Genomic DNA, 230,686 nt, shown 5'->3' with positions numbered 1-230,686 from the left:
CGATAGTTGTTGTCAAAGACGATCCGCGCATCCCGCTGACGAGCTTCGATCAGTGTCTCGATGAGCTTTTTACGCCCTGCTTCGCCCAGCACCGCCAGGGTGATGCCACTGAAATACAGCACGTCGTAATCCGCCAGCGCCGCAAGAATCGGTGCCGCCGCTGGCGTGGTAAAGCAATCGCGCACGGCGGCTTCGTTGCGCCAATAGAGAAAACGACGTTCACCCGACGCATCGGTCTGGATGCAGTACAAACCGGGCAAACGTCCCGGCAGTCGCTGGACCATGCCCAGACCGATACCTTCTTCGGACCAGCTCTGGCACATGGCATCGCTGAAGCTGTCATCGCCCAGCGCGGTGACGTAATCCACCGTGGCCCCATCACCCATTTCACGAGACAGGTAGACCGCGGTGTTCAGGGTGTCGCCGCCAAAACTCTGTTGCAAACTGCCGTCGGCGCGCTGCTGCAACTCGATCATGCACTCGCCGATCAGCGCAATGCGCGGGGTGTCGGGGCCGAGAGGGCTGAGGGTGTTCATGGTTGTGGGCTCTCTGGGGTTTCGGTGTTGTCTGGTAGGGCCTCATCGCGAGCAAGCTTTGCTCCTACGGTCAGCACAAACGCGTAGGAGCAAAGCTTGCTCGCGATGGCCGCACCTCGGTCTCAAACCTTAAAAGCAGGTTTCCATGCTTTCGATGACGTTCAACTGCTCATCCACCAGGCAACCGGTGCGCCATTTGTCGAAGGTCAGGCACGGGTGAGACGTACCGAACGAGATGATGTCGCCCACGCGCAACTGAACCCCGGGCGCGACCGTCATGAACGCATGCTGATCCATCACCGCCGTCACTGTGCAGGCACTGACATCATCGCCTACCGCTGGCAGCACACCCGCCCGGTAACGCAGCAACGGCACCGGCAGCCCCGCGTCATACGCTACATCGCGCTTGCCCAGGGCAATCACCGCAAACCCCGGCTCCGGCAACGACTGCACATGCGCCCAGACTTCCAGTGCCGGACGCAGGCCTTCATGCAAGTCGCTACGACGATCGAGCACGCAGCATTGCGCTTCCTTGTAGATGCCATGGTCGTGAGCCACATAACTGCCCGGACGCAGCACGCTGAGGAAACGCCCGCCGGCATTCTGGGCTTCGAAGGACTCGGCGATCAGGTCATACCAGGCCGACCCCGACGCGGTTATGATCGGCTTGCTGATGGCGAAAGCGCCGCTGTCTTGCAACTGCACTGCGAGGCGTACCAGGGACGCAGCAAATTCACGAATGCCGCTGACCGCCTGGTCGCCGTGAATCACCCCTTCGTAGCCTTCAATGCCGGTCAACGCCAACCCCGGCTGCGCCTTGATCGCCTCAGCCAGTGCCAGCACTTCGGCTTCGCTGCGGCAGCCGCAACGGCCGCCAACCACGCCGTACTCGATCATCACGTTCAGGCGCAGACCGCGCGCGGCGAAAAATACCCCGAGGTCGGCAACGTTGTCCGGGTGATCGACCATGCAGTAAAAGTCGAAAGACGGATCTGCCAGCAACTCGGCGATCAGCGCCATGTTCGGCGCCCCCACCAGCTGATTGGCCATCAACACCCGGCGCACGCCATGGGCGTAGGCGGCGCGAGTCTGCACCACAGTGGCGAGGGTAATGCCCCAGGCGCCCGCCTCCAGTTGGCGACGAAACAACGACGGGGTCATGCTGGTTTTGCCGTGCGGCGCCAGCTCGGCACCGCTGTGGCTGACGAATGCCTGCATCCAGTGAATGTTGTGCTCCAGCGCTTCGCGGTGCAGCACCAGCGCCGGCAGGCTGACGTCACGCACCAGGTTGGCGCCGGGTTGGCCGGCGCCCTTTTCCACGGCGGCGATGTTCAAGGCAGAAGACATGTTCTAACTCCTCACACGCGGCCGCGAACGGCCACTGTTATTCGTTGATGCGACGGGCCAGGTTGTTCGCACTTTCGATCAGCACCCGGCGATAGTCGTTGTAATTGTTCTTGGCATCGGCCCTTGGGGCGACGATGCACAGGGTCGCAATGGCGACGCCACTCGGGTCTTTCACCGGGGCGGCGAAGCAATGGGTAAAGGTGTCGGCGACGCTGTCAAAGGAGAAGAACCCATCGATAGCGGCCTGACGGATTTCCGCCAGAAAACGCTCCAGCGGCAGGCGTTCGCCATCAGGCAGGATGAAGTCATCTTCATCAATCAGGTCGACGATTTGCTGGTCACTCAAGTGCGCCAGCAACAAGCGCCCGGAAGCGGTCCACGGAATCGGCGCGTTCTCGCCAATGTCCGAGGAAATGCGGAAATGCCGCTCGCCCTCCTTCATCAGCGCCACCGTGTACTTGCGCCCGTTGAGCAGGCACATCTGCGCGGTTTCGCGGGTCTGGCTGACGATTTCCTGCAAGGCATGATCGGCCTCGCGGCTCAGGTCGAAATGGCGCAAATGCGCTTGCCCCAGAAAGTACAGTTGCCGGCCAAGATAGACGTGACCTTCCTTGCCCACCGGTTCGAGAATCCGTCGTTCAAGCAGCGACGCGACCAGTTCGTAGACCGTGGATTTCGGGCTGCCGATACCGCTGGCGATATCGTTCGGGCGCAGCGGCTGGCCAATTTCCTTGAGGAAATCGAGGATATCGAACGCCCGGTCCAGACCGCGAGCCCGGCGCTTGATGGTGTCTTCGGTCATGTCAGTGGGTTCTCATTCAAATTCGCCGGGGAGTTTAACCAGAGTGAGGTCGCGACCGTTAGGCCCTCATCGCGGGCGCCTAGCTCTTGCCCGCGATGGGGCTACCTCGGTTCAGGCCTTCTTCTTGTACGCCACACAATCAATCTCGACCTTGCAGTCGACCATCATGTTCGCCTGCACACAAGCCCGGGCCGGGGCGTGTTCCGGGCTGAAATACTCGGAGAAGACTTTGTTGAAGCTCCAGAAATCCCGCGGGTCTTCCAGCCAGACGCCCGTACGCACCACGTCTTCCAGGCCATAGCCGGCTTCTTCGAGGATCGCGATCAGGTTGCGCATGGTCTGGTGAGTCTGCTCGACGATCCCGCCAGCAATGATTTCGCCGTCCACCGCTGGCACCTGGCCAGACACATGCAGCCAGCCATCCGCTTCGACCGCACGGGCGAAAGGACGGGGCTGGCCGCCACCTGCGGTGCTACCAGTGCCGTAACGAGTAATGCTCATGGGTGTTTCTCCTGATTCGATATTGAATGTTAAAAACGCGTGTTCTTGAGAAACTCCGCCAAACGCGGAGATTGCGGGCGTTCGAACAGCTCCTTGGGTGGCCCCTGCTCTTCGATTCGCCCCTGATTCATGAAGACGATCTTGTCCGAGACTTCAAAGGCAAAACGCATCTCGTGGGTCACCAGCAGCATGGTCATGCCATCCTCGGCCAGGCCCTTGATCACGCTCAATACTTCGCCGACCAGCTCCGGGTCGAGTGCCGACGTCACTTCGTCGAACAGCATCAGGCTCGGGTTCATCGCAATCGCCCGGGCAATCGCCACGCGCTGTTGCTGACCACCCGACAGCTGACCCGGATAGTGATCGCGACGTTCCAGCAGGCCGACACGCTCCAGCCATTTTTCCGCCAGCACCACCGCTTCATCCTTGTGCAGCTTTTTGACTTTGAGCAGGCCAAGGGTGACGTTCTGCAATGCCGTGAGATGGGGAAACAGGTTGAACTGCTGGAACGCCATGCCGGTCATGGCCCGATGCTGGGCAATGACTTTTTCCGAGTGGCGCACGCGTTTGCCATTGACCTCGTGGTAACCGATGGACTCACCATCGAGCAGGATCTGCCCGCCCTGGAACTCTTCGAGCATGTTCACGCAGCGCAGCAGCGTGGTCTTGCCCGAGCCGCTGGAACCGATCAGCGTCACCACGTTGCCACGCTGCATGGTCAGGTCGACGCCCTTGAGCACTTCGAGCGGACCGTATTGCTTGTGCAGATCGCGAATCTCCAGCAGGGCCTGGCTAGCGTTCTGTGTCGAAACTTGAGCTTGAGTCATGGCAAGGCCACCCGCTTTTCAATATGCCGGCCGAGTAATTCGATGGCGTAGTTGATGATGAAAAAGAGAAAACCGGCAAACAGGTAAAACTCCAGGGTCATGAAGGTCCGCGCAATGATCTGCTGGGTACTCAGCAGCAACTCGGCCACACCGATCACCGAGAGCAAGGTCGAGGCCTTGACGATCTCGGTCGACGAGTTGACCCAGGTTGGCAAAATCTGCCGCAACGCCTGAGGCAGCAACACATATGCAAGGGCCTGATAAAACGTCAGGCCGATGGCCTTGCTCGCTTCCATCTGCCCACGTGGCAATGCTTGCAACGCACCGCGAACGATCTCGGCAACGTGCGAACCGCAGAACAGCGTCAGCCCCAGCACTCCGGCCTGGAACGCATCGATCTGCCAGCCCAGTGCGGGCGCCATGTAGAAGCAGGCCAGCACCAGCACAAACACCGGCGTGCCACGGATCAGGTCGACGTAAAAACGAAACGGTGCACGCATCCATAGCGTGCCGTAGGTCAGCACCAGCCCGGCAACGATGCCGATCAGGGTGCCCAGCATGATCGCCAGGACAGAGCACTGCACACTGGTCAAAAAGCCCGACCAGAGGGTGTCGCGGGCGACCCATAACTCATGCAACCAACTTGGGGACTCGTACATGGGGGCGCTCCTAACGGCGAATCGCCAGACGCTGCTCGAGGTAACGCAGCAGCATCGCGATGAGATAACAGGCCGCAACATAGAGCGCTGTCGTCACCAGCCAGGTTTCAATCACCCGGTAGCTTTCGACGTTGATCTTGCGCGCGTAATAGGTCAGCTCCGGCACGGCAATCGCCGCCGCCAGCGAGGTGTCCTTGAACAGCGAGATGAAGTTGTTCGAGAGCGCCGGCAACACGTTGCGCAACATCACCGGCACGGTGACGTACGCCTTGACCTGCCACTCCCCCAGACCAATCGCCAGCCCGGCTTCACGCAGGCCTTTGGGGATGCTCAACAACCCGCCACGGAACACTTCGGTCAGGTACGCCCCGGCATACAACGACAGAGTGATGATGAACGACGGCAGCTTGTCCAGCCGGATACCCAGGCTCGGCAGCGCAAAGTAGATCAGCAGAATCAACACCAGAATCGGCGTGTTACGGATCACCGTCACGTACACCGACGCCAGCACCCGCAATGCGCGGTGCTTTGAGAGCAAAGCAAACGCCATCAGCAGGCCGATCACGCAACCGATGGCGATCGACACCAACGCCAGTTCAAGACCCAGGCCGAGCCCCGCCAGCAAGGTGTCGAAATCGCGCCAGACGGCGGCAAAGTTCAACTGATAGTTCATGGTCAGCAGTACCTTGAGCGGGGCGCGTTATGGGCGCCCCACTCTCACGGGATCATTTGAATTCGACAGGGAAGCCAATTGCCGGGGACGGCAGATCGACACCAAACCACTGTTTGAAGGACGCCGCGTAAGTCGGGAACTCAACGCCGGTCATGGCTTCATGCAAGACGGTATTGACGAAATTCAGCCAGTCCTGATCGCCGCGTTTAACCGCGCAGGCGTAGGTTTGCGGGCTCCAGGCATAGGTCGGGCTGCGATAGCGGCCAGGGTTCTGCACCATCAGGTATTTGACCGAAGACTGGTCGGTGGCAGCTGTGTCGGCACGGCCGGAGTTCACTGCCTGGTACATCAGGTCGACGCTGTCGTATTGGTCAACCTTGGCCTTGGGCAGCGCCTGGTGCACCAGTTCTTCGGCGTAGACGTTTTGCAGCACTGCCACGGTGACGCTGTCGCCGGCCGCCTTCAGGTCTTCGATTTCCTTGTACTTGCTGTTGGCCGGCAACAGCAGGCCAACGCCTTCGCGGTAGTACGGCAGGGTGAACGCCACTTGCTGCGCACGGCTGGCGGTGACGGTAATGAACTGGCAGCTCATGTCGACCTTGTCGGTCAGCAAATTCGGAATCCGCGCGTCTGACGACTGCACCACGAACTCGACCTTGCTCGGGTCATTGAACAAACCCTTGGCGACCATCCGCCCGATGTCGATATCAAAACCCTGCAATTTTCCGTCCGCGCCCTGGAAGTGCCACGGCGCGTTGGTGCTGCCCGTGCCCACGATCAAATGCCCGCGCTTCAACACATTGTCGAGCCTGCTGTCCGCCGCCTGGGCAATGCCCACGGCAGAGGCTGTGGCCGCAAAGAGAAAAACACACGCTGTAAACAAGGAAAGTCGACGCTGCATGACGGGCACTCCAGGATGATGTTTATTCCGCTATACCGGAACATGGTATGTAACAACGGAATAGACAGCAGAAAGTGTGCCATAGCCCGAACGGAAAATCCCAAGGCAAATGAAATGTGAATCGAATCAACGGGATATGTGAAAGCACAAAAAAGGCGTTACCAAACGACGCAGCGCACAAGCGCTACCGTTGGCTACAGGCACGGGTAGTTGGGCCCCAATTGAGGGCGAGCGAGCCGATACGTGTCATGAAAACCACCATCCACTCTGCTACCACCGTTCGTCGACTTTTGTACCTGACCTGTCAGATCTGACAGTTGTGGGTTGCTTGTTTCTGGCGCTCAATCTTTTTACCCCGACTTCAGAGGCCTTTCAGATGTCGCCGAGTCGTGATGATCAACTTCGCGTAACACCCACTTACAGGAGTTTCCAAATGTCCCTACAACCCGCAGAAAATAATTTGCTGCTCAATGGTGATTTTTCACGGAAGGGAGAGCACTGGACACCTAACTCGCCAGCGAAGGTCGAGTATTCCGAGGGTTACTGTGCCTTGCAGGTTTATGCCCAAATTACTCAGCGCGTTACGTTCGAAGGCGGGGGAGATTTCAAGTTTTCCGTAAAAATGAAAACGGACAGTGGTTCAGCGTGCCAGGCAACGGTCGTGATGCATCCCTCCAAGCAGAGCAAACAACTCGATCTGGGCGGCGGCATGCACTGGACTGAAAAAGAACTTCACTTCTCTGCTCCAGCTGACACTGAGCACATGGAAGTCGAGTTGCTGGCAAACGATGGTGCAAGCGGCGTCTTCGGGTCGCGTTTTGATGATGTGGTGCTCAAACGGCTCTGAATGACGCTGTGGCTTGACGGCGGTCCGTCAATTCTCCTGACGGGCCCGTTCGAACTCGCAATTTCTTTTAGTCTTTAGGTCCTTGCCAGTGAACGCGGCACGAACAGTTCTCACGTTCCGATCATGTTGAATACGTACTTGTCCCAACGTTTTCTGTGCAAAGGAGTATTCCGTGAATCCAAAAACCGCTCCCATTACCCTGGCACCGCAATACCGCCGGGCATTGAGGACTTACCGCCCGGTCGTCCTGTATTTCGCTCATCCGCACTGCTACGCCTGTGAGTTTGCCGGGCCGATATTTCGGGCGACGGCCGAGGCCTATAAAGATCGCGCCGAGTTTTACATGTTGAATACAGCCGAATCCCCCCGTCACCCCAAGGTCAGCGGCACCCCCACGGTGTTGTGCTATTGCAACGGGAAACTGCTGAGAAAGCTCAAAGGTTTTGATAGTGCGGAGACTTTGAACAACGTGTTTATCGCTCTCTTGGGCAAGGCTCGCGCTAAACCTGTCCCACGCAGACCGCAGCGTGACCTGCAATGGTTGCGGCAAACCCTTGGCTCTTTACGCACCGTTCCACGGGCGCATCAGTTGCTCGCTCATCGCAGCGCGAAGACTTCGAAACCCTCGTCTCCAGTCTCTGCCGACGGTTGCACCAATCAGAGCTGAACGCATCAGTGGTGCTTGAGCGTCGCCAGCACGCGCTCGGCGTTCTCCGAACACGCCATCCCCTCAGGCCGGTCCTTGATGGTCTCGATCATGCCCAGCAACTTCGCCTTGCTCTGCGCCAGATGCTGTTGCATCTCTTCGATCTGTCCGACCTTGTGCTCAAGGCTCGACACCAGTTCGTCGTGCCTGAGCTCACCCTGCTTTGGACTGGTGAGCAACTGCTTGAGCTCTTCCAGGCTGAACCCGGCCTGCTGCGCACACTGGATGATTTGCAGGGTTTGCAGCACCTCTGCCGGGTAGCGCCGATAACCGTTGGCCAAGCGCTGGACCTGGCCGATCAACCCCTGGCTTTCGTAAAACCGGATGCGCGAAGCGCTCAGGCCGCTCATTTGCGCCAACTCACCAATCTTCATCAGAACCTCATTACCACGCTTGACATTAAAGTTAACTTTAAGCTTAGCCTCACTTCTCCACTACTGAGGAGTCAAGCATGTCGCCCTTTCACGCGTTGAATCTGCCCAACGGCCAGACGATCGGCAATCGCATCGCTAAAGCGGCGATGGAAGAAAACCTTGCCGACACTGATCAAGCCCCCTCACAGGCCTTGATGCAGCTCTATCGGGCCTGGGCTGATGGCGAGGCCGGTTTGCTGTTGACCGGCAACGTAATGATCGACCGTCGGACCATGACCGGCCCCGGCGGTGTAGTGCTGGAGGATGAGCGGCACCTTGAACGTTTCCGTCAATGGGCTGCGATTGGTCGGGCCAAGGGCGCACAGTTCTGGATGCAGCTCAACCATCCCGGGCGCCAGACCATGGCCAATCTCGGTCAACCCGCCTGGGCGCCGTCTGCCGTGGCGCTGGAAATGGGACAGTTCTCGAAGATGTTCGCCCAGCCCACACCGATGAGCGAAGACAACATCCAGGAGGTCATCCAGCGCTTCGCCAGCAGCGCTGCCCTGGCCGAAAAAGCCGGTTTTACCGGTGTGGAAATTCACGCGGCGCATGGCTACCTGATCAGTCAATTCCTGTCGCCATTGAGCAATCGACGAACCGACCGCTGGGGCGGTTCGCTGGAAAATCGCGCGCGCTTGTTGATTGAAGTGGTGAACGCCGTTCGTGCAGCCGTCACGACAGACTTCTGCGTCGCGGTGAAACTCAATTCCGCCGACTTCCAACGTGGCGGCTTCGATGCCGACGATGCGCGGCAGGTCATCGACCTGCTCAACCCGCTTGCCATCGATCTGCTGGAGTTGTCGGGTGGCAGCTATGAAGCTCCGGCGATGCAAGGCGAAGCCCGCGACGGTCGGACTCTGGCGCGCGAGGCCTACTTCCTCGAAATGGCCGGTGAACTGGCGAGCCGGGCACAGATGCCGGTAATGGTGACCGGCGGTATCCGACGCCTGCCGGTTGTCGAACAGGTGCTGGCCAGCGGCATTGCCATGGCCGGTATCGGCACCGCGCTGGCGGTCGAGCCGTTGCTGGTCAAACTGTGGCGCGAGGGACATGACAGCCACCCACAATTGCCGCCGATCACCTGGAAACGCAAGCCCTTGGCGGCACTGGCCAACATGGCCGTGGTGCGCTTTCAGATCCAGCGCCTGAGCCGCGGTCGCCAGCCAAAACCTGCGGTGTCGGCACTCTGGGCGTTGATTCTCGACCAGTTGTACATCGCCAAACGCACGCGCCAGTACCGGGCAGCGATGAGCAAATAGCCGGATGGCTTATGCAATCCTCGTGGAGCTACCTGCGGCCGCTCCACGGGTGAGGGTCAGCGAAACAGGCGGGGCCAGTGCCATCGAACGGGTCGAGGACGCTTGAACCGTTCCCAGAGCATCCAGCCCATGCTCACCAGCATCAGCGGCACATGCCCCTGCTCTGCCAGCATCGGCAACAACATCAGGGCCCAGCACGAGCCGACGCACCAGCCTGCGCTGACCACACCATAGGCCAGACAATCCTTGATAAACCCCCAGCCGAACGCCGAAATCCTTGGCTGGTGATGACAGCGGTTCAGGTACCGTTGTTTGAGCGGCGAGGCCTGCCACACCAGGCACACGGCCAAAGTAACGACAAACGCCATCGCCTGCGAAACCCCAAGCATCACCCGCGCCGCGACTACCAAGGTCATGAGCAGCAGACCGGCTAGCGTCCAGACGCTGGTGAAACCCAGCACAAACAACACCACCGCCTGCCAGCGCTTCCTCAGCAAACTGCGTTGCCATACATACGTCAGCGGATGGACCAGCAGCAAAGGAGTCATCGCCAGCAACATCGATAGCCATGAAACCACCAACTGGCGAGGAGGATTGAACAGCAACGCCTGTTCAATCCCCTGCCAGCTCGCGGCATAAGCAAGAGGCACGAAGGCTCCGCAGAATGCCGGGATAGACAGCATCTGCACCGAACCGAGGAGCAGCCCCCAACCTGCCAGGCTGATCAGGATCAGCCACGGCAGGAAGCCTCGGGTCACGGCCTGGATGAGGTATGCCCCCATCTTCAGTCGCCTTGTCGATAGACACTCACACGACCGACCGTGATGTTGTCCTCGGCCTGAACATCGGTCACCGGCACAAAGCGCACTTGCAATTTCGCCAGAACCGGATGGCCGCTGGCACTGAGCTTGTCGAAGACATCAGTGATTTCCAGCACATGGCTCACACCCTTGCCGCCATGCTGGCTGTCCGGGCTGCTGGCCTTGCGCACGCCAAACAGCGAGATCGACCCAACGTATTGGTCAGGCAGCGCCGACAACTGTCCCTCGACCGGCAGACTGATGTACACGTCGAAGGTCGCCGCGTCATTGTTTCCGCGGATGTTTTCCAGGTTGAGGTACACCCGGTCCAGGGAATGCTCCGCAACCGTGGGGGCAAAGGCCCGGGATTTCAGGTTGCCCATCAGCTTGCCCGAGGTGCTCTGATCGAGTTGCAACGGCGTCTCGACTGTAGCGCCGGTCAAGGCGATGGCTTTGTCATTGGCGCCGAGCAGTTCGGCGGGTGATTGGGCGCTCATGGATTTTTCCTTCACTACTGCCGCACCAAGAGGCTCGGGGCTTGCGCCCAAGGTTTCCAAGCGTTGTTGAAATGCCCGGGTACCGTGCAGCGGGTCGGACGTATCCTCATAACTATAATCCAGCTTCGGTGCCCGGGTATCGAGCATGTCAGACACCTTGAACGGCCACGAATCGCCGCTGACCGTCGGCACCACGAAACCCCGACCCGGGGTCGGCGGACCATTGAGCCACGCACCGTTGACCGGGTTGCGGTTCTGCCGGTCACGCTGCAGCCACACGTCCCAGAGCCGGTCGATGTTGGCGTGATGCAGCCAGAATATCGGGTCCAGACCAGCGGTATCCGGATCGATCATCAACCCCGGTACCCGGGTGCCCTGTTGCTGGCCGCCCACGGCGACGTGCACGTAGTTGTGCGGTTGCGACTCGAGCCGGCCGCTGACCTGGCCATAGTGCTCGAACACCGTGACCGGGCCACCAAAACCTGGAGAGCCACCGCCGGAACCGCCGGCGAAATCATGATCGGTAAGGGCCGGACGCAGATTGATCCGCTGCTCGTTGAGCACCACCACCCCGTTACCGGTCGGGCCAAACCGGCGAGCTACAAACAAGGGATTCTGCTCACCGTTGGGCAACGTGGTCGCCGCGAAACAGGCCGGAAGCTTCAGCGTCTGCTGGTTCTCGTTGTAGTTCCAATACGGCAGGGCCCAATCACTTGGCCCTCCGAGACTGACGATAGCCTTGCGGACGATCTGCTCGAATGAAGCAAGATAGCCGCGGTGCCACGGCAAAAAGTACCAGCTCTGGTGCTGACACTGGTTCCAGTAGGTGTCCTGATCTGCCTGGGACGGTAGCTGCTCACCCCGTCGCAGATAACCGGCGCTTTGCCAAAGGGGAATATCGATACCGTGAATCGCCGCCAGAAACCGCCAACTGGTGCGGTCAGTGATCGGTCGTTGTTGAAGGACTCCGACGCCACGCGCATACCACAACAAGGTATCGCTCCAGCCAGAACCCAGCTTCCATACATCACGCCGTACATGTGCCATGGTAGTTCTCCCTGAAAAACCGCGTGAATGAGGAGCGCACTCCTCAACAAGCAACGGTAGATCAGGTGCCGCACAGCCCCTGTGAAAGCAGACCGGCGGCATGACCTTCACGGCCAGGCAGAATCGGCGATCATTTACCGCCCGGAAAAACGCAACCGCGAGAGCATTCGCAGGTCGCCGTCCAGGTAATAGGCGTTGGTCCAACTGTCATCCACTGCCAGGGGCGGAACCTGCTTGAGGTCCTCTTGCCTGGCGGCATAGCGGAATCGGTAATGCTCGTAGAAGCGCAGCAATTCCAGGCCATAGCGGTCGGCCAGATCGGTGTCGCCGCGAATGATCAGGAAGTTTTCGTCGTTGCCTTCACTGGCATTGATGCTCAGGTTGTGGCTGCCGCTGATGATGATCGGCGCGTCGGTGGTGAAGTCGACGACGATGGCTTTGAGGTGCACCAGCAAATCGCCCTTCTGGCCTTTCATGCTTTCCTTGAGCCAGCCTTCGATACCGGTGTTGAGCAACGCAGTGGCGGCGAAATCGGCCGTGCGGTCGGCGTGATAACCGGTGATGCGGCTGGCGGTGTTTTGCAGGCCATAGCGCAGCACATCGTCGTGGGGCTGGCCGAGCAAGGCGTTGAGGATTTCGTCCGGCAGCGCGAACGCGGTGACAAACAGAACGTCCTTCTTCGCCGCATTGATGATCTCGACGAATTGCTGCAGATCGGCCTGGCCGGTACGCGGTGAGAATCCGACAAACAACGGCTGTGACGGGTCCATCGGGTTGTTCTTGGTCAACCAGCTGCGTGTAGCACCCACGTCAGTCGGCGCAGCCCAGATCTGCTCGAACACTTGCAAATAACGGACACCCACAGCGGTATTGTCCAGCACATGCACCACGTTGGCCTGGCGGTAGACGCCGTTGTCGGTGAAATTCGTACTGCCGCACAGCACCGATTGCGGCCGATATTCACCACCATCGATCTTGCTCAGCACGATGAATTTGTCATGGAAGATCGCGTGGGTCACCCGCCCCCGCTTGCTCTCGTCGGGAAGCTTCGCCAGGCTCTCTTCATTCATGGTGGTGTCGGCATCACCGGGCTTGGCGTGATACAGCACCCGAACCTTGGCACCGCGCCCAAACGCCGCGTTGACCGCATCGATAATGGTCGGCAGTTGATACTCGTAAATCGCGATGTCCAGCGCCCACTGGCCATCCACGGCGCGCTCGATGAAACCGGTGATCTGCTCCAGCAAGCCGTTCTCCAGCCATTGCCGTGGTGCGGCGGGCCAGTCGTCGAGGGACAGGTTCTTGTTGGCGCTCAGCTGTGCATCGAGCTCGGGGAACTTGCGGGAGAATGCCTGGCTGGCCGCCACCGCACGATTGAAAATGACATGCTGGCCCGCCGGCAGGCCATTGTCGGTGGTAACCGTCACCGCCAGGGCCTCGCCCAATTGCGGAGCATCCGGCGTGCCATAGGCCAGATGCACCCGATAGTTGATCGTCACGCCCGGATTGACCGCGTAATCAGCCCAGCGAAATTTCTGCAACGGCGCGCTGTCGCTGGGCGTCGCGTTGTACTGGGGAAAGGTGTGCGCCTTGCCGGGGAAGGTCAGGCTGTTGAACAAAAACTCCCAGGGCCGGCTGCCTTGCTGTTTTTCGATGGCGAAACCGAGCAGGCCTTTGCGTCGGGGTTCGGCCAAGTCCATGGCCAGTAACACACCGTTGGTACCGGCATAGGCTTTGACGCGGAAATCGTCCTGACTGTTAGCGGCTAGAACACGCATGATCCACTCCTGTGATGAGCTGAGCCCACAGCATAGGTGCTGTGGGTAATTCGGCAGATTAAAGCGTGTCGATATGTCGATAGTCTGCGTTCAATTCGTGCGCCAGGACCTTCGCCCGCCCCAATCGAATCGGCCCGCGCTCGATGTCCACCAGCAGCGCCGGGCAATTGAGCGCCACCTGCATTGGCGTGTTTTCTAGACGGCCATCGGTCAACAGCAACACGCGTTGTTGCTCTGCCGGGAAACGCTTTTGCCGCAACGCCAACCAATGCGTCGCCTCATCCAGCGCCGCGAACAACGGCGTGCCTCCGCCCGCACCGAGTGCGTCGAGCCAGTCGCGCAGGCTGGCCGAGGCTTTCAGGCCTTGCACTTGCCACTTCGGCGCAGCACCACTGGCGGTCAACAGCGCCAGTCGCGCACGTTGGCGATAGGCGTCGTCGAACAATTGCGCCAGCAGGCCTTTGGCGTCGCTCAACGCCTGATGACGCCGGGTCGAGGCCGAGGCATCGACAATCACCAGCCACAGCTCATGGGGTGAACGACTGCGCAGATGAAACAGCAGATCTTCGCGTTGACGCGGGCGGCCGTTGAGCAGCGTGCCGGGCCAATTGACCGAGCCGTTTTGGCTGGCTCGACGCTGACCTTGCCTGCCATTTTTCAGGCGTCCTGCGCGGGGTTTGGCATTCGCCCCCGCATCAGATCGAGGGCGAATGCCTAGGGCTTTTTTGGCCAGCTCGGCACTTCACGGCGGGCGCCGGTGGGTAATGCCTGAGCCGGCATTTCACCCCACTGGCCCTGGCCTTCGCCGGGGTTCGGTTGTTGGGTTGCGGACGAGTCTGGCGTGGTGTTCTGGCGCGGCGCAGACGGCGGCGTGTCGCGACGCCGATGGCGCAAGGCAAACTCGGCGACGGCATCGATATCGTCCTCGCTGATCGCCCCGGCCCCACGCCACGCCGCATGGGCGCGAGCCGCACGCAGCCAGACCAGGTCAGCGCGCAAGCCGTCGACCCCGGCGGCAAAACAACGCTCGGTGATCTGCGCCAGCGCCTGATCATCCAGAGGAATGTTCGCCAGTGCCGCACGTGCACCTTGGCAGCGTTCACGCAATGCCTGCTGCTGAACTTCCCAGTCGGCGCAAAAAGCCTGGGGGTCGCTGTCGAAGTCCAGCCGGCGACGGATGATCTGACCGCGCTCAAGCGGCGCCGTGTGACCGCTGAGGGCGACGTTCAGGCCGAAACGGTCGAGCAGTTGCGGACGCAGCTCGCCCTCTTCCGGGTTCATGGTGCCGATCAGTACAAAGCGCGCCGAATGCCGATGGGAAATGCCGTCGCGTTCGATCAGGTTGGTGCCGCTGGCAGCGACGTCGAGTAACAGATCCACCAGGTGATCGGGCAGCAGATTCACTTCATCGACATACAACACGCCGCCGTCGGCCTTGGCCAACACACCGGGGGAAAACTGCGCACGGCCTTCACCCAGCGCGGCGTCCAGATCCAGGGTACCGACCAGTCGCTCTTCAGTCGCGCCCAACGGCAAGGTGACGAATTGCCCGCTGGCGAGCAAATCCGCCAGGCCACGGGCCAACGTCGACTTGGCCATGCCCCGCGGGCCTTCGATCAGCACGCCGCCGATTTTCGGGTCGATGGCCGTCAGGCACAGCGCCAGTTTCAGGGCATCGGCGCCGACCACGGCGGAGAGCGGGAAATGCGGGGTGTCGGTCATCGGGTTTTCTCGTTCGTGATCAGTAATTGCGGTGTGGCGAGGGAGCTTGCTCCCGTCGGCCGGTCCGCGTTCGGGCGCAGCAGTCGTAAAATCAGCCAATGCGGTATGCCTGACAGAATGCAATTGCAGGTTTTAGGGCCGCTGCGCAGCCCAGCGGGAGCAAGCTCCCTCGCCACAGTTGCAGGCAGGTATCCGGTCAGCTGTCTTCTTCTATATCCAGCAGCAAATTCTCCAGCGCCTCGCGGTACTCGCCCGGCTCCTGCCACATCCCGCGTTGCTGAGCTTCAAGCATGCGCTCGGTCATGTCGCGCAAGGCGTGCGGATTATGCTGCTGGACGAATTCGCGGGTCGACGGGTCAAGCAAATAGGCGTCGGCCAGCAACGCGTACTGGTGATCGTCGATCAACTGCGTGGTGGCGTCGAAGGCGAACAGATTATCAACGGTGGCCGCCAGTTCAAAAGCGCCTTTGTAGCCGTGCCGCTTGATCCCGTCGATCCACTTCGGGTTCGCCGCTCGGGAGCGGATCACCCGGTTCAGCTCTTCCTTGAGGGTGCGGATCTTCGGCAAATCCGGCTGACTGTGGTCGCCATGGTAGCTCGCCGCCGCTTCACCGCTGAGGCTTTCGACGGCGGCGAGCATGCCGCCCTGGAACTGGTAATAGTCGTTGGAATCGAGCAAGTCGTGCTCGCGATTGTCCTGGTTTTGCAACACCGCCTGAACCTGGCTCAAGCGCTGGGCGAACTGTTCACGAGCCGCCGTACCCTCATCGGAACCGCCGTAAGCGTAGCCGCCCCAGTTCAGATAGACCTCGGCCAGATCCTCGCGGCTCTGCCACAAACGGCCATCAATGGCGCCCTGCACACCCGCGCCATACGCACCGGGTTTGGCGCCGAAAATCCGCCAGCCGGCCTGTCGTGCGGCGGCCTCCTCGTCCAGACCGGACTGGATCAGCGCTTCGCGTTCGCTGCGAACCTTGGCCGCCAACGGGTTCATATCGTCCGGTTCGTCCAGCGCGGCAACCGCTTGCACGGCGGCATCGAACAACCGAATCAGGTTGGCGAAGGCATCGCGGAAGAACCCGGAAACGCGCAACGTCACGTCCACGCGCGGCCGGTCGAGCAGGCTCAGCGGCAGTATTTCAAAGTCGTCGACCCGCTGACTGCCCGTCGCCCAGACCGGGCGCACGCCCATCAGCGCCATGGCCTGGGCGATGTCATCGCCGCCGGTACGCATGGTCGCCGTGCCCCAGACCGACAAACCCAACTGGCGCAAATGATCGCCGTGGTCCTGCAGGTGCCGTTCAAGAATCAGGTTCGCCGACTGGAAACCAATGCGCCAGGCGGTGGTGGTCGGCAGGTTGCGCACGTCCACCGAGTAAAAATTGCGCCCGGTGGGCAGCACATCGAGGCGTCCGCGACTCGGTGCGCCGCTAGGCCCTGCCGGAACAAAGCGACCACTGAGCGCATCCAGCAGACCGCGCATTTCTGCCGGGCCGCAGGCGTCCAGGCGCGGTGCGACGACGTCACGCAAGCTGCCGATGATCGCGCTGACGTCACCCCAGCCGGGCTGACTCAACAACTCGACATCAGCGCTGAGCGCCTGCTCGATCAACTGCGCGGCGAACAGCTCAAGACGTTCGCGAGTGTCGCCAGCGGTGCGCCATGCCTCAGCGCTGAGCGTCTGCAATTCAGTCGGTTTCGGACCGGACCAAGGATCGGATAACACACAATCCAGTGGATCGAACCCGAGCGTGAACGCCTTGGCCAAGGCCCGCAACAGGCTCGATTGCGCCCCTCGACCGTCACCGCGCGGAATGCGCAGCAACGCCAGCAAGGTGTCGATGCGCAGACGCCCGCTTGGCGATTCGCCGAACACGTGCAGGCCATCGCGGATCTGTGACTCTTTCAGGTCGCACAAATAGGTGTCCAGACGCGGCAACCAGATCGCGGCATCGGCGTCGCTGTCGAGCTTCTCGTCCAGCTGCAATTCACGGTCGATATGGGTTTCACGCACCAGATTGAGGATGTCGCGCTGCAACTCCCGCGCACGGCGTGGGTCGAGCAATTGGGCTTCGTAATACTCGTCGGCCAACAGTTCCAGATTGCGCAACGGGCCGTAGGTTTCGGCGCGGGTCAGCGGCGGCATCAGGTGGTCGATGATCACCGCCTGCGTCCGCCGTTTAGCCTGCGCGCCCTCGCCCGGGTCGTTGACGATAAACGGATAGATATTTGGCAGCGGTCCGAGCAATGCATCTGGCCAGCAACTTTCAGACAGGCCAACGCCCTTGCCCGGCAACCATTCGAGGTTACCGTGCTTGCCGACGTGAATCACCGCGTGGGCGCCGTAGGCCTGACGCAACCAGAAATAGAACGCCAGGTAACCGTGGGGCGGCACCAGGTCCGGATCGTGATAGACCGCGCTCGGATCAACCTGATAACCGCGCGCCGGCTGAATGCCGACAAAGGTCAGGCCAAACCTGAGCCCTGCGACCATCATTCGTCCGCTGCGGAACATCGGGTCGTTTTCAGGCGATCCCCAACGCTCCAGCACCGCCGCGCGGTTGGCCTCGGGCAAGGCGTTGAACATCGAATAATAGTCGGCCAGTGCCAGGCTTTGCTGGCACGGGCGCAGGTCGATGCTCTCCAGGTCATTGCTGACCCCGCCGAGCAATTGCTGAATCAATGCGGTGCCGCTTTCCGGCAAATCGGCAGGCAACGGATAGCCCTCGGCGTGCAGCGCCCGCAAGATATTCAGCGCCGCAGCCGGCGTGTCGAGGCCAACGCCGTTGCCAATCCGCCCATCGCGAGTCGGGTAGTTGGCGAGGATCAGCGCAATGCGTTTTTCAGTATTCGCCACCCGCGCCAACTCGACCCAGCGCCGCGCCAGTTCAGCGACAAAATCCATGCGTTCAGGTTGCGGTCGATAGCAGACCACATCGGACTGACTGCGCTCACTGCGCCAAGCCAGATCCTTGAAACTGATCGGTCGGCTGATGATCCGCCCATCGAGCTCCGGCAAAGCGATGTGCATCGCCAGATCCCGCGGGCCGAGCCCTTGCTCGCTGGCACGCCAACCGGGTTCGTTGTCCTGGGCGCAGATCGCCTGGATCACCGGGATATTGCGCCGGAAGGGCCGCAGATGCGGGGCTTCGGGGCTCGATTGAGCAAACCCGGTGGTGTTCAGAATCACCGAGGCCTGCACCTCATCCAGCCAATCCTCGCCCACCGTCAGGCAGCCGGGCTCTTTCAAACTGGCCAGCGCTATCGGCAGCGGGTTCAGCCCCGCCGCCCGCAAGCGCTGGCAGAAAACATCGATGAAAGCGGTGTTCGCCGCCTGCAAGTGCGAACGGTAAAACAGCACCGCCGCCACCGGCTGATCAAGCTGCCAGTCGGCTTGCCAATCGCCCAGCGTCGCGTTGCTTTTGTGTGGGTGGTAGATCGCGGTACGTGGCAAGGTCTGCGGTTCGGACCAGTGGTAATCGCGGCCCAGCCAACGACTGGCCAGACAGCGATACAAATCCAGCGCATTGCCCATGCCGCCCTGACGCAAAAAGTGCCAAAGCCGCTCGCGGTCTTCGACAGGCACGGTACTGAGGTCGCTGAGCTCCGGGTCAGGACGGTCATCGCCCGGCACCAGAATCAGTTGCACACCGCGTTGCGACAGCTCCACCAGACGTTCGATGCCGTAGCGCCAATAGGCGATCCCGCCGTGCAGCGAGATCAGAATCACCTTGGCGTGGCGCAGCACTTCGTCGACATACAAGTCGACCGAGGCGTGGTTCTGCACCTGCATCGGGTTGGCCAAACGCAGGCTCGGATAGTCCTCGGGCAACTGCTGCGCCGCTTCGGCGAGCAGCGCCAGACTGGAGTCGCCGCTGCACAGAATCACCAGCTCGGCGGGGGTTTGGCCAAGGTCGGCAATGTTGTCATCCGAGACGAAACCGCCGGGCTGGGTCCTGAGCAGGTGCATGGGTTAAACGCTGAGCGCGGCGCGCAATTGCGCTTCGAGCAAGACGGCGTCCAGTTGCTGGCCGATCAGCACCAGACGGGTGCTGCGCGCTTCGTCTGCGCCCCACTGACGATCGAAATGCTTGTCGAAACGTGTGCCCACGCCCTGGATCAGCAAGCGCATCGGTTTGTTCGGGATTGCGGCGAAACCCTTGACTCGCAAAATGCCGTGCTGGACCACCAATTGGGTCAAGGCATCAAGCAACAGGCTTTCATCGGCTTGCGGCAGTTCGATGGAAATCGAATCGAAAGCGTCGTGATCGTGGTCGTCGTGGTCATCGCCATCATGGTGATGGTCGTGGTGACTGTGACGTCCGTCGATGTGCTCTTCAGAGCCGGCGCCCAGGCCGATCAGCACGTCCAGCGGCAAGCGACCGCTGCTGGCTTCGATGATTTTCACCGCGGGCGGCAGCTCTTCGGCGACTTCCAGGCGCACTTTGGCCAGATCCGCCGGGCTGATCAGGTCGGCCTTGTTGAGGATCACCAGGTCGGCGCTGGCCAGTTGGTCGGCGAACAGCTCGTGCAGCGGTGATTCATGGTCCAGGTTCGGGTCGAGTTTGCGCTGGGCATCGACCTGATCCGGGAACGCGGCGAAAGTGCCAGCGGCCACGGCCGGGCTGTCGACCACGGTGATCACCGCATCCACGGTGCAGGCGCTGCGGATTTCCGGCCACTGGAAGGCCTGGACCAACGGTTTTGGCAGGGCCAGGCCAGAGGTTTCGATAAGGATGTGGTCGAGGTCGCCGCGACGGGCAACCAGTTCGCGCATCACCGGGAAGAACTCTTCCTGAACCGTGCAGCACAAGCAGCCGTTGGCCAGTTCATACACGCGGCCGTTGGCTTCTTCTTCAGTGCAGCCGATGGAGCATTGCTTGAGGATTTCGCCGTCAATGCCCAGCTCGCCAAACTCGTTGACGATCACCGCGATGCGTCGGCCCTGGGCGTTATCGAGCATGTGCCGCAGCAAGGTGGTTTTGCCCGAGCCGAGGAAGCCGGTAACGATGGTGACGGGAAGTTTGGCCAGTGTTTTCATCGGATGCCCTTTGGCAAGGTGGCGGGCATACGGGACGACAACCGGCAGCGCTTGAGCGCGCGGAAGAATTCGCCACCGGATCACCCCGCCCGGTTGTAGTGAGAATCTGTAGCGAGGCAGGTCTCCTGGCTGACGGTGGGCCAGTCTTTCGACTGGCGGTTCCTGCACCTTCCCGCGCCTGAAAACAAAAGAGCGCAGTGGCATGGCAGAAACGAAACCGTTCACAGTTGCGGGGGCAGCCGCGGCATCGACCGCGTTCCCTTCTTAGCTTCGGCGCACGCACCAAAGAACCTCGAAAGCGCAAGGCTACGCATCGCATCGGGGCGGGTCAATGTTCGCGATCCACTGTGGCGAGGGGGCTTGCCCCCGCTCGGCGGCGAAGCCGTCGCAAATCCTGTGCATGTGATGTACCCGAAAGAACACAGGGGGCCGCTTCGCGACCCAGCGGGGGCAAGCCCCCTCGCCACAGGACTCTGCGTAACCCTCCATCTGAGAACGCTTGCCAATTGACGCCCCGCCCTCGCCCATGCTCTCCTACACGCCTTGTTACGGGTGCCCTTCACAGGGTGAAACGGGAAACCGGTGAATCATGTGCTTTACTCAAAAGCCATGTCAGTCCGGTGCTGCCCCCGCAACGGTAAGCGAGCGAAGAATCAGATCCACTGTGCCAGCAGTTCGGCATGGGAAGGCGATTCTTGCAGGTTCGGCGAATGCCAGCCCCTCGTGAGCCCGGAGACCGGCCCGCAACACATCAATAACAAACCCGCGGTGGGCGGGCGCTGTTTTAGCCTCTGCGTGCCCGGCTCGCGGGGGTTTACATGCGCTCGATTCACCCACTGACTGACCAGAGGGAAGCGCCATGTCGATCATCAGCAGCACTCGCCACGTCACCGCCAGCACCACCTCCACCCTGAGCCAACGCCTCGTTGCCGCTATTGGCGCATCGATTCTGGGCGCGTGCCTTGTGTATTTCGCCGGCTTCTCGCACATCGACGCGGTGCACAACGCCGCCCACGATACCCGTCACAGTTCTGCGTTCCCGTGCCACTGAGACCTGCCGAGATGATCAAGCGTATAGCGCAAACCGCAGGTTTCACCGGCTTGCTGGCCGCCCTGCTGCTGACCCTGCTGCAAAGCTTCTGGGTCGCGCCGCTGATTCTTCAGGCGGAGACCTACGAAAAAGCCCCGGCGGCTGAAGTCCATGAACATGCCGAAGGCGCCATGGCTGGCCACACCCACGATGCAGAGGCTTGGGAGCCGGAAGATGGCTGGCAGCGCGTGCTGTCGACCACTGGCGGTAATCTGGTGGTCGCCGTCGGTTTTGCGCTGATGCTCGCGGGTCTCTACACCCTGCGCGCGCCGACTCGCACCTCCCAAGGTCTGCTCTGGGGACTGGCCGGTTACGCGACCTTCGTCCTCGCACCAACCCTGGGTTTGCCGCCGGAATTGCCGGGAACTGCCGCCGCAGACCTGGCACAACGGCAGATCTGGTGGATCAGCACGGCAGCGTCCACCGCTGTCGGTATCGCGCTGATCGTGTTCGCCCGGCATTGGCTGCTGAAAGTGCTCGGTGTCGCCATTCTGGCCGTGCCGCACATCATCGGCGCGCCGCAGCCTGAAGTGCATTCGATGCTGGCCCCCGAAGCCCTCGAAGCGCAATTCAAGATCGCCTCGCAGTTGACCAACGCCGCGTTCTGGCTGGCCATGGGCCTGATCAGCGCCTGGTTGTTCCGCCGCAAAAGCGATGGTCAATACCACGCATGAGTGAAACGCGCGCAGCGCCGACCCTGGTGGTCGGCCTGGGCTGCCAGCGCGGCTGCCCGGCCAGCACGCTGCGCACGTTGCTCGACCAGGCGTTGCAGGCTCATCACATCGAATTACAGGCGATCAAGGCCTTGGCCAGCATCGATCTGAAACGTGATGAGCCCGGTCTGATCGAGTTGGCCCGGCAACTGTCACTGCCACTGATCTGCTTCAGCAGCGAGCAACTTTCCAGCTATCAAGCGCAACTCAGCCATCGCTCGCAAATCGCTTTCGAGCGCACCGGCTGCTATGGCATAGCGGAAAGTGCCGCACTGGCCCTCGCGGAACAACTGGCGCAGACACCGGCAAAACTGCTGATCCCGCGACAAAAATATGCCCAGGCGACGTTTGCATTGGCCGGCGCCGCGTAAAATCCTCGATAATCCCCGCCTTCGATCATGAGCAATCTTCATCTGAAGCCTTGCTTTGACAATTTTTCACAGGAGCCGGCCATGACCGTCTACTTCATTGGCGCAGGTCCCGGCGACCCGGAACTGATCACGGTCAAGGGCCAGCGACTGATTCGCAGTTGCCCGGTGATCATCTACGCCGGCTCGCTGGTACCTGAAGCCGTATTGGAAGGCCATCAGGCTGAACAGGTGGTCAACAGCGCCGAATTGCACCTGGAACAGATCATCGAACTGATCAGAGTCGCCCACGACAAAGGCCAGGATGTGGCACGCGTGCATTCCGGCGATCCGAGCCTGTATGGGGCGATCGGCGAGCAGATTCGTTATCTGCGCGAGCTGAACATTCCGTTTGAAATCATCCCTGGCGTCACCGCCACTGCTGCGTGTGCAGCGCTGTTGGGCGCCGAGCTGACGCTACCGGACATCTCGCAAAGCGTCATCCTGACCCGCTACGCCGACAAGACCGCGATGCCGCCAGGCGAAGAATTCAGCAGCCTGGCCCAGCATGGCGCGACCATGGCGATTCATCTGGGGGTCAATCACCTGGAGAAAATCGTCGCTGAACTGCTGCCGCATTACGGCGCAGATTGTCCGATTGCAGTGGTTCATCGGGCCAGCTGGCCGGACCAGGATTGGGTGGTGGGAACGCTGACAGACATCGCCGAAAAGGTTCAGGCCAAGGGATTTCGACGTACGGCGCTGATTCTGGTGGGTCGGGTGCTGGGCAGTGACACCTTCAGCGAATCGTCGCTGTACCGCGCCGGGCATGCACATTTGTATCGCCCCTGAAGCACTTGTGGCGAGGGAGCTTGCTCCCGCTGGACCGCAAAGCGGTCCCAAAATCAGCCAACGCATTCATTACGGGTAAATGCATCGACTGGCTTGCGATTGCTTCGCAATCGAGCGGGAGCAAGCTCCCTCGCCACAGCGCCGTTTTTTCATGTCGCAGCGAACACCTTAGTAGTAGGCGTTTTCTTTCTGCGTGTGGTCGGTCACGTCACGGACACCTTTGAGCTCGGGAATACGCTCAAGCAGCGTGCGCTCGATGCCTTCCTTCAGGGTCACGTCAGCCTGGCCGCAGCCCTGGCAGCCGCCACCGAACTTCAATACGGCGATGCCGTCTTCAACCACATCGATCAAGCTGACCTGACCGCCGTGGCTGGCCAGCCCCGGGTTGATTTCGGTTTGCAGGTAGTAGTTGATGCGCTCGTTGACCGGGCTGTCGGCGTTGACCATCGGTACTTTGGCGTTTGGCGCCTTGATGGTCAGTTGGCCGCCCATGCGGTCAGTGGCGTAGTCGACCACCGCATCGTCCAGGAATGCTTCGCTGAACGAGTCGATGTAAGCAGTGAAGCTTTTCAGCCCCAGCGCCGTGTCTTCAGGTTTTTCTTCGCCCGGCTTGCAATAGGCAATGCAGGTTTCGGCGTATTGAGTGCCAGGCTGGGTGATAAAGACCCGAATGCCGATCCCCGGGGTGTTCTGCTTGGAGAGCAGATCAGCCAGATAATCGTGGGCGGCGTCGGTAATAGTAATGGCGGTCATGGAAGTTCCTCGCAGGCTTGGGCGCAGTTTACGCCAATCATCGCGCCGGACAAAGTCCCAGTATTTTTGTCGGGAAAGATCCGCTCGCCGCCAGGGCGACCGGCAGCTCGATCAGAGGTTTTCGTAGCGATTCATGTCCAGTACGCCCTCTTCCACCGGATCGGTCTCGTGGATATACCGGCTTAAATCGTGGAAATACTGCCAGAACTGCGGATGGCTGCGACGAATCCCCCAGCGCTCGACGATTTTCTCGAAGTCCTGGGCATTCTTGGCATTCTCCATCTCGGCGACAAATGCCGGTACTTGTTCAGCGGGAATGTTGAACATGAAGTTCGGATAGCTGCTGAGCACACCGGGATAAATGGTCAAGGTGTCCAGCCCCGGCTGATAGCGCAATGCCTCACCGAGCAGGAACGCCACGTTGCTGTGGGCACGGTTGCGCAGCAGGCTGTACACCTCGCGCTTGCCGCTGCGACTTTCGATGCGCAGCATCGTCGCTTCCGGCAACTGGTCGATCACCTTGAGCCCGGCCGCCGGGCGTGCGGTCAGGCGACTCAATGCCTGCTCGGCATTCTGCAAGGCCGGATCGATATTGGGCCGTGAGCAATAAGCGCCATCGCAGCGATTGATCGGATCAGGACTGGCGTTCAGGTCACCGTAACGCATCAGCAATTGCTGGACGAAGTCGCGTTTCGGGTCTTTCTCGTCGAGTTTCAGTGCAGTCGGCTTATCGTTGTCGATGCTTTCGTAATCCAGCCACATCTTGAATTTGCCGCTGCTCTGATACCAGTCGTCCAGATATCCGTCACGCGAATCGGCCGGCATCAGGCGCAGGAAATTCTGCTCGGCGCCGTTACGGATCAAGTCGAAATACAGCCGGGTCTGCGCCTGATGGGAAACGTTGCCGAACACGTCGAAGTTGACCGCCAGCTGATAATAGGTGCGCTCCAGCAACGGGTAGTCGAATAACCACATGGTCTGTGGCACTTCACCGATCAGCCCCTTGTTCACTGAAGCACTGTCAAAATGCCGGAAGATGCTCAGCAAGGCGTTGTCGTTACCGGCCCACAAGGTCGACCAACTCGGCGCGTGTGCCTTGGCGTAGGTGTCACGGCGCAAGGCTTCGTACTCGTTACGCTTGTCGCGGTAGGCATGCCACAGGCTCAGCACGCTGCCGACATCGTCATTCTGGCCGGGCATGGCCAGCAATGGCGTGGCCTTGCCGCGATAACTCGGATCGGTGATGTACAAGTCATGTTCCGGCGCCTGGAAGAACGCCCAGAAGTTGTCACGGATCACGTCGGTAGCGATCTGCCCGCGACAGACCGGGCCACGGATAAAGGTGCGCACGAAGTATTCGGCGTTATCGAGCATGAACTGATACCGCGCCTGGGCCGGAATCGCCTGGAAGGTCTCGAACGGATTGGCCCGACGTTCCGGGCCATAACCAGGCAAGGCGTGAACCTGCCAGTTGCCGTTGTAGAACAGGGTTTTGATCCGGGCCATTTTCGCCGGGCTCAGCGGATAGGTGATGTGCGTCTTGTGCACAATCACCCCTTGCACCGGCCACAAGCGGTAATACACCTGGGTGCCCGGATCGTCGTTCGGGCGACGACTGTTGATCAGGTCGATCGGTTGGCCCGTCGGTGTGCGCGAACGCACCCACTGGAAGAAGTGCCCCGGCTCGCCGTCCTTGAAGTAGATATGCGCCAGAAACCAGTGCTCGAACAACCAGCGTGCTACCAGACTTTCACGGGCGCCCGGTGCGTTCAGCAGGTTTTCCCACTGCACCACCTGCAAGGCTTCCCTGGCACTCGGGACCAGGCCCTGCTGGTCGATTGGCGCACCGGAGGCCAGCCAGCGTTGCAGCGTCTGGTACTGCTGATCGGTCAGCCCGGTCACCGCCAGCGGCATGCCTTCTTTCGGATGGGCGCCGGCGTAGGCCTCGAACTCTCCTGGCATCGGGCACATGGTCTCGCGATTGAGTCCCAGCACAATCTCTTCCGGCAACCTGGCGTTGGGTTGCAGCGGCGTCCGGTGACCGAGTTCGAGCATGCGCGCCATCAGCGCCGCTTGACTGCCCTGAGCATCGAGTACCGAGTAGAAGTCCTTGCGTTGCCAGGCGGCTTTGCCAAAGGCGTCATAAAACAGCCGTGTCGGCTCCGACGCCTTACTGCGCTCGCCGGCATAGACCGGAATCTTGTTCGCGCCCCGCGCTGCACCTTCGCCACTGCCCAGATTGAGCTGACAGGCGGCGTCATAGCAGGCATGGCAGGCCACGCATTTTTCAGTGAAGATCGGCTGAACGTCGCGGGTGTATGAGATCGCCGGCGCCGTGCCTTGTGCTGTGGCGACACTGCTTATAAGCAGCACAAAGAGGCTGATGAAAACGCGATACGACATATCCCTGGTCCCGATCATGAAAAAACGTCGCGATTCTACCGTCCTGGCCCGCCCACCAACATGAGCGATATTCATGCAAAAGCAGCTCATGCTCTAATTGCACGCAGGTTTGCTATGATTCCGACCCTTCGTAATGGCCTTACCAGGTAGTCCTAATGTCCGATCGCAGCGCTCGCCTACACGTCCTCAAGCAAGCCCTCAAAGAGCGCATCCTGATTCTCGATGGCGGCATGGGCACAATGATCCAGAGCTTCAAGCTCGAGGAGCAGGACTACCGTGGCAAACGCTTTGCCGACTGGCCAAGCGACGTCAAGGGTAACAACGACTTGCTGGTACTGAGCCGCCCGGACGTAATCGGGGCGATCGAGAAGCAATACCTGGATGCCGGCGCCGACATTCTGGAAACCAACACCTTCAACGCCACCCAGGTATCCCAGGCCGACTACGGCATGCAGGGCCTGGCGTACGAGTTAAACGTAGAAGGCGCACGCCTTGCGCGCAAGGTGGCGGACGCCAAGACCCTCGAAACCCCGGACAAACCACGTTTTGTCGCCGGTGTCCTGGGCCCGACCAGCCGCACCTGCTCGCTGTCTCCGGACGTGAACAACCCTGGCTATCGCAACGTGACCTTCGATGAACTGGTGGAGAACTACACCGAGGCCACCAAAGGCCTGATCGAAGGCGGCGCCGACCTGATCCTGATCGAAACCATTTTCGACACCTTGAACGCCAAAGCCGCGATCTTTGCCGTGCAGGGCGTGTTCGAGGAAGTCGGTTTCGAATTGCCGATCATGATTTCCGGGACCATCACCGATGCCTCCGGCCGCACCCTGTCCGGCCAGACCACCGAAGCCTTCTGGAACTCCATCGCCCACGCCAAGCCGATTTCCGTCGGTCTGAACTGCGCCCTTGGCGCCCGTGAGCTGCGTCCGTACCTGGAAGAACTGTCGAACAAGGCCAGCACCTATGTCTCGGCGCACCCGAACGCTGGCCTGCCGAACGAATTCGGTGAATACGATGAGCTGCCGGTGGAAACCGCCAAGGTCATCGAAGAGTTCGCCCAAAGCGGTTTCCTGAACATCGTCGGCGGTTGCTGCGGCACCACGCCGGGGCACATCGAAGCCATCGCCAAAGCGGTCGCTGGCTATGCGCCACGGCAGATTCCGGACATCCCCAAGGCCTGCCGCCTGTCGGGCCTGGAGCCGTTCACCATCGATCGCAGCTCGTTGTTCGTCAACGTCGGCGAGCGGACCAACATCACCGGTTCCGCCAAGTTCGCCCGCTTGATCCGTGAAGACAACTACACCGAAGCGCTGGAAGTCGCCCTGCAACAGGTCGAAGCCGGTGCACAGGTGATCGACATCAACATGGACGAGGGCATGCTCGATTCGAAGAAGGCCATGGTGACCTTCCTCAATCTGATCGCTGGCGAGCCGGACATCTCCCGCGTGCCGATCATGATCGACTCGTCGAAATGGGAAGTGATCGAAGCCGGCCTCAAGTGCATCCAGGGCAAGGGCATCGTCAACTCCATCAGCATGAAGGAAGGCGTCGAGCAGTTCATTCACCACGCCAAACTGTGCAAGCGCTATGGCGCTGCCGTGGTGGTGATGGCCTTCGACGAAGCCGGCCAGGCCGACACCGAAGCGCGCAAGAAGGAAATCTGCAAACGCTCCTATGACATTCTGGTCAACGAAGTCGACTTCCCGCCGGAAGACATCATCTTCGACCCGAACATCTTCGCCGTCGCCACCGGTATCGAAGAGCACAACAACTATGCAGTCGACTTCATCAACGCCTGCGCCTATATCCGTGACGAACTGCCCTACGCGCTGACCTCGGGCGGCGTGTCCAACGTGTCGTTCTCGTTCCGTGGCAACAACCCGGTACGTGAAGCGATCCACTCGGTGTTCCTGCTGTATGCGATCCGCAACGGCCTGACCATGGGTATCGTCAACGCCGGTCAACTTGAGATCTACGACCAGATCCCGGCCGAACTGCGCGACGCCGTCGAGGACGTGATCCTCAACCGCACCCCGGACGGCACCGACGCGCTGCTGGCGATTGCCGACAAGTACAAGGGCGATGGCAGCGTCAAGGAAGCCGAGACCGAAGAATGGCGCGCCTGGGACGTCAACAAGCGTCTGGAGCACGCGCTGGTCAAAGGCATCACCACGCACATCGTGGAAGACACCGAAGAATCCCGGCTGTCCTTCGCCCGGCCGATCGAGGTCATCGAAGGCCCGCTGATGTCCGGCATGAACATCGTTGGCGACCTGTTTGGCGCCGGCAAGATGTTCCTGCCACAGGTGGTGAAATCCGCCCGCGTGATGAAACAGGCAGTGGCGCACCTGATCCCGTTCATCGAACTGGAAAAAGGCGACAAGCCGGAAGCCAAGGGCAAGATCCTGATGGCCACGGTCAAGGGCGACGTCCACGACATCGGCAAGAACATTGTCGGCGTGGTACTCGGCTGTAACGGCTACGACATCGTCGACCTCGGCGTGATGGTCCCGGCCGAAAAAATCCTGCAAGTGGCCAAAGAGCAGAAGTGCGACATCATCGGCCTGTCCGGCTTGATCACGCCTTCGCTGGACGAGATGGTCCACGTGGCCCGCGAGATGCAGCGCCAGGACTTCCATCTGCCGCTGATGATCGGTGGCGCGACCACTTCCAAAGCCCACACGGCAGTGAAGATCGAACCCAAGTACAGCAACGATGCGGTGGTCTACGTCACCGACGCTTCTCGCGCCGTCGGCGTGGCGACGCAGTTGCTGTCCAAGGAACTGAAGGCCGGTTTTGTCGAGAGAACCCGCGAGGAATACATCGAAGTCCGCGAGCGCACGGCTAACCGCAGCGCCCGCACCGAACGCTTGAGCTACCCGGCGGCGATCGCCAAGAAACCACAGTTCGACTGGAGTTCTTACGAACCGGTCAAGCCGACGTTCACCGGCGCCAAGGTGCTGGACAACATCGACTTGAAGGTGCTGGCCGAGTACATCGACTGGACGCCGTTCTTCATCTCCTGGGACCTGGCCGGTAAATTCCCGCGCATCCTCCAGGACGAAGTGGTCGGCGAAGCCGCCACCGCGCTGTACGCCGATGCTCAGGAAATGCTCGCCAAACTGATCGACGAGAAGCTCATCAGCGCCCGTGCGGTGTTTGGCTTCTGGCCGGCCAATCAGGTGCATGACGATGACCTGGAAGTCTACGGCGATGACGGCAAGCCGTTGGCCCGCTTGCATCACCTGCGCCAGCAGATCATCAAAACCGACGGCAAGCCGAACTTCTCCCTGGCCGACTTCGTCGCGCCGAAAGAAAGCGGCATTACCGACTATGTCGGTGGCTTCATCACCACCGCCGGGATCGGCGCCGAAGAAGTCGCCAAGGCCTATCAGGACGCTGGCGACGACTACAACTCGATCATGGTCAAGGCACTGGCCGACCGTCTGGCCGAGGCCTGTGCCGAATGGCTGCACCAGCAGGTTCGTAAAAACTACTGGGGTTATGCCAAGGACGAGACCCTCGACAACGAGGCGCTGATCAAAGAGCAATACACCGGCATCCGCCCTGCCCCCGGCTATCCGGCCTGCCCGGACCACACCGAGAAAGGCACGCTGTTCGCCCTGCTGGATCCCGAGGCCAGCGAAATGCACGCCGGTCGCAGCGGAGTGTTCCTCACCGAACACTACGCCATGTTCCCGGCCGCCGCCGTCAGCGGCTGGTACTTCGCCCACCCACAGGCGCAGTACTTTGCCGTCGGCAAAATCGACAAGGATCAAGTGCAAAGCTACACCGCTCGCAAAGGCCAGGAGCTGAGCGTGAGTGAACGCTGGCTAGCACCGAACCTCGGTTACGACAACTAAGGATCAAAAGATCGCAGCCTACGGCACACAATAAAGCGCAGCGCCCGCCCCCCGCGCCCGCCCCCACCACTCAACAGGCCGAGCGTTAGCTCGCCTGCCGCCGTTGATCTTGATCCACCCGCCCCTATCGGGAGGCCGAGTGGAGGTGTTCATCAGGGGGTGGGCGCGCAGCGCCGTTCGACGAAGTCGAACACATCGAGAGGAGGTCGTAGCGAAGCAGACCGTAGGCGATGCCCCCTGATGAATACCGGAACGAGGGAACGCCGAGCCTAGGCGAGGTGCCGTACGCTTGGGGCGAGCGTTTTTTTGCTTACTTTTTTTAGGCGCTTGTAAAAAAAGTGAGTCGCCGTAAGGGCGAAACCGCCAGCCGCCGTTACCGCAGAAATGGATATGTACACCTGCAAGAGATTGGTCGGCTGTCAGGCCGCCAGGATCAACCGCCAAACGCATCCCTGAGAAAACCCGGCGCGATATAACGCTGGTAATGCGCTTCCGACAGCAGGAAAAACTCCCGATCAATGGCATCACGCAACTCCGGCAAGCTCCAATCGCGGAACTCCGGCAACAACACCATCCCATAAGCTTCCAGATTGTTGATCACCCGCGCCCCCCGGGCAATCAACTGGTACGCCCAGCAATATTCCGACTGATGCGGCACAAAACGGATCTTGCGCTGCTCCAGTTGCTCACGCAGCCGCCAGGGATCGAAAATCTCGATTTTCCCGGCCATCACCTGCACCAACAACTGCTCAAGACGCAACCAGACGGCGCGCTTTTCTTCCTCGTTGTAACCGTTCCAGTGAATCACTTCATGGTGGAAACGCTTGCAGCCACGGCACACCAGATCACCGTAAACAGTGGAACAGAGGCCGACACAGGGAGTCTTGATGGTTTGATTGGGCATAGGTAGGCAGAACGCGAGAAAGCAAAACAGGTCGGCATGTTAGCCCTTTGTCTAACATTCATCACCCCTCAAAGTTCAGGGCCTAACTTACCTTTAATTTTTTTTTGCCGTAGAATCAGCCAGCCTTTTAAGGCGCCAATGTCCGTTAGAAGCTGTTTTCAAAGCGTCACGAGCACAGTCGTTCCTTCAGAGCGGTGTTGGCGATGAGTATTTCCAGCGGGGAAAAACTCAGCGCCAACCCTCATCAGCTCCCCGTTCTGCAGGCGTAAAACTTTGAAAGCAGCTTCTGTAAGGAATTGTCGGTAATTCTGGCTAAGCGGCCCACAACGCCACGCAGCGCATGAGTACGGCAATTTCGGGATGAGCGTCCCGGACACCCATTTGGGACCACTGATGAGGGTAATAACTGTGCTTGAAGCCTACCGCAAACATATCGAAGAGCGTGCAGCACTGGGTATCGTTCCCCAGCCGCTTAACGCCGAACAAACTGCAGGCCTGGTTGAGCTGCTGAAGAATCCTCCTGCTGGCGAAGAAGCTTTCCTCGTTGACCTGATCACCAACCGCGTTCCGCCTGGAGTGGACGAAGCAGCCTATGTAAAGGCCGGCTTCCTGTCTGCGTTGGCCAAAGGCGAAGCTACTTCTCCCCTGATCGACAAAAAGCGCGCTGTAGAACTGCTTGGCACCATGCAAGGCGGCTACAACATCGTGACCCTGGTTGACCTGCTCGACTCCGCCGAACTGGCCGCCGTCGCTGCCGCGCAACTCAAGCACACCCTGCTGATGTTCGACGCTTTCCACGATGTCGCGGAAAAAGCCAAGAACGGCAACGTTCACGCTCAAGGCGTACTGCAATCCTGGGCTGACGGCGAGTGGTTCAAGAACCGCCCGGTGCTGGCCGACAAGATCAGCCTGCGCGTGTTCAAGGTCACCGGCGAAACCAACACCGACGACCTGTCCCCTGCTCCTGATGCCTGGTCGCGTCCAGACATCCCGCTGCACGCCCTGGCCATGCTGAAAATGGCCCGTGACGGTATCGTGCCGGACGAGCAAGGCGTTACCGGTCCGATGAAACAGATCGAAACCATGCGCGGCGAAGGTTTCCCGATCGCCTACGTCGGCGACGTAGTGGGTACCGGTTCTTCGCGTAAATCGGCAACCAACTCGGTGCTGTGGTTCTTCGGCGACGACGTTCCTTACGTGCCGAACAAGCGCGCTGGCGGTTTCTGCTTCGGCAGCAAAATCGCTCCGATCTTCTACAACACCATGGAAGATGCCGGCGCACTGCCAATCGAATTCGACGTCACCAACATGAACATGGGCGACGTGATCGACCTGTACCCTCATGCCGGTAAAGTCACCAAGCACAACAGCGACGAAATCCTGACCACCTTCGAAATGAAGACCCCGGTCCTGCTCGACGAAGTCCGTGCTGGCGGTCGTATCCCGCTGATCATCGGCCGTGGCCTGACCGAGAAGGCGCGTGCCGAACTGGGTCTGCCACCGTCCGACCTGTTCAAGAAGCCGGAAGCTCCAGCTGAAAGCACCAAGGGTTTCACCCTGGCGCAGAAAATGGTCGGCAAGGCGTGCGGCGTAGCCGGCGTTCGCCCTGGTACCTACTGCGAACCGAAAATGACCACCGTCGGTTCCCAGGACACCACTGGCCCGATGACCCGTGACGAACTGAAGGACCTGGCGTGCCTGGGCTTCTCGACCGATCTGGTGATGCAGTCCTTCTGCCACACCGCGGCCTATCCAAAGCCGATCGACGTCACCACTCACCACACCCTGCCAGACTTCATCATGACCCGCGGCGGCGTTTCCCTGCGTCCGGGCGACGGCATCATCCACAGCTGGCTGAACCGTATGCTGCTGCCGGACACCGTCGGCACCGGTGGTGACTCGCACACCCGTTTCCCGATGGGCATCTCGTTCCCGGCCGGTTCCGGTCTGGTCGCGTTCGCCGCAGCCACTGGCGTGATGCCACTGGACATGCCGGAATCGATCCTGGTGCGCTTCAAAGGCAAAATGCAACCGGGCGTCACTCTGCGTGACCTGGTTCACGCCATTCCTTACTACGCGATCCAGGCTGGCCTGTTGACCGTAGAGAAGAAAGGCAAGAAGAACGCCTTCTCCGGCCGCATCCTGGAAATCGAAGGCCTGGACAACCTGAGCATCGAGCAAGCTTTCGAGCTGTCCGACGCTTCGGCTGAACGTTCGGCTGCCGGTTGCACCATCAAGCTGTCGAAAGAGTCGATCACCGAGTACCTGAGCTCCAACATCACCCTGCTGCGCTGGATGATCGGCGAAGGCTACGGCGATGCGCGCACCCTGGAACGTCGTGCTCAAGCGATGGAAGCCTGGATTGCCAACCCTGAGCTGATGGTTGCCGATGCTGACGCCGAATACGCTGAAATCATCGAAATCGACCTGGCCGACATCAAGGAGCCTGTGCTCTGCGCGCCGAACGATCCGGACGACGCCCGTCTGCTGTCCAGCGTTGCTGGCGAGAAGATCGACGAAGTGTTCATCGGTTCGTGCATGACCAACATCGGTCACTTCCGCGCTGCCGGTAAACTGCTGGATCAGGTCAAGGGTCAGCTGCCAACCCGTCTGTGGCTGTCGCCGCCGACCAAGATGGACGCTCACCAACTGACCGAAGAAGGCTACTACGGCATCTACGGCAAGGCTGGCGCGCGCATGGAAATGCCGGGCTGCTCGCTGTGCATGGGTAACCAGGCTCGCGTAGAACCGAACTCCACCGTAGTGTCGACCTCGACCCGTAACTTCCCGAACCGTCTGGGCGATGGCGCCAACGTCTACCTGGCTTCGGCCGAGCTGGCGTCGGTGGCTTCGATCCTGGGTCGCCTGCCGACCGTCGAGGAGTACATGGCCTACGCGAAAGAAATCGACACCATGGCCAGCGATGTTTATCGCTACCTGAGTTTCGACCAGATCGCCGAGTTCCGTGAAGCTGCAGCGAATGCCAACATCCCGGTCATTCAAGCTTAACGCCTGTGGCGAGGGAGCTTGCTCCCGCTCGGCTGCGGAGCAGTCGTAAAATCAGCCCCGCATTCTATCTGAATACTCGCGGTGTTTGATTTTTGGGCCGCTTCGCGACCCAGCGGGAGCAAGCTCTCTCGCCACAAAAAAACGCCGCGCATCGTAAGGTGCGCGGCGTTTTTTTATGCACGAAGGTTTTACCCTTGGCCTTTAAGCGCCTCCTGCACCGCCCCGTCGACGCTCAAGTCACAGAGAGTGACTTGCAAACGCTTGACTTCCGGTAGCGCCGAGAGTGCCGCTTGCGCCTCGAGCTTGAGACGCGCCAGCACCAGGCGCTTGCCTTCGTTGCGTACCCGCAAGAAAAACTCCTGCAACGCCTCGATGCTGGTGCCGTCCAGGTCCGGTGACTCTTCCAGGCTGAGAATCACTGTGTGAATCGGCGTTTCAGAGTGCCGAATCAAGTGCAATGCGCCGCCGAGAATTCGCTCCGCGTTAGCAAAAAACAGCGCTTCGCCCGGTCGGACAATCAGCATCCCCGGCACGGCCCTGGCCAATGGATGACGTTGCACGTCGACAAAATCGTGCCCGGTGCCGATGTGCCCGAGAACCTGGATATCCGCCGCTGACATTTGCTTGAGCATCAGCAGCACACTGATCGCCACCGCCACCAGCAAACCGTCCAGCACCCCCAATACCAACACGGCCGCCACGGCGCAGATCACCAGCAGGCGATCACGTCGCCAGACAAAATAGCGCCCCAACGGTTGCAGGCTCAAGCCACGGCCCAGCGCATGCATGACGATCGCGGCCAGTATCGGTTCAGGGGTCAAGGCGATATAAGGCAGCACTGTCAGGACGATGATCAGCACCACCAGCGCTGCCACGCCACCGGCCAAACGCGACGTCGCGCCGGCGGCCTCATTCGCGGAAGTCGCGGAATAGCCCGCCCCTGCCGGCATCCCGTGAAACAACCCGGACACCAGGTTCGACGCCCCCAACGCCAGCAAATCCCGGTTCGAGGACACCCGATCACCGTGCTTGAGTGCGAAGGAGCTGATCGAGCCGTAGGACTCCGCATACAGGATCATCACCATGGCAAAGCCCAGTTCTCCCAGGCGTAACCAGTCGGTAAAAGGCAGCACCGGCAGCTTCGGAACCTCAAGGCCAAGGTCGATAACCCCGATCATCCTGACTCCATAGGCCGGCAGGTTCAGCCATTGCCCCGCCGCGATGCCGATCACCACCACCAGCAAGCCACCCGGCAAGCGCCGGAACCGCCCGAACAACCACAACAAGGCCAGCGCCACTGCCGCCACGCCGGCGGCGACCCAGTTCCACTGAGGCAGTTGCTCCAGCAACTCCGGCAAAAAACGAATCGGATTGCCGTTGCTCAGGTGCACGCCGACTACGCTGGCGAGCTGTTTAAGGATGATCGTCAGCGCCAGGCCAAAGGCAAAGCCGCGTAATACCGGTTTGGCGATGAACGACGTCACCCTGCCAAGCTTGAACAATCCGGCCAGTAAAAAGAACGCGCCGGTCACCAGTACCAGACCGATGGCCAGGCTTGCACGTAGTTGCGGGTCGCCATTGGCCAATGTCGCCGTGGCGGCCGCCAGCACGGCGGCTGACGAAGAGGTTGCGGAAACGATGGCAAATCGGCTGGTGCCAAACAGTCCATAACAGAGCAAGCCAGCGAACAGCGCAATTACCCCGGCCTGCGGCGCCAGGGCCGCAATACTCGAATACGCGACAGCCTCGGGCAGCAGCAGACCGGCAATCGATAAGCCGGCCAACAGGTCCTGCAAACGGTTAGGACGCTCGGTGGTGGTTTGGGGCGCTACAGTCGGTGGATCAGTCGGCAATCAGGTGTCTCCAGGCAATCAATTCCAAGCCGGCCAGATCGACAACGGCACAAAACAGAACATCGATCACACTGCTTTGCAGGCACAAGCGTAGCCTCAAATCCGCCATGACATGTGAGCTGGATCAGTTTGCCCCCGATAACCCGCGCAGAGGGTCGCGCCGAGCTTTTCGACCGAGCAAAAAAAACGGCCGCTGCACATATAAAGCGCAGCGGCCGTTGCCTCACTGAATCAGGCGGTCAGCGAATAAATCAGCGCCGAAATCGCCACCAGGCCCACCAGCGTCACGAAGACGTTGGAGGCCTGGCCGCGATAACGTGCCATGGCTGGCACCTTGCGGATCGCGTACATCGGCATCAGGAACAGAATCGCCGCGATGACCGGGCCACCGAGGGTTTCGATCATCCCCAGGATGCTCGGGTTCAGCGTTGCGACGATCCAGCAGACCACCAGCATGAACGCTGCGGTCATACGGTCCAGGGTCTTCGGTGCCGGACGGCGACCGCTCTTGACGATCAGCCCCTTGAGGCCTTCGCTGGCGCCGATGTAGTGGCCCAGGAACGACTTGGAAATGGCCACGAACGCAATCAACGGCGCAGCGAACGCGATCGTCGGGTTGCTGAAGTGGTTGGCCAGGTACGACAGGATCGACAGGTTCTGCGCCTTGGCCTCGGCCAGTTGTGCTGGCGACAGGGTCAGCACGCAACTGAAGACGAAGAACAGCACCATCACCACCATCAAGGTGTGAGCGCGAGAAAGGATTTGCGAGCTGCGCTCTTCGGCGTGCGCGCCATAACGACGCTTCTGGTCCACCGCAAAGGCCGAGATGATCGGCGAGTGGTTGAACGAGAACACCATCACCGGAATCGCCAGCCACAGCGTGTGCAGCAATGCCGAAGGCTCGGGCAAGGTGCTCGCGGTTTCGAGAATGCCGCCGTTCCAGTGCGGAATCAGGAACACCGCCAGAAACAGCAGCGCCACGATGAACGGATACACCATCAGGCTCATGGCCTTGACGATCATCTGCTCGCCGCAGCGCACCACGGCCAGCAGACCGAGGATCAGCACGAACGACAGAATCGCCCGTGGCGGCGGCATGATGTGCAACTGGTGTTCGAGAAAACTGCCCACGGTGTTGGTCAGCGCAACGCTGTAGATCAGCAGGATCGGAAAGATCGCGAAGAAGTACAGCAAGGTGATCAGGGCGCCGGCCTTGATCCCGAAATGCTCTTCGACGACTTCGGTAATGTCTGCCCCCGCGCGACCGGATAACACGAATCGGGTCAGGCCACGGTGTGCGTAAAAGGTCATGGGGAACGCCAGCAACGCCAGGATCAACAGCGGCCAGAAACCGCCGAGGCCTGCGTTGATCGGCAAAAACAGGGTACCCGCACCAATCGCCGTGCCAAACAGGCCCAGCATCCAGGTGGTGTCATGGCGATTCCAGCTGCTGAGGCTCGCTGGTGCCGCCGCTTCATAGCGTTCATCAACGCTATTGGCCTGATCATTCATCCGGTCAGATCTCCGCATTCCGGTCACTTGCCACTCGGTCAGGACGAGTCAGAAAAAGCTGACAGGCAGCGCCCTGGCCGAAACAGGGGCGCGATTGTCCGGGATTAATCAGCAGAAGCAAAGACTTAGCTGAGGAATGGTTATGCAGATCAGATGCTCGGAAAAGGCGTTACGCGCCACAGCCCACACAATCCGCCGGCTGAACGCGAGCAATCCGAAGAAGCTGCTTTTTATGGGGGCGCGGAATCGGCGAGCCGAGTGCACTCAATAATCGCCTTGCGACTGCATTGACATGTTTGCCGAACCCACAGCATGATCGGCCTCATGAACTTCGCTGCGCTGAACCTCACCCGCACCACCACGACCGCTTCCGGCGGGTCGTGCGGTGGCTGGCTGAGATAAATACAGCGCAGTGAACCCCAGGCCCCGCCAGCAATGGACGGGGCCTTGTTGTTTCTCCCGTCCGTTCGGCACTTCATGGAGAAACACCTATGTCATCGGCACTTTTGATCATCGATATGCAGGTCGGTCTGTTCTACGGCCCGGACAAGCCCCACGACGGCGAGCGAGTACTTGCCAACATCCGCCAGCTCATTCACCGGGCCCGAGAGCGCGAAGTGCCGATTTATGCGGTACGCCACACCGGTCCTGAGGGTTCGCCCATTGAGGCTGGAAGCCCATTCTGGCAATTACTTCCCGAGCTGGAGCTGGATGCGAATGTCGACACCCTGTTCGATAAAACCCGCCCCAATTGCTTCCTCGGAACTCGACTGGCACAACAACTCACCAACGCCTCGATAAACCATGTGTTCATCGTCGGCATGAAAACCCAGTACTGCATCGACAGTACCTCCCGGGCCGCAGCCGAACAGGGCTTACAGGTTACGCTCGTCGCCGATGCTCACACCTGCATGGACACTGCGGCGTTATCGGCCAAAATGATCATTGAGCACCACAATGCAACCCTTGGCGGGGCGTTCGTGAAATTAATGAACACAGCGGACGCCAGGTTCTGATGCGCTGAAAAGATCGCAGCCTATGGCCGCTCCTACATTGACCACGTTCGCCGCAACGATTGTGATCGCGTAGGAGCTGCCGCAGGCTGCGATCTTTTGATCTTGCTTTATTGCTTTCGTCAGCTCCTACACTGAGTTCTGCAACTTTTGGTAATTGCCAAACCACTCTGTAGTCAGCAATCTGAACCGCTTATTCCAATGCCTACAGGAGCCCAGCATGCCTGCAACCGTACTGGTACTGGTTGAAACCATTAACGACTACCTGCCGATTCTCGAACATCAAGGCTTCCACCTGATTCTCGCCCCCACTCCCGCCGAGCGTGCCCAGGCCATCGCCAGTCATCGCGGGCAGATCGATGCCGTGCTGACGCGCGGCCCGCTGGGGCTGTATGCCGATGAAATCGCCGCGCTGGCAAACCTGAAAATCATCTGCGTAATCGGTGCCGGATACGAGCAGGTCGATCTGCAAGCCGCCAGCGACCGCGGTATAACCGTCACCAATGGTGCTGGCGTCAACGCCTCGTCGGTGGCCGATCATGCAATGGCCTTGTTGCTGTCGCTGGTGCGTGACATCCCTCGGTGCGACGCGGCGGTGCGACGCGGTGAATGGCCGAAGATCATGCGCCCGTCACTGGCCGGCAAGCGCCTGGGTGTTCTGGGGCTCGGCGCCGTCGGCATGGCCATCGCCAAACGTGCCGCCAATGGCTTCGACATGACGGTGAGTTACCACAGCCGCCAGTTGCTCAGCGACATCCCCTACGACTTTTGCTCAACGCCCACCGAACTGGCTCGGGTCTCTGACTTTCTGATCGTTTGCACGCCCGGCGGCATCGGCACGCAGCACCTGGTCAACAAGCAGGTGCTGGATGCCTTGGGCCCCCAGGGTTTTATCGTCAACATTGCCCGCGCCAGCGTGGTTGCTACCAGCGATCTGGTTAGCGCGCTCGAGCAACGGCGGATCGCCGGTGCCGCGCTCGATGTATTCGATGAAGAGCCTCAGGTGCCGGATGCGCTCAAGGTATTGAGCAACGTGATCCTCACGCCGCATGTGGCCGGCCTGTCGCCGGAAGCGACCAAGGGAACCGTTGAACTGGTCGGGCAGAACCTGATGGCGTTTTTCTCCGATCGTCCGGTGTTGACGCCCATCAAGTTGCCCAAGCCGCTCTGAGAGGCGCTGCGATGTTTAGAGCACACCCAATAACGTCCAGAGTCGGCGCGACTCCGCGTCAGCCGATATCAACTCGCCCAACAGTTCACTCAGCGGTTTATTGCCCCACTCCACTCCGCGCCTGATCAAGTAAGGCACCGGACTGTGGGGCTCGGTTCGCGCCAGGTACTCGGCAATCAGCAACAACTGCCGATAAGCCTCTTCGCGACTCGCCGGTTCACGCAGTGCCTGTTGGGCTGGCGCGGGTTCTGGCTCCGGAGTGTTTTGGGGCGCCCGGACCTGCGGTGGCTCGACCGGGGCCTGGGTGGGTTGACGTGGATGCATGGCGATGAACTCCTGAACGAGCGTCAACAGCGCCTCGATGATGCCCCGCAATGATTTGTAGCCTGGCGCCTGATTGCCCAGGTAGGCATCACTCCAGTCCTCCAGCCGTTGCAGATGCTGCAAGCTCAGCAACAGGCTGCCTTGGCTGCGCAACCAGAACGACAGCGGCGTCGCGCGAATCTGTTCGGTGAGTTTTTTCTGCTCGTTGCGCGCAGCTTCAGCAGAGGTTTTTGCAGCCTTGGTGTCATTGACCATCACCTGCTGCACTTGCAAGCGCCGCCAGTCATCCAGGCAGAAATCCGCAAATTCGCTGGTGCGCGTGTCGAACAGCGGCACCCGGGTGAGCAGGATTTCGCTGTAGCGTCGCGCCAGCCATTCGAGAGGAATCACCCGCCACGACTGATCGCCCTCCTCGGCCTGAGGGTGAAGTTGCTCGGGGTAGCGCTCGCATAACCCCGCCACCAGCGCCAGGCTGCCCGGCAACCCTTCCAGGCCGTCCAGATGCAACCAGGCCTCGCCGAGCCAGGCACTGAGCATCAAGTCCTTGCTGCGCTCCAGCAGCAAACGGCTGGCGAGTTTTGCCTGTTCCGGCCATTGGGCACGCTTGATCGACGACTGCCAGACCCCTGTCGGCAAACTGGTATCGTCCTCGCGGCGCAGCTCGCGCAACTGATCGAACTCAGGCTCATAGCGCAGGTCCTGGCCACAGGGCGCTTCATCGCTGATCGGTTCGAGCAACTGTGCGATCAACTCCGGCAGCGGCGATGACAATGATAGTGACGGCAGACTCACAAGCCCTCCTCGTTCGTCACGATGGCCGCCGTCGAACCCGTCGAGACAAAGGGTGAACGCGGCGCACGGGTCGGCAACGGTTGAATGGACAACGGCAGTTTTGATCCCTGAGTCATCCATGACAGGCGCATGAACATTTGTGTCGGCTCCTCAATGCTGGTGCTCGCGGCGACCGGCAAGCGCAAGGTCAGTGGAAACTCCGTGTAGTCCATGCTCGGCTGGCGCTGATTCGACTGGTGCGAACGCATCAGCCGCAGCAACGACCAAGGGCCGCCGTACTCCCAGCCGGCCTCCAGATCCCGGATCACCAGGTTCGGTTGCAACGGGTCGCTGACCGGCCGCTGGGGACCATTCCTGGCCCAGCGCAACGTCAACCTGACGGGCTGGCCGACCATCCAGCGCAGGTTCTGCTGGGCCTCGCCGGGGTAGCTGATCTGTTGATTGCCGGCATTCAAACCCCAGGCAATGACCTGATCGGCGCCGTGTTCTTCCTCGCGATCAGTGCGCCAGCGCACGTCCATCTCCACCCCGAGAATGCCGCTTTTATCTCGCACAAACAGCGGCCCGAGCCAGGTGCTGGCCTGCTTCAAACGGTTGAGAAAGTCCTCGGCGGCCAAGCGTTCCGGCGTCCGGCTGAGCTGCAAACCGGCTTGCGCCACCGGCAGGCGCTTGTCGATCAACTCCAGCAAATGCTGGACCCGCGCCGGGTCGGCATCGGTCACCTGCGTGCCATTGGAGAATGGAAAACGCTCGGCCAGGTACTGATTGAAGTAATTGGCCAAGTCGTTCCAGGCCGCCGAAGCCTGTTGCTGCTGCAGCGACTGGCAGCGTTGCATCGCGGTTTGCTGCAGTTCCTGAGCCCTCAGGGCAAGCGTCCCACGGCCACCGGAAAGGTTGGCGGTTTGCAGGATTTGTGCGCAGGACCCGGCATCCATGTCGATAAAGTCCCGGCTCACCAACTGTTCGATCTGTGCCGCAGAGCTGGCAGGATTCTGCTCCTTGTACTTGAGCAGTTCATCATTCAAGGCACTGAACTGCACAACCCGTTCGTAATCCAGTCCCGACAGATTCTGCTGCTGGACCTTCAGCCACTCCAACGCCGAAGTACGTTGTTCGGTAATACCCAACATGGTGTTGAACTGCTGCTTGAGGCTCAGCTTCAGGTCCTGCACATCACTGGCACCGTACAGCTGCAAGCCGAGGTTTTTCGAACCATCCCAGCGCGCAATACTGGTCCTTTCGCTGAACAGCGGCTGGGCGATTATTTCGTTCAGGCCATTGGCGACCTCGGCCAACGCGCGGCGGTTGAGTGCGTTCTGCAAACGGGTAGCCAGGTCACTGCGGCGCAACTCGACAAAGGCTTTTTGCAACGCCACCGCCTGCGAGGCCTGCACATTGAACCCTGTGCCTTGCTGCACCTGGCCGCCCTGTTCCTCCAGGCTGAGCCACATCGCCTTGGCCACCGCCCCTTCCGCTGCCTGGAGCAGCGCGCCCCGGTACGCCGGCGGGATACGTGGCAACTCCTCGCTGGCGTAGCTTTTGTAACTGGCGAAGTAATTCAATGCGCTGTTGAGACCATCGCTGTCGGCGTTCTGCCCCTGTGAAGCACTGAGACTGGAATCATCCTGACGCAGTGCAATAGCCACGAAATCGCGCTTGAACAACGCCTGCACGGCGTTGTCCAGCTGGCTGACATGCTCTTGCAACGCCAGTTGTCCGCTGCCTTGCTGAACCAGCAAATTGCCACGCGAGCCGGCCTGGGCAATCCATTGATCACGAAAGCTCTGCTGCAACTTCGACGCCTGCATGTCCAGTTGTTGCTCCAGTTGCGGCCCGAGCAAGGCGCTTTGGCGGACTTTATCCATCAGCTCGCGGTAGCCCGGCACCAGGTCCTGGCCCTTGCCTCGTCCCCACGCCGAGTTGGTCAAGCCAATCAACGCTTGCAGGTCGTCAATCAGCGCCCTCAAGTCCTCGAGCTCGCTGAGTGAATTGCCACTGCCGGACTCCAGCCGCTCCAGGTGCAGCTTGAGATAGCCGGCCTGACGCACGAAGTTGTCCGCCAGAAAGTACTGGTCCAGCCAGCGCTCCATCAGTCCTTCAAAATTCGTCGAGATGGTCGAGCGCTCCGCGCTCAGGTCCAGCGCTTTCAACCCGCTGGTGTCGGAATTGAGCAGTACCCGGTTATAGAAGGCCGAGCGACGCAACGTGCCGACGTTGAGGTTCAGCGACAAGGCGTTATTGCTCAACAGCACCAGGTCATCGAGCGGGCTCCGGGGATTGTTCAACGCCTGATTGAACCACTGGTTCTGTTGTTCGAGACGCACCGCGCGCTCGGCCAGTTCCTTGGCCTTGACGTAGTTCTGCCATTGCGCCGGGTCTTCGCTTTCCACGTTAACTCGACGCTCGGTATTGCGGATCGCCTTGAGCTGCGCCAGGTCCGACACCAGCAACTCTTGCAGCGGCACCAGCAAGTGCCGCTGAGCAGTGAGCCGCAGTTCGTCCTCCAGCTGCGCATCCAGCGAGGAAAACCAGGAGGTGGGAAAGACCACCGAACTGAACGTCCAGCGCGGGGCTCGTTCCAGTACCCGCCAGAAACTTTCGACGTTACGTCGCGTCGGTTCCAGTCGATGGCTTTCGTCCGTGACCGCGACATAATTTTTCTGCGCACCTTGCAGCAAGCGTGACAACTCATGGGCATCCTTGACCGAGTCGTGCCAGACCCAAACCATACCGATCGCCCACACCAGCCCGACCACCAGCGCCACCACGCCGGTCACCCGTTGCCAGCGTTGGCGCAGCCGCAAAATCCGCGGTACGACCTGAGCCACGCCACGTTCGGCGACAATCCGGCGCTGCCACAACTGCCGGGCAAACGCGCTCTGCTGCAACACCGTGTCATAGGCCGAGAAGCTCTCCCGAGTACTCTCCGGCGCTTGGTTGGCAGTGAAGTAAATCCCTCGAAAACGCGGTGCCTCACCTTGTGCGTTGCCCTGAAAAACCGGCTCAAGCAACGTTTGCAGTGTGCGCCGCAGCGCTTCGAAACGGTCCGGCAAGGCAAACAATTCGCTACTCAAATGCCCGGACAAGGCACCGATCTCGATGATCGATTCAGACAATGCCCGGTTCACCTGATCCAGCGCCTGATCACTCCATTGCGATTGCCAGACCGCCTCAGGCAAATACGACGACGACCAGCCCAACGCCTGTTCACGTGCCTCGACCGGAAGTGCAGCAATCAACGCCTGAAAGCCCGGCACTTCCTCCATCCCGGTAATCACCACATACACCGGCAGGCTCAGACCGAAACGCTGTAACAGATCGATGAAGCGCCGCCGTGCCGCCAGACCGAGGCTGGCGGCCAGCTCCGGATCGCCCAGTTGACTGGCTGGCACGGTCCAGATCACCGCGTCCAGAGGCCGCTTGCTGCGCAGGCGCACGATCAATCCCAACAGACGCCACCAGCCGCCACGTTGCAGGTTCAAGCCTTCATCAGGCAAAAACAACGTTTGTGGCACCACCAGCACCGCGCCCTCGGGGTCCGACCACCAGCGCCCGAACCAGGCCGGTTTGTCGGTGGGTTGCAAACGCCATTGGGCACACAGTTGAGTGCCCTGGGTTTCGTTGCCAAGCATCAGCAACCACGGGATCTGATAGCGATCCTGCGTGCCTTGCTCCTGCTCCATGTGCCGGACCGACAGATAAAAACTGCGAATCGCCGCGCCGCTCTGGGTGCGCAACCACCACACCGCCACCAGCAACACCGCCAGCAACAACAGCACCGCGACGACGGTTGCGACAATCCCCAGGGTGCTCATGAGTCTTGCTCCTGGGCCGCTGCCATTTCGGAAAGGTGCATGACCGGCTCAAGCTCCTGACGGATGTCGCGCCAGAACATCTGCCCCAACCCGGTCATCAACAGCACGACGCCGAGGATTGCCAGTGCCAGACGAAAGCCGTCGGGTAGCGACAGACGCAGGGGCAACTGCACGGGAGTCACCGCCGATGGCTGTTCCAATCGGGTACTGACATCGGCGTAATCGGGCTCGTGTTGCCAGGCAAACGCGAACAACGCCAACCGCCATTTTTCATGCTGGAGCTGATTCTGCTCGCCGCGCAGACGCCCTTCAAATCCCAGTACCAGGCATTGCAGATAGACATTGGCCAGATCCCGGGTAGCCGGCACCTGGTCGTCGAGCAATGACTTGATCGCCAGTGGCAGCCGTTCGCCCGCCTGACGGCTGGCATACATCCGCGACTCTAGAGGCTTGTCCTGCCAGGCAAGCTGACCCGGCCAGGCCGTAAACAACAGGGTCTCGTCAATCAGCGCGACAAACGCATACACCACGGCGGTCACCTGTTCGGTGGCAGCATCACCGACTTTGGCGAATGCCGTTCGCCACAAGCGCTGGGTAATCTGAGTGGAAAACTCGACGACGGCTTCGACCAACGCTTCATCGTCACTGTCTTTGGACTGTTCGTTCCAGGCCAGCGACCACTCTTGCCAGGCCTGACGAAAAGCACTGCTCAGTGGCGCTTCGTGGAGGCCTCGTGCAGCGCTGCCGACGTTCCCTTCAGGCATTCGATTCCCCTTCCCTGATCAAGCGTTTTCACTGGCTTGAGCGACAAACAGCACCACTTGCCACGGGCTGCTCGCCAGCTGCGAGGCCGGCGCGACAATCTGCAGCGGCAGTTGCCCGTCGAACCATTGGCCCTCTGCGGTGACCACAAACAACCGGGTATCTTCGCCCACGCTGTAGGCCACCTGTTCGTTGCGATTCATGGCCTCATGCGCCAGACCGCGCATGCGTTGTCGACCGAGCAGGGCAACGTGCGGCGCGGAAGCGATGATCGCCCGACTCAACCATTCACTCGCAGACTGCTCGCTTGCGCCATTGGGCATGCGCAAGCCGATCACCAGGCGCTGGCTCGGTTGATCGTCGGGCAACTGGATCGAGAAGAGGTGTTCATGGCGTTCGAACGGCAGGCTGCGATAGCCGGCGCGAATCAATTCGAGGGTCTTGTCCAGCCAGTCGAGTACGCTCTCGTAGCCGCGCTGCAACTCGAGAAAATCCAGCGCGGCGAAGGCCGGCACCCCTGCCAGCGGATCAAGCGCCGACCAGGCACCGGCCAGCCCCAGCAGCAGACCATACAACGCCTGAGGCGTCGCCAACCGACTGCTCAACAAACCCTCGACTTCCGGCAGACGCGCCCAGAGTGCGGTCAATTGGCGACGAATTTCCGCAGCATCATCCTGATTGCCAGCTTGCTGTGCCTGGCGCAAGCGACCGGCCAGAAACATGCATTTCTCTCGGGCCCGGGCGCACAGGCCGGCGACCCGACGGCCCAACACCGACTCCGGTAGCAGACACGGCGTCGGCGCGGTATAGGGCAGCTGTAAAAAGCCACCGCCTTCCTTGCGAATACGCACCAGCGGTACGCAGATCGAATCGGCCTTGTTCAGTTGCGTGCACAAACGCGGATTGGGTCGCCACACCGTAATCGACTCGGGGTATTGACCGCTGGTGAGGTCTGGCAAGGCATCGCCGATTACCGATTGCAAGCGTCCGGTGAGCGGTACTAATTGCCCGGCACGCCACAACGGGCTGACCGCCAGGTACACGGTCACAGTGGCATTGTCCGTTGCATCGACCGCTTCGCTGACATCGAGCTCCAGCATCGGTCCCACACCGGCCTGCACGTTGATCGGCAAACCATCCGGCAAGGTCGCCTGCAAGGCGAGCAAGCGAACGTGCCCGGCACTCAGTGCCGAAGGGTCGATGTCGAGATGGGTGACACCCCAGAACCAGGGGTTGCAGGCCTTGGCAAAATGCGCGACCAACGCTTCGGCGCGCAGACCTTGCAACTGAAAATGCTGGGGCAGCAACTGCATGCCCTCGTGCCAGCAAACCGCGTCAGGTAGCAAACTCATACGATTCCCTTCGACGTCGAATGGCGCCGCTTGCTGCGGCCTGGCGATCTTTTCAGTGCAGATCAGTGCGCAGTGTCGCTGACCAGTGTCATCTCGCGACTGTCGAACTTCAGCCAGGCCTTGCTCTGATCGTCCAGTCGAAGTCGGTGCGCTCCGGGTGTGTTATAGCTCGCGAAGATCAAAAGTCCAGCGGCCCGCTTGCCGCCCAGGGGGAAGGGTTGTTGATCGATAAACTGCCCTGGAACCAGCTCCAGCCCCCAGACCGTCATCAGCTGTCGGTAGTCGCGTTGAAACTGCTCGCGCTCGCTGAACCATTGCCGAGCGGTCAGTGCCGACAGCTGTTTGAGCAGGTCCGGATCATTCACCGCGACAAAATCCACGGCAATCGGCGTGTCGTCATTGGCATGGGCGGCGACGTCCAGCGTCAGGCGATCGAGATCGACTCGCGGCCCGAACAACGAACAGCCCGTGAGTAACAGGAACGAGAGAGAGATAAAAAAAACGGCGCGCACAATGAATTTTCCTTTTCTCATGACCGTCCAAAATTGTTTTTGTTTGCATTTTTATAGACCTGTTCTAGCGTCTTGGGTAGTTCGGTCGGTACGACGAATGTGGAAGGTTCGTCAAAGGAATGACAGTTCCAACTGCCCTCCCTTTCTAACCTACGGTTCGGTAAGGGAATGCGATGAACGGGCCCTCCGGTGCATTGCTCCCGCCCATGCATCGGAGTCAGCCACCATGGCAGAAAGTACTCAGCACAAGCTCGACAGGGTCCGCCCGCCCCGCGTGCAAATCACCTATGACGTCGAAATAGGTAACGCCATCGAGAAGAAAGAATTGCCTCTGGTGGTCGGCATTCTTGCCGACCTTTCTGGCAAACCGCTGGAACCCCTCCCAAAACTGAATGAACGGCGCTTCACCGAGATCGATCGCGACAACTTCAACGAAGTGCTCGCCTCGATCGCCCCGCGCGCCACCTTGCAGGTCAACAACACCCTCACCGGCGATGACAGCAAGCTCAACATCGAGCTCAAGTTCGGTCATATCGATGACTTCGATCCGGTCAAGGTGGTCGAGCAAGTAGCGCCGTTGCGGCGCCTGTTCGAAGCGCGTCAGCGTCTGCGCGACCTGCTGACCAAACTCGATGGCAACGATGACCTGGACAAGCTGCTGCGTGATGTCATCGCCAACACCGAAGGCCTGCAAGAGATCAAGTCGGCCCGGCCTGAAGCGCAGCCTGAAGCGCAGCCTGAAGCGCAGCCTTCTGCACCTGCCGGTGATGCCGACGCGGCGCCGCAAGATCAAGCCTGATCGTCCATTCACTTAGGGAGAAATTGCCATGCCCGCCTCATCCAGCGCCCAGGCCCAAGCCAGCGAGAGTGTGAACGAGACCTTGTCTCTGCTCGACCGAATCATCGCCGAAGGGCGAATGGCCCACGACGAAAGCCAGAAGGATTACGCCCGCGACATGCTTGCGGAATTCGCCACCCAGGTTCTAGACAAAGACATGGTCGTCGACAAGGACACCGTGGCGATGATCAATGACCGCATCAGCCGGATCGACAAGCTGATCAGCACCCAGCTCAACGAAGTCCTGCACCATCCGGACCTGCAAAAACTCGAAGCGTCCTGGCGCGGCCTGCACCTGCTGGTGCAGAACACCGAAACCAGTTCGCGACTGAAACTGCGCTTGCTCAACGTGACCCAGAAAGAGCTGCAGAACGATCTGGAAAAAGCCGTCGAGTTCGACCAGAGCGCGCTGTTCAAAAAGATCTACGAAGAAGAATACGGGACCTTTGGCGGTCACCCGTTCAGCCTGCTGGTGGGTGACTACACCTTCGGCCGGAACCCGCAGGACATCGGCCTGCTGGAGAAACTCTCGAACGTCGCGGCCGCCGCCCATGCGCCGTTCATTGCCGCTGCCAGCCCGCGGCTGTTCGACATGAACAGCTTCACCGAGCTCGCGGTGCCGCGTGACCTGTCGAAAGTCTTCGAGAGCCAGGAGCTGATCAAGTGGCGCTCCTTCCGCGAAAGCGAAGACTCGCGCTACGTGTCGCTGGTGCTGCCGCACTTCCTGCTGCGTCTGCCTTATGGCCCGGACACCTTGCCGGTGGAAGGCATCAACTACGTCGAGGACGTCAACGGCAGCGACCACAGCAAATACCTCTGGGGCAATGCGGCCTGGGCCCTGTCGCAACGCATCACTGAAGCCTTCGCCAAATACGGTTGGTGTGCAGCAATTCGCGGCGCCGAAGGCGGTGGCGCCGTCGAAGGACTGCCCGCCCACACGTTCCGCACCACCTCTGGCGATCTGTCGCTCAAATGTCCGACCGAGGTGGCAATCACCGACCGTCGTGAAAAAGAGCTCAACGACCTCGGCTTCATCGCCTTGTGCCACAAGAAGAACAGCGACGTGGCGGTGTTCTTCGGTGGCCAGACCACCAACAAATCCAAGGTCTACAACACCAACGAGGCGAACGCCAACGCGCGGATCTCGGCCATGCTGCCTTACGTGCTCGCAGCGTCCCGCTTCGCCCACTACCTGAAGGTCATCATGCGCGACAAGGTCGGCAGCTTCATGACCCGTGACAACGTGCAGACCTACCTCAACAACTGGATCGCCGATTACGTGCTGATCAACGACAACGCCCCACAGGAAATCAAGGCGCAGTACCCGCTGCGTGAGGCCCGAGTGGATGTCTCGGAAGTCGCCGGAAAACCGGGCGTCTATCGGGCCACGGTGTTTCTGCGGCCGCACTTCCAGCTCGAAGAGCTGACAGCCTCGATCCGCCTGGTCGCCACCCTGCCGCCACCGGTAGCTGCCTGACCTGCCTCCCGCCGGCCTGGCCGGCGGGTTTTCCTTTGCTTATCTAACGCGATTTTCTTCAGGAGTTTCATGCGATGGATGCAATCATTCTCGACCTCGGCGGCGACATCAAAGGTGACAGCCTGCTCGAAGGTTACAAGGACAAGATCGAAGTCATGTCCTACAGCCACAACGTCGCGATGCAGGTGACCAACGACGTCAGCAATTCCGAGCGTACCTCCGGCAAGCCGCACATCGGCGAGTTCACGCTGACCAAGTTCGTCGACAGCTCGACCCCGTCTCTCAACGAGTACTGCTGCGCCGGCAAACCGATCCCGGAAGCCAAGATCACCATCGGACGCAACGCGGCCGAAGGCAGTGGCCAGTTGATGCCCTTCATCATTTACACCCTGAACAACGTGGTGCTGTCCAACGTCAGCGTCAGCGGTGGTACGGGCGGCAAACCGGTGGAAACCCTCTCGCTGAACTTCACCAAGATCAAGTGGGAACTCACCGCGCAGAAAGACGATGGTACCAAGGAAGGCACGGCCGCTTCGACCTGGGACCTGGCCGCGAACAAGCTGATCAAGGGCTGACGGAGTACCCCGGAAATGACCGGCACCGGCATTCTGCCGCCGCTGTTCGAACGCCTTGCCGCCAGCGAGGCGGATACCGTGCAGGCGTTCGATCGCCAGGCACTGTTGGAGTCGGTCCGTATCGAGTTGCTGCGCTTGTTCAACACCCGTCGTGGCCTGCGCCCGCTGACCACGCCGCCAAGCGTTATTGACTACGGCATCGCTGACTGGACTGCATTGCAGCAACAGCGCAGCGATGACCGCCGTCAACTGACGCGGCAGATTCGTGAAGCCATCGACGCCTTCGAACCACGCCTGCAACTCGGCACGGTCGATGTCACGCCGGTCCCCGAAAATCCGCAGCAGCTGAGTATCAGGCTGCAAGGTGAGCTACGCAGCGGCAAGCAGCATTGGCCTGTCGCATTCGTCATCGAGAACGCCGGCGATGGCCTTGAGGTGCGCAATGAGCGACTCGATTGACCCGCAACTGCTCGATTACTACCAGCGGGAACTGACCTGGCTGCGCCACGCCGGGAGCATTTTCGCCGAACGCTATCCCAAGGTTGCCAGACGCCTGGAACTGTCTCCCGGCGAATGCCCGGACCCGCATGTCGAACGCTTGCTGGAAGGTTTCGCCTTATTGGCTGCGCGCCTGCAACGGCGACTCGACGACGATTACGCCGAGTTCAGCGACGCGCTGCTGGAACAACTCTATCCGCTGACCATGCGGCCGCTGCCGTCCTGCGCCATCGTCCAGTTCGAGCCCGATCCAAGCAAGGGCAACCTGGCCGGCGGTTACCCGCTGCCGCGCGACACGCCGCTGTTCGTCACCACCCGCCACGGTGAAAGCATTCACTTTCGTACCAGCGCCGCCGTTCACCTCTGGCCGCTGGCAATCGACGAAGCCTTGCTGCTGGGAAGCGACGAAGCCCAGGCCCTGACCGGCGTCGCCCAGGCACGCTCGGCGCTGCGCTTGAGCCTGCGCTGCCTGGGCCAAAGCCAATGGGCAGAACTCGGCATCGAGCAGTTGCGCTTGCACCTGGCCGCGTCGCCAGTGATCAACGCCAAGCTCTACGACTTGCTCGGTGCCCATGCGATTCAGCTCCTCGCCGGGCCACCCGGCAGCACACCAAAAGTGCTGGCCGGGCTGCCGAAAATCGTCGGTTTCGCCAACGATGAAGTGCTGCTACCCGATGAAGACGGCGTGCATCCTGGGATGCGTTTGCTCGCCGAGTACTTTGCCTTTCCGGACAAATTCAATTTTTTCGACGTGCCGCTGGCCGGTGCAATCAGCGACAGCCAGACGCTGTATCTGTACATCGTTTTCGACCAGGCACTCGGCAGCCGCCTGCATTTACAAGCCAGCGATATCGCGCTGGGTTGCGCGCCGGTGATCAACCTGTTCCCACGGACTTCCGAGCCGCTTCGCCCGGACGGCACTCGTAGCGAATACCGCCTGGTTGCCGACAGCCATCGGGAAAACAGCGTCGAAATCCACAGCATTCGCGCCCTGCGCGCCAGCACCTCGCAGGGCGTACAGCGTGTACCGGCGTATTACGGCAGCCAGCACGGCGGCAACCACCGCTGCTATTGGCACGCCCGGCGAATCAGCGGCATGACCCCAAACCGCTTGGGCACTGACCTGATGCTGAGTCTGGTGGACACCCAGCTCGACCCGTTTGAAGACGTGACTGAACTGAGCCTGACTGCCGAGCTGCTCTGCACCAATCGACACCTGGCCCAGAGCCTGTCGGCCGGAACACCGCTGGGTTTCGAACGGCCGGGGCCGGTCGCCTCGGCGCGCCTGCGTAATCCGCCGAGCCCGCAAAGCCTGCCGCGGCTGGACGGTGAATCGCGCTGGCGGCTGGTGTCGCAATTGACCCTCAACCACTTGTCATTGGTCGAAGGTCCACAGGCGCTGGACGCACTCAAGGAAATCCTGTCACTGCATAACCTGCGTGACGAGGCCAGTGCCCTGCGGCAGATCGAAGGCCTGCTGAGCCTGAGCTGCGAGCGCGTCATTGCGCATGTTGGTGAAGACGCCTGGCGCGGCTGGCGCAATGGGCTGGAGGTGCGCCTGCAACTCGATCCGCAGCATTTTGTCGGCACCAGCGCGGTGCTGTTTTCAGCGGTGCTGGCACAGTTTTTCTCACTCTATGCCACGGCCAATCGCTTCGTGCGCACGGTGCTGGTTGAATCGGACAAGGAGATCAAGGCATGGCAACCCCAAGCCGGCATGCCGCTCTCCCTCTGAGCCTGAGCCAACGACTGCGCCGCGATCCTCAGGCGTTCGAGTTGTTGCAGGCCTTGTTGCTGCTCGAGCGCGAGCATCCACAAGCCGAATCGCTGGGTAGCGGCACTGCACCGCAGGCTGAAGCGCTGCGTCTGCGCGGTCCGCTAACACCATTGTTCGCCGCCAGCCAGGTTGAAAGCCTGACCGAGGAAACGGATCACAAGCCGACCCTGACCACTCCGGTTTTCGGTCTCGGCGGACCAGACGGACCACTGCCCTACGCCTATCAGGAATGGCTGCAACAACGCGCCCGCGCCAAGGATTATGCGCCGGCCGAGTTCCTCGATCTGTTCCAGCATCGACTGCTCAGCCTGCTCTACAAAGTGCTGCGCAAACACCGGATTGCCGTGGGCTTTTCAGTGCCTGGCACAACACCGGTGCACGCTCAGTTGCGAGCGCTGACCGGCCTGCTGCCCAAGGCCCTGCATGATCGTCAGGCGATTCCCGATGCCGCCGTGCTGGCGTGCAGCGCGCTGTTCGCCGACGGGCGTCGTTCGCTCGCAGGCTTTGCCGCCATCGTGCGCGAACAGTTCGAATTGCCGGTCGAGCTCAACGCCTATGAAGGTGCCTGGCGCGAGATTCCAGCCGCCAGTCGCAGCCGCTTGCAGCCCGGTGGACGCAACCTGCAACTGGGGCGCAGCGCCGTGGCCGGCACCCGTGTCTGGGACGAACATGCCGGCATCCGTCTGACCCTTGGCCCACTGACACCCGCCCAGGCCGCCACCTTCTTGCCGGACGGTGAAACGCACGCGGCCTTGGCCAGCCTCAGCGCACTGTATTTCGGGCCGGACCTGGAGTGCACACTGGTGCTGCTGGTGCGTGGCGCCAGCCCGATAAAACTCGGTCGTCAGACACCGCCGCTGTTGAGCTGGAACGGTGGCTTGCAACGCCAGTCCAGCCTCACTCTGCAACGCATCGAGACTCGTCTTCGTCAGCTGGAGATCACCTGAACATGGAACTGGCCAGCCTGATCGGACGCCTCAACCCGGACAACCGCCGCGCCCTGGAACGGGCCGCCCAGCGTTGCCTGCAACGCGGTCATCATTACGTTGAAATCGAGCACCTGTTGCTTGAACTGCTGGAAATCGAAGGTGGTGACTTCGCCTACCTGCTGCCGCGCTTCGGCCTGGAACGCGATGCCCTGACGGCGGAAATCAACAAGGCCCTGGAATTGTTCAAGACCGGCAGTACCCGCACTCCGGCCCTCTCGGCGCACACCATTGGCTTGCTGGAGGACGCCGTGGTGCAGGCCAGCGTGCTTGGCCTTGAGAGCATCCGATCCGGCCTGTTGTTATTGGCGCTGCTTGACCGTGATGAACGCCGCAGCCTGTTGCTCAACAGTGCTTCGTCGCTGCTGCGGATTCCTCGGGACGCTCTACGCAACAATCTGCTGGAATGGACCGAAAGCTCCCGCGAGCACGTCGGCGCCGCCCGTGCGGTAGCCGCAACCGCCGGCAAACCGCAGCAGAAACAGGACTCGATACTTGATCAGTTCACCCAGGACCTGACCGCCGACGCGCATGCCGGGCGCATCGATCCCATCGTCGGGCGTGACGGCGAAATTCGCCAGTGCATCGACATCCTGCTGCGCCGTCGCCAGAACAACCCGATCCTGGTTGGCGCGCCGGGCGTCGGCAAAACCGCAGTGGTCGAAGGCCTGGCCCTGCGCATCGCCGCCGGCGACGTACCGCCGTCGCTGCAAGAAGTCAGTCTGCGGGTCCTAGACCTTGGCCTGTTGCAGGCCGGCGCCGGGGTCAAAGGTGAATTCGAGCAACGGCTCAAAGGCGTGATCGATGCCGTCCGCAGCGCGGAAAAACCGATCATCCTGTTCATCGACGAAGCCCACACCCTGATCGGCGCCGGCGGTGTCGAGGGCGGCAGCGACGCCGCCAACCTGCTCAAACCGGCGCTGGCCCGTGGTGAATTGCGGACCCTGGCGGCCACCACTTGGCTTGAATACAAGAAATACTTCGAAAAAGACCCGGCCCTCGCCCGGCGCTTCCAACTGGTCCAGGTCGAAGAACCGGATGAAATCACTGCCGTGGAAATGCTCCGCGGGGTCGCCGCCAAACTTGAACAGCACCACGGCGTGCAGGTGCTGGATGCAGCGATTCATGAGGCGGTGAAGCTGTCCCATCGCTACATCTCTGGCCGGCAACTGCCGGACAAGGCCATCAGCGTGCTCGACACCGCTTGCGCGCGAGTCGCCCTCGGGCAACACGACGTCCCGCCACCACTGGAAAGCCTGCGTCATCGCCAGCAAAGCCTCAAGGATGAAGTCGAACGCCTGCGCCGCGAACAGGCCACCGGCCTCGATCACCGTGAGCGCATTACCGTGCTCGAGACCGAGTCCACCAGCAACGTGCAGGCCATTCGCGAGCTGGAGATTCGCTGGAGCGAAGAGCGCGTCGCCGTGCGCGAGCTGCTGGAAACCCGGCGCGAGCTGCTCGATTTGAGTGAACGCGCCGACAGCGACAAACCGGACGACGTCACCGATGGACGCCTCGACCATCTGGCCGCCGAACTGCTGCGCCTGGAAGCCGGCCTCGACGCCATTCGCCAGGACGACCCGCTGGTGCCGGAGCAAGTCGATGCAAAAACCGTCGCCGCGGTGATTGCCGGCTGGACCGGCATCCCGGTGGGCAAGATGCTCGCCGACGAAGCCCACGCCGTGCGCACCCTCGGCCAGCGCATGAGCCAACGGGTGATGGGCCAACGCACTGCGCTGAACACCATCGCCCAACGCTTGCAGGCGTATCGCGCCGGCCTCACCGACCCGCAAAAACCGGTCGGCGTGTTCCTGCTGGTCGGCCCCACCGGCGTCGGTAAAACCGAAACCGCCTACGCCCTGGCCGATGCGCTGTACGGTGGCGAACGCAACCTGATCAGTATCAACCTTTCGGAATACCAGGAAGCCCACACCGTCAGCCAACTCAAAGGCGCCCCACCCGGCTACGTCGGCTACGGCAGCGGCGGCGTGCTCACCGAAGCCGTGCGGCGCAAACCCTATTCCGTGGTGCTGCTGGACGAAATCGAAAAAGCCCATCCGGATGTGCTGGAGGCTTTTTATAACGTCTTCGACAAGGGCCTGATGGAAGACGGCACCGGCCTGGTGGTCGACTTCAAGAACACCGTGATGCTTGCCACCAGCAACGTCGGCGCCGAACTGCTGCTCGACACACCGACCGCGCAACTCGACAGCGATGCCTTCACCGAAGCCCTGCACAGCGTGCTGCTGAAAGCCTTCCGCCCGGCATTTCTGGCGCGCATGACCGTGGTTGCGTACCGACCGCTGGATGAGGCGACGCTGGAAGGGATTGTGCTGGCGAAACTGGAGAAATTGCGTGGCCGCTACAAAGCGGCAACCGGGAAACAGTTCGAGTTTGATGCCGGGATTGTGCAGGCGGTGTTGGCCAAGTGCAGTGCGGCGGGTGCGCGGGATGTCGAGAATGTGCTGATGACGCAGGTGACGGGGAAGTTGGCGGAGTGGGTGTTGGAGTAATCCATTAAGTATCGTCTACACGGAGCTTTGGTTATGACTTACGACATCTATCAAGTCAATCAGGAACATTACGCCGAGGCTGCAAAAGCCTTCCTGTTCCAAGTAGCCGATTTAATCAAACAAAAAACAGTGACGGGTCAGCGTGCTATCCAGGCGAGTGACGCACTCAATATTGCGGAGTCCTATTCGATCAAAGAGCCTGGAATGTACTGGTTTATTGCGCTGACTAAATCAGGCGGCAGTGTGGCGGGACTAATGAAGCTCAAAACCCAGGACACTGAAGTTAAAGTTGAAGATCTTTGCGCGAATCCAACCATGCAAGGAACAGGTACGGAACTGATAGAGCGTGCCGTACAGTTTTCCGAACGCATGGGGAAAAATGGCCGATTGACCTTGACCGACATGAGCAAACCGAGAGAGGCCGGTGGCCAGACGTTTTATGGAAAGTTAGGATTCAAGGCACCGCTTGACGACCCTACTTCAATCACCAAAAACCTTAACCCAAATGCCAATTTGGGAATATGGTCACCGGTCCAAAAAAAGGTCGGCAATTCATGGAAAAAAATATGAAACCTCTGGAAACCGACTCAGCTCCAATTTTCATAGAGAGAAAAACTTTTCTGCTCGGGGAGGAAGACCGTCCCTGTCCGTTTTTGTCCTTGATGAATTCCAGTGCTACCTATCAGTCCGCTATAGGGTGACATCCGATGTGAATGCAGACCCCAGTTGCCGTGTCAGACAATCTTAAAGTTACTCCTTAAGAGGACTATAACAATGGCTCTAAGACGTTCCAAAGCAGCGTGTACTTCCGGAAACGTTAACATTCACAACACCGTACAAACCTGGTGGAACGCTCCACAAATTTCCTATGTGGCTCATGCTTATCTGGCTAATGGAACAATTGTCTGTTTGCGACCGCCATTGTCTGCTGGTGCAAATAATCAACCGGCCAATCATCCAGACCAACAGTATTGGAGAACGCTTGGACAGAATGGCGCTGTGGCCGCGATTGCAGCCATTACCAACGCGATTGCGGGCGCCGGTGGCGTTGGTAATATCACCAGCATCGACATCGACTGCAAATTGATGCCCTGTACCGGCCAGCACGGGTGTTTGTATTCCGTACCAACACTGATGCGAACCCTATACGGGCTGAACAATACGCCTCTGCGAATTTTTTCTCATGCAGATGAGAATATGGGGGGAGGCGCTTCAAGCAAACGTGTGATTTTATCCAGCACTGCTGTAGCGACCAATGCAGCAACATTGGTCACCTATAACCAACATGATGGTTGGGGATGGGTACCTTGATTCAACTTTCCAGCGAAGGTACTTATTTTTTCTATGGCCAGCCGAATCATTGAAGACTATTTGAGACTGCTCAATGCCCCGCACCGCCGACAGCAACACCACCCTCTCCCTCACCGCCACCTCACTGTCGGCGCTTTACCCTGAGTCAATCTCCGGCGAAGAATCGCTTAACGCCCTGAGTTCACAAACCCTCAACGGCCTCAACGACGGCGCGTCCCTCACCCTGACCAGCGCCGTCGCCAGCCACATCACTACCACCCTGCACAATGACGCCCTGACCCGCCCCTTCGACGCACTGGTTGCGGAAATACGCCAACTCCCCGCCGACGCCACCGCCGAGCGCTATCAGCTTGTTCTAAGGCCATGGCTCTGGTGGCTGACCCTGGCCAGTAACAACCGGGTGTTCCAGAACCTCGCCACCTCGGACATCGTCACCACAATCTTCAAGGCCCACGGCTTCACCGATTTCCAGCTGAAGCTCACCGGCAGTTACACCCCACGCGAGTACTGCGTGCAGTACGGCGAAACCGATTTCGCCTTTGTTTCGCGGTTGCTGGAAGAGGAAGGGATTTTCTGGTTTTTCACCCATGAAGACGGCAAGCACACGCTGATGCTGGGGGACAGCAACGACGCTTTTGTGCCAATCCCCAACGGGCCGAAGGTGACGTATCTCGGGCAGCGAATGGGCGAGCGCGAGTTGCATGGCATTCGTTCCGGACAAGTCTGTGTACAGGCGGTGGCCGGGGTGTATCGGGCGACGGATTATGAGTTCACCACACCGAGTACTTCGCTGTATGGTCAGGCCGAAGCGGTGGCCGGGCCGCGCTCTATTTACGAACATCCGGGCGGTTACAACGCCAAGGCCCGGGGCGATGCGCTGACCAAGCAGCGGGTGGACGGTTTGCGCAGTCAGGAGAAACGCTTCGTCGGCGAGAGCGATTGCCGTTGGCTGGTGCCGGGGCACTGGTTCACGCTGGCCGGTCACGATGACCCGACGCTGAATATCGATTGGGTGGTGACGGCGGTCACTCATGAGGCCAGTCATGACAGCTACCGCAACCGCTTCGATGCGATTCCCAAGGCCACGCCTTATCGCCCGGCGCGGATTACGCCCAAGCCACGGATGCATACGCAAACGGCGCTGGTGGTCGGCAAATCCGGCGAGGAAATCTGGACCGACCAGTACGGCCGGATCAAGTTGCAGTTCCCCTGGGATCGCGACGGCAAGAATGACGAAAGCAGTTCCTGCTGGGTCCGTGTGGTGCTGCCGTGGAGCGGCAAGGGTTTTGGCATGCAGTTCGTGCCACGGATCGGTCAGGAGGTGATCGTGACCTTTATCGACGGCGACCCGGACCGGCCACTGGTCACCGGTTGCGTCTATAACGGTGACAACGCCCTGCCCTATGCGCTGCCAGCGAACCAGACTCAATCCGGGATCAAGACCCACTCATCCAAAGGTGGCGACGGGTTCAACGAGTTGCGCTTCGAGGACAAGAAGGACGCCGAAGAGGTGTTTCTGCAGGCGCAGAAGGACTTCAAGATCAACGTACTCAACGACACCACCGCCAGCGTCGGCCATGATGAAATCCTTACGGTAAAGAACGCCCGAACCCGCACGGTCAAGGAAGGCGATGAGACCGTGACCCTGGAAAAAGGCAAACGCAGTGTGACGATCCAGACCGGCAGCGACAGCCTCGACGTCAAGGACAGCCGAACGGTGAAGGTCGGCGCCGATCAGAAGCACAGTACCGGCGGCAACTATGAGCACAAGGTCACCGGCGATTACAGCCTGACGGTGGACGGCAACCTGACCATCAAGGTGAGCGGCACTCTCACGCTGCAAAGCGGTGGCAGTTTCGCGATCAAGAGTGGCGCCGATCTGGCGGCCCAGGCCAGCACCTCGATCAGTCAGAAAGCCGGCACCTCCCTGAGCAATCAGGCGGGTACGGAGCTGACCAACAAGGCCGGCACCTCGCTGACCAATGATGCCGGGGTCAGCCTGACCAACAAAGGCGGCGCCGAGCAGACCGTGGACGGCGGCGGCATGCTGACCATCAAGGGCGGACTGGTGAAGGTCAATTGAGGAGCGAGCGAGGATGTCATCGGACAAACTGGAACTGGAACGCGGTGACAGCCGGCTCGACGGACGAATGCTCGACGGTCGGCTGGAAGGTCCGCTGCATATCAAGGAAGCCGGAAAACCCCAGGCGGCCTTGAATTACAGCCAGGGTGAATTGCACGGGACGAGTCTGCTTTATCACCCCAACGGCAAGCTGTCAGCGAAGATGCCTTTTGTGCACGACAAGTTACAAGGCGTCGCAACGTTTTATGCGCCGCAAGGCTGGCTGCAACGCAAAGCCACGTATCGCCGAGGCCTGCTGCATGGCGAAGCAACCAACTATTTCCCCGATGGGAAAGTGGCTGAATTGGAGTGTTATCGCGACGGTGTGCGTGAAGGGGTTTACCAGCGTTTTCACCCTAACGGCAAACCCGCCGTCAACGCCCGCTACCTCAACGGTCAGTTGCTCGAACCGGAGCAAGCCTTTGCCAGCGATGGACGACCGTTGGATACCGAGGGCAAACCGATCTCGCGGATGCGCTGGTGGTACCGGCGCTGGGCCGATCCGACACAGGCCTGACGCAGACCTGTAGCAGCTGGCGTAGCCTGCGTTCGGCTGCGTAGCAGTCGTGAAGTCAGACGCCGCGGTCTTTCGGGTCGACCGCGTGTAATGGATTGACGACTGCTACGCAGCCGAACGCAGGCTACGCCAGCTGCTACAAGGGCAGCGGCGCTCTTCGGATCAGGGGATAAGCATCTGCATCTGCCCCGGCATTGCAATCTTGATCACCCCGCCCCAGTTGCACATCAAGCTGCAGTTGGCATCGAGGGCAGGCATTCCCCCCAGCAAAAGGGTCGGTGCTCCGGGCATCCACGGGGCGGCGGTGGCCGGAATGCACGGCATTGGCGTCAGCACGCCGAGGGCCGCCGCCGTGGCCGCGGCGACCATTGGATTGGCCGGGCTCATGCACATGCCAAACGGCATGATGTTCAGCAGTGGAATGTGATCCATGATGTTCGCCGCCGGCATGCCGCCGGTCAGCGTGCGGTTTACCGGCAGCACGTTGAGCACCCCCGGCGCCGCACCGAAACTGCATTGCAGGGTCGCGGTGGCGCACACTTGCGGACAGCCCATGTCGAATCTCCTTCCTGGACGCGATACTCCTCTGAACCATAGTCCGCCGAGCCTGTTCTCGCACATCAGGAACGCTGATTATCCAGCAACACGCTAACCTATAAGACCTTGCCGCGCTTGTGGCGACCCCGGCACGCCATTAGATTAGTCAATGATGTCTGGCCTCCAAAATAAGCAGAAGGGATAAGCATGGCGCTTACTGACCAGTCCACCCGTATCCGCTCTGGCGAAGAACTTGATGCCAGCCTGATCGATCCGTACCTCAAGGCGCACATTCCGGGCCTGAGCGGGTTGCCACAGATCAGCCAGTTCCCCGGTGGCGCTTCAAACCTGACGTACCTGCTGGAATACCCCGAGCAGGAGTTCGTGCTACGTCGCCCGCCGTTTGGCCACAAGGCCAAATCCGCCCACGACATGGGCCGTGAGTTTCGCATTCTCAATCAGCTCAAGGACGGTTTCCCGTATTGCCCGAAAGCCTACGTGCACTGCACCGACGAATCGGTGATCGGTGCCGAGTTCTATGTAATGGAACGGGTCAAGGGGATCATCCTGCGCTCCGAACTGCCACCGGAACTGGGTTTCGACGCCGCTAAAACCGAAGCCTTGTGCAAGAGTTTCATCGACAAATTCGTCGAACTGCACCGCGTTGATTACCAGGCCTGTGGCCTGGCCGACCTAGGCAAGCCGCAGGGTTATGTCGCGCGGCAGATTCGTGGCTGGAGCGAGCGCTACGAAAAAGCCCTGACGCCTGATGCACCGAGCTGGCAAGCGGTCAAGGACTGGCTCAACGACAAGATGCCCGCCGACCACCCGACGTCAAGCATCGTCCATAACGACTACCGCTTCGACAACGTGATCCTCGACCCGAACAACCCGATGCAGATCATCGGCGTACTGGATTGGGAACTGACCACCCTCGGCGATCCGCTGATGGATCTGGGCAACACCCTCGCCTACTGGATCGAAGCCGGCGACCCGGCACCGGTGCAACTGATGCGCCGTCAACCGAGCCATGCCCCCGGCATGCTGACCCGCCGCGAGTTCGTCGATTACTACGCCGAACGCTCGGGAATCAAGATCGACAATTTCGACTTCTATTACACCTACGGGCTGTTCCGCCTGGCCGGTATCGTGCAGCAGATCTACTACCGTTTCTTCCATGGTCAGACCCAGGACAAACGCTTCGCGCAGTTCATCCACATGAACAAGCTGCTGGAGCAGATGAGCCTGCAAGTCATCCAGAAATCCAGCCTCTGATCACGCGCCCGACGCCTGCCCACCTCAAGGAAAAACCATGTCCAAGACCCATTTGTTCGACCTCGACGGTAAAATCGCTTTCGTCTCCGGCGCCAGCCGCGGCATCGGTGAAGCGATCGCCAAACTGCTGGCCCAGCAAGGCGCCCACGTGATCGTATCGAGTCGCAAACTCGACGGCTGCCAGCACGTGGCCGACGCGATCATCGCCGACGGCGGTAAAGCCACTGCCGTCGCTTGCCACATCGGTGAAATGGAACAGATCACTCAAGTGTTCGCCAGTATTCGCGAACAATTCGGTCGCCTGGACATCCTGGTCAACAATGCCGCAACCAATCCGCAGTTCTGCAACGTGCTGGACACCGACCTCGGCGCCTTCCAGAAAACCGTCGACGTGAACATTCGCGGCTACTTCTTCATGTCGGTGGAAGCCGGCAAGCTGATGCGCGAAAACGGTGGCGGCAGCATCATCAACGTCGCCTCGATCAACGGCATTTCACCAGGCATCTTCCAGGGCATCTACTCGGTGACCAAGGCAGCGGTGATCAACATGACCAAGGTCTTTGCCAAGGAGTGCGCGCAGTTCGGCATCCGCTGCAACGCCCTGCTGCCAGGCCTGACCGACACCAAATTTGCCTCGGCGCTGGTGAAAAACGACGCGATCCTGAAGACCGCGCTGCAGCAGATTCCGCTCAAGCGTGTGGCTGATCCAAGCGAGATGGCCGGTGCGGTGTTGTATCTGGCGAGTGATGCGTCGAGCTATACGACTGGCGTTTCGTTGAATGTGGACGGTGGTTTTCTGTCCTGATTTTCTGTCTCCTGTGGGAGCCGGGCTTGCCCGCGATTGCATCAGCGAGGTGCATCTGTCGTACCGTGGCGCTTGTATCGCGGGCAAGCCCGGCTCCCACAGGGAAGAAGGTCACCCCAGAGATTAAAGAATATTAATTCCACCAATTGCATTTTGAGAATATTTATTCCATAACTGGGCATCCTGAAAACAATAATCCAAAGGACCCTGTTATGCGCGAACTCGGAATCGGACTTATCGGCACGGGCTTCATGGGCCGTGCCCACGCCCTGGCCTTTCGCAATGTCAGCGCGGCGTTTGAACTGCCCTTCACGCTGCGCCTCGCGGCTCTTGCCGACGCCGATCCCGCTCGTGCACAAGCGTGCGCCACGGCCTGGGGCTTCGAGCAGGCTCATAGTGACTGGCAACAGTTGATCGACGATCCCAAGGTCAACCTGATCGCCATCACCACACCGAACCATCTTCATTACCCGATGGCCATGGCTGCTATCGCCGCCGGCAAACCGCTGTACTGCGAAAAGCCACTGGCGGTCAGTCTTGAGCAGGCCAGCGCCATGCACCTGGCAGCCAAAACCGCTGGCGTGGTCACCCGCGTGGGCTACAACTACCAGCACAACCCGATCATTGGTTTGGCTCGCGAGCTGATTCGAAACGGCGAGCTGGGCGAGATCATCAGCTTTCAAGGTGAATTCAGCGAAGACTTCATGGCTGACCCAAACTCGCCGTGGTCCTGGCGCTGCGAGGCCGAACATGCCGGCGGCGCGCTGGCGGACCTGGGCAGTCATTTGCTGGCCATGGCGCGCTATCTGGTGGGCGATGTCGAGGCGGTGTGCGCCGATACCCAAACGGTGCACCGTCAGCGTCCAGCTACAGCGGGCAGCCTGGAACAACGCAGCATTGCCGTCGACGATCAGGCCCACGCCCTGCTGCGCTTTGCCAACGGCGCTCGTGGCACTTTCAGCAGCAGTTGGCTCAAGCACGGCTACAAGAATCACCTGAGTTTCGAGATCAGCGGCACCCAGGGCACCTTGGCATTCGATCAGGAGCGTTTGAATGAGTTACGCCTGTGCCGCGCCGGCCAGGACGGTTTCCAGCGTTTACTGGCCGGACCGAATCTGCCTGGCTACGCGGCATTCAGCCCTGCACCGGGGCATCAACTGGGCTACAACGAGTTGAAGACGCTGGAAGTGCATGCGCTGATCATGGCCCTGGCCGGACAAGGCCAGGACGGCACGGATTTCGAGGAGGCCTGGGAAGTGGAGCGCCTGGCGGCGGCGATTCGACTGGCGGCGCGGGAGCAGCGCTGGGTCAATATCAGGGAGGTCTGATCGCTCCAGCGCTGCGTCATGGCAACGCTCAGCGCGCCAGCTGTAGTGCCAACGCCTTGGCCTGGCTCGCCACGTCAGTCACCGCCGTGCTTTCCCACCACATTCCACGCAGGGGCGGGCCCATGGCGAACAAACGTCGGGCAACCTGCCCCTCGGCATCCTTCACCGCCCCGCTCGGATCCGCTGCGATCCCCAGCGCCAATGGCCCCGGTTTTATCAAGCCGCGGGCCAGCAGTTGCTGCGGCAAGGGTCGGGCGACCCGGCGCCAGTCGTATTCGATGCCACTGGAGTTGATCAGCGCGTCGCCACTGACCACCGTCACTTCAGACTCCCCGCGCCGACGAATGAAAATGCTCACCCGTCCGTCCGCCGAGGGCGCCAGGCCTTTGAACGAAGCGGCCTGAATTCGCAAGCGCCCTGACTGATGCAAACGCGCCACCAGCTCTGCACTCAAGGGCGGCGACCGGTGATGATGGCTTTCCCACCATGGCCGCACATGACGCACAAACTGCCGGCGTTGCACATCCGTTGCCTGGCTCCAGAGCCGCCCGATATGCGCCCGCACGGTATCCAGCGGCGCCTGCCAGTCGATACCCTCCGCCATCGCCGCACGGCAATGCCGTCGCAGTTCATGCATCAACTGACGCGGGCTGCGAATGTCGGGATCTTCGGCCAGAAAATCCACCCACGCCGGCGGTTGCCGACGCACATGCGGCAGCAAGCCGTGACGGGAAAACACTTCGATCGGTCCACGATGCCCGGCCTGCTCCAGCGACACCACGGCATCGACCATGGTCAGGCCCGAGCCGATGATCAATACCGTCGATTGCGGATCAAGCCGTGTCATGGCCGCCACATCCCAAGGATCGACGGCTGCAGCGTTCAAGCCACTGGACTCGGTTTGTGGGGTTCGCGCAGCCGGGAACAAGCCGGTCGCCAGCACCGCAAAAGCGCCGCTTAACCGTGAACCATCACTCAAGGTCAGTAATGTCGCGTGTTCATCGGTTTGCAGGTCGACCACTTCCCCGCGCACATGCTCGACGCTTGAACCATAACGCGCGCCGACGGCCTGGGCTTCGGCCAACCGCTGCTGCACATACAGACCAAAAATGCCCCGAGGCGGGAACAACTCGGCGATCGGCACCGACTGCTGATCCGACTCCGGCCAACCGCCATTGGCAATAAATGCGCTCAGCCATTGGGTCAGGTCATCGGAGTTGTCCGGATCGACACCCATCCGCGCGGCATTGCCATTCAGCGTATGGCCCAATTCAACCGCGCTATAGGCCTCGCCCCGGCCCAACTCGGCGCGAGGCTCGATCACCAGCACCTGACGCTTGCCGGGCAAACGCAGCAACTGCATGGCCAGTAATGCGCCGCTCAAGCCACCGCCGACGATCAGGATGTCAGCATTGCGGATGGCGTTTGTTGTCTGCCCGCCTGGGGTTTCAGTCATGCGGTTCTCACAGGTCTGTGTTTGTCTGAATTTATCATCAGACCTGAACAGGTTGAAGTCGATCCCATGGATGAGCCCACAAGCCGGGTGACTGGTGACTGACACAGTTCGTGAAGTGCGATACGAAACAGCGCCCCATCCAGAAATACAAACTGTTTGATTGCTGTTTGTGGAGCAATACGTGTAATTGAAAGTGCCCAGTTCCCTGACGAGAACGAGCACTTATTCACACGCTTCATACTTCCCGATCAAGCACCAACGTTTGGATGGGTCGCTACCTTAGAGTCTTGCGAATCACCATGGGTGTCGTAACGATAATAAAAACGCAAGATTTTATCCGTTAGGTAATTGAGGCTCGTTGAAATAGCAATCTCTGCTTTTTCTCCACCTGCTTTCAGCTCAACATCACCCACATGAAAAGTTCCCCGCTCCCCTTTATACCTAAAGTCAACTACCAACCCTTCTTTGCCCAGCTCATCAGTCGAATCAGGAGTTCTAATAATATAGCATCCGTTTTTTACAGCAACCGTTGGAGCTTCCAATTCACTTGACATTCTGCAGTCCCTCTCACTTAAGACGATATAAAGTTAAGATGAAATTCGGCTACCGGTTATCATCCATTGCACCGAGTAATGATTAAAAATCGTTAATGCGAAATCGTCCACTGTCAGAAATAACAGGTATGAGGACGTAATCGACGAACGGTAACGCAGTTTCAAAGCACCACATTACGCACAAACCGCGTCGCCACCGTCCCATCATTGCGATAGGCGTGAGGCCGGTTACTGGCGAAGCTGACAAACTCACCTGTCGCGAGAATCCGCTCTTCATCCCCCAGCACCAGCGTCAGGCTGCCTTCAAACACATACAGCTGTTCACTCCAGCCATCGGCATCCGGCTCCGAAACGTATTCCTCGCCAGGCTCCAGCCGCCATTCCCAGAGTTCGACTTCACGACTGGCATTCGCCTTGGCCAGCAGCACCGCTTTACTGCCGGGGATCAAGCCGGCCCACGCCAGTTCGTTGATGCGGCTCGGGTCACGCACCTCGGGGGCCTGAATCAGGTCGCTGAAGGCTACGTCCAAGGCTTCGGCCACCCGGTCGAGGGTGGTCAGGCTGACGTTTTTCTCACCGGCCTCAATGGCCACCAGCATCCGGCGGCTGACTCCGGATTTTTCCGCCAATGCGGTCTGGCTCAACTCTGCGGCATGGCGCAGGCGTCGGACGTTCTGGCTGACGTGTTGCAGGACGGAGGCTCGTTGGCCGGAATCTTTGTGCACTATATTGCTCACTCAGTAGGTTTGCGCAGTATACTGCCCAACTTCGGGCGCATTGTGCGTCCCCCTCAGGTAGCGCGCAAGGCCATGACGTCGGTGAATACTTCCAAACCCTCTGCCTTTTTCTCACGCTTCAGCAAGGCTGAATGCGTGCTGGTGCTGATCACCATGGTCTGGGGCGGGACGTTCCTGCTGGTGCAGCATGCGATGACGGTCAGCGGGCCAATGTTTTTCGTCGGCCTGCGCTTTGCTGCAGCGGCGAGTATTGTCGCGCTGTTCTCCTGGCGCAGCCTGCGTGAGTTGACCCTGTTTGAACTCAAGGCCGGCGCGTTCATTGGTGTGGCGATCATGCTCGGCTACGGCCTGCAAACCGTTGGCTTGCAGACCATTCTCAGCAGCCAATCGGCGTTCATCACTGCGCTTTACGTGCCGTTCGTGCCTTTGCTGCAATGGCTGGTGCTGGGGCGTCGGCCGGGGTTGATGCCGAGTATTGGCATCATGTTGGCGTTTACCGGGTTGATGCTGCTTTCAGGTCCTGCCGGGGCGTCGTTGAATTTCAGCTCGGGGGAAATCGCCACGCTGATCAGCGCCGTCGCCATTGCCGCCGAAATCATTCTGATCAGCACTTATGCTGGCCGGGTCGACGTGCGTCGGGTCACCGTGGTGCAACTGGCGACCACTTCGGTGCTGGCATTTTTGATGATCGTGCCGACTCAGGAAGCGCTTCCCGGTTTTTCCTGGTTGCTGCTGGCCAGCGCGGTGGGCCTGGGCGCCGCCAGTGCGGCGATTCAGGTGGCGATGAACTGGGCGCAGAAAAGCGTTTCACCGACCCGCGCGACGCTGATCTACGCCGGCGAACCGGTCTGGGCCGGTATCGCCGGGCGCCTGGCGGGTGAACGGCTGCCGGGGCTGGCGCTGTTTGGTGCGGGGTTGATTGTCGCAGCGGTGATCGTCAGTGAGTTGAGGACCAAGGGTAAAGGCGCGGTTGAGACCGCGGATGAGTTGGAGCACGAATCCGAGAGCTGACAATCGTTGTTTCGGTGGTAATTGCAATATTGCTATCGCGGGCAAGCCTTGCTCCTACAGGATCTCACCACCTGTAGGAGCAAGGCTTGCCCGCGATGGCGTCAGAGCGGTCGAATACTGCGCTTCGAAACAATGTGAATCAGGCGTTTTCAGCCTACCTTGTAGGATCCTGCCACAGCTTGGCAGTTGGTGATCAGGGGCTCGGCACGTATGATCCTTCACAAACTTCCGCAGATTAGAAGCCTATGTCCCTGATAGTTCTACTGCTTCTGCCTTTTATTGGCAGCTGTCTGGCGGCCTTGCTGCCGCACAACGCGCGTAACACTGAATCGATACTCGCTGGCCTGGTTGCCTTGATCGGCACCGTCCAGGTGGCGTTGCTGTATCCGCAAATCGCCCATGGTGGCGTGATTCGCGAAGAGTTCTTCTGGCTACCGAGCCTGGGCTTGAATTTCGTCCTGCGCATGGACGGCTTCGCCTGGCTGTTCTCGATGCTGGTGCTGGGCATCGGCACGCTGGTGTCGCTGTATGCGCGGTATTACATGTCGCCGGACGACCCGGTGCCACGCTTCTTTGCATTCTTCCTGGCGTTCATGGGCGCCATGCTCGGGCTGGTGATCTCCGGCAATCTGATTCAGATGGTGTTTTTCTGGGAGCTAACCAGCCTCTTCTCGTTCCTGTTGATCGGCTATTGGCACCACCGCGCCGATGCTCGCCGTGGCGCCTACATGGCGCTGATGGTGACCGGTGCCGGTGGTTTATGCCTGCTGGCGGGGGTGATGCTGCTCGGCCATGTCGTGGGCAGCTATGACCTGGACAAGGTCCTGGCCGCCGGCGATCTGATTCGCGCCCATGCGTTGTACCCCATCCTGCTGCCGTTGATCCTGATCGGCGCCCTGAGCAAAAGTGCCCAGTTCCCCTTCCACTTCTGGCTTCCCCACGCCATGGCCGCACCGACACCGGTCTCGGCTTACCTGCACTCGGCGACCATGGTCAAGGCCGGAGTTTTCCTCCTGGCACGGCTGTGGCCGTCGCTGTCCGGCAGCGAAGAATGGTTCTATATCGTCAGCGGGGCTGGCGCTTGTACATTGTTGCTCGGCGCTTACTGCGCGATGTTCCAGAACGACCTCAAGGGCCTGCTGGCCTACTCGACCATCAGCCATCTGGGCCTGATCACCCTGTTGCTGGGCCTGAACAGCCCGCTGGCCGCCGTCGCGGCGGTGTTTCATATTCTCAACCATGCGACCTTCAAGGCCTCGCTGTTCATGGCCGCCGGGATCATCGACCACGAAAGCGGCACCCGCGACATTCGCAAGCTCAGCGGCCTGATCAAACTGATCCCGTTCACCGCGACCCTGGCGATGGTCGCCAGCGCCTCGATGGCCGGCGTGCCGTTGCTCAACGGTTTCCTTTCTAAAGAGATGTTCTTCGCCGAAACCGTGTTCATTAATGCCTCGGCCTGGATCGAGACTACCCTGCCGATCGTTGCGACCATCGCCGGTACGTTCAGCGTCGCCTATTCGCTGCGCTTTACCGTAGACGTGTTTTTCGGCCCAACCGCCACCGACCTGCCGCACACCCCGCACGAACCGCCGCGCTGGATGCGTGCACCAGTGGAGTTGCTGGTGTTCGCCTGCCTGGTGGTCGGGATTTTCCCGGCCCAGGTGGTCGGCCCGTTACTCGCCGCTGCGGCCCTGCCGGTGGTGGGTGGAACCTTGCCCGAATACAGCCTGGCGATCTGGCACGGCTGGAACGCGCCGATGATCATGAGCTTGATCGCCATGTCCGCCGGTATCGTTGTGTACCTGCTGCTGCGTAATCAGCTCAAACGCGGGCGGTTCAAATACCCGCCTCTCATTGGCCGCCTCAATGGCAAGCGCCTGTTCGAACGCGGCCTGGTGGTGATGATGCGCCTGGCTCGACGGCTTGAGCGGCGGGTCAGTACCAAGCGCCTGCAAACTCAATTGTTCCTGCTGGTGCTGGTGGCCGTGTTGGCGGGGTTGATTCCGCTGCTGCACAGCGGCTTGAGTTGGGGCGAGCGGCCAAAGATCCCCGGCTCGATCGTCTTCGTCACGCTCTGGTTGCTGGCGATTGCCTGTGCGTTGGGCGCCGCTTGGCAAGCCAAGTACCACCGACTCGCGGCCCTGACGATGGTCAGTGTCTGCGGCATGATGACCTGCGTCACCTTCGTCTGGTTCTCGGCGCCGGACCTGGCCCTGACCCAATTGGTGGTCGAGGTGGTGACCACCGTGCTGATCCTGCTTGGCCTGCGCTGGTTGCCACGGCGGATCGAAGAGGTCTCGCCACTGCCCAGCAGCGTGCCCAAGGCGCGGGCTCGCCGTTTGCGCGACTTGCTGCTGTCGGGCGCGGTCGGCATCGGCATGGCACTGCTCGCCTACGCCATGCTGACCCGCCAGACACCGAACGATATTTCCTCGTTCTACCTCAGTCGTGCGTTGCCCGAAGGCGGCGGCAGCAACGTGGTGAACGTGATGCTGGTGGACTTCCGCGGCTTCGACACCCTCGGTGAGATCACCGTGCTGGTGGCCGTGGCGCTGACCGTGTTTGCCCTGCTGCGACGCTTCCGTCCACCGAAAGAAAGCATGCAACTACCGGCACAACAGCGCCTGCTGGCACCGGACGTGGTCACTGATCTGGTCAACCCGCGTCACGCCAGCGATACCGCGCTGGGCTTCATGATGGTCCCGGCGGTGCTGGTCCGGTTGTTATTGCCAGTTGCAGTGGTGGTGTCGTTCTACCTGTTCATGCGCGGGCACAATCAACCGGGCGGCGGTTTTGTCGCGGGCCTGGTGATGTCGGTGGCGTTCATCCTGCAATACATGGTCGCCGGCACTCAGTGGGTCGAGGCACAGATGAGCCTGCGACCGGTACGCTGGATGGGCACCGGACTGCTCTTCGCCACACTCACCGGCCTGGGTGCAATGGTCGCCGGTTATCCGTTCCTGACCACCCACACCTGGCATTTCGGGTTACCGTTGCTGGGCGAGATTCATATTGCCAGTGCGCTGGGCTTCGACATCGGCGTGTATGCCGTGGTGGTAGGTTCGACACTGCTGATCCTGACTGCCCTGGCGCACCAATCGGTGCGTGGCCACAAGCCGGGCAGCCAGCCTAAACCCATTGCCAAGCCAGGAGCTGCCTGATGGAAGAAGTCATCGCAATTGCCATTGGCGTACTGGCTGCCTCCGGGGTCTGGCTGGTGCTGCGCCCACGGACCTTTCAGGTCGTCATGGGCCTGTGCCTGCTGTCTTACGGGGTCAATCTGTTCATCTTCAGCATGGGCAGCCTGTTCATCGGCAAGGAGCCGATCATCAAGGACGGCGTGCCGCAAGACCTGCTGCATTACACCGATCCGCTGCCCCAGGCGCTGGTACTCACCGCCATCGTCATCAGTTTCGCCATGACCGCGTTGTTCCTGGTGGTGTTGCTGGCGTCCCGGGGCCTGACCGGCACCGACCATGTCGATGGCCGGGAGCCTAAAGAATGAGCTGGATGCCCCATCTGATCGCTGCACCTATTCTGCTGCCGTTGCTGACGGCCGCGCTGATGTTGATGCTCGGCGAAAAACACCGCCCGCTCAAAGCCCGGATCAACCTGTTCTCCAGCCTGCTGGGCCTGGGCATTTCCGTACTGTTGCTGCAGTGGACCCAGGCGCAAGGCGTGCCTGGTTCCATCGGCGTCTACCTGCCCGGCAACTGGCAGGCACCGTTCGGCATCGTGCTGGTGGTCGATCGCCTGTCAGCGCTGATGCTGGTGCTGACCGGGATCATTGGCGTCAGCGCCCTGCTGTTTGCCATGGCTCGCTGGGACAGCGCCGGCGCAAGCTTCCACGCGCTGTTCCAGATTCAACTGATGGGCCTCTACGGGGCCTTCCTGACCGCCGACCTGTTCAACCTCTTCGTGTTTTTCGAAGTGCTGCTGGCGGCGTCTTACGGCTTGATGCTGCACGGTTCGGGGCGCGCGCGGGTGTCGTCGGGCCTGCATTACATTTCGATCAACCTGCTGGCCTCGTCGCTGTTCCTGATTGGCGCGGCGCTGATCTATGGCGTCACCGGCACCCTGAATATGGCCGACCTGGCGCTGAAGATCCCGCTGGTGCCGGAAGCCGATCGCGGCTTGCTGCATGCCGGCGCGGCGATTCTGGCTGTGGCATTTCTGGCCAAGGCCGGGATGTGGCCGCTGAACTTCTGGCTGGCCCCGGCCTACTCCTCGGCCAGTGCTCCGGTGGCAGCGATGTTCGCGATCATGACCAAGGTCGGCGTCTACACCCTGCTGCGTCTGTGGACCCTGCTGTTCTCCGGCCAGGCCGGTGCGTCGGCATACTTTGGCGGCGACTGGCTGACCTACGGCGGCATGGCGACAATTATCTGCGCGGCGTTGGCAATCCTCGCCACACAGCGCCTGGAGCGCATGGCCAGCCTGAGCATCATGGTGTCGGCGGGCATCCTGTTGTCGGCCATCGGTTTTGCCCAGCCGAGCCTGATCGGCGCGGCGCTGTTCTATCTGGTCAGCTCGACCCTCGCGCTGAGCGCGCTGTTCCTGCTGGCGGAACTGATCGAACGCTCGCGCACCGCCATCGAGATGCCGCTGGACGATGAAATCGAAGCGCTACCGCGACCATCGCAATCTTCACCGCCGAGCAAGGGCATCAACCTCGACGACGACCAGAAAGCCGTGGTCGGTCAGGTGATTCCCTGGACCATGGCCTTCCTGGGCTTGAGCTTCATTGCCTGCGCCCTGCTGATCATCGGCATGCCGCCGCTCTCCGGGTTCATCGGCAAGCTCGGCTTGCTTAGCGCCCTGCTCAACCCGCTGGGCCTCGGCACCTCGGGGGAACAGCCGATATCGAACGCGGCATGGAGCCTGCTGGCGCTGTTGATCCTGTCCGGGCTGGCCTCGTTGATCGCCTTCTCGCGCTTGGGTATCCAGCGTTTCTGGACGCCCGCAGAACGCCCGTCACCGGTGCTGCGACGCCTGGAATGCGTACCGATCTTTGCCTTGTTGGCCTTGAGCATAGTGTTGACCTTCAAGGCCGAACCGCTGATGCGTTACACCCAGGCGGCCGCCGACACCTTGAACAATCCGCAGCAATACGTGATGGCGGTACTCGGCACCCGCGCCGTACCCAGCCCCGAAGCCAAGGCTGCGATGCAGGAGGTGCAACCATGAAACGTCTGTTCCCTGCCCCCTGGTTGTCGTTGGCCCTTTGGCTGCTGTGGCTGGTGCTGAACCAGTCCATCAGCCCGGGCAACCTGCTACTGGGTGCGATACTGGGTTTTTGCGCACCACTGATGATGCGCAAGCTGCGACCGCTGCCGATCCGTATTCGTCGTCCCGGGGTAATCCTGCGCCTGATCTTCCTGGTCGGGTGTGACGTGTTGGCGTCCAACCTCGCCGTCGCCTGGGGCGTGTTGAACGCCGGGCGACGGCCGCCACACTCGACGTTCATCAAGGTGCCGCTGGACCTGCGTGACGCCAACGGCCTCGCGGCGCTGTCGATGATCACCACGGTGATTCCCGGTACGGTCTGGTCGGAACTGGCGCTGGATCGCAGCATTTTGCTGTTGCATGTGTTCGATCTGGATGACGAAGCGCACTTCATCCAGCACTTCAAGGCGACTTATGAGCGCCCCTTGATGGAGATTTTCGAATGAGTGCCCTGCTCTCGAATGCGGTTCTGTTCAGCCTGTTCATTTTCTCGCTGGCGATGGGACTGACGCTGATTCGCCTGTTCAAAGGTCCATCGGCACAGGACCGGGTTCTGGCGCTGGATTACCTGTATATCCTCGCCATGCTGATGATGCTGGTGCTGGGGGTCCGCTATGCCAGTGACACCTACTTCGAAGCGGCGCTGCTGATCGCGCTGTTCGGCTTCGTCGGCTCGTTTGCCCTGGCGAAATTCCTGTTGCGTGGCGAGGTGATCGAATGAATGAGCTGGGTCAGTTGTCTTTGTGGGTCGAGATCCCGGTGGCGATCCTGCTGGTGGCCAGCAGCCTGTTCGCGTTGATCGGTGCCATCGGCCTGCTGCGCTTGAAGGACTACTTCCAACGCATGCACCCACCGGCTTTGGCCTCGACCTTGGGCGCCTGGTGCGTGGCGCTGGCGTCGATCATCTTTTTCTCGGCACTCCAGTCGAGTCCGGTGTTGCACGCCTGGCTGATCCCGATACTGCTGTCGATCACCATGCCGGTCACCACCCTGCTGCTGGCGCGTGCGGCGTTGTTCCGCAAGCGCATGGCCGGGGATGATGTGCCGGCTGAGGTCAGCAGTCGACGGACAGAAAGCGAGCGTTGAGCCGAAAAGATCGCAGCCTGCGATCCTGAAGATTAGAACTCACCCCCACGCAACGGCCAACAACCCCGCCCCCAACACCACACACAGCGGTGAATAGGCCCAGGTGTCGAGGCGCGCGAACTTCGACCCGGCCTGTTCCTTGAAAAAGCCGACAAGATTCGAATCACCAATCGCGCGGGCAAACATCAGCAAGGCAACTGCACTGATCAGCCATTGCATCGACCAGTGCCCGACTGCCGGCACAAACAGGCCAACTCTCAGGCACACCATCAGGGCAATCAGCAACAACCCGACAGCCACCGCCAGGGTTCCCAGTGCAGAAGGTCTGAAAGCCGGCCGCAGCCCCTCCCCTGCGCCGCCTTGTACCTGCGGCACAACGGCGTCAATGGCCCAACGACCGCCGAGCGCCCAGTACAAATGAATCAGGCTGATCAGCACAAACGCGGCGACGATCCATTGAGCAAGCACAAACGTCATGAGCAGGGTTCCGGGAATCGATGGCAGAAGAAACAGCCTAGACCAGACTTTTTGTCAGTGCGTTGTTCCACGACAATGTTGCAGTCACGCCGCATAAAATTCGCCTGAGCTCTGACCGTTCATTGATCGACCGGGTACCCTACAGACTTGCAGAGACCTTGTCTGCGACATCCTTGGGAAGCCAGGCCCGCCAGACCTCCGGGTGCGCCTTCATGAAGGCTTCGGCTGCCTGGCGCGGCGCGGTGTGCTTCTCGCTGATTTCGGCCAGGGCCTTGTTCAGAGGCCCGATAGGCAGATCAACCTTACTGAAAAACTCAGTCACCTGCGGATACTGTTTCTGGAAAGGTGCAGACACCCCAATCGACAGTTTCGAGGGCAGCGAGCGTGTTGGTTTTGGATTGGGGTTATCGGCATCGGTCAGGGTTTTCCAGGCCTCGGCATCGAACGGCGGCTCTTCCAGTTGAATCAGCTTGAAGCGTCCGAGCAATGGCGTTGGCGACCAGTAATAAAACAGCACCGGCTTGCCACGGCGAATGGACGAGGTGATCTCTGCGTCCAGCGCCGCGCCGGAACCGCTGCGAAAATTCACATAGCTGTCCGTCAGGCCATAGGCCTTGAGCTTCTGCTTGTTGACCACTTCCGAGGTCCAGCCGATCGGGCTATTGAGAAAACGTCCCTTGCCGGGGCTTTCCGGATCGCTGAAGACATCCTTGTAGCGCGGCAAGTCCGACACGCTGCGCAAGTCCGGCGCCAATGGCTTGATGCCTTTGGCCGGATCGCCCTTGATCACGTATTCCGGCACCCACCAGCCTTCGGTTGCGCCTTTGACCGTATCGCCGATACTCGCCACCTTGCCTTCAGCCTCGGCCTTGACCCAGACCGGACTGCGACCGGCCCACTCTTCGCCAATGACCTGAATGTCATTGTTGGCCAGCGCAGTTTCCAGGGTGATGGTGGTGCCCGGCAAGGTATCGGTCGGCAGGCCGTAACCCTTCTCGACAATGATCCGCAAAATGTCGGTGATCAGACTGCCGCTTTCCCAGTTCAGGTCAGCGAAGTGGATCGGCGCCGGGGCGGCCATTACGGTCACGGGCGACACCAACAAACCAACAGTGGCTAGCAGACTTCCCAGTAGCAGTCGAAACCCTTTCATGCGTTGCACCTCGTGCTGTTCACAGCCATGGCAGGACGGCTTTGCGCACAAAGGCCGCGCACCTGCGAATACTCAGTCAACTGACTGTAGTAGAGGTTTGTGCGTTCGAGGTCCAACGATCAACTTTCAGAAGAGTCCTGCAAGTGCTGCAACTCCCTTCGCACCATGCTGGCGTACTCCGCCGGACGCAAGGTGTAGATCTGCGATGCCACCCAGCTTAGCCAGGCGCCCTGCAGAACAGCCCTCTGAGCGAACAGGCGCTGGGCTTGTGCACGAGCACTGTCGAGGTTTTGCTCATGGAAGTCGGCCCGGGACAGGCTCATTTATTCGCTGGCCTTGAACGTTATGAGCTCGCCCTTGCGCCACTTGGCAGCTTTGCCGGTTACCGCTTTCAAGGTTTTGGTCAGGCCTTCCTGTAGCTGTTGGTGAGCAGCAAACACCGTCACTACGCTATGGCCTTCCTTGAACAGAATGGCGTGGCCGTCTGCCGTGGTCACAAATGCGTAATCACCGAGGCCGTAGACCGTCAGTTTGATCTCGCGAAACTTGATTTCGAATTTCCCACCTTCGCGACTCGGCAATACCGCTGCGCGGAAATGATCGCCGACCTTGAGTTCCAGGCGAGGCTTGTCGTCCACCACCAGCGCCGACTCGGTGTCGATCTCGGCGACGTAAATACCTTCAGGGGTCTGCTCGGTGATGTAAACGAAACGTGATTGAAACTGTTTGACCAGCTTTGCGCGCAGATCACCCAGCACAAACAAAGCATGCATATCGAGATTACTTACTGCCAAGGAAACATCCCCACATCTGAAAATGACGCTACCTGCAGAAAAAACAGGCAGCAGAAAAACGGTCATACCGAAAATGTCGCAACAATGACCCAAGCTGAAATCGTGAAGCGAGCAGAAAGCTCCTTCATCGCAGGGTAGGAAAAGACTACTGGAGTGCCCATCCTCCCGTCTTCCCTGGCGGTCGTCAGATGCTGAAGGAAATCGCCCTTCTAACGGCCAGAGAATACTGGACTATCTACTTTAGGGAGAAAACTCCTTAAAAAAAGCACTTTTCTGACATATCGCCAGAAAAAAATTGCTTTAGATAAGCATGAACCTCCAACCCGTGGAGGCGATTCTAGAGCAGCCATGCGCCCCTAGACTACCTAAAGCGACGTGTATCCGTCGGCAAACCATAGAAAAGGAATTCATATGAGCACGCTGACCCTCCCCGCCCAGCACACAAACACCCCGACCTATAGCCCTCACCTGCGTTATCAGGTGGTTCTGGCGGGTAAGCGCTTTTTCCATATCAAAGAAACCGCTACAGGTCGTGTAAGAGGCTTCCGTGGTGACCACAACGAAGCCTGCGCCCTCGCCAGAAACCTCGAAACCCGCTTCTGACACCCCGGATGGTGTTTGCCTGCACTGTCGTTTCGTCACACCGATGACTTAACTGCGCCGCCAGCAAGCAACAACTGCCATACTGCCCGACCATTGAAACTCAGCCCCTTCGGCGGGCTGCGTTGAAAACAACAGAATAATTTCCAAGGGAAGGCGTACGTGACGGAATTTGATATCGGCGAATTTTTTATTTGGGGCGAAGCCAGAGAAGTCGACGGCGAATTCCAGGCTGTCATTGTAATGCGCGCCAAGCCGCCGCTGACCACCGTGACTTACCACCAGGTCGAGAAAGACCGTTGGTTCAAAACCACGGACGTCGCTGCAGCCGCGGCCATGGAATCTGCCAAAGCGTTGAAGCTTGCTGTTGATGGAGGCGCACTGAAAGCCTGATCGACAGGTCGCGACTTGAGCAGACTCATTAGCGAAAACGATTTAATGCAGGCTGTCGGGCTTTTCGGCGTTCAGTTGCGCCAACCAGGCAGCTTTACATTCCTCGGCCTCATTACGGCTTGAGAATGCAGTGCCACGTTGCTCGCCATTGAGCAAGACGACCCAGCACACGCTTTGCCCCGCTGCCCGCAATCCGGCAGGCACGCCACTGCCAATCATCACCGCCACATCGACTTTGCTTTGCATGAGAGCACCTCGGAATTTTTCATTAGCTTCCTAACAATGTAGAAATGTTAATGAGTCCCGCTCACTGGAAATAGCCGCCTGCCTGCACAATTTCCTTGCATAACCGGTAACAATCACATGTCCCCGGGACCAGCCTTACCGTGGGCTTTCAGGTTTGTAACCCAACCGCAGTCCACCCCAATGCCGCCCTTTGAGCATGATCGGAACCGACAAGTCATGCATCAATTCGCCCGTATCACGAGTATAGGTCTGAAGTAATACAGGCTGTTGATGGCTGCCACAGCGAATACCGGTACGGTCACTGAATTTGCGTTTGGTGCGGTTCTGCAACGCGTCGATATCTACGTCGCCGGTCAGCGGCTGACTGAAGATCGCATTGTGTGTCGGTACGTAGCCTTGCTGGGTGCAGGCGATCGCAAACACCAGACCTTCATGACGCTTGAGCAAGGGTTCCTGTATCCCCGGCAGCACCTGATCGGCGTAGCGATCAAAACGGGTCTGGAACTTGGTCGGCGCCGTGTTGGGAATTGCCTGATAGTTGCGGTCGAACAGGTCCTCCAGACTGATGCGCCCCTGGTCGATGTCCTGCGCGAAACGCTCAGCGATCTGACTGGCACCTTCGCGTGCCAGGTCATAGATCCGTTGGTGGTAGTCGTCCAGTCCGACCTCGGCGAGGCGTTCACTGATGGTCTCGGCCTGCCCCTCCATTTGCACCGCCGCTTGCGCCAGGTGCCGGGTTTGCTGATCACTGACTGCCAGATCGCTGCGCATCTGTTCGACGGCATGAAACAGACTGTCCAGTTGTTGGTGATTGTTACTGGAACCACTGGCGATCTCACCGACCTGGGCTTCAACCCCGGCGGCCAGTCGGGCAATGTTTTGCAATTGTTGCCCGGTGTGCTCGACTTGCTCGACACCGCTGTTCAGGTCGCTGGACAACTGACGGATCTGCTCGACCACCTGCGCTGTGCGCTGCTGGATGTCGGCCACCATCAACCCGACCTCTCCCGTAGCGGTTGCAGTGCGCCCGGCCAGGCCGCGAACTTCATCGGCAACCACTGCAAAGCCACGGCCATGCTCTCCGGCCCGCGCCGCCTCAATCGCCGCGTTCAGCGCCAGTAGATTGGTCTGGCTGGCGATCGTCTGGATCACCAGCGTCACTCGCTGGATGTCTTCACTGCGCACACTCAGGGCTTCGATCAGCTCGCGACTGTCGTTGGCGCGCACACTGAGCTGGTGCATTCGCGTGATGGATTCGGCCAGTACGGTGCTCCCCAGGACACTGCTTTGGTGGGCTTCGCTGGCGGCGCTCAAGGCTTGCTGGCTGAGTTGTGAGGTCGCCTTCTCAGTCCCGATCATGACTTCGGCACTGCTGACGATTTGCGCGGCGGCATCGAGTTGCGACTGCAGTTTGCCGGCCAGTTGCTTGACCGAATAGGCCACGCCAGCGGCAGACAACGCGTTATGACTGGTGGAATAGGACAGATCGCGGGTCAGTTCGGTGATCGCACTGGACGCGTCGGCGACGGGAACGTCGACGATTGCCCGCGAACGCAGGCGGGGCAGCCAGATAATCAGCACCGCCACCGGTAAACAGAGGTAAAGCGGCCAGCCGCCGAGTGCCAAGGCGCACAGCAACAGCATCAAGGCGGCGCTTTGCAGCGCAGGCATCAACCAGCGCGCATCCGTCTTGGGTGAAACCCGTGATTGCGCCGCTGCGCCAGCCAAAGATCCGTCGCGTGCCATGTTCGTTACCCCACTGCGTTTTCTATTTGTTGTGTCAGCATTAAGCGCCACTAGAAGGCCATTATCTATGGTCCATTAGTCGCGGTGCTTGCAGCAGATCAATAGAAGTGCGGGGATATTTTCCGGGCGGCAAAAAGCTTCGCGGGCAAACCTGCTCCCTCAGGTGAAGTGTGACCTGTGGGAACGGGCTTGCCCGCGAATGGGCGCTACTGAATCAGGCCTGACGCTGGTGCTTGTCGATTTGCTCGTGACGCTCTTGAGCTTCGATGCAGTACTTGGTGGTCGGGCTGATCAGCAGGCGTTTCAGGCCGATTGGCTCGCCGCTGTCGTCGCACCAGCCAAAAGTGTCGTCGCCGATACGTTCCAGCGCTCGTTCCAGCTGAGGCAGCATGCGCTGATCGCGATCAATGGCGTTGACCAGCCAGGTGCGCTCTTCTTCGACCGAAGCCGCGTCAGCCGGGTCAGCCGGGGTATCCAGGCTCTCAATGGCGATGCGGTTCTGTTCGATGCGCTCGTGGGTTTCCACTTTCATGGCTTGCAGCAGCTCGGTGAAAAAAGCCTGTTGCTCGGCATTCATGTAGTCATCCGCCGGCATGGCCAGCAACTTTTCCTTTGTCATTGATTTCTCTATAAAAAATACGTGCATTAAGGCGAATCAGGGAGCTTTCCGGTCGACCCGCAAGGCCTCGGAAAGGCGCCGTACATTCCAAGCGCCACCCGGCACTCAATTTACGAGGGGCGGCAGTCTAAGGCCGACTTGCAACCTCAGCAACTGAAAAGACAGGGAATTTGTCCGACACAGCCCTTAAATTGCTCTATGGCAAGCTTTGAGGCGCTTATCGGAGTGCGTTTATAGCAAGAAATTCAATCGAGCGGCTGTATATAGAAGACAAACGGCTACGCCACGCTTGCCTGCGTGGCGTAATTCACCGCAAAAAGTGCCTTTAGAACACGGTTTCGACCTTTATCCCGCCGATCACCGCCGAATCGACTTCACGTACACCACCGGGGTAACGCACGTATTGCAGGTTCGGTCGCACGGTCAACCAATTGGTGACATGGAAACCGTAATACAGCTCGGAACTGTATTCGCTGTGCTGCAGCGGGATACTCGCCGGGTCGTTGTAGTCGGTCGCGCCGTTGACCTGATTCTGCAATTGCGCGCGCTCGCGGTAGTCGCTGTTGGTGTGAACCCGCGCGACACCAAAGCCGATCGCATCCTTGGGCCGTGAATCGAATGGTCCGGTGTAAACCATCCCCGCCTGCATGAAGTTGTCGACCTGGTTGGTGTCCTTGTCATGCAGCGTCAGGTTGGCGAACAGCGACAAACCTCGGCTGGCATCGCCGTTATGGCTGGTGATCTGCTGCTGGGCCACCAGCCAGTAACCGGACTTGCTGCTGTGAGACTTGAACGCGTTGCCAGTCAGTGGTTGCGGCTGGCCGTTGACGCCCTTGAGCACATCGTCGGCATTCGCGGTGCTGTAGTAGTAGCCGACCCGGTATTCGCCCGGCAGCCCCTGGACTTTCGGCGACCAGACCAGCTCTACCGGGAATATCGTGCCCTTGGTGCCGCTGCCATCAAGCTTGAAGCCGTTGCCGACTTCCAGGTTCGAGGGGTTCTGGTTGTAGGCACCGACCTGCACGAATACTTCAGGATTGAGGCTGTACTTGACCCGCCCGGCCAACTGACTGACCGGCCAGTTGTACCAGATGCTGCCAGCCCAGTTGCCGACCTGGGAACCGCAGAAGGTCAAGCTCTGGAAGTCGCAAGGGAAGCTGTTGAAGTCTTCGCCGGGACCAAAGCGACCGACCTTGATGTCCAGCGCGCCGTCGTCGAGAAAGCCCTTGCTCAGCCACAACTGGGTCAGGCGCCAGGTCTGGCCACGACCGTAGACTTCCTGGGAGGAGTTGTAACCACCCACGCGCGGGTCGGCAATCCGGTCGTTGGTCAGGCTCCGACCGTCGCGCTCGGTGATCGCCATTTTGAAGGTCGCGTGCTCGAGGCCCATGGCCTTTTGCAGATCGACCTTGAGCCCAAACACGAACTGCTCGGTCCAGCGCGCGGTCTTGTCGTCGTTGTAGCCACCCTTGAGGTTGCTGGCAAATTCACCGCCGTGCTCCAGCTGAATGTCGTAGCCCTTTTCCAGCCAGTCGGTGCGCAGACCGCCCCAATCGCCAGTCAGCCATTTCGAATCGGCCGAAAACGCATCCGCCGCCAGGCAGTGTCCTGCGCTGCCCATGGCTGCCAGCAGCAGGCACGGTGAAAGGTACAAGGTTGATTTTCTTACGCCCATGGCAAAGCTCACCTTTATTGTTATCAGGAGTTTTTTACGACGATTAAATGGGGGGACTGCTGTGTAGGAGCAAAGCTTGCTCGCGATGGGCGTAATGCAGTTTACCTGTTACACCGCGTTATCGTTCATCGCGAGCAAGCTTTGCTCCTACAGGGGCGGGGACTTTCAGCGCTTGAGTTTGCGCTTGTTGCGGTATTGGTCGATGACCACTGCGATCACGATGATCAGGCCTTTGATGATGTCCTGGATGTAGGCGTCGACGCCGACAAAGGTGAAGCCGCTGGCCATTACCCCAAGGATCAGCGCGCCGATCACCGTGCCGGTAATGCGCCCCACGCCACCCGCCAGGCTGGTACCGCCGATCACCGCTGCGGCAATCGCGTCCAGCTCATACGACATGCCCATCCCGGCCTGCCCGGTTGCGGCACGGGCCGATGCCACCACACCTGCCAGCCCCGCCAGCAACCCGGCGATGCTGTAGACGATCACCAGATGGCGTTTGACGTTGATGCCGGAGGTGCGCGCCGCCTGCATGTTGCCGCCGATGGCGTAGGTGTATTTACCGTACTTGGTGTAGCGCAAGGCGATGTGGAAGATCACCGCCACCACCAGAAAGATGATCACCGGCATCGCGCCGTGGCCGATGGCCGTGTAGGAATCCGAGAGCATGCTCACCGGCTGGCCTTCGGTGTAGTAACGCGCCAGGCCGCGGGCCGAGACCATCATGCCCAAGGTGGCAATGAACGGTGGAATCCCGGTGACGGCAATGATGCTGCCGTTGATTGCCCCCGCCAACAGCCCGACCCCGAGCCCGGCAATCACCGGAATCCACACCGGCAGGTCAGTCAACGACGGAAACACCGCCCGGGCGAAATCCGAGGTCTGCGCCAGGCTGGCGGCGATCATCGCCGATAAGGCCAGCACCGAACCCGATGACAGGTCGATACCGGTGGTGATGATCACCTGGGTCACGCCAATCGCCAGCAAGCCGATAATCGACACTTGCAGGATCATCAGGACCAACCGCTGGGAGTTCATCAAAAAGCTCTGGTCGCGCACGATCCAGCCGAACATTTCAAAGACCAAACCAATGCCGATCAGCACCAGAAAGATACTCAGCTCGGTCGGTAAGCGCCGACGACTCTTGGCCGGTGCCATTGCAGGCTTGTTTTCCAGTATCGCGTTCATAACCACTCACCCTTCAAATGAAATCCGGCATCGAATACAGACCTGTGGCGAGGGAGCTTGCTCCCGTTCGAGTGCGTAGCGCCCGCCAGATCTACGGTATATCCGAGACATTGGGGCCGCTCCGCAGCCCAGCGGGAGCAAGCTCCCTCGCCACAGATACGGCGTTCACCCTTGACTTAATGGCGTACAGACATGCCCGAGGCCAGTTGCATGACCCGCTCCTGGGTCGCCTCGCTGCGGTCGAGCGTGCCCATCAGGTCGCCCTCGTGCATGACCATCACCCGGTCGCTCATGCCGAGCACCTCCGGCAGCTCCGACGAAATCATGATCACCGCCATGCCTTCGCTGGCGAGATAGGAGATCAGTCGGTAAATCTCGGCTTTGGCGCCGACATCGATGCCGCGGGTCGGTTCGTCGAGAATCAGGATTCGCGGGTTGGTCATCAGCCAACGGGCGAGCAAGGCTTTTTGCTGGTTGCCGCCGGACAAGGTATCGATGCACTGTTCCAGCGACGGGGTTTTCACCCGCAGCTTCTTGCACATGTCTTCGCACAGGGCGCGCAAGGCTTTTTGCTGGATAAAGCCGTTGCCGGCGTAATGCGGCAGCACCGCCATTTCCATGTTTTCCAGGACCGACAGGCACGGGAACAGGCCACTGAGCTTGCGATCCTCGGTAAGCAACGCAAAGCCCTTCTCGATGGCCATGTGCGGATCGCTGATACGTACCGGCTGGCCATCGAGACAAATTTCACCACCGTCGCTGGGGGTGATGCCGAAAATCGCTTCGGCGACGTTGGTCCGGCCCGACCCCATCAGCCCGGCGATGCCGAGGATCTCGCCAGCATGCAGGTCGAAGGAAACGCCCTTGAAGACGCCGTCCAGACGCAGGTCACGCACCGACATCAACAGATCGCCAATCGGTTTCTCGCGCACCGGGAACAACTGGCTCAGTTCACGCCCGACCATCATCGAGATCAGGCTGTCGCCGTCCATGCTGTCGGCCCGTTGCAGGCCAATGTAAGCGCCGTCACGGAACACCGCGACTTCGTCAGCGATGCTGAACACCTCGTTCATCTTGTGGGTGATATAGATGATGCCCTTACCCTGGGCCTTGAGGTCGGCAATGATCGAGAACAGGTGGGCGACCTCCTTGTCGGTAATCGCCGAGGTCGGTTCGTCCATGATCAGGATGTCCGAGTCGTAGGACACTGCTTTGGCGATCTCGACCATCTGCCGCTCGGCGATGCTCAAATTGCCGACCTGTTCTTCCGGGTCGAGGTTGATCCGCAGTCGCTCCAGCAATTGCGCCGTGCAGCGGTGCATTTCCCGGTGGTCGATCATGTGGAAACCGTTGAGCTGCTCGCGACCGATCCAGATGTTCTCGGCGATGCTCATGTGCGGCATCAGGTTGAGTTCCTGGTGGATCATCGCGATCCCGGCCTGCAAGGCTGCCAGCGGTGTATCGAAGGTCACCGGTTTACCGCGTAGACGCAGCTCACCGGCATCCGGCTGATAGATGCCGGCGATGATTTTCATCAGGGTGGATTTGCCGGCACCGTTCTCACCCATCAAGGCCAGCACCGAACCCGGACGCACCCGCAGCTGGACATCGGACAACGCCACCACACCGGGGAAACCCTTGCTGACGTTGATGATCTCCAGCAGGTACGGCTCATCGACAGGTATGGCGTTTGGCTGGACACCCACCAACGGGATGCTCGAAGCAGTCGCTGAAGCGAACATGATCAGGTACTCCATCAGCAAGGTTGGCAATGCCACCTTGCGTGCTTATTGTTGTTTTTGAACGGACTGACTATTTGAACTGGTCAACGTTTTCCGGGGTGATCAGGCGATACGGCACCCACACGGCTTGCTCGACCGGCTCGTTCTTGGCCATCTTCACGGCGGCGTCGATGGAGTCGACAGCCTGGCCATTGGCGTCCTGGAACACCGAGACCGCCAGATCACCTTTCTTCACGGCGCGCAGGCCGTCGGGAGTACCGTCGACACCGGCGATCAACACACTACCCTTTTCCACGCCGGCCTGTTTCAAGGCCATGGCCGCGCCGATGGCCATCTCATCGTTATTGGAGACGATGGCGTCGAATTTGCGGCCCTGGGTCAGCCAGTCGTTGACCAGTGTCATGCCTTTATCGCGTGACCAGGTACCGGTCTGCTCTTGGTCGATCTTGATGCCCGGGTATTTGGCCAGCACCTCTTTGACGCCTTTGGTGCGGTTGGTGGTGGAGTTGTTGGCGAGGTCGCCGAGCAGGATCACGATGTCACCCTTGCCTTTCATTTTTTCGGCGAGGTACTGCATCTGCATCTGGCCGGCTTCCAGATCATTGGAGGCCACGGTAATCACACCTTTGGGCAGTTTCAGGTCATCCGGACGACGGTTGACGTAGACCAGAGGAATTCCGGCCTTGACCGCCGCTTCGGTGATTTTTCTGGTCGCGGCGGTATCCACCGGATTCACCACGATGGCGTCGACTTTCTGGCTGATGAAACTTTCGACCTGGCTCAGTTGCTTGACCACGTCGCTGCGGGCGTCTTCGAACTGCAGTTTGACCCCATCGGGCATGGACTTGGCTTGCTTGTCCATGGATTCGCGCAAGTAGGTCAACCAGGTGTCATCGAACTGGGACATGCTGACGCCAATCCTCAGGTCAGCGAGTGCAGCACCGCTGGCAAGCATCAGGGACAGGGCAAGCGAGGCGAAACGGATCTTGGTCTTCATGAAAAGTCTTTCTCCACATTCTTGTAGGTTTTATGGATAAGGCGCGGGACGAATTCAGTGAGTGGGCAAGCGAACGATCGGTGCGCCGGGAATGCAGCACACCAAGGCGCCCTTGCGTTGAACGCAAAGGCAACCGGAAAGGGAAAGGGTTTGAACACGAGGCAGGAACGCGTTACGTAAAACGTGCAGAGCAGAGCTGAAGGTTTTCATCGACGGCACCTATCGTTGTTTCTTGTTTTTGTTTCGCCCTCCCCGCACTCAAGGCTGGCTTGAGGTCGATCGGGACGTTGATAGTCGGCAACCTGGAAATGACTTTATTGGAATTTAATTTCCATATCAACTCATTTTAGAATTTTATTCTAATTTTATTCCATGACCGCATGCAGGCTTCATTTCAATCGCCTGATGGCGTTCGAAACTCAGCCGTGCGGCGTCTAGAACGCGGGTGGTCGCCAGTGCATCACGGGCCTCGACCGGCAATGGGCCAGCGCCTTGCAACGCGGTTTGCAGCTGTAAATAGAACTGATTCCAGCAACCACGCTCAGACGGAATCCGCTCGCGCTCTTCACCGTGCTCGAACCAGCCCCAGCGTCGATGCTCTTCAACGCCCCAGCGATCACCTTCGGACGTTGGCGTCAGCCCGGCCAGCGCCAGGGCCTCTTGTCCGTCCAGACCGTCGACGCTGTAGCAACCTGCCGTACCGTTGACCCGAAAACGCGGCCCGGGATTGTTTTGCAGGCAACTACCGCTCAAGTGCGAGGTCACGCCATTGGCATGGGTCAGCGAGAGGAAAAAGCCGTTGTCGAAAAGCTGCTCCTGATTGAGGTAGTCCAGCTCGGCATAAACCCGCGTCACCGGTCCGAACAGTTGCAACGCCTGATCCACCAGATGACTGCCCAGATCGCGCAGGAACCCACCGCCGCTGCCCTTGCCCACTGACTGCGGCGAATAGCGTTCTACGCTGGACTCAAAGCGCGTGACCTGACCCAGTGCTCCGGATTCGACGAGTTTGCGTACCGTGAGAAAGTCCGAGTCCCAGCGCCGGTTCTGATAGACGCTGAGTGGGACCTTGCGCTGCTCGGCAGCGGTTACGAGCGCTTCGGCCTGCTGTGCATCGGCAGCGAAGGGTTTGTCGCAGACCACCGCTACCCCGTACTCAATCGCTTCGAGCACCAGCGCCGCCCGCCCTTCCAGCGTGGTGGAAATCACCAGCACATCGACCCCGACTTCCACCAACTGGCCAATGTTGTCGAAGGCCGGGACGCCGGGGTATTCAGCCGCCAATAGCTGACGACGCTCGGGGGAACGCGTCACCACGCCGACAAAAGTCGCCGCTGGCAAGCTACTGATCAACGGCGCATGAAAAAACCGGCCACCGTGGCCGTAACCGACAAGTCCGATTCGCATGAAGCTTTCCTTTTGGCGCTGAACAAAACGGGGAATAAGATCAGACATCAATCCTGTGGCGAGGGAGCTTGCTCCCGCTGGACTGCGCAGCAGTCCTGAAACCTGCAACCGGTTCCTCCAGGTAGAGCCCATTGGCAGGTTTTACGTTCGCTACGCGACCGAGCGGGAGCAAGCTCCCTCGCCACAATGTCTGGAGGCGTTCCCGAAAATGCTTATCGACACAACTCGCGGGTCACGCGCTCGAGCATCATCCGGTTGGATTCGTCCGGGCGATCTTCCCAGGCGAACACCGAGACCGTGGCAATGCCGTCGAACTTGATCTCGCGCAGGGTGCTGAAGAACGCTTCCCAGTCGACTTCGCCCTGACCGATGTCCAGATGCTGGTGCACCGTGGCCGTAACGCCCGGCGGGTTGATGATGTAGCGCAGCCCCGACGAAGCCTTGTGGTTGTAGGTGTCGGCGATGATCAAGTGGCTGAGTTTGGAGCCCGCGTACTTGAGCATCGAGGCGATGTCGCCTTTGCCGTCGTCGTAGAAGAAGGTGTGCGGCGCCGCGTAGAGGTAGTTGATCCAGTCGCGATCAAGGCCGCGAATGATGTCGACCGACTCGTTATTGCGCTCACAGAAATCATACGGGTGCGCCTGGATATCGAGCTTGATGCCTTCGCGTTCAAACTCGGGAATCAGCTCGTCCATGGAACGCATGAACTGGTTCTCGCAGACCAGCGGGTTGTCCGACTGACCGGTGAACTCGGTGTTGACCAGCTCACAGTCCATCTCGACGGCAATCTGGATCGCGCGCTTCCAGTTACGCACCGCCGCCACTCGCAAGCCTTCATCGGCGGCGGCCCAGTGGTACATCGGGAGCAAGGACGAGAGCTTCACCCCGGTGTCGCTCAGGGCTTTGCGAAACTCCTTGATCCGCGCCTTGTCGACACGCGGGGCCTTGTAGAACGGCAGGAAATCTTCCCGGGGTGAAAGCTCGATGTGCTCGTAACCGAGCTCGGCGACCTTGTCGACCATCTTGCCCAGGGACAGAGTGCGGTACATGTAGGGGTCTAGTGCGATGCGCATTTTTTTGTTCTCCTCTCGTTCCCACGCTCTGCGTGGGAATGCATCCCGTGACGCCCCGCGTCACATTCTGGAGCGGACGCGCAGCGTCCATGGCGGCAACGATCAGGTTGCGGTGGTTAGCCGTAGAAACGGGGGCGGTCTGGCAGTGCGACGTTGACGATCGCCCCGCTCTGCTGTGCTTCGATGCAGGCATCCGCCGCCACCGCCGCGGCAAAACCATCCCAGGCCGACGGCCCTCCGACCTGCCCGGCGCGTACGCCATCGATAAAGGCCTGCAACTCAACGTCGTAGGCGGCGATGAAGCGGTCCTTCCAGTCCATCAGAATCGCGTTGGACAGCTTGGCCCCGCTGCGCATCTGCACCTGCGACGGCTCCGGCAGCTTGGCGATACCGGTCTCGCCAACCACTTCGCACTGAATGTCATAACCGTACTGGCAGTTAACGAAGACTTCGACGTCGATGCGCGTGCCCTTGGCGGTTTCCAGCAGGACGATTTGCGGGTCTTTCAGATGGGCGTGGGCCTTGCTGGTCTTGCGCGGGAACACCACTTGTACCGACACGTAATCGTCGTCGAGCAACCAACGCAGCACATCCAGTTCATGGATCAGCGTGTCGGTGATCGCCATGTCGGTCTTGTAGTTCTCACCCACGGTCGGGTTGCGGTGAGCGCAATGCAGCATCAGCGGCTCGCCGATCTGGCCACTGTCGATCACCGCTTTGAGTGCCCGGTAACCCTCATCGTACGGGCGCATGAAACCGACCTGCACCAGACGTTTGCCGTGGGCCACTTCGGCCTCGACGATCTTGCGGCAGCCCTCGGCGGTGACCGCCAGCGGCTTCTCGCAGAACACCGGTTTACCCGCCGCAATCGCCGCCAGCACGAACTCTTCGTGGCTCGGTCCCCAGGAGGTGACCAGAATCGCTTCGACGTCCGGCGCCTTGATCAGCGCGTGGCCGTCCGGGTACACCTCGGCGGTCAGCTTCAGGTCGGCAACCACTTTGGCGGCCTGCTGCAGATTAATGTCGGTAACCGCCACCACCTGGCTGTTGAGCAGGGTCTGGCTGCAACGACGGATGTGATCCTGACCGATGGCGCCGGTGCCGATGACGCCTAGCTTTAAAGACATGCGAAGACTCCTTCCTGTTGAGATGACAGAGCAATCAGTACTGACGGGCCTTGGCCAGTCGTTCATTAAGGGTTTTGGCTACCGCATCGGTACGTGCGCTGGTGGAGACTTGCGCCACACCCACCCGCCACCAGGACAGGTATTTGTGGATCATGGTCTTGGGCAGGACCTTGATGTCGATCAGCGTCGACACCGTCTGCAACCGCGCATCGGCCAAGGCCGCTTGCAGTTGTTCGACGGTGTTGACCTTGTAGGTCTTGCAGCCATAAGCCGCCGCGCTCATGGCAAAGTCCACCGGGACGAAGCCGCCATCGAGCTTGCAGGTGGAAGGGTTGCGGAAACGGAACTCGGTGCCGAAGCTGTCCATGCCGTGTTCCATCTGCAAGTTGTTGATGCAGCCGAAGGTCATGTTGTCGAGCAGGATCACGTTGATCTTGCGCCGCTCCTGGATCGAGGTGGCCAGCTCCGAATGCAGCATCATGTACGAGCCGTCGCCCACCAGCGCATAGACTTCGCGCGTCGGCTCGGCGAGTTTCACCCCAAGCGCGGCATTGACCTCGTAGCCCATGCACGAATAACCGTACTCGACGTGATAGGTGTTCACGCCCTTGCTGCGCCAGCTGCGCTGCAAGTCGCCGGGCAAGCTGCCGGCAGCGGCGACGATCACCGCGTCGTCGGCCAGGGTTTGGTTCAACACGCCGAGCACGCGGCTTTGGGTCAGGCAGGAACCGGTCAGCTCGATAAATTCGCGCAGCACCGCCGGCTCCATGTGGTCGTTGATTTCCGGGATGAAGTCCTGGGTCTGGTATTCGACCTGATAGACCCGATCCACCTCTTCATCCAGTTGCGCCTTGGCCTGATGTGGTTGATCACCCCAACTGGAGCGGTAATCGGTCAAGGCTTCAGACAACGCCTGCAAGCCGGATCTGGCGTCGGCCAGCAACTGCACACCATCGAGTTTCAGCGCATCGCAAGGGCTGATGTTCAGGTTGAGAAACTTCACCTCGGGATGCTGGAACAGCCATTTCGACGACGTGGTGAAGTCCGAGTAGCGAGTGCCGATGCCAATGATCAGATCGGCTTCCTTGGCCAGCAGGTTCGCCGCCAGGCAACCGGTTTCGCCGATGCCGCCGACGTTCAGCGGATGACTGGAAACTACCGCACTCTTGCCAGCCTGGGTCTCGGCGAACGGGATGTCGAAACGCTCGGCAAACGCCTGCAACGCGGTATTCGCGCCCGAGTATTTGACCCCGCCGCCGCAGATGATCAGCGGTTTGCGCTTGCCTTTGAGCAGCGCTACAGCGTCGCCGAGCATGGCTTCGGTGGCCGGGCGACGGTCGATGCGGTGCACGCGTTTTTGCAGGAAGTAATCGGGGTAATCATAGGCTTCGGCCTGCACGTCTTGCGGCAAGGCCAGCGTCACCGCGCCGGTTTCCGCCGGATCGGTGAGCACGCGCATGGCGTGGATCGCCGCGCTCATCAGTTGTTCGGGACGGTTGATGCGGTCCCAGTATTTGCTCACCGCTTTGAAGGCATCGTTGGTGCTGATGCTCAGGTCGTGGAACTGCTCGATCTGTTGCAGCACCGGGTCCGGTTGGCGACTGGCGTAGACGTCACCCGGCAATAGCAGCAGGGGAATCCGGTTGGCGGTGGCCGTCGCCGCAGCAGTCAACATGTTCGCCGCACCGGGGCCGACCGATGAGCTGCAAGCGTAGATCTTGCGCCGCAGATTCTGTTTGGCAAAACCGATGGCGGCGTGGGCCATGCCCTGTTCATTGCGGCCCTGATGGACGATCAGGTCACCGCTGTCCTGCTCCAGCGCCTGGCCGAGGCCGAGCACATTGCCGTGGCCGAAAATGGTGAAGATCCCGGCGACGAATTTGCTTTGAACCCCATCGACCTCGACGTATTGGTTGTCGAGGAATTTCACCAGGGCCTGGGCCATGGTCAGTCGTGTTGTGCTCATGTCCACTCCTTTTATGTGGATGCGACACTGTCTCTGCAGGAGCAAGGCTTGCCCGCGATAAAGGCGCCTCGGTGTTTCTGATACACCGCGTCATCGTTCATCGCGGGCAAGCCTTGCTCCTACAGGGGGCTAGTCAGCTCAGGGATTTCTGCAGGTGATCCATGCTTGCGCCGATTGCCTGGCGGATATCCGTCAGCCCGTGCACGCTGTCGGCAAACGGCTCGAACGACAGGTAGCCGCTGTAGCCGGTGCTGAGTAAGGTATCGATCTGCGCCGCGTTACCGAGGATGTCGCCCTCGCCCACCAGCACCCGATGGCCATCGCGGATGGACGCCAGCGGCGCGTGCGCGTCCTCGACGCCCGAGATGTGCACCAGCCCGGTCAGCTCGGGGAAGAACTCGTGTTCTCTGGCCAGATGATGGTGAAAGGTGTCATGCACCAGACGGAACACATCCAGCCCGCCAATGGACTTGATCGCATCCACTGCGGTGCGTTTGCGCCGCAGTGAACACTCTTCGAAACCCAGCGGTTCGATGAAACCGAGAATCCCGTATTCGCGCAGGATTGGCGCCAGTTCGCTCAACGCAGTACGCAAGCCAGCGCTGCGTTCAGCTTCATTGCGCGGGTCGGCGCGATCATTCAGCGGGCACATCACCAACCCTTGCGCGCCGCAATCGCGGGCATAGGCGGCGAGTTTCAGGGCGTGTGCGCGGCGCTCGTCGTTCCACACATCGAACGGGTACAGCGCGTTGATCGACAGCACGCTGATCCCGTTGGCCCGGCACAACTGGCGCACACGCTCGGGCGGCGTACCGTCTTCGATTTCGATGCCCTTGAGGTCGTTGCGGATCTCGATGGCGTCGGCTTTCAGGGCTACCGCCAGCTCAATGAATTCCGGCAGCGACAAACGTGGGGCAACCATACGGTTCAGGGCGAAACGCAGGGGCTGGCTCATTATTCTTGTTCTCCGCACTCAAGGTGTTTATTTGGCAGTGGGCATGCTGAACTCAGGGCCTTTGGCGATGCTGTCCGGCCAGCGCTGCATGACGCTTTTGTAGCGGCTGTAGAAACGAATGCCTTCTTCACCGTAGGCATGGTGATCGCCGAACAACGAACGCTTCCAGCCACCAAACGAGTGCCAGGCCATGGGCACCGGAATCGGTACGTTGATGCCGACCATGCCGACCTTGATGGTGCGGGCAAACGCCCGGGCAATCCCGCCATCGCTGGTGAAGCACGACACGCCGTTGCCAAACTCATGAGCGTTGATCAGCGCCACGGCGCTGGCGAAATCTGCAACCCGGACGATGCCCAGTACCGGACCGAAAATTTCCTGCTGGTAGATGCTCATCTCGGTCGTGACCTTGTCGAACAGCGTTGCACCGACAAAGAAGCCATTCTCCGCACCCGGCACCTTGAAGCCGCGACCATCGACAATCAGCTGCGCGCCCTGGGCCACGCCTTGATCGATGAAGCCTTCGACCTTGGCCTTGTGCTCGGCGGTAACCAGCGGCCCCATGTCGCTGTCGCCCTGCATACCGTTGCCGACCTTCAACTGATCGATGCGCGGCAGCAATTTGGCAATCAGTTTGTCGCCAACGTCGCCTACCGCCACGGCAATCGAGATCGCCATGCAGCGTTCGCCGGCCGAGCCGAATGCAGCGCCAATCAACGCATCGGCGGCCTGATCCAGATCGGCGTCGGGCATCACGATCATGTGGTTCTTCGCCCCGCCCAGCGCTTGCACACGTTTGCCACGGGCCGTGGCTTGCTGGTGGATGTACTCGGCAATCGGCGTCGAACCGACAAACGAAATGGCTTCGATATCCGGGTGCTGCAGCAACGCATCGACGGCGCTCTTGTCGCCCTGCACCACGCTGAACACACCGTCCGGCAAACCGGCTTCAGTGAGCAGGCGCGCCATCAGCAAACTGGCCGACGGATCACGCTCCGAAGGTTTGAGGATGAAACAATTGCCGGTGACCAGCGCCAGCGGAATCATCCACAGCGGCACCATCACGGGGAAGTTGAATGGCGTGACCCCGGCACAAACGCCCAACGGTTGACGCAGATTCCAGTTGTCGATGCCACCACCGATGTTGTCGCTGAATTCGGTTTTCAGCAGGTTCGGCGCACCGCAGGCGTACTCGACGATCTCGATACCACGAGTGACTTCACCCTTGGCGTCGGAAAAAACTTTGCCGTGTTCGCGGCTGATGATTTCTGCCAGCTCATTGTGATGACGGTCGAGCAGTTCCTTGAACTTGAACATCACCCGCGAGCGGCGCAGCGACGATTGCTCGGACCAGGCCGGAAACGCCCGCAGTGCCGAAGCCACGGCTTCATCGACGGTCTGCTGGCTGGCCAGCCCGACCCGCGCCTGAATCGCGCCAGTGGCCGGATTGAAGACATTGCTGAAGCGCTCACTGCCAGTGTCCTGCACCTGGCCGTTGAGGTAGTGGCCGATAACCTTGGCATCACTCATTGTTATTGTTCTCCGTCAGTCTTCAGAATTCAGAGGTCCAGCAGCCAGCTGTGCTGCGGATCGTTGTGGAACTGCCAGACCCGTTTCGGGCCGGCCATGACATTCAGGTAATACGACTCGTAGCCGTAAGGCACGCTGACCGGGTGATACCCCTTGGGCACCACCACCAGATCGCTGTTTTCCACGGCCATGGCCTGATCGATGGAACGGTCATCGGTGTAGACCCGCTGAAAAACGAAGCCTTGCGGCGGGTTGACCTGGTGGTAATAGGTCTCTTCGAGAAAGCTCTGGTGCGGCAGGTCGTCGGTGTCGTGCTTGTGCGGCGGGTAGCTCGACGAATGCCCGGACGGTGTGCGCACTTCCACCACCAGCAGTGAGTGCGCAGACTCGGTGTCGGGCAGGATGTCGCAGACGTAACGGGTGTTGGCGTCCTTGCCGCGCACGCTGCGCTTCATGCTGTCGGGGGTGATCAACCGTGGCGCGAGACCTGCCGAGGCCGAACCGGGAGCAGCGCACACGGCGATCTGTACATCGCTGAGGGCAACCACTTGCGCCTGACTGCCGGGCGGCAGGTAGGCGGCGAACGGTGATTTGTCTTCGAACACCGATTGGCGGTCGCCGATGTTGTCCCAGTTGAACGCGCCCTGCCCTGGAGCCTCACCGCTGACATCAACCCGACCGCTGAGCAGCACCAGGCACAGTTCTTTATCGCCCGCGCTGACCGGCAAGGTTTCGCCGAGGCTCAGGCGGTAGGCGCTGAAACCAACGTATTCCAGCGCTCCGGCGGGTACCTCGACCAGGGTCCGGCCCTTGGCGCTGCTCTTGACCAGCAGGCTCATTGTCCGGTCCTCTGATCGAGCAAGGCGCGCAAGGTCTCGTAACCTTTCTTGGCATAGACATAGCTCGGCGCGACGGCCGGATCCTGCTCGGCCTCGACCACCAGCCAGCCGTGATAATCGGCGGCCAGCAATACGTCGAGCAGCGCGGCAAAGTCGATATCACCGTCGCCCGGCACGGTGAACGTGCCGTTGATGATGCAGTCCGGGAAGCTCCAGAGATTGTTGCGCGCCAGTTGCACCACCGGTTTGCGTACGTCCTTGAAATGCACGTGGCAGATGCGCCCGATGTGCTTGCGCAGCACCTCGAGCGGTTCGCCGCCACCCATGTAGCAATGGCCCGAATCGAACAGCAGGCCGACTTCGCTGCCGGTCAGGGACATCAGTTTATCGATGTCTGCCGGCGATTCGACATACGCGCCCATGTGGTGGTGATACGCCAGACGCACGCCCTGGGACAGGGTGAAACGTGCCAGCTCGTTGAGCTTGTCGGCGTATTCCTGCCAGGCCTGCTCGGTGTGAAAACGCGGGCGTTCGACCAGCGGAATCCGTTGGCCCTGAATCGAATCGGCGACTTCGCCGTAGACCAGCACCTTGGCGCCATTTTTCGCCAGCAACTCGACATGGCTGCCAATGGCCTCGATTTCTTCAGCCACCGAACGCCGCGCCAGGCGGCTGGAATACCAGCCCGAGACCAGCGCCAGGTCGTAAGGCCGCAGCACATCACCGACCCCTTTGGCGTCCTTGGGAAACTTGCCGTTGAGTTCAAAACCTTCGTAGCCAATTTCCTTGCCTTCGCTCAGGGCAGTGCTCAGCGGCGTTTCCCCACCGAGGGCCGGCAGATCGTCGTTGCTCCAGGAAATCGGGTTGATGCCAATTCGGATAGCGGGCATGGCTGCACCTTTTATTGTTTTCTAAATAAACGCTGAAAGTGTCGACCGAACACTTGTGGCGAGGGAGCTTGCTCCCGCTGGACTACGAAGCAGGCCCAAACCTGGCAGCACAGTGCAACAGGTAAACCACGTCTACAGGTTTTACGACTGCTTCGCAGCCGAGCGGGGGCAAGCCCCCTCACCACAAAAAACCGGCGTGTCACAAAATACTTGGTCAGGCGCGGGCGGTGCGCCAGGCATTGATCAGTTCGACAAACGTGCCCTGCACTCTCTGGATCAGCGCTTCGTCATCGATCTCGCCGGCCAGCCACGCTCGACTCGGCTCCTGAAAAATCGTCCGGCCGACGGCAAACCCGCGACAGGTTTTGCTCTGGCTCGCTTGTGCAAAGCCTTCGGCCAGCGTTGCGGCCGGTGCATTCAGCCCCAGCAGCACCACGCCTCGGCAATAGGGGTCGCGCTCCTGGATCAGATCATCGAGCTGTTTCCACTCCTCGCTGCTTTGCGCCTCGATCTTCCACCAGGCCGGGAAAATACCCAGGTTGTATAGGCGCTTGATCGCGCGATAGAGCACGTCCGGATGCGCTGACGGGTGATCCTTGGGCGGGATGATTTCCAGCAGTAACTCATGGCCGCTGACCTGCGCCGCCTGATACAACCCCTTGATCTGCGCTTCCTGTTCCAGACGCAGCAGCGGTTCGTCGTCGGGGTGAAATTGCACCAGGCACTTGATGATTTGTTCCTGCGGCCAGGCGATCAGGTTGCTGCCAATCGAACGACCATGTTCGAAGGCCAGTGGCCGTGAACCTTGCACTTCCACCGGACGCGCCACCCACCAACCGCGACCGGTGGCGGCATTCAGCGAGTCCTGGCCGAAACGCTGGTCAGCCAGCAGACCGACATCCGCCTCGATGCCCTGCCGACGCAGGTCCGCTTCGACCCGCTCCACGGCTTTGATGAACAACTGCTTGAGTTCGCCGATGCTGCTCAGCTCGCGACCGCCCTTTTGCGCCAGTTCCACCAGTTGCCCGCGATGGTCAAAGGCAAAGATGAACAACTGCTTCCAGGTTTTGCGCGGCACGCTGACCTGATGCAGACGTTGCAACACGGCATCCTGGTCCGGCCGGGTGATCGGCACCGGACTGTTGAACAGGTAATCCAGTTCGGCGCGGGTCGGCATCGCCGGGGCGCAGGCGTGGCGAGAAACCACCAGGCCGCCGCAGGCGTTGGCCAACTGGCAGCAGCGCTCATCGCTGGCATCCTCCAGCCAGCCACTGAGGAAGCCCGACATGAACGCATCGCCAGCGCCGAGCACATTGAGCACTTCGACCCGCACACCGGGATAGATCGCGCCGTCTTCGAGACGAACCGGAATCACCCCGTGAATCACCGTGCAGCCTTGCGGCCCGAGCTTGACCACCAGGGTCGCCGCTGTCAGACGACGGACGTTGCGCAGTGCACTCAACAAGTCCTCGCTGCCACCGGCAATCAGGAACTCCTCTTCGGTGCCGACAATCAGGTCGAATCGCGGGAGGATTTTCTGTACGTGCTGGCTGACCTGCTGGTCGGCGACGAAACGGGTTTCGCCATCCGCCTTGCCCGCCAAGCCCCAAAGAACCGGCCGGTAATCGATGTCGAGAATGCGTTTGACGTTGTGCTTTTCAGCGTACTCCAGCGCCTGGATGCTCGCCTTGTAGACGCCGTCGGTAGAGAAATGCGTGCCGGTGATCAGCAAGGCTTTGCTGGAGGCGATAAAGGCTTCGCTGATGTCTTCGGCGCGCAGGGCCATGTCGGCACAGTTTTCGCGGTAGAACACCAACGGAAAGGTTTCGCGGTCCTTGAGGCCCAACAAAACCATGGCGGTGAGGCGCTCCGGATCGACCTTGATGCCGCTGACATCGCAACCTTCACGGGCCAGGGATTCAACCAGGAAGCGCCCCATGTGGTCGTCCCCCACCCGGCTGAGCATGGCCGACTTCAGCCCCAACCGGGCCGTGCCGAAGGCGATGTTGGCGGACGAACCTCCGAGGTATTTGGCGAAGCTCGAGACATCCTCCAGCCGTGCACCGACTTGCTGTGCATAGAGGTCGACGCCAAGGCGCCCGAGGCAAATCAGATCCAATTGACGCCCACTGGCAAAACGAGTCTGGCCCATGCTGGCTCCTGTTATTTTTATCAGCCTGCGTTCGGGGCGACGGTGGCGCCGAACACTCTTGGTGGATGCAGACTAAAACGTGTGGCGCCCACAAATCAATATTTATTCCAATAAATTTTTACGTGGAATATTTTTTCCAATAAACTTTTACAGAACCGCTCCAGACACTGTGCATCGTTTCAGCACGTGTCCGGCTGACCCACGGCTCAAGATTTTATTCACGCCTACCCTGTAGACTGCGCACAGCCAACCTATTGTCATGGGCAACGCTTCACCGAGCGGCCCAATAAGAACAAGCCAGAAGGATTATCTATGTCCCGCACCGATCAGCCGGCTACCGCCGAGACCACGCCGCAAAGCGACCTCGCCAGCCCCCCGATCAATGCCGAACGCTTGCTGCAGCTGATCACCAACGAATACGAAAGCCTGCCGCGGCAGCTCAAACGCATCGCCAGCTACATGAGCCAGCAGAGCGACCGGATCATGGTCGACCGCATCAGCGACATCGCGCGCGAATGCGAAGTACACCCTTCGGCCATCGTGCGTTTCTCCCAGCGCTTTGGTTTCAGCGGTTTCAGCGAAATGCAGGCGTTGTTCCGCGAGGCGTACACCCACAAGACCACGCCGGTGCAGAACTACCAGCAGCGCATTCGCAGCATGATCGCCAACAAATCGCAGAAGGCCAGCGGCGGCGACCTGGCGCGCGAGTGCATCAACGCCACGCTGTCAGGCATCGAACGCCTGGGCCTGGAACTGGATGACCAGTCCTTCGAGAAAGCCGTGGACCTGGTGGTGAATGCCGACAACATCTACGTGGTCGGGGTGCGCCGCTCGTTCGCGGTGGCCGATTACCTGGTGTACAACCTGCAACACACCAACAAGCGCATTCACCTGGTCTCGGGACTGGGCGGCAGCTACCGCGAGCAAATGCGCAGCGTGCGGGCCAATGACCTGGTGATCGCCATCAGCTTCACGCCTTACGGCAAGGAAACCCAGCATTGCCTGCGCATCGCCCAGCACCATCAGGCGAAAACCCTGATCATCACCGACAGCAACCTGTCACCACTGGCCAAACGGGCGAACACAGTGCTGCTGGTCAATGAAGGTTCTTCGTTTGCGTTCCGCTCCTTGAGTGCAACCTTGTGCCTGTGCCAGGCGCTGTTCATCGCCGTGGCCTATCGCCTGGAGCTGAAGATGGATGAGATTCACGAGCAGGTCGGGTTCGAGGACTGACCCTCAGCGCCATGATGGGTGTGGGCCTGCAATGAGCCCGGCACCCCGGCGCGATTCAGCCCGCCGCTTTCGATCCAGGCCTGGGTCGACTGATAAGCGCGCTGCAGCAGTTGATCGGTCTGGGTGAAATCGAACACCGAGATCCCCAGCGGACACAGCGGCGCGACCACGTGGATCGCCGCTCGCGGTGAATACAGTTCAATGTCGCGCACCAGCTGGCGCATGCTCATCAGGTTCAAGGTGTGCAGCGCCAACGCCACCAGCCCCGAGGGCGGACTGGGGCAGTCACAACCGAATCCGGTCGGCACCACGACAACCCGCGTCGCGCCCAGGTACACCGCACTGGCAATCGGCGTATTGCTGGCCACGCCGCCGTCGATCAACAGCTTGCCGCCGATCTGCACACACGGAAACACCAATGGAATCGCCGCACTGGCCAGCAACGCCTGCTCGACACTGCCACTGGACAGCAGCTCTTCGGCGCCGGTCAGCAAATTGGTGGTAACGATGTGCAGCGGCAACTCGGTGTCTTCGATCTGCTTGAAGGGCAACGCCCGCCGCACCAGATGTTCCAGCGCCGCAGACTGCAACAGAAAACCCCTGCGCCGAAAAATCGCCGACAGGCTATCGAGCAACGAAAACGGAAACACATCGGCCTTGCGCAAACCACGCCAGAAGTCCGCCAGCTCGGCCACCCCTTGCGCGTTCGGGCGCGCAGCGAAGTACGCACCGTTGATGGCACCGACCGAGGCACCGATCACCATATCGAACGACACGCCCGCTTCGACCAGCGCCTGCAACATGCCGACCTGAACCGCACCGAGGCTGCCGCCACCGGCAAGGACGAGCGCAGTTTTTTCGGCGGGCATGACAGACCTCCAGAAACATCCGGGTACCTAGACTCTCAAGCATAGCGGCTGAGCCCGAGTGCACTGGCGAAGGTCATGGGTTTACCGCTAAATTGGCGGCGCACTGTCTACGCATTATCAAAGGAGCTGTACATGAAGCTGATCGGAATGCTCGATTCACCTTATGTAAGACGCGTCGCCATTAGCCTGAAATCGCTGGACATCCCGTTCGAGCACGCCTCGGTGTCGGTGTTCCGGCACTTTGCGCAGTTCCAGCAGATCAACCCGGTGGTCAAGGCCCCGACGCTGGTGCTGGACAACGGCGAAGTGCTGATGGATTCGACCTTGATCATCGACTACCTGGAAGCCTTGAGCGGACCGGACAAGAGCCTGATGCCCGCGCAACTGGACCAGCGCGTGCGTGCATTGCGGCTGATCGGCCTGGCCCTGGCGGCTTGCGAGAAGTCGGTGCAGATCTATTACGAGCGCACTTTGCGACCTGCCGAGAAACAGCATGAACCGTGGCTGGAACGCGTCGGCGGGCAGTTGCTGGCGGCGTATTCGGCGCTGGAACAGGAACTGGTCAAGCAGCCACTGAAGACCGACGGTTCCCTCGACCAGGCGGGCATCACCCTCGCCGTGGCCTGGAGCTTCACCAATCTGGTGGTGCCGGATCAGGTCAGTGACGCGCAGTTCCCGAAAATCCGCGCGTTCACTGCCTACGCCGAACAGCTGCCGGCGTTCGTCAGCACACCGATTACCTGAAGACCTCCACCTGACGTGTAGGCGCCTGGCTCGCCAATAATGGCATCCGTGAGACCGCCATCGCGGGCAAGCCTTGCTCCTACACAATCTGCATCAATCATCAATATCCGCCGCCCCCGAACCGTAGGAGCAAGGCTTGCCCGCGAAGACGACATCTGCAACACCGCTAAACCTCAAACCAACCCCATCGCCACCCGCTGCACCAGCCCATCGGCATGACAAATCACCCGGTTACGCCCGGTGGTCTTGGCCGCATACAGCGCCTCATCGGCATCGTTGAGCCATTGCAGGGCTTCAGTGTGCATCGGGTCGAACGCAGCCAGGCCGATGCTCAGGCTGACTTTCAACGCCGGATTCTGCTCGTAACCCACCCCCGAAAACCGATCGCGCAAGGCGTCCATCGCCTGGGCGGCGTGGGCCAGTGGCACGTCGGGCAGGATCACGCAAAACTCGTCGCCGCCATAACGCCCGGCCACATCGCTGGCGCGCAGGTTTTGCTTGAGGATTTTGCTCAACTGACGCAACACGATATCGCCAGCCACATGGCCGTAGGTGTCGTTGATGGTTTTGAAGTGGTCAATGTCGATCAAGGCAATCGCACCGCCCCGCTGCTGGCGCTGACAACGCTGGAACTCGACCTCCAGCGCATCTTTCCAGGCGCCGTGGTTCAACAGCCCGGTGAGGCTGTCGGTGCGACTCAGGGCCAACAGTTCGCGTTTGTGCTTGCCCAACGTGTGGGCCTGACGAAAGCAGATCCAGCCCAACACCAAGGGGTAAAACGTCAGCAACGGCAAACAGGCATACAACTGAACAGGGCTGGTTTGCGCGATGATCACCGGAAAGAAGATCAGCAGCCCGACACCCATGCCCAGCAACTGAGCCACCGTGCCGACAAGCAGAAAACGCAGGCCTCCAATGGCGACGTTGTTCATCGCCATCATTGACAACGTGGCAGTGCTGGGCAAGGGATTGAACTGGATGGCAGCGACCCAGAATCCGCCCATGAACGCGTCGATCAGAATATTGCGGTGTTCGGCGTGATAAGGCATAGGCGAGCGGCGCGCCCATTGATAGGCCAGGTGCGGCCAGATAAGGCCGTTGAACAGCATCAGCGCCAGCAGCCAATGCGGCGGTTTGAGTGGAATGATCGCCGCGCCCACGCAGAGCAGGCCCAGGACCATTCCCAGGATTCGCGATGTGTAAAGCCTCCGTGCCAGTGAAAGTCCCTTTCCTCCGTTATGGTGCATAAGGGGACAAAGCTCCTCTTCACTACTGACCTGAAACTACGAGTAACTCAGACAGGGATGTCTGGAAGTCTATCAGGGCGCAATCAAATAGCCATCACCGCTTGGCGGCCAGAAATAGCCCTGCCGGCAGGCCCATTGTCGAAATTTTGACTATAAATGACAAAGAACCCGGGCTTGAACACACCTCTGTAGCAGCTGCCGAAGGCTGCGTTCGGCTCGGTCCGCGCTCGGGCGTAGCAGTCGTGAACAGGAGTGACTTGGTATGCCTGACACAATCGAGTCCACCATTTTGCGACTGCTACGTCTGAACGCAGCCCGAGCCGAACGCAGCCTTCGGCAGCTGCTACGAGGCTTGTCATCTGATGAACATTCTCTACGACGAACGCATTGACGGTGCCCTGCCTCCGGTCGACAAGGATGCCTTGCTCAACGCCTTGCGCGAGCAGCTGCCGGAGCTGGACATTCTCTACCGCGAAGAAGAACTCAAACCCTATGAGTGCGACGGGCTCTCGGCCTATCGAACCACGCCAATGCTGGTGCTACTGCCACGTTATGTCGAGCAGGTTCAAGCCGTGCTCAAACTCTGCCATGCCCATCGGGTGCCCGTGGTGGCGCGTGGTGCCGGCACCGGGTTGTCCGGAGGTGCGCTGCCGTTGGAAAAAGGCGTGCTGCTGGTGATGGCGCGCTTCAACCAGATCCTCCACATCGACCCCGCCGCTCGCACCGCACGGGTTCAGCCGGGAGTGCGCAATCTAGCGATTTCCCAGGCCGTCGCACCGCTTGGCCTGTATTACGCGCCGGACCCGTCCTCGCAAATCGCCTGCTCGATTGGCGGCAATGTCGCGGAAAACGCCGGTGGCGTGCACTGCCTGAAATACGGCCTGACCGTCCACAATGTGCTGAAACTGGAAGTGCTGACGATTGAAGGCGAACACCTGACCTTAGGCTCGGACGCACTGGACTCCGCGGGGCTCGACCTGTTGGCGCTGTTCAACGGCTCCGAGGGATTGCTGGGCATCATCACTGAAGTCACGGTCAAACTGCTGCCCAAACCACAGGCGGCCAAGGTGCTGCTGGCGAGTTTCGACTCCGTGGAAAAAGCCGGAGGCGCCGTGGCCGAGATCATCGCTGCCGGGATCATTCCCGCAGGCCTGGAGATGATGGACAACCTGGCCTTGCGCGCCGCCGAAGACTTCGTTCACGCCGGTTACCCGGTGGACGCCGAAGCGATTCTGCTGTGTGAACTCGACGGCGTCGAAGCCGATGTACGCGATGATTGCCTGCGGGTTCGCGCCGTGCTGGAACGGGCCGGCGCCAGTGAAGTGCGCCAGGCCCGCGACGAGGCGGAACGGGTGAAATTCTGGGCCGGACGCAAAGCGGCGTTCCCGGCAATCGGGCGCTTGTCGCCGGATTACTACTGTATGGACGGCACCATCCCGCGACGCGAGCTGCCTCGGGTGCTCAAGGGGATTGCCGAACTCGCCAGTGAGTACGGCTTGCGAGTCGCCAACGTGTTTCACGCCGGCGACGGCAACATGCACCCGCTGATCCTGTTCGACGCCAACCAGCCCGGCGAGCTGGAACGCACCGAAGCCCTCGGCGGGAAAATCCTCGAACTCTGCGTCAAGGTTGGCGGCAGCATCACCGGCGAGCACGGTGTCGGCCGCGAGAAAATCAATCAGATGTGCGCGCAGTTCAACAGCGACGAGCTGACAGTGTTTCACGCAATCAAAATCGCCTTCGACGCCAAAGGCCTGCTCAATCCCGGCAAGAACATTCCCACCCTGCACCGCTGCGCCGAGTTTGGTGCGATGCATGTCCACGGCGGGCAACTGCCCTTCCCCGACCTGGAGCGTTTCTGATGCGCACCGAACAGGACCGGGACGCCAGCGCGGAATTACTGGAGCAGATCAACCAGGCCCGGGAGAACGCCACGCCGCTGCGCATTCAAGGCGCCAGCAGCAAGGCCTTCCTCGGTCGTGAGGTGGCTGGCGAGGTGCTCGACACCCGCGTCCATCGCGGCATCGTCAGCTATGACCCGACCGAACTGGTGATCACCGCTCGCTGCGGTACACCGCTGAGGGAATTGCTGGCGGCGCTGGATGCGGCCGGTCAAATGCTCCCTTGTGAACCGCCCTCCTTCGGTGAAGACGCCACGGTCGGCGGCATGATCGCCGCGGGGCTATCAGGCCCGCGTCGCCCGTGGGCCGGTTCGGCGCGTGACTTTGTGCTCGGCACCCGGCTGATCACCGGCAACGGTAAACAGCTGCGGTTTGGCGGCGAGGTGATGAAAAACGTCGCCGGTTATGATCTGTCGCGGTTGTTGACCGGCAGCTTCGGTTGCCTCGGCGTGATCACCGAAGTCTCGCTCAAGGTCCTGCCCAAACCGCGCCAGTGCCTGAGCATCAGCCTGGAACTCGACAGCGCCCACGCCTTGAGCAAACTCGCCGAGTGGGGCCAGCAACCGCTGCCCATCAGCGCGGCGTGCCATGACGGCCGGCAATTGCACCTGCGGCTTGAGGGTGGCGAAGGTTCGGTCAGCGCCGCCCATCAGCGACTCGGTGGCGAGGTGCTGGACGCTCAATTCTGGGAGGCGTTGAATGAACAACAGCTGACATTTTTCGATGAAGGGCTGCCGTTGTGGCGTCTGTCATTGCCGAACAACATCGGCCCGCTGACACTGCCCGGCGAACAGCTGATCGACTGGGCCGGCGCGCAACGCTGGTTGAAATCCGAGGCGCCGAACATTCAGTCGCTGGCCGCGGACCTGGGCGGCCATGCGACGTGCTACAGCCACGGCGTCAGCGACACGCCGTTCCAGCCGTTGGCGCCAGCGCTGTTGCGCTATCACCAACAGCTCAAGGCCCAACTCGACCCTCAGGGGTTGTTCAACCCTGGCCGGATGTACGCGGAGTTCTGAAGCATGCAGACCACCCTCAGCGAACAGGCCAAACGCCTGCCCCGCGCGGCAGAGGCCGAAAGCATTCTGCGCACCTGCGTGCACTGCGGGTTCTGCAACGCCACGTGTCCGACCTATCAGTTGCTCGGCGATGAACTGGACGGCCCACGAGGGCGCATCTACCTGATCAAGCAAGTGCTCGAAGGTCACCCCGCCACCGCCCAGACCCAATTGCACCTGGACCGTTGCCTGTCGTGCCGCGCTTGCGAAACCACCTGCCCGTCCGGAGTCGATTATCACAACTTGCTGGACATCGGTCGCGCCGTGGTCGATCAGGCGGTGCCGCGCTCGGCTGCCCAGCGCGTATTGCGTCAGGGTTTACGGGCGATGGCGCCGAACCCCGGACTGTTCAAGGCCTTGTTGCAAATCGGTGCAACTTTCCGACCGCTGATGCCGCGCGACCTCGAAGCCAAACTGCCACGCGACGTGCCGCCAGCGGGAAATTGGCCAACCACGGTGCATGCGCGAAAAGTGCTGATGCTCGAAGGCTGTGTGCAACCGGGTTTGTCACCGAACACCAATGCCGCCGCGGCGCGGGTGCTGGATCGACTGGGGATCAGCGTCAGTACCGTTAGCCAGGTCGGATGCTGCGGGGCGTTGGACTATCACCTCGACGCTCAGGAACAGGGGCTCAATCGCGCCCGCCAGAACATCGACGCCTGGTGGCCCGCGCTGGAAAACGGCGCCGAAGCCATCGTGCAAACCGCCAGCGGCTGCGGTGCGTTCATCAAGGATTACGGGCATTTGCTCAAGACCGATCCGGCCTACGCGGCTAAAGCCAAACGGGTCAGCGAGATGAGCAAAGACCTGGTGGAGATCCTGCGCAACGAACCCTTGGAGCGAGTGTGCGCAGCCACCGAACGACGAATTGCCTTCCACTGCCCGTGCACCTTGCAGCACGCGCTAAAACTCGGCGGTGCAGTCGAAGAACTACTGACCCGCCTCGGCTTCAACCTCACCAGCGTGCCTGACAGTCACTTGTGCTGTGGCTCGGCCGGGACGTACTCATTGACCCAACCGGTGCTCGCCCGGCAACTGCGCGACAACAGGCTCAACGCTCTGGAAAGCGGCCGGCCGGAGCTGATCGTCACCGCCAACATCGGTTGCCAGAGCCACCTCGCCAGCGTCGGACGGACACCAGTCCGGCACTGGATCGAGCTGGTGGATCAGATATTGCGTTGATCGCAGCAGTCATTTGCAGAATGAAGTTCAGAAGAAACTTCGTTTGTCAGCGTCGCCTGTGCCGAACAGAATCGGCCTACTCCACTGTCACTGCGCCGGGATTCGTGTTTATGAGCAACCACAACGTCGTCAGCCCAGACCTGATCCGCCAACGCTTCTCGCGAGCGATGTCAGACATGTACCGCGAAGAAGTGCCGCTGTACGGCGCCTTGATGGAACTGGTGGCGCAGACCAACGTCCAGGTGCTCGACAGCGATCCGGCGATTGCCCGACAGTTACGCAGCACAGGCGAAATCGAGCGCCTGGACCTGGAACGCCACGGGGCGATCCGCGTCGGCACCGCGCAAGAGCTGGCGACGCTCTGCCGCTTGTTCGCGGTGATGGGCATGCAGCCAGTCGGCTATTACGACCTGACGCCGGCCGGAGTGCCGGTGCACTCCACGGCGTTCCGCGCCGTGCATGAAGCGTCGTTGCAAGTCAGCCCGTTCCGGGTGTTCACCTCGCTGCTGCGCCTGGAACTGATCGAAAACCCCGAGCTGCGCGCGTTTGCCGAATCGGTGCTGGCCAAGCGTTCGATCTTCACCGCGCAGGCGCTGAAGCTGATCGAGCAGGCCGAACAACACGGCGGACTCGACGAGCAACAAGCCGAGGACTTCGTCGAACAGGCCCTGGAAACCTTCCGCTGGCACCACCGCGCCACCGTCACCGCCGCGCAATACCAACAACTCAGCGCCCAGCATCGGTTGATTGCCGACGTCGTCGCCTTCAAAGGCCCGCACATCAACCACCTGACACCGCGCACGCTGGACATCGACATCGTGCAGGCAAAAATGCCCGAATACGGCATCACCCCCAAAGCGGTGATCGAAGGCCCACCACGCCGCCAGTGTCCGATCCTGCTGCGCCAGACCAGTTTCAAAGCGCTGGACGAACCGATTGCGTTCACCGATCAGCAACAGGCTCTCGGCAGCCACAGCGCCCGCTTCGGCGAAATCGAACAACGCGGCGCCGCGCTGACGCCTGAAGGCCGCGCACTCTACGACCGCTTGCTCAACGCCGCCCGCGACGCACTCAACGACTTTCCCAACGAAGCCAACGCGGCGCGCTACCACAGCCTGATGGAACAGCACTTCAAAGCCTTCCCGGACAGCTACAACGAAATGCGCGAACAGGGTCTGGCCTACTTCCGCTACTTCGTCACCGAAAAAGGCCTGGCGGCTGATAGCGATGAACTCGGGTCCGCGTCATTGCGTGGCTTGCTCGACGCCGAGTACATCCGTGCAGTGCCGCTGGTGTATGAAGATTTTCTGCCGGTCAGTGCAGCGGGGATCTTCCAGTCGAACCTGGGTGACGCCGCGCAAACCCACTATGGCGAGCATTCGAATCGGCAGGCGTTTGAACAAGCGCTGGGGCGGTCGACTATTGATGAACTGGCGTTGTATGCCGATACGCAGCGGAGGTCGATTGAGGAGTGCTGCGCCGCGCTTAATGTGCCGTCGCTGAGCTGAGCGGCTGGCCCCACCGAACCCCGCACGCCGGCCCCAAGAGTTGCCGAGGGCAGCAACACCTGCACAGTAAGAAGAGTCGTTGTCACACTAGACGGCATGAAAACCGCTTGTGGTGCCACTTATATTGCCAGCCATCCAAAGGGCGCTGTGATTAGCCAGTTGAGGCGCCCCTTCAAACATTTACTGAGGAAATACTCCGCACAGTGCATTTCCCTGATAACCATGAACGATAGGCCCTAATACCATAAGAGGGCCACATGCATAAAATGGAGACTCCCAGGATTGTCCAGCGTGAAGCTTGCACACAGGCAACTTTAATGGAATGGGGAGAATGACAGCCCATAGCGTGATACCACACCACTCTCGCGTGGTCAGGTCGCTGTCTGTTTTCTGGTAGGTCAAGGGGATGCGCTCTTTTTCTTTCTCTGGCATTGATACCACTACCCCGACACAGCCAGTGAGATACATGGATATTGCGGTTACGGCCAGTATGTTTTTTATAGAGCGCTTAGGGGGCATCAGTGGCTTCATCCGTAAATCCATCAGTAAACAAAGACGACAGTCGACAGACCTTGTCGAATCACGTTGAGACCGCTCGCAAGGCCGTCAGGGCACAAATTAATCACTGAGATAGCCGGATCATCAGCAGAAACACGGGCTTCGGACATTTCCTGCACGCTGTAGCGGTTTTGGTGAACTTGTGTCGAATGGGTCAGGCGAATAGCCTTCGTCTGTCGCTGCAGAATCAGTGGCAAGGGTGTGGAAGCCCTTCAAAAAAATCTAGGTGCACGAGCGCCTCTAAATTCAAGCAGGCGCTTTTCCTTGATTTGGTTTCAGGAACAAGCCAATGAAAAAGATCACCCCCAATCGTCCCACCCCTGTCAGCTCTATCTTCGCCCTCACCCCCGACGTCGACACCGAAACCCTGCTGATCCACACCTCCGAAACCCTCGCCTCGCTCAATGCCATGGCCACCGATCTGGCCTTTGAACTCGAAGGCTCGCGTCGCAGCGTGGCGTTGGCGATTCAGCAGTTGGCTGTGCTGGGCGAGTTGATGGTCAACCGGGCGCTGGAACACCTCGACACGCATGATTCGGCATCTGGCGTTCGCCATTGAGTGTTCAGGTTCGTTTATCCAATGGATGGTTCAGCCATAGCTCGCGTTAATGCCCATCAGTTAATGTAAATCTTTGGTCAGGCGGGCATTTGTGGCGAGGGGGCTTGCCCCCGCCGGCCGGTTCGCGTTCGGACGAAGCCGTCATAAAATCGGCGGATGCATTTTTCCTGATGCAATGCGATCACCGATTTTAGGGCCGCTTCGCGACCCAGCGGGGGCAAGCCCCCTCGCCACAGGTTCTGCGTGTTGGTGATTGTGCTGCGATCTCCTACATTAGATCTTTGCTGTTTCGGACTTTGCGTTCACTTGATTGACCGTTATCAAACCCTGGAGTCACCCATTTTTTCTGCGTTACAACGCCCCTCCCCTCACTTCGCCGCACTGACAGTGATCTTCCCGATCATCTGCGGGTGCAGCGTGCAGTAGTATTCAAACGTCCCCGGCGTATTGAACTGATAGGAAAACTGGTCGTTTGTATCGAGCGCCGGCGAATGGAACACCTTGTGGGTTTCCATAATCGTATGGATCGTTTGATCGTCGTTGACCCAGGTCACTTTGGTGCCCACCGCTACCGTCACGTCCTTGGGCGCAAACATGAACTCCTTGATATCGATTTTGGTCCCTTCCGCCCATGCAGGAATCGACACCATCAGCCAACCCAAGGCCAGAACCCGCAGTAAATGCTTCATCTCAGCGCCTCCCCTAAACGAGTGTTGAATCGATCAATGCCAACGGATGATCGCCCTGCGTCGCCTTGACCTCGGTAATCCCCAGGTAGTTGCGCAGTTGATCGGCTGCCACGGTCATCGGTCCCGGTGCTGGCCCGACTCCGGGTGCGGGTTGCGGGTAAGCCGTGCCGCGTGCGGTGTGGAAGGTGATGTTGCCCTCGACTTTCTGGATGACCTGATGGATATGGCCATTGAGGACCGTCACCGAACCGTATTTGCGCAGCATGGCGATGGCCTGATCGCCGTCTTCGGTGCCCCAGCCCCATGGCTGGTAGATCGTCCACAATGGAATGTGGGTAAACACCACAACCGGTGTGCTGGTGCTCACCGCCTTTAAATCATCCTGCAGCCAGGCCAGTTGCTCGGCACCGAGCGTCGCCTCATGGCCGGCCTGGAAGTTGAAGACGTTGACCAGCGCGATGAAGTGCACGCCATGGTCGTTGAAGCTGTACCAGCCATTGCCTTTGGTACCTTTGCCATAGCGCTCGAGATAGAGCTTGCCGCCGCCCTCATCGAGGGTGTCGTGCTCACCCGGTATGTAGTGCACGGTTGAAGGCAGGCCTTTGAGCACAGACGCGGCAGTATCGAATTCCTCCGGTTTGGAGAGGTGGGTGATGTCGCCTGTGTGGAGGATCAGCGAAGGTCGTTTCGGCAGCGCGATAACTTTGTCGATGGCGACCTGCAAGGTCTTCAGCGGTTCGGGATTGGCTTCCTTGTTGAAACCGATGTGCGAGTCGCTGATTTGCACGAAGTGGAAGGTGCTGTCCAGCGCTTTCGGGTCCTTCACCTGGCCATCTTCGCCCAGGGCGAACGCTCGGGGAATGCCGCCGCTCAATGCCCAGATGACACCGGCACCCGCCCACGCCGAGCACTTGAGCAGGTGCCTGCGGTCGGGGTCCAGGGGGCCATCTGTACGCTTTTCATGTGATGCCGGACGAATGTTCATGGGAACGCCCTCGTAGCGGTCTACATTGATGAACTGACAGGATGTAAAACCGCGCCGGTCGGGGGTTTATTCCCGGGAAAAAATATTTTTCATTCCGGGAATAAAACACAGCGAATCCGGGTTATAGGGGGCAAAGGCTGGGGCACTATGAAGCGATTTGAGGAGCTGCTTGCACCGCATATGGATGCCGCTTACAACCTCGCGCGCTGGCTCACCGGCAGTGACAGCGCGGCACATGATGTGCTGCAGGAAAGTGCACTCAAGGCGTTCAGATTTCTGCATCGCTTTGCCGATGGCAATGCCAAGGCCTGGTTCCTGACGATCGTCCGCAACGAGAGTTACAACTGGCTAAAGGGCTCGGCCAGCCATCGTTGGGTCGCCATCGGCGATGAAATCTCGCAAGACAACTTTGCCCTGAGCCACAGCCAGACACCGGAGCTGCTCGCCATGCAGGCCGAAGACGCTGCACGGGTTCAACAGGCACTGCGCGCCCTGCCCCCGGCCTTTCGCGAAATGATCGTCCTCAAGGAATTGGAGGACATGCCTTACAAGGACATCGCGAAGGTGGTCGACATACCTCTGGGAACCGTCATGTCGAGACTGGCCCGGGCTCGCGCCATGCTCAAGCTGGAACTACTGAAGTTGCAAGGCCATGAATGAGATCAACTGCACGGTCTGCCACGAATTGATTCATGGCTACCTGGACCATGAACTGGACGCCACGACCACCGCGAACGTTGCCGGGCATCTGTCGCAGTGTGCCGACTGCCAACGTGTGCATGACGAAATGCAACGGCTGATCACCAGCGTCAAGGCCTATGCGCCGTATTACGCGGCGCCCGATGCGCTGATTCAACAGGTCTTCGTCAATCTCCCGTCACCGACCTCTCCGTGGCAAGCGTTGAGAGATACCACGCGAAAGTGGCTGGCACCGGCTTTTTCCGCGATCGCACTGGCCATGGCCCTGGTGCTGTATGTGGCCACGCCTTCGCCTGAGCAACCCTGGCTGGACGAAGCGGTGTCCAGCCATGTGCGCTCGCTGATGGCCCAGCACTTGAACGATGTCGTGTCGTCCGACCGGCACACGGTCAAGCCCTGGTTTACCGGCAAGCTGGATTTTTCGCCACCGGTGTTCGACTTCTCGGCACAGGGTTTTCCTTTACTCGGCGGGCGCCTGGATTACCTGCAACACCAGACGACCGCTGCGCTGTCTTACGGGCGGGCGAAGCACATCATCAACGTGTTCATGGTGCCGACGACAGAAACCGATCAGCCCCGGAAAAACCAGTTCATCCGCGGTTACAACGTGGTCGCGTGGCAACACAATCACATGCGTTTTATCGTGATATCCGATCTGGAAAAAACCGAACTGGAAGCCTTCAGCCAGTTGCTTGAACAGGGTGCTTTTTAACGAGAGGTGTGATTTGAAGGTTGTCGGTGTGATGAGGCGCAGCAAGAAATGTTGTTTATCGCGCCTGGAGGAAGGTGTTCGCCCAGTGTTATGGCCTGGCAATCCATGCACCGGTAAAGAGCCCCGACACTGAGCGAACGGGGGAATTTTAATGCAACGCAAACGTTCTGTCCGCTCACAAATTCTGAATAAATCTGGACACAATGTTCCCGCTAATTTGTTTGTAACGAAAAAAATCGAACCAATCCGACCACCCTTGTTTCCCTGAGCAGGAGCGCATGGATACCGGGCGGCGCTCTGGATCAGTACCCGGTCATTTCCAGATACCCGTTGCCGGCATGGCTGCCGCTCACCTGCACCGGCCCCTCCCAGTAGGGAATGCGCAAATCCATCCAGGCCCCGGGGTTCAGCGCGCTGCTGGTGATGTCCAGGCCTTTGCCCGGGACCTTGATCGACCAGCGCGTCGGCAAACGCCGCCCGGCCACCTCGGAAGACGCCAACGGTGTGAGGCTGATCTCGTCTCGCGAGAGTTGCACAACGCTGCCGTCCGGGTTGATCCAGCTGCCGGTCAGGTACACCCCTCCGCCCTTCTGTCGAATCCGGTACAGCATCACTTGCGCGCCACTGTCCAGGTGCAGGGAAAACCAGTCCCAACCGGTCTGGTTCGCCGTCAGCGGCTGGCTGCTCCACTCACGGTCGAGCCACGCCCGGCCACTGACCTGATACGTCGTGCCGTCGATTTCCAGGCTGCCGCTGGCCTGGAAGAACGGCTGGCTGTAGTAGTACGACGCCTGGCCCTGCTCGGATTTTTGACTGAAGCCTTGCTCGCCTTGCAGCACCAACGGCCGATTTGAGGTGAGTCGCAGCCGATAGTTGAAACCCTTGCCGCTGGCCTGCATGTGCATCTCGGCCAAAGGGTTCGCGGCGTCGGTTTGAGTGTTCAGGCGCCAGTCATCGATCCACGCCGTAAACGGCACGTTCTGAACCCCGGCCTGGCCGACGCCACCGCGGGCGTAACGCTCGGCGGCGTAGTGAACGGTCGCCGAGGTCACTGCCGCATGACCGAGCCAGACGATCTGGCTGGCCCAGCCGGGTTGCTCGGGCCCGGCCTTCAGCGCATTGCGAAACAGCGTCCACTGCACGCCGAACTCCCGGCCCTGCGAGTCCTTGAGGTTGGCGGTGATGTACCACCATTCAACGCGGTAACCCTCATGCGCACCGTGATCGGCCGGGAAGCTGAAAACCCGGCCCGGCGTCACTTGCTGGAACGCCGCCGCTTCACTGCCCAGCCCGGCGAAACTTTCGTTGTGCGTCGATGAGTCATCGCAACCCGTCAATGCCAGCAACAACACGCCAACGGCCCAGTTAATCCTCATGGGCAAAGCTCCTCAGCAGGTCCGCCGGTTGCGTGCGATAGAGCTTGAACAATGGCCAGGCCGAGGCCAGTAACGTCGCCAACATCGCCAGCCCCATCAATTCCACGAGTTGCAACGGGAACACCCGCAACGGCAGGCGCCAGCCAAACGCCTGAACGTTGATCACCGTGTCCAGGCACCAGGCCAGCGCCAGCCCCAAGGGTAACGCCACCACCAATGTCAGCAGGGCCAGCAACCAGGTCTGCCCGAGGTTGAGCAGCATCAATTGTCGGCGCGTCACGCCCAGCGCCCACAACGGTGCCAGTTGCCCGAGACGGCTCTGACTCTGGGTCAGCAAACTGATGAACAGCGCCACACCGGCCACGCCGAGGGTCAGGCTGTTGAGCGCCGCCGTCGCCGCGAAGGTCCGTTCGAACACCTGCGTCGACCAGCCCTTGAGTCGGGCCTGATCGACGATACGGCTGTCATCCAGGGCAAAGCGCGATTGCAGCGCCGTCAGTAGCGCGGGGATTTGCGCCGGATCGATACGCAGGTTGAAGCGACTCGGCGTCAGTTGCGGCCAGTAATGCAGCAGGTGTTCAGCGTTGACCAGCAAGTGCCCCTTGGGGTTGCCGTAGTCGGCATAGATCCCGATCAATTGCGGTGACCACGCGCCTTGTGGCGTGGGAATGCTCAGGTGGTCACCGAGCCGCAGCTTGAGTCGACGGGCCAGTTGTTCGCTGAGCATCACCGTGTCATGCGCTACCAACTGATCCCAGGGACGCTCGCCCAGTGCTTCAAGCAACGGCCAATGCTCGCGATAGGTCGGATGATCGATCACCCCGAAAAGGTCTGCCGGCCAGCCCTGCAACGACACCGCGACCTGCCAGCTCGGCAACACCGCGTTGATTTTTTGTTCCGGCAGCCACTGTTGCAGTTCGGTGGCCTGTGCCGGGTTCTGCGGGTTGACGTAAAGCTCGGCAGTCAGCCGTTGCTCCAGCCAGTCACTGAAGGTCTGACGAAAACCGGCGGTCATGCTGCCGGCACCGATGTTGGCCGCCAGCGCCAACAGCAGCGCCATCAAGGCCAGGCTCAGGGCAGGCAACTGCTGACGGCAATCGGCGAGAAACCATTGCCCCAGCACCGATCGGCTGCGCCGCACGAGCCGATTCAATACAACGTCGAGCAGCACCGGCAAACTCAATGCAGCACCGATCAACAACGCAGCCATCAACACAAAACCGCTGGCCAGGCTGTCACCCCACAGCAACGCAATCAGGCCGATCACCGCAGCGACTGCCGCCACCCAACCCTGACGCCGCAACCAGCGCGCGTGAGCCTGATGCCAGGCTTGCGGATTGGCCAACGCCAGCAGCGGCAATTGCGCCGCCCGCAGCAAACTGTTCGCCCCGGCCAGCAGTGCGCCGAGCAGGCTGACAGCGAGCCCGCTGAACCACCACAGCGGGCTGAGGCTCAACCGTCCCGCCACTTCCGCGCCATATAAACCACGCAAGCTGGCGGCAACGTCCGGCAACAGCAGGCTGGCCAACAGATAACCGCTGACCACTCCGGCCATCCCGCCGAGCAGTGCCAGCCCACCCAATTCAAGGCTCAGGCAGAAGATCAGCGTCCGCACGCTGACCCCACAGGCGCGCAGGGTTCTGAACAACCCGCGACGTTGCTCCAGCGCCAGACCAATAGCCGCGTGGACAATGAACAAGCCGACCACGAACGACAGAAACCCCAGCGCGTCGAGGTTCAGGTGGAAGCTTTCGGTGAGCCGCGCCAGATTGTTTTCCTCGCCGCTGCGCTTGAGTTGCAACTGCTCCGTCAATTCGCTGGGTAGCTGAGGCTCGGTGGCGGCGAACTCCCTGGGCAACAACAGTCGCGACAGCTGTGCCGGCAAACCCAGCACCTGCTGGGCAACTCCGATGTCCACCAGCAATACGCCGGGGGCCATGTCGACCTGACTGTGCAACGGCGGCAAGGTCTGCCCGTTGAGGTTTTGCGGTTGGTCGCCGTCACGTAAACCGAGCGCCTGCAAGGTTGACGGGGCAATCCAGGTACGGCCCGGCGGGCCGACAAAATCGACCATCTGCGCCATGTCGAGGTGTTGTCCGGCCAGCGCCGAACCGCTGGGCAACGACAACGGCTCGATACCCATCAACTGCAAGCGCAGGTCTTCATGCCCCTTGAGTTGCAGTCGCGCCTGCAACACCGGTGATACCGGCCAACCGGCCCGGCGCAGGTTGACGAACAACGCCTGAGAAAAGGTCGCGCCATTCGGCGCACTGAGGCTGGCTTGGGGTTCACCGCCAATCAGCTGACTGGCGCGGGCGTAACTTTCTCGCGCCTGACTGTTCAGCGCCTGTACCCCGGTCAGCAGGCCGGTGGCCAGCCAGAGCCCGGTCAGCACACTGAAAAACTGCACCGGGTGCTGACGCCAATGGCTGAGCAGCGCTCGCAAGGTTTCACGCAAAACGTCCATATCAGCGTTGGCCTGTGTCGACCAGGCGTCCACCGTGCAGCAGCACTTTTTCTGCCAGCCGTGCGGCGACCCGTGGGCTGTGAGTGACCATCAACAAACTGCTGGGGCTGTCATCGAGCAGCTCCAGCAGCAAGTCGAGCACCTCATCGCTGGTGTGTTCATCGAGACTGCCGGTCGGCTCATCGGCCAACAGCAGACGCGGACGCGACGCCAGCGCCCGACCGAGAGCAACCCGTTGCTGCTGGCCACCGGATAACTGCTCCGGATAACGTTGGAGTAAATCCCCCAGCCCCAACCGCGCCACCAAGTGCGCTTGCCAACGCAGGTCATGACGTCCGGCGAGGCGTGCCTGGAATGCCAGATTGTCCTCGACCCGCAGGCTGCCAATCAGGTTGTACTGCTGGAACACCAGGCCGATTTCAGTGCGCCGCCAATTTGCCAGTTGCCCTTCGTTCATCTGTTCGAGGCGCTGATCGCCCATGCGGATGCTGCCGCGATCAACCTTATCGAGCCCGGCAATCAAGTGCAGCAAGGTGCTCTTGCCACTGCCGGATTCGCCCATCAGCGCCAGACTGCTGCCTTGCGTCAGTTGCAAGTCGACACCTTGCAACACCGCCAATGGGCCCTGGGGTGTGGCGTAGCTTTTGAACACGCCTTGGACCTGAAGCATGGGAACGCTCGTTCGACAGGAAGTCAGGCCAAGGATAGCGGACAGGCATGCACGCCCTGCATGGTTTTTGTTGGTTAACGATTGTCGAGGCGTCTGGCGTGCAATCTGAGCTCAAAGCGGGTCTCGCCATTATGATAAGAAGATCGGCGAATTGCTCAGCAGCCTCACCAGCTTAAGCCCGCAGTGCAGTATCGTTTAATAACTGTCAGATCGTATCAAGAACCCATTTCTGCACGGCCGCAGTATCATTGATATCCCCATCAAAGATAAAGCTCGGATCATAACTTTGGTTATTTCCTCGCGCTCGGTCTCTCCATACCTTTAACGGTAACCAGAACTGGGCACCACTCGGCAGTGATTGAGAGCCTATATCAATATACTGCGTGTCGGCACTCGTTGGTAATCCCAGATGGACAGTCCCCGGAATAGCAAGAACAATGTCCGCAAAGTCTAGACAGGCGCTAGCGCAAAATGAGTCCGTCACCAGCGCAAGCTTACCTTTGAAGCCTTGGGCATTAAACCCTTTCAACTTCCCTTGATCTATTGACGAAGAACTCGGCTGCCGCAACCAATCTTTTTTCTCACGAAGCGCGAGCCCCATCGATCCAGTTAAACCAGAAACAAACTTATAGGCCTCACTGCTTTTTCCATAATCACCCTCCATGGACTTTAGAACATGACTGAGCGTTGACAATGCAAAAGGAGAAACACGCCACATCGCATACGCGCGAGATTGCTCACCCACACCATTCACAACTTTTGAACCTAACAGAGCAGAAAGTATTTCAACACCCACTAAACTGTTACCACCGCGATTACCACGTGCATCAAGCACAACCAGCTTGGCATCATTGATACTTTTGATGCCGCTTAGCATTTTATCGAGGGAGGCATTTTCAGCTGCTGAAGGTGTGAAATTTGATACGTGTATCCAGTAGCGCCCGTCTCCCAGGTCTTTTAGAGTCTGTGGCGGTTGAGGCTGCGACAGTAAAGGATCCAGCTCCCCGCGCTCTTGCCGCCATAACAAAGTAAAGTGCTGTTGATCTCCATTTGGGAGAGTAACCAGGCAGTTGTTTGGCAAGACTCTGCCCAGCACGGGATAATTGACATCATCCACCGTCAACTGCGTAGCCAAATGCAACCATGTCGAGTGCAATTTAAGTCTACGATCAATATAGGGCGACAGGTCACTTTCCAGTATCTCGCGGACTGACTTATTATCACACGCCACCACCTCGGACCCGACGGGAGGTAAAGGCACAGGCCAGTCTTTAGAGACATTCTTTACAATAAAGCTCTGCCCCTTCATCCCCAAAACAAAACCTGCCCAAGAAGACTTCTCCTGTTTTGATTGACTCAGCCCTACGTGACCATCCTGAAAACCAGCAATGTAAAAATTGAGAACGGCTAAAGAATCTTTCTTCGACTTGACCTGCGCCGACAGTTGCCGAGCTTCTAAATACCCCTGTTCAACCCAGCTCGCAAAAGCCTTATTGTTACTGTCTAAAGCGCCTGGATGAGCACTGACTATCAGTTGATGCATAGCAGAAAGGTCATTATTTGTTAACTCCTTCCATTTTTTTGCATCAGCTTCTTCAGCTAGAGCGAAAGAGGGTACAAAAAAAATAGAGCACAGCATTAACCGTACGGTTCTGGAAAAACACACACTGACAGCAAGACTCATCTTGAAACACCACAAAAAGATAGTTAATGATAGTGTTTCTGTTCACATTTTTCACTACAGCCCACGCCGGTCTGGTCGAACTGGGCGTCGATGTAGGCCGTATGCAACCCGGCCTTCTTTGCGTATTGCCAGATCGACGGCAGGCTCGAATTGATACGCGTGTAGTCCGTGCGCGCACCGCCATAGCGCAAGGTCACGTTGGTGTCGGCGCTGCAGTTGGCGACGGAAGCGACATAGCCGTAGTTGAAAATGTCGAGGCCCGAGCTCCTTCAGGTATCTGGTCATGAGTCCTCTCTCGCTCCTGATCGGTATGGCGAGTTAGTGACTGGCCATTTTTGGGCACTAGCAGCACGCACTTAAAGCGCAAGAAATGCCATCTAACGTGCAAAAGCGTCAAAAAACAGATGACTCAAAAATGACACACCTACATCTTGTAACCCTTGTAACTCAAGCCTTACGACCGTTTATCGCTTTCTTTACAGCGTCTGTAATGCCTCAACCACAGGCAGAGTCGCAGTCTGACGGCACTTGATGGCAGATCGCCTAACGCCTGACCATTTTTCAACAGAGGATCATGTCAGTTTGCTGACATGGTTTGTCCACGCTGGGCTATACCCCGACATAGCAGAAAGCTTCTTTCAGGGAGGATCTCCTGGATGGGTGTCGTGCCAGTGAGAGTCGATTGGACGTCCAGGCCGAAGTGAGTCCAGGTCTGGAGATTATGTGATCGCGGATTGCCGTCGTGGCAAGACGGTTGTGGAGAGCCTGCGAAGCGCCTATTGCTGCAGATAAGCGCTTACACGTTTTTATGAGATTGGCTGTGTCACGGCTGGCGGCTCATATTCCGCATTGACCTCCAAGGGGGTGAATTCGATGAAGATGTATTTGAGCAAAGTTGGCAAAGACGCTTGGGGCGCGCTCCTTGCAGTCTGTTCTGTTGGCTTGGCGGCCTGCTCCTCGCCGGCTGAGAAGGCCAGTAGGTATTACGAGAAGGGTCTGGCGCTGATGGTTCAGGGCGACGTGCTCAAGGCTCTGGCACCAGGAGAGCTGTCAATGTGGTGCGAATCATCGAAGCTGCGATGCACCGCACCGCTGATGGATCATTCAACGCTGACAAGTTAATTAATAATTATATCTTCATTGCCTTTTTTATTACTTAATAGATAAGCGTTTTGGATTCTCAATTTAATGAGGTCTAATGATGATATTCGAACCCAGCAGTAGCCGCTCCATACTCCAGCGACGAAGCAGTACCAGTAACGCTATTCAGGCCGGTCTCGATTTTGTTGCGGTGATCGGTGTCGCATGGTATTTGATCGATTATCATATCGGCGTTATAACGCAAGCGTATGTCATCATGCTCCTGTTGCTGCTTGGGGCGTTGGCTGTCGTGTACGACCATTATGCTATTTACCGAAGCAATGTTGGATTTACCGTCAAAGCATTTAAGCTTTTGAAGGCGTGGCTTGCCGCTTTTGGTTTTCTCGTTGTCATGGCCTTTCTGACCAAACAAAGTGAACAGTACTCGCGCTTATTGGTTGCGCAGTTATTTATTGTTGGATATTTCGCTCAGTTGCTTTTGCACCTGGCGACACTCGAAGTGCAGAAGAAACTCTTGACCCACCCGAATCATTTGGAAACCGCTCTTATTATTGGCTCGGGGGAGCTGGCCAGCTTCCTTCACCAGAAAATAAGCAATAATCCCTGGCTGGGTGAACGAGTGGTCGGTTGCGTGTTGATTGGATCGCGCGATGTTCGAGGGAAGGAGGGTTCAGAAAGCACGCAACGTTTGTCGATACTGGGTAATATCTCCGACCTTGATAAGTTAATCGTGCGACATTCCATTCGTACCGTATATTTCGTTACACCTCTGGATGGCTCGGAGGTCATTAAGGATGTTTACTTAAAGCTGCTTGATAAGCACATTGCTATTAATTGGGTGCCTGACATTTTTTCACTGCGCTTGATCAATCACAGCGTTCGTGAAATTGCCGGTATTCCCGTGCTGACTTTGTCTGAAACTCCACTGATGGGGATGCGTCTGTTTCTGAAGAATGTTGAGGACAAAGTCTTGGCTTTTCTCATCTTGCTTCTGGCGGCTCCATTGCTGGTGGCTATAGCGATTGCCATCAAGGTCGATAGCCCTGGGCCGGTGTTCTTTCGACAGGAGCGCATGGGGTGGAGTGGAGTTTTTCGTATCTGGAAGTTCAGAAGCATGGTCGTCCATCAGCCGGAAGACGGCATCGTCAAGCAGGCAGAAAAGAATGATCCGCGCATGACCAGGGTTGGAGCCTTTATTCGGCGAACTAGCCTGGATGAGTTGCCACAGTTGTTCAACGTTTTGATGGGGGAAATGTCCCTGGTGGGGCCTCGCCCGCATGCTATTCAGCATGATGCGCAGTACTCGCCTGGCATCGCAGACTACTTTGCGCGTCACAATATCAAGCCAGGCATCACAGGCCTGGCTCAGGTGCGTGGCTTTCGCGGTGAAACGAAAGATATAGAACAGATGATTCAGCGTGTTGAGTCTGACATTGAGTACATCAACAACTGGTCGCTCTGGCTCGATTTCGTCATTCTTCTGCGAACGCTGTTTGCCTTCTCCGGCAAGCGAGCCTATTAGCCAGTCTGAAGGCAAGTTAAAAAGAGTGCCGAAAATGAAAGCGTATTTAGCGGTGCAGATCCGAAAACTCATATCTCCCTCAATACGATTTGAGCTAAGAAAAACTACAGCCTGGCTGCGAGACATACTTGGGCGAGTCTGTTTCTGGCGCTGGGAAATTGTCAGATTCAAGCTGCGCAAAGACAGTCCTTACGACATCCTCTATGTGGGAAGAAGAGCACAGCGGGAGATGGCCAAGGTTCTCATGGGGGTAGAGTCTCCTGTGGCCGACAGCAAATCGGAATCGGATAAATCAAACCGTACGGTTCTGGTCAGTGAAATACCAACCTTGGGCGCGTTGTATGTACCTCACTTTCTGAGTGCTATCGTGCCGCTGGGTCGTTCCATCGACGATATCACGGCGGGATACGATAGTAAGTTACGTCGAAACATACGCAAGAACCAATCGCGCTACCGAATGAAGCAGGCGCTGACGGACGAAGAAATTGAAAGAGCCGACAGGGAAATGCTTCAACCCTATGCCATCGCAAGGCATGGCACTGCCGCCTCGCAAATTGCCCCACATGAAGTGTTAAGGATAGCAAAGACTTTCGGCCGGCTCGATCTAATACTGTTGGAGGACGAAATTGTTGCATGCCAACTTGCGTGCGTAATTACTCGGGCCGGAAAGCGCTACTGGAGCATGATACGTGCTGGCTATCCTGAGGCGGTTTTTTCAGATGCCAAAAGGCTGAATGAAGTCAACTCGATCACTACATTTATGGAGCTTGAGTGGGCAATAAACAATGGCTTTGACTATTATGACATCGGTACTTGCCTGGCCCGTCCAGACGATGGGCTTCTCGAATGGAAAAGAAGACGTGGCGGTGATGTTGATACGCTGGGCAACCACGCTTATATGTTTGTCCGACTACCCAAGGTGGGTGCAGCCCAACTCCTTTGGCATACACCGTTATTTGCTGTTGAGGGAAAAAAACTGACACTTCATCTTGGCTTGCCGGACGGGCAAAACGATGAGGAAGTGGCGACTCGTTATATTAACATGGGGTTTGGCGGACTATACAAAATTTATCTCTACTGCGCCAAGAGCCCAAGCGAACTCCTTCTCGACAGGTTACGTAGTCGTTATGCTCACTTGAAGTCCCCGCCCATTGTGGAGAGAATTATATCTACCTGAGCAGCTTTCTGATGTTAAAAAATGCAGTTTAGGCGCTTGCGCTATTTACTGTTTTTTTGTAACGCGGATTAGAGTGAAGATGATATGTCAGAATTACGCGTGTTAACGAGCAGCCACCGGACAACATGGAACCTTGCTGCATACCGGCATATTGTAAGAGCGCGTGTTATGCGAAAGCCGGCGGAAACCCCGCAAAGTGCAGCGGTGAAAACCTGGACTATTGCGCCTGGCGAAACATCAATTTCTCCACCGGCTTTTTTCCTGCCCAATCAACTCGAACGTGTGACAGGATGGGAAGAAGAACGCTTTTTTCCTTACGAACACCCTCGTCGTACAATGGAAGGAATCGGCAGCGTTGATCATGGTCCAACACGGGGCTACCTGCTTAAAGATGTCTGGCTGATAGATGGAACACTCTACAAGGGCAACGCAAAATCCTGCTTATCTCCCAGATCTGGTTGGCTTCCAAAAATCTCCGTGGAAACCGAGATGGAGCGCGGGGCGATTTACTGTACAGCAGGTGGAAACAAATGGTTTGGCTCCTGGCTGATGGAAGACTGTGTCACTTACCCATTAGCATGCGACGAAGGAGTTCCGGTGACGACCGCGCCATCCACCAGGTCTCCTCTATTTCCCCAGACTCCCGAATATGAGGACTGGCTTGGCATAACACCGGTTCGTTTGCGCAATGCGTTTTTTCATGAGCTCGTGATATTCGATGATCTAAGTCAAAATCGAAATAGGCATTTACGCTTCCGCGCGATGGGTGAAAAATTACTATCACACGTAAGGTACAGCTCTCACCCCGGAGTTTTCATTCTGCGAGGCGGCAACGGTGAATTGCGACTGTTACACAATGAAATGGAACTCGCTGAACGTCTGCATAACCGCAGAGGTTTTCGCATTGTCGACCCTTCGAAAACCGATGTCCCAACCATCGTAGCGACCTGCGCTGGAGCAAAAACCGTGGTGGGGGTCGAGGGGAGTCATCTCGTACATGGTGTCAATGTACTTCAGCCTGGCGGCTCATTGCTGGCTCTGCAGCCCCCGAATCGTTTCATCTGTTATTACAAGTATCTAACGGATCGCGATCACCAAAATTTTGGCTTTGTGGTGGGAACGCCAGAGGGCGATGGCTTTAGAATCGACCCCGATGAGGTTGAGCGCACTCTAGACCTATTCCCTTCATGAAGACTTGATCTGAACCACGCTCCTCGCTCCAAGGTCGAGCCCCCATTCCGAGTGATCAAACACCCATTTGGGTATCAGCAACGCGCCTTGGGTCAAATTTCAATCGGCAGGGAGGGTCAGTTTTCCGTAGGCGCTCCATGCATCCGGAAAAGTCGAAGATTGTGTATTGCAAAGGGTGGATGCTGGAGCTGAGTGCAACACGGTTATTGAATTGAAGTCGGGGCATCCCGACCGCGGGCCTGCTGGCCCACGTGATGGTGGCGAAGTTATCGCTCACTGCTGCTCGAAAAACCAGTTTTTAGAGGCACCCTAAAGAGCCGACTAAAGTTTGCGGAAATACAACTGGGTCGTCGGCAGCATCGCTGGACCTAGCAGCCGCTTCGCAACGGTCTTCACGAACTTCATCGAGTCGCACGTTACGCAACTGACCGGCTTGCGAATAGGCGCGAAACCTAATCGCGTAGCGAAGCGCTTAAGCGTTTCTGGCGTAAAGGCGTTGATGTGTTCAAGTGGGTGGATTTTTCCATAATCGTCTCTAGTTTCGATGGTGCGCACTCCCGAGCAGTCAGGTGTCTCAAGCACTAGAATGCCACCGGTTGCGAGAAGTTCGCTCAATCGCAGCATTAGGCCGTGTGGGTCGTCGAGATGCTCTAAAACCTCAAAGAGTGTCAAAGCATGGAATGGGGACATGTTGGCAATGTCCTCAATCTCGGCGAATACTTTGGAGAAGCTGTTGTTATCGCGCTTTGCGGCTGACCGGTCCACGCCATACGCCTCGAAACCGTACATTGAACACATTGAAAGGAAGCCACCATAGCCGCAACCGAAGTCCAGCACACGAGGTACTTCGGAACCACGTAAGGAACGGGTTAGTTGTTCGATTTGGAGGACGTGCGCTGTGTAGCCTGCTGCCTTCCTAAACACATCTGCAGGTGTATTCGAATATTTCTCGAACGCTTCGATGGCGTCCTGCGACATCCACTTAGAAAATCGGCGCTCATTCCATTCCGGGTCGAGAATATAGCGATGAAACATCAAACCGCAATCTTTGCAGGCGACAAAAGACCATTGCTGTTCTCGCAAGAACGGAGCTGGATGCTCACCCCAAGGATCTTCTTCGACGAAGCGCTGAACCGCACCTTCATCAAACCGTCCCGCAGACAATTCGACTAGGCTGGTGCCGCCACAACTGATACATGCGGTTCGTACAGTAAATTTCGCAGTCTCGGTAGTGTTCATCTTTTTCCTATCCGATAAATGCTAAGGAAGGTCCGAAATAGACACCGATAATTGATGTCTTCCGCGTTCGGGCTCAAAAATTCGCCCTGGGTCGCTGAACTCTATCAGCGTAGCCAACGGGACTAAGATCTGCTTCGTTTGGGGGACGCCTCCAATAATTGAATCGTAAACGTAAGTCCTACCCGAAATCCTTCAAGACCCAAATCGTCCAAGAGTGCAAGCAGCCCGGTGTTTCCGTGGCGGCTATTGCGATGAGGCATGGCATCAACGCGAATGTCGTTCGCCGGTGGCTACCGCTTTACCGCGATCAGGAGGCTGCCACTCTGCCAGCTTTCATTTCTGTGAAAGTCAAAACAAAACGAAAGACCGAAACGTTGACGACTATTGAGTTAGCGCTTGGTCAGCAAACGCTCACCGTAAAGTGGCCCACTTCCGCCCCCGAAGGCTGTGCCCGATTCATCCGTGGGCTCGTTCAATGATCCGTATCGATGCCATCTGGCTCGCCACCGAGCCCATGGACGTGCGCGCTGGCACCGAGACCGCCTTGGCCAGAGTGATCGCACCGCTGTTTTGGGCGATGCTCAAGCCTGAAGCTATTTCATGCGGATAGAGCCCGCTTGATTGATGACTGACCTGTTTCCTGCGACGTTATTTTGACGCAATTGCACTGACTTTCTATTTATATTTATCGTAGTGACGCACTATTGACGCGATAGCGATGTGCCTACTATGCTCAATTTAACTTGATAAGGAATCCTTCATCCGACAAAAGCATACTCCTCTGCTCAGGGAGGCGATGTTATGCACCTGACACTTTTTATTAAGTCCGTTTTGTTATTAATACTCCTGAATGGTGCGACTATTTCTAGTGCTCAGGCGGCCAGTTTGGTCTATGAATCTAATTGCATGAGCAACTCTGGCGAGGATTTAGGGCCTCAACCAGGCATGCTGATCAAAGAGCGCGCGGGTGGCAACGCCATTGGCTTTCACACCGACTTCTCCGGCGATTCTGACACACAGAGCATTGCGACCAAGGGCGTGCTTAACAATGGGGTCAACGCTCTCGGCGAGTGGGTCAGCTTCCTTGGGCCGTGCGCCAATACTTCTTCATTCAAAAGTTTAATTGCGGCGCTTGCCAATGGCCAGTTCAGGGTGGGTCGGCATGTCCAGGGTATAGGTCTGGCTGGGACAGCCAATTCTTATATCAATCAACGGAGTACGGTACCGCTTCCTGCGGCAGCATGGTTATTTTCTTCCGCGTTGTTTGGATTTATCGTGTTTGCCAATCGACGGAAGGTGTAGGTAGTGCTTTCGTACAATGCCTTCCCATGGTCGGATCGCTGCAACCGAACCAGTTCTGCAACAGATGCACGCGCAGCATCGCCATCAACGTAGAGGCCGGACGAACCGCCCTCGCCCTTCGGCAATGTATTTCAGGGCTTCCTTAATGTAGGCGCATCTCTGCAGATCAGCGTGCGCAACAAGAAAAGTGGATTACCAACCACATAGCGACTGAATAACCGCTTTGGCTCAATCATCAGCCTGAATACCCACTCACAACCGAGACGACGCACCCATTGCGGAGCCCGAACAACCTTGCCACCGAGAAAATCCAGGATCGCCCCGCCGCACACTATCAGGCATGGCACGCCGCTGGCAGCCAGCCTGGCAGCAACGGCTTCTTGCTTGGGCATGCCCATGCCCAGCACAATCAATTCTGGCTGCAGTTGCCGGGCAAGGTTGATGTAGGCATCCACCTCAGCAAAACCATGGTGAGCAGAAACTACATTGACCGCAAATACCGCTTCGCTACGCTGCACCGCATTCGCTAGAAAGGGTTCTGCAGTGCCCCAAAAAGCCACGCGCCGGCCCTTGAAAGCGGCCAGTAATTTGGGGATAAAATCCGTGCCATTCATATTTAACCCCGGCACCAAGCCGAATCGGCGAAACAGGATAGCCATGCCGGAGCCATCCCGTAGTAACACGTCAGCAGCGGACAGCGCGTTATAGTAATCGGTGTTGCCCGCCACCAAGTTCATGGCAAAGGCATTGACGAATCCAAGTACTGTCGCCGCCTCAGGCTTGGATAAAGCATCAATCAATCCTTGCTCATCATCGAGATCACTGACCACCCTGAGCTTCTGGATAATCGTTTGCCAGTTGTGCTGCCAAGCGAAAGCGCGCATTAGTTGTCATCTCGCTTCGAACGCACCCACTCAACTTGGCGCTTAAGCAAAAAGCCTAGATACAGGGGTATTTTTTTCACCACGTAGAACGGCGCATACAACAAGGCTGAAAAAGATATAATCTCGCGACCACATTGGCTCCATGCCAGCAAGATAGTCACATTCAATAGTGCCACCCCGACAGAAGCGATTAATGCTGGAGCCAAAGCTCCAAACAGCATAAACACCAACCATGACAGACTAAAAACAGCCCCCAACACTATAGTCAATAAGGCCAACGGAGGGACCCATAAATCCAGCGTCATCGCCAGGAGGTTCCAGTTACGCCGGCTGATCGACTCTACAAACAACTTTGGCGCATCGCCAAGGATTACCCCCAGATGACCATGCTCCCAGCGCGTACGCTGGATACTTAAGCCTTCATCACTGCGCGGAAAATAACTGGTCACCAGGGCATCGGGGCAAAACAAAGGCGGCTTACCGCTGCGGCAGAAATCGAAGCCCATCTTCAAATCTTCGACGATGTGACCACTGGCTAAATTGATCAACGCCAGATCCCGCCAGACGAAAGCCATTCCCGTACCCATTAACTGACAGGGCAAACCAAGCCAAGCCCAACCTTGCGGCCGCACCAGATTCTTCACACGCCAGGCAAACTCGGCAAACCGCACTTTTAGCCCGGAACCTGCTGGAGCAAGCATTAAATTAAGTGCCTGCGTTGGCCGCCCTGAGTCGATGCAACACATTGCCAAACGCTCAATAGAGCCCTCACCCACCTGGCAATCAGCATCGACAATGATCACGACGTCCGGCGCAACGCTCGCTAAATGACGTACCCCAAAGTCCAGCGCGTAACCTTTGCCACACTGCTGATCATTGCTGCGTTCCACCACCTCGGCTCCCGCCGTGCGGGCCAGCGCGGCCGTGTCGTCAGAACAGTTGTCCGCCACCACCAATAAGCGATCGCCCTCTAGCAACTGCGGCCGAATGCTATTTAACGTCGCGACGATCATCGAGGATTCGTTGTGTGCCGGTACCAACACCGCCACCCGCAGCCGCGATCTTTGCGCCGACGAGCGCAACCGCACAGGCAGGCAGGCCAGCAGCACCTGCAAAAACAGCACCAACACCGGCAGGACTATGAGCACCAACAGTGTACTGAACAGCCAATCAAGTAAGGTGATCATGCTTGCGCCCTAAACAAATTAGCCAACTTGGCCGCTTCGGTATCGATATCGTGTCGCTCCAGCACTCTCTGATAAGCCGCCTCGCCCATCCGCTGCAACACCTCGACGGGTTGCGCGAGGCAGTCCGCCAGCACCGCCGCCAACTCATCCACAGCTCCAGCGGGAAACAACCAACCGTTCTCGCCCTGACGCACTAACTCGGGAATGCCCGCCACATAGGTCGTCAGTACTGGCCGGCGCAAGGCCATGGCCTCCATGATTACTACCGGCAAGCCCTCGGCGAAGCTCGGCAACACCAAGGCCCGCGCTGCAAGAATTTCCGCCCGCACCTGCTCACTGCTAATCCAGCCAGTGATTCGCACCTGCGCTTGCAAACCATGCAGTGCAATCAGGGCTTCGATTTGCGCACGTATTTCCCCGTCGCCGGCCAGTACTATCTCGAACACCACGGCTTGCGCTGCCAGGATACGGGCGGCCTCAAGCAGCAACAGTTGGCCCTTCTGCTCACACAAGCGACCCACGCAGACCAACCGCGGTACGGACGGTACGGCAACTGCAGGTACATCGTGAAACGCCCGCTCCAGCCCACAATGCACCACCTTTACCCTTGCCCAGTGCGCATGAGCTACCCAGCGAAACAGCTGGCTGCGTCCATAAGAGCTGATAGCCGCGACAAAAGCCGCGCGCCGGACTTTCTCGCCCAAATGAATAAACTGCGGTTTGTCGAACTCTTCCGGGCCGTGCACCGTAAAACTGTACGCTGGCCCGCCGAGTGCATTGGCCAGCATCACCACCTCGGTTGAGTTAGTGCCGAAATGCGCATGCACATGCTCGGCGCCGAACGCCTGCAACCAAAACAGCAGGCGACATGCCTCGGACAAATAGACCAAATGGTACGGCCAGGGCCGATCGGCATGCCGGCCCATACGTAGCGCCAGCCACAACGCCGAAAAAAAGCGTCGCGGCTGGGCGCGCAGTACCTTCAGCACAGGCACTAACAGCTCTTTGACTCCGCCCTGCAACACATAGGAAGTTTTACTGCGCTCGGACACGTCCTCGGCATCCACCAACTCGGCATCCCAACCACGCAGAGCAATGCGCTGCACCACAAAGCCCTGGCGCTCTAACGCCAAAATCTCGCGACGAATGAAGCTATGGCTGACCTTGGGGTATTGATTGATCAAATAAGCGATACGCATAGGAACCAGCTTAGATGTCGTTGCGGTGAACTATTACTACAGGTAGTTTTACAGTAGTACAATTATCAAGAACGTCAACAAGCACCACGGGGTTTATTCCGATCCTTGCATTTTTTCCGAGCAATACCCCACCTGGAATTTTTGCTCCGGTACCTTATATACACGTCGAAACCAATAGTTGAAACAGTGTCGCCCGGCAACTGACCAAGAGCGACTACTGCAGTATCATGCTGTCAGGCCCGACAGTCAAATATCGACCTGATGAGCGCTTGTGTTAGTTGTACAACGGCCCATTAACACACTATCTATCCTTGAAAAAATATCATCTAGAAGCTCATAACGTCTGCGGTACATGGCACGTTTTTTTGAAGGAATACAATCAAGCGATTTTTTGGACAATACCATGGGGATTTCAAAAAAGTCTTCGCGCTCTGACGGAATTGCTCCATGTTCCAACCATATGGCATCATAATCAGCCGCCAGGTCTTGAGCTTTTTCAGCCCCAAAATATGGATGACGATGATGACGATATCCATCCCCTATCGCATAAATCTTTTCAACACCAACACTGCTTGCAATATACTTAATAGCTTCGATCAGAAGACTTCTTGGGCGAAGGCCTTCGAAATCTTTTGTCAGTGCTCTATAAATGTCCAAAGACCTGTCACTCTCTACGCCTTTGTGTATCCCTTGAACGGCACCGATAAAAATACATAACTCAACTTCCGTGCGACACAAGGTGAACGCTATTGATGCAATACGCAAATCACCCTGAAACAAATTCAGCACTAACTCCCCTTCACGCATAAACCATACCGGACGATCCAGAACCAAGGAACAACCAACAGAGCACCCCGACAAGTCACTCAACATCAAGCTGTCATTTCGTCCCAGAAGTAATAGCTGCGGACAGCTTTTTGTGACGACTTCGTAATGCGAGGCCAAGACACCAAGTCTATCCTGAGGTCTCCAGCATCGACTGATGTACGGCCAATGAACAACACCGACACAATCACCTCCCAACTTCTCAAAACCGGTCTTGCCCAGGGCATTCGACATACGCCACAAAAACAACTTTAGCTCGGACCAGTTTTTTCCAACTAAAATCAGTAATACAAGCTTATTTTTCAACGCCCTGAAGGAATACCCTGCATGTAAAGAAAACACGCTTTTTAGTATCAGCCAATCATTCATAGCCGTCTCACTTGTATTCGATCAACGCCGTCTTGCCGGCGCCCAATCTGTGCAACAGAAACTTGACTTGCCCGAGCATCTCGGGAAATTTGCTCAGCACCAGAAAGAAGGCCTGCAGCCAGTTTTCGCGCGCTGATCTATCGCCCCGGCGAGCCAAGCGCGCCACTTGCAGTGGATAGACCAGCAGCAGAAGCAGCCCAAACCATCCCAGCATCAAACTCGCCATCACAGTCGCCAGCGGGACACCCAAGCCCCAGAGCCAGGCCCGGCGCGACTCACGCTGCCAATGTTGCTCCGGTGCGGCCCCATGCAAAAATGCGCCCTCGGCAAAGGCATAGCCACCACGCAGGGTACGCCGCCACCATTGGCCGAAGCGGGTCATGGCCGCATCGTGCAAGGTCATTTCGTCAGCCAGGCGCCAGACCTTCCATCCGTTCGCACGCAGACGTACACACAACTCAGGCTCTTCCCCGGCAATAAGCTCCGCTCGAAAACCAGACACTGCGGCGAACGCTTCAGCCCGTATCAGCGCATCGCCACCACACGCCTTGGCCTCACCTATCGGGGTATCCCATTCAAGATCACACAACAAGTTGTAAATCGAACGCTGTGGAAAACGCTCACGGCGCCGTCCACAGACCACCGCAACCTCAGGCTGAGCATCAAGAAAGGCCTGCGCCCGGGGCAGCCAGCCACCGACAACCTCGCAATCACCATCGACAAACTGCACATAACGCATCGCCGGCAATAAACGTTGCACGCAGGCAAATCCTTCATTGCGCGCACGTGCAGCCGTAAAGGGAATCGACATATCCAACTCAACCACCTCGACCCCAAGCCGCCGTGCCATCTGGACTGAACCATCCGTTGATCCAGAGTCGACATAAATAACCTTCTGCGCCGCACCGCCCAGCGAAGCCAGGCAACGCTCAAGCCGCAGGCCTTCATTGCGACCGATAACAACGACACCAACACCAGTAGCCATTGAGTTCACTCAGCGATGTAAAACTGCTCGATATCGTCCACCGGAGGGTTCATAAGCATTCCCTTGCTTCTGCGCGCTGCCTTTTCTTGATAGTCGCAGGCACGCCCACTGCCACCGAGTCGTCCGGTACATCTGTCAGCACCACGGCATTGGCACCGATCACGACGTTGTTGCCAATGCGGATATTGCCCAGCACCTTGGCCCCGGCACCGATATCAACGTTGTTACCCATCACCGGGGCAATCGGCTCATCCACATTCTTGAGCCCCACGACCACGCCATTGCGGATACGGCAATCATCGCCGAACTGAGCATAACCACTGATCACGATTCCGCCGAAATGATCGATGACGAAGTTGCGCCCAATCACCACCTCACACGGCAGCTCGATACCCGTCACGATCTGCACCAATTTGAAGAGCACTTTGTATATAAAGGAGAACAACTTACGCAAGAATGCCGGGCGCACTCCGTAGCGCCAGCGCCCAAAGCGATAAACCAGCATCACCCAGAACCCCTGAGCAGCCCAATCACCAGCGTATGCACGCAAGTCCGCACGTATATTTTCGAACATAAGGTTGACCTACCGTGTTGGTCGGCTAGCAAAGTGGGTATCGCGCAGCAACGCCCAAGTATCACGAGCATGCTGCCAACACGCCCCTATGGCGGCCCGGCCGCGGCCTTTCAATAGAGCCTTGAGCGCCAGAATCAGATCACCCAGGCTCACCAGTAACATATGAGAGGCCAAACCCAGTAGACCGTGGTGCTTGCGAAAGTACAAAAGCTCGCTTTCGATTTGTAACCTGGGTATCTGTCGACTGACCACATTGAGCTCGACAACCGATTTGGCACTTTCACCGCCGATATGCACCACCGTGGTATGCGGGTAATAAACCACCTTCCAACCGGCCTGTTTAACGCGTTTGCAGTGATCGACCTCCTCGTAGTAAAGAAAGTAGCGCGGGTCGAACAAACCAACCTGATCGATGACTTCACGGCGGATCAAGTAATAGCAGCCGGGCACCCAGTCGCACTCACGGACCGAGGCATGATCCCAGTCCATGTCGTCGACCCTCTTCACCACAGGGAAAAAGCGCTCAAGCCCTGTACGCGAGAGGAAGACATTCAACGGCGTCGGAAAATAGCGACAGGAGGGCTGCAAATCACCCTCTCGCCCAACCAGTCGAACGCCAAGGACTCCGCAATCAGGGTGAGCCGCCATGTAATCGAGAGTCTTGCTCAGGGTATCAGCAGCAACGAATGCATCGGTATTGAGGAGCAACGCGTACTCGCCCTGCAGGTGCTCAATCAATTGATTGTTGGCACGACCAAAGCCAACATTATTTTCATTGGCCAGCAGCAATGCCTCTGGGCAAACCGTTGCCAGGCACTCTAGCGAGTTATCGACAGAGGCATTGTCCACCACTAAATAGCGCGTTCGATCCGCACTATTTGACTCGCGCAACGCGTTAAACATGGGCTGCAGCAGAGTCGCTGTATTGTAGTTAACTACCAGCACATCAAGAGGAGCACTAATCATTAGGTTGCTCCCAAAAAAAGTGTTGAACTCTCATTGCCACAAGCGCCCCAACCACTACGCCAAGCGCCAGCAGCAGGGGCAGCAGCACCCATAACGAAACAACGCGAATAATGTTATCCATGGCTTGGTACTTTGTGAGTCCCAAGGCTAGCCAAAGCTGATGAGCCACCCCGTAGCGCAATGTGAAAAAAGAAAGTGGAAGAATGGCCATCATGCTGCCGACCTGGGCATAACGCTCATCGTACAAACAGCTGATGATGAATGGACTGGCGGTCAAGAACAGTCCGCAGACAAACAGCAAGGCAAGATCGACAACCAATCGGATGCGGTAATACAAAGCGCGAAGCTGTGCGGTGTCATTAACTCTTGTGACCTCGCTGAAGGCCGGCATGGCCACGGCCCCGACCAACCTCTGCGCTCCGATTTGAAGAGCTCCCAAAATCAGCACCGCAATGGAGTAGGCGCCCAGTTCAGTGGCCGACATGCTACCGCCGAACCAGATAGACCTGGTGAAGTAACCGGCGCCCAGCATCACCAGCAGGCCGGCAAGCTGGGACGCAAACTCGGCTAGCACCACTTTCTTTTGCTGGAAATCGCAAACGGCCAAGTCGAGTTTCGTCGACTGGAACCCAAAGATGATCGCGGTAAAACCGGTAAAGGCCAACACCAGCGGCAACTCCGGTGCGGCATAGGTGGAATTGGCCGACCACAAATTGATGACTTGCGCAAACCAGGTGAAGCCCGCGATTAGAAGTGTCGAAGTAAAAAGGACAACGCCACGCAGGATCTGCACGGTCCAGGCGGTATTGAGAAACACTGGATCGTCGCCACGCGGGCTCTGGATAATGTTCTGGCGCAAACCGACATCGGAAAGCAAGTGCAGAACCACCGAAACGGTGGTGGCGATGACCATCATGCCGAACATTTCCGGCATCAGCAGACGGGCCATTACCAGGTTGCCGCCCAAGCGAATGGCTTGAGACGTTACAAGCGCCCCCAGATTCCATGCCCCAGCAGATATCGCTCGCCTGCGAAGGCTCAACGATGGCGATAAATCAATTGGAGGCATGACATCAACCCCAAACTCAAATGGTACGCACGTTACTATAGCTACAATTGGTCATCTCACTAGCCGTTGCTCACCAATCCATGGGTTCAAGAATCCATGCCTGAGCACTTTCGCGCGTTAATCGTCATTCTGGTTTTAGCTGGCATCGTTTTTGCCCTAGTGTGCTGTTTTGAAAATAACTTACCCATTAGCTCGTAAAGCCATTGCCTCACGGGCTCGCTGTATCTTGTTCAAGATATCTTCGCCCTTCGCATTCCAGACGTAGCGAGTCGGCTGTGCATTTCGCAGTGCCAGGAACGTGGTGATCGAGCTTTCCAGTTCGCGAACCGAGCTGAAACTACCGTCACGCAGGCACACCGTGATGTCGCGAAAGAAGCGTTCAACCATGTTCATCCAGAAGCCGCCGGGCTGGATAAATCTTGGCCCGAGCTGGCGCATGGAAATTCTGCGTGGCATTTCCCTTGGCTATGACAAAAACGAGGTCGTGGTATGCCTGCTTGAAGTCGAAAGCGGTCAGGTCTACACCGACTCTCATGACCGCTCGTCCGACGTCAACACTCTGACCAACCTCCGGAAAATTTACTGAGAAACGACAAGGCTTTAGAATGCTGTAACGCGAATTTTGCAGCGTAACGGAGCCATTGTTACCGGGCAGAAATTGAGTTACACCCAACGAATACGCACTCAGGAGCGTATAAATGTTGAATACGCGCGATATACTTTCGTTACACACCAATTTTAGCAACATCGAGAGATCTCAAGAAATACCAAAGCCTGATTTTTCTCAAAACACGTAACGGGACCCATAGAATATTTAGCCTGGGAGCCTCACTGCTTACCCTGTGTTCCAACACTTCTTTATGGACATGTGGTATTTCATTAAAGAGTCGTTCCAGCATTGCTGGTTCCGACTCACCAGAAAGCGACCCAGAATAATGAATGATATTAGAACTTTTCATGGACGGTGTCGCTGATGGACCGACGATATGCCCAGGAAAAGCCATGTGATGTTCCACAAGGCTTAAGTGGCGCCACCTGATATTATTCTTTACCAGCACGGGAGAAATAACAACTTGATCAGCATACCATGCAGACCCTGAACTGCTTGCCAGTTTACTTTTCAGTAGTTTTTCGAATGCTGAAAAATAGCTTTCAGCAAAACAACTACTTCTACGCCAGACAAATGCACCCGAGTTAAAGTAAGCACGCACTTTTACCACCGGACTTTCTAGTGATATCCATGGAAGCTCATCGAAATTGGCATCTAACAACTTGCACAACGACTGCCAATAAGGACAATTTATTGCAACCCCCTCATGTATAGCTGGCGGAAGATATTCTGCACGGGCGGCAAAATCAACGTCTAAATCTAACAGCAGCCCCGATGGCTCCGATGCAATCAAAATATCACTATCAAGCCAAGAAATTAAATCAGTTGTTGCATTACATTGCGCCCAATATACCGCCGCCGGCTTATTTGAATAGTTAAACCAAGGCGCCACATTATATGCACTGTCATCGACGTAGGTCACATCTAACTCGCACATTGCACGCAACGTTGCTCGCGAAAGGGGCGCACCAACACGTGCCTTTACTGCAAATACTGTACAATTTGCCAACCGACCGCCAAATTTTCTAAGCGTTTTGATCATAAGGAGAGTTTGATTTTCAAGCCGCCCACTTTCAATACAACAAACAAACGAAATCGATGAAGTTGAAACCTCACTAGATCTGCAATCCCGCGCAACAAACACCTGCCGATCTAAATTTAAAGAATTAGACATTTGATATAAATCCCTCATTGAGCAATCGAAACTCACGAGAATAATTCAACGAACTTGTGAATCCATATATATTTGACCTGCCTGTAGGGAAGCTCCGTTCAACTTTCCGCAACCGCGCGGCAAGTTGAAAAAACCGTGGCGCTCAGCGCTATTTACTGCGAAAACTCCCGTACGCACCGCCTTGTCGGGCTTTTTAGTCCATTTCTCCGTGTTACATGCGCAACTCGCCCATAACCATCAGCTGTTTTCGAACCATCCACAGGGTTGACAGGGCGAACAGCGTGGTCAGCTGAGCGGTGTTTTTCATCAGTCCACGAAAGCGCACTTTCACATAACCGAACTGGCGCTTGATCACTCGAAAAGGATGCTCAACCCTGGCCCGCGTCTGGGCTTTGCAATACTCGATTTTGCGCTTGGCCTTGTAGAACAGGCTGCGTTTATTGAGCCTGGAATAGGTGCTGCGCCGCGCGGTGATCTGCCAGATCACCTCACGATTTTCATGCTCCTCACATTTCTCGACACTGGTGTGCCCCGCGTCGGCATACACCGTGTTTCCATCGCCGTGCAGCAGCTGCGCAACTTGGGTGACGTCGGCCACATTCGCCGCCGTGCCGTGAACGTGATGAACCAGCCCCGACTCCACATCAGCGCCGATATGCGCCTTCACTCCGAAGAAATATTGATTACCTTTCTTCGTTTGATGCATTTCAGGATCACGCTTGCCGTCTTCGTTCTTGGTCGAGCTGGGCGCATGGATAATCGTGGCATCGACGATGGTGCCTTGACGCTGGGAAAGGCCTTTTTCCTGCAAATAACCATTGATGACCGCGAGGATCGCCAGCGCCAACTTATGCTTTTCCAGCAAATGCCGGAAATTCATGATCATGGTGTCTTCAGGAATCGGCGCGCTCAAGGTCAGATGGGCGAACTGGCGCATGGGAGTGATTTCATACAGTGCTCCCTCCATTGCCGGGTCACTCAGCGAGAACCAGCTCTGCAACAGGTGAATACGCAGCATGGTTTCCAACGGATACGGTTTGCGGCCACCGCCAGCCTTTGGGTAATACGGCTCAATCAACGTCAGCAAGCCGCTCCAGAGCACGACCTGATCCATCTCGGCAAGGAATCGTTCGTAGCGTGTTTGCTTACGCTTGCCGGCGAATTCGAAATCGGAAAAGCTCATCTGGCTCATCTGGCTCATCTGGCTCATGGGCGGCTCGGGTCAGGTGGTGAGGGTGTATTTCTCCACGGTTGAAGACTTGTTCGGAGATTCCGTAGATAGCTGTCGAGAAAAGCACGCTTTCACCTCAAGGGACCAATCGGACACACAATCCGATATTGAATTCACCATAGATTGCTTCCGGCGTTTTTCAAGGTAGTTGTCGCGTTGACCGTGCTTTTTAAAAGCTCAGCGCCCAGTTGCAACCGGTAATCCCGTTGCGGACGATGAAGCGCAAGCCCAAACCCGGTTTACCCAGACTTTTCGATCGACCGAAGTACCGGCAGCGCAACGTCATTGAGCGGATGTTCGGCTGGCTGTAAGAGAACCGCCGCATCGCAACGCGGTTTCGTCAAACTCGCGAAAAGCTTTGCGGCAATGGTTTCGCTGGTCTGTTCCATGCGGCGCTTGCGACACTGTTTTTCGTACAAAACCTAGAGTGTGCTAACGGCATGGCAGATCGAGACTATAGTAGCTTGCTAGAGATTGGGTGAGGGATGTTGCTATGCCTTCGATCGAGTTGTCGTCACCGCAGAGCCTTCGCAAGCGGGTCATCTGGGCTGGGGCGTTGAATATCGGGTGCATGCTGGCTTCCCAGGTCATGCGACTGGGCGGCAACCTGGTGATCACCCGCCTGCTGGTGCCGGAAATGTTCGGCGTGATGGCCATCGTCACCACCGTTTCGGTGCTACTGCTACTGCTTTCTGATGTTGGCCTGCGGCAGAACATTATCCAAAGCCCACGAGGCGACGACCCGCTGTTTCTCAATACCATGTGGACAGTGCAGATCGTCCGCGGTTTTGTGCTGTTTCTCCTGATGCAGCTGCTGGCCCTCTGTGCCTGGTTCGCGCAGCACCTTCAACTGTGGCCGGCGCACACCACCTATGCCGCTGCAGAGCTGCCGCTGGCGTTGGCACTAACCGGCTTTTTCGCGGTTATTTACGGCTTCCAGTCGACCAAGGTCGATGTGGCCATCCGTACGTTTCAGCAGAAGAAGGTGGTGCTCGCGGAACTGATCACGCAGCTCGCCGGCCTGGTGGTGATGCTGGTGGCCGGCTACTTCACCCGCTCTATCTGGTCGCTGGTGGCGGCGAGCCTATTGGCCACCTTGGTCTACACTGTCCTCAGTCACCTGATGTTCCAGGGCCCGAACAACCGCCCGCAGTGGGACCCGGCGGCGCTCCGCGAGATGCTCGACTACGGCCGTTGGATACTGTTGTCGTCCGCGGTGGGGGTCCTGGCCATGCAGGGTGACCGGATCTGGTTCGGCGGCAGCATGTCGGCCATGGAACTGGGGGTTTATTCCATCGCCGTGAGCATCCTTGGAACCATCCAGTTGAGCCTGCAGCGGCTGGCCGGGGCAGTCGCCCTGCCGGCCCTCAGTGAAGCGGCGAGAAGTGGCGACAAGGAGCGATTGCGCAACCTGTACTATCGCTTCAGGCTGTTGTTCGACCTAGTCTCGCTGTTCGCCTGCGGCTTCTTGCTGACCGCCAGCCCACTGATCATCGGCTGGTTATACGACGCACGTTATGCCGGCGCCGGCGGCATTATGGCTATCCTCTCGCTGTCCCTCTTTACCTTGCGCTTCACTCTGGCGCACCAGATCTGGCTGGCCCTCGGGCTGACCAAGTACCTGGCCATGGATAACATCATCCGGGTCATTTCACTGTTCATCCTGCTGCCGTTGCTTTTGGCCATCGGTGGGGTGACCTATGCGATCTGGGGTGTCGCCCTGCATACCTACTTGACGCTTTTCCTGATTTACAAAGTCAGTCGCCAACTGGGTCTTTTTGACCTGAGGCGCGAGCTTGCAGTGCTACCTGCTCTGGCGCTTGGAGCCTTGTTCGGGGCGTTGCTCGTCAGGCTCTTTGCTTGAGCCCGGGCTGGCCCTGTGTCGAATATCGTCGCTGTTCGTGCTTTGTGAATCTTCAGGGGTGGAAGTACGAAAATGTGAAGGGACTTGGTTGCAGGAGGCTCGACGTGCCTGGCTCTGGGACAGTGCCACTAATGACGCTACCAGGCAGGGTCACGTTGGACTGGGCAGTGCTGCTGGCGCTGCTAGTCTACCCATTGTAGGTGGTGCGTCTGGCGCGCCGTAACCGCAGTTCGGCGTGAGAGAACTGGCTGCAGGCGTTCTTCCTGGTCCTGGGGAGGTTTCCCGAGATGCTCGGGCAGGTAAAGCTCGTCCTGGCAGGTTCGGTGCCAGCCACAAAACGGCTGCAATCAAGCAGTGGCTGGAAAAGCATCCGCGTTTCAAATTGCACTTCACACCGACCAGTGCGTCTTGGCTCAACGCCGTGGAAGGCTGGTTTGCACAACTGGAAAGACGAGCGCTGTACCGGGGCGCCTTCACCAGCGTTGCCGACCTGAAGGTGGCTATCCGCCAATTTATCGAGGCTCACAATGAGCATTCAGCCAAGCCGTTCAAGTGGAATAAAACGGCTGAGGCCATCACTAGCTCGGTACATAAGGTGAAGCTGAGCGTGATAAAAAACAAATTAATGGATTAACCGCTCAGGCCACTAGAAACCACTACACTCGGCGACTGCAAAAGGTCAACTGCTTCATTGGATCTCAGGCAACGTGATCGGTGTATGTCACCAGAAACGGGAAGTCTTCTTCAGAGCTTTCCTAAAAAGCGAAGTAACAGAAAACTATCGAGTTCTTCTCAGGTTTTTTGCTTTTAACCTCCTAAGCATAACCATTACCGACCGCAGGAGAGGCACCCTGTCAAAGATGGAAGGTTCATGCAGGTCCGTCCGCGAGGGCCGTTGATAGCCAAGATTCCAGGTAAAATAGTAAGCTAGAATCTCTTTGTTCTTTTGAATAAGCGTATTGAGAGCAGCGTCATAATGCATCGGACCTCCGTCAGGATGTCCCGGTGGCCGCTCCAGAACCTGGAATAAAAAATCCCTCAATTTCCCAAAGCATTTCCCGTTTACAGCATAGAAATGGGACAAATGTATTGGCCGGTCGACCACTTCCCAAGCAGGCAAGCTTGAGTTCCCTTCAAACGGATGCCCAAAATAGACGATGTCCCACTCCATACCTTCCAGAGACTCGATGGCCTGTCTCCCATATTGAGGAATGTGTCTGGAAAACTGTATGTCGTCCTCCATGATCAAGATATTTTTCAAATTCAGGCGCATTGCCTCTTCCAGCACCCCCAGATGACTCAAAAAGCAGCCTCTGGCCCCGACGCTCGGGAAGCCATTTCTCTCACTGGGCGTAACAGCCTCAAAAAAGCCTATTTTTTCATCATCAATTTGAAAGCCGTTACGAGCGAATTCTTCTACTGTCTCTAAACGGCGATCCTTTCTTGACGAGATATTGATGATTCTTGCTCGATCAAAATAGTCGATCACGTTCATCCGTCAGATCCTCAGCGCAGGCGATCAGGGCAGTTGGATTGCAGTATAGGTAAGCGATGACCAGCAGCCCGGCAAGCTGGGACGCAAACTCGGCGAGCACCACTTTCTTTTGCTGGAAATCGCGAACGGCCAAGTCGAGTTTCGTCGACTGGAACCCAAAGATGATCGCGGTAAAACCGGTAAAGACCAACACCAGCGGCAACTCCGGTGCGGCATAGGTGGAATTGACCGACCACAAATTGATGACTTGCGCAAACCAGGTGAAGCCCGCGATTAGAAGTGTCGAAGCAAAAAGGACAACGCCACGCAGGATCTGCACTGTCCAGGCGGTATTGAGAAACACTGGATCGTCGCCACGCGGGCTCTGGATAATGTTCTGGCGCAAACCGACATCGGAAAGCAAGTGCAGAACCACCGAAACGGTGGTGGCGATGATCATTACGCCGAAAATTTTCGGCATCAGCAGACGGGCCATTACCAGGTTGCCGCCCAAGCGAATGGCTTGAGAGGCTACAAGCGCCCCCAGATTCCATGCCCCAGCAGATATCGCTCGCCTGCGAAGGCTCAACGATGGCGATAAATCAATTGGAGGCATGACATCAACCCCAAACTCAAATGGTACGCACGTTACTATAGCTACAATTGGTCATCTCACTAGCCGTTGCTCACCCATCCATGAGTTCAAGAATCCATGCCTGAGCACTTTCGCGCGTTAATCGTCATTCTAGTTTTAGCTGGCATCGTTTTTGCCTTGGCGCGTCGACCAGCAGTAGACCTGATCCCACACCACGACTTCACTCGTCGCCGCAATCTGTGGTTCGCATTGACGCTACTGGCCTTTGTCTCGCACAGTTTCTGGGTGTACGCGGGCATTGCCGCTATTATTTTGACCGTCGCACGACAACGCGAACGCAATCCTCTGGCACTGTTTTTCCTTCTGCTGTTTCTCATCCCGCCGGCCCCGGCAGAGATTCCCGGCTTCGGCCTGATCAACTATTTTTTTGCACTTAACCATATTCGTCTGCTCGCATTGTGTCTGTTGTTGCCGGCTTTTTTCATGCTACGCAGGCAAGCAAGCACACTGAGCTTCGGACGCACCTGGCCTGACAAACTGCTAGCGGCCTACCTCTTGCTGACGAGCCTGCTTTACCTGCGTAACACCACGCTGACCGACAACCTGCGCCAGACGCTCTACCTGTTCACAGACGTTTTTTTGCCTTACTACGTTGCCAGCAGGGCACTGAAGGAACTCAGCGACTTCAAGGATGCTCTGTTGGGATTTGTACTCGCCGCCATGGTGCTGGCGCTTATTGGTCTCGTCGAATTTGCCCGCCATTGGCTGCTGTACAACGCGCTGATTGTCGCCCTGGACATGCACTGGGGAATGTCCAGCTACCTGAATCGTGGTGATTCATTACGCGCCAGCGCCACCACCGGCCAGGCAATCGCACTGGGTTACGTCATTAGCGTGGCCATCGGCTTTTACCTGTTCTTGCGCGAGAGCGTACGCAGCCGATTGCAGCAATGCCTCGGCGCGCTCTTGCTGGCTGGCGGTCTGTTTGCACCGGTGTCGCGTGGCCCCTGGATTGGCGCAGCCGTCATGATCACCGTGTTCATCGCCACCGGCCGTAAAGCTGTCAAACGCCTGATGCTTCTGGCAATCGCCGGAGCGCTCGCCCTTCCCCTGCTGGCCATCGTGCCTGGCGGGCAAAAATTCCTCGATCTGCTACCGTTCATCGGTACGGTAGACGTAGAGAACATCACGTACCGGCAGCGCTTGATTGACAACTCAGTGATCGTCATCCAGCGCAACCCTTGGTTGGGCTCTTTCGATTACCGCAACACTCCTGAGATGCAGTCCATGATTCAGGGCGAGGGCGTCATCGATATTGTGAATACCTATATCGCCCTGGCGCTGGACATCGGTCTGATCGGATTGACGCTATTCGTGTTTTTTTTCGCCACTGTGCTGCTCGGCATTCATACGGCAATACGCTCGTTCCCCAACAAAGACGATGAGGCGCGCCGACTCGGACGTGCGCTGTTGGCGGTACTGGCCGGGATACTGGTGACCATCTTTACCGTTAGCAGTATCACGGTGATCCCCGTGGTGTATTGGTCGGTGGCCGGACTGGGTGTGGCCTATGCTCAGATGGTGCGCAGGCTCAAGCGCACTGAGACTGCAAGCAGTGCGAGCGCCAACCTTCAACTCCGGTAACGCTCATGACCTCTTTTTTTCACCGCCCCCATATGCTGCTAGTGGTTCTCCTGCCCCTTGCTATTTGGCCGTTTAGCACCTGGGCGTCGGACTGGGTCTCCAGCGTGGATGAGCGCAGTGGCCTGCCAATGCTGGCGCGCGGTGGCAACCCTGTAGTTTCTTCTTCATTCGCCTTCTGGGGGAGCCACTGGGAATGGGCGGATTTGCCGACCGCGTTCAAAGTGAACTCCCCTTATAGCTACTCCCTTGCAGGCAAGAACAAAAACCTGGATTTCGACGTAAGTGCGCAGATTCAGAAGGAAGACGAGCAAAAGTTAACCTGGAACATTGCCCTGGATGCACACAGCATGATGCCGGACGTGATGGGCGGAGGCATCGTCTTCAAGTTCGATCCTGCCCTTTACAATGGAGAAATGGGTGAGCCGGCTTTGCTACCCGACAACCGCGGCTGGTCCTGGGGGAATACACAAAGCCGACGCATTGAGATGCGTTTTGAGCCTGCACTGGCAAGTGTGTACTTTGAACCGGGTGATAAATCTCAGGTGCGTGCTTTTTTTTACAAGAACACGATCAAACCCGGCCGCCAAAATTTCAAAGCCACTTTGAGCCTATCTGGCGATGTGGTACTCGGTCCGACCACAACCGAGCGCTTCGGGCTGGCGGACACAAGGAGCTGGCCGAGTGACACGCTCGACTGGAAAACCTCGCCGGTCGATCTGTCCTTTCTTAACGCTCACGAAAAACCTGCAGGTAAGCGCGGCTTCGTCAAAGTATCCGGCGAGCAACTGCTATTCGCGGACAACACCCCGGCGCGCTTCTGGGGCACTAACCTGGCGGCCTATACGCTGTTTCTTACGCCAGACGATGCAATCAAGCAGCAGGCCAAACGCCTGTCGGCACTCGGGTTCAATCTCGTACGACTGCACCACCATGACTCCCCATGGGTCATCCCAAACATCTTTCTCGACAGACACCTCACACGTGACACCCAGCAACTAAGCCCGGATTCGCTGAAAAAAATTGACTGGTGGATCAAGTGCCTCAAAGACGAGGGCATTTATGTATGGCTCGATATGCACGTCGAGCGAGCCCTCACGGCAAACGACAACATCTATGGCTTCGACGAAATGCCAAAAGATGACAGGAACGACGCCGGCCTCAAGGGCTATGCGTATGTAAATATCACTATTCAGCAGGCGATGAAGCGCTTTGCCCAAGCCTATTTGACCCATGTAAACACCTACACCGGACTCGCCTACAAAGACGATCCGGCGATCGCCGCCGTACTGATTACCAACGAAAACGATGTCACCCAGCACTTTGGCAACGCCCTATTACCAGACAAACGAGTGCCAAAGCACAACCGGATCTACATGGCCGAGGCCAAGGCCTTTGCGAACCAGCACAATCTATCCGCAAGCCAGACCTGGCGCTCCTGGGAGCCCGGCCCTGCCAAGCTGTTCCTTAACGATTTGGAGCGACGTTTCAACGTAGACATGATTCAACACCTACGTGAATCAGGAGTGAAGGTACCCATCGCCACGACCAGTACCTGGGGTGGCAATGGCCTTAACGCCCTACCGGCCCTTACCGCTGGCGACCTGATCGACGTCCATAGCTACGGTGGCTCTGGGCAGCTAGAGAAAAACCCGATCACCAGTGACGGTTTACTGCACTGGATTGCCGCCGGCCAAGTCATAGGCAAACCCCTGACCGTCACCGAGTGGAACACTGAACCCTTCCCGACACCCGACCGCCACTCGCTGCCACTCTATATGGCTGGCACCGCCAGCCACCAAGGCTGGGACGCACTGATCCACTATGCCTACAGCCAGGAGCCGCTAACCGGCGAATGGATGAGTGCCAGCAACTGGCACGCCTATAACGACCCTGCCCTGCTGGCCACCCTGCCCGCCGCCGCCTTGCTTTACCGCCGAGGCGACGTTCGCGAAGCAATGACGACCTATGTCTTCGCGCCGACGCCAAGCACGCTATTCAACCAACCCATCACACCGACCAACGCTGTTCTACTGCGTACCGCCATGGAGAAAGGCAAACTGCAGATCGCCATGCCACAGACGCCAGAATTACCTTGGTTGCAGCAGAGCATTATCTCGAGCAATGCCCAGGTGTTTCATGACGCCAATCAGTCGCTGCTGGACGCCAATGCCAGCGAGTCCACGACAGACACTGGCGAGTTAAAGCACAACTGGAAACAAGGCATCTACACCATCAATACGCCACGCACCCAAGCAGCAACCGGCTGGATCGGCGGCGAATCGATCAGCCTTGGCAACATCCAGGTTCAAGTGAAGACCGCTAATGCCAGTGTGGTGGTGCAAAGCCTGGACAGCGCGCCTATCGGCCGATCGCAAGACTTACTGATTTCACTGGGTACCCGTGCCATCCCCAAAGACGACAACAAAACACCTTTTTATGTCGAGCCCCTCGAAGGCACCCTGACAATCCAGGCACCGCAAGGCTTGACACTTTTCACCCACGGCATCCTTGCGCAAATGAAGGAGCTGCCCGCCACCTACCTTGATGGACGCTATACGATCAAGTTCGACGGCCAGCAGATGTCCAATTGGTTATTTTTGAAAAAAAGCGTTCTGCAAGCTACAACTTCAGGTGACGCACAGACAAAACTTGCCGAAACAGCACCATCAAGCACGCCGGCAAGCCAATAACTAACCCGTCTATTTAAAACAGGGTCAGGCCGATCGCGCTGACGCTCCAATCTGCGCTTACACAGCAACAGTTTCGGGGAGATCAGGATGAAATTTTTGGTTGTTGGTGGCGCAGGCTATATCGGCTCGCATATGGTCAAGCAACTACTGCGTGCAGGTCACGAACCGGTGGTGGCAGACAACTTTTCAACGGGCCATCGCGGCGCATTGATGGGCGGGAGATTGGTCGAACTGGACATCGCCGACGCACAAGCCCTGGACGTCTTGTTTGCGGGACAGCACTTTGATGCCGTGTTCCACTTCGCCTCATTTACACAAGTGGGCGAATCCGTCACTGAACCTGCCAAGTATTACCAAAACAACCTGGCTGGAACCCTTACGCTGCTACAAGCCGTGGTTCGTGCCGGGGTTAAAAACTTCATTTTTTCCTCGAGCGCAGCCATCTATGGCGACCCGGTGTATGTACCTATCGACGAAGAGCATCCCAAGGCCGCGATCAACCCTTATGGTCGAAGCAAGTGGATGGTGGAGCAGATGCTTGAAGATTTCGACCGTGCATACGGACTCAAGTCGGTCTGCCTGCGCTACTTCAACGCCGCCGGAGCAGACCCTGAAGGACAGTTAGGTGAACGCCGTGAACCGGAAACCCACCTGCTTCCACTGATACTGCAAGCGGCCTCCGGTCGGCGCACAACCATCACCGTCTATGGCCGTGACTACGACACACCTGACGGCACTTGCATTCGCGACTACATCCACGTTGTCGACCTCGTTGCAGCTCATGCACTTGCCGTGAATTATTTACTGGCAGGTGGTGCAAGCACGGCTTTGAACCTCGGAAACGGTCAAGGTTTCTCAGTACAACAAGTCATAGACACTGCACGCGCCGTGACCGGCCAGGGTATCTCCGTGAGCGAAGCGCCACGCCGCGTCGGCGATCCGCCACGCCTTGTGGCCGATCCCCGCATGGCCAATACATTACTTGGCTGGCAACCGCAATATGCCTCACTTGAACAGATAGTGGCGCACGCCTGGAGCTGGGAGCAGAAGTACCCTTGGCACTGAAAGTCGGCGCTGGCGCATACGCCGAACGCCTAAGGGTGACGCTCTAGGCTCTATACGAAAACTGCCTGCGCGACGATCATGCTGCGTTAAAAACAGGCTCGGAATGCTCATTTAGTGGACTAAACTCCGCTTCCTCGCCTGTTTTTGCCTTGCCTGATCGCCGCTCGGCGAGTTTTCGTACAGAGCCTAGTAGTAAGAGCGACTTGGGCGCTCGGCTTTGTTTAGTACCGTGCCAATAAGATTGGCTGTCCCCAGATGATAAAGGCTTTCCTCGATCTCTTTCTTGCTGTTCATGCCGTTGGCGACCACCAGCAGGACGCAGTCGAATTTAGGCAAGACGGTAATAGCATCGTCCGAACTCAACAACGGCGGCAAGTCGAAAATCACGATACGCGAGTCGTAGCGCTCGCGCAGATCAGTAATCAAATCGCTCACTGTAGGCGATGACAGCACCTCGGTGGAGAGAGGGATCGGCTCTCGCGTCGGCAGGACTACAAAGCGCGGCAAGGTCGGGTTGACCAGAACCTCTTGCAGTTCCGCTTCATTGTCCAGCAATTCATTGAGCGATTTCTCCATCGGCAGACCCAGGCAGGCACCCACCATCGGACGACGCAAGTCGAAATCCACCAGTAGCGCCGTCTTGGTGGTGTGATGGGCGATGCTCATTGCCAGGTTGATAGCCAATACAGTCTTGCCTGCCTCCGGAGTTGGCGAGGTGATAGCAAGCGTGCGCCAGCCATTTTCTTCCATGACTTTCAGAACTTGCGTACGCAGCAGATCGAAAGCCCCCCCCATATTCGAGTTTTTGTTGTACGCCACAATGCGATTGCGCTCGAGATGATCTGGCCGCAGCGGTACAACTTTGGTTTGCACATAACTCAGCGCATTCAGACCAGCAGACTGCCCGGTCACTGTCATGGCTTTTGGCATTGTCACGAGACTTGACGAAGGCTGTTGCTCGGAATTCTCGGTATCGGGCTTGATTATTTCCATGGCTATATTCCTTATGCAAACCGGCCCAGAGTTTTAAACATCAGAAGGTCCAGAGGCATGTAGAAGAAGTGCAGGAACACCAAAAAAAGCACGATTATCACGACTCCACTGACGATCAATCGCGTTCGCCACTGCTTACGGCGTGCCAGTTCCGCTCTGGTGTATATGTAGGGAATCGCAACCAATATGCGTCTACCCAGCACACTGGCCAAGGCTTCAGCTCCGCGCACGCGCTGGTTCAGCATCTCAAGGACCATCACCAATGCGCCAGCGCCCACCGGAGCGAGAACAAAGCCCATGGCAACCACTTTTTTACGGTTCGGCCGTATCGGCTTTTCAGGCATCAATGGCGATTCCAGAAGAACAAAACGCTCGGCTTTGTTTTCCTGCTCCAGGCTTTCGGAAATTTTCGCACTCATTTCCTTGGTGCGTATTTCCTCGTATTTCTTTTTAGCGTTTTCATAGTCACGCATCAGTGTGACCAAGCCGCGCTCGACTTGCGGCGTCTCAAGAATTTGCGCCTCGTAGTCGGCTATTTTTTTGAGTATTTCCTGCTTTTGATCGGCCAGCGACTTGATACGTGTTTCTGCGGCAGTAATCCGGGCCTGAGCCTTGGCAAGGTCCAGATTGACTGAAGCCGCTGCACCACCAGCACCTTTGGTAGCCTCAAGTGCAGCAATTTTGCGTTTGACGGCACGCACATCGGGGTGGGCTTCGGTATACAGCGACAGTAACCGGGTGTACTCCGCCTTCAGGCTACCCAGATCTTGCTGTTTATCAACCGCCGCGCCGGGCGATCCATGCTTGGTCGCTGCTGCGGAAAGCTCCAACTCATTGAAGCGCAACTCCTCACGGGCAGTTTTGTAGTCACGGTCGACCTCTTTAAGCTCGGTTTCGGCGCGTGACAACATATTCATGCGCAACTCCTGATGCTCGGGAAGCGCGTTGCTGTGCGCTTGCTTGAAGTCTGCCAAGCGGTTTTCCAGGGCTTCCAGTTCGACCCTGAGCTTGTCCGCCTCCTGCGTCAGAAACTCCGTTGTTTCACTGGCGCGCTCGGTGCGCTGCTTGATGTTTTCATCCAGAAACAGCGTCACCAGTTCGTTGGCCACTTTGTTGGCAATCTCTGGCTGCCGGTGCTCAAAGGCAAGACGGAAAGCAATTGTCACTTCTCCGCGCCCCTTAACGACAGCACTGACCAAGGAGACTGTAATCGCATTGCGCATTTCATCGATTTTCTCGGAAAGGCTCAACTGCCGGCTTTGCGAAGCAAAAAGATTGTACTTGTCGATGATCGCTTCCAGATGCTCACGGGTCATCACGCGCTGGCGAATGACTTCGATGCGCTCATCGGCAAAGGTATTGTTGTTCCCCGCCACCAGGTCTGGCGAAATCTGCTGAGACTCGACCAGAATAGTGCCAGATGACTCGTAGATGGGCGGGATAGAGATCGCGACCACTACGCTCAGGCCGAGTATTACCGCGAAACTCAGGATCAACAGCAAGGCATGGTGCTTGATGACAGCAATGTAGTCGTTGACCGACATTTCGTATTCAGAGGTCATATGTATCACCCAGCTGAATTTCAGAAGTTGGGGTGACTATAGGTCAAGGTCAACCCGACGACGTTTGCGGTGGCATCCGGCAAGCCATCTTGCTGGAGTTCTTTGTACATGAAGGATAGGCGCGCCACCCAGAAAGGCGAGAGTTCCCGGCTAAACCAGACACCGACATTGCGCAGGGTATTAGGCGCCAGCCCTTTGGTTTTTTGCCATGAGGTATCAAAACCGGTACGGCTGGTGTCGTCGAGGGCATAACTCCATGTACCGCTCAGGTTATCAACCTCGACAAAACCGCCGTCGCCGCTGGCGACAGTACTACGACTGGCGCCGATACTTGTATCCACACGCTCACCGGTATAGTGCAACGAAAAACCGCCTTGGCCACGGGGGCGGCTGTTCGAGCCAGAGACTTGATTGACACCTGCGTAAAGCGACCCCTTGAGCCGCTCGGAGATCTCAACGTTCAAGCCGACAGTGGGGGTGTAACTGTTTGAGGAAGGCACCGCAGATCCCTGCTGCGGCTCATAACGCTTCACGCCAAAACGCGTGAATAGCTCCACACGCTCGCTCCATGCGTAGTTCAAGCCTAGGCGGTTCGAAAGCTCGTCATAGTTGGTCAGTGTATTAATGTCGTAAGTGACATGTGTGTAGTCGGTTTCGTTAACCAAGGTAGTTCGCTCACTGAGAGCGGTACTCCAGTTGCCGCCGAACGAGGTTAGCTTTTGCGTACCATCGGTGGTGGCAATCACGCCGGTCGCTTGAACCGCAGTGGAAAGCGTTGAACTCTCAATATACTTCGCCGTGAGTCCAAAACCACCCGTCTCGGTCTCGCGCTGCCACCCTAACTGCACGTTGGGGTCTTCGCGGTCCGAAACGATGGACGTATCAGACGAACGCACCAGATTCATACCAAGACCGAACCGCCACTGATCCCGGTCTGAAGTACCGACAAGCGTGTAATCGGGGGCGATGATCGTACGAGTCACACCCTTCTTGTTTTCCGTAACAAGCACCGGGTTGCTGTTGTACTCGACAGTCGAAGGCACAACGATTGCCGATTGCCAAGTGGCAGCATAGGCCACACCGGAGCACGGCAAGATCAAGATAGCCGTCGCAACTCCCGTCGTTCGCAGCACGGGCAAGATAATCCTTAGTGCTTCGCGCAAGGCTAAGGCACGACCAGCGTATCGCCGGCCTGGAGTTGAATATTGGTGGACATGTCATCCCCGGACATCAAATCGCTGTAATGGACGGGCAGGATCTCTTGTTTAGCCCCATTGCGGCGCACGACCTTGATGCCAGCCTTGTCGGCGAATTTGTCGAGCCCGCCCGACATGCTCAATACTTGCAGCACTGCAGTTGGACCTGACATCTGCACGGTGCCGGGCTTCAGCACCTTACCCTGCACATAGACGAGATTGCCTGCGGTGCTCGTGATGACAACGCTCACGTTCGGATCGGGTATGAACTCCTTAAGCCTGGCAGCGACTTTCTTTGCGACGGCAGTGGCATCAAGCCCAGCAACATCGACTTGTCCTGCCAGCGGGAAGGTAATGCTGCCATCAGGAAGTACGTGCACCTCCTGTTTCAGCTTCTCTTCGCCCCAAACGGAAATCGAAATGACGTCACCTGGACTTAGCAGATAAGCCGCGGCTTTTTCGTCGGCACTGGTAATGCTGGGCCAGACCACCAGCGCGCAGAGCACAGGCAATAACAAACGCAACATAAGGATCCCTCCGACCAAGTAGCATGCACAGAGATTCACAAAAAAACGGGGCGAAAACACTCCCTCTCCTTTGACGCCAAAGCAACGATCAAACAGCAATCGCCTCGAGCTTCCTGGCGGCCAATTTTCGCCGAAACCAAACATCAGACCGAAGAACATCCCGGCAATCATCCCGACGTTTCCCGGTACTCGTTCTTGAGCGTAGACCACAATGGCGAGAACGCCGAAGCCAGGATGAAGCCGATCACCACGCTCAGCACACGGGTCCAGAACAGGTCCACATGAGGCAGCAATAGCGTGACGAGGATCGAGCCACCCTCCCCGCCCAAGGGCGAGTACGCGTGGTCGTGCTGGAACTTGACGGGCGTTGCATCAGCTATCGTCTAGGCTTGCTGGAACAGGGTCGGCTCTAACGACTACAACCTGGCGTTCCTGCCGCAATATGCCGGTCTGGGCAACGGCCGAGTGCTGCTTGATGAGTGGATTCGCTGGGGTCTGGACGAGGGCTGGCAGCACATCAAACCGAGGCTGCAACAGTGGCAAGCCAAACGTGCGGCAGCTGTCGCACGTTTGACCCGCTCCCCCTTTGTGACCGGCGTCGATAAAAAAATCGCGCCCACTGCACATCCCATGGAGGACGAACATGCCTCGCCAAGTCATAGTCAACGCTGACGATTTCGGTCTCAGCCTGAACGAAAACGCAGTCATCCTGCGGGCCTTCCAGGCCGGGGTGATCAGCTCCGCTACCGTCATGGCCAACATGCCCGCCTTCACCGCAGCCTGTGAGCTGGCGCAACAGCCACTGCTCAAGGGCCGCGTCGGCCTGCACTTCAATCTCACGTACGGCCGGCCCCTGAGCCGGGCGATTCTCGAGCTACCAACTTTTTGCGACACGGCTGGCGAGTTCGACCTGAACCTGCCCCGCCACCGCCTGTGGCTCAGCCGCCAGCAACACGATGCCGTGCTGAAGGAGCTCGAAGCGCAATGGCAGCACTGCCTGGACAATGGCCTGCAGCCCAGCCATCTCGATTCCCACCAGCATGTTCACACTATCTGGCCGATCGGTGAGATCGTCGCGCGTTTTGCTGCCCGCCAAGGAGTCCCCGTTCGCCTGGCGCGCAATCTGGGGTACAACCACAGCCTGGCCAAGCGAGTCTTCAAGAGCTTGCTCAACCGGCGTTTACAGCGCCTTGCCGGTGCCACGGCGGACTACGTCTGTACCCCGGTGGACTTGCGCAACGCCAGGCCACCGGCAGACGGACTGCTGGAAATCGTTGCCCATCCGACGATGCTCGGCAGCGACTTTGGCGACGCCTATCTGTATCAGGGTGAGTCCTTGAGCAAGTTGCTCGACAACCGCCTGCCGGGCATTCCACGGGTTTGCTATAACGTGTTGGCGCGCACACGACCCGCAGCGGCCACGACGACATTGGATTAGCACAACGATGACAGCACAACGCCCGGGACTGGCCACGGGCATTGTGCAAAAGGCAGATGGCTCAGGGTTTAAGCGGCCATTCCTGGTCAAGATCCGAAAGGCTTTTGCCGTCGTCCGGATGCTTCCACGTCGGATCGGGTGGATTCTCTTCCGGGGTCGCTTCTTCTGGCTTTTCCTCTTCAGAATCTTCGTACTGTTCGCGTTTCTTTTCAGTTGCCATAAGCCCTCCTCCTGAGGTTTGCGTTCAATTTCAGGATAGAACAAAGCCACTGCTTCGCTACCGACCAACTGTCTGTATTGCACTGTGTACAGCAACCTTGGCGATTTTCGCCTCTTCCAGCAGCCCCTGAATCACCTGCTCTTGTTCGGCGTAATCACCTTCCCCGAAATGGCTGTAGCGCAAGCCTGCCTCTGGCAGGCGCCAGTAAGCTCTGAATGTCTTTCTGCGAAGGCAGAACCTGACTCAGCGCTTGTTACCCTCCAGGCTGTTTGGTAGTCGTGAGATAGACTAAGCAGCGGGTATCGGAGGGCAGGAGTGACAGCTGTGGCGCGACTCTGATGGATTCGCTGATAACGGCCGCGGCGCGTGCGCTCGCTGCGGGTGATCCCCTCGGCGCACTGAACCGGGTGGCCTTGCGCGACGATGCGCCGGCACTCGCGTTACGCGGCATCGCCATGGCGCAGCTCGGCGAACTGGTTCGCGCGAAGGCTCTATTGCGCAGTGCGGCACGTGCCTTCGGCCCGAAAGAGGCCTTGGCCCGTGCGCGGTGCGTGGTCGCCGAGGCCGAGATTGCGCTCGCTTCGCGCGACCTTGGCTGGCCTGCGAAAGCACTCGATGCAGCACGGACGACACTCGAAGAACACGGTGACCGGGTGAACGCCGCGCATGCCCGGTATCTCGAGATCCGGCGCTTGCTGCTGATCGGTCACCTCGACGAAGCCGAGCACAGGCTCGCCGAACTCGACCCCACGCCTTTACCGCCTGCATCGAGGGCCGTCCACGAATTGGTCGTGGCGGGGATCGCGATGCGCCGCCTCCAGGCGAAGACGGCACGGACAGCGCTCACTCGGGCCGAGCATGCCGCACGCCACGCCGGTATCCCTGCGCTGACAGCCGAGGTCGACAGCGCACGCCTGCTCCTCGATACGCCTGCGGCGCGCCTGATTACTGGTGGTGAGGAACGGCTTCTGCTGCTTGAGGACGTTGAAGCGCTACTGGCGTCAAAGGCGCTTGTCGTGGACGCCTGCCGTCATCTCGTGCGTGACGCACGCGCGCAAGTCTCGCTCGCAAGGCGTCCGGTGTTGTTCGCGCTCGCCCGGGCGCTGGGCGAAGCGTGGCCCGCCGACGTACCGAGGGAAACGCTTATCGCCCGAGCCTTCCGATTGAAACTTGACGATGAGTCGCATCGCGCGCGATTGCGCGTCGAGGTCGGGCGACTTCGCGCGGCGCTGCGGACAGTGGCAGGCGTGACCGCAACAAAGCGCGGGTTTGCACTGTTGCCACGCAGCGCAGCGGAAGTCGTCGTGCTGGCGCGCCCCGTCGAAGAGAAGCAGGCGGCAGTGCTCGCCTTTCTCGCCGACGGTGAGTCGTGGTCGAGTTCGGCCCTGGCGCTGGCGCTTGGCGCCAGCCAGCGCACCGTGCAGCGGGCACTCGACTCGCTGGCGGCGGCCGGCAAGGTCCAGTGGTTTGGTCGCGGGCGAGCGCGTCGCTGGATGACCCCGTCGGTGCCGGGTTTCGCGACGTCATTGTTACTCCCTGCTCCACTTCCAAGTGACTAGGATCACTCCACGACCAAACCACCAGGGTGGAAGACATGAAACACTCAGCAGCCGAAATTATCCGCGAATATGGACCCTTTCCGGGTGTCGACCATGTGCATGGGGTCACCTATGACGGTCAGCAGGTCTGGTTCGCTTCCGGAGACAAACTGAACGCCCTCGATCCGGCGAGCGGGAATACCCTGCGCTCGATCGATGTCGCCGCGCATGCCGGCACGGCCTTCGACGGTCAGCATCTGTTTCAGATCGCCGAGGATCGCATCCAGAAGATCGACCCGAAAACCGGTCGCGTGCTCGCCACGATCCCGGCACCCGGCGGCAGTGACTCAGGGCTCACATGGGCCGAAGGGACGCTCTGGGTGGGCGAATATCGGGACCGGAAAATTCATCAGATCGATCCCCAGACCGGGGCGATTCTGCGCACCATCGAGTCCAACCGATTCGTCACTGGCGTCACCTGGGTCGATGGAGAACTCTGGCACGGCACCTGGGAAGGTGACGAGAGTGAATTGAGGCAAGTCGATCCGCGAACGGGAGAGGTTCTGGAGAGCCTCAAAATGCCTTCTGGTATCGGCGTGTCGGGACTCGAGTCGGATGGCGCCGACCAGTTCTTCTGTGGAGGAGGAAACAGCGGCAAGGTAAGAGTGGTTCGCCGACCTGAATGAGACGCTGCGATCGACAGCAGACGGCGCCACTGCAAATCAATAACTATGCTTGGTTGTGTTGTCGGGCCCTGATAATACATCGCGGAAGGAGGCGTTTGAGATGCAACTCATCACATTGAAAATCGATAAGCCGGAAGCGACGAACTTCATTTTTGGGCAGACGCACTTCATCAAGTCCGTCGAGGACATTCATGAAGCATTAGTCAGTAGCGTGCCAGGCATCACGTTTGGCCTGGCCTTTTGTGAAGCCTCCGGCAAATGCCTGGTGCGCTGGTCCGGCACCGACAGCGCCATGATCGAACTGGCGCAAAAGAACGCGAAAGCCATCGCCGCAGGCCATAGCTTCATCGTGTTCCTCGGTGACGGTTTCTATCCGCTCAACGTGTTGAACACCCTCAAAATGGTTCCAGAGGTGTGCCATATCTTTTGTGCGACGGCCAACCCAACGGAAGTCATTCTCGCTGAAACGGAACAAGGCCGAGCGATCCTCGGTGTAGTGGATGGTTTTTGCGCCAAGGACATTGAAGGCGACGAAGATATCCTTTGGCGCAAAAACCTGTTGCGACAGATCGGTTACAAGCTCTGAGCTGAAGCGCCGACAATGTGTGGCGCCGTGACCGCGCTGCAAGCGAAACACTTCCATGCAGGGTGCAGCCACGGTCACTCAGCGCCTCAACGAATCAGCATCGCTGCGGCAGCCGCCACCATGATCGCCGCCGCACCGCGGAACAGCCGCTGTTGCGCTCGCAGGCTCGACAGCAGGTGCCGGATGCGCACCGCGCCAACAATGAACAGCGCACCGACGCCCAGCAGAACCAGAATGGTCAGTGGCACCAGCATCAGCCCCCAGGTCTGTAACGAGACCGTCTCAAGGTTGATCACCAGCGGCAACAACGCCAGGTAAAAGGCAATGGTTTTCGGGTTGCCCAGGGTAATGGTCAGGCCGGATATCGCCGCTGACAGCAGCTCCTTCTTCTTCACCGGCTTGCCGACTTCAATTGCCTGATGGTTGGCGAACCAGAACTGCCAGGCCAGATAGCACAGGTACAGCGCGGCCGCCCAGCGTACCAGCTGGAACAATGCATTGAAGTGCTCGGCGATCATCGCCAGGCCAAAGACGGCAAATGACAGGTAGGTCAGATCGCCGAGGATCAGCCCAAACAGCAGACAAAAACCCGACAACGCGCCACCGCTGACGCTCCGCGCCACCAGCGCCGCCATGCCAGGGCCGGGAATGGCGGCAGCGATACCCAGTGCTGCCGAATAGGTAAGTACTTGCGTCAAATCGAGCATGTCGTGCTCCTCAGGTCATTTATTATTGTCTTGCTCGACGCTTTCCGCTTCCGGCAAGCAAGGTTATCTATGGCACTGCCGGATAAAACAGACTATCTACCCAAGTAAAAAATTCGAATACGCCTTGACATAACGGAGTATGTTTTTAATACGCCGCAAGCCGAATATCATTCAACTCCCCGCTGCAGTTACCACCCTTCTCAAACACTGCATGTTATTGATGAACTGTACGTGCCAACTCCAGAATCTCAGGCTGAACAAAACGTACACTACAACCGTCTTGTCATTTAAACAGCGAAAGATTACCGGTCAGCTTGCTGATTTTTTTCTTCGGCCCGATCAAGCCGATGGCAACCAACTCTATGGCTGAACTGTCGGCCTCGGAGATACGCGACTCATACTCTTGATACGTCTTGCAGGATTGTGCCAAGGCGCTGAATGGCATGATGTGAATTTCATCATCCGCCAGCGCTTTCTCTTGAAGTTCCTGCAAATACTCATTGGTGGACAGCAGAATCGGCAACGGTGCGTAGATGACGCCGGGGTAATTAACATTGTCACGGCTTTGCATGTCAGGTCCGACCAGACCTTCTACCGAGCGCCCCAGGCTGACGCCGATAACGCTGACGGCATTGGCCGCATGTCCCAGCCCCAGTGCTTTGTCGACGACAATCACGCATTTGTGAACGGCAGCATCAAAATTCATTCAATCCTCCACGACGGTCAATAATCCTTCAGTTCTTCAAGTTTTGTCACCCCGAAGTCAGCCCAACCATCGAGCAACCCGACAAACTTCGTCGTGTCACTACCAATGTCAATATCCACTGCCTGCCAAGATGAAGAATCATTTATCACCCTGCAATCGCGTCCTTCGGAAAAGGAAGCGACCAACTGTGGTTTATGTATTCAACAACGCGTCCGGCATCGGCTTGTGCATAGAGGCTAAAGCGTGGCAACTTCAGCGTTAGAAGTTGAAAAAATCTTATCCCCTTTAGCCGGGGAAAAAATTTCTTTTTTAATTGCCCGGCGGATGCGTTCTGGTAGGATCTACCTCTTTCTCACAGGGACGCGGAATTTATGACCGATCAGACGCTAAATCTGACAGATGTCAAAATCCTTACAGCCTTGCAACAGGACGGCAGGATCACCAACCAGACCTTGGCCGACCAGATCGGCATGTCTGCCTCGCCCTGCTGGCGCAGGGTCCGGCAGCTGGAAGAACATCGCTTTATTCAGGGTTACAGGGCGGTGCTCGACCGACGCAGGATCGGGCTGGGAGTGATGGTGTTCATCCGGGTCAGCATCGACCATCACAGCGCAGCCGAGGCCCGGAAGTTCGAGCAGGAAGTGATGCAGCTGGAGGATGTGGTGGCGTGCTACAGCATCGGTGGCGACGCTGATTTCCTGTTGCAGGTAGTGGCACGCGATCTCGACTCGTATGCCGACTTCGCGATGTCGGTCATCCGACAGTTGCCCGGCATCAAGGAGATGCAGAGCATGTTCGTCCTCAAGGAGATCAAGCCGTTCGTGTCGTTCCCGGTCAAGCGCTCCCAAGAAGCCTGAGCAGACCTTCCAAGCCGCCAGTTAGCCAGAAACTCGCGCACCTGTACTCGCCCTATCACCAAGGTAAAGGGCAGCCCTGTGTTACGCGCATGAACCTAAAAACCAACAGAGCCCAGCACTAGACTGGGCTTTGTCACGTCAGGAAAGACGTCTTGCTTGCCCTGTAATTTCGAGGCGTACAGCAACTCCCAGAAACGACAAAATCCTACACTAGACTAGACTCTGCCTACACACCACGGATGGATCTCCCAATGAAACCAGCCTACTTGGCACTCACTGCGTGTTTGATCTTTCAGCCCGCGTTCGCAAGATCTGGTACTGATCCTCAAGTCGTAAACCCTGACGAGTCGCAACTGGTCGAGCATGGCTCGTACATCAATAGCGACGGAAAAACCGTACACAGCCCCGCCCATACAAAATCAAATCGTGCACCCGAGGGTGCAACCGCCAAGTGCCGCGACAACACCTACAGTTTTAGCCAGCACCGCCGTGGCACCTGCTCCCGCCACGGCGGTGTGATGGCTTGGCTATAAGCCATTGCTGAACGTCATCTCCCGTCTCCAGAGCCGCTATCGAGACAGCACAAAAGAACCGATCCCAAACGACTCTATTCATAGAAGACCTCGCAATGAGTGGTCAGGATTGACGTAGCATCCGTCGCACCTTTTTCAGCTCAATTCGCTTTCCCGGATCAGTTTCTTATTAATCTTCCCGACACTGGTTTTAGGAATTTCGGTGACGAACTTGAACTGCTTGGGGATCGCCCATTTGTTGATGCGGCCACGCTCGACAAACCCTTGCAGATGCACCTCCAGGATCTTGCGGTCGAGATATTGCCCAGGCGCGCACACCACCAGCGCCATCGGTCGTTCACCCCATTGCTCATCGGCAATGCCCACGACCGCGACTGACATGACGGCCGAGTGTTCGCTGATCAGGCTCTCCAGCTCCAGAGAGCTGATCCACTCCCCTCCCGTCTTGATGACGTCCTTGATTCGATCCTTGATTTCCACCCCGCCCAAGGCGTCGATAGAAGCGATGTCACCGGTGTGCATCCAACCGTCGCGCCACAACTCGGCGCCCTTTTCGGGCGCCTTCCAATAACCTTGAGTCAGCCAGGGTGCACGGACCACGATCTCGCCCACGGACTCTCCGTCATGAGGCATATCATTGCCGTTGGCATCGACGATTTTAAGATCAACCATCGGCACAGGTGTCCCGGTTTTGATGCGAATGGCCAACTGGGATTGTGTGGGCAGTTGCAGCTCCTCATCGCGCAGGTATGTCGTGCAGAGTAGCGGGCAGGTTTCCGACATGCCGTAGCCACTGTGTACGCGAATGCCTCTGGCGCTCGCTTCGCTGGCAATGCCCAGCGTCAGGGCGCTGCCCCCCAGGAGCATTTTCCAGCCATCGAAACGGGTTTGTGCCGCTTCCTCGCAGCCCAGGATCATTTGCAACAGGGTCGGCACACAATGGGAAAACGTGACGCTCTCTTCTCGGTACAGCCTGACCAGGCGGTTGGGCTCATAACGACCGGGGTACACCTGCTTGAGTCCCATCAGGGTGGCAACATAGGGCACACCCCAGGCATGCACGTGAAACATCGGGGTGATGGGCATGTAGACATCATCGGAACGCAGCAGCGGCAGACCTTGATAGACACCCAGCGTGCCCACGGCATTCAAGGTGTGCAGCACCAACTGGCGATGAGTGAAATACACGCCTTTAGGGTCACCGGTGGTGCCCGTGGTGTAGAACAGGGTCGCCACCGAGTTTTCATCGAAGTCAGGGAATTGGTACTGGTCTGCCGCTTGAGACAACAGCTGCTCATACTCCCCCAGCACGGGTAGAGACGTGTCGGTTGCCGTGTCGTCGGTCAGCTGGAGGTAGCCTTTGACGGTACTGAGCTGTCCTTGAATCTGCTCGACCAGGGGCAGGAAATCATCATGCACCAGCACCAGATCATCCTCGGCGTGGTTCATGGTGAAGAGCACCTGATCCGCAGAAAGACGAATATTCACGGTGTGCAGCACCGCGCCGATCATCGGCACGGCAAAGAAACATTCCAGATAGCGATGGCTGTCCCAATCGAGCAAGGCCACCGTATCCCCGGCCTTGACGCCGGCAGCGGTCAAGGCGTTGGCCAACCTGCGGATCCGTTGGTTGAGGGTCTGGTAGCTGTAGCGCAGTTTGTCGGCGTATACGATTTCCCGACCCGGTTCGTAGCGCACGCCGGACAGCAACAATTGCTTGATCAGCAACGGATAGGCATAGGCGCCGTCGGCGGGCGGAATTATTTTTGTCGCCATCATGGTTGGGGTTCCTTGTCCTTTCGATCAGAACTGCACGGCGTCCAGTTCGTAGAGGCATTCACTGCCGGCCTTGACCGCAGCGCTCAACGAGTGGATGCGTGGCAGCAGACGGGCAAAGTAGAAACGTGCTGTGCCCAGCTTGCTGGCGTAGAAATCATCGTCGGCCTGTTTGCCCGTGGCCGCCTTGGCCATCAGGGCCCACATGTAGGCATACGCGGTGTAGCCAAACACCTGCAGGTACTCGACCGAGGCGGCACCGATTTCGTTCGGGTTGTTCTGTGCCCGATCCAGCAGCCACGCAGTCAATTCGTCGAGGGTGTCCACGGCGGTGCTCAACGGCGTGCAGAACTCGCCGAGGTCAGTGCTGGCGTTGGCGATGAAGTGGCGAATCTCGGCGGCGAACAAACGGTAAAGCGCCCCGCCACTGCCAACGATCTTGCGCCCGGCGAGGTCCAGTGACTGGATGCCGTTGGTGCCTTCGTAGATCTGGGTGATCCGCACATCGCGAACCAATTGCTCCTGCCCCCACTCGCGGATGTAGCCATGACCACCGAAGATCTGCTGGCCATGCACCGTGGTTTCCAGCCCCATGTCGGTGAGAAACGCCTTGGCCACCGGGGTCAGCAACGACACCAGCTCCTGGGCGCGAATGCGGGTTGGCGCATCGTCGCTGTACTTGGCGGTATCCAGTTGCAGGGCCACGTAGCTGGAAAACGCCCGCCCGCCTTCGTTCAAGGCCTTCATGGTCAACAGCATGCGGCGTACATCCGGGTGCACGATGATCGGATCGGCTGTTTTGTCGGTGGCCTGCGGGCCGGTCGGCGCACGACTCTGGATGCGTTCGCGGGCGTATTCGACTGCGTTCTGGTACGAACGCTCACCCAACGCCAACCCCTGGATACCCACGCCCAGACGTTCGTAATTCATCATGGTGAACATCGCGGCCAGGCCTTTGTTCGGCGCATCGACGATCCAGCCGGTCGCGCCGTCAAAGTTCATCACGCAGGTGGCGGATGCCTTGATGCCCATCTTGTGTTCGATTGAACCGCAGGACAGCGCGTTGTGCTCGCCCAGCGAGCCATCGGCATTGACCAGTACCTTGGGCACCAAAAACAGCGAAATACCTTTAGGGCCGGCGGGCGCATCCGGCAGTCTGGCCAGCACCAGGTGAATGATGTTTTCGCTCAGGTCGTGTTCGCCACCGGTAATGAAAATCTTGCTGCCGCTGACCTTGAAACTGCCGTCGGCCTGAGGTTCGGCTCGGGTGCGAATCAAGCCAAGATCGGTGCCCGCATGGGCCTCGGTCAGGCACATCGAACCGGTCCAGGTGCCGGCGTACATGTTCGGCAGATAGCGTTCCTTGAGTTCCCGACTGGCGTGGGCATTGATCGACAGGCACGCCCCGGCGGTCAGCATCGGGTACAGGCCAAACGACAGACTGGCGCAATTGACCATCTCCTCGACCTGGGCCGAAATGGCCTTGGGCATGCCCATGCCACCAAATTGCGGGTCGCCGCCGACACCCACCCAACCGCCTTCGGCGAATGCCTGGTACGCCGCGACAAAACCGTCCGGGGCAGTCACCGTGCCGTTGCTCCAGGTGCAGCCCTGTTCGTCGCTGCTGCGGTTCAGCGGTGCGATCACTTCGGCGCTGATCTTGCCGGCCTCTTCAAGGATCGCGGCGGCTGTCTCTTCATCGATCACCTCGGCCAGGCCGGGCAGTCGGGCCCATAGCCTGGACACTTCGAAGACCTCGTTGAGGACGAAATGCATGTCGCGCAAGGGGGCTTTGTAATCAGACATCGTTGGCTTACTCCGCAATAGTCCGGGCGTGATGCATGCCCGAAGGTTGGGTTGGCGCGGTTGCACCGGCATGCCCCTGAGGGGCCTCCGGAACAGGACGACGATCAAGCGACGCCCCCCGCTGCAGGAAATACGACAGGGCAGGAATCAGAATCAGCGCGCCGAGCATGTTCCACAGGAACATGAAGGTCAGCAGGATGCCCATGTCCGCCTGGAACTTGATCGGCGACCAGACCCAGCACACTACGCCGGCCGCCAGGGTGATGCCCACCAGGCCCACCACCCGACCGGTAAACGACACGGCATTGCGATAGGCCTGGGCCAGCGGCAGGCCTTGACGCTGGTAATGCAATTGCACACTGAGCAGGTACAAGGCGTAGTCGACACCAATCCCCACGCCCAGTGCGATCACCGGCAGGGTCGCGACCTTCACGCCAATGCCCATGACCACCATCAACGCCTCGCAGAGGATCGAGGTCAGCACCAGCGGCAACAGCGCAACCAACGTGGCGCGCCAGCTGCGGAAGGTCATCAGGCAGAACAGCGTCACCGCCGCATAGACGTAAAGCAGCATGGTGCGATTGGCCTCGCGCACCACGATGTTGGTCGCGGCTTCAATGCCAGCGGTCCCGGCCGCCAGCAGGAACTGGCGCTCATCGCTGCTGTTTTCGCGGGCGAAGGTCTCGGCGATCCCGACCACTGCATCCAGGGTCTCGGCCTTGTGGTCCTTGAGAAAGGCAATCACCGGCATCAGCGAGCAGTCGGTATTGAACAACTCCGGAGAGTTGACCGAGGCTTGCTGCGCGGCATAGTTCAAGACGTCCTGGTTGCGCTGGATACTGTTGAGCTTGGGGTTGCCCTCATAGGTCCCGGCCGTGATCTGGCGCACGGCATTGACCAGCGAGGACGTCGCCTGCACCCCCGGATACTGCTGCAGTTCCCAGGCCAGACGGTCGGCGAGAACCAGTGTCTTATAGTTCAGGCAACCTTCCGCAGGCGTCTTGATCATCACCGCAAACAGATCGCTGGATAACGCGTAGTGACGGGTGATGTAGGCGTTGTCACGGTTATAACGCGAATCGGCACGCAACTCCGGCGCGCCACTTTCCAGGTCGCCGATCTTCAGGTGCTGGCTGATGACGAAGCCGCCAATGCCCATCAGCAGTGCGATCAGTACGGCGCCCGTGGCCCACTTGGCCGTGGTGAAACGGTCGAGCCAGTCCCACAGCTTGCCAAAGCCCTTGTGTCCGTCCGCCCGGGTGTCGATGTTCAAGGCGCGCTCGGCAGCCTTGGCGCCGACGCCGACATAGGAAAGCGCCACGGGCATCAGCAACAACGAGGTAAAGATCAGCACCGCGACACCAATGCTGGCGGTGATGGCCAGGTCCTTGATCACCGGTATGTCGATCAGCATCAGCACGGCGAAACCCACGGCGTCGGCCAGCAGCGCGGTGACGCCGGCGATGAACAGACGGCGAAAGGTGTAGCGCGCAGCGATCAGTTTGTGGGTGCCCCGGGCGACGTCTTGCATGATCCCGTTCATCTTCTGCGCCGCGTGGGACACACCGATGGCGAAGACCAAAAAAGGCACCAGCACCGAGTACGGGTCGATGGCATAACCCAGCCAGGCAACGATGCCCAATTGCCAGATCACTGCGACCAGCGAACAGCCGACCACCAGCAAAGTGCTGCGAACGCAGCGGGTGTAGAGGAAAATAATCACCAGCGAGGTGATCACGGCCAGGCCGAAAAACATCATCACCTGAATCAGACCGTCGATCAGGTCGCCCATCAGTTTGGCGAAACCGATCACCCGGACCTTGTACTGGCCCTTGCCCTCCTCCCCGGCTTTGCGCGCGGCACTGTCGCCGGCGAACTCGATCCTGTCGCGCAACTGCTCTTCAAGCATCTGCGAGAACCCGTGGTAGTTGATGCTCTGACCGCCGGCCGCGGCCTTGTCCAGCAACGGGACGATCAGCATGCTCGACTTGAAGTCACTGGCCACCAGGTTGCCGACGAGTCCGGCGCGGGAAATGTTCTGGCGCAACTGTTCTATTTGCTCAGGCTTGCCCTCGTAGGTATCGGGCATCACCGGGCCACCCTGGAAGCCTTGTTCGGTGACTTCGGTCCAGCGCACCGCCGGGCTCCACAACGACTTCATCCAGGCGCGATCAACGCCTTCGGTGAGGAACAGCTGGTCGTTGACCTGTTTGAGCACGTCCAGGTAAGCGGGGTCGAAGATATCGCCGCGGGTGTTCTCGACCACCACGCGCACCGAGTTACCCAAACCGCGCAGTGACTGACGGTTCTCCAGGAAATTCTGGATATACGGCTGGCTCTGCGGAATCATTTTCTCGAAGCTGGGGCGCAGTTCCAGGCGCGTTGCGGCCATGTAGCCCAGCACCACAGTGGCCAGCGCCATCAGCAGCATGAACAGCGGGCGATAGTTGAACACCATCCGCTCCAGCCGGTTACCGGAGTGGCGGTCGAAGTCACGCACGTCGCGGATCACCGGCATGGTGTCTTGTTTGATATTGCCCATGACTGGGTTCTCGCTCTAAGGGTTCGAGGTCTTATTCTTTGGGCAGTGCCTGTGCACCACGACTGCCAACCACCACCAACGCGCCATCGGCGGCCTGAGCAGCGCCGGCCACCGGTGACGGTTCGGGTTGCCGCACCAGGCGCATGTCCGCGCCAGCCCCCTGGCTGACCAGCCTCTGCCCGCCCTGGGTGAACAAGCGGTAATGACCGTTAGTGTCGACGAAGCCGGCGGTGATGCTGACGTGCAGGCCACTGTCGAGCGCAGTCCAGCTGAGGCCGCCATCCGTGCTGCGCAACACGTTGCCGCGCAAGCCGTAAGCGATCACTTCGCCGCGCTTGCCGAGCACGCCGAAAAAGCTGCCCTGATAGGGCGTCTGCACGGCGACGAAACGCTGCTGAGCCTCATCCCATTTGAGCAACAGGCCCTGCTCACCGGCGATGTACACCCCATCGCCGGTAGAGGCGATGGCGTTGAGGTGGAAGCCCTGCGGGTTGTCGGTACGGTCCTGAAACGCTGTCCAGTTCCGGCCACCGTCCTCGGTGCGCAGGATCAGGTTGAACACACCGACCACATAGCCGAGGTGGTCGTTGGCGAACCAGACGTCGAGCAAGGGTTTATCCGCGCCCTGCTCGACCAGTCGCTGGCCTTCGGCAGCCAGCAGTGGCCATTGTTCGTTGCTGGGTTCTGCACGGGCCAACGCCCCATAATGCTGGACCAGCAAGACACCGATCTGGCGGCCGTCCAGTTGCTTGCGCCAGGTCGCCCCGGCGTCGCTGCTGTGCAACACCACGCCGTCGTTGCCGACCGCCCAGCCCTGCAGGGCAGAAGGGAAATTCACCGCCGTGAGATCGGCACTCACCGGCACGGCGGCTTGCTGCCAGTGTTTGCCGGAGTCGTCGGAATAGAGAATGTGGCCACGTTGCCCAACCGCGACCAGTCGGTCGCCTGCGCGCGCCAGGCCTGACAACGGGCTGCTGACCGCCAGGGCGCTGGCCCTGGCCGGCAGATCCAGCACATCGACATAACCGGCCGCCTGGGTCAGGCCCTGCAACATTGCAAACAAGATGCCCAGCGCCCACTGCAGGTACTTTTTGTACGAACACATACCGCGTCCTCTTCGGATAGCCGCGCCGGGACACACAACCGTGCAGCCCGACGTTCAAACCAGGTGTTCGCTTAGCGAATGCCGGAACCCGCCAGGGACTCCGGCGACCACTGCGCCTTGGAGAGCGGATCGATGTACTTGATGCCGCCGTAAGGCCCCACCACACCGTTGATGTTGTAGGAGCCACCGACCAGGTCGTAGATCATGAAGGGCGTGGAATCCGGGATCTGCTTGTCATAGCTTTGGCTGAGGAACGCGAAGGAGCCTCGGTACAACTGACCACGGGCGTCGTACTGATCGGAGGCCAGAGCGGTCCAGCTGTCTTCATCCAGGTAGAAACGACGCTTCTGATAGATGTGCCGCGCACCCGCCTTGAGGTTGCCCTCCACCACCCAGACCCGGTGTTTTTCCCAACGCACGTAGTCGGGTGCCAGGTGATTGGCGGTGGTCAATAACTTGGGGTCCTGGGCGTAGGTCAGCTTGTAGGTGTTGTAGGGCACGACCATTTCCTGCTTGCCCACCAGCTTCCAGTCGTAGCGGTCGAGTGCACCGTTGAACACAAAGACATCGTCGTAGGTGCCCGCACCGGCAGTGCCGGGATTTGGTGTGTCGTAAGCCAGGTTCGGCGCCAGTTTTACCCGACGCTGGCCAGGCAAGTACTGCCAGCCACGGCGCGGCTGCTGCAACGGGTTGGCGGCGTCCTTGAGCATCACCGCTTCGCCGGCCCGGCGCGCAGGGCCGGTGTAGGACAGCTTCATCTGGTAGTACACGTCGGCGCTGCTGATCGGCTGCGCCAGGTTTTCGTAGATCGGATAGGAAATAAACGCCTGCCCGGTGGTTGCCAGGCTCGGCACTCCCGCGGAGTCGACGTTCCACGAGTCGTACTTGGAGTTGATGCTGACGCCCTGATAACGCAACAGGAAGTTCCACATCGCCTCGTTGCCCGACTGCGGGATCGGAAACGGCACACCCGGCAGCACGTTGTCGATCGCCAAGCCGCCTTCGAGGGACTTGGCGCCGGTGGCATTTTTCACGCCATTGTCGAGCACCGCCTTGGGCAGTGCGACGGTGCGGTGGGTTGGATAGACATTGACGTGGAAAGTGGGGAAACGCTTGGCCAGTTCCACGGTGGTCGCCGTGAGTTGGCCCTTGTACTGATCGACGTTTTTGCCGTCGATTACCAGCAGTGGTTTTTCGTCGGCAAAGGGGTCCGGGCGCATGCTGTCACCGGTTTTGAAACTGGCCGGCGGCGTGGTCAAGCCACCGGAATAGGCAGGAATGGAACCCTCGGCATTCCCGGCTTTTTCAGCCCCGACCAGGGTCAGGCTGCTGCCCAGCCTGGCGGCTTCCTGAGTCGATACAGCGGCCTGTGCCTGAGCGGCAACCGCCATGGCCAGAGAAACGCCCAGCAACGTACGCACGAATTTCATGTTGTTATTCTCCTGCTCAGGTGACTAAGCCATTCGTGAATCAAAAGGTGGTTTTCATCGTCAGGTAAACCGCGCCACGGTCTGCGGTGGTTGCACCACCACCGGAAAAGGCCGAATAGCCCCCGCCAAAACATGCGTAGTTTTCGTTGCCGCTGAAGGCGTTCGGTGTGGAGCCGTCACCGCTGCCGGCATTGGCCGCGCCGGTACTTACGCCGCTGACGTCGCACTTGTCGGTCTTGCCGAAGGAGTCCACGTACTTCAGGTCGACAAAGTATTTGTTGTACACAACGGCACCGACGCCGACCGCATAGTTGCCGGTGTCTTTGGCGCCGCCACCGGACACCGGTGAAACGCCGGCAAGCCCCACGTTGATGGACATCGGCATGTTCAAGTCGACACCCGGGAAGACCTGGTACCAGGTCGGCGTGAAGTTGGCTGCAATACCCCAGTTGTCCCGGGTCGGCGCATCGACGCCGCGGTAACTGCTGTTGCCCTTGTAGAGCGCCTGATTCTTGCTATCGAGCTTGAGCAGGTTGCTGTAATACAGCTCGGTGAGCAGGGTCGCCGAATCGAACACTGGCGTCTTGGGCAGGGTCATCAGACCGTTGAGCGTCCAGTGCAACGTGTCACCGGTGGCACTCATACTGTCGCCCTTGTCCGGTGCGTCATAGACGATACCGGTCTGCGCCGTACGAGCCGGCAACAGGCCAAGGCCGGCGCCCAGCCCCAGCGGTCCGGTGGAACTGAGAATCGCCGGGATACTGGCCAGCGGCATGTTGTGACGGATGTTCAGGTCGGAGCCGACGCTGACGCCGCCTATCTCTTTCGAAAGGCTCAGACCGACGATGTGGATGTTGTCGGCATAGGCCAATTGATAGGTGCTGGTGCTCAGCGAGTTCAGCGTATTGACGACCGCCGGCACCATGCCCGCTGGCGGAGTCCCGTTGGGATTGGCCGAGCTGATCCCCGTGGCGTTCAACCAGGCTTGAGGCAAAATGTCCGAGGTCTTGCGGTAATAGAAGCCGAGCGTACCGTCCAGCCAGGCGGGCGACCACTTGGCCATCACGCCCCAGTCTCCGCTTTTATCCGGCGTCAGGTCGTGACCACGACGCACGTTGGTCAGCCCGTTGCACGGCGCCAGCCCACAACCCAGAGGGCTGCCGGGTACCACGGCATTGGTGTTGCCCAGCAGGAACGACTGCGCACCGAAACCGACCAGATCGGAACCGCCGTAGTAGGTACCGGCCTCCGGCAGGCGGGCGGCATTCCAATCCAGGAAATATTGGGCACCCACCGTCAGTTCGGGATTGACGGTGAACGACATCGACAGTTGATTACGCGGAACGAACAGTTCCTTGGCTTCGGTACCCGGCGAGGCCGCCAGCTTGGCCAGGTCCAGGCCGGACTGGCCATAGCTGATCGAATGCACCGGGTTGAGGATGGTTTCGCCCCAGAACACGTTGTGCTGACCGGCCTTGACGCTCAGCAGCGACTCCTCGCCCACTTCGGTGCTGTAGAACACGAAGGCATCGAGGATTTCGCCGGAAGGACCGGTGTAGTAACGCTGCGCGTAGTTGCTCAGGTGCGGACTGCCATTGCCGACATTGTCACCGGTGACCGCGGCAAGGCGTGGGTCGTTGGCGACCAGACCGGACTTGGCATCGTTGCCGTTGACGAACGGATTGGCGTTCGAACCGGTGTTCTCGTATGCCTTGTCGTACCAACTGGCGGCACTGACACGAAAGCCCATGCTGTTCTTGTAGACCACGTCCATCTCGGTCAACAGGTCAATGCGGTGGGTGATGTTGGTTCCGGCCTTGCGGAAGTTGTAGTCGCCATCGTTGTTGTTCGGCGTCCCCAACATCCGCTTGTCGGCGTTTTCGGTGCGCACGCCGTAGTTGTATTTGACGGTGTTATCAAAACGCGCGGTCCAGTCCGGGTTACCCGTATCGAGTTCAACCGCATGCGCGGCCGGCATGGCGGCGGCCAGAATGGTCGAGGCCAACACGCTGTAACGCGAGGGTGTGAACCCGTGAGGCTTCTTATTGTTGTGCATTGCGTTGTCTCCGCTTTTTTGTAGTTGTTTTAAGCGCAGCCGCCCTCACGCAACCGCTTGTTCCAGTGGTTTGCGTTTTTCAGGAATGAGGGCAATTGCCGAAGGCCTGCGGCCAACCGGCGCCTGAACTAGCGGTCCAACTCCAGGATGAGTGCTTCGGCTTGCGGCCAGCGACCATAGCCCGCTGCCGGATTGAGATGACCCACGTTACCCAGGTTGAGCAGTTCGCTGCCCCAGCCCTCAGCCAGGCGAGTGACGGCTTCCAGACTGGCGAGGTGGTCGTTGGTACTGGCGACCATCAGGCTGCGGAACGGCAGAGGCTCTTTGGGTAGAGGATTCCAACCCTGGGTACGCAGGGTTTCAGTGGATGGGTAGCCTGGCGGCCAACTGGCATCAAGGTCCGGTGGCGCGGCCAGCAGCGCGCCCTTGATCGGGCGACGGTGTCGAGCCGCCCAGTGCGCGACCATCAACACACCGGCACTGTGGGCCACCAGAATCACCGGCCCTTCGATCTGCTCAAGTTCCTGCTGGATCGCCTGGACCCGCTTGCTGCAGTCGAGCTTGTCGGTTTCAAGCGGCGGCACACTGCGCACCTTGCTCAGGCGGGCCTCAAGCAGCGTTTGCCAATGTTCGGCAACGTGCTCGCGCAGGCCCGGTACGATCAGAACGGTTGCGGCAGTCTGCAGTTTGTCCACATCAACACCTTCGCTTTCTCGATGACTCGACTGGCTCTATCGCCAGGGGCTTTTTGTAGGACTGACATTAAAGAGCGCCCACCCGAGGCGCTTTTCATTGGACGTCAGTCACTTTTCTTTTGATGACAGATTTCCAGGCGTTAGCGTGGCGCGAGCGCTGGTAAAAAAACCGACAGGTCCGATCAAGACCGCGGTAATCAACGGGTCAGCTTCGATTGCCGCATAAGTCGGTGGTCAATCCCGACAGATCCGGAGGAGCGCCATCGATGACGTCGCAACTGTTCAATCGATGAAGTGCTGGATATAGTCGCCATGCTCATTTCCATCGGAATCTGCCCAGGAAAGACCTTCGCATGACCAAGCTTGTTCGCGCCGCTGTCTTGACCAACTACCTGGAGGTCACCCAATACCTGGGGTTCAACCCGCGCGATTTACTGGCGGCCGTCGGCCTGAGCAAAGCCCAGTTGCAAGCCCCTGAACACCGTATTCCCATCGATGCCGCGGTGCGTCTGCTGGAAGAGTCGGCCGCCGCCAGCGGCTGTCAAAACTTCGGCCTGAGCATGGCCGAGTCGCGTCAGCTCTCGGACTTCGGCGTGGTCAGCCTGCTGCTCAGCCACCAGCGTACGCTGCGTGATGCCTTGCAGGTCGTAGTGCATTACCGTCATCTGATGAACGATTCGCTGGCCATCTTCATTGAAGAGGCCGGCAAGATGGTGATCATCCGCGAAGAGGTGGTCACCGAATCACCGATGCCCAGCCGACAGGCCACTGAGCTTGCAATCGGCGTGATGTTCCGCCTGTGCGCGGCGCTGCTCGGCACGCACTGGCATCCCTACAGCGTCAACTTCACGCACCAGCCCCCCGACAACCTGCAACTGCATCGTCGCCTGTTCGGCTGCAACCTGGAGTTCGGCAGCGAGTTCAATGGCATTGTCTGTTCCGATGCCAGCCTCGACATGACCAACCCCCATGCCGATCCAGCCATGGCTCGCTACGCCCAGAGTTACCTCGACTCACTGCTGAGCCACGAAGGACCGTCAATGCTGTTCGAGGTGCGTAAAGCCATCTACCTGCTGTTACCGATGGGACGCGCCACCATCGAGCAAATTGCCCAGACCCAGGGCATGAATGTTCGGACCTTGCAGCGACGCCTCAAAGACGACGGCTGCGCCTTCAACGACCTGATCAACGACGTGCGCCGCGACCTGGTGCTGCGCTACCTGGAAAACCCGAATTATTCGCTGGGCCGGATCGCCGACATGCTTGGCTACTCCATGGCGAGTTCCTTCACACGTTGGTTCATCACCCAGTTCGGTATGCCGCCCGCCGCGTGGCGCAGTTCACAAAAACAGGCGGCCAAAGCACCAATGAACCCGACCACACTGCCTGGTTCCATCAAACCCTGAACCCATTGAATTGGACGTTGGGATTGCAAAAAAAACGGCAACTGCTGGCACAGTCGCCGCGAAAGAACCGATGTTCATGACACCGCCCAAAAGCCCTGTGGCGAGGGAGCTTGCTCCCGCTGGGGTGCGAAGCGCCCCCAACAAGGCGACTGCGGTTTTTCAGAAAGTACGCGGCGACTGTTTTGGGGCTGCTACGCACCCCAGCGGGAGCAAGCTCCCTCGCCACAGGGTATCAACTGGACAGCATTGAGGCTTGGCCGGGCTTAGAGTCCCCAGTGCAGCAACAGCAACACCAGGACCGCGAGAAACACCGTCTCCCCCACCATCAGCAGGATCGGCTTGATGCCGACGGCGGCCAGCTCCTTGAGCTGAGTCTTCATGCCCAGCGCGCTGATGGAAACCACCAGGCTCCAGCGCGACAGTTCGTTGACCGAGCCCTGCACCGCCGGCGCCACCCATCCCGTGCTGTTGATACAGGCCAGCAGCAGAAAACCGACGGCGAACCACGGCAGCAACGGTGGCCGTTTGCCGGAGGTGTCGGCGCCTTGCATACGCGTGATCAGGGTGGCACAGAGGATCACCGGCAACAGCATGGCGACCCGCATCAGCTTGACCACAGTGGCTATGTCGCCGGTCTCGGTCGACAGGCTGTAACCGGCACCGACTACCTGGGCAACATCGTGGATGGTACCGCCCAGGAACATCCCTGCAACTTGTGGCGACAACGACAGCCAGTTGGCAATCATCGGGTAAAGGATCATCGCCGTAGTGGACAGCGCCGACACCCCTATGACGGTGAACAGCGTGGCACGTTCCTTCTGCGGATGATTGGGCAGCGCCGCCGCCAGCGCCATCGCAGCCGAGGCGCCACAGATCGCGGTAGCCCCACCGGTGAGCATGCCGAACAAGCGCTGAAAGCCTAGCGCCTTGGCCGCCACCACCGAGACACTGATCGTCACCACCACCAGAATCACCACCAGAGCAAAAGGCTTCCAGCCCAGCGCGGCGATCTGTTCGAGGGTAATGCGCATGCCTAACAAGGCCACACCAATGCGCAACACGGTGCGAGCGGTGAACTCGATGCCGGCCTTGCACGCGCCGTCACTGGCCAGGAAGTTGAGCGCCATGCCCAGCAACAATGCGAACAGCATCACCGGCGCACCGTAATGCTCGGACAAAAAGGAGGCTGCCGCTGCAACGATCAGACTGACAACGAAACCCGGCGCCAATTCGCGCGTGCGACTATGGATATGAGTGAGAGCAATGACGCTCATGGCGCGGACTCCTCAGAAATGATGACGATGAAAGTCTGGCCGTCGACGACCTCGACCGGGTAGCTGGCGACTTTGAGTTGGGTTGAATTGAGCAGGTAGCCGCTGCGCAGATCGAAGCGCAGGCCATGGGCGCCGCATTGAATCACCCTCCCCTCAAGGCGCCCGCCGCACAGCGAGGCGCCCTGATGCGGGCAGCTGTCGTCGATGGCGAACAAGTCGCCCTCGACGTTGAACAACGCCAGGCTTTTACTCTCGAATTCAATTAGCGCACGGCCACCCGCCTGCGGGAGTTTTCCGGCAGGTACGGGTACACGCCGATTCATGCTGGCAACCGTGAGCGATGGCTATCGAGCAAGGCTTCGCCCATGACGCCAAGCAATACGTCGGCAGGCTGCGCGCCGACCACCGTCAGACGGCGGTCGAATTGAAAACACGGCACACCGCTGCCAGCGCCTGCCTCGTTGCCGACGTAAGGATCGCCGTCACCTTGCAGAACGGAGGCCATGGCATCAGCGTCGAAGCCACACGCCCGGGCGATGGCGATCAAGGTCTCAGGGCAACCCAGGTCCTCGCCGTACTGGAAGTAGGCAGCGAACAGACGCTCAAGCAAGACATCACGTTGTGCCGTACTGCCCAGCACAGTGGCACGCTCCAGCAAGCGATGGGCATCAGCAGTATTGGGCATGGTGGCGATGCGGCTCAGGTCGATGGGCACCCCCACCGCCATCGCGGCCTGCTGCACCTGGGCCTGGCGCATGCGTACGGCTTCGGCGCTGCCCAGACGCTTGAGATAGAACTCGGCGAAGGGCTCACCTTGTACCGGCAGTTGTGGCAACAACTGCACCCCGTGCCACACCGTAGTGATATCCACCTCCGGTTGCTGGATGCGCAGCAAATCCTGCGCACATTCCAGTTGGCGCTTACCGATCAGGCACCACGGGCAGATAAAATCGAAGAACACGTCAATCCGTAAACGACCGCTCACACCTTCACCTCTGACACAGCTTCACTAATCGAATCGTTGACCCGCTCACCCGCAAGCCGGGCGATATCCTTGTGGTAATGACACTTGGCATAAAAGAACACCGCCGCTGCCGCGATGCTGACCAGCGGCACCCATTGAAAAGCAGCCTGCAAGCCGATGACGTCAGACACCCTGCCGGTGATGAATGGCCCCGGGGCCAGACCGAGCATATTGTTGGCCAGGGTCAGCGTGGCGAAGGCCGTGCCGTGGACCGAATGGTGGGTCAGGTTGGCAACCATCGCCCCGGCAGGTCCGGTGGTGCCAGCGGCAATCAGCATGCCCAGGCAGATCAGCGCCAATTGCGCAGGCCCCGCCGGCAAGGCGAACGCCGCCGACAGCAACAGGCAACTACCCAGGCAATAAGCGATGGCCAGGGCGACCTTGCGCTCCGGCGAGTGCCGACACAGCCGGTCGCTGAGCATGCCGCACAGAATCATCCCCGCACCGCTGCACAGCACGATGATCGCCGCGACACCGCCGGCCTTGTCCGTTGCCATGTCGTAATAACGATTGAGGTAGCTGGGCATCCACACAATCACGGTGCCACCGACGAACAGTTGCAAGCCACTGCCGATATAGGCCGCGATCACTGAAGGGCTGGAACACAGCGTACTCAGCGGGCGCTTGACGGCGGCAGCCACCTTGTTCGCCGCTTGAGCCGCGCGTTGCGGGGCGATGCGCGCTTCCTTGACGATGATCGGGTAAAGCACCGCCAGCAGCAGGCCGAACAGCGCCATGCCGGCGAACGACCAGCGCCAGCCCAACTTGGCAGCGAGTACACCGCCCAGAGCCATACCCAGCACCGAGCCGAACATGCCACCTGCCATGAAGGCGCTGGCCAGGGTGGCGCGCATGTGTTTGGGAAAGACCGAAATCACTACCGCGATACCGACGCTGCCGTAAGCCGCTTCGCCAACACCCACCATGAACCGGGCTATAAACATCTGCTGGTAGTCCTGCGCCAAGGCGCAGCCCAGGGTGGCGAGGCTCCACAACAGGGCCATCAGCGCCAGGCTTTTTACCCGACCGAAGCGATCCGCCAGCAACGACAGCGGAAATGTCAGCAGCCCCACCATCAAGGCGACAATGCCACTGAGCAGGCCGAGCTGGCCGTCGCTCAGGGCCCACTCGCCCTTGAGCATCGGGAACACCGCGTTCAGCACCTGACGCGACATGTAATCGGAAATCAACAAGCCGAACGTCAGTGCAAAGACAATCCAGGCATATTGGCGCGCAATACCGACACCACTGGCGTCGTCATCGTCCGCGGCGATTGGGTGAAAGGCCATGCAGCCTCCTCGAAACTTTGTTTTATTGTTGTTATCGAGCGTGTTGCAATGCAGCGAACGGAAGGCCATCGGCCTCCCGCCTTTGTTGCCGGTCAGCCGCGTTGCGGCACACCTTTCTGGCCAGCCTTGCGGTTGGGGGCCATGCCGTTGGCCAACAGGGTTTCTTCGATACTCTGGTACTGCACACCGATGCGGTAGATCTCACGGGCTTCTTTGCCGCTGGCGATTTCGCGCCCCAGCTCATGGGCGACACGCACGGTTTGCTCGATCTGCTGCACGGAGCTGAAACGTCTGCCCTTCTGATCAATGATCGTGTCTTCGATACCCACGCGTGGGTGCAACCCCATGGACAGCGCCATGACATTGAACGGCAGCACGTTCTTGAGCAGCGATTCGGCGGTCAAGGTGCAGCCGTCCGGCGCGCGGTGGACAAAGTTGAAGAAGTTGAACGGATTGGGGCCATCGAAACCACCGCCGATGCCGATCCAGGTCAGGTTCAACGGCCCCATGTACACGCCCTTGCGCACCAGGCGCTCCAGGGTTTCCATGGCATGCATGCCGGTCAGCTGGAAATGCGGCTGCACACCCGCCGCCATCAGCCGCCGCAAATGCTCCGCCACCCAGGCCGGGCCTGCTGGTACGGTCATCTCGCTGTAGGCGGCCTGATAGGCCGGATTCGCCAGGGACGTGCCTTCCAGGTATTCCGGATACAGCAGTTCCATGATGTTCATCTGCGTGGTGTTGATCGCCACGGTGACCTGATCCGGTTTTGGCGTCAGATCCGCCAGCATGTGGCGCGTATCGTCAGACAGCCACTTGGCGGCTTCACCATCGCTTTCGGGCGCGAAGGAAATCGAACCACCGACCTGGATGATCATGTCCGGCACGGCTTCGCGCACACCGGCGATCAACTCGTTGAACTTGGACAGGCGCTTGGAACCCTTGCCGTCCAGTTCGCGCACATGCAGGTGCAACACCGTGGCACCGGCCTCATAGCAATCGACCGCCTTCTGCACTTGCTCATCCATGGTCAGCGGGATGTCTTCGGGGAAGTCTTCCGGCATCCACTCAGGGCCATACGGGGCCACGGTGATGACAACTTTTTCCATGTTTTCCGGGTGCAGGGAATCGTCGAAGAATTGCATGAGTTACTCCTTTTATTATGGTTGTCCGCACGCTCGGGTCGTGCCCCGGGCAAGCGTGAGTGCGAGTGCGAATGCAGAGACGGTCGATCAGTAAGTCTTGTCGCCGATGATCCCGGCACGTTCCATCTTGCGGTGGCACGGCGGGTAATCCATGACGGCGTAATGCTGGGTACTGCGGTTGTCCCAGATGGCGATGCTGTTGGGTTTCCAGCGCCAGCGCACCTGATACTCGGGGATGTACGCCTGGCTGATCAGGTAGCGCAGCAACTCGCTCGCGCCGGGGTTGGCGTCCTGGCCAAAACGTACCCGCTCAGGGGTGTGGTAGTTACTCAAGTGGGTGGTAAAGGCGTTGACGAACAGCACCTTTTCCCCGGTTTCCGGGTGGGTACGCACCACCGGGTGCTCGGCATCCGGGTACATCGCCTTGAGCGCCAGGCGTTTTTCGATCGGCATGGCGGCACCAAAGCTTGCTTCGATACTGTGGCGCGCACGCAGATCGGCAATCTTCACCTTGATGTCATCCGGCAAGCGCGCGTAAGCCTCCACCATGTTGGCCCACATGGTGTCGCCCCCAACCGGTGGACACTCCACACAGCGCAATACGCAGCCCATCGGCGGCGCCTCGCGCCAGGTCGCATCGGTGTGCCAGGCGTTCTCGTAGCGGTCCACCGGCTGGTCCGGACTTTTGTAGATGCGCACCAGGCCTGGATGATCCGGGTCACTGCCAGCCACCGGATGATCCTCCAGCTCGCCGAAGCGACGGGCGAAGGCCACATGCTCGGCGCGGCTGATGTCCTGATCACGCAGGAACACCACCCGATGCTTGAGCAACTGAACCCGAATCTCGGCAAAAAGACCGTCGTCATGGAGGGCGTCAGCGAGGTTCACGCCAATCAGTTCCGCGCCAATGCTGCAGGTCAACTGTTCGACTTTCATGGAGGGCGACTCCCTTAAATGACGAAGATTGATGAACCCGTGGTCTTGCGTGACTCCAGGTCGCGATGAGCCTGCACGGCGTCCTGCAAGGCATAGTGCTGGTTAATCTCGATCTTGATTCGACCGCTGCCGACGAGGTCGAACAGTTCACCCGCCAGGGCGGCTTTTTCCGCCGGGTCGGCGATGTAGTCCGCCAAAGCCGGGCGGGTCATGAACAGCGAGCCTTTCATCGCCAGCAGCACCGGATCGAACGCCGGGATCGGGCCGGACGCCGTGCCGACGCAGACCATCAGGCCGCGGCGCTTGAGCGAATCCAGGGAGCCCATGAAAGTATTCTTGCCAACACTGTCGAACACCACGTTGACCCCGACGCCGTCCGTCAATTCGCGAACGCGCTGGGCGACGTCTTCATGGCTGTAATTGATGACATGGTCGCAACCATGGGCCCGGGCGATTTCACCCTTGACCTCGGTGGACACGGTACCGATGACCGTCAGGCCGAGCAGCTTGGCCCATTGCGAAACGATCAGGCCCACACCACCGGCAGCAGCGTGTAGCAAAATGCTGTCGCCAGCCTTGAAATCGTAAATGCGCCGCATCAGGTACGACGATGTCAGGCCGCGCATGGTCATGGCCGCGGCCGTCTCGAAACTGATGGTTTCCGGCAGCTTGATCAGCGGCGCGGCCGGGATCAGCCGCTCGGTGCTGTAGGCACCCAATGTATTGAGAAACCCGGTGTAGGTGACGCGGTCGCCGACCTGTACGTTGGTAACCCCCTCGCCGATGGCCTGGACCACACCGGAAGCTTCAACCCCCATGCCATTGGGCATCGGAATCGGGTAAGTGCCATTGCGAAAGTAGGTGTCGGCATAGTTCAGGCCGACTGCCACATGACGAAGACGGACCTGGCCTGGACCGGGTTCGCCGACGTCGACCTCTTCATAACGAAGAACGTCGGGACCACCGGTTTCGTAGAAGCGTACGGCTTTGGCCATGTTGTCTTATTCTCCAGTCTGCAATATTGGCGTGTCGCGTCGATTGGCGCTGATTGGACTCTAGGACGCCGTCTGACGGGCCGCTTCTCATCAGACGACAATGGCTTTTCATTTCGTGACAGCTACCTGGGGCGCGGCATCAACGCCTGCGATGGATGACTTATCCAGTGCCTCTCGATACCCTTGCGCACCTCGGTGCCTGACGGTGTTCCAGGTCAAACCACTCCCCATCCAGACGAGCAAGTCATGAAATCCCCTGCAGGTTTGCTGCTGTCGGGTATTGAGCTGGACCGTGCCAGCTCCATCCCCCTGTACCGCCAACTCTATTTGCAGATTCGCCAACAGGTTCTCAGTGGAAGAATTCAAGGGGGCGTACGCCTGCCGTCAACCCGGACCTTGAGCAAAGAGCTCGCACTGTCGCGAATCACCATCCTCAATGCCTTCGATCAGCTGATTGCCGAGGGTTTTCTGGCGTCACGGACCGGGGCCGGTACCTATGTCGGCAATGAGTGGGAAAACCGCGGAGTGGCCGACGATGAACGGCAGCGCCAGCCTCCCCGCCTGTCCGATCTGAGCCAGTCCATGCTGTCGTTGCGCAGCGATCATTTTCGAGGGGTTAGCTATGCCGACTGGGATCCGGCAAGCCCTACCTCGTTCCTGCCCAGCCACAGCACTTACGACGCGTTCCCGCAACACATCTGGAAGCGCCTGATGAACCGCCACCTGCACAAGCCGACCAAGGCCATGCTCGGCTATGGCGAACTGCAAGGCTTGCTGGCCCTGCGCAAGGCAATTGCCGAATACGTCTTTGATGCCCGAGGCATCGACTGCAGTGCCGAGCAAGTGGTCATCGTTTCCGGCGCCCAGCAAGCCTTTAACCTGCTGGGCATGCTGTTGCTCAATCCACAGGACAGCGTGTGGATGGAGGATCCGGGGCATATCGCGGCGCGAATCGCGCTCCAGGCCCAGGGTGGTCTGGTGGTCCCGCTGCGTATCGACGAACAGGGGATCGACATCCAGCAAGGCCTGGCTCAGTGCCCTGACGCCCGCCTGGTGTTTACCACGCCGTCTCGCCAGCATCCGCTGGGCGTCACCATGAGTTATGCGCGGCGCCAGGAACTCATCGACTGGGCTGCGCACAACCAAAGCTGGATCATCGAGGACGACTGCGACAGTGAGTTTCACTACAACGGCCGCCCCCTGCCTGCGCTCTATGCGATGGATCAATGGGCTCGGGTGATCTATGTCGGAACGTTCAGCAAAGTGCTCTTCCCCTCGCTACGACTGGGTTACGTGATACTGCCGCAGGCCTTGATCGAACCCTTCTGTACCTTGCGGGCGGTCATGGATCGCAGCCCGCCCACGCTGCTCCAGGCCGTGACGGCAGACTTCATGCGCGAAGGCCACTTCCTTGGGCACATCCGCCGTATGCGTGCGCTGTACCAGGCTCGCCAGAAAGCACTGGTCGAGCAGCTGCAGCAACGGCTGGGCGGTTTCTTCAAGATCACCCCGGTGGAAGCCGGCATGCACCTGATCGCCTGGTTACCAGCGGAGCTGGATGACGATGCCATCGCCAAGGAACTGGCCCGGCACAACATCCACACCTATGCCCTGAGCGACTACTGCCTTGAACATGTCCTGCCACCGGCCCTGTTGATCGGCTTTGCCGGCACGCCTGAAAGCCAGGCCGAGGAGCGCGTCGAAGCACTGGCCCAGGCCTTGTCCGACATGGGCTACCTGCAGCAGGCCACTTGAGGCAAGGCAAGTGGTCTTATGATTTAACTGATAATGGATCTATCGAGAGTTCCTGACTGGCGCGATAAAGGCTGCGCCGGCAGACCCGGCGTCTGAACCAGGAATGACTCGAATGAACAATAAGATCCAGGAACGATTCCATGCCTTGCTCAGCCATAAGGCTGTCGAGGCCGGGGCACCTCCCGCACTGACTGAAGCACTGGCCCGCCAGTTGCTCGACCGACTTGGGCAGGTGCGCCTGTTTGCCCATGCCTATCCCTTGCTGACCAACCTCACCCATGGCCGCGTCACGCCTGCCGACCTGCTGGACTTCGCCTATCGCCACGAGTTGCAGGGGCTGAGCCTGCACTTGCTCGACGGTGAGGAAAACAGCCTGAGTCAAATGACACCCGCGCAACTTCGAGCGTTTGCCGAGAAGGCTCATGCGCTCGGACTGGATGTGCACCTGGAAATCAGCAGCACCCTGAAAAAAGATGTCGATCAGGTTATCGGAATCGCCAAGGCCCTGGGGGTGCGCAACATCCGCGTTTACTCGCGCTACGAGGGAACGCTGTCACGGGTCATGGACGTGATCGAATCAGACCTGCATTACCTCGCGCAGCAAGCTGACGAGCACGATCTGTTCTTCGACTTCGAGCAGCATGAAGAACTCAAGAGTGCCGAAATCGCGCACCTGCTGAACCGCCTCAACCATCCTCGACTGCGTGCCTTGTTCGACTTCGGCAACATGATCAACGCCTGCGAACAGCCCCTGCCCGCGCTCCGTACCCTGGCGCCGCACATACGCCAGACCCACCTCAAGGGCGTGCGCATCGTCCCCGAGCAAAACGGCTTCGGCCATTACGGCGTGCTGCAGGGCTGTGACGAAGATGACCTGCCCAGCGCACGCATGTTGTTCGAATTGCTGATGCTCGGCGAATCAACCCCGCAAGTGATTGCATTCATCCTCGAACAGGAAAATCACTACGTCGCCCCGGCATTCCGCCAGACCTTCGAGGCCGCCGACCCGTTCATTGCCTATCGGGAAATGAGTGAAACGCCGCTGCCAATCGGCTACTCGCTGGAGCGAATGCTGGCCGACGAACACCGCTGGGCGAACAACCAGGTTGCCTATGTTCGAGGTCTGCTGGCCGAGTTCCGGACCCTGGCCGAACTGACCCTGGATAACCGCGCAAACGCCTGAACCTGACGTTACTACCCGATCACGCCTGGAGAACAATAATGACAACTCGTGACAAGGCCAAATGGCTCAGATTCCTGATTCTCATCCTCGGTGGCGGCACCATCTACAAGCTGGCGAACCTCAAGGACGCCTTCTATGTGCCGATGCAAACGTTCATGGGATTGACCCATACTGAAATCGGCTTGCTACTGAGCGCCAACGCCATTATCGCCACCGCGCTGTTTGTCGTCGGCGGCCTGCTGGCGGACCGGTACGACACACGCAAGCTGATTCCCATCGGCCTGCTCGGCACCGGCAGCCTGGGGCTCTACCTTGCGACCTTCCCGCCCTTCAGCAACCTGCTGATCGTGTTCAGCCTGTTGGCCGTCTGCGCCGATTGCATCTTTTGGCCTTCACTGCTCAAGGCCATCCGCAACCTGGGTGACGATCAGGAGCAGGGTCGGTTGTTCGGTCTTCTGGAAGGCGGGCGTGGGGTCATTGATACCCTGGTCGCCTTTTCTGCGCTGGGCGTCTTCGTCGCCATGGGTTCCGGTGAGTCCGGTCTGAAATCGGCGATCCTGTTTTACTCGGTCATCGACATTCTTGCCGGCACCCTGACCTGGTTCCTGCTCAAGGGCGGCACCGCGCAGTCGAGCGCCAAGCCGAAGAACGGTCTGTCGAACCTGCTCGAGGCCATCAAGGTCCCGGGTATCTGGCTGGTCAGCCTCAACGTGTTCATGGTCTACATCGTCTACTGCGGCCTGACCTATTTCATTCCCTACCTCAAGGACATGTACGAACTGCCCGTGGCACTGGTGGGCGCCTACGGCATCATCAATCAGTACTTTCTCAAGATCCTCGGCGGGCCTGCCGGAGGCTTCATTGCCGACAAACAGTTCAAGAGCACCAGCCGCTATCTGAAATGGGCGTTCCTGGCTTTGCTGCCGCTGATGGGCGTGATCATGCTTATCCCGAAAAGCCCGAGTTTCATCTACGCGGGCATGGCCGCCACCCTCTCCTTCGCGCTGATAGTTTTCTCCATGCGCGGTGTGTTCTGGGCGCCCATGGGTGAAATCGGCATTCCCCAGCACATCACCGGCTCAGCCTTCGGTATTGGTTGTCTGATCGGCTATGCGCCAGGCATGTTCGCCTACGTCATCTATGGTGCAATCCTCGACCATTTCCCCGGCCAGCAAGGCTACAACTATGTCTTCAGTTTGATGAGCGTATTGGCCATTCTTGGGTTCATGGTGTCCAGCCTGCTGTATCAGGCTGTCCGCAATAACGCCACGACCACCGGCGAAGTCAGCGCAGCGCGAACCTGAACATCGGCGCGGTTAGCGGAAACCGGGCCGTAGTGCCTCGTCCTGAAACAGGTGCTGCATGGGCAGCGGATCGCCCCTGCAGCAACCTCGTTATCCACGTGAGTATTCACGTCGCGGCCGGAAGCTATCCGGACGGTCACGCTGACGCCACGCGGTCTACCGACCACGATGATCGATCAACTCAAACGAGCTTCTGCCCGATCCACACCCGCTTATTTCGCCGAGGGTAGAGACAGATGCGCAATGGCAGTTTGAGCCATTTCAATCTCGGCGATGGCGTCTTCAGCATGGTCGGGCTTGACCCAATTAAACTCGGGGTCACTAATGATTGCGCGAATTGACTTCCTGCACAGCTCGTCGGCTGCCACGCCTTGTCGCCCAGCGACTGCCATTACCGTTTTAAGCGCTATCTCAAGCGCTACCACTCGATCTTCGCTCATGACACGCAACCCTCTCTGTAGAGCATTAAGCGTAGATCAATCCCAAGGTCAATGAATCATGCTCCCTGGGGCCGAAAACGAGAAAAGCCCTGCACGCGTAAACCTGCAGGGCTTTTTGGTCATGCTGATCTCACATTAAGCCGGAAAGGACTTCACTGGCCGCATGTCCTCTCGCCTGAAAGTACGCTCAAGCGTTCAACCCTCACCGGATCAACAAGCATATACAATGCGCAAGAGCACATTACAAACTGGTGCCCAAAACACAAAAAGGAAGATGTGTGTTATTCCGAATCTGAACGCCACACGTTCAGTGATAGTGCTGATGCCTGGCACCCTCTCTCATTCATGCACATCTCTGACACGTTCTCGTCCCCCAGCATGAGTAAGACAATGCTTCGCTCCAACACCCGATGGTTATGGCTTTACTTCCCGATGAGCTGGATTGCCGTAGGGGGTGTGCTTCTGCACATCATTTTCTACGACTGGACCCTTCTGACGCCCAAGGATGTCGGCGGTACCCTGTTCGGCGGTGCCATGTCCACCCAACTGTTTCTCAGCGGCTGGGCCGTTGCCACCCTCGGCCTGATAGTGGCCATCCTGCTACGGCTGCCGGGGTCGATCCTCGCCTGGATCACCGCCGGGCTTGTGCCGCTGTGCATCGGTGGCTGGTGGCAATTGAACTACCCGGACGATGCCAACGGCAATCTGCTTTACAGCCCCGTACAGGCCGATATCACGATTGCCATGCTGATCGGTGCAGCGATCCTGGCCAGCGGTTTGTATGCCCGTTCCAGGGCAAAAACGGCGTCCAGAAACGCGTCACTCTCCGGGCTGAAAATATTCGGGAAAACCGTGGCTGCAGCAGCGTTGAGCGCATTTTTTATAGCCGTGCCACTGGCCTTCCTCAAGCAGCAGGCATTGCCCTATTGCGCCTTCAGCAAGGAAGGTCAGCAGTTGTCGGTCTGTTTGAGCGAGGAGGATGTACATACGATTGTGGAATAAGCACGCTGATGCCTACTGGCTAGACGTTTACGTGACCAGAGTAAAACATGCCCCCGAGCTCCATGTTCAACGCCCGGCGTCAATCAGTAGATCGGATGGCATGTATCTGATGGCTTTCGCAATGCGCAAACAATATGGCGAACGTGACACAGCTCGATCAGTCGCTTCATGGCGAAGAAACTTACGTCTGCGGCGATACGGGGGACACCGAAGTGGGTAAGCGCCCGTAGCGTGGACCAATCCCCCTGAAACAGTACGACTAGAGGAAAGATCCATGAGTTAAGGACAGGAAAGATCTGTTTTTCGACCAACTCATGATTTTTTGAACCTCAAGTAGCGAGGGCATGAAAAATCGGTAGGTACTTCAGTCCTTCCTTAGAGCGCACTAAACAACGCAAATACACCCACCACGGCCCACAGCACTGACACATACTGCATGGGCACATAAAACAACGTGTGTTTCTTGCGAAAGATCACTTCGCCACCCGTGTTTTTATCTATGTAGGTTTTGCCCGGCTGGTTATTCAGTTTGTGGCCAATATAGGCGTTGACGGCCGCACCAACCAATAGACCGACTCCCAGCCCGAGCCCATTGAAGAGCCCAGCGAAAGGCACCATGCAGAGCAGCGGGATAAGAATCGAAAGAACACCCCAGCCTTGCCAAATAATAAAAAACATAACACGTCCCTGGTTAATTTTTGAGGCGCGCAATCTAACAAAAAAGTGGCGCCGCGGCAATAACTTGAAATCAATTACCAGCAACATGATGAGTCATGCGAACAAAGGCTCTGATTAACGAATAAAACGTGTCATTCGACAATCGCCCCCCATCAACCGGGCCTCGTTTATTTCACTGTCAACGTCTATTTCGACGGATGTATTTTTACCGAACGCCTTGTCAGGGCATAAGCCTGATGGCTCAGTAGTTGACGCAGAGTGAATTAGCCCTCGGGTACACAGTGTCGTCAAGCCTGATCACGCCGTCACGAACCAATGAAAGAGCCGCAGCAGCCAGGGAGGGTCTGAAGTAGTCATGTATTTCTGGCTGACTCCAGCCTCTGCCGATCTTGAACGCGGCGAATCAATCAAAGACGATCAGGTCACTCGCTCATTTCTGTGTTTTTAGCCACTGCGAGCACCTCGCGGCAACCATTCCCCACATTACAGGCGCACCTCTCTCGCACTCGTCAGTAAATATCTACGCGCCATCCACAAGTTCGACAGCGCAAACGGTGTCACCCGTTGCGCCGTGTTCTTCGTCAGACCACGGTCGCGCTTACTGTCCTTGTTCTTGGTCGAGCTTGACGCATTGATCAGCGTGGCATCCATGGTGGTGCCTTGGTGCAGCGACAGACCTAGGTTGCTCTGGTAGCCATTGATCACGGCGAGGATTCCGGCGGCTAGTTCGTGCTTCTCCAGCATACGACGGAAGTTGAGGATAGTGGTTTGGCCCGTAAGAGACGAGCACCTTAGATACAGCGCCAAGAAGGGGCGACAACGTCGCCCTGAAGAACGTGCTAGAGAGCGCCAAAGCTGGCTTCAGTTCAACATGGAAGCGGTGAGAATCCCACCGAAAGCCAGCCGATTTGTGGGAGTAAATCGATCTGAAATAAAAAGGGGTTGCGAGATGAAAAATCTCGCAACCCATTGAATAACATGGTAAGGAAGGACTGATTCGAACGCTCGACCACTAGCACCCCATGCTGGGGGTATAAAACACCTAACCTATTGTTTTTAAAAGGATACATGCCTTATTCAGTCGGACAAAATATCCTGCTTTTGTGCTTATGCAAACGAGAAACCGTGGCTTCCAGCGGTGGTTTTGCGCACAACTCTTCTCCGGCGTCCTGCCGACCGTACCCCCCAAATCCTACAGCTCGTCGCCCCACCCTCGCCCGACCATCACGTCTCTATTACTGTACATTCAAACAGTAAACGCTAAAGGCGCCTACCATGGATCCCCTCGACATCGAAGACACCAGCGACTAGCTTGGATGCCCAACCGAACTGGAAACCGTCACCCACTAAAACCGCATGCTGGAAAATGAAGTCCAGGAGCTGACCCTGCAACTGCGCACCGCCCGCGAGGACATCTTCGGACTGATTCAGATGCATGCCGATGCCTTGGCGCAGCGTGACGAAGCTATGAGCAATCTCAGGAGAAGGGCCGGAGAACTGGCAAGAGTTCGCAAAGAACTGTATGACCTTGCCATAACGACCAGAGGCAGCAAACGCGAAGCTGACCGGCTTCGCCGGATGTTGGAGGTTCTAACTCCTCATTCAAAAACGATCATCTGAGCTCAGTTTGGCTGACTTCCGCTATTACCTTAACTTCGACATCCAATAGAACACCAACACTACGACCGCGACCCAAGCAAGGGTTATCAAAAACGAAAGGCCGGTAAGTTGCTTATCCATGCGCACCACGTCAACAGTTGAACCAGAATGATGGTTCACGACTGACCACCCCGCAAAAATGGCTACCAGCCATCAGGGGCGCCGAACTCATTCTAAATGCGCTGGCGCGATCACTCCGAGTTATTACCGGTCGCAAGCTTATTTCCATCTTTAGCCAAGGAGTTATCCTTAAGCTTGTTAGCCATCCAATGAGAAATCATCAAGCCCCGGAACTCCTTGAGGCGCCAGCGGGGGCAGGCCGAGTGGTGTGTATCCACTTAAACTCTCTAGAGTTCCCATGTCCAACTGCGCGGCCGCCCTTGCGAGATCTTCTGTATCCGCTTCAGTGACGACGTTATGTTTAGACATAACCATTTGGTTGACCGTCGCGACGAGCGCCCTATTATTACCAACCACAAGAGAGGTGCAGTTCCTCAAATCCCCAAACACACCTCCCTGACTGACCACGCCGCCGGCGCTGGGAGTGGCAGGCACTGCGCAACCACTGGCTGAATTCGTTACGTCGATAAGGACTGACAGCCGTAGATCGGAAGTAGCAAGGCGATCGCGCAGGCGAGCCTGGTCTTTTTGAGCATGGGTCAAAGCCTCGTAATGGGTTTGGTCGCTGGCCGCCAGGCGCTTATCTTGCTCGGTACGCTGCTGGGTAGCGGCCGCCCGGGTCAGCTCGTTCAGCGCCTCGCCGTGAAGTTTCGACTGCTCGGCCAACTGCCGGCCGTAGCGCCAGTCCTGAAGCTGCCAGGCCAACGCCGCTGCACCGCCAGCCACAATGACCAGCGCTGCAACGACACCGGCCAGCTTCCACGCCGCGGTATTCAGAGCAGAGCCCTGCGCAGCCCTTCCTCGAACACGGCATCCGGGTAGGGATTCCTGCCGTTTTCGTGAACGATGATCCCAAGCGTCACCGCGCGCAGGGCCGCCGGGTTCTTGATATTGATCACGTCGTTCGGCTGCACGCCCAGGCCTTAGCGATTGCGACGATGTAGGCCTCGGTGTTGTTCTCGTTCCCGGGCGCCCAGCGGGTGACAAACTCGCAAGGGGTGTCGATACCTTTGCCGCCGACACCGGGCATACCGTCTTTGCCGCGGTAGCTGATCAGCAGCTTGCCCAGGGCGCGGATGCCATTCTCGGCGGTGTCGAAGCGGGCGAATCGCTTCTCGATAGCCGGGTCTGGCTTCAGTTGCCCCTGCCATTGGTTGGCCGGGTTGTAGCCAATGTTTCCGTGGTTGCGGTTGCGCACTCCGCGCGTTTCGGTGGTGATCATGCCTTTCTCCAGGCATTAAAAAACCGCATTCAAGCGGCGATGGGATGTGTTACAGCTTCTCGACGCTCAAAACCTTGAGCGGCTTCGTTTCTTTCTTTTTCTTTCCTTTGGATTTGCCTTGCTTGCCAGCATTTCACCCGTCGGTGGTCGACCAGCCGGCTTGGGTGTAAACCCGCTCGACCGAATCCGCCAGGCATTCGCCATCAAGGCCGACCTTGAACCCCTGGGCATTAATGGGCCGCTCGGCAAAGAGGTCCGTCCGGCCGGGCACCTCCAGACGAACGTCAGCGGTCGAACGGTTGAACGCCGCTAAACGCGCCTTAGCGGCCGACTCGGCGGCGGTCTTGTTCGGGTAGATATGCCGGTCGGTATGCACCGCCGGCAAGCCAGCCGGGGCGTCGTCGTTGTTCACTGTGATGACCGCCAGCTTGCCGTCCTTCTTGTTCTGGTGTTTGGTCGCCACGACGTTGTGCGAATTTCGGTCGCCAAGACTGAACTGCCAGCGACTGAGGTCGCTACGCGTCAGGGTGATCGCGCCGAACGCCCTGCCACTGGCGGTCTCGCCGCCTTGACGCGGCATCACCAACAACCCGATCTTCAGCGTCTGCTTGACGCGCGCGGCCCAGACCGGAGCCTTCGGTATGGTGGTCGCGTAGTAGTGCGTGGCCCCACCGGTGGGATCAGCCGCAGTGCCGGCGATCACCTGCTCAGCGGCCTTCTACGCCTGGGCGAATTGCCCGGCTGGGACCGGCTTCGCGCCTCTGAGGTAGGCGAAGTTCGGATCGTTCTTGTTCCAACAACTGAACTGGTACGGCTTCAGGCACACAGGCGTAGCCCTCGCCCCACCAAGATTTATCCTTACCGTCGTTCACGCGGTTGCGGATGGTCCAGGCCACGGCGATCTGGCCGCTCAGCGACTCGCCGCGCGCCTCACCCCACAATGTACGGGCAAGGATTTCACGGTCTTTATCAGTAGCGCTCATAATTTTCTCCGGACGTAAAAAAGCTCGCGGCTTGGCGGCTGTTCGAAAGGATGCGCAGCACGTGCGCTTCGGGGGTGAGCATTCAATTCTCCTGAAAAGCTCCAGAGTTGTTAGACTGGCCGGCTATGAATTGAGTCAATGCATATACGAAGCTTGGATTTGTTGAATGAACGGAAAAATGAACGACACGCTAAATAAAGGGTTCATCTCAGAGTTCGAAGGTCTTCGCGGAATCCTAGCGGTATGGGTTGTTATTGGGCATATGCTGTCGGGGCTTTCAGTGAGTCATAACTTACCAAGCCCCAACCTTTGGAATACTGTACCGGTACAGGTTTTTATAATATTAAGCGGATTTGTCATATTTAGTCTGCTTGACAGAGAACATCAACGCTATCGAACATTTCTAACACATAGAGTTTTCAGGCTGTTTCCGGCGTATTTGCTAGCACTAGCAATCTCCACACTTATGCTGCCATTTACTCGCGAAGTGCTAACAGTCTCTCCAGCAGCGCCAATGACAGCCGCCAGAATTTCGCTTATCGATGCTGCGATATATAACTTAAACGAACACTTGGCAGCACACTTACTTCTTATCCAAGGACTCATCCCAGATAGCGTACTGACAAACTCGGCCTATACCCTAGTGGGACAGGCATGGAGCGTGTCGGTAGAGTGGCAGTTCTACATACTGGCACCTGTCGCCTACTTCCTCGCCAGGCCCAGGCATAGACTGTATAAACTCCCTGTGCTAGCCGCCCTTATCGTGCTATTGATTTTATTCAACAGCAAATTAGGTGGCGGCTATATCGGCCAGCACCTTTCCCTTTTCGGAATCGGGATTGCAACATTTTACTCTAGCAAGTACAGATCAAAAGCAAAATTATCACCAATCTTACCCGCAATATGCGCACTTCCATTCATGTGGACGGACGCAGCAGCTCTATCAATATGGATTATCGTCTCATATTGTTCCCTAGCACACCGCACTAATATCGCCCAAGAGTTTATCTCCAGCGCCCTTAGAAGCAGCCCAATTTCATACTTAGGAAAAATCTCATACTCCATATATATAAATCATATGATATTTATATACACAACCCTATTCACCATCAACAAATTAAACCTTGGTATCACTGAAACCATTTGCTACGCACTTGCAGTCTCTACCGCCTTGACCATTATATTTTCGCATGCAACTTACTCATACATTGAGAAGCCCATGATCCGCGTTGGAAAAGCCTTAACTACCAAAAAGCTGTACCACTCTGCCACGCCGCAAGAAAACGGCTAGAAGATTGCGGCGATAGGGCTTTTGGACTTTCTGGTCAGCGCGGCGGTTGCCATGCTTGCTGTGCGGGGCCCGCAATCAGCCTAAATACCCCCCATTCGAGATGGACATTTAATAGGTAGCTCTCTATCCACTTTCGGTGGGCAATGACGTGATGATGCTCGGCAATATCAATATTCGTGCCAAGTAGAGCGCAAGTGTCTCAAACCAGCACCTACCTCTACCTCGACTGCTCTTGAATCAGTCCTTCCAACCGTCGCAGGGTGGCTAGATCGAATACTCCAAAAGCCCAGCAGCTTCTTACATAGCCAATCGATTTGTCCTGCCAGGTTGGGTCTGAACTCATTGCCAGGGTCCGCAGCCAGCTGACTAGACGCACAGCATTTTCAGGAGCGTTTCTCATGGAGCTTTCGATCAACGCAAATAAACCATCGAGGGGGACACTTTTATCTGATCCTGCAACAGGATCGATACCATGAAGGGGGGAAACTGTAATGTTGATATTTGAGGTCTTTGGCATATAGAAGTCCCTTTCTGACAACTCCAAGGTAATGTAATAGGCTCGTCCGGCAGACATCGTACATAAGTCCCACATGCAATAGCCAGTTAATATCACAACATATGCCCGCTCAGCACAGGGCTTAGGAGCTATGAAAGGCCGTTGTCAACGGCCTAGAGCTGCATTATCTCGGGGGTTAAGAACCTCTACAGGAGGTAGATCCGGAACCAAGATGTGTAAGGTGATCATGTGCTTGAGGTCATAGGGCTAACCGTCCCTGGTGACAGTCGCGGTCAGCACCTTGTCGGCGTAATCGATCTCAACATCTGCCCGGCCATCCACCTGGCTCACGGTGTAGCCCCACCCCTCATCAAGCGGCGGAAAGGGAACCATACCTAGGCAGCCGGTAATGCAATAAACACCGCTCGACCTTCGGTATGAGTCGACGTCTATGGTGCCTTGAGAGACTAAGTCATACATCTCACCCGTCGCGCCCAGCACATTAATCGCTGCTCTTGCCATGCTCAGATCGCCTTCAATGTGCCGTCAGCAGCACGAGTGGTATTGCCAGTGTGGTAGAGATAGCGCCAGACAGTTGAACCGGTTGAGTTCACGGTGCCTGGCGTCATCTTCTCCAGCTTTACCCCAACCCTGGGCTCTGTTCCGTTCTCGCCACCACCGCCTATGGCGATGATTCCGATCACAGCATTGACGCCGTCGTCGTAGCGGTTGGTGAAGTGCTGATTGATCGCCCCGTCAAAGGCGACGTACTGAGTGCCAGAGGCGTAATACTGCGAGCTGAACCCGGGAACCGTGCCCGTGCTACTGATTGCCGGGGTGTTCAGCCCCAGCAGCCCCCCCCGACCCCACCAGCATCAACTGCCCTGGGGCTGTCCCTGCATTCCGCGTTGCGGCGGTACCAAGGCCCAGCCCGGTTCGGGCGGATGCCTGGTCAGTTCCGGCGGTTCCCCCTTACTGACCGGCAGGATGTCGTAGTTGCCCGTAGTGCCCAGAGACGCCAGCTTGGCACCATACTGATTGACGATGCTGCGCAAAGCATCAGCAGAGTCTTTGACGTAACCCTGAAGCGGAGCCAGCGCATAGCCGCCGGCATTGTTCGTTGTGCCTTTGTAAGGCGGATCAATCGACATCGCCGTATCACTGGCAATGTTGGTCACTTCGTACCAGCCACCATCGGGGCCGCGAAAGCCATCACCGACCCGGCTATTGGCAATGAACGCGGAGTTAGTACCAATCACGGCGTTGGAATTTTGGACGACCGAAACCGTCCCGGCCTTGTACCAGGGCATAAGCGATATCCTTGCAGAGTGTTGAGGCTACGCGTTCATCTTTGCGAACACGGCCGGGAGAAAGAACGCAATCGGGTTTGATGCGGCAATTGTGATGGCGTACAGCGTGTTGTTGGGGAAGTCCCACCAGCAATAGAGGTTCCGAGGGATACCACTACCCGAGGTCATGTTCATGCCGAAGTTGTTGAGCAGCAGATACTCGTTTTGCGGGAAGTTGAACGGAACCGTGTAATAGATCCTTGTCAGACCTTGCGGGTCTTTGTCATCCCTGACATAGCTCCAGTTTTGAAACGCCCTGGTGAACGTGGCGCAGGATGTTCCGGAGTCGAATAGTAGATTGCCCGCCCCACCCCATAAGCGCATACCGTACTGCACAACCGGCTGCGCCCCAAACGCCGCAACGAAATACCGGCCATTCGGCTGGGCTGTGTTGACGTTGTAGGCGCGGACATAGAACCCCGTCCAGTTACCCGCTGAGCCAATCAGCCTCATCATGCAAAGCCGGCCACGCCATTGACCGTATCGGGACGGACGAAGACCAGCGGAGGCTTTAAGGACCAGGCCTCAATCCACATTTCAGCGACGTACATCGCTCAGCTGGCCCCCTTCATTAGGGACATACCGATCACCCATATAGATGACGAAGCCTTAGCCCCGAACATCAAGTCGAAGCTGAAACCCACGGATGGGAAAAAACCGGTGACGAACCGGACGGTGAACATCGCGCTGCAACGGGTCATTCGGGTGTTGAACCTGTGCGCCAGGAAGTGGCGGGATGTGTGAGTTAGCAGCGGATTTGGCACCGACCAGGACCTTGCAAGAGATTCCGAGCTGACCGCTAGAAGCCGCGGCCGACGGATCTTTCGAGGGTTCAGCGGCACTCAATCGGTGCCAACTACCTGCAAAATGGTTTGCCACCAAAACAGCAAGAAGTCGGGTGAATTTGCGGTCTGTTTGGCACTGTGGTTTGGGCCCAAAAACGTCGAATTTGGAGGTATCAGTCAGGCTCTCAGACGCGATGGTTTGATTCCAAATCGGCCCCTGGGCCTTGGGATCAAAGGGTCTTCAGGAGGCCCACAGGCCCTCAGAAATCAATTCGAATTGATGCGCCCTCCCCGCGCTCTGTTCCGTTTCCCTAGCGCACAATCGGAAGTCCGGCCTAAAGGTGCTTTCGCTGCTTCCGTTTGTCTTCAAAGGCACGGCCGGCGTGACGTACAGCCGGTTTCGCTGATTTGGGATGGTGACCTTTAAGAACGAAGAATCGGAACTGAGCTTCCAGGGTTTAGCGCCGCGGAACGGGTAAGAAAAAATGCCCTAATCGCCCGGAAACAGGGCGTTTGGCAAGACAATCTGACATGCGAAAAAGCGGAGAAAGGAAGAGAAATATCAGACAGGGTTGGTGCCAAAGGCAGCGCGAAAAAGGGCCAAAAGCGGCGTGAACTCACAACGAGTCACGCAAAAGTCACGCAAATGAAAAAGGCCAATGCTGTGAACATTGGCCCAAGTCATTGAAAAATATGGTCGGGACGGAGTGATTCGAACACTCGACCCCTAGCACCCCATGCTAGTGCGCTACCGGACTGCGCTACGCCCCGACTAGGCGTGAAACCTGTTCCTCATCTCGAGGAACGCTCAAGAATATATCGCAAGCTTTTGAAAACTGGAAGTATTTAAAAGCAGGAATTTATTTCTTGAGTACCACCAGAACATCTTCGAGCTCGGCGATCATCTGGCGGATCATTTGCTTGTATTGGGTTGTGTCGTCTTTGGCTTCATCGCCGGAAAGGCGCAGGCGCGCTCCGCCGATGGTGAACCCCTGGTCATAGAGTAACGCGCGGATCTGCCGGATCATCAGCACATCCTGGCGCTGATAGTACCGGCGATTTCCGCGGCGCTTGACGGGGTTGAGTTGAGGAAACTCCTGCTCCCAGTAGCGCAGCACGTGCGGTTTTACCGCACAAAGCTCGCTGACTTCACCAATGGTGAAGTAGCGTTTGCCTGGGATGACGGGAAGCTCGTCGTTATGACTTGGTTCCAGCATAAGCCTCAACTCGGGCCTTCAACTTCTGCCCTGGACGAAAGGTGACCACACGGCGAGCCGTGATCGGGATTTCTTCTCCCGTTTTCGGATTGCGGCCAGGCCGCTGGCGTTTGTCACGAAGGTCGAAGTTGCCGAAACCGGACAACTTCACCTGTTCGTTGTCTTCAAGAGCGTGCCTGATTTCTTCAAAGAACAGTTCGACCAATTCCTTGGCCTCCCGCTTGTTCAGGCCCAGCTCTTCATACAGACGTTCCGCCATCTCAGCTTTCGTCAAAGCCCCCATACGTCACTTCCTTAACGTGGCGTTCAACCTTTGTTCGAGCGAGGTGAGGATGTTTTGCGTCGTGGTATTCACCTCATCGTCATTAAGAGTGCGCGATGGATGCTGCCAGGTCAAGCCAACTGCAAGGCTTTTTCTATGCGGATCAATACCTTTACCCTGATACACGTCAAATAGCCTGAGGTCCGTCAGCCATTCGCCTGCATTTTCACGGATTACGTCCAGTACAGCACTGGCTGCAACGTCTTTGTCCGCCAGCAGCGCAAGGTCTCGACGCACTTCAGGAAAGCGCGACAACTCGCTGAATTTAGGCATTTTGCCCAACGCCACTTCGGCCAGCACCAGCTCGAAAACAAAGACCGGACGGTCGAGACCGAGGGTTTTCGACAATTCAGGGTGGATAGCGCCGATGTAACCGACTACGCGACCTTCACGCTCGATGCGCGCGGTTTGACCCGGGTGCAACGCAGGGTGACTACCTGGTACGAATGTGAACGAATCCAGCGCACCAGCAAAGCCCAGCACTGCTTCCACGTCAGCTTTGACGTCGAAGAAGTCCACGGTATCGCGACCCTGTGCCCAGCCTTCCGGCAGACGGCCGCCGCAGACCACACCGGCCAGCATTGGCTCTTGCTTCAGGCCTTCCAGCTGACCGACGAAGCGCAGACCGCTTTCGAACAGACGGACGCGGTCCTGTTGACGGTTCAGGTTGTGCTGAAGCGCCTTGACCAGACCCGGCCATAGGGACGAACGCATGGCGGCCATGTCGTTGGAGATCGGGTTGGCCAGCAACAGAGGCTCGACGCCTGGGTTGAACAGTTCGAACTGCTTCGGATCGATGAAGCTGTAGGTGATCGCTTCCTGATAACCACGAGCCACCAGCAGGCGGCGCAGCTCAGGCAGATCGCTACGCGCTTCAGCCCTGGCTTGCGGTGCCAGGCGGGCTTGCGGGTAACGAACCGGCAGACGGTTGTAACCGTACAGACGGGCCAGCTCTTCGATCAGGTCGACTTCCAGGCTGATATCGAAGCGATGGCTTGGCACTTCTACGTGCCACTGCCCTGCCCCGTCCGCGGAAATCTTCAGGCCCAAAGCGCTGAGCAAACGCTCGACTTCGGCTGAGTCCATTTCCATACCCAGCATCTGGGTGATGCGCTGGGCACGCAGGGTGACCGGAGCAATCGACGGCAGGTGCTGCTCGCTGACGGTTTCGATGATCGGGCCAGCTTCGCCGCCGGTGATTTCCAGCAGCAGGCCAGTGGCGCGCTCCATGGCTTCACGGGCCAGCTGCCAGTCCACGCCACGCTCGTAGCGGTGCGAGGCGTCGGTGTGCAGGCCGTAGGAACGAGCCTTGCCAGCAACGGCGATCTGATCGAAGAACGCGCTTTCAAGGAAGACATCGCGAGTGGTCGCGGAAACACCGCTGTGCTCGCCACCCATCACGCCAGCAATCGCCAGGGCGCGGGAGTGGTCGGCAATCACCAGCGTATCGCTACGCAGGCTGACTTCCTGACCGTCGAGCAGCACCAGCTTCTCGCCCTCTTCGGCCATACGCACGCGGATGCCGCCATTGATTTCGGCGAGATCGAAAGCGTGCAGCGGTTGACCCAGTTCCAGCATCACGTAGTTGGTGATGTCGACGGCAGCATCGATGCTGCGCACGTCAGCGCGACGCAGACGCTCGACCATCCACAGCGGCGTAGGCCTGGACAGGTCGACGTTACGGATCACGCGACCCAGGTAACGCGGGCAAGCGGCGGGCGCCAGAACCTCAACCGAACGCACTTCATCGTGCGCGGCTGGAACACTGGCAACGACCGGGCGCGTGACTTCGGCAGCATAGAGCGCACCGACTTCACGGGCCAGACCGGCCAGGCACAGGCAGTCGCCGCGGTTCGGGGTCAGATCGACCTCGATGCTGGCGTCGTCCAGGCTCAGGTATTCACGAATGTCCTGACCGACCGGCGCATCGGCCGGCAATTCCATCAGGCCGTCGTTGCCTTCACCGATCTGCAATTCGGCTTGCGAGCACAGCATGCCGTTGGACTCAACGCCACGCAGCTTGGCTTTCTTGATTTTGAAGTCGCCTGGCAGTTCGGCACCGATCATGGCGAACGGGATCTTCAGGCCCGGGCGCACGTTTGGCGCGCCGCAAACTACCTGGAAGGTCTCCGTGCCATTGCTGACCTGGCAAACACGCAGCTTGTCGGCGTCCGGGTGCTGCTCGGTGCTCAGCACCTCGCCCACCACCACGCCACTGAATTCACCGGCGGCCGGCGTAACGCTATCGACCTCAAGACCGGCCATCGACAGACGAGCAACCAGCTCGTCGCGACTTACCTGCGGGCTTACCCAGCCGCGCAGCCATTGTTCACTGAATTTCATCCTGCTCTCCTAAGAATTCGTTACGACTAGCGAAATTGCGCGAGGAACCGCAAGTCGTTGTCGAAGAACAGACGCAAGTCGTTCACGCCGTAACGCAGCATGGCCAGACGCTCAACGCCCATGCCGAAGGCAAAGCCCGAAAACTCTTCCGGGTCGATCCCGGACATTCGCAACACGTTCGGGTGAACCATGCCGCAGCCCATCACTTCCAGCCAGCCAGTCTGCTTGCAGACGCGGCAGCCTTTACCGCTGCACATCACGCATTCCATGTCGACTTCGGCGGACGGCTCGGTGAACGGGAAATACGAAGGACGGAAACGCACTGCCAGTTCTTTTTCGAAGAACACGCGCAGGAACTCTTCGATGGTCCCTTTCAGGTCGGCGAAGTTGATATCGCGGTCGACCAGCAGGCCTTCGACCTGGTGGAACATCGGCGAGTGAGTGATATCGGAGTCACTGCGATACACACGGCCTGGGCAGACGATGCGGATCGGCGGCTTTTTCGATTCCATGGTGCGGACCTGTACCGGCGAGGTATGGGTGCGCAGCAACATGTTCGCATTGAAATAGAAGGTGTCATGCATCGACCGGGCCGGGTGATGGCCTGGGATGTTGAGCGCCTCGAAGTTGTGATAGTCGTCTTCGACCTCAGGGCCTTCGGCAATGCCGTAGCCGATATGGGTGAAGAACTGTTCGATACGTTCCAGAGTGCGAGTAACCGGATGCAGACCACCCGAGGTCTGACCACGGCCAGGCAGGGTCACATCAATGGACTCGGCGGACAGTTTGGCGGCCAGGTCGGCCTCTTCAAACAGTGCCTTGCGCGCATTGAGAACCTCTGTGACACGCTCCTTGGCAACGTTGATCAGGGCACCGACTTGCGGGCGCTCTTCTGCCGGCAAATTCCCCAGGGTCTTCATCACCTGAGTCAATTCACCCTTTTTGCCAAGGTAGTGAACCCGGATTTGCTCCAGGGCATTGATATCTTCAGCGCTTTGCACAGCCTCTAGTGCTTGAGAGACCAGCGCATCCAGGTTTTCCATGTACAGACTCCAGATACAAAATAGGGGAAGAGCTTGAAGGCTCTTCCCCTATTTATGACGTTTAACACCTGGGCCCACAGAGGTGAACCCGGGTGACTGTCGGGGGTACTTAAGCCAAGGTGGCTTTAGCTTTCTCGACAATCGCAGCAAACGCCGCTTTTTCGTTCACTGCCAGATCAGCCAGAACCTTACGGTCGATCTCGATGGACGCTTTTTTCAGGCCGGCGATGAAACGGCTGTAGGACAGACCGTTGATACGTGCACCAGCGTTGATACGAGCGATCCACAGAGCGCGGAACTGACGTTTTTTCTGACGACGGTCACGGTAGGCGTATTGGCCTGCCTTGATTACCGCTTGCTTGGCAACACGGAATACGCGCGAGCGAGCGCCGTAGTAGCCTTTAGCAAGTTTCAGAATTTTTTTGTGACGTTTACGGGCAATGACGCCACGCTTTACACGAGCCATGAGTTACTTCCTCTATTCTTAACCAAAAATTAACGAAGGCGCAGCATGCGCTCGACTTTTGCCACGTCAGACGGATGCAGCAAGCTGCTACCGCGCAGTTGACGCTTACGCTTGGTCGACATTTTGGTCAGGATGTGGCTCTTGAAAGCGTGCTTGTGCTTGATACCGTTAGCAGTTTTCAGAAACCGCTTAGCAGCACCACTTTTAGTTTTCATCTTTGGCATGTTCGGATACTCCGCATTCAGTTGATAAACATAATCGCAAGGCCTGCCGTGCCCTGTTGATTACTTCTTCTTTTTCGGGGCGATGACCATGATTAGCTGGCGTCCTTCCATCTTAGGATGCTGTTCGACCGAACCGTACTCGAGCAGGTCACCTTCAACCCGCTTGAGGAGTTCCATCCCCAGCTCCTGGTGGGCCATCTCACGGCCGCGGAATCGCAAGGATACCTTGGCCCTGTCCCCGTCACTCAGGAAACGTACCAGGTTGCGCAGTTTTACCTGGTAATCCCCTTCCTCCGTCCCTGGACGAAACTTGATTTCTTTTACCTGAATCTGCTTCTGGTTCTTTTTCGCTGCGGCAATCTGCTTCTTCTTTTCGAAGATCGATTTGCCGTAATCCATCACACGGCAAACCGGTGGGATTGCGTCGGCGGAAATTTCCACCAGATCCAGTTTGGCTTCTTCAGCAATACGAAGCGCTTCATCAATCGAGACGATGCCAATCTGCTCGCCGTCAGCGCCAATTAACCGAACCTCGCGTGCCGAGATATTCTCGTTGATCGGGGCTTTCGGTGCAGCTCGTTTATCTTGTCTCATTTCACGCTTAATAATAATTACTCCGAATCTGGGCGACCACGCCGGGAAACCGCTTGCGCGAGGAACTCAGCGAACTGGGCGACGGGCATCGAGCCCAGGTCAGCACCTTCACGAGTACGCACAGCGACAGTCTGCATCTCGACTTCCCGATCTCCAATAACCAAGAGATAGGGAACCTTGAGCAAAGTATGCTCGCGGATTTTAAAGCCGATCTTTTCATTTCTCAAGTCAGACTTGGCACGAAAACCGCTTTGATTGAGAGTTTTTTCAACTTCAGCGGCAAAATCTGCCTGTTTATCAGTGATATTCATGATCACTGCCTGAGTCGGAGCCAGCCACGCAGGGAACGCGCCCTCGTAATGCTCGATCAGAATCCCGACGAAACGCTCGAAGGAACCCAGGATCGCCCGGTGCAACATTACCGGGTGCTTGCGACTGTTGTCTTCGGAGACGTATTCGGCTCCCAGACGGATCGGCAGGTTAAAATCGAGCTGCAAGGTACCACATTGCCAGACACGACCGAGGCAATCTTTTAGCGAGAACTCGATTTTCGGACCGTAGAAAGCACCCTCGCCTGGCTGCAGATCGTACGGCAGGCCCGCACTATCAAGGGCTGAGGCCAGCGCCGATTCTGCGCGATCCCACAGCTCATCGGAGCCGACGCGTTTTTCCGGACGAGTGGACAGCTTCATTTCGACGTCGGTAAAGCCGAAATCGGCGTAGACATCCATGGTCAGCTTGATGAACGCGGCGGATTCGGCCTGCATCTGCTCTTCAGTACAGAAGATGTGTGCATCGTCCTGGGTGAACCCGCGCACGCGCATGATGCCGTGCAGCGCACCGGACGGCTCGTTACGGTGGCAAGCACCGAACTCGGCCAGACGCATCGGCAGTTCACGGTAGCTTTTCAGGCCCTGATTGAACACTTGCACGTGGCAAGGGCAGTTCATCGGCTTGATCGCGTAGTCGCGGCTTTCCGACTGCGTGGTGAACATATTCTCGGCGTAGTTGGCCCAGTGCCCGGATTTCTCCCACAGGCTACGGTCAACCACTTGCGGAGTCTTGATCTCCAGGTAACCGTTTTCACGCTGAACCTGACGCATGTACTGCTCGAGTACCTGGTACAGGGTCCAGCCGTTCGGGTGCCAGAAAACCATGCCCGGCGCTTCTTCCTGGGTATGGAACAGGCCGAGACGCTTGCCGATCTTGCGATGGTCGCGCTTTTCGGCTTCTTCGATACGCTGGATGTAGGCCGCCAGTTGCTTCTTGTCAGCCCAGGCAGTGCCGTAAACGCGCTGCAGTTGCTCGTTTTTGGCATCGCCGCGCCAGTAGGCGCCGGACAGCTTGGTCAGCTTGAAGGATTTCAGGAAGCGGGTGTTCGGCACGTGCGGACCGCGGCACATGTCGACGTATTCTTCGTGATAGTACAGACCCATGGCCTGCTCGTTCGGCATGTCTTCGACCAGGCGCAGCTTGTAGTCTTCGCCGCGACTGGTGAACACGTCGATCACTTCGGCGCGCGGAGTGACTTTCTTGATGACGTCGTAATCTTTTTCGATCAGCAGGTGCATGCGCTGTTCGATCGCCGCCAGGTCGTCCGGAGTGAAAGGACGCTCGTAGGCGATGTCGTAATAGAAGCCTTCATCGATGACCGGACCGATCACCATTTTTGCCGTCGGGTACAGCTGCTTGACCGCGTGGCCAATCAGGTGAGCGCAAGAGTGGCGAATGATCTCCACCCCCTCTTCATCCTTGGGCGTGATGATTTGCAGGGTCGCGTCGCTGTCGATGACATCGCTGGCGTCAACCAGCTTGCCGTTGACCTTGCCGGCCACGGTGGCTTTGGCCAGACCGGCACCAATGGATGCGGCGACCTCGGCTACGGAAACCGGATGATCGAAGGAACGTTGACTGCCGTCGGGAAGAGTAATAGTGGGCATGGCGCCTCCTCTCCTAGTGGTGACCCCTACCAAAGGTCACGTGGGTTGGGATGAGCAGCCAGTACGCGATTCAGTCCAGGCCATTCAATAATGAACGCCTGCCTTACAGCGGCAGGAGCCTTGTGGCCAACCGGGAACCGAACCAGAGTGACTGGAGATCAAATCAGGGTTATTCGGGTATTGGCCGCTACCGGAGAACAGATCGTCCAGAGCCTGAAAATACCCAAGCGCTGGATCCTAGCACAGATGAACGGTCGTCGCCGCGACCTTGTTTGACCAACGCCGAATTCAGGGCATTTGCATTAAAAAAGTGAACTTGAGATGTACGGCCCACCTCAAATAGCCTGAGAATCGCCACACATTATCGACCTCACGGAGTTCCAGCTATGCGTCTTATCCGCCTTATCGCCCTTGCCTCCCCACTGATCATGCTGCTCCCGCTGAGCGCGCAGGCTGCCTGGCCTGCCGGGGTTCGCGAAAGCTATATGAAGGATTGCGTTTCCGCCGCCAGTCAGAGCGTCGACCAGAAGTCCGCCGAATTGCATTGCGCTTGTGGCGCGGACAAGCTCAACGAGAAGTTTACAACGGCCGAAATCAGCGAGCTGATGAGCAAGACAAAACAGCCGAGCGCAGAGCTGCGAACCAAGGCGCTGGACGCCATTCAGGATTGCCGGGTCAAGAAATAAGCTGCTGCGAGGCTAAAAACAACGCCTCTGGCGAGTAGAAAATAGCCAAAAAACCGCTATTTCAGACAAATTACGCAGCTTTTACAGCTTTTTTTGCAGGACATGTATTTGGCTGCAGGCCTTTTAAACCGGGGCTTCCAGCCATATACAGTGACAAAGAACAGACGATACGAAGGCAAACAGCACGTCCGGGGGGCTCCCAAATCGAACATTTCGACTATGATACTCCGGTGTGCCCAGTTGGCCTGAGCAGCACAGCACTACTGAAAATATATGTTTCTTGGAGATACACCATGTCTAATCGCCAAACCGGCACCGTTAAATGGTTCAACGATGAAAAAGGCTTCGGCTTCATCACTCCTCAAGGTGGCGGTGACGACCTGTTCGTACACTTCAAAGCTATCGAAAGCGACGGTTTCAAAAGCCTGAAAGAAGGCCAAACCGTTTCCTTCGTGGCTGAGAAAGGCCAAAAGGGTATGCAAGCTGCACAAGTTCGCCCAGAGTAATTTCTTGGCGCACTAAAAAAACCCCGTCCATGTGACGGGGTTTTTTATGGGCGCAACCAAAGCCTGAAGCAATCAGCCGCAGTTGACGCGGGTAATGACCAGGTTGGCATCGGTGTTGAGATTCAAACGATCCGAACGGTATTCCAGAGTGATCATGTCGTTCGGCCTGAGGACTCGTGCAGTCTGCGACCCGGAACGCGTGCGGGCCTGTTCCAGCAACTCTGGCGAAGCCTTTTTGCCAATGACGAATTCGGCAGCCTTTGCCTCACAACGACCGTTACCGGCCCCGGCTACCACAGGGTCTTTTGCCGACTCGGAGGTACTGCTGCAACCCGCCAACATGACGGCGGCCAGCAAAGTACCCAATGACGCGAGCTTCCAAGGCATGACGCCTCCTTTTCAATAGTTGAACTGCATTCGTGCGACAGCCGTTTGGGCGCTTGGTTTCATGGTCAGTGCCATCCCCCGCCTTCAAAGCCGTCAAACACGCAAGTTTGCCTGAGCTATCACCTGCTGTTCAGTGCGCAATCGTGACTGAATATGAGCAGACTCAGTAGATATCGATGTAATCAAAGGGTGGCTTCGGCCAGTTCTGCTTCAATGCGTTGAATATCTGCATGACCCAGACCTCATCACTGGCGGCAACCATGCCTACATACCCGGAGCCCTTGGCCCACGTCTCAAGGCGAAACAGCAGCCCGTCGATATCCGTTCCGCCGACAACACCTGACGAAATGTAGGCAATTCCTGACTTGGTGACCCGCAACTGGGTGTGCGTATCGTCGCTGGCAGACGCCAGCAGCTGGCGCACTGCCTCTAGCGTCAAGCCATCCGGGGTATTCAAATCGATCTGCACAGCACTGTCCTTGAAATCTACAAAGCCCAAGTGTCGCATAGCCCTCTGTTCATGCCTAAGTCGGAGTGCCAAAAGCTGCGCAAGGTGGTTAACTCAACAGACAGACTTCCCGACCTCGCGAGACACTCATGACCACCGTGACCATCGACGCCGACATCAAAGTCAGCTGGCCCCAAGGCCACAGCTCTTACAGCCCCAGCACCCCGGAAGAGCTGGCAATCATTGGCATAGACCTGCTGGTCAAGGACCTGGGCACGAAAGCTGCTCAACAGTTCATCGAACAGGTATTCGAGAAGTACCCCATCGACGACATGGGCGCCGCCCACACGTAAAGGGAGTAAAACCCCGCAGGCTGGCACCTGCGGGGCATGACTTACTTGAGACGGGCGAGACGCGCCGTCAGCAAGTCAAAGAAGCCCTGAGCATCGCCGTTTGCGACCCAGAACGCGTTCTTCGGGGCTTTCAGGCCGTCGTACCAGTCAACGACGGTCTGGCCAAAGGTCGGCCCTTCGCGACTGTCGACCACCACATTCACCGCACGACCGGTAAACAGTTCCGGCTTGAGCAGGTACGCGATCACCGTGGCGTCATGCACCGGGCCACCAGGAATGCCGTAGTGTTCCATGTCGCCTTTGACGTATTCGTTGAGAATATCGCCCACCAGTTTGCTGGCGTTGTTGTTCAGCGCGGCAATCTGCTTAAGGCGAGCGTCACTGGTCAGAATCTTGTGAGTGACGTCCAACGGCAGATAGGTCAGCTTGACGCCGCTCTTGAGGACCACTTCAGCTGCATGCGGATCAGCGAACAGATTGAACTCGGCCACCGGGGTAATGTTGCCGCCGTTGAAGTGCGCACCGCCCATGATCACCACTTCCTTGATGCCTTGGGTGATTTCCGGATCCTGAATCAGCGCCAACGCCAGGTTGGTCTGCGGCCCGAGCATTGCGATAGTGATGCTGTGAGGCTTGGCCGCGCGCAACGTGTCAATCAGGTAACTGACTGCATCGCCTTTGGCCAGACCTTTCTTCGGCTCGTGCACCGTGACACCCGACAGGCCTTCCTTGCCATGAATGTTCTCGGCATAGATTGGCGTGCGCATCAGTGGTTTCGGTGCACCCGCATACACTGGCACGTCTTCGCGCCCTGCCCACTCGCGGGCCAGCCGCGCATTACGCGAGGTCTTGTCTAGGCGCACGTTACCGGCAACGGTAGTCAGTGCGCGAATGTTCAGTTCTTCGGGCGACGCCAGGGCAAACAGCAACGCCACCACGTCGTCGGCACCTGGATCGGTGTCGATGATCAGATCTATCTTTTCCGCCGCGTGGGCGCCTGTAGCGGTGAGCAAGGACAAAAGCAGCAGACTCCGGATCAGGTGATGCAGGCGTTGAGCATAGCGGTACATAGCGCACTCCTTGTGCGTGGATAAATCGAATCGGGATATGACGGACTAGAAAGTCACCCCTGCGACCAGCACGATGTTGCAGTACGGCTGACATTCACCCGTACGAACAATCGCCCGCGCCTGTCGGCCAAGTACTTTAAATTCTTCATGACTCAGCAACCGCCGCTGACCCATCGCGGCATTGGCCGTCAGCTCGTCGATCGCCTGCAGGGCCGGCGGCTGCTTGAGCAGGATTTCTTCGGCCAGCACATGGCTTTCCACCTGCATTTCACTGAGTACGACACGCAAGGTACTGACGAAGTCCGGAATACCCGGGGTCAACGCCAGGTCGATCAACTCAACGCCGGGCGGCACCGGCAGACCGGCATCGCCAATCACCAGCATGTCGCCATGCCCCAGAGAGGCAATCAGCCGCGACAACGCGATATTGAGCAAGGGTGTTTTTTTCATGATGCTTTGAAGGCCTGTACGTCTGACAAGGAAGGAATCGAGGGTTGTGCGCCGGCCCGCGTCACCGACAAGGCTGCCGCGACCTGACCAAAACGAATGGCCTCGACTTCGCTTTTGCCAGCAGCCAATGCCGCGGCAAAACCGCCGACAAAGGTGTCACCGGCCGCGGTGGTGTCGACGGACTTGACCTTGGGTGCCGGGAAATGTTCGCAGCTCTGCCCGTTGGCAAACAATGAACCCTGGGGCCCCAACGTGATGATGACCTTGCCGGCACCGGCGGCGATCAATCGGCTCGCGGCCAGCTCGGCGCTCTCCAGAGAGTCCACCGGCAAACCGCTCAGGGCCGACGCTTCGCTTTCATTGGGGATCAGGTAATCGATTGACGAATACCAGTCGGCCGGCAATGGGCTCGTTGCCGGCGCCGGGTTGAGGATCACCGTCTTGCCCAGCTCACGACCGCGTTTGAGGACATAACCAACCGTGTGCATCGGCACTTCAAGCTGACAGATGATCACGTCGGCCGCTGCAAGCACCGCATCGAACCCCGCGACCATGCCTGGGGTCAGCTGACCGTTGGCACCCGCAACGATAACAATCGCATTCTGGCTGTTGTCATCGACCACGATCAGCGCCACGCCGCTGGAACCCTCGACCGATGTCAGCGCCTGACAATCGATCTGTTCTGCCAGCAGCGCAGCGCGCAATTGCTCGCCATAAGCATCGTCACCCACGCAGCCGATCATCGACACCTGCGCACCCAGCCGGGCGGACGCGACCGCCTGGTTAGCACCCTTGCCGCCCGACACGGTGGCAAACGACTCGCCATGCAGCGTTTCTCCGGCATGTGGCAACCGCTGGGCGCGGGTCACCAGGTCCATGTTCAGACTGCCTACAACCACTACTTTTGCTGGCATACATCCCTACTCATCAATTCGCTTCAGCGGTATTGGTCGAATACGCCGGCCAGCGGCGCGGTCGACTCTCGCATGACAATGCTGGGCCTCACGATCCGCTGATCGGTCGCCAGTTCAGGTGTCGCGATCCGTCGCAACAGTACCTCCGCAGCCATTTCGCCAAGCTGCAGGATTGACTGGCCGACGGTGGTCAACGCCGGATAGACATAACGGCTCATTTGAATATCGTCGAAACCGATGACCGAAAGCTCGCTCGGCACCCGGATATTGCGCTCGGCGGCGGCCCGCAGTACGCCGATACCGATCATGTCGTTACCGGCAAAAATTGCGCTGGGCGGGTGTTTTTCCAACAACATTGTCGCCGCGTTGTAACCGCCGATGCTGGTGAAATCACTTTCGAGCATCCATTCTCCCGGCACTTCGACGCCAGCCTCTTTCAAGGCCCGGCAGTAACCTGCCAGACGCATCTGCGCCACGCTGGTATGTGCCGGACCTCCAATAGTGGCGATGTCGCGATGGCCCAGCTCGAGCAAATGCCGGGTCGCAAGATAAGCACCGTATTCATGATCGATGCGTACCATGTCCGCATCGAGCCCCTCTAACCCACGGTCGACGATCACCATCGGCGTGCGCACGCCCGCCAGCCCTTGCGCCAACCCGCTATCGCCGCCGGCGGACGCGACAATCAGCCCGTCGATGCGTTTTTCCAGCAGCACGCGCAGGTAACTGCGCTGCTTGTCCGGGTTGTCATCGGAGTTGCAGAGGATCACGCAATAACCGTTACGCTCGCAGTAATCCTCGATACCACGGGCCAATTCCGCGAAGTACGGGTTGAGACTGTTGGGCACCAGCAGACCGATAGTTGCGGTGGTTTTCGCTTTGAGCGAGCGCGCCACGGCACTGGGCACGTAATCCAGGCTTTTGATCGCGGCCTCGACCTTGAGCCGAACCTCTTCACTGACCGGCCGGGTCTTGTTCACCACATGGGAAACCGTGGTGTAGGAAATCCCCGCGAGCGCTGCTACATCCTTGATAGTCGCCATGATTCAGCTCCGTCGACTTGCACGTTGGCTGCGGTAGGTGTCCAGCACCACCGCGACCACGATCACCGCGCCGGTAATGATGCGCTTGGTCGGTTCGGTCGCGCCGATTTGCGCCAGTCCGGCAGCCAGTACAGAAATGATCAGGACGCCGAAAAAGGTGCTGATCACCGAGCCGCGACCGCCCATCAGGCTGGTGCCACCGATCACCACGGCAGCGATGACTTGTAGCTCCAGGCCGGAACCGGCATTCGGGTCCGCAGCTTCCAGACGCGAAATCTGGAACAGCGCGGCAATACCCGCCAGCAACCCCATCAGGCTGAACACCAGGATCTTGTACGGTTTTGGGTTGATACCCGCCAGACGCACAGCTTCCTCGTTGGTGCCGATTCCGATCAGGTAGCGGCCGAACACGGTACGGGTCAACACCGCCTGGGCGATGAAGATAACCAGTAACGCGATAATGAATGACGGTGAAATACCAAAGGTGATCGGATTGGACAACCAGGCAAAGGCATCACCGATATAGGCCGTGCGCGAGCCGGTCATCTGATAGGCAACGCCGCGAGCCATCTCCAGCACACCCAGCGAAACAATGAACGACGGAATGCGCCAGGCCACGGTGATCGAACCGGTGATGGTCCCGGCCACTGCGGCGGCGGCCATACCCAGCAGCGCTGCCGGCAAGACACTCCAGCCCCAGCCGAGGATCGCCACGCTGACAGTCGAGCCCGCCAAGGCCAGCACCGAACCCACCGAGAGGTCGATGCCGCCGATGATCAACACGAACGTCATGCCGACTGCGAGCACCATCAGGTCCGGAATCTGATTGGCCAGCGTGCTGAAGGTGTCATAAGAGAGGAAATGGCTGCTCAAGACCGAGAACAACGCAATCATCGCCAGCAAGGCACCAGCCAGGCCCAGATAGGTACCGAGGCCGTAAAAATTGCTACTACGTTTGCCAGCAGACAGTGCAGTTATCATGGGAGATCCCTAGGCGCCGCTTCATGGAGCAACGCATCACGTTTTTGGTAGCCGGCAAAAGCGGCGGCAAGCAAATCATCCTGAGTCCAGCTGTCGCGCTCGAAGGTGTCGATCAAGCGTCCGGCCGACAACACGCCAATACGGTCGCAGATCAACATCAGCTCGCGCAGATCACTGGACACCACCACCAGCGCCTTGCCCTGACGCGTCAACTCGCCAAGCAACGCGTAAATATCAAATTTGGCACCGACATCGATGCCGCGAGTCGGCTCATCGAACAACAGCACCGAACACTCACGCTCAAGCCAGCGGCCGATCACCACCTTCTGCTGATTGCCACCCGACAGCTCGCTAACCAGTTGTGCAGGACTGGAACTGCGAATGCGCATGGCATCGATCTGACGCTGCGCCAGCGCCATCTCGTCACCAGAATTGACGATGCCACCACTGGAGATCACCGGCATATTGCCCAGGGCGATGTTGGCGCTGATCGACTGAGTCAGTAGCAGGCCTTCGCCTTTGCGATCTTCGGTAATCAGGGCAATGCCGTGACCGACCGCATCGGCGGGCGAACGAATGCTCACCACTTGCGCCGGCGAACCCAGCGCGACCGTGCCACTGTCTGCCGCATCGGCACCGAAGATCAGCCGCAGCAGCTCCGTGCGCCCTGCCCCGATCAAACCGGAGATTCCGAAAATCTCGCCGCTGCGCACCTCGAAAGACACATCGCGAACCTTGTCCGAACGACTCAGCCCTTTGACGGTCAGGGCCGGCGCGCCGATGTGTCGCGGGCCCAGATCGATGTGCTCGCCCAATTCGCGACCGACCATCAGATTGACCAGTTGCTCGCTGTTGTAGTTGGCCATCGGCTCGACGCAGACCAGATTGCCGTCACGCAACACCGCGATGCGCTGAGCAACCCGAGCCAGTTCTTCCAGCCGATGGGAAATATAAATGATCGCCACGCCGCGGGCTTGCAGGCGGGTGATTTGCTCAAAGAGCATCTCGACTTCGCGAGCCGTCAACATCGCTGTCGGCTCATCGAGAATCAGTACATGGCAGTCGCCGATCAGGTTGCGTGCGATCTCGACCATTTGCTGATGACCGATCCCCAGCTCACCGACCAGCGTGTCCGGATCGATCGCATCGAGCCCGACCTGAGCCATCGCGGCGATTGCCGCTTTGCGCAGTTGCTTGCGACTGATCCAGCCGCCATTGCTCGGCAGGTTGTCGAGAAACAGGTTCTCTGCGACAGACAAGGTCGGCAGCAGATTGAGCTCTTGCATGACCATGCGAATGCCCAGTTCTTCGGCCTGGGTCCGGCTGCCAGGACGGTAATCGCGCCCCTGGAATTGCATCTGACCGGTGGTCGGAGTGACCAGCCCGCCAATGATTTTCGAGAGCGTGCTTTTGCCGGCACCGTTCTCGCCGGTCAACGCCAGCACTTCACCACGCATCAGCGTCAGGTCAATGCCGGTCAATACCGGTTGCGCATACGTCTTGCCGATACCGCTGACCGAGAGGACCGCGTTCGGAGCACAAACTGACATAAAAAGCTCTCCATGCGCTCGCCCTTGCGAGCGAGCGCCGTTGTATCGCCAGAATGACTACTTGGTAACCAGCTCAACCGGAGTTTCGATTACGCCGTTGGTGCCGCTGTCGACCTTTTCGCCCTTGAGCATTTTCAGGGCAGTCTCGATGCCGAACACCGCCTGTTTGGCTGCAAACTGATCGGCAGTCGCCAATACGCGGCCATCCTTGAGCATTGGCTTGATGGCATTGATGTTGTCGTAACCGACCACTTGCACCTTGCCCGCCTTGCCTGCTGCGCGCACCGCCGAAACGGCACCGACCGCCATGCTGTCGTTACCCGCCAGCAGAGCCTTGGTTTGCGGGTACTCGCTGAGTATCGAGGCGGCAACCTTGTTGCCTTTATCGATTTCCCAGTCACCGGACTGCAACGAGACGACCTTGATCTGCGCCGCTTCCATTGCGTCCTTGAAGCCAGCGGTGCGAGCCTGGGCGTTGGTGGTAGTGGAAACACCTTCGATGATGCCGACTTCGTCACCGGCCTTCAGCTGTTTGGCCAGATACTCGCCGACCAGACGCGCGCCTTTGCGGTTATCCGGGCCTACGAACGGTACGGTCATGTTCTTGCTTTTGACGACGGCCGGGTCCAGCTGGTTGTCGATGTTGATCACGGTGATACCGGCATCGATAGCCTTCTTGATCACCGGAACCATCGCTTTGGAGTCGGCTGGCGCAATCACCAGCGCATTGACCTTGGCCAGAATCATTTGCTCGACGATGCGCGTCTGACCAGCCGTGTCCGTTTCGTCCTTGATGCCATTGGAGATCAGGTCGAAATCGGCAGAATGTTCTTTCTGGTAAGCCTTGGCGCCATCCTCCATGGTCAGGAAGAATTCGTTGGCCAGGGATTTCATGACCAGCGCGACTTTCGGTTTTTCAGTGTCGGCAAAGGCCGAAGAGAGGGGCAAAGCGGCGGATGCGGCAGCCAGCATAGCGACAGCGAGAAGACGTCCAGCGAATGGCAGCTTCATGAGTTCACTCCGATCTTATGATTATTGTGAGCAACGCTTGCACTGCATACGCTTCAAATCCGTTCACCAGCGCTCTGATACGCGGGAACGAGGATCGCCGCGCCCACGGAACCAAACCGTCGACAGGGCCGCGCAAACGTTTGCGTAGACCGAACTATGCGAACCCTGTCGACATTTGTCAACGGTCAGAAAAAACCGTTTTGTGGTCTGTCTGGCGAAAAAACGGCAATGCCGATTATGCCGTGGTGTTGACCACCGATCCGCTATTGGAACCCTTGGTCAGCTCCTTGACCAGGCTGCTGGTCACCTCCATCAGCGCACCGTTGGTTTGAGCGATCTGCCCCTGAATCGCCATGACCGCGGTGGTCTTGGCTTCCGGCGTCGGATATGACGCGGCCTGGGCCGCAGCCAGTTGCTGTTGTTGCTGACGCAATTGCTCTTGCAGTTCCTTCATGCGCTTGAGCAGCATCTTCACCGTGATGCTTTGGTTACCACCGTCATCTGCTTTGGTCTCTGCTTCGGGGCTTTGCCCTACCGGACCTGTCCTGACTTGCTTGCTGTCACCTTCCTTGCCACCCGCCTGTTGCGTCGCGGCGTCTGCCGTCGCATCGCTCAATGCGTTGACCGTAGCGAGCGATTTACCGCCAATCGTGATGCCGCCTGCGTTTGGAAAACCTACTGAAATGGACATATGAGCTCCTGCACAAAAAATGATCCTGAAAGGATCATCGACCTCTGAGCGGTTTTCTTTAGCACTAATTCCCATTCAAAAATGTGGGAAATCCTAGATTTACGCTGTAGGAGATTTCGGACAGCCGAACGCTTCCATTGCACATATTCGGAAACCCGGACGACTATCGCCTCGAGCGCCACCGCACAGAAGATATAAATCTATATAAATCAAAAGGTTAAAAGATTTTTAAATCGAAGATATGACTGGTACAGATCCTGCTTTTACTGGGTATCCCCGGCATACAGATCTGCTTGGGGTGTTTCTAGATGAACCTGCATCAGCACCGTCATCACTATTAGAGAGAAAACAATGAAATCTGCCTTCAACACCTTTATTCCGGGCGCTTTGGCCCTCCTGCTGCTCCTCCCGACTGCACTGCAAGCAAAAGAAGTCGAAACCCGACAGAAACTGGCAAACGTGGTCGTCCTGGCTACAGGCGGCACGATTGCCGGTGCTGGCGCCAGCTCAGCCAATAGTGCTACGTACCAGGCCGCAAAAGTCGGGATCGAACAGTTGATCGCCGGCATCCCTGAACTGAGCCAATTGGCCAATGTTCGCGGCGAGCAAGTGATGCAAATCGCCTCCGAGAGCATCACCAACGAAAACCTGCTGCAACTGGGCCGTCGCGTGGCCGAACTGGCCGACAGCAAAGACGTCGATGGCATCGTCATTACTCACGGCACCGACACCCTGGAAGAGACCGCCTACTTCCTGAACCTGGTGGAAAAAACCGACAAGCCAATCATCATTGTCGGCTCGATGCGCCCAGGCACCGCGATGTCGGCTGACGGCATGCTCAACCTGTACAACGCCGTCGCCGTAGCGGGTAGCAAAGATGCTCGCGGCAAAGGCGTGCTGGTCACCATGAACGACGAAATTCAGTCGGGTCGTGATGTCAGCAAAATGGTCAACCTCAAGACCGAAGCGTTCAAAAGCCCATGGGGCCCATTGGGCATGGTGATCGAAGGCAAATCCTATTGGTTCCGCTTGCCAGCCAAGCGCCACACCATGGATTCGGAATTCGACATCAAAAACATCAAGAGCCTGCCTGACGTCGAAATCGCCTATTCCTATGGCAATGTCGACGGCACTGCTTACAAGGCCCTGGCCCAGTCTGGCGCCAAAGCCATCATCCATGCCGGCACCGGCAATGGCTCGGTATCTTCGCGCCTGGTTCCAACCTTGCAGGAACTGCGCAAGGATGGCGTGCAGATCATTCGTTCTTCCCACGTCAATGCTGGCGGCTTTGTCCTGCGTAACGCCGAACAGCCAGACGACAAGTATGACTGGGTCGTTGCGCATGACCTGAACCCGCAAAAAGCCCGCATCCTGACGATGGTTGCACTGACCAAGACGTCGGACAGTAAAGAGCTGCAACGGATGTTCTGGGAGTACTGATTCATTGCGTCCGGCCGGATCCGGTCGGACGCTTGCCCCCCCACTCGCCCACTCGGGCGAGTGATCTACCCTCCCGCCTTCCCTGCCATTACTTCTGAATAATCACCAATCGGTTTACAGCAAACGGAAAAAATCGCTGTCAGAGGAATTTCTTGAACTTTAAGCAGTTGCGAAATCGCCTACAGTTAAATACTGTATGCACGTACAGCTTAATAAGGATTACCCCGTGGCCACAACCTCTTCAGCAGCGACTAACCCTCCAGGCTCTTACGAACGACTCGGTTTGCGCGTTCAGAAAATCATCAACTCCCCGACCGCCCAAAAAGCCAAGGCCGCCTTGATCTTCCGCCTCCCCGACGAGCCGGTAGATGAATGGGAACGCTTGCTCGAGGAAATCGCCGAGAACGACAACGTCACCCTCGCTTATCGCGACGATGGCGGCGTGCAGATTTTCTGGATTGTGCCGAAGGAAGATTGAGTCAATGATTGCTCGCTGTTTTGCTTTGCTGTTGTTGCTCTTCGTTGTCATCAGCGCTCAGGCGGATGCGCCACGCACTTTCAACGAAGCAAAAAAGGTCGCCTGGACACTCTACGCCCCACAGTCAACCGAGTTCTATTGTGGCTGCAAATACACGGGCAATCGGGTTGACCTCAAAGCCTGCGGGTACGTGCCACGTAAAAACGCCAAGCGCGCTGCACGCATCGAATGGGAGCACATTGTTCCGGCATGGCAAATCGGTCACCAACGCCAGTGCTGGCAACAGGGTGGTCGCCAGAACTGCACACGTCACGACCCGACCTATCAACGTGCCGAGGCCGACTTGCACAACCTGGTGCCAAGCATCGGCGAGGTGAACGGGGACCGCAGCAATTTCAGCTTCGGCTGGCTCCCCGTGCAATCAGGGCAATACGGTTCGTGCCTGACCCAGGTCGACTTCAAGGCCAAGAAGGTCATGCCCCGCCCGTCCATTCGCGGGATGATCGCTCGCACTTATTTCTACATGAGCAAGCAATACGGTTTGCGACTGTCCAAACAGGATCGGCAACTCTACGAAGCCTGGAACAAGACTTACCCGGCACAACGCTGGGAGCGCCAACGCAATCAGCGCGTCGCGTGCGTGATGGGGCGCGGCAATGAGTTCGTCGGCCCCGTCAACATGAAGGCTTGCGGTTAATCAGGTGGCGTCAATTACTGAGCCGTGCTGTGCTCAATGACCATTGATTCGATATTCATCTTCTTCGCCTTGGCCAGTGCCGCGGTCAGCTCGACCTGCCTTGCCTCGGCTTCGGCTTTCGAGTTGAACGGCCCGACCAGCACGCGCTGTTTACCGTCTTGCGTGACCACGTAGGAAACAAAACTGTGTTCGATCAGCCAGCCAGTGAGATCGCTGATCGCCTGCACGGTCTCGCCCTGAACCAGAACATCCCATTGCGGGGCAGCCGCCACAGCGGGCGTCGAAACAACCGGCGCCTGAGTTTTTTTCGACTCCCCGGCCTTTTCCTGACCACATCCGGCCAATACCAATACCGCGACCACCAACGCCATTTTGCGCACAACCTTCCCCTCTGAATGCCAAAAGCCGGGATTTTATCACCCGAAAATGCTTCGCGACCCAGTAAACAGGCCTCAAAACAACGAGAATGATGTTTCTCGCCTCTGTATAGTCGCACCTTGGGAATTAATGCAGCGTCTGCACGTCAGAAAGAGGCACCCAAACCGTGACACTTCGCACTAATCTATAGGTACTACCGACATCTGCATTGTCTGAGTCAGGTGCCCTACAAAGCTATCAAGGAGAAGATCATGCTGATACTCACCCGCAAAGTCGGTGAAAGCATAAACATCGGTGATGACATTACCATCACCATTCTGGGCGTTAGCGGCCAGCAGGTCAGAATCGGCATCAATGCCCCGAAAGACGTTGCGGTGCATCGCGAAGAAATCTACCAACGTATTCAGGCGGGCCTTACTGCGCCGGACAAGCGCGAAACCCCCTGAGCTCGTCAGCAATCAGTAGCCAGCCTTTTCTCTCACGGCAACGGCTGGCTAAAGATTCTGCGCGCCCCCTCCTTCCCCCCCATGACAACGACACAGCACCGACACCTCGCCGGCGATGCTGATACTAACGACATCGCCATATCCCTTACTGTCGGACGATTCGGATTTAGCCTGGTGAAAACATCACAGCCGGCCTGGACGCACCAAGCCATAGCGCAACGTTAGCCGACTATCCGAACGTCACACCTCGCGCCATGCCTGTCGCAGCCACGACCATCAGGATAATCAACAGTGCCTCGATATGACTGATGCGCGCAAAGAGACGGACCCGCCCAACATCAATCAGCGAACCTCGACGCAAAGCAATCCGCCACTTGATCAAGGCCACCATCGGTGCAATCTCAAGCAGCAGGATGATGACGAATAAAGTCATTTTCAGATGGAACAGCGGTTGATGCAGGTAATAGTCCGCCCCCTTTTCGTACCCGCCAAAGGCACGGATCCCACCGGTAACCAGAAGAATCAATGCGCAGACTCCCCAAAAGTTATCTGCCAGCAAAACACTGCGAGCCCCCGCACCCTCTGCGTCCACTCGACGAAAAGCCATGCCACGCGTCAGAACACCCCAGAGCGCCAGGGCATAGGCCAAGAGATGGATCGCGGCGAGAAACCAGTGAACCAGCATCGAATTGCTCCCCCATTCAAGACGATAAATAATCGGCCTATCAGTAGTAGTCCAAAACGCCTCGCTTCGCTCACAAGCGCCTCTGAGCCCCTCAAGGAAAACCAGCAATTTTTAAACCGGGAACACGTTAATATCGGCGAGAATGCACACACTCAATCCAGGGATAACGGAGCATGAGCTCATCAGGGATGAATTCATCAGGAACAATCACACTGGTTCTCCTCCCGGGGATGGATGGCACAGGCGAACTGTTCGAACCTTTACTCTCGGCACTGGAAGGGCAATTCAACACGCTCGTCGTGAGTTATCCCAACGACCGGTCCTTGAGTTATGCCGAACTGCAGTCAATAGTGCTCAAGGCATTGCCAACCGACAGCCCTTTTGTCTTGCTTGGCGAATCGTTCTCGGGGCCGATTGCCATTTCACTGGCAGCGCTGCAACCCTCTCAACTCAAAGGGCTCGTATTGTGCAGCACGTTTGTACGCAACCCGCGACCGCGACTACGTGGCTTGAGTTTTCTGCTGAATATCCTGCCACTGCACCCTGTGCCTATCGGACTGATCAGCACACTATTACTGGGGCATTTTTCCACCCCTGCGCTACGCCGCTCATTGCATCGGGCAATATCGCTGGTCACACCTTCGGTGATGCGTGCGCGGTTACGCGCCGTTCTGACTGTCGACGTGGCAAAAGAGCTCGCGTGTGTCAGCGTTCCAACCCTTTACTTGCGCGCAACTCATGATCGACTGGTACTTGCGACAGCCTCTGCGCTGATCTCGCAGCTCAAACCGGATATACGGATAACCAATCTGGTCGCTCCACATTGCGCACTTCAGGCAGCGCCTCATAACGCCACAAAAAGCATCAAAGCGTTCGTGAGCAGCCTGTGAGACTTCGATCCTGACAGAAACTCGACGCGCATTGCCTATACTCGCGGCCAACGCCTCGATACTGCATTTTTTATTTCTGCGTTTCGTCGCCATTCAGTTGATTGGGCATGAGCCGCAGAGCACACTTGTGGCAGTTGAAGGATCAACGCCCCTATCGATCAAAAGCCCGCCCACCTGCGGGTTTTTTTTCGCCTGCGCGATGGTCGTTACCGACGCATGTGAAGAGCCCAGCACGATGGCTGGGCTCGGTTTATTGCCGGTGTTCCATCATCTTGTCAGCAAGAATCCTGGCCCTGTCGACCAATAGACTCTGCCACTCATCGTGACTCGACTTCGAGCCCCCTATCGTCGGCGCCGTGAGATTGCTTTCGGCTATCAGCGCAGCACAAAAATACTGATCCCAAACGACTCTTTCTCCAGCCGTACGTCTGTTCATTTGGTCGGAGTTCATATGCGGCTCCTTTTGATGAGGTAGCCCAGCTATTTTACGCCCGAACCACGCACATGCCGCACTTGAGTTGGCAGTTGGCGCACGCCACCCCGACAACCGTAGGTCGAACCCGACAGGCTGTCATTCCGAGTATCGGCAATCGGCCAAAAACATTCGGACTCAGACAGGAACAGTGCCAGAACGACCACCCTCAATTTGATTTTTGAATGCGCCCAAGGCCGAAACGATTTGCTGACTGATCTGCGGGCTCGCTGCGATGTCTGCCTCATCCATTCCTTTAGCCAGCAAGTCGACTGTTATCGAGGCGGGCTCGACAATAATCGCGGACATCGTTTCCAGCACTAACTTGAGTGCCGCCTGGGCGTGACTCGCTCGTGGAGATGCATTGAAAAGTGCTACCGGCTTGCCGGGAAAGTCCTGACTGGCCACGAGCCAATCCAGTGCATTCTTGAATGACCCCGGAATTCCACGAGCGTACTCAGGGCACGAAATCAGAATGCCGTCCGCCTCGGCAATAACCCGATGCAACTCTGCGACGATCTGCGGCGGATCGTCAGCCAGATCCGGATCGAAGTGAGGTAATTGAGCCACCTCCAGGTAGTGCCTGATCAACATCCTTTCAGGGCTGAGCCTCTCGGCAGCACGCAGTAGCGCGGAGTTTGAAGAGGCTGCGCGAAGGCTTCCTGAGATCGCAAGCAGTTGCACCATGTGTATACGCTCCATGACTTGGTGGACGGATGAATTGTCGCATACGCAGGCGCGCTCGATTGCCTCGCGGTCAGTCGGCCTGGTTGTCATGGCAGATCCCGGGGGTAGAATTAATGGTGGATTGCCGGCATCAGTGAGACTGAGTCCTTCGGGGGCAACACCATGCAAACGACTGAAGACGCGATCATTGCAGCAGCACGACTGCGCGCTGCAAGCCGGGGAGATAACGAAGCCCTGGCTGCAGCTTCAGCACTCGAAGTCGTGGAAGCCCTGAAAAAGTCCTTAACAGGAGACAAGTACCAAGAGGCTCTCGAAAGACTGTATCTCGAGTACACAGCCTCCTGAGCCACTCGCAACTCACTCACCCGCTGAACAGCTTTGGATTGACCGTCGGCATACACTCGAGAGTAGCCAGATCAATCAGCGTGAAATGGCCGCCCATCCAGCCGCCAGTATCGATGTGATAGACATTGCCCAGCACCGCAGGCTGAAGGACCACCGTGTGACCGACGATCACGGCCCTGATGCCACTGACGCCAGTAGAGTTTTCGCTGGTAATGCGAGAACGCGACCACTGGCAGATAGTTTGAACACTACGCTGCATCGAGTCTTGCTCCCGCTCAAGGGCTCCAAGCATTTGCACCCAATCATCGAACGGGCAATCGGCATGCACGATCCCCACCGATCCCATAGGCGTCATTACTTCAATTGCGATAGGCAGCTCGGCAAGCAGATCGACATAGAAGGCCTGCTCAGCGCTGGACAGACCGTACAGCCAGGCACCGCCGTTGAGCATGTGTATGTAAATGGCCCGACCGTTATGACTGAGCCGATGGGCATCGACCGCCATTTGCTCATGATTGCCCTGCACAGCAAAGAACCACGGCTTGGCCAGCCACACATCAACGTCGGTAGATTCGGGGCCACGGTCGACCATATCGCCAACACTGAACAGGCGATCGGTTGCGGGGTTGAAGCCGACAGCATCAAGTGCTGCCTGAAGCCTGGTGAAATGGCCGTGAATATCACCCACCGCAAAGTCGCGGCCCGCAGTGTTGATTGTGAAACGCCGAACCTGGGTCATGCTGCCCCCCCCGGTACCGTCTTAAGGCTCTGTTCAATCCAGTGTATTCGCCTCGCTTGCGACTCTTATGCTACCCCCTTGAACGCTTCGAGCTCAGCTATTTACGAATGATAAATGCTGACCCGAAGGTGTAGCGCAGGAGGGCGTGGCCCGTCCATGGGTTACCTAATACTTGAAATACCGGCGCGTTGTAGGTATTGGTCGAGATCAACTCAATGCAAGGAGCGAGACAGTGATCAAAATTCGAGAGGCGACCATTGAAGATATCCACGTACTTCGTGATATCGGCATAGAGACGTATCGGGATCACTTCTCCGACATCTGGAGCCCCTCAGGCATGCAGCATTTCTTGAGTGAAGACTTTTCAGTCCTGGCGCTTCAGGAATCGATAGGGGCACCCACACATCACTGTTGGCTCATAGCCCTCGGTGAAGACGACAGAGCGGTAGGGTTCTCAAAGGTTAACTGGTCGAAGCCAATGCCTATTACCGGCAAGGCCGGTGCGGAGCTCCAAAAAATTTACTTCCTCAAGACCCAAGCAGGCAAAGGCTACGGGAAACAGCTTCTGCAATTCATCCGCCAACTTGCCAAAGATCGTAAAGAGCATTTCATTTGGCTCGACGTACTAAAAACCAACGCCAGTGCGAGGCGCTTCTACGAGGGCTTCGGCTTCGAAGTACTAGGCGAGATCCCATTTAGCACCGACAAGACCGAGATCGGAATGGTTGTGATGTGCTGCGACATTTCCCGATAGGCGCATTCGATCGCCTCCCAGTCGGGTTGCTTGGTTGTCATAGCATTACTCTGGTACTTGAAATACTGGCGCAGATAACACAGGCGGCATCGTACAGCGCACAGGCTGGCAGGGATTACAAGTTGAACCATTTAAAGGCTGGCAGGCAGCTCACATCATCTCGCTGTGCGCCTGCCCATGCAGCAGGGCCACAATGAATCCTTGAGGCAGCCCGGCTTCACGCTGCGTGATTGCGATACAATCGACCAAACAACAGTTCCACGATCAATGGATGATCCTATTGAAGAGTCTCAAAAGCCGTTATTTAGCCATCACACTGACAATGCTCCTCAACATTACAATCTGGAGCGGTGCGGTATTTTTGATTTGGCTACTGATTGACCGCTCGGCAGTAGGCTATTTCGAAACTTATGCAGCGATTGCAGTCGCGAATATCTGCCTCTTCTACCTTGCCGCGTTTTTTGTGCGGTGTCCGGAGTGTAATAAATCGATGCATCACTTCTACAGACCAGGGGATGGATTGCTAATTAGTCGTGCGTTATTGCCACATGAAATCTTCACGGAAAAATTCATTCAGTGCTCCCACTGTGACAAGGTCGTAAGTCTTGGTGATTAGCACAGCTCGCCACACACTTTGCCTATTCGCGAAATGCGTCGCGACTTAACGCGCCACTTCAAATACATGCCCACGCCGAGCCCAGACATGGTCAGATCCTCGGAATCGACCAGTGCCAGTTAAAAACTGTTACCTATGTGCTTGAACCGTTTTGTTACCTATGTGGGTGAGTCATACCCAGCCAAGCGCAAGTAAACCCTTCAATCGAGATTTACCTTGATGCATCGTGGTAAACCTCTCACGTCAAATGCTAATTGCTGAGGAAGCCTCATTGCACGATTCTAAGTATCTAGAAGATCTCCGCTCCCGCTTCAATTCTGGAGAGGAGCTGAAATATGCCTTTTTCTGGGGACACCAGCGAAGTAAAAGTGGAATTACATCTTCGTGCTTTAGCCAGTGGTTCAACGCCGAATTCACTGTCGAGGGGCAACGCTACCCAACTGCCGAACATTTCATGATGGCAGAGAAGGCAGCCTTGTTCGGCGATCAAGAAATTCGTGCTCAAGTGCTCCAGGCTCCAACCCCCAACGCAGCCAAAGCTCTTGGCCGCAACGTGCGCGGGTTCAACGATCACGATTGGCTGCAACACAGATATGCAATTGTCGTCCGGGCCAACCAAGCCAAGTTCTCCCAAAACCCGGAGTTGAACGCTTTCCTCAAGGAGACCGGTTCTCGCATCATAGTTGAGGCAAGTCCGGTTGATAGCATCTGGGGCATTGGGCTCGCCCAGGACGACGAAAACGCGAGCAACCCCAACCTGTGGCGAGGCCTGAATCTGCTGGGGTTCGCGCTTATGCAGGTCCGCGACGAAACCTAATTTGCCCGTTAATGGGGTGTCGAAGTGCTCCGCATTTCCGTTCTCTGCGCTGCACACACGGCGCGGAGCAAGACCCACGGTCTACTCCACCCTTCCAGAATCTATCAAGCCGCAATATGAAGCCCGCCATGTGCGGGCTTTTTTGAGGTGCGCCAGGCATGGCGCGTTGCGCGCAAGCGCAACCAGCTTGGCTGTGGTGGCCTCGCTGGTGACTTGGAGGTGAAAGTCCTCTACACACCCGGCAAGGGGAAGTGTTAGCCAGAGGCAAGGGTGTCGCGGGCGACTGCGAATCTGAAGGAAGCCCGAGGCAAAATGCTGGCCTGACGAACAGGAAGCGGATAGAGGCGGCGCAGCGGGGTAAGACGGCCTCAATCGTCAAAGCCCAATACTTGCACGGAACGCTGTGACGTAAATCCGACAGGCATAAGCAGGAAGGTCGCGCGAATTACCCTGGGAGATCTGCAGGTTTGCCACTGTGCTACCGAGCGTCGCGAGGCGACGGGATGGATCTGCAGAAGTCAGCCGAGGCCGTAGTAAGTGGCGAATCACCATGCCACCAAGGGCCGAACAGGTTATGCCGCCAGTAGGCGTCAGAGTCTCGTTGAATACCGAAATGCAGAAATTTCTCCCAGAGAAGACTGTTACTCCGAATCCCGGACAGAATCCGAGGATGACGGCTGACAGTGCACAGGTATCAGCGGCGTCCGTGACGTGGACGAACGCGGAGTCGGATACGCTGATGGCGCGGGTGCTTGCACCGGCCAACCTTAGGTGTGCGTATCAACGCGTGGTCAGCAACAAGGGCGCACCGGGTGCCGATGGCATGACGGTCGACGACTTGGCGAGCTACGTGAAACAGTATTGGCCGATCCTTAAGGCTCGGTTGCTGGCCGGCGAGTATCACCCGCAAGGTGTACGCGCCGTCGACATCCCCAAACCCAAAGGCGGCACAAGGCAGCTGGGCATTCCCGGCGTCGTGGACCGCTTGATCCAACAGGCACTGCTGCAACAGCTCACGCCGATCTTCGATCCGCTGTTCTCGGACTACAGCTACGGCTTTCGTCCGGGCAGAAGCGCCCACCAAGCAATCGAAACAGCCCGTGCCCATGTGGCGGCGGGTCACCGCTGGTGCGTGGAGCTCGATCTGGAGAAGTTCTTTGATCGGGTCAACCACGATGTGTTGATGGCTTATGTACAGCGTCATGTCGAAGACCGGCGGGTACTCACGCTGATCCGTCGTTACCTCCAGGCCGGAGTGATGTCGGGCGGGATCGCCAGCCGACGGCAGGAAGGGACGCCGCAAGGCGGCCCGCTCTCGCCGTTGCTGTCGAACATTCTGCTCAACGAACTCGACCGAGAGCTGGAGCGGCGGGGCCATCGCTTCGTGCGCTATGCCGACGATGCGAACATTTATGTGCGCAGTCGCCGTGCGGGCGAACGAGTGATGGTCAGCGTTGAGCGCTTCCTGAGCCAGCGTCTGAAACTGACGTTGAATCGGGAAAAGAGCCGCGTGGCACGGCCTTGGGTCTGTGATTATCTGGGCTATGGGATGAGCTGGCATCAACAGCCGAAGCTGAGAGTGGCGAGCATGAGCCTGCATCGCTTGCGCGACCGACTCAGGGAACTGCTGCGTCGGATACGGAGCCGTTCAATGAGATACATCATTGAGCATATAACCCCCGTGCTGCGTGGTTGGGCTGGCTACTTCAAGCTGAGTCAAAGCAAGCGGCCACTTGAGGAGCTGGACGGCTGGGTGCGTCACAAACTTCGTTGTGTCACCTGGCGTCAATGGAAGCGGCCCTCTACGAGGGCGCGCAACCTGATGCGCTTGGGGCTTGATGAGGCGCGGGCGTGGAAATCGGCCTTCAATGGCCGAGGCCCATGGTGGAACTCGGGAGCGCCACATATGAATCAGGCGCTGCCGAAGAAACTGTGGGATCGACTCGGGCTGGTCTCGATACTGGATACGATAAACCGGCTTAGCCGCATAACCTGAACCGCCGTATACGGAACCGTACGTACGGTGGTGTGAGAGGACGGCGGCTGTGAAGCCGCCTCCTACTCGATTCTCGGGATTCGCTGGGAGGTCAGCCCCGGCCACACCTGTGGGGCGAGAGAAAGTCAGGTGAACAAAATCATGCTGCCACTACTGGCGACCGGCGACAGACAGGCACGAAAGCCTGCCCAGAACGGGATACCCCATACGGCTGTCGAGCTGACACGAACAGGGAAGCACACCGCTGCACCTATGCACCTATGCACCGAACAATCGAAGCGATAATCGAGCCTATGAGACCTGCTTGCGAGAGGCAATCATCTCCTGACAACGATGTGCGACTTCAGGAGTTGATTCACCCAATGCCGAAAGCACTCGATACATCTCATTCGCATGCCGAAACGGATAGACCTCTAGATTCAGTGCAATGCGCACTTTGCGGATATCGCGCCCATCAAGCAGCCAGTTCTCAACGGAGCGAGTAATCGCCGCACCGTTGTCATCTGTTTGCCAGGCAAGCAGATCGAATAAGTCGGCAATCAACTCAAAAGGAACTGATCCAGGGATGTCGAGGAAAAGCCTGTCCGCAAGATCTTCCTCGCCAAGCGCAACTACAACAGCCCGCACCGCCTCAAAGGAATCAGAGTATTCACTCTCATCGCGCTCGCTCGAGATGATAGTGAGTGCCGTTTCAACAGTTGGGTGCATGGGTGAAATTCCTTTGCTGTCGATGCGGACGAAACTGCGGCCTATAACCGCCCACCCGCGTCAAACCATCCAGTTGGCAAGGTCGTTTATCGCGACGTCAGCACTACGGAGGGTTCGTAACGGCCCCAAGCCAGGCGCAGCCACTCAGTTGTGACATGGCCAAAATAAAGATGAGCTTGCGTAGCACGTAATTTCCTTATTACTTCTCCGTCGTGTTTCCCATCGACGCTATCGCGAAGCAACAAAAAAGGGCCCACCTTTCGGTGAGCCCTTCTAGACCGCCCAGCAGAGCGGATTTTGTTTGGTAGGCGCGATTGGACTCGAACCAACGACCCCCACCATGTCAAGGTGGTGCTCTAACCAACTGAGCTACGTGCCTGCTGTGAGGCGGCATTCTACGGAATTCCGTAGGGGTGTCAACACCTTTTTTTCACCTAACCCTATGAATATGCAAAATATTTAATTTTGGTACGGCAAAGAAGATATTCCGGGTAGCTGGCAGTCGATTTTTAACTCAGGTAGGATCGGGGCACTCGTAAAATATATTAAACAGAGGCTGCAGGATGGCGAACACCCCCTACCCGGAATCCTATTACGCGGCGTCGGCCAACGCCGCGCCGTTGCGCCCAATGCTGCAGGATGACGTAGAAACCGATATATGCGTTATTGGTGCGGGCTATACCGGCCTGTCCAGCGCATTGTTTCTACTGGAGAGCGGGTTTCGGGTGACGGTCCTGGAGGCAGCCAAAGTCGGCTTCGGCGCTTCGGGCCGCAACGGTGGCCAGATCGTTAACAGCTACAGCCGCGATATCGATGTGATCGAACGTAGCGTCGGCCCCAAGCAAGCGCAAATGCTCGGGCAGATGGCGTTCGAAGGCGGCAAGATCATTCGCGACCGAGTGGCCAGATACCAGATCCAGTGCGACCTGAAAGACGGCGGTGTGTTTGCAGCCATCACCAGCAAGCAGATGGGCCATCTGGAGTCACAGAAGCGCCTGTGGGAGCGCTACGGCCACACTCAGTTGGAACTCCTGGATAAGCGCCGCATTCGCGAGGTCGTCGCCTGCGATCAATACGTGGGCGGCATGCTCGACATGAGCGGCGGCCACATCCACCCGCTCAACCTGGCACTGGGTGAAGCCGCGGCCGTCGAGTCGCTGGGCGGGACGATTTACGAACAGTCACCCGCCATACGCATCGAGCGTGGCGCCAATCCGGTGGTGCATACGCCTCAAGGCAAGGTCAGGGCCAAATTCATCATCGTCGCCGGCAATGCCTACCTGGGCAATCTGGTTCCAGAGCTGGCCGCCAAATCAATGCCGTGCGGCACCCAGGTGATCACCACCGAACCCTTGGGCGATGAGCTGGCGAAGAGTCTGTTGCCACAGGATTACTGCGTCGAGGACTGTAACTACTTGCTCGACTACTATCGCCTTTCTGGCGACAAGCGCCTGATCTTCGGTGGCGGCGTGGTGTACGGCGCTCGGGATCCGGCGAACATCGAAGCGATCATTCGACCGAAGATGCTCAAGGCCTTCCCGCAGCTCGAGGATGTGAAGATCGATTACGCCTGGACCGGCAATTTCCTGCTGACCTTGTCGCGCCTGCCGCAGGTCGGACGCCTGGGCGACAACATCTATTACTCCCAGGGCTGTAGCGGCCATGGCGTGACTTACACGCACCTGGCAGGCAAAGTCCTGGCCGAAGCCTTGCGCGGCCAGGCAGAGCGCTTTGATGCCTTTGCCGACCTGCCGCACTACCCTTTCCCCGGCGGCCAGCTGTTGCGCACACCGTTTGCGGCGCTAGGCGCCTGGTATTACGGCCTGCGAGACAAGTTCGATTTCTGATTGAATGCCAGCACACTTGTAGGAGCACGGCTTGCCGGCGATGGCGTCATTGAAATCGCTATCGTCGGATCGCCGCCCGGAGCAAGCTTGGCTCCTACGCACGGCGGGAGCCAACATTCGGATTCCAAATTTCAGAAACAAAAAACCCCGGTCTTTCGACCAGGGTCTTTGCTATCGACTCGAAGTAGCCAGTGGCTCTCTTCGTGCTTCAAGGCGTTCAGTGGGCCTTGAGGCAGATATGGCGCAGCGGACGGGACTCGAACCCGCGACCCCCGGCGTGACAGGCCGGTATTCTAACCGACTGAACTACCGCTGCGTATCGCTCAGACTTGCGTCTGTGTGAACCTTTGTCGGATTGAAGAGCTAGTAAGCTTTTCAATCTCAAACCGGGAAAAACCCGATCTGGAAAATATGGCGCAGCGGACGGGACTCGAACCCGCGACCCCCGGCGTGACAGGCCGGTATTCTAACCGACTGAACTACCGCTGCGCGTCGGTGGAGGCTTTTTTACAGCTTCCTTCCTGCTTTCGCAAGACTCTCAAGAAGTGGTGGGTGATGACGGGATCGAACCGCCGACATTCTGCTTGTAAGGCAGACGCTCTCCCAGCTGAGCTAATCACCCTTTGCTTCTCTGAGGCCGCGAAATTTACGCAGATACCGAAGCTAAGTCAATAGCCTGCTTGAAGTTTTTCTGAAAAAGACAAAATCATGTCATCTCCTGGGGCGCCAATCCGCGACACCCTCAACCTCAAGCCTTCTCCAGCCCCGCCCCGGAACCTCGGTCAATCGCCATAAATCATTTTCTTGGTCATGCCACCGTCGACCACAAACTCCTGGCCCGTGACAAATCCGGCATTCTTCGACAGTAGCCAGGCCACCATCGCCGCCACATCCTCGACCGTCCCTACCCTGCCTGCCGGATGCTGAGCATGATCTGCATCACTCAGCGGTTCGGCACGCCGCGTCGCTGGATCACGCGTATCAATCCAGCCGGGACTGACTGCATTGACCCGAATCTCTGGCCCCAGGCTGATGGCCAAGGCGTGAGTCAATGCCAGCAAACCGCCCTTGCTCGCCGCGTAAGCCTCGGTATCCGGCTCCGACTGTGCCGCTCGGGTCGAAGCCAGATTGACGATGGCGCCGCTGTGAGCACGCAAGTAAGGCGCACAGTGCTTGGCCAGCAGCATCGGCCCACTGAGATTCACCGCCAACACCCGATTCCAGTACGCCAGATCGAGGCTTTCCAGCGTAATGTTGTGCGGATCGGCGACGGCCGCATTGCACACCAGCGCGTCGATGCGACCGAACTGCCCAAGCACCTCGGCAACGCCCTGAGCCACCTGCTGTTCATCGGCCACGTCCATGCCAATGAAGCAGGCGTTGTCACCCAGCACCTTGGCAACCTTCGAGCCGCGCGCACGGTCCAGATCGGTCAGAACCACCTGCCAGCCTTCGCTGACCAGCCAGGCGGCAATCCCCAGACCGATGCCGCGCGCAGCACCGGTAACCAGTGCAACCCGACCATTAGCGCCGCTTGCAGGCGCGGACAACTCGATCACAAGGCAGCCAGCCCGCGCGCCAGATCCGCTTGCAGGTCAGCCACGTCTTCGAGGCCGACCGCAATGCGGATCAAGCTGTCGCGAATCCCCGCCGCCTCACGCTCTTGCGGCGCCAGGCGACCGTGAGAGGTGGTGCTCGGATGGGTAATGGTGGTCTTGCTGTCACCGAGGTTGGCGGTGATTGAAATCAAACGCGTGGCATCGATAAAGCGCCAGGCACCGTCTTTGCCACCCTTGACCTCGAAACTCACCACGGCGCCAAAACCTTTCTGCTGACGCTGGGCCAACTCATGCTGCGGATGGCTCTTGAGGCCGGCGTAATGGACTTTCTCGATACCGTCCTGCTGCTCCAGCCACTTGGCCAGCTGCTGGGCATTGGCGCAGTGCGCCTTCATGCGCAGGTTCAACGTTTCCAGACCCTTGAGGAAGATCCAGGCGTTGAACGGGCTCAAGGTCGGCCCGGCGGTGCGCAGGAAGCCGACGATCTCTTTCATCTGCTCGCTACGACCGGCCACCACACCGCCCATGCAACGACCCTGGCCGTCGATGAACTTGGTAGCCGAATGCACGACCACGTCCGCACCGAGCTTCAGCGGCTGCTGCAAGGCTGGCGTGCAGAAGCAGTTGTCGACCACCAGCATCGCGCCCTTGGCGTGAGCGATTTTCGACAACGCAGCAATGTCCACCAACTCGGCCAAAGGATTGGACGGCGATTCGACGAACAGCAATTTGGTGTTGGCCTTGATTGCCGCGTCCCAGCCGGACAGCTCAGCCAGAGGCACATAATCGACTTCGATGCCAAAACGCTTGAAGTACTTTTCAAACAGGCTGATGGTCGAGCCGAACACGCTGCGCGAGACCAGCACATGATCGCCAGCACTGCACAGGCTCATCACCACTGCAAGGATCGCAGCCATACCAGTAGCCGTTGCGACTGCCTGCTCGGCACCCTCGAGAGCGGCAATCCGCTCTTCGAACGAACGAACGGTCGGGTTGGTGTAGCGCGAGTAAACGTTGCCCGGCACTTCGCCAGCGAAGCGTGCCGCCGCATCGGCAGCGGTACGGAACACGTAGCTCGAAGTGAAGAACATCGGATCACCGTGTTCGCCTTCCGGCGTACGGTGCTGACCGGCGCGTACGGCCAGGGTATCGAACGCTACGCCATCGAGGTCGCTGTCCAGCCGACCGGCATCCCACTCCTGACTCATGCTGTCACTCCTTGCCTTGTTCTTTATTGATAGATACAAAACCGGCCCCTCAGGGCCGGTAGAAACTCAGTTGTTGTACAGATCGATGATCGCACTGACTGCCTGCGTCTTGACCTTGGAGGCATCGTTACGTGCCTGCTCGATCTTGTTCAGGTAAGCCTCGTCGACATCACCGGTGACATACTTGCCGTCGAACACCGCACAATCGAAGTTCTCGATCTTGATCTTGCCGCCACCGACCGCTTCGATCAAGTCAGGCAGGTCCTGATAGATGAGCCAATCAGCGCCGATCAGATCAGCCACGTCTTGAGTCGTACGATTGTGAGCGATCAACTCGTGGGCGCTTGGCATGTCGATGCCATACACGTTCGGGTAACGCACGGCCGGCGCTGCCGAGCAGAAGTAGACATTTTTGGCGCCAGCTTCGCGAGCCATCTGGATGATCTGCTTGCAGGTGGTGCCGCGAACGATCGAGTCGTCCACCAGCATCACGTTCTTGCCGCGGAATTCCAGCTCGATAGCGTTGAGCTTCTGGCGTACGGATTTTTTCCGTGCGGCCTGGCCCGGCATGATGAAGGTCCGGCCGATGTAGCGGTTCTTCACGAAGCCTTCGCGGAACTTCACGCCCAGATGATTCGCCAGCTCCAGCGCCGCGGTGCGGCTGGTATCCGGAATCGGGATGACCACGTCGATGTCATGCTCCGGACGCTCGCGCAGGATCTTCTCGGCGAGTTTCTCACCCATGCGCAGGCGAGCCTTGTAAACCGAAACGCCATCGATGATCGAGTCCGGACGCGCCAGGTAGACGTGTTCGAAAATGCATGGAGTCAGCGATGGGTTGGTCGCGCACTGACGGGTGTGCAGCTTGCCGTCTTCAGTGATGTAGACCGCTTCGCCCGGCGCGAGGTCGCGAATCAGGGTGAAACCGAGCACGTCCAGGGAAACGCTTTCGGAGGCGATCATGTATTCGACGCCTTCGTCGGTATGACGCTGGCCGAAGACGATCGGGCGGATGCCGTGCGGATCACGGAAACCGACGATGCCGTAACCGGTCACCATCGCAACGACTGCGTAACCACCCACGCAACGGTTGTGCACGTCGGTGACGGCCGCAAACACGTCTTCTTCGGTTGGCTGCAACTTGCCGCGCTGGGCCAGCTCGTGAGCGAACACGTTGAGCAGCACTTCCGAATCGGAGTTGGTGTTGACGTGGCGCAGGTCAGATTCGTAAATCTCCTTGGCCAGCTGTTCAACATTGGTCAGGTTACCGTTGTGCGCCAGGGTGATGCCATACGGCGAGTTGACGTAAAACGGTTGAGCTTCGGCCGAAGTCGAGCTGCCCGCAGTCGGATAACGCACATGGCCAATACCCATGTGACCGACCAGGCGCTGCATGTGACGCTGATGAAACACGTCACGAACCAGACCGTTGTCCTTGCGCAGGAATAACCGGCCATCATGGCTGGTCACGATACCGGCAGCGTCCTGGCCGCGGTGCTGGAGGACGGTTAGCGCGTCATACAGCGCCTGATTGACGTTCGACTTACCGACGATACCGACGATGCCACACATGCGACGCAACCCCTACTTAATGAAACTGAACTGAACACATCTCACTGCGGCGTTTTGGCCGTCGGCAAGAGATGCTCCTTGAACGGTATGTCAGCGGGTACGCTGATACCGCTGGCCAGCCACTGACTGCTCCACCCTAATATGAGGTTTTTGGACCAGTCTGCAACCAATAGAAATTGTGGCACGAGCCTTGACTCCTGCCACCACTTATCCTGCTGTACCGGGCCCAGACTCAAGAGCCCGACGGCGGTGACCACCAGCAGCGCGCCACGCGCCGCGCCGAAGGCCATGCCAAGAAAACGGTCGGTCCCGGACAGGCCGGTGACGCGAACCAGTTCGCTGATAAGGTAATTGATCATTGCGCCCACTATTAAGGTGGCGACAAAAATGATGGCACAGCCCGCGATCACGCGAGCCGACGGTGTTTCGATGTATCCGGTGAGGTACTCGGACAGTGAGCCACCAAACATCCAGGCAACGGCTCCTGCGATGATCCAGGTCAGCAGCGATAAGGCTTCCTTGACGAAGCCGCGGCTCAAACTGATCAAAGCGGAGATGGCGACGATCGCGACGATCGCCCAGTCAACCCAGGTAAATGGCACAGTGCAGCCTACAGACGGATAAGGCGGCGCATTTTAGCAGAGCCCATGGCTGTCGGTAAGCTGCGATTGCAAGTGCATTTGAAATCAGTCAGTTAGCGTTAGCCGCGTTCAGGCTGAAAGCGAACGACAAAGCCCTTGAGGTTCTGCTGCCGACCCAGCAGGTCACGCAGGCGATCAGCCTCTGCACGCTCGATCAACGGACCGACAAACACCCGGTTCTTGCCATCGGCGGTACGGATGTAGGCATTGTAACCCTGGCTACGCAGGGTTTTCTGCAAGCTTTCGGCGCTTTCACGGCTCGACAGGCTGGCCAACTGCACCGACCAACTGACCGACAGGCCATTGGCATCGACGCGACTCTGGCTGGTGTCAGGCTTGCTCGGCGCCGCGGCGATCGGTTGCGCCGGCGCTGCTGCCGGTTTGGGCGCAGGCGGTGGCGTTACCGGTTTAGCGACAACCGGGGCTGGTGCGATGGGAGCGCTGGGGGCAACCGGCTTGGGCGGTGCTTGTTCGGCAGTAATCTCTTCATCACTTGGAACCGGCTCCTGCGGCAACGCTTGCGGCTCCGGCACCACCACGGGCTCGATCTGCACCTGCGGCATTGCCGGGGCTTGAGGTGCAGCCGGGGCATGAACCACCACCTGACGCTGCTCATCTTCCCGGGAAAACAGCATTGGCAAGAAAATCACCGCCAATGCCACCAGAACCAGAGCCCCAACCATCCGCTGCTTGTACGCGTTATCCAGCAAAGCCATGTGCAGCTTCCTCCGTGGAGCGCCGAGCCAACCATTCGAGGGCCTCGGCAACACAATAAAATGATCCGAACAGCAGAATTTCATCTTCTGCCGTTGCCAGCGCGCACTGCCCTTCCAGGGCATCGGCGACACTTGCATAGGATGTTACCGACGCCCCAAGGTTCTGCAACGCAGCCTGCAAATCCGCAACCGGACGTGCGCGCGCAGAATCGAGCGGGGCGACAGCCCAATGCTGGACACTACCACTCAATTCGCCGACAACTCCATCGAGATCCTTGTCAGCCAACAAACCAAATACTGCCAACCGTCGACCCGCTATTGGCCGGCGAGCCAAACGCTGGGCCAGATACTCGGCCGCATGCGGGTTATGACCCACATCCAGCATCAGGTTCAGGCGCTTGCCGTGCCAGTTGAACTGGCGGCGATCCAGACGCCCGACCACTTTTGTTGCTTTCAACGCAGCGACAATTTGCTCGGCCTGCCATGGCAAACCCAGCAACGCATAAGCCTGCAACGCCAGCGCGGCGTTTTCCATCGGCAGATCAAGCAGCGGCAAGTCGTGCAGTTCTATCGCACGCCCTTGGGGATCGACGCCCCGCCACTGCCAGTTCCGCTCGGTAACGCCCAAATCGAAATCACGACCCCGCAAGAAGAGCGGGCAATTGAGCTCGCGCACTTTATCCAGCAGGGGTTGAGGCGGATTGAGGTCACCACAGAGCGCAGGCGCGCCCTGACGGAAAATGCCGGCCTTTTCGAAGGCCACGGATTCGCGGGTATTGCCGAGGTAATCTGCGTGATCGACGCCAATACTGGTGACCAGCGCGACGTCGGCATCCACCAGATTGACGGTATCAAGACGTCCGCCGAGACCGACTTCCAGCACCACCGCATCCAGATCAGCACGCTGAAACAGCCAGAACGCCGCCAGAGTACCCACTTCAAAGTAGGTCAGGGAAATTTCACCGCGCCCAGCGTCGACTGCCGCAAAGGCTTCGCACAACTGCGCATCAGTGGCTTCGACGCCATTGATCTGCACCCGCTCGTTGTAACGCAGCAGGTGCGGAGAATTGTAGACACCGACCGTGAGCCCCTGCGCCCGCAGCAATGATGCCACGAACGCACAGGTAGACCCTTTGCCGTTGGTGCCGGTGACCGTGATCACCCGAGGCGCTGGCTTGCCCAATCCCATCCGGGAGGCTACCTCTTGCGAGCGCGCAAGCCCCATATCGATGGCTGACGGATGCAACTGCTCAAGGTAGGCGAGCCAGTCGCCAAGGGTACGTTCGGTCATAGGTTTGCAGGCACCGGCGGAACCACGATTGGCTCGACGGGCGCAGCCACGAACTCAGGCGTCGGCAGACCCATCAGTTGTGCCAGCAGGTTACCCAGACGCGGACGCAACTCCTGACGCGCAATGATCATGTCGATCGCGCCGTGCTCCAGCAGGAATTCGCTGCGCTGGAAGCCTTCCGGCAGTTTTTCACGCACGGTCTGCTCGATAACGCGCGGACCGGCGAAGCCGATCAGGGCTTTTGGCTCACCGACAATCACGTCGCCGAGCATCGCCAGACTGGCGGAAACACCGCCGTAGACCGGGTCGGTCAGCACGGAGATGAATGGAATGCCTTCTTCGCGCAGACGCGCCAGTACCGCGGAGGTCTTGGCCATTTGCATCAGCGAGATCAGCGCTTCCTGCATCCGCGCACCGCCGGAAGCGGCGAAGCAGATCATCGGGCAACGATTTTCCAGCGCATAGTTGGCCGCACGCACGAAGCGCTCG

Annotated in this window: 207 protein-coding genes, 5 tRNA genes, 16 pseudogenes and 2 riboswitches (2 of these 230 running past the window's edge); of the genes and pseudogenes, 85 read left to right on the top strand and 143 right to left on the bottom strand. The window is 58.4% G+C overall.

From position 1 onward, the window contains the following. From AO353_RS21745 to AO353_RS21710, 8 genes are all read right to left on the bottom strand, one after another. A protein-coding gene (locus tag AO353_RS21745; RefSeq protein WP_054596808.1) for a sugar kinase crosses the window boundary here: on the bottom strand, positions 1–536 show its 5' portion. The gene continues 400 nt to the left of window position 1, outside the view; 536 of the gene's 936 nt are visible here — the first part of the coding sequence; it begins with the start codon at positions 534–536; its stop codon lies off the left edge, out of view. A 129-nt stretch (positions 537–665) separates the two neighbouring features. Beyond that, positions 666–1,883: an amino acid deaminase gene (locus tag AO353_RS21740; RefSeq protein WP_054596807.1), complete on the bottom strand. Its 1,218-nt coding sequence runs from the start codon at positions 1,881–1,883 to the stop codon at positions 666–668. A 37-nt stretch (positions 1,884–1,920) separates the two neighbouring features. Next, the gene (locus AO353_RS21735; protein ID WP_054596806.1) at positions 1,921–2,685 is read right to left on the bottom strand and encodes an IclR family transcriptional regulator; all 765 of its coding nucleotides are present in this window, start codon (positions 2,683–2,685) and stop codon (positions 1,921–1,923) included. Positions 2,686–2,796: 111 nt separating this feature from the next. After that, on the bottom strand, positions 2,797–3,186 hold the full coding sequence (locus AO353_RS21730; RefSeq protein ID WP_054596805.1) for a RidA family protein: 390 nt from the start codon (positions 3,184–3,186) through the stop codon (positions 2,797–2,799). Positions 3,187–3,215: 29 nt separating this feature from the next. Further along, positions 3,216–4,013, bottom strand: coding sequence for an amino acid ABC transporter ATP-binding protein (locus AO353_RS21725; protein WP_054596804.1), 798 nt, complete (start codon positions 4,011–4,013; stop codon positions 3,216–3,218). Continuing rightward, positions 4,010–4,672, bottom strand: coding sequence for an amino acid ABC transporter permease (locus AO353_RS21720; RefSeq protein WP_054596803.1), 663 nt, complete (start codon positions 4,670–4,672; stop codon positions 4,010–4,012). Before AO353_RS21720 ends, AO353_RS21725 begins: the two co-directional genes overlap by 4 nt. Positions 4,673–4,682: 10 nt before the next feature. Continuing rightward, on the bottom strand, positions 4,683–5,345 hold the full coding sequence (locus AO353_RS21715; protein WP_054596802.1) for an amino acid ABC transporter permease: 663 nt from the start codon (positions 5,343–5,345) through the stop codon (positions 4,683–4,685). Positions 5,346–5,397: 52 nt separating this feature from the next. Next, on the bottom strand, positions 5,398–6,246 hold the full coding sequence (locus tag AO353_RS21710; protein ID WP_054596801.1) for a transporter substrate-binding domain-containing protein: 849 nt from the start codon (positions 6,244–6,246) through the stop codon (positions 5,398–5,400). Positions 6,247–6,679: 433 nt separating this feature from the next. Between AO353_RS21710 and AO353_RS21705 the strand changes: the two genes are divergently transcribed. Next, positions 6,680–7,093: a hypothetical protein gene (locus AO353_RS21705; RefSeq protein ID WP_054596800.1), complete on the top strand. Its 414-nt coding sequence runs from the start codon at positions 6,680–6,682 to the stop codon at positions 7,091–7,093. A gap of 172 nt (positions 7,094–7,265) precedes the next feature. Further along, the gene (locus tag AO353_RS21700; RefSeq protein WP_081013789.1) at positions 7,266–7,760 is read left to right on the top strand and encodes a thioredoxin family protein; all 495 of its coding nucleotides are present in this window, start codon (positions 7,266–7,268) and stop codon (positions 7,758–7,760) included. Between the two features lie 5 nt (positions 7,761–7,765). Here the strand turns inward: AO353_RS21700 and AO353_RS21695 are convergent, their stop codons facing one another. Continuing rightward, entirely contained in the window at positions 7,766–8,173 is a 408-nt protein-coding gene (locus tag AO353_RS21695) for a MerR family transcriptional regulator (protein WP_054596799.1), read from the bottom strand. Positions 8,174–8,250: 77 nt separating this feature from the next. On the opposite strand from AO353_RS21695, the gene AO353_RS21690 reads away from it, so the two are divergent. Then, positions 8,251–9,474, top strand: coding sequence for an NADH:flavin oxidoreductase/NADH oxidase family protein (locus tag AO353_RS21690; RefSeq protein WP_054596798.1), 1,224 nt, complete (start codon positions 8,251–8,253; stop codon positions 9,472–9,474). 56 nt (positions 9,475–9,530) lie between these two features. Here the strand turns inward: AO353_RS21690 and AO353_RS21685 are convergent, their stop codons facing one another. From AO353_RS21685 to cobW, 7 genes are all read right to left on the bottom strand, one after another. Beyond that, on the bottom strand, positions 9,531–10,256 hold the full coding sequence (locus AO353_RS21685; protein ID WP_054596797.1) for a DUF2182 domain-containing protein: 726 nt from the start codon (positions 10,254–10,256) through the stop codon (positions 9,531–9,533). 2 nt (positions 10,257–10,258) lie between these two features. Further along, positions 10,259–11,818, bottom strand: coding sequence for a tyrosinase family protein (locus AO353_RS21680; protein ID WP_054596796.1), 1,560 nt, complete (start codon positions 11,816–11,818; stop codon positions 10,259–10,261). A gap of 134 nt (positions 11,819–11,952) precedes the next feature. Then, positions 11,953–13,596, bottom strand: a complete 1,644-nt coding sequence (locus tag AO353_RS21675) for a phospholipase D-like domain-containing protein (RefSeq protein WP_054596795.1) — start codon at positions 13,594–13,596, stop codon at positions 11,953–11,955. Between the two features lie 58 nt (positions 13,597–13,654). After that, complete coding sequence (locus AO353_RS21670) at positions 13,655–14,257, bottom strand: vWA domain-containing protein (RefSeq protein ID WP_102667318.1); 603 nt, start codon at positions 14,255–14,257, stop codon at positions 13,655–13,657. Positions 14,258–14,310: 53 nt separating this feature from the next. After that, entirely contained in the window at positions 14,311–15,318 is a 1,008-nt protein-coding gene (locus AO353_RS21665; RefSeq protein ID WP_054596793.1) for an ATP-binding protein, read from the bottom strand. A gap of 196 nt (positions 15,319–15,514) precedes the next feature. After that, positions 15,515–19,288: a cobaltochelatase subunit CobN gene (gene cobN / locus AO353_RS21660; RefSeq protein ID WP_054596792.1), complete on the bottom strand. Its 3,774-nt coding sequence runs from the start codon at positions 19,286–19,288 to the stop codon at positions 15,515–15,517. Between the two features lie 3 nt (positions 19,289–19,291). Further along, positions 19,292–20,359 carry a cobalamin biosynthesis protein CobW gene (cobW, locus tag AO353_RS21655; protein ID WP_054596791.1) on the bottom strand — a complete coding sequence of 356 codons (1,068 nt, stop codon included), beginning with the start codon at positions 20,357–20,359 and terminating at the stop codon, positions 19,292–19,294. A gap of 97 nt (positions 20,360–20,456) precedes the next feature. Next, positions 20,457–20,669: riboswitch (cobalamin riboswitch) on the bottom strand. A gap of 223 nt (positions 20,670–20,892) precedes the next feature. Next, positions 20,893–21,119, top strand: a riboswitch (cobalamin riboswitch). A 99-nt stretch (positions 21,120–21,218) separates the two neighbouring features. Between cobW and AO353_RS21645 the strand changes: the two genes are divergently transcribed. The 4 genes from AO353_RS21645 (at position 21,219) to cobM (ending at position 23,361) form a co-directional block, all read left to right on the top strand. Continuing rightward, on the top strand, positions 21,219–21,410 hold the full coding sequence (locus AO353_RS21645; RefSeq protein WP_054596789.1) for a CbtB domain-containing protein: 192 nt from the start codon (positions 21,219–21,221) through the stop codon (positions 21,408–21,410). An 11-nt stretch (positions 21,411–21,421) separates the two neighbouring features. Further along, the gene (locus tag AO353_RS21640) at positions 21,422–22,123 is read left to right on the top strand and encodes a CbtA family protein (protein ID WP_054596788.1); all 702 of its coding nucleotides are present in this window, start codon (positions 21,422–21,424) and stop codon (positions 22,121–22,123) included. Next, positions 22,120–22,533, top strand: coding sequence for a cobalamin biosynthesis protein (locus AO353_RS21635; RefSeq protein ID WP_054596787.1), 414 nt, complete (start codon positions 22,120–22,122; stop codon positions 22,531–22,533). The genes AO353_RS21640 and AO353_RS21635 overlap by 4 nt, the downstream gene beginning before the upstream one ends. An 81-nt stretch (positions 22,534–22,614) precedes the next feature. Then, on the top strand, positions 22,615–23,361 hold the full coding sequence (gene cobM, locus AO353_RS21630; protein WP_054596786.1) for a precorrin-4 C(11)-methyltransferase: 747 nt from the start codon (positions 22,615–22,617) through the stop codon (positions 23,359–23,361). 168 nt (positions 23,362–23,529) lie between these two features. Here the strand turns inward: cobM and nfuA are convergent, their stop codons facing one another. Then, on the bottom strand, positions 23,530–24,114 hold the full coding sequence (gene nfuA / locus AO353_RS21625) for a Fe-S biogenesis protein NfuA (RefSeq protein WP_007946504.1): 585 nt from the start codon (positions 24,112–24,114) through the stop codon (positions 23,530–23,532). Positions 24,115–24,225: 111 nt separating this feature from the next. Continuing rightward, positions 24,226–26,517, bottom strand: a complete 2,292-nt coding sequence (locus tag AO353_RS21620; RefSeq protein ID WP_054596785.1) for a fatty acid cis/trans isomerase — start codon at positions 26,515–26,517, stop codon at positions 24,226–24,228. A gap of 155 nt (positions 26,518–26,672) precedes the next feature. On the opposite strand from AO353_RS21620, the gene metH reads away from it, so the two are divergent. Then, positions 26,673–30,383 (top strand): methionine synthase, encoded by a 3,711-nt coding sequence (gene metH, locus AO353_RS21615; RefSeq protein ID WP_054596784.1) that lies wholly within the window; start codon positions 26,673–26,675, stop codon positions 30,381–30,383. Positions 30,384–30,816: 433 nt separating this feature from the next. Here the strand turns inward: metH and AO353_RS21610 are convergent, their stop codons facing one another. Beyond that, the gene (locus AO353_RS21610; RefSeq protein ID WP_054596783.1) at positions 30,817–31,287 is read right to left on the bottom strand and encodes a DUF1289 domain-containing protein; all 471 of its coding nucleotides are present in this window, start codon (positions 31,285–31,287) and stop codon (positions 30,817–30,819) included. A gap of 408 nt (positions 31,288–31,695) precedes the next feature. Between AO353_RS21610 and acnB the strand changes: the two genes are divergently transcribed. Next, entirely contained in the window at positions 31,696–34,296 is a 2,601-nt protein-coding gene (gene acnB / locus AO353_RS21605; RefSeq protein ID WP_054596782.1) for a bifunctional aconitate hydratase 2/2-methylisocitrate dehydratase, read from the top strand. 188 nt (positions 34,297–34,484) lie between these two features. Here the strand turns inward: acnB and AO353_RS21600 are convergent, their stop codons facing one another. Beyond that, positions 34,485–36,149 carry a SulP family inorganic anion transporter gene (locus AO353_RS21600; RefSeq protein ID WP_054596781.1) on the bottom strand — a complete coding sequence of 555 codons (1,665 nt, stop codon included), beginning with the start codon at positions 36,147–36,149 and terminating at the stop codon, positions 34,485–34,487. Positions 36,150–36,380: 231 nt separating this feature from the next. Then, complete coding sequence (locus tag AO353_RS21595) at positions 36,381–37,661, bottom strand: serine/threonine transporter (RefSeq protein ID WP_054596780.1); 1,281 nt, start codon at positions 37,659–37,661, stop codon at positions 36,381–36,383. 491 nt (positions 37,662–38,152) lie between these two features. Here AO353_RS21595 and AO353_RS21590 point away from each other — a divergent pair, with 491 nt between their 5' ends. Both AO353_RS21590 and AO353_RS21585 read left to right on the top strand, forming a co-directional pair. Further along, positions 38,153–38,677 (top strand): cysteine hydrolase family protein, encoded by a 525-nt coding sequence (locus tag AO353_RS21590; RefSeq protein WP_054596779.1) that lies wholly within the window; start codon positions 38,153–38,155, stop codon positions 38,675–38,677. 217 nt (positions 38,678–38,894) lie between these two features. Continuing rightward, positions 38,895–39,845 (top strand): 2-hydroxyacid dehydrogenase, encoded by a 951-nt coding sequence (locus AO353_RS21585; RefSeq protein WP_054596778.1) that lies wholly within the window; start codon positions 38,895–38,897, stop codon positions 39,843–39,845. A 15-nt stretch (positions 39,846–39,860) separates the two neighbouring features. On the opposite strand, the gene tssA is transcribed toward AO353_RS21585, so the two are convergent. The 5 genes from tssA to AO353_RS21560 form a co-directional block, all read right to left on the bottom strand. Next, the gene (gene tssA, locus AO353_RS21580; RefSeq protein ID WP_054596777.1) at positions 39,861–40,961 is read right to left on the bottom strand and encodes a type VI secretion system protein TssA; all 1,101 of its coding nucleotides are present in this window, start codon (positions 40,959–40,961) and stop codon (positions 39,861–39,863) included. Beyond that, the gene (locus AO353_RS21575; RefSeq protein ID WP_054596776.1) at positions 40,958–44,776 is read right to left on the bottom strand and encodes a type VI secretion system protein; all 3,819 of its coding nucleotides are present in this window, start codon (positions 44,774–44,776) and stop codon (positions 40,958–40,960) included. Before AO353_RS21575 ends, tssA begins: the two co-directional genes overlap by 4 nt. Continuing rightward, complete coding sequence (locus AO353_RS21570; RefSeq protein WP_054596775.1) at positions 44,773–45,540, bottom strand: DotU family type IV/VI secretion system protein; 768 nt, start codon at positions 45,538–45,540, stop codon at positions 44,773–44,775. The genes AO353_RS21575 and AO353_RS21570 overlap by 4 nt, the downstream gene beginning before the upstream one ends. 18 nt (positions 45,541–45,558) lie before the next feature. Continuing rightward, on the bottom strand, positions 45,559–46,890 hold the full coding sequence (gene tssK / locus AO353_RS21565) for a type VI secretion system baseplate subunit TssK (RefSeq protein WP_054596774.1): 1,332 nt from the start codon (positions 46,888–46,890) through the stop codon (positions 45,559–45,561). Positions 46,891–46,952: 62 nt separating this feature from the next. Continuing rightward, positions 46,953–47,423 carry a type VI secretion protein gene (locus AO353_RS21560; protein WP_258535607.1) on the bottom strand — a complete coding sequence of 157 codons (471 nt, stop codon included), beginning with the start codon at positions 47,421–47,423 and terminating at the stop codon, positions 46,953–46,955. Positions 47,424–47,628: 205 nt separating this feature from the next. Here AO353_RS21560 and tssB point away from each other — a divergent pair, with 205 nt between their 5' ends. From tssB to AO353_RS21510, 11 genes are all read left to right on the top strand, one after another. After that, positions 47,629–48,201, top strand: coding sequence for a type VI secretion system contractile sheath small subunit (gene tssB / locus AO353_RS21555; RefSeq protein WP_054596772.1), 573 nt, complete (start codon positions 47,629–47,631; stop codon positions 48,199–48,201). A 28-nt stretch (positions 48,202–48,229) separates the two neighbouring features. Continuing rightward, positions 48,230–49,717, top strand: a complete 1,488-nt coding sequence (tssC, locus tag AO353_RS21550) for a type VI secretion system contractile sheath large subunit (protein WP_054596771.1) — start codon at positions 48,230–48,232, stop codon at positions 49,715–49,717. 74 nt (positions 49,718–49,791) lie between these two features. Continuing rightward, positions 49,792–50,292: an Hcp family type VI secretion system effector gene (locus AO353_RS21545; RefSeq protein WP_054596770.1), complete on the top strand. Its 501-nt coding sequence runs from the start codon at positions 49,792–49,794 to the stop codon at positions 50,290–50,292. A gap of 15 nt (positions 50,293–50,307) precedes the next feature. Continuing rightward, entirely contained in the window at positions 50,308–50,751 is a 444-nt protein-coding gene (gene tssE / locus AO353_RS21540; protein WP_054596769.1) for a type VI secretion system baseplate subunit TssE, read from the top strand. Next, entirely contained in the window at positions 50,735–52,525 is a 1,791-nt protein-coding gene (gene tssF / locus AO353_RS21535) for a type VI secretion system baseplate subunit TssF (protein WP_054596768.1), read from the top strand. The genes tssE and tssF overlap by 17 nt, the downstream gene beginning before the upstream one ends. Continuing rightward, positions 52,489–53,514 (top strand): type VI secretion system baseplate subunit TssG, encoded by a 1,026-nt coding sequence (gene tssG, locus AO353_RS21530; RefSeq protein ID WP_054596767.1) that lies wholly within the window; start codon positions 52,489–52,491, stop codon positions 53,512–53,514. The genes tssF and tssG overlap by 37 nt, the downstream gene beginning before the upstream one ends. Positions 53,515–53,516: 2 nt before the next feature. After that, positions 53,517–56,066: a type VI secretion system ATPase TssH gene (tssH, locus tag AO353_RS21525; protein WP_054596766.1), complete on the top strand. Its 2,550-nt coding sequence runs from the start codon at positions 53,517–53,519 to the stop codon at positions 56,064–56,066. 33 nt (positions 56,067–56,099) lie between these two features. Then, positions 56,100–56,636: a GNAT family N-acetyltransferase gene (locus AO353_RS21520; RefSeq protein ID WP_054596765.1), complete on the top strand. Its 537-nt coding sequence runs from the start codon at positions 56,100–56,102 to the stop codon at positions 56,634–56,636. A 204-nt stretch (positions 56,637–56,840) separates the two neighbouring features. Next, positions 56,841–57,377, top strand: coding sequence for a hypothetical protein (locus AO353_RS31135; RefSeq protein ID WP_146016082.1), 537 nt, complete (start codon positions 56,841–56,843; stop codon positions 57,375–57,377). A 73-nt stretch (positions 57,378–57,450) separates the two neighbouring features. Further along, a complete protein-coding gene (gene tssI, locus AO353_RS21515; RefSeq protein WP_054596764.1) occupies positions 57,451–59,460 on the top strand; it encodes a type VI secretion system tip protein VgrG in 2,010 nt (669 codons plus the stop codon). Positions 59,461–59,473: 13 nt separating this feature from the next. After that, a complete protein-coding gene (locus AO353_RS21510) occupies positions 59,474–60,016 on the top strand; it encodes a toxin-antitoxin system YwqK family antitoxin (protein WP_054596763.1) in 543 nt (180 codons plus the stop codon). A 162-nt stretch (positions 60,017–60,178) separates the two neighbouring features. Here the strand turns inward: AO353_RS21510 and AO353_RS21505 are convergent, their stop codons facing one another. Further along, positions 60,179–60,571, bottom strand: coding sequence for a DUF4280 domain-containing protein (locus AO353_RS21505; RefSeq protein ID WP_054596762.1), 393 nt, complete (start codon positions 60,569–60,571; stop codon positions 60,179–60,181). A gap of 189 nt (positions 60,572–60,760) precedes the next feature. Between AO353_RS21505 and AO353_RS21500 the strand changes: the two genes are divergently transcribed. The 3 genes from AO353_RS21500 to AO353_RS21490 all read left to right on the top strand — a co-directional run bounded on the left by AO353_RS21500 (position 60,761) and on the right by AO353_RS21490 (position 63,961). Further along, complete coding sequence (locus tag AO353_RS21500; protein WP_054596761.1) at positions 60,761–61,828, top strand: phosphotransferase family protein; 1,068 nt, start codon at positions 60,761–60,763, stop codon at positions 61,826–61,828. Positions 61,829–61,865: 37 nt separating this feature from the next. Next, positions 61,866–62,633 (top strand): SDR family oxidoreductase, encoded by a 768-nt coding sequence (locus AO353_RS21495; RefSeq protein WP_054596760.1) that lies wholly within the window; start codon positions 61,866–61,868, stop codon positions 62,631–62,633. A 212-nt stretch (positions 62,634–62,845) separates the two neighbouring features. Further along, positions 62,846–63,961, top strand: a complete 1,116-nt coding sequence (locus AO353_RS21490) for a Gfo/Idh/MocA family protein (RefSeq protein ID WP_054596759.1) — start codon at positions 62,846–62,848, stop codon at positions 63,959–63,961. 28 nt (positions 63,962–63,989) lie between these two features. On the opposite strand, the gene AO353_RS21485 is transcribed toward AO353_RS21490, so the two are convergent. The 3 genes from AO353_RS21485 to AO353_RS21480 all read right to left on the bottom strand — a co-directional run bounded on the left by AO353_RS21485 (position 63,990) and on the right by AO353_RS21480 (position 66,696). Continuing rightward, on the bottom strand, positions 63,990–65,417 hold the full coding sequence (locus AO353_RS21485; protein ID WP_054596758.1) for an FAD/NAD(P)-binding protein: 1,428 nt from the start codon (positions 65,415–65,417) through the stop codon (positions 63,990–63,992). Positions 65,418–65,665: 248 nt separating this feature from the next. Further along, positions 65,666–65,971, bottom strand: coding sequence for a hypothetical protein (locus AO353_RS31130; protein WP_146016083.1), 306 nt, complete (start codon positions 65,969–65,971; stop codon positions 65,666–65,668). Positions 65,972–66,132: 161 nt separating this feature from the next. Then, the gene (locus AO353_RS21480) at positions 66,133–66,696 is read right to left on the bottom strand and encodes a helix-turn-helix domain-containing protein (RefSeq protein WP_054596757.1); all 564 of its coding nucleotides are present in this window, start codon (positions 66,694–66,696) and stop codon (positions 66,133–66,135) included. Between AO353_RS21480 and AO353_RS21475 the strand changes: the two genes are divergently transcribed. The 7 genes from AO353_RS21475 (at position 66,691) to AO353_RS21445 (ending at position 74,034) form a co-directional block, all read left to right on the top strand. Next, on the top strand, positions 66,691–67,719 hold the full coding sequence (locus AO353_RS21475; RefSeq protein ID WP_054596756.1) for a DMT family transporter: 1,029 nt from the start codon (positions 66,691–66,693) through the stop codon (positions 67,717–67,719). The two genes, AO353_RS21480 and AO353_RS21475, sit on opposite strands and share 6 nt — an antisense overlap. A gap of 245 nt (positions 67,720–67,964) precedes the next feature. Further along, the gene (locus AO353_RS21470) at positions 67,965–70,883 is read left to right on the top strand and encodes a monovalent cation/H+ antiporter subunit A (RefSeq protein ID WP_054596755.1); all 2,919 of its coding nucleotides are present in this window, start codon (positions 67,965–67,967) and stop codon (positions 70,881–70,883) included. Further along, entirely contained in the window at positions 70,883–71,227 is a 345-nt protein-coding gene (locus tag AO353_RS21465) for a Na+/H+ antiporter subunit C (protein WP_003202835.1), read from the top strand. Before AO353_RS21470 ends, AO353_RS21465 begins: the two co-directional genes overlap by 1 nt. Further along, positions 71,224–72,909 carry a monovalent cation/H+ antiporter subunit D gene (locus AO353_RS21460; RefSeq protein WP_054596754.1) on the top strand — a complete coding sequence of 562 codons (1,686 nt, stop codon included), beginning with the start codon at positions 71,224–71,226 and terminating at the stop codon, positions 72,907–72,909. Before AO353_RS21465 ends, AO353_RS21460 begins: the two co-directional genes overlap by 4 nt. Next, entirely contained in the window at positions 72,906–73,394 is a 489-nt protein-coding gene (locus tag AO353_RS21455; protein ID WP_054596753.1) for a Na+/H+ antiporter subunit E, read from the top strand. The genes AO353_RS21460 and AO353_RS21455 overlap by 4 nt, the downstream gene beginning before the upstream one ends. Beyond that, complete coding sequence (locus AO353_RS21450) at positions 73,391–73,669, top strand: K+/H+ antiporter subunit F (protein WP_019690998.1); 279 nt, start codon at positions 73,391–73,393, stop codon at positions 73,667–73,669. The genes AO353_RS21455 and AO353_RS21450 overlap by 4 nt, the downstream gene beginning before the upstream one ends. Next, positions 73,666–74,034, top strand: coding sequence for a Na+/H+ antiporter subunit G (locus tag AO353_RS21445; RefSeq protein ID WP_054596752.1), 369 nt, complete (start codon positions 73,666–73,668; stop codon positions 74,032–74,034). Before AO353_RS21450 ends, AO353_RS21445 begins: the two co-directional genes overlap by 4 nt. A gap of 39 nt (positions 74,035–74,073) precedes the next feature. On the opposite strand, the gene AO353_RS21440 is transcribed toward AO353_RS21445, so the two are convergent. The 4 genes from AO353_RS21440 to AO353_RS21425 form a co-directional block, all read right to left on the bottom strand. Beyond that, positions 74,074–74,511: a DUF3995 domain-containing protein gene (locus AO353_RS21440; protein WP_054596751.1), complete on the bottom strand. Its 438-nt coding sequence runs from the start codon at positions 74,509–74,511 to the stop codon at positions 74,074–74,076. A 139-nt stretch (positions 74,512–74,650) separates the two neighbouring features. Beyond that, on the bottom strand, positions 74,651–75,664 hold the full coding sequence (locus AO353_RS21435) for an ABC transporter substrate-binding protein (protein ID WP_054596750.1): 1,014 nt from the start codon (positions 75,662–75,664) through the stop codon (positions 74,651–74,653). Positions 75,665–75,783: 119 nt separating this feature from the next. Continuing rightward, the gene (locus AO353_RS21430) at positions 75,784–75,987 is read right to left on the bottom strand and encodes a hypothetical protein (protein WP_054596749.1); all 204 of its coding nucleotides are present in this window, start codon (positions 75,985–75,987) and stop codon (positions 75,784–75,786) included. Next, positions 75,988–76,458 carry a hypothetical protein gene (locus tag AO353_RS21425; protein ID WP_371917629.1) on the bottom strand — a complete coding sequence of 157 codons (471 nt, stop codon included), beginning with the start codon at positions 76,456–76,458 and terminating at the stop codon, positions 75,988–75,990. Between the two features lie 411 nt (positions 76,459–76,869). On the opposite strand from AO353_RS21425, the gene AO353_RS21420 reads away from it, so the two are divergent. Together AO353_RS21420 and AO353_RS21415 are read left to right on the top strand one after the other, a co-directional pair. After that, positions 76,870–77,061, top strand: coding sequence for a hypothetical protein (locus AO353_RS21420; RefSeq protein ID WP_054596747.1), 192 nt, complete (start codon positions 76,870–76,872; stop codon positions 77,059–77,061). Between the two features lie 159 nt (positions 77,062–77,220). Then, the gene (locus tag AO353_RS21415) at positions 77,221–77,451 is read left to right on the top strand and encodes a hypothetical protein (RefSeq protein ID WP_054596746.1); all 231 of its coding nucleotides are present in this window, start codon (positions 77,221–77,223) and stop codon (positions 77,449–77,451) included. Between the two features lie 42 nt (positions 77,452–77,493). On the opposite strand, the gene AO353_RS21410 is transcribed toward AO353_RS21415, so the two are convergent. From AO353_RS21410 to AO353_RS21335, 16 genes are all read right to left on the bottom strand, one after another. After that, positions 77,494–77,697 carry a hypothetical protein gene (locus AO353_RS21410; protein WP_054596745.1) on the bottom strand — a complete coding sequence of 68 codons (204 nt, stop codon included), beginning with the start codon at positions 77,695–77,697 and terminating at the stop codon, positions 77,494–77,496. Positions 77,698–77,832: 135 nt separating this feature from the next. Continuing rightward, a complete protein-coding gene (locus AO353_RS21405; RefSeq protein WP_371918185.1) occupies positions 77,833–79,056 on the bottom strand; it encodes a methyl-accepting chemotaxis protein in 1,224 nt (407 codons plus the stop codon). 601 nt (positions 79,057–79,657) lie between these two features. Then, on the bottom strand, positions 79,658–80,062 hold the full coding sequence (locus tag AO353_RS21400) for a TraR/DksA family transcriptional regulator (RefSeq protein WP_019691009.1): 405 nt from the start codon (positions 80,060–80,062) through the stop codon (positions 79,658–79,660). Between the two features lie 325 nt (positions 80,063–80,387). Then, positions 80,388–81,737 carry a carbohydrate porin gene (locus AO353_RS21395; RefSeq protein ID WP_054596743.1) on the bottom strand — a complete coding sequence of 450 codons (1,350 nt, stop codon included), beginning with the start codon at positions 81,735–81,737 and terminating at the stop codon, positions 80,388–80,390. A 165-nt stretch (positions 81,738–81,902) separates the two neighbouring features. Continuing rightward, on the bottom strand, positions 81,903–82,925 hold the full coding sequence (locus AO353_RS21390; RefSeq protein ID WP_054596742.1) for an ABC transporter permease: 1,023 nt from the start codon (positions 82,923–82,925) through the stop codon (positions 81,903–81,905). A gap of 176 nt (positions 82,926–83,101) precedes the next feature. Next, positions 83,102–84,667 (bottom strand): sugar ABC transporter ATP-binding protein, encoded by a 1,566-nt coding sequence (locus AO353_RS21385; RefSeq protein WP_054598296.1) that lies wholly within the window; start codon positions 84,665–84,667, stop codon positions 83,102–83,104. Between the two features lie 70 nt (positions 84,668–84,737). Continuing rightward, a complete protein-coding gene (locus AO353_RS21380) occupies positions 84,738–85,664 on the bottom strand; it encodes a sugar ABC transporter substrate-binding protein (RefSeq protein WP_054596741.1) in 927 nt (308 codons plus the stop codon). A gap of 354 nt (positions 85,665–86,018) precedes the next feature. Further along, positions 86,019–87,071: a Gfo/Idh/MocA family protein gene (locus tag AO353_RS21375; protein WP_054596740.1), complete on the bottom strand. Its 1,053-nt coding sequence runs from the start codon at positions 87,069–87,071 to the stop codon at positions 86,019–86,021. A 212-nt stretch (positions 87,072–87,283) separates the two neighbouring features. Next, on the bottom strand, positions 87,284–88,144 hold the full coding sequence (locus AO353_RS21370) for a sugar phosphate isomerase/epimerase family protein (RefSeq protein WP_054596739.1): 861 nt from the start codon (positions 88,142–88,144) through the stop codon (positions 87,284–87,286). Between the two features lie 116 nt (positions 88,145–88,260). Next, the gene (locus AO353_RS21365) at positions 88,261–89,271 is read right to left on the bottom strand and encodes a Gfo/Idh/MocA family protein (RefSeq protein ID WP_054596738.1); all 1,011 of its coding nucleotides are present in this window, start codon (positions 89,269–89,271) and stop codon (positions 88,261–88,263) included. Positions 89,272–89,305: 34 nt separating this feature from the next. Further along, the gene (gene iolD, locus AO353_RS21360) at positions 89,306–91,237 is read right to left on the bottom strand and encodes a 3D-(3,5/4)-trihydroxycyclohexane-1,2-dione acylhydrolase (decyclizing) (RefSeq protein WP_054596737.1); all 1,932 of its coding nucleotides are present in this window, start codon (positions 91,235–91,237) and stop codon (positions 89,306–89,308) included. Positions 91,238–91,370: 133 nt separating this feature from the next. After that, positions 91,371–92,192, bottom strand: a complete 822-nt coding sequence (locus AO353_RS21355) for a TIM barrel protein (RefSeq protein ID WP_054596736.1) — start codon at positions 92,190–92,192, stop codon at positions 91,371–91,373. Positions 92,193–92,219: 27 nt separating this feature from the next. Next, the gene (locus tag AO353_RS21350; RefSeq protein ID WP_054596735.1) at positions 92,220–93,722 is read right to left on the bottom strand and encodes a CoA-acylating methylmalonate-semialdehyde dehydrogenase; all 1,503 of its coding nucleotides are present in this window, start codon (positions 93,720–93,722) and stop codon (positions 92,220–92,222) included. Positions 93,723–93,751: 29 nt separating this feature from the next. Beyond that, complete coding sequence (iolB, locus tag AO353_RS21345; protein ID WP_054596734.1) at positions 93,752–94,561, bottom strand: 5-deoxy-glucuronate isomerase; 810 nt, start codon at positions 94,559–94,561, stop codon at positions 93,752–93,754. After that, positions 94,558–95,451, bottom strand: coding sequence for a myo-inosose-2 dehydratase (gene iolE / locus AO353_RS21340; protein WP_054596733.1), 894 nt, complete (start codon positions 95,449–95,451; stop codon positions 94,558–94,560). Before iolE ends, iolB begins: the two co-directional genes overlap by 4 nt. Before the next feature lie 214 nt (positions 95,452–95,665). Further along, on the bottom strand, positions 95,666–97,603 hold the full coding sequence (locus AO353_RS21335) for a bifunctional 5-dehydro-2-deoxygluconokinase/5-dehydro-2-deoxyphosphogluconate aldolase (RefSeq protein ID WP_054596732.1): 1,938 nt from the start codon (positions 97,601–97,603) through the stop codon (positions 95,666–95,668). A gap of 312 nt (positions 97,604–97,915) precedes the next feature. On the opposite strand from AO353_RS21335, the gene AO353_RS21330 reads away from it, so the two are divergent. After that, complete coding sequence (locus AO353_RS21330; protein ID WP_054596731.1) at positions 97,916–98,836, top strand: MurR/RpiR family transcriptional regulator; 921 nt, start codon at positions 97,916–97,918, stop codon at positions 98,834–98,836. Here the strand turns inward: AO353_RS21330 and AO353_RS21325 are convergent. Continuing rightward, positions 98,809–99,705 carry a patatin-like phospholipase family protein gene (locus tag AO353_RS21325; RefSeq protein ID WP_054596730.1) on the bottom strand — a complete coding sequence of 299 codons (897 nt, stop codon included), beginning with the start codon at positions 99,703–99,705 and terminating at the stop codon, positions 98,809–98,811. The two genes, AO353_RS21330 and AO353_RS21325, sit on opposite strands and share 28 nt — an antisense overlap. A gap of 132 nt (positions 99,706–99,837) precedes the next feature. Here AO353_RS21325 and AO353_RS21320 point away from each other — a divergent pair, with 132 nt between their 5' ends. Further along, positions 99,838–100,449: a glutathione S-transferase N-terminal domain-containing protein gene (locus AO353_RS21320; RefSeq protein WP_054596729.1), complete on the top strand. Its 612-nt coding sequence runs from the start codon at positions 99,838–99,840 to the stop codon at positions 100,447–100,449. A 173-nt stretch (positions 100,450–100,622) separates the two neighbouring features. Here AO353_RS21320 and AO353_RS21315 read toward each other — a convergent pair whose 3' ends face one another. Beyond that, positions 100,623–101,696, bottom strand: coding sequence for a diguanylate cyclase (locus AO353_RS21315; RefSeq protein WP_054596728.1), 1,074 nt, complete (start codon positions 101,694–101,696; stop codon positions 100,623–100,625). A gap of 362 nt (positions 101,697–102,058) precedes the next feature. On the opposite strand from AO353_RS21315, the gene glcD reads away from it, so the two are divergent. The 5 genes from glcD to AO353_RS21290 all read left to right on the top strand — a co-directional run bounded on the left by glcD (position 102,059) and on the right by AO353_RS21290 (position 108,462). Then, on the top strand, positions 102,059–103,558 hold the full coding sequence (gene glcD / locus AO353_RS21310) for a glycolate oxidase subunit GlcD (RefSeq protein WP_054596727.1): 1,500 nt from the start codon (positions 102,059–102,061) through the stop codon (positions 103,556–103,558). After that, positions 103,558–104,616 carry a glycolate oxidase subunit GlcE gene (gene glcE / locus AO353_RS21305; RefSeq protein ID WP_054596726.1) on the top strand — a complete coding sequence of 353 codons (1,059 nt, stop codon included), beginning with the start codon at positions 103,558–103,560 and terminating at the stop codon, positions 104,614–104,616. Before glcD ends, glcE begins: the two co-directional genes overlap by 1 nt. A 3-nt stretch (positions 104,617–104,619) precedes the next feature. Further along, positions 104,620–105,837, top strand: a complete 1,218-nt coding sequence (glcF, locus tag AO353_RS21300) for a glycolate oxidase subunit GlcF (RefSeq protein WP_054596725.1) — start codon at positions 104,620–104,622, stop codon at positions 105,835–105,837. Positions 105,838–105,947: 110 nt separating this feature from the next. Continuing rightward, positions 105,948–107,345: a VOC family protein gene (locus tag AO353_RS21295; RefSeq protein ID WP_054596724.1), complete on the top strand. Its 1,398-nt coding sequence runs from the start codon at positions 105,948–105,950 to the stop codon at positions 107,343–107,345. Positions 107,346–108,192: 847 nt separating this feature from the next. After that, positions 108,193–108,462 (top strand): DUF6124 family protein, encoded by a 270-nt coding sequence (locus AO353_RS21290; RefSeq protein WP_054596723.1) that lies wholly within the window; start codon positions 108,193–108,195, stop codon positions 108,460–108,462. Between the two features lie 368 nt (positions 108,463–108,830). Here the strand turns inward: AO353_RS21290 and AO353_RS21285 are convergent, their stop codons facing one another. Together AO353_RS21285 and AO353_RS21280 are read right to left on the bottom strand one after the other, a co-directional pair. Beyond that, positions 108,831–109,151, bottom strand: coding sequence for a plastocyanin/azurin family copper-binding protein (locus tag AO353_RS21285; protein ID WP_054596722.1), 321 nt, complete (start codon positions 109,149–109,151; stop codon positions 108,831–108,833). Positions 109,152–109,164: 13 nt separating this feature from the next. Continuing rightward, on the bottom strand, positions 109,165–110,136 hold the full coding sequence (locus tag AO353_RS21280) for a metallophosphoesterase family protein (RefSeq protein ID WP_054596721.1): 972 nt from the start codon (positions 110,134–110,136) through the stop codon (positions 109,165–109,167). Positions 110,137–110,283: 147 nt separating this feature from the next. Between AO353_RS21280 and AO353_RS21275 the strand changes: the two genes are divergently transcribed. Together AO353_RS21275 and AO353_RS21270 are read left to right on the top strand one after the other, a co-directional pair. Next, entirely contained in the window at positions 110,284–110,796 is a 513-nt protein-coding gene (locus tag AO353_RS21275) for a sigma-70 family RNA polymerase sigma factor (RefSeq protein ID WP_054596720.1), read from the top strand. Beyond that, on the top strand, positions 110,789–111,547 hold the full coding sequence (locus tag AO353_RS21270; protein WP_054596719.1) for an anti-sigma factor family protein: 759 nt from the start codon (positions 110,789–110,791) through the stop codon (positions 111,545–111,547). The genes AO353_RS21275 and AO353_RS21270 overlap by 8 nt, the downstream gene beginning before the upstream one ends. 302 nt (positions 111,548–111,849) lie before the next feature. Here the strand turns inward: AO353_RS21270 and AO353_RS21265 are convergent, their stop codons facing one another. The 5 genes and pseudogenes from AO353_RS21265 to AO353_RS30860 form a co-directional block, all read right to left on the bottom strand. After that, the gene (locus AO353_RS21265; RefSeq protein WP_054596718.1) at positions 111,850–112,923 is read right to left on the bottom strand and encodes a lipocalin-like domain-containing protein; all 1,074 of its coding nucleotides are present in this window, start codon (positions 112,921–112,923) and stop codon (positions 111,850–111,852) included. Beyond that, positions 112,913–115,390 (bottom strand): ABC transporter permease, encoded by a 2,478-nt coding sequence (locus AO353_RS21260; RefSeq protein ID WP_054596717.1) that lies wholly within the window; start codon positions 115,388–115,390, stop codon positions 112,913–112,915. The genes AO353_RS21265 and AO353_RS21260 overlap by 11 nt, the downstream gene beginning before the upstream one ends. Position 115,391: 1 nt before the next feature. Next, positions 115,392–116,060 carry an ABC transporter ATP-binding protein gene (locus AO353_RS21255; protein WP_054596716.1) on the bottom strand — a complete coding sequence of 223 codons (669 nt, stop codon included), beginning with the start codon at positions 116,058–116,060 and terminating at the stop codon, positions 115,392–115,394. A 205-nt stretch (positions 116,061–116,265) separates the two neighbouring features. Continuing rightward, positions 116,266–117,744, bottom strand: a complete 1,479-nt coding sequence (locus tag AO353_RS21250) for a S41 family peptidase (RefSeq protein WP_054596715.1) — start codon at positions 117,742–117,744, stop codon at positions 116,266–116,268. A gap of 80 nt (positions 117,745–117,824) precedes the next feature. Further along, positions 117,825–118,004 (bottom strand): annotated as a pseudogene (locus tag AO353_RS30860) (sulfatase); the annotation flags it as partial. Between the two features lie 613 nt (positions 118,005–118,617). On the opposite strand from AO353_RS30860, the gene AO353_RS21245 reads away from it, so the two are divergent. The 4 genes from AO353_RS21245 (at position 118,618) to AO353_RS30005 (ending at position 122,735) form a co-directional block, all read left to right on the top strand. Next, positions 118,618–118,866, top strand: coding sequence for a hypothetical protein (locus AO353_RS21245; protein ID WP_054596714.1), 249 nt, complete (start codon positions 118,618–118,620; stop codon positions 118,864–118,866). A gap of 79 nt (positions 118,867–118,945) precedes the next feature. Further along, on the top strand, positions 118,946–120,367 hold the full coding sequence (locus AO353_RS21240; protein ID WP_054598295.1) for an undecaprenyl-phosphate glucose phosphotransferase: 1,422 nt from the start codon (positions 118,946–118,948) through the stop codon (positions 120,365–120,367). 34 nt (positions 120,368–120,401) lie between these two features. Then, on the top strand, positions 120,402–121,544 hold the full coding sequence (locus AO353_RS21235; RefSeq protein ID WP_054596713.1) for a hypothetical protein: 1,143 nt from the start codon (positions 120,402–120,404) through the stop codon (positions 121,542–121,544). Between the two features lie 84 nt (positions 121,545–121,628). After that, entirely contained in the window at positions 121,629–122,735 is a 1,107-nt protein-coding gene (locus AO353_RS30005; protein WP_081013784.1) for a glycosyltransferase 61 family protein, read from the top strand. Positions 122,736–123,056: 321 nt separating this feature from the next. Here AO353_RS30005 and AO353_RS21230 read toward each other — a convergent pair whose 3' ends face one another. Next, complete coding sequence (locus AO353_RS21230) at positions 123,057–123,974, bottom strand: class I SAM-dependent methyltransferase (RefSeq protein WP_081013783.1); 918 nt, start codon at positions 123,972–123,974, stop codon at positions 123,057–123,059. Between the two features lie 158 nt (positions 123,975–124,132). Between AO353_RS21230 and tnpA the strand changes: the two genes are divergently transcribed. The 3 genes from tnpA (at position 124,133) to AO353_RS31290 (ending at position 125,276) form a co-directional block, all read left to right on the top strand. Beyond that, on the top strand, positions 124,133–124,453 hold the full coding sequence (tnpA, locus tag AO353_RS32245; RefSeq protein WP_081013782.1) for an IS66-like element accessory protein TnpA: 321 nt from the start codon (positions 124,133–124,135) through the stop codon (positions 124,451–124,453). Next, positions 124,450–124,584, top strand: a complete 135-nt coding sequence (locus AO353_RS31880; RefSeq protein WP_256583831.1) for a hypothetical protein — start codon at positions 124,450–124,452, stop codon at positions 124,582–124,584. The genes tnpA and AO353_RS31880 overlap by 4 nt, the downstream gene beginning before the upstream one ends. Positions 124,585–124,775: 191 nt before the next feature. After that, entirely contained in the window at positions 124,776–125,276 is a 501-nt protein-coding gene (locus AO353_RS31290; RefSeq protein WP_054596711.1) for a hypothetical protein, read from the top strand. Between the two features lie 2 nt (positions 125,277–125,278). On the opposite strand, the pseudogene AO353_RS30850 reads toward AO353_RS31290, so the two are convergent. The 10 genes and pseudogenes from AO353_RS30850 to AO353_RS29990 all read right to left on the bottom strand — a co-directional run. Further along, positions 125,279–125,398: pseudogene (locus AO353_RS30850) on the bottom strand (transposase); the annotation flags it as partial. Positions 125,399–125,407: 9 nt separating this feature from the next. Further along, positions 125,408–126,160 (bottom strand): WecB/TagA/CpsF family glycosyltransferase, encoded by a 753-nt coding sequence (locus AO353_RS21220; RefSeq protein ID WP_054596710.1) that lies wholly within the window; start codon positions 126,158–126,160, stop codon positions 125,408–125,410. Further along, positions 126,160–127,347 carry a glycosyltransferase family 2 protein gene (locus AO353_RS21215; RefSeq protein WP_054596709.1) on the bottom strand — a complete coding sequence of 396 codons (1,188 nt, stop codon included), beginning with the start codon at positions 127,345–127,347 and terminating at the stop codon, positions 126,160–126,162. Before AO353_RS21215 ends, AO353_RS21220 begins: the two co-directional genes overlap by 1 nt. Next, a complete protein-coding gene (locus AO353_RS21210; RefSeq protein ID WP_054596708.1) occupies positions 127,344–128,546 on the bottom strand; it encodes a glycosyltransferase family 4 protein in 1,203 nt (400 codons plus the stop codon). The genes AO353_RS21215 and AO353_RS21210 overlap by 4 nt, the downstream gene beginning before the upstream one ends. Positions 128,547–128,792: 246 nt before the next feature. Further along, complete coding sequence (locus AO353_RS29995; RefSeq protein ID WP_081013781.1) at positions 128,793–129,740, bottom strand: DUF535 family protein; 948 nt, start codon at positions 129,738–129,740, stop codon at positions 128,793–128,795. A 7-nt stretch (positions 129,741–129,747) separates the two neighbouring features. Further along, a complete protein-coding gene (locus AO353_RS21200; RefSeq protein WP_054596706.1) occupies positions 129,748–130,725 on the bottom strand; it encodes a glycosyltransferase family 2 protein in 978 nt (325 codons plus the stop codon). A 49-nt stretch (positions 130,726–130,774) separates the two neighbouring features. After that, positions 130,775–131,299 (bottom strand): serine O-acetyltransferase, encoded by a 525-nt coding sequence (locus tag AO353_RS21195; RefSeq protein WP_054596705.1) that lies wholly within the window; start codon positions 131,297–131,299, stop codon positions 130,775–130,777. 9 nt (positions 131,300–131,308) lie between these two features. Continuing rightward, positions 131,309–132,265: a glycosyltransferase family 2 protein gene (locus tag AO353_RS21190; RefSeq protein ID WP_054596704.1), complete on the bottom strand. Its 957-nt coding sequence runs from the start codon at positions 132,263–132,265 to the stop codon at positions 131,309–131,311. Then, entirely contained in the window at positions 132,258–133,334 is a 1,077-nt protein-coding gene (locus tag AO353_RS21185) for an oligosaccharide flippase family protein (protein WP_081013780.1), read from the bottom strand. Before AO353_RS21185 ends, AO353_RS21190 begins: the two co-directional genes overlap by 8 nt. Positions 133,335–133,514: 180 nt before the next feature. Beyond that, positions 133,515–133,733 (bottom strand): annotated as a pseudogene (locus AO353_RS29990) (IS630 family transposase); the annotation flags it as partial. Between AO353_RS29990 and AO353_RS30845 the strand changes: the two are divergent. Then, the gene (locus AO353_RS30845) at positions 133,720–133,920 is read left to right on the top strand and encodes a hypothetical protein (RefSeq protein ID WP_054596702.1); all 201 of its coding nucleotides are present in this window, start codon (positions 133,720–133,722) and stop codon (positions 133,918–133,920) included. The pseudogene AO353_RS29990 and the gene AO353_RS30845 overlap by 14 nt on opposite strands. A 139-nt stretch (positions 133,921–134,059) precedes the next feature. Here the strand turns inward: AO353_RS30845 and AO353_RS31125 are convergent, their stop codons facing one another. Then, a complete protein-coding gene (locus AO353_RS31125; RefSeq protein ID WP_146016084.1) occupies positions 134,060–135,118 on the bottom strand; it encodes a hypothetical protein in 1,059 nt (352 codons plus the stop codon). 211 nt (positions 135,119–135,329) lie between these two features. Further along, positions 135,330–136,310 (bottom strand): IS5 family transposase, encoded by a 981-nt coding sequence (locus AO353_RS21170; protein WP_054598293.1) that lies wholly within the window; start codon positions 136,308–136,310, stop codon positions 135,330–135,332. A 224-nt stretch (positions 136,311–136,534) separates the two neighbouring features. On the opposite strand from AO353_RS21170, the pseudogene AO353_RS29985 reads away from it, so the two are divergent. The 3 genes and pseudogenes from AO353_RS29985 to AO353_RS21160 form a co-directional block, all read left to right on the top strand. Continuing rightward, a pseudogene (locus AO353_RS29985) lies at positions 136,535–136,775 on the top strand (transposase); the annotation flags it as partial. A 67-nt stretch (positions 136,776–136,842) separates the two neighbouring features. Continuing rightward, positions 136,843–138,213 carry an oligosaccharide flippase family protein gene (locus AO353_RS21165; RefSeq protein ID WP_054596701.1) on the top strand — a complete coding sequence of 457 codons (1,371 nt, stop codon included), beginning with the start codon at positions 136,843–136,845 and terminating at the stop codon, positions 138,211–138,213. A gap of 325 nt (positions 138,214–138,538) precedes the next feature. Then, positions 138,539–138,847, top strand: a pseudogene (locus AO353_RS21160) (transposase); the annotation flags it as partial. A 144-nt stretch (positions 138,848–138,991) separates the two neighbouring features. Here the strand turns inward: AO353_RS21160 and AO353_RS21155 are convergent. Further along, positions 138,992–139,708 (bottom strand): glycosyltransferase family 25 protein, encoded by a 717-nt coding sequence (locus AO353_RS21155; protein ID WP_054596700.1) that lies wholly within the window; start codon positions 139,706–139,708, stop codon positions 138,992–138,994. A 46-nt stretch (positions 139,709–139,754) separates the two neighbouring features. Further along, positions 139,755–140,303, bottom strand: a pseudogene (locus tag AO353_RS21150) (oligosaccharide flippase family protein); the annotation flags it as partial. A 96-nt stretch (positions 140,304–140,399) separates the two neighbouring features. On the opposite strand from AO353_RS21150, the gene AO353_RS21145 reads away from it, so the two are divergent. The 3 genes from AO353_RS21145 to galE all read left to right on the top strand — a co-directional run bounded on the left by AO353_RS21145 (position 140,400) and on the right by galE (position 145,681). Then, positions 140,400–141,926 carry an O-antigen ligase family protein gene (locus tag AO353_RS21145; RefSeq protein ID WP_054596699.1) on the top strand — a complete coding sequence of 509 codons (1,527 nt, stop codon included), beginning with the start codon at positions 140,400–140,402 and terminating at the stop codon, positions 141,924–141,926. Positions 141,927–141,931: 5 nt separating this feature from the next. Continuing rightward, the gene (locus AO353_RS21140; RefSeq protein WP_054596698.1) at positions 141,932–144,616 is read left to right on the top strand and encodes a cellulase family glycosylhydrolase; all 2,685 of its coding nucleotides are present in this window, start codon (positions 141,932–141,934) and stop codon (positions 144,614–144,616) included. Positions 144,617–144,703: 87 nt separating this feature from the next. After that, the gene (gene galE / locus AO353_RS21135; protein ID WP_054596697.1) at positions 144,704–145,681 is read left to right on the top strand and encodes a UDP-glucose 4-epimerase GalE; all 978 of its coding nucleotides are present in this window, start codon (positions 144,704–144,706) and stop codon (positions 145,679–145,681) included. A gap of 186 nt (positions 145,682–145,867) precedes the next feature. On the opposite strand, the gene AO353_RS21130 is transcribed toward galE, so the two are convergent. From AO353_RS21130 to AO353_RS30835, 5 genes and pseudogenes are all read right to left on the bottom strand, one after another. Further along, entirely contained in the window at positions 145,868–146,611 is a 744-nt protein-coding gene (locus tag AO353_RS21130; RefSeq protein WP_237142998.1) for a CpsD/CapB family tyrosine-protein kinase, read from the bottom strand. 74 nt (positions 146,612–146,685) lie between these two features. Then, complete coding sequence (locus tag AO353_RS21125; protein WP_054596696.1) at positions 146,686–148,236, bottom strand: GumC family protein; 1,551 nt, start codon at positions 148,234–148,236, stop codon at positions 146,686–146,688. 20 nt (positions 148,237–148,256) lie between these two features. After that, positions 148,257–149,375 (bottom strand): hypothetical protein, encoded by a 1,119-nt coding sequence (locus AO353_RS21120; RefSeq protein WP_054596695.1) that lies wholly within the window; start codon positions 149,373–149,375, stop codon positions 148,257–148,259. 26 nt (positions 149,376–149,401) lie between these two features. Next, entirely contained in the window at positions 149,402–149,959 is a 558-nt protein-coding gene (locus AO353_RS21115; protein WP_054598290.1) for a polysaccharide biosynthesis/export family protein, read from the bottom strand. Positions 149,960–150,088: 129 nt separating this feature from the next. Then, positions 150,089–150,258: pseudogene (locus AO353_RS30835) on the bottom strand (MFS transporter); the annotation flags it as partial. An 18-nt stretch (positions 150,259–150,276) separates the two neighbouring features. Here AO353_RS30835 and AO353_RS31645 point away from each other — a divergent pair. Then, a pseudogene (locus AO353_RS31645) lies at positions 150,277–150,631 on the top strand (GNAT family N-acetyltransferase); the annotation flags it as partial. Next, positions 150,603–151,397 (top strand): carbohydrate deacetylase, encoded by a 795-nt coding sequence (locus AO353_RS21105; protein WP_054596693.1) that lies wholly within the window; start codon positions 150,603–150,605, stop codon positions 151,395–151,397. The pseudogene AO353_RS31645 and the gene AO353_RS21105, both read left to right, overlap by 29 nt. A 61-nt stretch (positions 151,398–151,458) precedes the next feature. Here the strand turns inward: AO353_RS21105 and AO353_RS31400 are convergent, their stop codons facing one another. Further along, complete coding sequence (locus AO353_RS31400) at positions 151,459–151,617, bottom strand: hypothetical protein (RefSeq protein WP_173859989.1); 159 nt, start codon at positions 151,615–151,617, stop codon at positions 151,459–151,461. 338 nt (positions 151,618–151,955) lie between these two features. Between AO353_RS31400 and AO353_RS21100 the strand changes: the two genes are divergently transcribed. From AO353_RS21100 to AO353_RS21090, 3 genes are all read left to right on the top strand, one after another. Next, a complete protein-coding gene (locus AO353_RS21100; protein ID WP_054596692.1) occupies positions 151,956–153,176 on the top strand; it encodes a hypothetical protein in 1,221 nt (406 codons plus the stop codon). A gap of 35 nt (positions 153,177–153,211) precedes the next feature. Next, entirely contained in the window at positions 153,212–153,841 is a 630-nt protein-coding gene (locus tag AO353_RS21095; protein ID WP_054596691.1) for a PQQ-binding-like beta-propeller repeat protein, read from the top strand. A 100-nt stretch (positions 153,842–153,941) separates the two neighbouring features. After that, the gene (locus AO353_RS21090) at positions 153,942–154,427 is read left to right on the top strand and encodes an adenosine-specific kinase (RefSeq protein WP_054596690.1); all 486 of its coding nucleotides are present in this window, start codon (positions 153,942–153,944) and stop codon (positions 154,425–154,427) included. Positions 154,428–154,513: 86 nt separating this feature from the next. On the opposite strand, the gene AO353_RS21085 is transcribed toward AO353_RS21090, so the two are convergent. Both AO353_RS21085 and AO353_RS21080 read right to left on the bottom strand, forming a co-directional pair. Further along, the gene (locus AO353_RS21085) at positions 154,514–155,134 is read right to left on the bottom strand and encodes a LysE family translocator (protein WP_054596689.1); all 621 of its coding nucleotides are present in this window, start codon (positions 155,132–155,134) and stop codon (positions 154,514–154,516) included. A 283-nt stretch (positions 155,135–155,417) separates the two neighbouring features. Next, positions 155,418–155,840, bottom strand: coding sequence for a DUF2000 domain-containing protein (locus AO353_RS21080; RefSeq protein ID WP_054596688.1), 423 nt, complete (start codon positions 155,838–155,840; stop codon positions 155,418–155,420). Positions 155,841–156,211: 371 nt separating this feature from the next. Between AO353_RS21080 and AO353_RS21075 the strand changes: the two genes are divergently transcribed. Together AO353_RS21075 and AO353_RS29975 are read left to right on the top strand one after the other, a co-directional pair. Next, on the top strand, positions 156,212–156,697 hold the full coding sequence (locus AO353_RS21075) for an Lrp/AsnC family transcriptional regulator (protein WP_054596687.1): 486 nt from the start codon (positions 156,212–156,214) through the stop codon (positions 156,695–156,697). 239 nt (positions 156,698–156,936) lie between these two features. Continuing rightward, entirely contained in the window at positions 156,937–157,230 is a 294-nt protein-coding gene (locus AO353_RS29975; protein WP_306460895.1) for a DUF3761 domain-containing protein, read from the top strand. Between the two features lie 135 nt (positions 157,231–157,365). Here AO353_RS29975 and AO353_RS21070 read toward each other — a convergent pair whose 3' ends face one another. The 7 genes from AO353_RS21070 to AO353_RS21040 all read right to left on the bottom strand — a co-directional run bounded on the left by AO353_RS21070 (position 157,366) and on the right by AO353_RS21040 (position 168,640). Then, positions 157,366–159,009, bottom strand: coding sequence for a fatty acid--CoA ligase (locus tag AO353_RS21070; RefSeq protein WP_054596686.1), 1,644 nt, complete (start codon positions 159,007–159,009; stop codon positions 157,366–157,368). Between the two features lie 24 nt (positions 159,010–159,033). Then, the gene (locus AO353_RS21065) at positions 159,034–160,812 is read right to left on the bottom strand and encodes an acyl-CoA dehydrogenase C-terminal domain-containing protein (RefSeq protein ID WP_054596685.1); all 1,779 of its coding nucleotides are present in this window, start codon (positions 160,810–160,812) and stop codon (positions 159,034–159,036) included. 7 nt (positions 160,813–160,819) lie between these two features. Then, entirely contained in the window at positions 160,820–163,354 is a 2,535-nt protein-coding gene (locus AO353_RS21060; RefSeq protein WP_054596684.1) for an efflux RND transporter permease subunit, read from the bottom strand. 31 nt (positions 163,355–163,385) lie between these two features. Continuing rightward, entirely contained in the window at positions 163,386–164,459 is a 1,074-nt protein-coding gene (locus tag AO353_RS21055) for a WD40/YVTN/BNR-like repeat-containing protein (RefSeq protein WP_054596683.1), read from the bottom strand. A gap of 71 nt (positions 164,460–164,530) precedes the next feature. After that, the gene (locus tag AO353_RS21050; protein WP_054596682.1) at positions 164,531–165,889 is read right to left on the bottom strand and encodes a DUF1329 domain-containing protein; all 1,359 of its coding nucleotides are present in this window, start codon (positions 165,887–165,889) and stop codon (positions 164,531–164,533) included. A 40-nt stretch (positions 165,890–165,929) separates the two neighbouring features. Continuing rightward, positions 165,930–167,945 carry a DUF1302 domain-containing protein gene (locus tag AO353_RS21045; protein ID WP_054596681.1) on the bottom strand — a complete coding sequence of 672 codons (2,016 nt, stop codon included), beginning with the start codon at positions 167,943–167,945 and terminating at the stop codon, positions 165,930–165,932. A 128-nt stretch (positions 167,946–168,073) separates the two neighbouring features. Further along, positions 168,074–168,640, bottom strand: coding sequence for an RBBP9/YdeN family alpha/beta hydrolase (locus AO353_RS21040; protein WP_054596680.1), 567 nt, complete (start codon positions 168,638–168,640; stop codon positions 168,074–168,076). Between the two features lie 353 nt (positions 168,641–168,993). On the opposite strand from AO353_RS21040, the gene AO353_RS21035 reads away from it, so the two are divergent. Next, a complete protein-coding gene (locus AO353_RS21035; protein WP_054596679.1) occupies positions 168,994–170,046 on the top strand; it encodes an AraC family transcriptional regulator in 1,053 nt (350 codons plus the stop codon). 263 nt (positions 170,047–170,309) lie between these two features. On the opposite strand, the gene AO353_RS21030 is transcribed toward AO353_RS21035, so the two are convergent. From AO353_RS21030 to AO353_RS21000, 7 genes are all read right to left on the bottom strand, one after another. Then, positions 170,310–171,320: a YeiH family protein gene (locus AO353_RS21030; protein ID WP_054596678.1), complete on the bottom strand. Its 1,011-nt coding sequence runs from the start codon at positions 171,318–171,320 to the stop codon at positions 170,310–170,312. After that, complete coding sequence (locus tag AO353_RS21025) at positions 171,317–171,643, bottom strand: Rieske (2Fe-2S) protein (RefSeq protein WP_054596677.1); 327 nt, start codon at positions 171,641–171,643, stop codon at positions 171,317–171,319. The genes AO353_RS21030 and AO353_RS21025 overlap by 4 nt, the downstream gene beginning before the upstream one ends. Continuing rightward, positions 171,640–172,305, bottom strand: a complete 666-nt coding sequence (locus tag AO353_RS21020; protein WP_054596676.1) for a DsbA family oxidoreductase — start codon at positions 172,303–172,305, stop codon at positions 171,640–171,642. The genes AO353_RS21025 and AO353_RS21020 overlap by 4 nt, the downstream gene beginning before the upstream one ends. Next, entirely contained in the window at positions 172,302–173,633 is a 1,332-nt protein-coding gene (locus AO353_RS21015; RefSeq protein WP_054598289.1) for an MFS transporter, read from the bottom strand. The genes AO353_RS21020 and AO353_RS21015 overlap by 4 nt, the downstream gene beginning before the upstream one ends. A 92-nt stretch (positions 173,634–173,725) precedes the next feature. Then, positions 173,726–174,778 (bottom strand): 3-keto-5-aminohexanoate cleavage protein, encoded by a 1,053-nt coding sequence (locus AO353_RS21010; RefSeq protein ID WP_054596675.1) that lies wholly within the window; start codon positions 174,776–174,778, stop codon positions 173,726–173,728. A gap of 87 nt (positions 174,779–174,865) precedes the next feature. After that, positions 174,866–175,714: a TauD/TfdA dioxygenase family protein gene (locus AO353_RS21005; RefSeq protein WP_054596674.1), complete on the bottom strand. Its 849-nt coding sequence runs from the start codon at positions 175,712–175,714 to the stop codon at positions 174,866–174,868. 14 nt (positions 175,715–175,728) lie between these two features. Beyond that, a complete protein-coding gene (locus tag AO353_RS21000; protein WP_054596673.1) occupies positions 175,729–176,709 on the bottom strand; it encodes a quinone oxidoreductase family protein in 981 nt (326 codons plus the stop codon). 246 nt (positions 176,710–176,955) lie between these two features. On the opposite strand from AO353_RS21000, the gene AO353_RS20995 reads away from it, so the two are divergent. From AO353_RS20995 to AO353_RS20985, 3 genes are all read left to right on the top strand, one after another. Then, positions 176,956–178,464, top strand: a complete 1,509-nt coding sequence (locus AO353_RS20995) for a PLP-dependent aminotransferase family protein (protein WP_054596672.1) — start codon at positions 176,956–176,958, stop codon at positions 178,462–178,464. A 112-nt stretch (positions 178,465–178,576) separates the two neighbouring features. Next, positions 178,577–179,647, top strand: coding sequence for a sugar phosphate isomerase/epimerase family protein (locus AO353_RS20990; protein WP_054596671.1), 1,071 nt, complete (start codon positions 178,577–178,579; stop codon positions 179,645–179,647). A 38-nt stretch (positions 179,648–179,685) separates the two neighbouring features. Beyond that, positions 179,686–180,951 carry an MFS transporter gene (locus AO353_RS20985; RefSeq protein WP_054596670.1) on the top strand — a complete coding sequence of 422 codons (1,266 nt, stop codon included), beginning with the start codon at positions 179,686–179,688 and terminating at the stop codon, positions 180,949–180,951. Between the two features lie 212 nt (positions 180,952–181,163). Here the strand turns inward: AO353_RS20985 and AO353_RS20980 are convergent, their stop codons facing one another. Next, positions 181,164–181,391 carry a hypothetical protein gene (locus AO353_RS20980; RefSeq protein WP_054596669.1) on the bottom strand — a complete coding sequence of 76 codons (228 nt, stop codon included), beginning with the start codon at positions 181,389–181,391 and terminating at the stop codon, positions 181,164–181,166. A gap of 390 nt (positions 181,392–181,781) precedes the next feature. Here AO353_RS20980 and AO353_RS20975 point away from each other — a divergent pair, with 390 nt between their 5' ends. Further along, entirely contained in the window at positions 181,782–182,393 is a 612-nt protein-coding gene (locus AO353_RS20975) for a hypothetical protein (protein WP_054596668.1), read from the top strand. A 375-nt stretch (positions 182,394–182,768) separates the two neighbouring features. Here AO353_RS20975 and AO353_RS20970 read toward each other — a convergent pair whose 3' ends face one another. Both AO353_RS20970 and AO353_RS32240 read right to left on the bottom strand, forming a co-directional pair. Beyond that, positions 182,769–183,158 (bottom strand): hypothetical protein, encoded by a 390-nt coding sequence (locus AO353_RS20970; RefSeq protein WP_054596667.1) that lies wholly within the window; start codon positions 183,156–183,158, stop codon positions 182,769–182,771. A 504-nt stretch (positions 183,159–183,662) separates the two neighbouring features. Continuing rightward, a pseudogene (locus tag AO353_RS32240) lies at positions 183,663–183,842 on the bottom strand (IS5/IS1182 family transposase); the annotation flags it as partial. A gap of 585 nt (positions 183,843–184,427) precedes the next feature. On the opposite strand from AO353_RS32240, the gene AO353_RS20960 reads away from it, so the two are divergent. After that, on the top strand, positions 184,428–184,691 hold the full coding sequence (locus tag AO353_RS20960) for a hypothetical protein (RefSeq protein ID WP_237142912.1): 264 nt from the start codon (positions 184,428–184,430) through the stop codon (positions 184,689–184,691). A gap of 564 nt (positions 184,692–185,255) precedes the next feature. Here the strand turns inward: AO353_RS20960 and AO353_RS31635 are convergent. The 4 pseudogenes from AO353_RS31635 to AO353_RS20940 all read right to left on the bottom strand — a co-directional run. After that, positions 185,256–185,627: pseudogene (locus AO353_RS31635) on the bottom strand (lysis protein); the annotation flags it as partial. Next, positions 185,624–186,072, bottom strand: a pseudogene (locus AO353_RS20950) (structural protein P5). The pseudogenes AO353_RS31635 and AO353_RS20950, both read right to left, overlap by 4 nt. A 49-nt stretch (positions 186,073–186,121) precedes the next feature. Further along, positions 186,122–186,661: pseudogene (locus AO353_RS20945) on the bottom strand (phage late control D family protein); the annotation flags it as partial. Beyond that, positions 186,662–187,055: pseudogene (locus tag AO353_RS20940) on the bottom strand (cell wall hydrolase); the annotation flags it as partial. 166 nt (positions 187,056–187,221) lie between these two features. Here AO353_RS20940 and AO353_RS20935 point away from each other — a divergent pair. Continuing rightward, positions 187,222–188,346 carry an acyltransferase family protein gene (locus AO353_RS20935; RefSeq protein ID WP_081013777.1) on the top strand — a complete coding sequence of 375 codons (1,125 nt, stop codon included), beginning with the start codon at positions 187,222–187,224 and terminating at the stop codon, positions 188,344–188,346. A gap of 217 nt (positions 188,347–188,563) precedes the next feature. On the opposite strand, the gene AO353_RS31120 is transcribed toward AO353_RS20935, so the two are convergent. The 4 genes and pseudogenes from AO353_RS31120 to AO353_RS20920 form a co-directional block, all read right to left on the bottom strand. Beyond that, positions 188,564–188,863 (bottom strand): hypothetical protein, encoded by a 300-nt coding sequence (locus AO353_RS31120; protein ID WP_146016085.1) that lies wholly within the window; start codon positions 188,861–188,863, stop codon positions 188,564–188,566. 246 nt (positions 188,864–189,109) lie between these two features. Further along, the gene (locus tag AO353_RS20930; protein ID WP_054596663.1) at positions 189,110–189,364 is read right to left on the bottom strand and encodes a hypothetical protein; all 255 of its coding nucleotides are present in this window, start codon (positions 189,362–189,364) and stop codon (positions 189,110–189,112) included. 476 nt (positions 189,365–189,840) lie between these two features. Further along, a pseudogene (locus tag AO353_RS20925) lies at positions 189,841–190,152 on the bottom strand (tail fiber domain-containing protein); the annotation flags it as partial. A 27-nt stretch (positions 190,153–190,179) separates the two neighbouring features. Further along, positions 190,180–190,709, bottom strand: a pseudogene (locus AO353_RS20920) (hypothetical protein); the annotation flags it as partial. Between AO353_RS20920 and AO353_RS31630 the strand changes: the two are divergent. Further along, positions 190,702–190,929, top strand: a pseudogene (locus tag AO353_RS31630) (site-specific integrase); the annotation flags it as partial. The pseudogenes AO353_RS20920 and AO353_RS31630 overlap by 8 nt on opposite strands. 741 nt (positions 190,930–191,670) lie before the next feature. Here the strand turns inward: AO353_RS31630 and AO353_RS20915 are convergent. The 9 genes from AO353_RS20915 to thrS form a co-directional block, all read right to left on the bottom strand. Beyond that, positions 191,671–191,747: transfer RNA gene (locus tag AO353_RS20915), tRNA-Pro, on the bottom strand. Between the two features lie 89 nt (positions 191,748–191,836). After that, the gene (locus AO353_RS20910) at positions 191,837–192,193 is read right to left on the bottom strand and encodes a MerR family transcriptional regulator (protein WP_003179985.1); all 357 of its coding nucleotides are present in this window, start codon (positions 192,191–192,193) and stop codon (positions 191,837–191,839) included. Further along, positions 192,174–192,476, bottom strand: a complete 303-nt coding sequence (ihfA, locus tag AO353_RS20905) for an integration host factor subunit alpha (protein ID WP_002553164.1) — start codon at positions 192,474–192,476, stop codon at positions 192,174–192,176. The genes AO353_RS20910 and ihfA overlap by 20 nt, the downstream gene beginning before the upstream one ends. A 3-nt stretch (positions 192,477–192,479) precedes the next feature. After that, entirely contained in the window at positions 192,480–194,858 is a 2,379-nt protein-coding gene (pheT, locus tag AO353_RS20900; RefSeq protein WP_054596662.1) for a phenylalanine--tRNA ligase subunit beta, read from the bottom strand. Between the two features lie 26 nt (positions 194,859–194,884). Next, positions 194,885–195,901, bottom strand: coding sequence for a phenylalanine--tRNA ligase subunit alpha (pheS, locus tag AO353_RS20895; RefSeq protein ID WP_054596661.1), 1,017 nt, complete (start codon positions 195,899–195,901; stop codon positions 194,885–194,887). Positions 195,902–196,010: 109 nt separating this feature from the next. After that, positions 196,011–196,367, bottom strand: coding sequence for a 50S ribosomal protein L20 (rplT, locus tag AO353_RS20890; protein ID WP_007905879.1), 357 nt, complete (start codon positions 196,365–196,367; stop codon positions 196,011–196,013). A gap of 29 nt (positions 196,368–196,396) precedes the next feature. Then, positions 196,397–196,591: a 50S ribosomal protein L35 gene (rpmI, locus tag AO353_RS20885; RefSeq protein WP_002553160.1), complete on the bottom strand. Its 195-nt coding sequence runs from the start codon at positions 196,589–196,591 to the stop codon at positions 196,397–196,399. A gap of 60 nt (positions 196,592–196,651) precedes the next feature. Further along, on the bottom strand, positions 196,652–197,203 hold the full coding sequence (infC, locus tag AO353_RS20880) for a translation initiation factor IF-3 (protein ID WP_173860028.1): 552 nt from the start codon (positions 197,201–197,203) through the stop codon (positions 196,652–196,654). Then, the gene (thrS, locus tag AO353_RS20875; protein ID WP_019692640.1) at positions 197,203–199,125 is read right to left on the bottom strand and encodes a threonine--tRNA ligase; all 1,923 of its coding nucleotides are present in this window, start codon (positions 199,123–199,125) and stop codon (positions 197,203–197,205) included. Before thrS ends, infC begins: the two co-directional genes overlap by 1 nt. 386 nt (positions 199,126–199,511) lie before the next feature. Between thrS and AO353_RS20870 the strand changes: the two genes are divergently transcribed. Both AO353_RS20870 and AO353_RS20865 read left to right on the top strand, forming a co-directional pair. Continuing rightward, positions 199,512–199,811, top strand: a complete 300-nt coding sequence (locus AO353_RS20870; protein ID WP_054596659.1) for a hypothetical protein — start codon at positions 199,512–199,514, stop codon at positions 199,809–199,811. 293 nt (positions 199,812–200,104) lie between these two features. Next, positions 200,105–200,317, top strand: coding sequence for a cold-shock protein (locus tag AO353_RS20865; protein WP_003179963.1), 213 nt, complete (start codon positions 200,105–200,107; stop codon positions 200,315–200,317). 72 nt (positions 200,318–200,389) lie between these two features. Here AO353_RS20865 and AO353_RS20860 read toward each other — a convergent pair whose 3' ends face one another. Together AO353_RS20860 and AO353_RS20855 are read right to left on the bottom strand one after the other, a co-directional pair. Next, entirely contained in the window at positions 200,390–200,704 is a 315-nt protein-coding gene (locus AO353_RS20860; protein ID WP_054596658.1) for an I78 family peptidase inhibitor, read from the bottom strand. Positions 200,705–200,867: 163 nt separating this feature from the next. Next, positions 200,868–201,173 carry a hypothetical protein gene (locus AO353_RS20855; RefSeq protein WP_054598288.1) on the bottom strand — a complete coding sequence of 102 codons (306 nt, stop codon included), beginning with the start codon at positions 201,171–201,173 and terminating at the stop codon, positions 200,868–200,870. 128 nt (positions 201,174–201,301) lie between these two features. Here AO353_RS20855 and AO353_RS20850 point away from each other — a divergent pair, with 128 nt between their 5' ends. Continuing rightward, positions 201,302–201,505 carry a hypothetical protein gene (locus AO353_RS20850; RefSeq protein WP_054596657.1) on the top strand — a complete coding sequence of 68 codons (204 nt, stop codon included), beginning with the start codon at positions 201,302–201,304 and terminating at the stop codon, positions 201,503–201,505. A gap of 41 nt (positions 201,506–201,546) precedes the next feature. Here AO353_RS20850 and AO353_RS20845 read toward each other — a convergent pair whose 3' ends face one another. From AO353_RS20845 to AO353_RS20810, 8 genes are all read right to left on the bottom strand, one after another. Next, complete coding sequence (locus AO353_RS20845) at positions 201,547–202,575, bottom strand: nucleoside hydrolase (RefSeq protein ID WP_054596656.1); 1,029 nt, start codon at positions 202,573–202,575, stop codon at positions 201,547–201,549. A 45-nt stretch (positions 202,576–202,620) separates the two neighbouring features. After that, positions 202,621–203,025 carry a D-ribose pyranase gene (rbsD, locus tag AO353_RS20840; protein ID WP_054596655.1) on the bottom strand — a complete coding sequence of 135 codons (405 nt, stop codon included), beginning with the start codon at positions 203,023–203,025 and terminating at the stop codon, positions 202,621–202,623. After that, complete coding sequence (gene rbsK / locus AO353_RS20835; RefSeq protein WP_054596654.1) at positions 203,022–203,939, bottom strand: ribokinase; 918 nt, start codon at positions 203,937–203,939, stop codon at positions 203,022–203,024. Before rbsK ends, rbsD begins: the two co-directional genes overlap by 4 nt. Before the next feature lie 23 nt (positions 203,940–203,962). After that, positions 203,963–204,982, bottom strand: coding sequence for a LacI family DNA-binding transcriptional regulator (locus tag AO353_RS20830; RefSeq protein WP_054596653.1), 1,020 nt, complete (start codon positions 204,980–204,982; stop codon positions 203,963–203,965). Between the two features lie 3 nt (positions 204,983–204,985). Further along, on the bottom strand, positions 204,986–205,963 hold the full coding sequence (locus tag AO353_RS20825; protein WP_054596652.1) for an ABC transporter permease: 978 nt from the start codon (positions 205,961–205,963) through the stop codon (positions 204,986–204,988). Next, positions 205,960–207,513, bottom strand: coding sequence for a sugar ABC transporter ATP-binding protein (locus AO353_RS20820; protein ID WP_054596651.1), 1,554 nt, complete (start codon positions 207,511–207,513; stop codon positions 205,960–205,962). Before AO353_RS20820 ends, AO353_RS20825 begins: the two co-directional genes overlap by 4 nt. Positions 207,514–207,570: 57 nt before the next feature. After that, complete coding sequence (locus AO353_RS20815) at positions 207,571–208,524, bottom strand: sugar ABC transporter substrate-binding protein (protein ID WP_054596650.1); 954 nt, start codon at positions 208,522–208,524, stop codon at positions 207,571–207,573. A 235-nt stretch (positions 208,525–208,759) separates the two neighbouring features. Continuing rightward, positions 208,760–209,215: a hypothetical protein gene (locus tag AO353_RS20810; protein WP_054596649.1), complete on the bottom strand. Its 456-nt coding sequence runs from the start codon at positions 209,213–209,215 to the stop codon at positions 208,760–208,762. A 351-nt stretch (positions 209,216–209,566) separates the two neighbouring features. On the opposite strand from AO353_RS20810, the gene AO353_RS20805 reads away from it, so the two are divergent. The 3 genes from AO353_RS20805 (at position 209,567) to AO353_RS20795 (ending at position 211,830) form a co-directional block, all read left to right on the top strand. Next, positions 209,567–210,655, top strand: coding sequence for an asparaginase (locus AO353_RS20805; RefSeq protein WP_054596648.1), 1,089 nt, complete (start codon positions 209,567–209,569; stop codon positions 210,653–210,655). 196 nt (positions 210,656–210,851) lie between these two features. Next, positions 210,852–211,133: a DUF1654 domain-containing protein gene (locus AO353_RS20800; protein ID WP_054596647.1), complete on the top strand. Its 282-nt coding sequence runs from the start codon at positions 210,852–210,854 to the stop codon at positions 211,131–211,133. Between the two features lie 4 nt (positions 211,134–211,137). Then, entirely contained in the window at positions 211,138–211,830 is a 693-nt protein-coding gene (locus tag AO353_RS20795; RefSeq protein WP_054596646.1) for an endonuclease, read from the top strand. A gap of 14 nt (positions 211,831–211,844) precedes the next feature. Here the strand turns inward: AO353_RS20795 and AO353_RS20790 are convergent, their stop codons facing one another. Next, positions 211,845–212,210, bottom strand: coding sequence for an SPOR domain-containing protein (locus tag AO353_RS20790; protein ID WP_054596645.1), 366 nt, complete (start codon positions 212,208–212,210; stop codon positions 211,845–211,847). A 249-nt stretch (positions 212,211–212,459) separates the two neighbouring features. Here AO353_RS20790 and csrA point away from each other — a divergent pair, with 249 nt between their 5' ends. Then, a complete protein-coding gene (csrA, locus tag AO353_RS20785; protein ID WP_007920550.1) occupies positions 212,460–212,654 on the top strand; it encodes a carbon storage regulator CsrA in 195 nt (64 codons plus the stop codon). Between the two features lie 229 nt (positions 212,655–212,883). Here the strand turns inward: csrA and AO353_RS20780 are convergent, their stop codons facing one another. Beyond that, on the bottom strand, positions 212,884–213,339 hold the full coding sequence (locus tag AO353_RS20780) for a DUF2214 family protein (protein WP_054596644.1): 456 nt from the start codon (positions 213,337–213,339) through the stop codon (positions 212,884–212,886). Between the two features lie 230 nt (positions 213,340–213,569). Here AO353_RS20780 and AO353_RS20775 point away from each other — a divergent pair, with 230 nt between their 5' ends. After that, positions 213,570–214,229 (top strand): alpha/beta fold hydrolase, encoded by a 660-nt coding sequence (locus AO353_RS20775; protein WP_237142911.1) that lies wholly within the window; start codon positions 213,570–213,572, stop codon positions 214,227–214,229. Positions 214,230–214,479: 250 nt separating this feature from the next. On the opposite strand, the gene AO353_RS31625 is transcribed toward AO353_RS20775, so the two are convergent. Together AO353_RS31625 and AO353_RS20765 are read right to left on the bottom strand one after the other, a co-directional pair. Next, the gene (locus tag AO353_RS31625; RefSeq protein WP_054596642.1) at positions 214,480–214,680 is read right to left on the bottom strand and encodes a hypothetical protein; all 201 of its coding nucleotides are present in this window, start codon (positions 214,678–214,680) and stop codon (positions 214,480–214,482) included. Positions 214,681–214,839: 159 nt separating this feature from the next. After that, positions 214,840–215,388, bottom strand: coding sequence for an NADPH-dependent FMN reductase (locus AO353_RS20765; RefSeq protein ID WP_054596641.1), 549 nt, complete (start codon positions 215,386–215,388; stop codon positions 214,840–214,842). 162 nt (positions 215,389–215,550) lie between these two features. On the opposite strand from AO353_RS20765, the gene AO353_RS20760 reads away from it, so the two are divergent. After that, positions 215,551–215,733 carry a hypothetical protein gene (locus tag AO353_RS20760; protein WP_054596640.1) on the top strand — a complete coding sequence of 61 codons (183 nt, stop codon included), beginning with the start codon at positions 215,551–215,553 and terminating at the stop codon, positions 215,731–215,733. Positions 215,734–215,749: 16 nt separating this feature from the next. Here AO353_RS20760 and AO353_RS20755 read toward each other — a convergent pair whose 3' ends face one another. After that, positions 215,750–216,472, bottom strand: coding sequence for a metallophosphoesterase (locus tag AO353_RS20755; protein WP_054596639.1), 723 nt, complete (start codon positions 216,470–216,472; stop codon positions 215,750–215,752). 232 nt (positions 216,473–216,704) lie between these two features. Between AO353_RS20755 and AO353_RS20750 the strand changes: the two genes are divergently transcribed. The 3 genes from AO353_RS20750 (at position 216,705) to ltrA (ending at position 220,655) form a co-directional block, all read left to right on the top strand. After that, positions 216,705–217,226, top strand: coding sequence for a GNAT family N-acetyltransferase (locus tag AO353_RS20750; protein WP_054596638.1), 522 nt, complete (start codon positions 216,705–216,707; stop codon positions 217,224–217,226). 887 nt (positions 217,227–218,113) lie between these two features. After that, positions 218,114–218,659, top strand: a complete 546-nt coding sequence (locus AO353_RS20740; protein WP_054598287.1) for an NADAR family protein — start codon at positions 218,114–218,116, stop codon at positions 218,657–218,659. A 574-nt stretch (positions 218,660–219,233) separates the two neighbouring features. Continuing rightward, complete coding sequence (gene ltrA, locus AO353_RS20735; RefSeq protein WP_054598286.1) at positions 219,234–220,655, top strand: group II intron reverse transcriptase/maturase; 1,422 nt, start codon at positions 219,234–219,236, stop codon at positions 220,653–220,655. A gap of 291 nt (positions 220,656–220,946) precedes the next feature. On the opposite strand, the gene AO353_RS20730 is transcribed toward ltrA, so the two are convergent. Further along, the gene (locus AO353_RS20730) at positions 220,947–221,363 is read right to left on the bottom strand and encodes a hypothetical protein (protein ID WP_054596636.1); all 417 of its coding nucleotides are present in this window, start codon (positions 221,361–221,363) and stop codon (positions 220,947–220,949) included. A gap of 302 nt (positions 221,364–221,665) precedes the next feature. Next, positions 221,666–221,742 (bottom strand) — tRNA-Val (locus AO353_RS20725). Between the two features lie 184 nt (positions 221,743–221,926). Between AO353_RS20725 and AO353_RS20720 the strand changes: the two genes are divergently transcribed. Continuing rightward, positions 221,927–223,210, top strand: coding sequence for an NAD(P)/FAD-dependent oxidoreductase (locus AO353_RS20720; RefSeq protein ID WP_054596635.1), 1,284 nt, complete (start codon positions 221,927–221,929; stop codon positions 223,208–223,210). A 239-nt stretch (positions 223,211–223,449) separates the two neighbouring features. Here AO353_RS20720 and AO353_RS20715 read toward each other — a convergent pair. From AO353_RS20715 to accD, 10 genes are all read right to left on the bottom strand, one after another. Continuing rightward, positions 223,450–223,526: transfer RNA gene (locus AO353_RS20715), tRNA-Asp, on the bottom strand. Between the two features lie 96 nt (positions 223,527–223,622). Next, positions 223,623–223,699 (bottom strand) — tRNA-Asp (locus AO353_RS20710). 57 nt (positions 223,700–223,756) lie between these two features. Beyond that, a tRNA-Val gene (locus AO353_RS20705) sits at positions 223,757–223,832 on the bottom strand. Positions 223,833–223,992: 160 nt separating this feature from the next. After that, complete coding sequence (locus AO353_RS20700; protein ID WP_054596634.1) at positions 223,993–224,769, bottom strand: SDR family oxidoreductase; 777 nt, start codon at positions 224,767–224,769, stop codon at positions 223,993–223,995. Continuing rightward, positions 224,766–225,977, bottom strand: coding sequence for an O-succinylhomoserine sulfhydrylase (locus AO353_RS20695; RefSeq protein WP_054596633.1), 1,212 nt, complete (start codon positions 225,975–225,977; stop codon positions 224,766–224,768). The genes AO353_RS20700 and AO353_RS20695 overlap by 4 nt, the downstream gene beginning before the upstream one ends. A 66-nt stretch (positions 225,978–226,043) precedes the next feature. Continuing rightward, positions 226,044–227,549: an amidophosphoribosyltransferase gene (gene purF / locus AO353_RS20690; protein ID WP_054596632.1), complete on the bottom strand. Its 1,506-nt coding sequence runs from the start codon at positions 227,547–227,549 to the stop codon at positions 226,044–226,046. A gap of 41 nt (positions 227,550–227,590) precedes the next feature. Continuing rightward, on the bottom strand, positions 227,591–228,151 hold the full coding sequence (locus AO353_RS20685) for a CvpA family protein (RefSeq protein ID WP_054596631.1): 561 nt from the start codon (positions 228,149–228,151) through the stop codon (positions 227,591–227,593). A gap of 98 nt (positions 228,152–228,249) precedes the next feature. Further along, the gene (locus AO353_RS20680) at positions 228,250–228,906 is read right to left on the bottom strand and encodes an SPOR domain-containing protein (protein WP_054596630.1); all 657 of its coding nucleotides are present in this window, start codon (positions 228,904–228,906) and stop codon (positions 228,250–228,252) included. Continuing rightward, a complete protein-coding gene (gene folC, locus AO353_RS20675; protein WP_054596629.1) occupies positions 228,890–230,197 on the bottom strand; it encodes a bifunctional tetrahydrofolate synthase/dihydrofolate synthase in 1,308 nt (435 codons plus the stop codon). The genes AO353_RS20680 and folC overlap by 17 nt, the downstream gene beginning before the upstream one ends. Further along, on the bottom strand, positions 230,194–230,686 hold the 3' portion of the coding sequence (accD, locus tag AO353_RS20670) for an acetyl-CoA carboxylase, carboxyltransferase subunit beta (RefSeq protein WP_054596628.1). It continues 428 nt past the right edge of the window; the window shows 493 of its 921 coding nt (coding positions 429–921); its start codon lies beyond the right edge, outside the window; its stop codon occupies positions 230,194–230,196. Before accD ends, folC begins: the two co-directional genes overlap by 4 nt.

The organism is Pseudomonas fluorescens (genome assembly GCF_001307155.1).
GTDB classification, from domain to species: domain Bacteria; phylum Pseudomonadota; class Gammaproteobacteria; order Pseudomonadales; family Pseudomonadaceae; genus Aquipseudomonas; species Aquipseudomonas helvetica.
The sequence above is the reverse complement of the archived record's forward strand: the minus strand, read 5'-3'. Positions and strand labels throughout refer to the sequence as shown.

Coding starts and splice junctions, on each gene's coding strand:
- AO353_RS21460 (WP_054596754.1), top strand. CDS start 71,224: ATGAGCTGGATGCCCCATCTGATCGCTGCACCTATTCTGCTGCCGTTG.
- AO353_RS21005 (WP_054596674.1), bottom strand. CDS start 175,714: ATGAAAGTCGAACAGTTGACCTGCAGCATTGGCGCGGAACTGATTGGC.
- AO353_RS20980 (WP_054596669.1), bottom strand. CDS start 181,391: ATGAGCGAAGATCGAGTGGTAGCGCTTGAGATAGCGCTTAAAACGGTA.
- AO353_RS31625 (WP_054596642.1), bottom strand. CDS start 214,680: ATGAACTCCGACCAAATGAACAGACGTACGGCTGGAGAAAGAGTCGTT.
- AO353_RS21445 (WP_054596752.1), top strand. CDS start 73,666: ATGAATGAGCTGGGTCAGTTGTCTTTGTGGGTCGAGATCCCGGTGGCG.
- nfuA (WP_007946504.1), bottom strand. CDS start 24,114: ATGACCGCCATTACTATTACCGACGCCGCCCACGATTATCTGGCTGAT.
- AO353_RS21325 (WP_054596730.1), bottom strand. CDS start 99,705: ATGCCCGCCGAAAAAACTGCGCTCGTCCTTGCCGGTGGCGGCAGCCTC.
- AO353_RS21245 (WP_054596714.1), top strand. CDS start 118,618: ATGAAGATGTATTTGAGCAAAGTTGGCAAAGACGCTTGGGGCGCGCTC.
- AO353_RS21510 (WP_054596763.1), top strand. CDS start 59,474: ATGTCATCGGACAAACTGGAACTGGAACGCGGTGACAGCCGGCTCGAC.
- AO353_RS21210 (WP_054596708.1), bottom strand. CDS start 128,546: ATGCGTATCGCTTATTTGATCAATCAATACCCCAAGGTCAGCCATAGC.
- AO353_RS21335 (WP_054596732.1), bottom strand. CDS start 97,603: ATGGGCCAGACTCGTTTTGCCAGTGGGCGTCAATTGGATCTGATTTGC.
- iolD (WP_054596737.1), bottom strand. CDS start 91,237: ATGAGCACAACACGACTGACCATGGCCCAGGCCCTGGTGAAATTCCTC.
- tssC (WP_054596771.1), top strand. CDS start 48,230: ATGCCCGCCTCATCCAGCGCCCAGGCCCAAGCCAGCGAGAGTGTGAAC.
- AO353_RS21545 (WP_054596770.1), top strand. CDS start 49,792: ATGGATGCAATCATTCTCGACCTCGGCGGCGACATCAAAGGTGACAGC.
- AO353_RS20860 (WP_054596658.1), bottom strand. CDS start 200,704: ATGCCTTGGAAGCTCGCGTCATTGGGTACTTTGCTGGCCGCCGTCATG.
- AO353_RS21375 (WP_054596740.1), bottom strand. CDS start 87,071: ATGCGAATCGGACTTGTCGGTTACGGCCACGGTGGCCGGTTTTTTCAT.
- AO353_RS21265 (WP_054596718.1), bottom strand. CDS start 112,923: ATGAGGATTAACTGGGCCGTTGGCGTGTTGTTGCTGGCATTGACGGGT.
- ltrA (WP_054598286.1), top strand. CDS start 219,234: ATGCCGCCAGTAGGCGTCAGAGTCTCGTTGAATACCGAAATGCAGAAA.
- AO353_RS20755 (WP_054596639.1), bottom strand. CDS start 216,472: ATGACCCAGGTTCGGCGTTTCACAATCAACACTGCGGGCCGCGACTTT.
- AO353_RS20765 (WP_054596641.1), bottom strand. CDS start 215,388: ATGGTGCAACTGCTTGCGATCTCAGGAAGCCTTCGCGCAGCCTCTTCA.
- AO353_RS21395 (WP_054596743.1), bottom strand. CDS start 81,737: ATGGGCGTAAGAAAATCAACCTTGTACCTTTCACCGTGCCTGCTGCTG.
- tssH (WP_054596766.1), top strand. CDS start 53,517: ATGGAACTGGCCAGCCTGATCGGACGCCTCAACCCGGACAACCGCCGC.
- AO353_RS21520 (WP_054596765.1), top strand. CDS start 56,100: ATGACTTACGACATCTATCAAGTCAATCAGGAACATTACGCCGAGGCT.
- AO353_RS21080 (WP_054596688.1), bottom strand. CDS start 155,840: ATGAATTTTGATGCTGCCGTTCACAAATGCGTGATTGTCGTCGACAAA.
- AO353_RS21145 (WP_054596699.1), top strand. CDS start 140,400: ATGCCTGAGCACTTTCGCGCGTTAATCGTCATTCTAGTTTTAGCTGGC.
- AO353_RS21675 (WP_054596795.1), bottom strand. CDS start 13,596: ATGCGTGTTCTAGCCGCTAACAGTCAGGACGATTTCCGCGTCAAAGCC.
- AO353_RS21200 (WP_054596706.1), bottom strand. CDS start 130,725: ATGGCTACTGGTGTTGGTGTCGTTGTTATCGGTCGCAATGAAGGCCTG.
- AO353_RS20680 (WP_054596630.1), bottom strand. CDS start 228,906: ATGGCTTTGCTGGATAACGCGTACAAGCAGCGGATGGTTGGGGCTCTG.
- pheT (WP_054596662.1), bottom strand. CDS start 194,858: ATGAAATTCAGTGAACAATGGCTGCGCGGCTGGGTAAGCCCGCAGGTA.
- AO353_RS21735 (WP_054596806.1), bottom strand. CDS start 2,685: ATGACCGAAGACACCATCAAGCGCCGGGCTCGCGGTCTGGACCGGGCG.
- tssG (WP_054596767.1), top strand. CDS start 52,489: ATGGCAACCCCAAGCCGGCATGCCGCTCTCCCTCTGAGCCTGAGCCAA.
- AO353_RS21215 (WP_054596709.1), bottom strand. CDS start 127,347: ATGATCACCTTACTTGATTGGCTGTTCAGTACACTGTTGGTGCTCATA.
- AO353_RS21410 (WP_054596745.1), bottom strand. CDS start 77,697: ATGCAAAGCAAAGTCGATGTGGCGGTGATGATTGGCAGTGGCGTGCCT.
- AO353_RS20930 (WP_054596663.1), bottom strand. CDS start 189,364: ATGGCAAGAGCAGCGATTAATGTGCTGGGCGCGACGGGTGAGATGTAT.
- AO353_RS20960 (WP_237142912.1), top strand. CDS start 184,428: ATGCTGGAAAATGAAGTCCAGGAGCTGACCCTGCAACTGCGCACCGCC.
- AO353_RS21570 (WP_054596775.1), bottom strand. CDS start 45,540: ATGCCTGAAGGGAACGTCGGCAGCGCTGCACGAGGCCTCCACGAAGCG.
- rbsK (WP_054596654.1), bottom strand. CDS start 203,939: ATGCCAGCAAAAGTAGTGGTTGTAGGCAGTCTGAACATGGACCTGGTG.
- AO353_RS21370 (WP_054596739.1), bottom strand. CDS start 88,144: ATGCGCATCGCACTAGACCCCTACATGTACCGCACTCTGTCCCTGGGC.
- glcD (WP_054596727.1), top strand. CDS start 102,059: ATGAACATTCTCTACGACGAACGCATTGACGGTGCCCTGCCTCCGGTC.
- AO353_RS21740 (WP_054596807.1), bottom strand. CDS start 1,883: ATGTCTTCTGCCTTGAACATCGCCGCCGTGGAAAAGGGCGCCGGCCAA.
- AO353_RS21000 (WP_054596673.1), bottom strand. CDS start 176,709: ATGGCCAAAGCCGTACGCTTCTACGAAACCGGTGGTCCCGACGTTCTT.
- AO353_RS21470 (WP_054596755.1), top strand. CDS start 67,965: ATGTCCCTGATAGTTCTACTGCTTCTGCCTTTTATTGGCAGCTGTCTG.
- AO353_RS21720 (WP_054596803.1), bottom strand. CDS start 4,672: ATGTACGAGTCCCCAAGTTGGTTGCATGAGTTATGGGTCGCCCGCGAC.
- AO353_RS21590 (WP_054596779.1), top strand. CDS start 38,153: ATGTCATCGGCACTTTTGATCATCGATATGCAGGTCGGTCTGTTCTAC.
- AO353_RS21285 (WP_054596722.1), bottom strand. CDS start 109,151: ATGAAGCATTTACTGCGGGTTCTGGCCTTGGGTTGGCTGATGGTGTCG.
- AO353_RS20775 (WP_237142911.1), top strand. CDS start 213,570: ATGGATGGCACAGGCGAACTGTTCGAACCTTTACTCTCGGCACTGGAA.
- AO353_RS21420 (WP_054596747.1), top strand. CDS start 76,870: ATGAGCACGCTGACCCTCCCCGCCCAGCACACAAACACCCCGACCTAT.
- csrA (WP_007920550.1), top strand. CDS start 212,460: ATGCTGATACTCACCCGCAAAGTCGGTGAAAGCATAAACATCGGTGAT.
- AO353_RS21235 (WP_054596713.1), top strand. CDS start 120,402: ATGAAAGCGTATTTAGCGGTGCAGATCCGAAAACTCATATCTCCCTCA.
- AO353_RS20935 (WP_081013777.1), top strand. CDS start 187,222: ATGAACGGAAAAATGAACGACACGCTAAATAAAGGGTTCATCTCAGAG.
- AO353_RS21495 (WP_054596760.1), top strand. CDS start 61,866: ATGTCCAAGACCCATTTGTTCGACCTCGACGGTAAAATCGCTTTCGTC.
- AO353_RS31130 (WP_146016083.1), bottom strand. CDS start 65,971: ATGTCAAGTGAATTGGAAGCTCCAACGGTTGCTGTAAAAAACGGATGC.
- galE (WP_054596697.1), top strand. CDS start 144,704: ATGAAATTTTTGGTTGTTGGTGGCGCAGGCTATATCGGCTCGCATATG.
- iolB (WP_054596734.1), bottom strand. CDS start 94,561: ATGAGCCTGCTGGTCAAGAGCAGCGCCAAGGGCCGGACCCTGGTCGAG.
- rplT (WP_007905879.1), bottom strand. CDS start 196,367: ATGGCTCGTGTAAAGCGTGGCGTCATTGCCCGTAAACGTCACAAAAAA.
- glcF (WP_054596725.1), top strand. CDS start 104,620: ATGCAGACCACCCTCAGCGAACAGGCCAAACGCCTGCCCCGCGCGGCA.
- AO353_RS21450 (WP_019690998.1), top strand. CDS start 73,391: ATGAGTGCCCTGCTCTCGAATGCGGTTCTGTTCAGCCTGTTCATTTTC.
- AO353_RS21100 (WP_054596692.1), top strand. CDS start 151,956: ATGGATTCGCTGATAACGGCCGCGGCGCGTGCGCTCGCTGCGGGTGAT.
- ihfA (WP_002553164.1), bottom strand. CDS start 192,476: ATGGGGGCTTTGACGAAAGCTGAGATGGCGGAACGTCTGTATGAAGAG.
- rbsD (WP_054596655.1), bottom strand. CDS start 203,025: ATGAAAAAAACACCCTTGCTCAATATCGCGTTGTCGCGGCTGATTGCC.
- AO353_RS21685 (WP_054596797.1), bottom strand. CDS start 10,256: ATGGGGGCATACCTCATCCAGGCCGTGACCCGAGGCTTCCTGCCGTGG.
- AO353_RS31880 (WP_256583831.1), top strand. CDS start 124,450: ATGATCCGTATCGATGCCATCTGGCTCGCCACCGAGCCCATGGACGTG.
- thrS (WP_019692640.1), bottom strand. CDS start 199,125: ATGCCCACTATTACTCTTCCCGACGGCAGTCAACGTTCCTTCGATCAT.
- AO353_RS21290 (WP_054596723.1), top strand. CDS start 108,193: ATGAAAAAGATCACCCCCAATCGTCCCACCCCTGTCAGCTCTATCTTC.
- cobW (WP_054596791.1), bottom strand. CDS start 20,359: ATGAAAACACTGGCCAAACTTCCCGTCACCATCGTTACCGGCTTCCTC.
- AO353_RS21095 (WP_054596691.1), top strand. CDS start 153,212: ATGAAACACTCAGCAGCCGAAATTATCCGCGAATATGGACCCTTTCCG.
- AO353_RS21280 (WP_054596721.1), bottom strand. CDS start 110,136: ATGAACATTCGTCCGGCATCACATGAAAAGCGTACAGATGGCCCCCTG.
- AO353_RS21620 (WP_054596785.1), bottom strand. CDS start 26,517: ATGTCGTATCGCGTTTTCATCAGCCTCTTTGTGCTGCTTATAAGCAGT.
- AO353_RS21690 (WP_054596798.1), top strand. CDS start 8,251: ATGTCGCCCTTTCACGCGTTGAATCTGCCCAACGGCCAGACGATCGGC.
- AO353_RS21485 (WP_054596758.1), bottom strand. CDS start 65,417: ATGACTGAAACCCCAGGCGGGCAGACAACAAACGCCATCCGCAATGCT.
- AO353_RS21155 (WP_054596700.1), bottom strand. CDS start 139,708: ATGAACGTGATCGACTATTTTGATCGAGCAAGAATCATCAATATCTCG.
- AO353_RS20990 (WP_054596671.1), top strand. CDS start 178,577: ATGAACAATAAGATCCAGGAACGATTCCATGCCTTGCTCAGCCATAAG.
- AO353_RS20910 (WP_003179985.1), bottom strand. CDS start 192,193: ATGCTGGAACCAAGTCATAACGACGAGCTTCCCGTCATCCCAGGCAAA.
- AO353_RS20830 (WP_054596653.1), bottom strand. CDS start 204,982: ATGGCGACTATCAAGGATGTAGCAGCGCTCGCGGGGATTTCCTACACC.
- folC (WP_054596629.1), bottom strand. CDS start 230,197: ATGACCGAACGTACCCTTGGCGACTGGCTCGCCTACCTTGAGCAGTTG.
- AO353_RS21275 (WP_054596720.1), top strand. CDS start 110,284: ATGAAGCGATTTGAGGAGCTGCTTGCACCGCATATGGATGCCGCTTAC.
- AO353_RS20865 (WP_003179963.1), top strand. CDS start 200,105: ATGTCTAATCGCCAAACCGGCACCGTTAAATGGTTCAACGATGAAAAA.
- glcE (WP_054596726.1), top strand. CDS start 103,558: ATGCGCACCGAACAGGACCGGGACGCCAGCGCGGAATTACTGGAGCAG.
- AO353_RS21500 (WP_054596761.1), top strand. CDS start 60,761: ATGGCGCTTACTGACCAGTCCACCCGTATCCGCTCTGGCGAAGAACTT.
- AO353_RS20970 (WP_054596667.1), bottom strand. CDS start 183,158: ATGTTGCTGGTAATTGATTTCAAGTTATTGCCGCGGCGCCACTTTTTT.
- AO353_RS31125 (WP_146016084.1), bottom strand. CDS start 135,118: ATGTCTAATTCTTTAAATTTAGATCGGCAGGTGTTTGTTGCGCGGGAT.
- AO353_RS21400 (WP_019691009.1), bottom strand. CDS start 80,062: ATGACAAAGGAAAAGTTGCTGGCCATGCCGGCGGATGACTACATGAAT.
- AO353_RS21260 (WP_054596717.1), bottom strand. CDS start 115,390: ATGGACGTTTTGCGTGAAACCTTGCGAGCGCTGCTCAGCCATTGGCGT.
- AO353_RS21585 (WP_054596778.1), top strand. CDS start 38,895: ATGCCTGCAACCGTACTGGTACTGGTTGAAACCATTAACGACTACCTG.
- AO353_RS21065 (WP_054596685.1), bottom strand. CDS start 160,812: ATGTCTGATTACAAAGCCCCCTTGCGCGACATGCATTTCGTCCTCAAC.
- AO353_RS21130 (WP_237142998.1), bottom strand. CDS start 146,611: ATGCCAAAAGCCATGACAGTGACCGGGCAGTCTGCTGGTCTGAATGCG.
- cobN (WP_054596792.1), bottom strand. CDS start 19,288: ATGCACCTGCTCAGGACCCAGCCCGGCGGTTTCGTCTCGGATGACAAC.
- AO353_RS21015 (WP_054598289.1), bottom strand. CDS start 173,633: ATGGCCTTTCACCCAATCGCCGCGGACGATGACGACGCCAGTGGTGTC.
- AO353_RS21725 (WP_054596804.1), bottom strand. CDS start 4,013: ATGACTCAAGCTCAAGTTTCGACACAGAACGCTAGCCAGGCCCTGCTG.
- AO353_RS31290 (WP_054596711.1), top strand. CDS start 124,776: ATGCACCTGACACTTTTTATTAAGTCCGTTTTGTTATTAATACTCCTG.
- AO353_RS21355 (WP_054596736.1), bottom strand. CDS start 92,192: ATGAGCCAGCCCCTGCGTTTCGCCCTGAACCGTATGGTTGCCCCACGT.
- AO353_RS21240 (WP_054598295.1), top strand. CDS start 118,946: ATGATATTCGAACCCAGCAGTAGCCGCTCCATACTCCAGCGACGAAGC.
- AO353_RS30845 (WP_054596702.1), top strand. CDS start 133,720: ATGTTCATCCAGAAGCCGCCGGGCTGGATAAATCTTGGCCCGAGCTGG.
- cobM (WP_054596786.1), top strand. CDS start 22,615: ATGACCGTCTACTTCATTGGCGCAGGTCCCGGCGACCCGGAACTGATC.
- AO353_RS21315 (WP_054596728.1), bottom strand. CDS start 101,696: ATGCACCATAACGGAGGAAAGGGACTTTCACTGGCACGGAGGCTTTAC.
- AO353_RS21090 (WP_054596690.1), top strand. CDS start 153,942: ATGCAACTCATCACATTGAAAATCGATAAGCCGGAAGCGACGAACTTC.
- AO353_RS21430 (WP_054596749.1), bottom strand. CDS start 75,987: ATGAGCCTGTCCCGGGCCGACTTCCATGAGCAAAACCTCGACAGTGCT.
- AO353_RS20995 (WP_054596672.1), top strand. CDS start 176,956: ATGAAATCCCCTGCAGGTTTGCTGCTGTCGGGTATTGAGCTGGACCGT.
- AO353_RS21575 (WP_054596776.1), bottom strand. CDS start 44,776: ATGAGCACCCTGGGGATTGTCGCAACCGTCGTCGCGGTGCTGTTGTTG.
- AO353_RS21085 (WP_054596689.1), bottom strand. CDS start 155,134: ATGCTCGATTTGACGCAAGTACTTACCTATTCGGCAGCACTGGGTATC.
- AO353_RS21490 (WP_054596759.1), top strand. CDS start 62,846: ATGCGCGAACTCGGAATCGGACTTATCGGCACGGGCTTCATGGGCCGT.
- AO353_RS21405 (WP_371918185.1), bottom strand. CDS start 79,056: ATGATCGGGACTGAGAAGGCGACCTCACAACTCAGCCAGCAAGCCTTG.
- metH (WP_054596784.1), top strand. CDS start 26,673: ATGTCCGATCGCAGCGCTCGCCTACACGTCCTCAAGCAAGCCCTCAAA.
- AO353_RS21190 (WP_054596704.1), bottom strand. CDS start 132,265: ATGATTAGTGCTCCTCTTGATGTGCTGGTAGTTAACTACAATACAGCG.
- AO353_RS21665 (WP_054596793.1), bottom strand. CDS start 15,318: ATGACCGACACCCCGCATTTCCCGCTCTCCGCCGTGGTCGGCGCCGAT.
- AO353_RS21680 (WP_054596796.1), bottom strand. CDS start 11,818: ATGGCACATGTACGGCGTGATGTATGGAAGCTGGGTTCTGGCTGGAGC.
- AO353_RS21140 (WP_054596698.1), top strand. CDS start 141,932: ATGACCTCTTTTTTTCACCGCCCCCATATGCTGCTAGTGGTTCTCCTG.
- AO353_RS20850 (WP_054596657.1), top strand. CDS start 201,302: ATGACCACCGTGACCATCGACGCCGACATCAAAGTCAGCTGGCCCCAA.
- iolE (WP_054596733.1), bottom strand. CDS start 95,451: ATGCCCGCTATCCGAATTGGCATCAACCCGATTTCCTGGAGCAACGAC.
- AO353_RS21330 (WP_054596731.1), top strand. CDS start 97,916: ATGTCCCGCACCGATCAGCCGGCTACCGCCGAGACCACGCCGCAAAGC.
- AO353_RS21010 (WP_054596675.1), bottom strand. CDS start 174,778: ATGCAATTCTTCGACGATTCCCTGCACCCGGAAAACATGGAAAAAGTT.
- AO353_RS21705 (WP_054596800.1), top strand. CDS start 6,680: ATGTCCCTACAACCCGCAGAAAATAATTTGCTGCTCAATGGTGATTTT.
- AO353_RS31120 (WP_146016085.1), bottom strand. CDS start 188,863: ATGCCAAAGACCTCAAATATCAACATTACAGTTTCCCCCCTTCATGGT.
- AO353_RS21730 (WP_054596805.1), bottom strand. CDS start 3,186: ATGAGCATTACTCGTTACGGCACTGGTAGCACCGCAGGTGGCGGCCAG.
- AO353_RS21220 (WP_054596710.1), bottom strand. CDS start 126,160: ATGCGCGCTTTCGCTTGGCAGCACAACTGGCAAACGATTATCCAGAAG.
- AO353_RS21185 (WP_081013780.1), bottom strand. CDS start 133,334: ATGCCTCCAATTGATTTATCGCCATCGTTGAGCCTTCGCAGGCGAGCG.
- AO353_RS21440 (WP_054596751.1), bottom strand. CDS start 74,511: ATGACGTTTGTGCTTGCTCAATGGATCGTCGCCGCGTTTGTGCTGATC.
- AO353_RS20695 (WP_054596633.1), bottom strand. CDS start 225,977: ATGAGTCAGGAGTGGGATGCCGGTCGGCTGGACAGCGACCTCGATGGC.
- AO353_RS20845 (WP_054596656.1), bottom strand. CDS start 202,575: ATGTACCGCTATGCTCAACGCCTGCATCACCTGATCCGGAGTCTGCTG.
- AO353_RS21035 (WP_054596679.1), top strand. CDS start 168,994: ATGACCAAGCTTGTTCGCGCCGCTGTCTTGACCAACTACCTGGAGGTC.
- AO353_RS20780 (WP_054596644.1), bottom strand. CDS start 213,339: ATGCTGGTTCACTGGTTTCTCGCCGCGATCCATCTCTTGGCCTATGCC.
- AO353_RS21560 (WP_258535607.1), bottom strand. CDS start 47,423: ATGAGAAAAGGAAAATTCATTGTGCGCGCCGTTTTTTTTATCTCTCTC.
- AO353_RS29975 (WP_306460895.1), top strand. CDS start 156,937: ATGGATCTCCCAATGAAACCAGCCTACTTGGCACTCACTGCGTGTTTG.
- tssI (WP_054596764.1), top strand. CDS start 57,451: ATGCCCCGCACCGCCGACAGCAACACCACCCTCTCCCTCACCGCCACC.
- AO353_RS21060 (WP_054596684.1), bottom strand. CDS start 163,354: ATGGGCAATATCAAACAAGACACCATGCCGGTGATCCGCGACGTGCGT.
- AO353_RS21435 (WP_054596750.1), bottom strand. CDS start 75,664: ATGAAAGGGTTTCGACTGCTACTGGGAAGTCTGCTAGCCACTGTTGGT.
- AO353_RS21170 (WP_054598293.1), bottom strand. CDS start 136,310: ATGAGCCAGATGAGCTTTTCCGATTTCGAATTCGCCGGCAAGCGTAAG.
- rpmI (WP_002553160.1), bottom strand. CDS start 196,591: ATGCCAAAGATGAAAACTAAAAGTGGTGCTGCTAAGCGGTTTCTGAAA.
- AO353_RS21045 (WP_054596681.1), bottom strand. CDS start 167,945: ATGCACAACAATAAGAAGCCTCACGGGTTCACACCCTCGCGTTACAGC.
- AO353_RS21125 (WP_054596696.1), bottom strand. CDS start 148,236: ATGACCTCTGAATACGAAATGTCGGTCAACGACTACATTGCTGTCATC.
- AO353_RS21595 (WP_054596780.1), bottom strand. CDS start 37,661: ATGAATGATCAGGCCAATAGCGTTGATGAACGCTATGAAGCGGCGGCA.
- AO353_RS20795 (WP_054596646.1), top strand. CDS start 211,138: ATGATTGCTCGCTGTTTTGCTTTGCTGTTGTTGCTCTTCGTTGTCATC.
- AO353_RS21165 (WP_054596701.1), top strand. CDS start 136,843: ATGCCTTCGATCGAGTTGTCGTCACCGCAGAGCCTTCGCAAGCGGGTC.
- AO353_RS21250 (WP_054596715.1), bottom strand. CDS start 117,744: ATGAGTCTTGCTGTCAGTGTGTGTTTTTCCAGAACCGTACGGTTAATG.
- AO353_RS21505 (WP_054596762.1), bottom strand. CDS start 60,571: ATGGGCTGTCCGCAAGTGTGCGCCACCGCGACCCTGCAATGCAGTTTC.
- AO353_RS21710 (WP_054596801.1), bottom strand. CDS start 6,246: ATGCAGCGTCGACTTTCCTTGTTTACAGCGTGTGTTTTTCTCTTTGCG.
- pheS (WP_054596661.1), bottom strand. CDS start 195,901: ATGGAAAACCTGGATGCGCTGGTCTCTCAAGCACTAGAGGCTGTGCAA.
- tssF (WP_054596768.1), top strand. CDS start 50,735: ATGAGCGACTCGATTGACCCGCAACTGCTCGATTACTACCAGCGGGAA.
- AO353_RS21115 (WP_054598290.1), bottom strand. CDS start 149,959: ATGTTGCGTTTGTTATTGCCTGTGCTCTGCGCGCTGGTGGTCTGGCCC.
- AO353_RS21350 (WP_054596735.1), bottom strand. CDS start 93,722: ATGAGTGATGCCAAGGTTATCGGCCACTACCTCAACGGCCAGGTGCAG.
- AO353_RS21075 (WP_054596687.1), top strand. CDS start 156,212: ATGACCGATCAGACGCTAAATCTGACAGATGTCAAAATCCTTACAGCC.
- tssB (WP_054596772.1), top strand. CDS start 47,629: ATGGCAGAAAGTACTCAGCACAAGCTCGACAGGGTCCGCCCGCCCCGC.
- AO353_RS21030 (WP_054596678.1), bottom strand. CDS start 171,320: ATGAGCGTCATTGCTCTCACTCATATCCATAGTCGCACGCGCGAATTG.
- AO353_RS21050 (WP_054596682.1), bottom strand. CDS start 165,889: ATGAAATTCGTGCGTACGTTGCTGGGCGTTTCTCTGGCCATGGCGGTT.
- AO353_RS29995 (WP_081013781.1), bottom strand. CDS start 129,740: ATGAATGATTGGCTGATACTAAAAAGCGTGTTTTCTTTACATGCAGGG.
- AO353_RS21055 (WP_054596683.1), bottom strand. CDS start 164,459: ATGTGTTCGTACAAAAAGTACCTGCAGTGGGCGCTGGGCATCTTGTTT.
- AO353_RS20800 (WP_054596647.1), top strand. CDS start 210,852: ATGCACGTACAGCTTAATAAGGATTACCCCGTGGCCACAACCTCTTCA.
- AO353_RS21105 (WP_054596693.1), top strand. CDS start 150,603: ATGCCTCGCCAAGTCATAGTCAACGCTGACGATTTCGGTCTCAGCCTG.
- AO353_RS21070 (WP_054596686.1), bottom strand. CDS start 159,009: ATGATGGCGACAAAAATAATTCCGCCCGCCGACGGCGCCTATGCCTAT.
- tssE (WP_054596769.1), top strand. CDS start 50,308: ATGACCGGCACCGGCATTCTGCCGCCGCTGTTCGAACGCCTTGCCGCC.
- tssK (WP_054596774.1), bottom strand. CDS start 46,890: ATGAGTTTGCTACCTGACGCGGTTTGCTGGCACGAGGGCATGCAGTTG.
- AO353_RS21195 (WP_054596705.1), bottom strand. CDS start 131,299: ATGTTCGAAAATATACGTGCGGACTTGCGTGCATACGCTGGTGATTGG.
- AO353_RS21465 (WP_003202835.1), top strand. CDS start 70,883: ATGGAAGAAGTCATCGCAATTGCCATTGGCGTACTGGCTGCCTCCGGG.
- AO353_RS20815 (WP_054596650.1), bottom strand. CDS start 208,524: ATGAAGCTGCCATTCGCTGGACGTCTTCTCGCTGTCGCTATGCTGGCT.
- AO353_RS20760 (WP_054596640.1), top strand. CDS start 215,551: ATGCAAACGACTGAAGACGCGATCATTGCAGCAGCACGACTGCGCGCT.
- AO353_RS21230 (WP_081013783.1), bottom strand. CDS start 123,974: ATGAACACTACCGAGACTGCGAAATTTACTGTACGAACCGCATGTATC.
- AO353_RS20825 (WP_054596652.1), bottom strand. CDS start 205,963: ATGATAACTGCACTGTCTGCTGGCAAACGTAGTAGCAATTTTTACGGC.
- AO353_RS20730 (WP_054596636.1), bottom strand. CDS start 221,363: ATGCACCCAACTGTTGAAACGGCACTCACTATCATCTCGAGCGAGCGC.
- AO353_RS21610 (WP_054596783.1), bottom strand. CDS start 31,287: ATGCCCAATCAAACCATCAAGACTCCCTGTGTCGGCCTCTGTTCCACT.
- AO353_RS31400 (WP_173859989.1), bottom strand. CDS start 151,617: ATGGCAACTGAAAAGAAACGCGAACAGTACGAAGATTCTGAAGAGGAA.
- AO353_RS21380 (WP_054596741.1), bottom strand. CDS start 85,664: ATGAAGACCAAGATCCGTTTCGCCTCGCTTGCCCTGTCCCTGATGCTT.
- AO353_RS21270 (WP_054596719.1), top strand. CDS start 110,789: ATGAATGAGATCAACTGCACGGTCTGCCACGAATTGATTCATGGCTAC.
- AO353_RS20985 (WP_054596670.1), top strand. CDS start 179,686: ATGACAACTCGTGACAAGGCCAAATGGCTCAGATTCCTGATTCTCATC.
- AO353_RS20820 (WP_054596651.1), bottom strand. CDS start 207,513: ATGTCAGTTTGTGCTCCGAACGCGGTCCTCTCGGTCAGCGGTATCGGC.
- AO353_RS21695 (WP_054596799.1), bottom strand. CDS start 8,173: ATGAAGATTGGTGAGTTGGCGCAAATGAGCGGCCTGAGCGCTTCGCGC.
- AO353_RS21255 (WP_054596716.1), bottom strand. CDS start 116,060: ATGCTTCAGGTCCAAGGCGTGTTCAAAAGCTACGCCACACCCCAGGGC.
- AO353_RS20810 (WP_054596649.1), bottom strand. CDS start 209,215: ATGTCCATTTCAGTAGGTTTTCCAAACGCAGGCGGCATCACGATTGGC.
- AO353_RS20975 (WP_054596668.1), top strand. CDS start 181,782: ATGCTTCGCTCCAACACCCGATGGTTATGGCTTTACTTCCCGATGAGC.
- purF (WP_054596632.1), bottom strand. CDS start 227,549: ATGTGTGGCATCGTCGGTATCGTCGGTAAGTCGAACGTCAATCAGGCG.
- AO353_RS20870 (WP_054596659.1), top strand. CDS start 199,512: ATGCGTCTTATCCGCCTTATCGCCCTTGCCTCCCCACTGATCATGCTG.
- AO353_RS21635 (WP_054596787.1), top strand. CDS start 22,120: ATGAGTGAAACGCGCGCAGCGCCGACCCTGGTGGTCGGCCTGGGCTGC.
- AO353_RS21385 (WP_054598296.1), bottom strand. CDS start 84,667: ATGTTCGCTTCAGCGACTGCTTCGAGCATCCCGTTGGTGGGTGTCCAG.
- AO353_RS21455 (WP_054596753.1), top strand. CDS start 72,906: ATGAAACGTCTGTTCCCTGCCCCCTGGTTGTCGTTGGCCCTTTGGCTG.
- AO353_RS20805 (WP_054596648.1), top strand. CDS start 209,567: ATGAAATCTGCCTTCAACACCTTTATTCCGGGCGCTTTGGCCCTCCTG.
- AO353_RS21025 (WP_054596677.1), bottom strand. CDS start 171,643: ATGAATCGGCGTGTACCCGTACCTGCCGGAAAACTCCCGCAGGCGGGT.
- AO353_RS21645 (WP_054596789.1), top strand. CDS start 21,219: ATGTCGATCATCAGCAGCACTCGCCACGTCACCGCCAGCACCACCTCC.
- AO353_RS31135 (WP_146016082.1), top strand. CDS start 56,841: ATGGCTCTAAGACGTTCCAAAGCAGCGTGTACTTCCGGAAACGTTAAC.
- AO353_RS21295 (WP_054596724.1), top strand. CDS start 105,948: ATGAGCAACCACAACGTCGTCAGCCCAGACCTGATCCGCCAACGCTTC.
- AO353_RS21390 (WP_054596742.1), bottom strand. CDS start 82,925: ATGAACGCGATACTGGAAAACAAGCCTGCAATGGCACCGGCCAAGAGT.
- AO353_RS21365 (WP_054596738.1), bottom strand. CDS start 89,271: ATGTCTTTAAAGCTAGGCGTCATCGGCACCGGCGCCATCGGTCAGGAT.
- AO353_RS30005 (WP_081013784.1), top strand. CDS start 121,629: ATGTCAGAATTACGCGTGTTAACGAGCAGCCACCGGACAACATGGAAC.
- AO353_RS21715 (WP_054596802.1), bottom strand. CDS start 5,345: ATGAACTATCAGTTGAACTTTGCCGCCGTCTGGCGCGATTTCGACACC.
- AO353_RS20720 (WP_054596635.1), top strand. CDS start 221,927: ATGGCGAACACCCCCTACCCGGAATCCTATTACGCGGCGTCGGCCAAC.
- AO353_RS21320 (WP_054596729.1), top strand. CDS start 99,838: ATGAAGCTGATCGGAATGCTCGATTCACCTTATGTAAGACGCGTCGCC.
- AO353_RS21640 (WP_054596788.1), top strand. CDS start 21,422: ATGATCAAGCGTATAGCGCAAACCGCAGGTTTCACCGGCTTGCTGGCC.